Source organism: Paraburkholderia sp. BR10923 (assembly GCF_040948765.1).
Taxonomy (GTDB): domain Bacteria; phylum Pseudomonadota; class Gammaproteobacteria; order Burkholderiales; family Burkholderiaceae; genus Paraburkholderia; species Paraburkholderia youngii.
On record NZ_JBFPKO010000004.1, the window covers coordinates 284,414 to 487,089 of the forward strand.

Consider the following 202,676-nt stretch of genomic DNA (forward strand, 5'->3'; position numbering starts at 1 on the left):
ACGAAGCGCTGCGCGACACCGGCCTGTTCTTCCCGATCGACCCGGGCGCGGACGCGAGCATCGGCGGCATGTCGGCGACCCGCGCGTCCGGTACCAACGCCGTGCGCTACGGCACGATGCGCGAGAACGTGCTCGGCCTGACGGTCGTGCTCGCCGATGGCCGCGTGATCAAGACCGGCTCGCGCGCGCGCAAATCGTCGGCGGGGTACGACCTCACGCGCCTGTTCGTCGGCTCGGAAGGCACGCTCGGCGTGATTACCGAAATCACGCTGCGCCTCTATCCGCAGCCGGAGGCGGTGTCAGCCGCGGTGTGCACGTTCCCGTCGATGGGCGATGCGGTGCGCGCGGTCATCGAGACGATCCAGATCGGCGTGCCGATCGCGCGTGTCGAGTTCGTCGATTCGCTGGCGATCCGCTCGATCAATCGCCACTCGAATCTGACGCTGCGCGAAGCGCCCACCTTGTTCTTCGAATTTCACGGCACCGAGGCCGGCGTCAAGGAACAGGCCGAACTCGTGCAGGAAATCGCCGCGCAAAATGCCGGCGAAGGCTTCGAATGGGCGACGCGCCCCGAAGACCGCAGCCGCCTGTGGAACGCGCGTCACAACGCCTATTTCGCGATGCTGCAACTGAAGCCCGGCTCGCGCGCGGTGACTACCGACGTCTGCGTACCGATCTCGCGTCTGGCGGAGTGTGTGGTCGAAACGGAGCAGGATCTGTTGGCGTCACCGCTGCCCTGCCCGATCGTCGGCCATGTCGGCGACGGCAATTTCCACGTCGCGATCCTGATCGATCCGGACAAGCCCGAAGAGCTCGAAGAAGCCGAACGCCTGAACCATCGCATCGTGCAGCGCGCGCTGCGCATGGACGGCACCTGCACCGGCGAGCATGGCGTCGGTCTGCACAAAATGGGTTTTCTGCTCGAGGAGCACGGCGACGTCGCGGTCGACACGATGCGCTCCATCAAGCACGCGCTGGACCCGCGCAATCTGATGAACCCGGGCAAGATTTTCGCCTGGGCGGCGGCCTGATCTACATTGCGAAGGCCGGCCGCGACAAGCCGCCGGCCCGAACACGCAAGTGACGCGAAGCAGGCCGCCCGAAACAGCCGGCTCGAACCTGGAAGCCGGACCGGCGCAAGCCACGAGGAGACAACTCACATGAACGCACCCGCTGAACTGTCGGCCGAAGTCCTCGCGCAGCGTCAGCGCGAAGTCGTGCAGGCGCTGATGGCTGTGTTGCCGACCCACTGTCTGCTGTATCGCGAGGAAGATACCGTCGCGTACGAATGCGACGGCCTCGCCGCGTACCGGCGTCTGCCGCTCGCGGTCGCGTTGCCGGAAACCGAATCGCAGGTGCAGCGCATCGTGCAGATCTGCCATCGTCTCGATGTGCCCATCGTGCCGCGCGGCGCGGGCACCGGGTTGTCCGGCGGCGCAATGCCGATTCGGCACGGCGTCGTGGTGTCGCTCGCGCGCTTTCGCAAGATCGTCGAGGTCGACCCGTATGCGCGCATCGCGACCGTGCAGCCGGGCGTGCGCAACCTCGCGATCTCCGAAGCCGCGGCACCGTATGGCCTCTACTACGCGCCGGATCCGTCGTCGCAAATTGCCTGCACGATTGGCGGCAACGTGTCCGAAAATTCGGGCGGCGTGCATTGCCTGAAGTACGGCCTCACCGTGCACAACGTGCTGCGCGTGCGCGCGGTGACGATGGACGGCGAGATCGTCGAATTCGGCTCGCTCGCGCCTGACGCGCCGGGGCTCGATCTGCTCGCGGTGCTGATCGGCAGCGAGGGCATGTTCGCGATCGTCACCGAGGTCACCGTCAAGCTGATCCCGAAGCCGCAAACGGCGCAGGTCATCATGGCCAGCTTCGACGATGTCGTCAAAGGCGGCGACGCCGTTGCCGGCATCATTGCGGCGGGCATCATCCCGGCCGGCCTCGAGATGATGGACAAGCCCGCCACGCGCGCGGTCGAGGAGTTCGTCAACGCGGGCTACGACCTCGACGCGGCGGCGATCCTGCTGTGCGAATCGGACGGCACGCCCGAGGAAGTCGCGGCCGAGATCGTGCGCATGACCGCGGTGCTGCGCGAGCACGGCGCTACCCGTATCCAGATTTCGCGCACGGAGGCCGAGCGCCTGCGCTTCTGGTCCGGGCGCAAGAACGCGTTTCCGGCCGCCGGCCGCATCTCGCCGGACTACTACTGCATGGACGGCACCGTGCCGCGCCGAAGTATCGGGCCGCTGCTCGCGCGCATCGAGGAGATGGAGAAAACGTACCAGCTGCGCTGCATCAACGTGTTCCATGCCGGCGACGGCAATATGCATCCGCTGATCCTGTTCAACGGCAACGACCAGGACGAGTGGCATCGCGCCGAGTTGTTCGGTTCCGACATCCTCGAAGCTTGCGTCGAGCTGGGCGGCACGGTGACGGGCGAGCATGGCGTCGGCATCGAGAAGATCAATTCGATGTGCGTGCAGTTCTCGCCCGAGGAGCGCGACACGTTCCACGCGGTCAAGCGAGCATTCGACGCGCCCGGTCTGTTGAATCCCGACAAGGGCATTCCGACGCGGGCGCGCTGTGCCGAATACGGCAAGATGCACGTGCGCGGCGGACTGCTGCCACATCCCGAGCTGCCGCGCTTCTAGCGGTTGGCGTCTGCATCGCGCAGCCACCGTGTGCAGCGCCCGCGCCGATGCGGGCGCGGCCTGCACGGCGATTTGCGCCGCCCCTTCAGACCGATGCCGCGCCCCGTCATGCGGGTGCGCTCCGGCTTGCCAGCGAGCCGCCGCCCGGTACAATCAAACGAAACACAACGAGCAGGACACCATGGAAGAGGACGACATCGTCGCCGTATGGTCCGAACGCGTGCGCTCGGCCAGCGCCGAGGGACGCGCGGTGCGCATCCGTGGCGGCGGCACCAAGGACTGGTATGGCCAGACGCTGGAAGGTGAGATCCTCGACACGCGCGCTTATCGCGGCATCATCGCGTACGATCCGGCCGAGCTCGTGATCACCGCGCGCGCGGGAACACCGCTGCTGGAAATCGAAGCCGCGCTCGCCGAACACGACCAGATGCTGGCGTTCGAGCCGCCGCACTTCGGTCCGCAGGCCACCTTCGGCGGCTGCATCGCCGCGGGCATTTCCGGGCCGCGCCGGCCGGCCGTCGGCGCCGCGCGCGACTTCGTGCTCGGCGCCGTCGTGATGAACGGCCAGGGCCAGGTGCTGCACTTCGGCGGCCAGGTCGTCAAGAACGTCGCGGGTTACGACGTGTCGCGGCTGCTCGCGGGCTCGCTCGGCACGCTCGGGCTGATCCTCGAGCTGTCGGTCAAAGTGCTGCCGCGCCCGCAGGCCGAAGCCACGCTGAAATTCGACATGAATGGCACCGACGCGGTACGCAAGCTCAACGAATGGGGCGGCCGGCCGCTGCCCATCACCGCCAGCGCATGGCGCAACGGCACGCTCGCGGTGCGCCTGGGCGGCGCGGAGGCCGCGGTCAAGGCCGCGCGCACCGGGCTCGGTGGCGAAGTCGTCGATGCGGTCGAAGCCGAGCGCTTCTGGGGCGGCCTGCGCGAACAGACCGACTCGTTCTTTGCAAGCATTCCGCCGAAGGCCGCGCTCTGGCGTCTCGCGCTGCCGTCGATCACCGAGCCGCTGCAACTGCCCGGCGCGCAACTGATGGAATGGGGCGGCGGCCAGCGTTGGTGGATCACCGACACCGACGCGCAAACCGTGCGCATCAGCGCGAAGCAGGCCGGCGGCCACGCAACCATTTTCCGCAGCGGCCACGGCTACGACCGCAGCGCCGGCGTATTCACACCGCTGCCCGCGCCGTTGATGAAAATCCATCGCGGCCTCAAACATGCATTCGACCCGGCCCGCATCTTCAACCGCGGCCGTCTCTACCCCGACTTCTGAGCGACGCGATGCAAACCAACCTCGCGGACTTCATTCGCAATACCCCTGATGGCAACGAAGCGGACGCCATCCTGCGCAAATGCGTGCATTGCGGTTTCTGCACGGCCACCTGCCCGACCTATCAACTGCTCGGCGACGAGCTCGACGGCCCGCGCGGGCGCATCTATCTGATCAAGCAGATGGTCGAAGGCGCGCCGGTCACGCGCAGCACCCAGGTACACCTGGACCGCTGCCTGACCTGCCGCAACTGCGAAACGACGTGCCCGTCCGGCGTGCAATACGGGCGGCTCGTCGAAATCGGCCGCAAGCTCACCGAAGAGAAGGTCACGCGTCCGCTCAATCAGCGGCTGATGCGGCGGCTGCTCGCGAGCGTGCTGCCGAACAGCGCGATCTTCACGCCCGCGATGCGGCTGGGCCAGCATGTGCGCGGCCTGCTGCCGAAGAAGCTGCGCGACAAGGTCCCTGCGCGTCAACGCCCGCTCGAATGGCCGAGCGCGACACACGAACGCAAGGTGCTGATGCTCGCGGGCTGCGTGCAACCGTCGATGATGCCGAACGTCAACATCGCGACCGCGCGCGTGTTCGACGCGCTCGGTATCGAAACGCTGATCGCGCCCGAAGCCGGCTGCTGCGGCGCGATCCGCCTGCACCTCGGCTACAACGAAGAAGCACTCGACGACGTGCGCGCGAACATCGACGCATGGTGGCCCTACGTCGAACAGGGCGTTGAAGCGATCGTAATGAACGCGTCGGGCTGCGGTGCGACGGTCAAGGAATACGCGCACCTGCTGCGCCTCGATCCCGAGTATGCGGAGAAGGCGCGCCGCATCGTCGAGTTGACGCGCGACGTCTCCGAAATCCTGCCCGAGTTCGAAGAACGGCTCGTCGCGATCACGCGCCGCCGCTCGGTGCACACGGTCGCGTTTCATCCGCCCTGCACGCTGCAGCATGGCCAGCAGATTCGCGGCAAAGTCGAGCAACTGCTCAGCGCGCTCGGTCTCGAAGTGCGCCTCCCCACCGACAGCCATCTGTGCTGCGGCTCGGCCGGCACCTACTCGCTGCTGCAGCCGCGCCTGTCGTACGCGCTGCGCGACCAGAAGCTCGAGCGTTTGCAGGCGCAGGAGCCGCAGGTGATCGTGTCGGCGAACGTCGGTTGCATCGCGCATCTGCAAAGCGGCACGTCGACGCCGGTCGCGCACTGGATCGAATTGGTCGAGCACATGCTGTCCGTATAATCGGGGCATCGTCTTCGCTGAACACCGGTTCGTTCCATGTCCGATCTGCCTCACCGTTTCTCCGACCACTTCGCTCAGAGTCTCGTCGACGTGCACGAGCGCATCGCCCGCGCCGCGCAAGCGGCCGGCCGCGATGCGCAGTCCGTGATGCTGCTCGCGGTCTCCAAGACGTTTCCCGCCGATGCCGTGCGCGCCGCTCATGCGGCCGGTCAGCGCGCATTCGGCGAGAACTACGTGCAGGAAGCACTCGACAAGATCCAGACGCTCGCCGATCTGCGCGCATCGCTCGAATGGCATTTCATCGGGCCGCTGCAATCGAACAAGACGCGCCCCGTTGCCGAGCATTTCGACTGGGTGCATTCGGTCGATCGGCTGAAGATCGCACAGCGGCTGTCGGAGCAGCGCCCCGACAACCTGCCGCCGCTCAACGTCTGCCTGCAGGTCAACGTCAGCGGCGAGGCGTCGAAGAGCGGCGTTGCGCCCGACGAGGCGGCCGCCATCGCGCACCAGATCGCCGCACTGCCAAAGCTGAAGCTGCGCGGACTGATGTCGATTCCGGAACCGGGCGGCGATCTCGAAGAACAGCGCGCGCCGCATCGCAAATTGCGCGAGCTGTTCGAGCGCTTGTGTAACGACGGGCTCGAGCTCGATACGTTGTCGATGGGCATGTCGGCCGATCTCGAAGCCGCCGTGCTCGAAGGCGCGACGATCGTGCGCGTCGGCACCGCGATCTTCGGCGCACGCGATTACTCGCACTGAGCTTTTCCACGGGCCTTGCGCGAACCTGGCTGCGCGAAGCCCTCACCGCATCTCATCTGAAGCTATCCGGACCATCATGAAAATTGCGTTTATCGGCGGCGGCAACATGGCCGCGGCGTTGATCGGCGGCCTCATCAAGCGGGGCGCCGCGCCCGCTGACCTATATGCGATCGATCCGAACGAAGACGCGCGCAAGCGCAACGAGCAGCAATTCGGCATCCGCACCGGCGCGGCCGCCGACGGCACGCTCGCCGACTACGACGCGGTCGTGCTCGCGGTGAAGCCGCAGATCCTGAAGAGCGTCGCCGAGACGCTGGCGGCGCATCTGCGCGCGTCGCAACTGATCGTCAGCATCGTCGCGGGCATTCGCATCGGCGACATGTCGCGCTGGCTGAATGGCCATAGCCGCATCGTGCGCGTGATGCCGAATACGCCGGCGCTGATCGGCATGGGCGTGACGGGTCTCGTCGCGAGCGGCAGCGTCGACGAAGCGGGCCGCGCGCTCGCGTCGCAGGTGCTCGGCGCGGTCGGCGAAACCGTCTGGTTCGACGACGAAGCGAAGATCGACGCGGTCACTGCGATCTCGGGCAGCGGGCCGGCCTACGTGTTCTATTTCATCGAAGCGCTGCAGGAAGCCGCGCGCCAACTCGGCATGGATGAAGCACAGGGCCGCGCGCTCGCGGTCGCGACGTTCACGGGCGCCGCGCAACTCGCGGCCAATTCCGACGAACCGCCGAGCGTGCTGCGCGAGCGCGTGACCTCGAAAGGCGGCACGACCGCGGCAGCGCTCGCCTCGTTCGACGCGAGCGGCATCAAGGACGCGATCGTGCGGGGCGCACTGGCCGCCGATGCACGGGCGCGCGAGATGGGCGACGAGTTCGGCAAGCAGTAACGCGAACCGGCGTCGAAAAGAATCAGCGGAAACTAACACGCCGTAGCGCGCCTGCCTTTTCTAATTAAGGGCACGCGCGCTACGGCGTGTAGAAACACCAGCGTTTTGAAGCCAGAAAAGCGCGGACGCGAATTAAAACGAGGTCACCGCGTAATGCGCGGCAATCCCCGCGAACAACGCGCCGCCGAGCCAGTTGTTGTGACGGAACGCGGCAAAGCACGGCATGCGCTCGCGATTGCGGATCAGCGTGTAGTGATAGATCGCGCAACCCACCGCGACCGCCCAGCCGAGCCAGTACAGCAGACCAAACCCGAGCGTCAGGCCGATGCCGACGTAAATCCCCAGCGTCACCGCGTAACAGAGCATGACCGCAGCCACGTCGAAGCGACCGAAAGTCAGCGCCGACGTGCGGATGCCGATCTTGATGTCGTCGTCGCGATCCACCATCGCGTATTCGGTGTCGTACGCAACGGCCCAGAAGATGTTCGCGACCAGCATCACCCATGCGAGCAGCGGCACGTGATCCAGCACCGCGGCGAACGCCATCGGAATGCCGAAGCCGAACGCGATGCCCAGATACGCCTGCGGAATCGCGAAGAAGCGCTTCATGAACGGATACGTGCCGGCGACGAACAGCGCGACCACCGACAACTCCTTGGTCAACGCATTGAGTGGCTGGATCAGCAGAAAAGCGATCAGCGACAGCACGGTGGCCAGCACGACCGCCTCCCACGCATTGATCTTGCCGGACGTGATCGGCCGGTTCTCGGTGCGCTTCACGTGGCGGTCGAAATCGCGGTCCGCGTAGTCGTTGATCGCGCAGCCGGCTGAGCGCATCAGCACCGTGCCGAGCGTGAAGATCACCAGCAATTGCCACGACGGATGACCGCCGGAAGCGATCCACAGTGCGTTGAGCGTCGGCCACAGCAGCAGCAGGCTGCCGATCGGCTTGTCCATGCGCACGAGGCGCAGATACAGGGGAAGTCGGGCGAACATGGGACGAATTCGGTGAAGTGCGAACACGGTGCGCCTATTTTACGGGAAGCGCACGGTGGCTCTGAATTCATCTGGTAGCGTATCGAAGTGCCTCGCGCTCGCGCCCCTGCATCACGCGGCGGCGGCGCAAAAAACAAAGCCTCCCGTGCAGGGAGGCTTGTGCGTTTCTGGCACGGCGCGGGTGTTGCCCGCACCTGCATTCGTACGTGACTTGGCCGGCTTAGCCGCGCCAAATCACGCGAGCAGCGAGCGCAGCATCCACGCGGTCTTTTCGTGCGTCTGCATGCGTTGCGTGAGCAGGTCGGCCGTCGGCTCGTCGTTGGCGGCTTCCGTCGCCGGGAAGATCGCGCGCGCGGTGCGCACCACCGCTTCCTGGCCTTCGACCAGTTGGCGGATCATGTCTTCCGCGGCCGGCACACCGTCCGCTTCGGGGATCGACGACAGCTTCGCGAAATCCTTGTAGGTGCCCGGCGCATGCACGCCCAATGCGCGGATGCGTTCGGCGATCGAGTCGACCGCGAGCGCCAGTTCGTTGTACTGCGTTTCGAACATCAGGTGCAGCGTGTTGAACATCGGACCCGTGACGTTCCAGTGGAAGTTGTGGGTCTTCAGGTACAGCGTGTAGGTGTCGGCGAGCAAACGCGACAACCCTTCGGCGATCTTCTTGCGATCCTTGTCGCTGATCCCGATGTTGACGTGCTGTACGGCTGCTGCGGCTTCTTTCTTGGCCATGATGACTCCTTCGAAGAGTGATACGAACCGGTCGGCAGATGACGGTCTGCGGAAACACGAATAAAACTGTTCGACAGTGTAGCGTGAAATGCCGCAAGCTTCGCTCAAGACGTGCTCCGGAGGCCTTACTGCGCCGCCATCCCGACGGTACAGCGCTTAGCCGCCCAGCGCGTGCTGCAACGCCTGCGCGGCGATTACCGCAAAGCCGCTCGCGACCATCGCAACGCCCATCGCCTTGCGCAGCATCAACACCTGCCGTTGCACCTGCATGCTCGGCATGGCGGTCGAACCGCCGATGCTTGCCATCATCATCTGAATCATGATCGTACTCCCGGTTCGTCTCGTGACGGCCGCAGCAACGCGCTGCGCCGTCGATTACTGTGCTACTGCCTTGCCATGCGCCGCGTACTGGACGCCTAGCGGTTTCTGCCTTCCTGCAACGCGGCGAGCGCCGCGATCACACCTTCCGCGTAAGCCGGATCGGCGCGGCGGAAATGCTCGATCTGACGCGCGATGATGTCCGGCGGCACACCGTCGATATGTCGCGCGATATTGCCGAACAGACGCTGACGCTGCGCGTCGTCGAACAGCGCGAACAGCATGCGCGGCTGCGTGTAGTAGTCGTCGTCCTCGCGATGCTCGTAACGCGCGACCGCGCCAGCCGCGAGCGGTGGCTCCGATGCGTTCGCGTCCTGCGCGAAGTCGCTGAAGCGATTCGGCTCGTAATTCACGTTGCCGCCGAGATTGCCGTCGGTGCGCATCGCGCCGTCGCGATGGAACGAATGCGGGTTTGGCACGCGCGGCGCATTCACCGGAATCTGATGATGATTGATGCCGAGCCGGTAACGCTGCGTATCGCCGTACGAGAACAGACGCCCCTGCAACAGACGGTCCGGCGAAAAGCCGATGCCCGGTACCACGTTGGCCGGCGTGAACGCCGCCTGCTCGACGTCCGCGAAATAGTTCGCCGCGTTGCAGTTCAGCTCGATCGTGCCGACGTCGATCAACGGATAGTCCTTCTGCGACCACACCTTCGTGATGTCGAACGGGTTGAAGCGGTAGTTCGCCGCATCCGCTTCGGGCATCACCTGAATCGCGAAGCGCCACTTCGGGAAGTTGCCCGCGTCGATGCTGTTCACCAGATCGCGCTGCGCGCTTTCGCGGTCATTGGCGACCACCTGCGCGGCTTCGGCGTCGGTGAAGTTCTCGATGCCCTGCTGCGACTTGAAGTGGAACTTGACCCAGAAACGCTCGTCGTTCGCGTTGATGAACGAGTACGTGTGCGAGCCGAAGCCGTGCATCTGCCGGTAGTTCTTTGGAATCCCTCGATCGCTCATCAGAATCGTCACCTGATGCAGCGACTCCGGATGACGCGACCAGAAATCCCACGCCGCGACGTTGTTACGCAGGTTAGTGTACGGATCACGCTTCTGCGTATGAATGAAGTCCGGAAACTTCAGCGGATCGCGGATGAAGAACACCGGTGTGTTGTTGCCGACCACGTCCCAGTTGCCTTCTTCGGTGTAGAACTTGATCGAGAAGCCGCGCACGTCGCGCTCGGCATCGGCCGCGCCACGCTCGCCGGCCACCGTCGAAAAGCGCATGAAAAGCGATGTTTCCTTGCCGACCTGCGCGAACACCTTCGCCTTCGTGTAGCGCGAGATGTCGTGCGTGACCGTCAGCGTGCCGAACGCACCCGAACCCTTCGCGTGAACGCGACGCTCGGGAATCACTTCGCGATCGAAGTGCGCGAGCTTTTCGAGCAGCCAGACATCCTGCAGTACCACCGGGCCGCGCGGGCCGGCGGTCATCGAGTTCTGGTTATCGGCGACGGGCGCGCCGGCGGCATTGGTGAGCTTACGTTCGGACATGAGCACTCCTGCGTGGTTTTGTTGGATCAGAGGAAATCGCGCGGCATCCGTGCGGGACGGACGCCGTCATGGCTAGGCGCGTCAGGCGGCCAGCACCCGGTCGACCAGCAACGACATCGCGACCGCGCGGATACTCGGCGCGGCGGCCGTCATGGTCGGTTGGGCGGGAAAAGCGTGGATGGGCTGTGAAACTGCTTGCATGATGTTTTCCTCCTGGCTTGTCTGACGCCCCGACTGGGGAGTCGGAGGCTGAGCCTTATCGAATCAGGGGATCGGGCGATCCATGGAGGAAACTATAGCAATAGCTATCGAGTATTCGTATTTGATTAATTTAATCTATTCGATAGGGCTCGCGCCCTTTTTGGCGGCAGGCCGCGCCGTGATCCGGCGCGGCTGCGGGATGACCGCGCGTTAGTTGACGGCAGCGGGCAGATCGAGTTTTTTGACGCCCGGCAGCTCGCACGCGGCGATTGCCTCGCAGATCGCATCGATCGCTGGCATGCGCGTGAAGCTCTTGCGCCACGCCAGCACGACGCGGCGATCGGGCACCGGCTCGTCGAACGCGACGTAGCTGAGCAGGCCCGCGTCGATACCGCCCGCATGCGGCTTGACCTCGTGCACCGACATGCGCGGCAGCACGGTAATGCCGACGCCGCTCGCGACCATATGACGAATCGTTTCGAGCGACGAACCTTCGAAGGTCTTCTGGATGCCGTCCGCATTCTGCGAAAAGCGCATCAGCTCGGGGCATACGCCGAGGACATGATCGCGGAAGCAGTGGCCGCTGCCGAGCAGCAGCATGGTTTCCTGCTTCAGATCGTCAGGGTCGATCTTCGAGCGGCTTTCCCACGCGTGACCGGACGGCAGCGCAACGACGAACGGCTCGTCGTACAGCGGGCGCAGCATCAGCCCGGTTTCGGGAAATGGCAGCGCCATGATCGCGACGTCGATTTCGCCCTGCTTGAGCAGTTCGATCAGCTTCAGCGTGTAATTTTCCTGCAGCATCAGCGGCATCTGCGGCACGCGCTGGATCATCTGCTTGACGAGGGTGGGCAGCAGGTACGGCCCGATCGTGTAGATCACGCCGAGGCGCAGCGGACCGACCAGCGGGTCCTTGCCCTGCTTGGCGATTTCCTTGATCGCGAGCGTCTGCTCAAGCACGCGTTGCGCCTGCGTGACGATCTGTTCGCCGATCGGCGTGACGCTGACCTCGCTCGTGCCGCGCTCGAAAATCTGCACGTTCAGCTCGTCTTCGAGCTTCTTGATGGCGACGGACAGCGTGGGCTGGCTGACGAAACACGCTTCGGCGGCCCGGCCGAAGTGCCGCTCGCGGGCCACCGCCACGATGTATTTCAATTCGGTGAGCGTCATTCGGGGATCAATCAGTGCGATAGATTCGATAGGTTCTAGTTATACACCTATAGGGTCGGTTCGCCAACCTTTTAGCCGTTCCGTTCGTGGCGGTGGCCTCGCGCTCAGGCTTTCAGATATTGCTCGCGCGCGCCGAGCCAGCGCGCCAGATGCTGGATGACTACGTCCGGATACTGGTCCAGCAGTGTGGCGGCGGCTTCGCGCGCGGGCTCGATCAGGTGCTGATCGTTTTGCAGGTCGGCGAAACGCAGCATCGCCGCGCCCGACTGCCGCGCGCCGAGGAACTCGCCGGGTCCGCGGATTTCGAGGTCGCGGCGGGCGATCTCGAAGCCGTCGGTGGTTTCGCGCATCGTTTGCAGGCGCGCGCGGGCGGTCATCGACAGCGGTCCGGTGTACAGCAGCACGCAGACCGACGCGGCGCTGCCGCGCCCCACCCGTCCGCGCAGCTGATGCAGTTGCGCGAGACCGAAGCGCTCCGCGTGCTCGATCACCATCAACGACGCGTTCGGCACGTCGACGCCCACCTCGATCACCGTGGTCGCGACCAGCAGCTGGATCTCGTTGCGCGAGAACGCGTCCATCACCGTGGCCTTTTCGGCGGGCGCGAGGCGCCCGTGCACGAGGCCGACCCTCAGCTCGGGCAGCGCGGCCACGAGCGTCTCGTAGGTCTCGACCGCGGTTTGCAGCTGCAGCGTCTCGCTTTCCTCGATCAGCGGACACACCCAGTACACCTGACGCCCCGTCAGCGCCGCCTCGCGCACGCGGCCGATCACCTCTTCGCGGCGCGCGTCGGACACGAGCTTCGTGAGGATCGGGGTGCGGCCCGGCGGCAGTTCGTCGATCGTGGAGACGTCGAGGTCCGCGTAGTAGGTCATCGCGAGCGTGCGCGGAATCGGCGTCGCGGACATCATCAATTGATGCGGCTGGAAGTCGGACGCGCCGTCGGCGGCGCCCCGCGCCTTCGCGCGCAGCGCGAGCCGTTGCGCGACTCCGAAGCGATGCTGTTCGTCGACGATCACGAGCCCGAGGCGCGCGAAGTCGACCGCGTCCTGGATGATCGCGTGCGTGCCGATCACCAGCTGCGCGGTGCCGAGCGCGGCCGCTTCGATCGCGGCGCGCTTCTCCTTCGTCTTCAGACTGCCCGCGAGCCACGCGACATTCACGCCGAGCGGCTCGAGCCAGCCGCGCAACTTGCGCGCGTGCTGCTCGGCGAGGATTTCGGTCGGCGCCATCAGCGCGGCCTGGTAGCCGGCGTCGATCGCCTGCGCGGCGGCGAGCGCCGCGACGATCGTCTTGCCACTGCCGACGTCGCCCTGCAACAGGCGCTGCATCGGATGCGGCTGCGTCAGATCGAGCGCGATCTCGCCGCCGACGCGCTGCTGCGCGGCCGTCAGCGAAAACGGCAGCGCCTTCAACAGACGCGCGACCAGCGCGGATTCGTCGCCGAGCTTGCGGCGCGGCATCGCCGGCGCGGCGCGGTTGCGCCGCTCGTCGTGCGCGCGCTTGAGCGACATCTGCTGCGCGAGCAGCTCCTCGAACTTGATGCGCACCCACGCTGGATGCGTGCCGTCGATCAGCGCCGTTTCGTCCGACTGCGCGTCCGGGTGATGCAGCGTGCGCACCGCGTCCATCAGCGCCGGCACGCCGAGCGGGTCGAGAAACGCGCGTGCGACCGGCGCGGGCAGCAGCTCCGGCAGCGACGTGCGCGCGAGCGCGTTGTCGATCGCCTTGCGCAGATACGCCTGGGACACGCCCGCGGTGCTCGGATAGACCGGCGTCAGCGCCTGCGGCAGCGGCGTGTCTTCATCGACGACGCGCACGGTCGGATGCACCATCTCCATGCCGAAGAAGCCGCCGCGCACGTCGCCACGCACGCGCAGGCGCGCGCCGAGCGCCATCTGCTTGACCTGCGAGCCGTAGAAATTCAGAAAGCGGAGCACCAGTTCGTCGCCGTCGGCGTCGCGCAGCTTCACGAGCAGCTGCCGGCGCGGGCGATAGGCGATCTCGTTGTCGAATACGACGCCTTCGGTTTGCGCGATGCCGCCGGGCAGCAGGTGACCGATCGGCGTCAGCGAGGTTTCGTCTTCGTAGCGCATCGGCAAATGCAGCACGAGGTCGATGTCGCGTGTGAGGCCGAGTTTGGCGAGCTTGTCGGCGGTTTTGACGGGGGCTTTGGCTGCAGGTTTGGCGGCCGCTTTCCCCGTGGCTCTGGTTTTGGCGGCGGGCTTGTCGCCGCTGGCCGGGTCGCTGTCGCGCCCGGCATCATGGCCTGCGGCGATCATGCCGCCTTGCGCGCGACCTTCTGCCGCCTCCCGTTCCCCCGCCTCCGCTCGCGCACCGCGGCGCCGCGGCTCGGCGCCCGCTTCGAGGGTGGCAACGGACGATCGGCGGTCGGACAAAGGCATGGGCTGCTTCGCAAGTACAATATCGGCTGCTGTCGAAAAAAACGTGCCGCTCTGCGCGCATCCAGCGTGGGCAAGATGCGGCTCAACGCGCACGCGGGCCGCTTCGGCGTCCCGCCATCATAGCCGCCCGGCTCCGGCTTCGGCTCAATTCAGTCCCAAATCAGTACCAATCCGCTTCCAGTCGTTCGCATGTTTACGCTTTCCGATTTCGATTTCGATCTGCCGCCCGAGCTGATCGCGCAAGTCGCGCTGCCCGAGCGCAGCGCAAGCCGTCTGCTCGACGTGGACGCCGCGGGCGCCGCCGACGGCGCCGCGCGCCTGATCGACCGCCGCTTCACCGAATTGCCCGAGTGCCTCGCGCCGGGCGATCTGCTGGTCTTCAACGATACCAAAGTGCTGAAGGCGCGCTTCTTCGGCCAGAAGGCGAGCGGCGGCAAGATTGAAGTGCTGGTCGAGCGCCTGACCGGCGAGCGCAGCGCGCTTGCGCAGATCCGCGCGAGCAAGAGCCCGCAGGCGGGCACGACGATCCGTCTCGCCGATGCGTTCGACGTCACAGTCGGCGAGCGCGTCGATCAGTTCTACACGCTGCATTTCCCCGACGACTGCCTGACGCTGATCGAGCAATACGGCCGTCTGCCGCTGCCGCCGTACATCGAGCACGATCCCGACGCGACCGACGAAACCCGCTATCAGACCGTATTCGCGCAGAACCCGGGCGCGGTCGCCGCGCCGACCGCCGGCCTGCACTTCGACGACGCGCTGCTCGCGAGGCTCGACGCCTTCGGCATCGAACGCGCGACGCTGACGCTGCACGTCGGCGCGGGCACATTCCAGCCGGTGCGGGTCGAAAACATCGCCGAGCACAAGATGCACAGCGAGTGGTATCACCTGCCGCAAGAGCTGGCGGACAGGATCGCTGCGACCAAAGCGCGCGGCAACCGCGTGATCGCGGTCGGCACCACGTCGATGCGCGCGCTCGAAGCCGCCGCGCGCGACGCCGAAGCGGCCGGCCATCCGCTCACCGCGGCGAGCGCGGAGACCGACATCTTCATCACGCCGGGCTACCGCTTCCGCGTGGTCGACCGGCTGGTCACGAACTTCCATTTGCCGAAGTCGACGCTGCTGATGCTGGTGTCGGCGTTCGCGGGCGTCGAGACGATTCGCGCCGCGTATCGTCATGCGATCGACGAGCGTTATCGCTTTTTCAGCTACGGTGACGCGATGCTGCTGACGCGGCGCGATGCCTGAGCCGGTTCGAGCACTGCTTCAGCGTATTGGCAGTTTTCCTAGCCGCCGCGATCCTTCGTGGCGGTTTTCATTGTTTGCGCCGGACTGTCTTCCGGTAGCACAGGAGTGATCCCCATGACCCTTGGTCATCCCTCGCAGCATCCTGCCCACGAGCGTCCGGAGAATGGCCTCAAATTCGAACTGCTCGGCACCGACGGCCTCGCGCGCCGCGGCCGCGTCACGCTCAACCACGGCGTGGTCGAGACGCCGATCTTCATGCCGGTCGGCACCTACGGCACGGTGAAGGCAGTCCAGCCGCGCGAGCTCGACGAAATGCACGCGCAGATCATCCTCGGCAATACGTTTCATCTGTGGCTGCGCCCCGGCCTCGAAACGATCGAGGCGCACGGCGGCCTGCACGGCTTCATGGGCTGGAAGAAGCCGATCCTGACCGACTCGGGCGGCTTCCAGGTGTTCTCGCTCGGCGATCTGCGCAAGATCACCGAGGACGGCGTCACGTTCGCGTCGCCGATCAACGGCGACCGGCTGTTCCTGTCGCCGGAAGTGTCGATGCAAATCCAGAAGGTGCTGAACTCGGACATCGTGATGCAGTTCGACGAATGCACGCCGTACGCGACCAACAACATCCCGACCTCGCACAAGGAAGCCGCTGAATCGATGCGTATGTCGATGCGCTGGGCCCAGCGCTCGATCGACGAATTCCAGCGCCTCGGCAATCCGAATGCGCTGTTCGGCATCGTGCAGGGCGGCATGTTCGAGGACTTGCGCGACGAGTCGCTCGCCGGTCTCGCCGAGAAGAACTTCCACGGCCTCGCGATCGGCGGTCTGTCGGTCGGCGAGCCGAAGGAAGACATGATGAGGGTCCTGAACCATATCGGCCCGAAGCTGCCGGCCAACAAGCCGCACTACCTGATGGGCGTCGGCACGCCGGAAGACCTGGTGGCCGGCGTCGCGGCCGGCGTCGATATGTTCGACTGCGTGATGCCGACGCGCAACGCGCGCAACGGCTGGCTGTTCACGCGCTTCGGCGACATCAAGATCCGCAATGCGACGCACAGGAACTCGCTGCGCCCGCTCGACGAGCAATGCGGCTGCTACACCTGCCGCAACTTCACGCGGGGCTATCTGCACCACCTGCATCGCGTCGGCGAAATCCTCGGCGCGCAGCTGAACACGATCCACAACCTGCACTACTACCTCGAACTGATGCAGGAAATGCGCGATGCGATCGAGGCGAGGCTGTTCGACGCGTTCCGCAAGCGCTTCCACGAAGACCGGGCGCGCGGCGTCGAACCGTCGTCCTGACGGCCCGGTAGGCGAATGCCACTGAAGACTGCCTATGCCGCACGCGGACAACCTACAATTTGCTTTCGCTGACCGCTGAATTTGCCCCGCGTCGGACCTTTAAACGGTTGATCGCAAAGCCGATTCGCCGTGCCGGCGTGCGTATGGCCGGTGGTAGAATAATCGGCTGATTTTTTGTTCGTTTGTTTGACCAATAACGGAGAGACCAACGTGTCGTTCATTTCCAATGCCTTCGCCCAAGGCGCTGCAGCAGGTGGTGTCGAATCGAACCTGATGAGCTTCCTGCCGCTGATCCTGATGTTCGGCGTGCTGTACTTCATCATGATTCGCCCGCAAATGAAGCGTCAGAAGGAACATCGCAACATGCTCGCAGCGATGGCCAAGGGCGATGAAGTCGTGACGAACGGCGGCATCGTCGGCAAGGTGACGAAGGTGGGCGAAGCCTACGTCGGCATCGAAATCTCGGAAGGCACGGAAATCACCGTGCAGAAGGCGTCGGTCACGACAATTCTCCCGAAGGGCACGATCAAGTCGCTGTAAGGCCTGCACTCCTCGCGTCCGGCGCGGCCTCGCCGGCGGTTCAGGCACTTCGCTGAACGGCCCGCGCTCATCGCCGGACGCATCGCATCCAAGCCAACCTTCCCGTTGGACCACTCATGAATCGCTACCCCCTCTGGAAATACGCCGTGATGCTGGTGGCTCTGGTCATCGGCCTCGTGTACACGCTGCCCAATCTGTACGGCGAAGCGCCGGCGGTGCAGGTGTCGAGCGGCAAGGCCACGGTCAGGCTCGACGCCACCACGCTGGCGTCGGTCGAAGCCGCGCTCGCGGGCAATCAGATCAAGCCGACCGCGGTCACGTTCGACAACTCGCAGACCAACGCGAACATCCGCGTGCGCCTGACGGACACGGACACGCAGTTGCGCGTCAAAGACCTGCTGCAGAAGTCGCTCAATAGCGATCCGAACGATCCGCAATACATCGTCGCACTGAACCTGCAAAGCGCATCGCCGACCTGGATGACCGCCCTGCGCGCACTGCCGATGTATCTCGGTCTGGACCTGCGCGGCGGCGTGCACTTCCTGCTGCAGGTCGACATGGCCGGCGCACTGAACAAGAAGCTCGATTCGGACGCCTCGGACGTGCGCACGCTGCTGCGCGACAACAACGTCCGCGACGGCGGCGTGAATCGCGTGAACCAGTCGGTGGTTGTGAATCTGGCCGATCAGGCCACGGCGGACGCGGCACTCAAGCTGCTCGGCCGCGGCGTCAGCGAACTCCAGTGGACCTCGCAGCCGAACGCCGGCGCGGACGGCGGCGTGCAGCTGGTCGGTACCTTCACGCCGGCCGTGCAGCGCGCGGTGCAGGACGCTGCGCTCAAGCAGAACATCACGACGCTGCATAACCGCGTGAACGAACTCGGCGTGGCCGAGCCGGTGATCCAGCAGCAGGGCGCGGACCGTATCGTCGTCGAGCTGCCGGGCGTGCAGGACACCGCGAAGGCGAAGGACATCATCGGCCGCACGGCGACGCTCGAAGCGCGCCTCGCCGACCCGGTCAACACGCATCCGAACCCGAACGACCCGGTGCCGCCGGGCGATGAGCTGTTCACGCAAGGCAACCAGGCACCGGTGCTGCTGCGCAAGCAGGTGATCTTCACCGGCGACCGCATCATCGACGCATCGGCGGGCTTCGACGAGCATCAGCGCCCGTCGGTCAACATCCGTCTCGACTCGGCCGGCGGCCGCGCGGTGCGCGCGGTGTCGCGCGACAACATCGGCAAGCCGATGGCGATGGTGCTGTTCGAGCGCGGCAAGGGCGAAGTGCTGACGGTCGCGACCATCCAGTCGGAACTGGGCGACCGCTTCCAGATCACCGGCCAGCCGACCCCGCAAGCGGCCGCCGACCTCGCGCTGTTGCTGCGCGCCGGTTCGCTCGCCGCGCCGATGGAAATCATCGAGGAACGCACGATCGGCCCGAGCCTCGGCGCCGACAACATCAAGAAGGGCTTCCACTCGGTCGTGTGGGGCTTCGCGGCGATCGCCGTGTTCATGATCGCGTACTACATGCTGTTCGGCGTGATCTCGATGATCGGCCTGTCCGTGAACCTGCTGTTGCTGGTGGCGGTGCTGTCGATGCTGCAGGCCACCCTCACCCTGCCGGGTATCGCCGCTATCGCGCTCGCGCTCGGTATGGCGATCGACGCGAACGTGCTGATCAACGAGCGCGTGCGTGAAGAACTGCGCCACGGCGCGCCGCCGCAACTGGCCATCCAGAACGGCTACGCGCACGCATGGGCGACGATTCTCGACTCGAACGTCACCACGCTGATCGCCGGCCTCGCGCTGCTCGCGTTCGGCTCGGGTCCGGTGCGCGGTTTCGCGATCGTCCACTGTATCGGCATTCTGACGTCGATGTTCTCGGCGGTGTTCTTCTCGCGCGGTCTCGTCAACTTCTGGTACGGCGGCAAGAAGAAGCTGAAGTCGCTGTCGATCGGCCAGGTGTGGCGTCCGCAAGCGGCAGTCGCCGGCTCGGCTGCTTACGCCGGTTCCCTCGGCAGCAGCGACGCCGCGACCGACACCGCGCAGGCCATCGCCACGGCGAAGGCGAGCGCGAAGGCAAGCTCGAAGGCACCGGCCGCAGCCGGCGCGCAGGGTCGCACGAAGCCGACCGTGCGCCGCCGCAATGCGCCGGGCACGCCGACGTCGAATGGCTCGACGCCGCAGAAACCGGGTTCATCCCGCTGAGTCCCGGAGAACAAGACCATGGAATTTTTCCGTTTCCGCAAAGACATCCCGTTCATGCAGCGCGCGTTGATCTTCAACGCGATCTCGCTGATCACTTTCCTCGCCGCGGTGTTCTTCCTCGTGCATCGCGGGCTGCATCTGTCGGTGGAATTCACCGGCGGTACGGTGATCGAGGTTCAGTATCCGGGCGCGGTGCCGCTCGACCCGGTGCGTGCCACGCTCGGCAAGCTCGGCTATGCCGACGCGCAGGTGCAGAACTTCGGCACCGCGCGCGACGTGCTGATCCGTCTGCCGCTGAAGCCGGGCCTCACGTCCGCACAGCAGAGCGAGCAGGTGATGAGCGCGCTGAAGGCCGATACGCCCGAGGTGCAGTTGCAGCGCGTCGAGTTCGTCGGTCCGCAGGTCGGCAAGGAACTCGCTACCGACGGTCTGCTCGCGCTCGCGTGCGTGGTGGTCGGTATCGTCATCTATCTATCGTTCCGCTTCGAATGGAAGTACGCGGTCGCCGGCGTGATCGCGAACTTGCACGACGTCGTGATCATTCTCGGCTTCTTCGCGTTCTTCCAGTGGGAGTTCTCGCTGTCGGTGCTGGCCGCGGTGCTCGCGGTGCTCGGCTATTCGGTCAACGAGTCGGTGGTTATCTTCGACCGGATTCGCGAAACCTTCCGCCGCGAACGCAAGATGAGCGTGATCGAAGTGATCAACCACGCAATCACCAGCACGATGTCGCGTACCATCATCACGCACGGCTGCACGCAGATGATGGTGCTGTCGATGTTCCTGTTCGGCGGGCCGACGCTGCACTTCTTCGCGCTCGCGCTGACGGTCGGTATTCTGTTCGGTATCTACTCGTCGGTATTCGTCGCCGCGGCGCTCGCGATGTGGTTCGGCGTCAAGCGCGAGGACCTGATCAAGGAAAAGAAAGAAAGCCACAATCCGGACGATCCGAACGCTGGCGCGCAGGTTTGATGCACACGTAGTCGCTGAGGATTGCGCGAATAAAAAAGGCCGGTTCTGTCGAATCGGCCTTTTGCGCTTACGCCGTGCGCGGTCGCTACCGCCTCGAACTTAGCGAAACCCCAGCTTGCGCCGCGCGCCAATCAGCGCCGCGATGCTCAGCAGCGCGGCAAACATCATGTAGTAGCTCGGCGCCGCCTTCGAGCCGGTCACGCTGATCAGCCACGCGATGATGAACGGCCCGAAGCCGCCGAAAATCGTCACCGCGATGTTATACGCGAGCGACATGCCGGTCGTGCGCGTCTGCACCGGGAAGATCTCCGACAATAGGCCCGGCGTCGCGCCGAAGTAGCCGCTGACGAGAAAGCCGAACACGATCTGCCACACGATCAGCGTGCCGAAACTCGGATGCGCGATCAGGAACGCGAACGCCGGATAGACGAGCACGAACAGCAGCACGGCCGCGCCGAGCATGATGCGCGTGCGTCCATGCAGATCCGACCAATGCCCGGCCACCGGCGAGAACACCATCTGGATCAGACCCGTCACTGCGATCGCCGCGAACGCGACCGACGGCGCGAGCCCCAGTTGCCGCACGCCATAAGTCGGCATGAACAGCATCAGATAGGAGGACACCGTCCCGAGGATCACCACGCCCATCGCGATCACGAGCCGCAGCTTCTGCGTCGCGAACGTGTCGCGCAGCGGCGTCTGTGTCGTTTCGGCGGCGAGGAATTCGGGCGTCTCGTCGAGCCTGGTGCGGATGTAGAACGCGACCGGCCCGATCAGCAGACCGAAGAAGAACGGCACGCGCCAGCCCCACGACGTCATCTGCTCCGGCGACAACCCGCCCGTCAGCAACGCGCCGAAGCCGGCCGCAAGCAGCGTCGTCAGGCCCTGGCTCGCCATCTGCCAGCTCGCGTAGAAGCCGCGCCGCCCCGGCACGTGCTCGGCGAGAAACGCGGTTGCGCTGCCGAACTCGCCGCCGGCCGAGAAACCTTGCATCAGCCGCGCGAGCACGAGGATCAGCGGCGCGGCGAGACCGATGCTCTGATAGGTCGGCAGAATCGCGATGATCAGCGTGCCGCTCATCATCAGCAGGATGGAAAGCGTGAGCGCCGCCTTGCGCCCGGCGCGGTCCGAGTACGCGCCGATCACGATCGCGCCAAGCGGTCGCATGAAGAACGACACGCCGAAGGTGCCGAGCGTCAGTAGCAGCGACACGGTGTCGTTGCCGGCCGGAAAAAACAGCTTGGAGATGGTCACGGCGAAAAAGCCGTAGACCACGAGGTCGAACCATTCGAGCGCGTTGCCGATCGAGGCGGCCGCCACCGCGCGCCACGAATTCTGCCGGCTTCCCGCGACGCTTGCTGCTGTCGTTGCATTCATCCAGATCTCCTGTGCTTCGCGAAATATTTATTCGAAGCAACGCGTGACGTCCGCGTTGGCCATCCCGGCAACGCGCACCACCGGCATGACTGCGTGCGCTCTATTTAACTGAAAAAATAAAGGTGAAGCGAGCGACAAATGCACGATGCGGGTGGATGCAGTCCGATACGCGCCACGCAGGGCCGCGCCGTTCGCTACGGGCGATAAAAAACCGCTTCGTCGGAGAACGACCGAAGCGGTTTTCGTGTTGCGGTGCAGCGCGAAGATGCCGTCGCGCTTACTGCTGCTTGATGCCTTCCGACTGGATATGCAGGCGCGTCTGCATGCTGAAGCCGTACTTCGCGCCGAAGTCCATGCCGTAATCGGCGCGATTGAATTCGGTGCTCGCCTCGACGCCGCACACTTCGCGCTTGAGCACCGGATGCTGCATGCACTTGAACGAATCGACCTTCAGATTCACCGGCTTCGTGATGCCGCGAATCGTCAGATTGCCGATCACCTCGACCGGCTTATCGCCGTCGAACTTGATCTCGGTGCCCTTGTAGGTCACGGTCGGATACTTGGCGACGTCGAAGAACTCGTCGGATTTCAGGTGCTCGTCGAGTTTCGGGTTGCCGGTCTGCACCGAAGCGGGATCGACGCTCACGTCGAGAGTGCCGGTCCTGGCCGCGCGATCGAGCGTCACCGAGCCCGTGGTCTTCGTGAATTTGCCGCGCCAGATCGACAGACCGCCGAAGTGGTCGGCCTCGAAGCTCGGAAACGTATGCATCGGATCAAGCATATAGGTATCGGCGGCGAAGGCGCCGAGCGACAGCGACGAAGCCAGCGCGCCAACAGCGATCAACATGGACGTTTTCAATTCGTGCTCCTGTTTTGCGTTGAAAATCGCGGTGCAACCTGCGGTGGGAAAACGGCCGCGCCCCACTGGCGCGGCGCACATCGCGAACGCCGCGCGCGTTACTTGTGCGCGGCGACGATATGAAACTTGATTACGACCTCGTCGGCGACGACCGACGTGTCCTTCCATTCGCCGGTGCCGACGTCGAACTGCGAGCGCTTGATCGGCAGCGCGCCGTCGAAGGTCTGCGTCGCGCCCTGCTGGCTCACCGTGACCGGCATCATGACCGTCTGCGACTTGCCCTTGATGGTCAGCTTGCCGGTCACCTTGAACTGATTGCCGCCAGCCGGCGCGATCTCGCTCGAGACGAACGTCGCGCGCGGAAAAGTCTTCGCGTCGAACCATTCCTTGCCCCGCACCTGCTCGTTGTAGCTCTCGTCGCCGAGATCGAAGCTGGCGACGTCGATGTCGATCTGCGCGCTGCCGGCCGTCGGCTTCGCCGGATCGAAGCTGACCTGCGCGGTGAACTTGTTGAACTTGCCTTCGACCGGCACGTTCATCTGCTTCGAGGTGGCCGTCACCGAGCTCTTCGCGACGTCGACCTGCGCGAGCGCCGCGCCCGCGGCGCTCAGCGACGCCGCCGCGAATGCGGCGAGCATGTAGCGATAAAACGAAACCTTCATGGTTGTCCTTATTTGAGGAAGGGGATCATGCGCGACAGCAGGCCGTCGCGATCGAGCCATTGATGCTTGAGCGCCGCCGCGACGTGCAGCGCGACCAGCACGAGCAACGTGTAGTTCAATGCGATATGGAGGTTCTTCAGCAGTTCCTTCAGGTGCGGATCGGGCGCGATGATTCGCGGCAGCGTGATCAGCCCGAGGTAGACGACCGGCACGTTCGCCGCCGAGCTGTACAGATAGCCGGACACCGGAATCACGATCATCAGCGCGTACAGCAGCAGATGCGTCAGATGCGCGGCAGCGCGCTGCCAGGCCGGCATGCGGCGCGGCATCGGCGGTCCGGCATGGGTCGCGCGCCACAGGATGCGCACGATCGCGAGCGCGAACACGGTCACGCCGATCCATTTGTGCCACGAGAAATAGCGCAGCTTGGTGGGCGTGAAGCCCGGGATGTCGGTCATCACCCAGCCGAGCGCAAAGCCGCAGACGATCAGCAATGCGATCAGCCAGTGAAACGCGATGGCGGTCCGCGTGTACGACTCCCGGGTACCGAACGATGGATTGAGTGTCATGACAGATCAACGCAGGCTGTTAGAAGTTAACGGCGCGCCGCGGCCGGCTATTCCGCGATCCCTGCCGTGCACCGGCACGGCGCGCGCCGCCGATGCGGCCGGCATCATCGCCAGAAAAGGCCGCTGGGGATGCCACGGGCGCCATGCTACCCCAAGCGCGCAAAGCTGGCTGCAGCGCATCGGCGGAACGGGCCCGAATTTTGCAGCGCAGCACGCCGGAGCGCGCCGCGCGCGCTTCGCGTCGGTCGCGAGGCCGCGTTTGGTACTATTGCTGCTCACTGCCGCCCCTTCCCTCGTAAAGAGCAGGCCTTGCACGCCGCCACTACGTCGTTAGCCCATCTGCCGCATGGAACATGAGAACCTGATCGCGTGCCACGAATGCGATACGCTGTTCCGCAAGCCACGGCTTGTCGGGCGCGTCGCCGCGCGTTGTCCGCGCTGCCGCGCGACGCTCTTTCGCGGCGTATCGCGCAAGCTCGACGCGATCTGCGCACTGACGCTCGCCGCGCTGATCACGTTCGTGATCGCGCAGGGCTTTCCGATCGTCGAACTCGAAACCAACGGCATCACGTCTCAGACTACGCTGTTCGGCGCGCTCGTCGCGCTGTGGGGCGAGGACATGGAGATCGTCGCCGTGATGGTGTTCTGCTCGACGATCCTCTTTCCGCTCACCGAACTCGTCGCGCTGCTGTACGTGCTGGTGCCGCTGCGCTCCGGCTACGTGCCCCCGCATTTCAATCGCGTGCTGCGCGCGATCCAGTTCGTGCGGCCGTGGGGAATGATCGAAGTGTTCATGCTCGGCGTGCTGATCACGATCGTGAAGATGGTCAGTCTCGCGCGCGTGATCCCCGAGGCGGCGCTGTTCGCGTTCGGCGCGCTGACGCTGATGTTCGCGGTCGTCGTCACGTTCGATCCGCGTGTGCTGTGGGATGTCGCCGACGAGATCGACGCGGGCGGCGATCGGCCGTTGCCGCGCACGCCGGCCGACAGCGCGGCACTCGCGCTCGGCTCGCTCGCCGGTCCGCCGGCGCCGTCCACGCGCGTCGCCGGCTCGACGGGTGGCAGCGCTGACGGTGCCGCCGGCAGCGCTCCGCCCGGCTTGCCGCCCGCGCCCCGCGAAGGATGAGCCCCCGATGAAATACGTCACCGCGAAACGCGCGGGCCTCGTGTCCTGTCACGCGTGCGGGCGCGTCGAACCGCGCATCCGCTCGATCACGCCGCAGCACTGCAGCCGCTGTGGCGCGCATCTGCACTCGCGCAACCCCGACAGTCTGATGCGCACGTGGGCGCTGCTGATCGCCGCAGCGCTGCTGTATATTCCGGCGAATCTGCTGCCGGTGATGCACACGTCATCGCTGCTCGGCTCCGAGGACGACACCATCATGAGCGGCGTCGTCTATTTCTGGACCTCGGGCGACTGGCCGCTCGCGGTGATCGTGTTCATCGCCAGCATCATGGTGCCGATGCTGAAGCTCTCGGTGCTCGTGCTGCTGACCATCACCGCGCAGCGCCGCTCGCGCTGGCGTCCGCAACAGCGCACGACGCTGTACCGGATGGTCGAGCGCATCGGCCGCTGGTCGATGCTCGACGTGTTCGTCGTCACGCTGACCGTGGCGCTCGTGCGTTTCAAATCGCTGGCCGTGATCACGGCCGAGCCCGGCGCGATTGCGTTCGGCTCGGTCGTGATCCTGACGATGCTCGCCTCCATGCAATTCGATCCACGCCTTATCTGGGACCCCGTGGAAAGCAGTACCCCAACACCTCAGGATCTCGACCATGACTAGCCCGCAAGGACCGACGCCCGCTCCAGGTGACGCGCCGCGCAACGATTCGAACGGACCAACACTGCCGCCCCAACTGCCCGACCCCGACATCGAACCACGCAGCCGCTGGCTGCCATCGCTCGTCTGGGTGATTCCGCTGATCGCCGCGCTGATCGGCATTGCGCTCGTGATCAGGTCGGTGACCGAGCGCGGGCCCGTGATCACGATTAGCTTCATCAGCGCGGAAGGGCTCGAGCCGGGCAAGACCCAGGTCAAGTACAAGGACGTCGCGATCGGTTCAGTGAAGACCATCACGCTGGCACCGGATCTGTCGCACGTGCTCGTGCAGGTGCAGCTCACCAAGGAAGGCGGCAAGTTCGCGGTCAAGGACTCGCGTTTCTGGGTGGTGCGTCCGCGCGTCGGCGCGAGCGGCGTATCGGGCCTGACCACGCTGCTGTCGGGCGCATATATCGGCGCCGACGCGGGCCGCTCGAGCGACAGCGAGAGCGACTTCGTCGGCCTCGAAACGCCGCCGCCCATCACCGGCGACCAGAAAGGCCGTCAGTACACGCTGCACGGCGAGTCGCTCGGGTCTATCGACATCGGCTCGCCGATCTTCTACCGGCGCGTTCAGGTCGGCCAGGTGGTCGGCTTCTCGCTCGACAAGAGCGGCACCGGCGTGACGATGCAGGTGTTCGTGTCGGCGCCGTTCGACCAGTACGTCGGCACCAACACGCGCTGGTGGCATGCCAGCGGCGTCGATCTGCGGCTCGATTCGAGCGGCTTCAAGCTGAACACGCAGTCGCTCGCGACGGTGATCGTCGGCGGTCTGTCGTTCCAGTCACCGACCGGCCAGAACATGGGCCCGCAGGCGCCGAACAACCAGACGTTCCGCCTCGCTTCGGACGAAGCGGACGCGATGCGGGAACCGGACGGCGTCCCGTTGCGTGTCGTGATGAACTTCAACCAGTCGCTGCGCGGGCTGTCGATCGGCGCGCCGGTCGACTTCCGCGGCATCGTGCTCGGCCAGGTGACCAATATCGGCATCGACTACGATCCGAAGACGCAGAGCTTCACGATGCCGGTCACGATGAACCTGTACCCGGACCGACTCGGCAAGCGCTTCCGCGAGAGCGCGCCGCAGCCGGGCACGCTCGCCGGCGAGAACATGCTGCAGGAGCTCGTCAAGCACGGCCTGCGCGGCCAGTTGCGCACCGGCAACCTGATCACGAGCCAGCTATATGTGGCGCTCGATATCTTCCCGAAAGCGGCGCCGGCCAAGGTCGACGTGACGAAGGACCCGCTCGAGCTGCCGACCATTCCGAACACGCTCGACGAATTGCAGCTGCAGGTCGCCGACATCGCGAAGAAACTCGACAAGGTGCCGTTCGACCAGATCGGCGCGAACCTGAACACCGCGCTGAAGAACGCCGATCAGCTGTTCTCGCGTCTCGACAAGGAAGTCGTGCCGCAGGCGCGCGACACGCTGAGCGCCGCGAAGCAGACCTTCAATTCGGCCCAGGCAACTTTGCAGCAGGATTCGCCGATGCAGTCCGACGTTCATCAGGCGTTGCAGGAACTGACGCGCACCTTGCAGTCGCTGAATGCGCTGTCGGATTACCTCGAGCGTCATCCCGAATCGTTGTTGCGCGGTAAATCAGGAGACAAACCATGACGTTTGCCCGGCTCCCCCGTCCGCGGCGCGCGCTCGTGCGCGGTGCCGTACGCGGCGTCGTGTATGGCGCCGCACTGGCCGCGGCGCTCGCGATCGCGGCGTGCTCGTCGCCGTCGAGCCGTTTCTATACGCTGGGCGGCGCGGATAGCGCGGGCGCCGCCGCGCGCACGGGCGCCGCGCCCGCGTGGCTGGTCGAAGTCGCGCCGGTCAACGTGCCACCGCAGGTGGCGAGAAACCAGCTGGTCGTGCAGACCGGGCCGACTCAGGTGCAGCTGCTCGAACAGGAACGCTGGGCCTCGCTGCCCGGCGATGAGATCCGCCGCGCGCTGTCGACGAATCTGACGCAGCAGCTCGGCACCATCGACACGTTCGGCACCGCTCACCCCGACGACGCGGCCGTCTACCGGATCGCGATGAACGTGCAGCGCTTCGAGTCGTGGCCCGGCTCGCATGCGTTGATCGATGCGGTGTGGAGCGTGCGGGCCGTGCGCAGCAATGCGGTGATGACGTGTCGCAGCGTGGTCAGCGAGACGGTCGGAGGCGGGTACGACGCGCTCGTCGACGGACATCGGCGCGCGCTCGCGCAAGTGTCGACGCAGATCGCGACGGGCGTACGCGCGATGGCGGCAGCGGCCGCCACTACCACGAGCACGACGGGCCGGACTTCGTCTTCGTCCAGGCCGGCCGCGACGCCGGTCGTGCCGCCCTGCCCGTCGGCGGGAACGGCCGCGGAAGCCGGCGCCTGACAGGCCCGGCGGCGCAACCAGCTCAACGGCGTGCGCATGCCTGCGGGCGTCGCCGGCCCAGGCGGTACGCGAGGCGAGATCACGCAACGACAAGCGACGCAAACGACGGCCCGGCGCGCCAATCGCGCCGGCCCGCCGAGCCCGACCGCGTACAATAGCGCCTTATCCAACGCCTTGCGGCAACCTCAATGTCCTTCGATTTCTTCCTTCCTTGCCCGCGCGGGCTCGAAGCTCCGCTCGCGGCCGAACTCGCCGAAATTGCCGCCAAACATCTGAACGGCGCCCCGTTCACGGCCGGCGCCCAGGTGCCGGGCGGCGTGCATTTCCGCGGCGGCTGGGCCGCCGGCATGGCGGCCAATCTGCACTCGCGTCTGGCGAGCCGCGTGCTGCTGAAAATCGCGCAGCGGCCCTATCGCGGCGAGCAGGACATCTACGCGCTCGCGCTCGAGCAGCGCTGGGAGCAGTGGTTCTCCGCGCACGAGACGCTGCGCGTCGACGTCACCGCGATCAAGTCGCCGCTGCGCAGTCTCGAGTTCACCACGCTGCGCGTGAAGGACGCGATCTGCGATCGTCTGCGCGAAAAAAGCGGCGCGCGACCGAGCATCGATACCGCGATGCCCGACGTGCGCGTGTTCGCGTTCCTGACCGCGACCGACTGCACGCTGTACCTCGATACGTCCGGCGATCCGCTGTTCAAGCGCGGCTGGCGTCTCGACAAGGGCGCGGCGCCGCTGCGCGAGAACCTTGCGGCGGGCATTCTGCGTCTGACCGGCTGGCAGGCCGGCACGCCGCTCTACGATCCGATGTGCGGCAGCGGCACGTTCCTCGCGGAAGCGGCGCAGGTCGCGCTGGACATCGCGCCGGGCGTGCAGCGGCGCTTCGGCTTCGAAAAGCTCATACAGTTCGATACGCGGACCTGGCAAACGCTGCGGGGCGCCGCGCTCGAAGCGAAAAACGCGGCGCGCGGCTCGCGCGGCGCGGATCTGCAGATCTTCGGCAGCGACATCTCCGGAGACATGCTCGAAAAAGCGCGCGCGAACTTCGAGCGCGCCGGCTTGCCGGCCATTGCGCTCAAGCAGCTCGACGCGCGCGACATGACGCCGCCTACCTCGGCGCCGGGCATCCTCGTCGCGAATCCACCGTATGGCGAGCGGATCGAAGTGCGCGGCCGCAATGCGCGCGGCGAGCTTCGCGAAGGCCGCGGCAATCGCGGCGACGACGGCTTCCGCCGCATTCAGGAAGAAGCGCCGGACAGCGAGTTTTTCCAGTTGCTCGGCAATGCGTTGAAGCAGCGCTTTGCGGGATGGCACGCGTTCATCCTGACGTCGGATCGCAAGCTGCCGGGGCAACTGCGGCTGCGCGAATCGACGAAGACGCCGCTCTTCAACGGCGCGCTCGAATGCCGGCTGTTCCGCTTCGACCTGATCGCCGGCAGCGTGCGGCAGCGTCCGCAGGGCGATACGCAGGCGGGTTGAAGCTGCGTCGGTCGGGCAAGTCGACATCGAAACCGCGGACCTCGTGCCGCGGTTTTTTTGCGCCATGTCACGCCGTTTCCCTTCCTTCGACGGCGCCCGCTCGAAGAGCAGGCTACCCGTTCCCCACCCTACTGCCACCACGCTGTCAGCAGCACCCCCGCACACTCCTTCTCACGCCATCCGGCGCTTGAACGGCCTACTGCCAATCGAAGGAGAGTGTCATGTCCGCATTGCCCAAAGTGGTTGCCTGGTTTGAAATCCCGTCCGTCGATTTCGATCGCGCGGTGCGCTTCTACGAAGCCGCGCTCGACGCCCCGCTGAATCGTCAGGAGATCGGCGGCCAGCCGATTGCCGTGTTCAGCTACGAGGAGCCCGCGACCGGCGGCGCGATCGTCCATAGTCCGTCGATGACGCCGGCCGCCGACGGCGTCACCGTCTACCTGAACGCGCAGCCCACCGTCGACGCCGCGCTCGAGCGCATCGAACGGGCGGGCGGCAAGACCGACGGCCCGGTGATCAAGCTGCCGCAGGACATCGGCTATATCGCGTTCTTCACCGATACCGAAGGCAACCGCCTCGGGCTGCATTCGCGCACCAACGGCTAAGCGCATCCGCAGCCACCGCGCCCCAACCGAAGGCCGCCATGCGGCGCTATCATCGCGGGACCGTCCCCCTCCTCCTCTACCCGACGCCCACGATGACGCGCCGCGCCGACCGCCTGTTCCAGATCGCCGAGCTGCTGCGCGGCCGGCGACTGACCACCGCGCAGCAACTGGCCGACTGGCTGAACATCTCGCTGCGCACCGTCTATCGCGACGTGCGCGATCTGCAATTGTCGGGCGTGCCGATCGAAGGCGAAGCAGGCATCGGTTATCGGCTGTCGCGCTCGGCGAGTCTGCCGCCGCTCACCTTCACCGCCGACGAACTCGCCGCGCTAGCCGCCGGCGCGCGCATGCTCGAATCGTGGGGCGGCGCGGGCTTCGCGAGCGGCGCGCGCGGCGCGCTTGCCAAGATCGCATCGGCGATGCCCGCCGACAAGCGCGCAGCGCTCGAACGGCTCGCGATCTTCGCGCCGTCGTTTCACATCAAGGGAGATTTTTCGACGCAGCTCGACACGCTGCATCGCGCGATCGACACGCGCCAGGTGGTGCGCTTCGCGTACACCGACGCGAACGGCGCCGACACCGAGCGCCGCGTCTGGCCGCTCGCGCTCGCGTACTGGGGCGCGCGCTGGACGCTCGGCGCATGGTGCGAGCTGCGCAGTGATTTCCGCAACTTCGGGCTGGAGAAGATGCGCGATCTGACAGTGCTCGAGACGTATCCGGATCAGGAAGGCAGGCGGCTCGCGGATTTGCTGCGGCATGTGAACGCGAGGCCGAACAGATGAAAAGGATCGCGGCGATGCACCGCGATCCTGACGGCTGCTCACCACAGACGATCTAGTCGACCGCCTTCACCATATCCTCGATCACCTTCTTCGCGTCGCCGAACACCATCATCGTCTTGTCCATGTAGAACAGATCGTTGTCGAGCCCAGCGTAGCCCGCCGCCATCGAGCGCTTGTTCACGATCACGGTGCGCGCCTTGTACGCCTCGATGATCGGCATGCCCGCGATCGGCGACTTCGGATCGTTCTTCGCGGCCGGATTCACCACGTCGTTCGCCCCGAGCACCAGCACCACGTCGACCTGGCCGAACTCGCCGTTGATATCGTCCATCTCGTAGACCATGTCGTACGGCACTTCGGCTTCGGCGAGCAGCACGTTCATGTGACCCGGCATGCGGCCGGCCACCGGGTGAATCGCATACTTCACCTCGATGCCCTTCTCGACCAGCTTGTCGGTCAATTCCTTCAGCGCATGCTGCGCGCGCGCCACGGCCAGCCCGTAGCCCGGCACGATCACGACGGTTTCCGCATTGCCCATCATGAACGACGCGTCATCGGCCGAACCCGATTTCACCGGCCGCTGCTCGGCCGAGCCGCCCGCGGCCGCGCCCGGCTCGTTGCCGAAGCCGCCGAGGATCACGTTGAAGAACGAGCGGTTCATCGCGCGGCACATGATGTACGACAGGATCGCACCCGACGAGCCGACCAGCGAGCCGGCGATGATCAGCATCGGGTTGTTCAGCGAAAAACCGATGCCCGCCGCCGCCCAGCCCGAGTACGAGTTCAGCATCGACACGACCACCGGCATGTCCGCGCCGCCGATCGGAATGATGATCAGCACGCCGAGCACGAACGCGATGATCGTCATGATGATGAACGGCAGCCACGACTGCGTGAGGAAAAACAGCACACCGAAGCCGAGCATCGCGAGCGCCAGCATCAGGTTGATCAGATGCTGGCCGCCGTAGCCGACCGGCGCACCCTGAAACAGCCGGAACTTGTACTTGCCCGACAGCTTGCCGAACGCGATTACCGAGCCGCTAAACGTAATCGCGCCGACGAAGGTGCCGATGAACAGCTCGATGCGGTTGCCGTACGGCAGGAAGCCCTCGATCGGCACCTCGGGATCGACGAGCCCGAACGCGGCCGGCTCCGACACGACCCCGTACGCGATGCACACGGCCGCGAGACCGATCAGCGAGTGCATCGCCGCGACCAGTTCGGGCATCTTGGTCATCTCGACGCGCGCGGCGACGAACGCGCCGATCGCGCCGCCGATCACGAGCCCGAACAGCAGCAGGCCGAGCCCGAGACCGAGATTGGAGCCGAGTACCTCGGCCTGCCGCGAGATCAGCGCGATGGTGGTCAGAATCGCGATCGCCATACCGACCATGCCGAAGGTATTGCCAGCGCGCGCGCTCTTCGGATTCGACAGCCCCTTGAGCGCCTGGATGAAGCAGACCGACGCGACCAGATACAGCAATGTGACGACGTTCAGGCTCATTTACGCACCCTCCCTGCCACCAGCCTGGTGTTTGGATTCCAGCTTCTTCGGCTCTTTTTTCTTGAACATCTCCAGCATTCGCCGCGTGACGAGAAAGCCGCCGAACACGTTGACGGCCGCGAGCGCCACCGCGATCGTGCCGAAGAACTTGCCCGCACTGCCCACCGTGAGACCCGCCGCGAGCATCGCGCCGACGATCACGATCGCCGAGATTGCATTGGTCACCGCCATCAGCGGCGTATGCAGCGCAGGCGTGACGTTCCAGACCACGTGATAGCCGACGTAGATCGCCAGCACGAAGATGATCAGGTTGATCACCGTGTGATTGAGGACTTCCATCTTCGGTCTCCCTATGCTTTGCGTGTGACCTGGCCATCGCGGGCCAGCAGCGTGGCCGCGACGATATCGTCCGCGAGATCGATGTTAAGCAGCCCTTCCTTCGTGACGATCAGCTTCAGGAAGTCGAGCAGGTTGCGCGCGTATAGCGACGATGCGTCGGCGGGAACCATCGCGGCGAGATTCGTATAGCCGACGATCTGCACGCCATAGCGCACCACCACCTGGTCCGTTTCGGTCAGCGGACAATTGCCGCCGCGCCGGCCGTCGATTTCGGGGCCGCGTCCTGCCGCGAGGTCGACGAGCACCGAGCCCGGTTTCATCGCCTGCACGGTTTCGACCGACAGCAGCGTCGGCGCGGGGCGGCCCGGAATCAGCGCGGTGGAGATCACCACGTCGGCCTGCTTCGCGCGCTCGTGGACCAAAGCCGACTGGCGCGCGAGCCACGACGGCGGCATCGGCCTCGCATAGCCGCCGACACCCTGTGCGGCCTCGCGCTCCTCGTCGGTTTCGTAGGGCACGTCGAGAAATTTCGCGCCGAGCGATTCGATCTGCTCCTTGACGGCCGGGCGCACGTCGGAAGCTTCGATCACCGCGCCGAGGCGCTTCGCGGTGGCAATCGCCTGCAGGCCGGCCACGCCCGCGCCGAGAATCAGCACGCGCGCGGCCTTCACGGTGCCGGCCGCGGTCATCAGCATCGGCATGAAGCGCGGATACAGCGTCGCCGCGAGCAGCACCGCCTTGTAGCCGGCGATATTCGCCTGCGACGACAGCACGTCGAGGCTCTGCGCGCGCGTGGTGCGCGGCGCGGCTTCGAGCGCGAACGCGGTGACGCCGGCCGCGGCGAGTTTGCCCGCGTTCTCGGCGTTGAAAGGGTCGAGCATGCCGACGAGCGTCGCGCCGCGCTTGAGCAGCGGCAGTTCGGAATCGGTGGGGGATTGGACTTTGAGGACGAGATCGGCGCCGAACGCGGTGGCGGCATCGACGATTTCCGCGCCCACTGCCGTATAGGCGTCATCGGGAAAGCTCGCGCCGGCGCCGGCGCCGCTTTGAAGCGTGACCCGGTGGCCTTGAGCCACGTATTTCTTGACCGTTTCGGGCGTCGCGGCAACGCGGGTTTCATGCGCGCGCGTTTCGGCTGGCACTCCGATGTGCATCGTTGTTCCTCCTCGACTTCCTGTTTGACGACAGATCTGCCGACGAGGCTCGCCGGCTTGCACATGCAACGGCTAACGCAGGCCCCACTTTAACCGAAACCGTCACCCCGCCAAAATCGGGGTCGATGCGAATGCGCGGCAGACCGCCAAACTGTTGCGAATCGGTCGCGAACGTGCTGCGAATCCGCCGCGAACCGGCCGTCAGCTTACGCCGGCCATTGCCCGGCAGGGGTCGGTGCGGCGCCCGGCAGCCGGCGCGCATAACCGGTAAAATGCGCAGCCATGAAACCGGAAACCTGGCTGCCGCACGTGACCGTCGCGGCGATCGTCGAGCGTGACGGGCGCTTCCTGCTGGTCGAGGAACACACCGCCGCCGGCCTGCGCCTGAACCAGCCCGCCGGCCATCTCGAGGCGGGCGAAACGCTGCTGGAAGCGGTGGTCCGCGAAACGTTCGAGGAAACCGCCCATCCGTTCGCGCCCGAGGCGCTCGTCGGCATGTACATGACCCACTTCGAGCGGCCGGACCGGGCGGGCACCACGTACCTGCGTTTCACCTATTGCGGCGGGAGCGGCGAGCCGGACCCGGCGAGTTCGCTCGATCCCGACATCGTCCGCACGCTGTGGATGAGCGCCGATGAGTTGCGCGAATGCCCCGAGCGGCATCGCACCCCGCTCGTGATGCGGTGCATCGACGATTACCTGGCCGGCCGACGTTTCCCGCTCGACTTCGTCCATACCCATTCGGTCGGGCCGAAGCGATAAGGCCGTCACGAGCGGCCTCCCACAAGATCCATGCAGTCATGCAGCACCCAGTGAGTACCTTATGAGCAAGCGTAAAGTCGTAGTAGGCATGTCGGGCGGCGTTGATTCGTCGGTTACCGCGTGGCTGCTGAAGGAACAGGGCTACGACGTGGTCGGCCTGTTCATGAAGAACTGGGAAGACGACGACGACAGCGAATACTGCTCGACGCGCCAGGACTGGATCGACGTGGTGTCGGTGGCGGACCTGATCGGCATCGACGTCGAGGCGGTCAACTTCGCGGCCGAATACAAAGACCGCGTGTTCGCCGAATTCCTGCGCGAATATTCGGCCGGCCGCACGCCGAACCCGGACGTGCTGTGCAACGCCGAAATCAAGTTCAAGGCCTTTCTCGATCACGCGATGTCGCTCGGCGCGGAAACCATCGCGACCGGCCACTATGCGCGCGTGCGCCAGAACCATGAGCGCGACGGCCGCTTCGAGCTGCTGAAGGCGCTCGATCATACGAAGGACCAGTCGTACTTCCTGCATCGGCTGAACCAGGCGCAGTTGTCGAAGACGCTGTTCCCGCTCGGCGAAATTCCCAAGACCAAAGTGCGCGAGATCGCCGCGCAGATCGGCTTGCCGAATGCGAAAAAGAAAGATTCGACCGGCATCTGCTTCATCGGCGAGCGGCCGTTCCGCGACTTCCTGAACCGCTATCTGCCGACCAGGCCGGGGCCAATGAAGACTACCGACGGCAAGACCGTCGGCGAGCACATCGGGCTCGCGTTCTACACGTTCGGCCAGCGCAAGGGCATCGGTCTCGGTGGCAGCAAGGACGGCAGCGGCGAGCCGTGGTTCGCCGCGGGCAAGGATATTCCGAGCAATACGCTGTACGTCGCGCAGGGGCACGATCATCCGTGGCTGCTGTGCCATACGCTATCGGCGGGCAACACGAGCTGGGTCGCGGGCGAGCCGCCGGCCGACGGCTTCGCGTGCGGCGCGAAGACGCGCTACCGGCAGGCCGACGCGGCGTGCACGTTCAACGCCGCGGCGGCAGGCGGTTCGGGCGAAGGCCTGTTCGAGCTGACCTTCGACGCCGCGCAATGGGCCGTCACGCCGGGACAATCGGCGGTGCTGTACGACGGCGACGTGTGCCTCGGCGGCGGCATCATCGAACGCGCGATGACCGGGCAACCGGCCGAGCTGCCGCCGGACCAGGCGCCGAAGCAAACTCGCGCGCAGCGTCGCAAGCAGGCGCATAAGCCGAAGCAGCCGCAACGCGCCTCGCAGGACGAGCCGCAGACCCCGCGGCAAAAAGCGGCGTTGCTCGGCGCGCGTTGAGCGATGCATAACGGCGCGCGCGGCGGGTCACACCACTCCGACACGCGCGCGCCGTTCATCGTCGCCGTTCATCTTGTTTCCCCCGCCTCGCGCGGTCACACTCGCTTCACCTTCGCGTGCGACGCCTGGCTTCCATTCGCAGGCCTCATCTTCGGGCTTCGACCGGCCACGCCGCGCCGTGACCCGCAGCCGCCAGTTTTCCTTCGCGACGGGTACCGCCCGCGCCCCTCGCGCGGACGATCCCGCCGCAATGATCTTCACTGCACTGGAGTCCCCATGTTTTCTCGACGCTATCTGGCCATGTGGTGCGCAATCGCGCTCGCCGCGGTATGTGCCGCGCTCGCCACGACGCCTCGCCTGTCGTGGTTCTGGATCATCGTGCCGGCCGCACTCGTCGCGCTCGGCGTGTTCGACCTGACGCAACAGCGCCACGCGATCCTCCGCAACTACCCGCTGTGGGGCCACCTGCGCTTCATTTTCGAATTCATCCGGCCGGAGATCCGCCAGTATTTCGTCGAAGACGATACCGACGAAAAGCCGTTCTCGCGCGCGCAACGCAGCATCGTCTACCAGCGCGCGAAGAACGATGTGGATAGCCGCCCGTACGGCACCGAACTCGACGTGAAGGCGATCGCGCACGAATGGATCAGCCACTCGCTAGCGCCGACCAGGCTCGATGGTCACGACTTTCGCATCGTCGTCGGCCCCGATCGCGCGCAGCCGTATTCGATGTCGATCTTCAACGTATCGGCGATGAGCTTCGGCTCACTGTCGGCCAACGCGATCATGGCGCTGAACCTCGGCGCGAAGAAAGGCAACTTCGCGCACGACACCGGCGAAGGCTCGATGTCGAAATATCACCGCGAACATGGCGGCGACATCATCTGGGAAATCGCATCCGGTTATTTTGGCTGTCGTAACGACGACGGCACCTTCAACGCCGAAAAATTCGCGAAGCAGGCCGCCGAGCCGCAGGTGAAGATGATCGAGGTGAAGCTGTCGCAAGGCGCGAAGCCGGGTCACGGCGGCGTGTTGCCGGCCGCGAAGATCACGCCCGAAATCGCCGAGACGCGCGGCGTGCCGATGGGCCGCGACTGCATCTCGCCGGCGACGCACTCCGAGTTCGCGACGCCGCGCGAGCTGCTCGAATTCGTCGAGCGGCTGCGCACGCTGTCGGGCGGCAAGCCGACCGGCTTCAAGCTGTGCATCGGGCATCCGTGGGAATTCTTCGGAATCGCGAAGGCGATGCTGGAAACGGGCATCCTGCCGGACTTCATCGTCGTCGATGGCGCGGAAGGCGGCACCGGCGCAGCGCCGCTCGAATTCACCGATCACGTCGGCGTGCCGTTGCAGGAAGGGCTGCTGCTCGTGCACAACACGCTGGTCGGCATCGGTCTGCGGCAGCGCATCCGCATCGGCGCGAGCGGCAAGATGATCACCGCGTTCGATATCGCGAAGACGCTCGCGATCGGCGCCGACTGGGTCAACGCGGCGCGCGGCTTCATGTTCGCGGTCGGCTGCATCCAGGCGCAGACCTGCCATACCGGCCGCTGCCCGACCGGCGTCGCGACCCAGGATCCGGTGCGCCAGCGCGCGTTGGTGGTGCCGGACAAGGCCGATCGCGTGTTCAACTTCCACCACAACACGCTACATGCGTTGCAGGAAATCATCCAGGCCGCCGGGCTGCGGCATCCGGCGGAGCTGCGCGCGCATCACATCGTGCGGCGCGTGTCGTCGCATGAGGTGCGGTTGATGTCGGAGCTGCTCAAGTATCTCGAACCGAACGATCTGCTGAACGGCAACTTTCGCTATACGCTGTTCGAGAAGTACTGGCCGATCGCGCAAAGCGATTCGTTCTCGCCGAAGGCGGAGCTGGCGGCTTGCTGAGTGCGCGCGGAACCTCGCCGCGCCGCCTGTCGCCCAAAAGCCGCATCGCGGCCCGTCCGCCCTCGTAAAACGGGCCGCCCCCCTTCCTTTCCGTTAAAATCTCGGGTTTAGCACTTCGCTCCACGGCCCGCTCGCGCGCTTAGGCGCACGCGGCACGGCCCCCCATGCCCGAAAGGCACTTCATGCTCACGTTTCAGCAAATCATCCTGACCTTGCAGTCCTACTGGGACAAGCAGGGCTGCGCGTTGCTCCAGCCGATCGACATGGAAGTCGGCGCGGGCACGTCCCACGTCCATACTTTTCTGCGCGCGATCGGCCCCGAGCCGTGGCGCGCCGCCTACGTGCAACCGTCGCGCCGCCCGAAAGACGGCCGCTACGGCGAGAACCCGAACCGTCTGCAGCACTACTACCAGTACCAGGTGGTGCTCAAGCCCGCGCCGGAAAACATTCTCGACCTGTACCTCGGCTCGCTCGAAGCGCTCGGCTTCGACCTGAAGCAGAACGACGTGCGTTTCGTCGAGGACGACTGGGAAAACCCGACGCTCGGCGCGTGGGGTCTCGGCTGGGAAGTGTGGCTGAACGGCATGGAAGTGACGCAGTTCACGTACTTCCAGCAGGTCGGCGGTCTCGACTGCAAGCCGGTGCTCGGCGAAATCACCTACGGTCTCGAACGCCTCGCGATGTATCTGCAGAAGGTCGAGAACGTCTACGACCTCGTCTGGACCGAGTGGGAAGAGCAAGGCCCGAACGGCCCCGAACTGCGCCGCCTGACCTACGGGGACGTGTATCACCAGAACGAGGTCGAGCAGTCCACCTACAACTTCGAGCACGCGAACGTCGATCTGCTGTTCACGTTCTTCAACAGCTACGAAGCGGAAGCGAAGCGCATGATCGATGCGCAGATCGCGCTGCCCGCCTATGAACTCGTGCTGAAGGCCGGCCACACGTTCAACCTGCTCGACGCGCGCGGCGCGATTTCGGTCACGGAACGCGCGGCGTACATCGGCAGGATTCGCGCGCTGTCGCGTCTGGTCGCGCAGGCCTACTACGACTCGCGCGAAAAGCTGGGCTTCCCGATGCTCGGCAATCCGGTGCATGGCGTGCCCGGCCTCACCACCGACGAGCAGGACGCCGCGATGCCCGCGTGGGCGCCGCCGCTGAAAGTCGAACGCAAGATCGACCAGGACTGACGAGAACTTCAACCAATGACTCAATCTCAACACGCTACCCTGCTCGTCGAGCTGCTGACCGAAGAACTGCCGCCGAAGGCGCTCGCGCGTCTCGGCGACGCCTTCGCCGAAGGCATTGCGCAGCGCCTCGCGGCGCGCGACCTGATCGAAGGCGAACCGTCGTTCGAACGCTTTGCCACGCCGCGCCGTCTCGCGGTGACGATTCACAACGTGCGCGCGGTCGCGCCGGAAAAACACGTGCGCGAAAAAGTGCTGCCGGTTTCCGTCGCGCTCGATAAAGACGGCCAGCCCACCGCGCCGCTCGCGAAGAAGCTCGCCGCGCTCGGCTTCCCCGACTTCACGGTGAACGACCTCGAACGCGCGCAGGACGGTAAAGCCGAAGCGTTCTTCCTGCGCTACGCCGCGCCGGGCGCGACGCTCGCCGACGGCCTGCAAGCCGCGCTCGACGAAACGCTCGGAAAGCTGCCGATTCCGAAGGTGATGACGTATCAGCGCCCGGACGGGTCGAGCGTGCAGTTCGTGCGCCCGGTGCATCGTCTAACCGCGCTGCATGGCGAAGAAATCGTGCCGATCAGCGCGCTCGGCATCGACGCCGACGACACCACCCTCGGCCACCGCTTCCTGTCCGAAGGCTTCGTGCAGATCCGGCACGCGCAGGCCTATGCCGAAACGCTCGAACACCGGGGCCGCGTAATCGCGAGCTTCGCCAGGCGCAAGGAAGCGATCCGCTCGCAATTGCTCGCGCATGCCGGCGAAGACAAGGTCGTGATGCCCGAGGCGCTGCTCGACGAAGTGACGTCGCTGGTCGAATGGCCGGTCGTCTATGAGTGCCGCTTCGAGGACGAATTCCTGCAGGTGCCGCAGGAATGCCTGATCCTGACGATGCAGACCAACCAGAAATACTTCGCGCTGACCGATGCGAACGGCAAGCTGCGCTCGCGCTTCCTGATCGTGTCGAACATCGAGACGGCGACGCCGGTCGAGATCGTCGAAGGCAATGAGCGCGTGGTGCGTCCGCGTCTCGCCGACGCGAAGTTCTTCTTCACGCAGGACATGAAGAAGCCGCTCGTGGATCGCGTGCCGCTGCTCGCGAACGTCGTTTATCACAACAAGCTCGGCTCGGCGCTGCAACGCGTGGAGCGGCTCGAAGGGCTGGCCGGCGCGATCGCCGCAATGACCGGCGCCGACGTCGCGCGCGCGACCCGCGCCGCGCGCCTCGCGAAGGCCGACCTGATCACCGACATGGTCGGTGAATTCCCCGAGCTGCAAGGCACGATGGGCACATACTACGCGCGCCACGATGGCGAGGCGGAAGAAGTCGCGCTCGCATGCTCGGAACACTACCAGCCGCGCTTCTCGGGCGACGCGTTGCCAACCACCGCGACCGGCACCGTCGTCGCGCTCGCCGACAAGCTCGAAACGCTGGTCGGCATCTGGGGCATCGGCCTGCAGCCCACCGGCGAAAAAGACCCGTTCGCGCTGCGCCGTCATGCGCTCGGCGTGCTGCGCATCCTGATCGAGAAGCAGTTGAACGTCGACTTCGTCGATCTGCTGCGTATCGCTTATGCACAATTCGCCGGCATGCCGAACGTCGCCGATTCCACCGAAGCGATCTACGAGTTCAGCATGGACCGCCTGCGCGGGCTGCTGCGCGAACGCGGCTACGCGGCCGGCGAAATCGACGCGGTGCTCGCGCTGAACCCGACGCGGCTCGACGACATCGTCGCGCGCCTCGACGCGGTGCGCGAATTTGCGTCGCTGGCCGAAGCGGCGTCGCTGGCGGCGGCCAACAAGCGGATCTCGAACATCCTGAAGAAGTCGGAAGGCGTGACGAACGGCGGCGTGCAGCCCGGCTTGCTCACCGAAGCAGCGGAGAAGGCGCTCAACGAGCAGCTCGAACAGGTGACGCCGCGCGTGCAATCGCAACTGGCCGTGCGCGACTACACCGGTGCGCTGACGGCACTGGCCGCGCTGCGCGAGCCGGTCGACACGTTCTTCAACGACGTGATGGTCAACGCGGAAGACCCGGCGTTGCGCGCGAACCGTCTGGCTCTGCTCGGCGCGCTGCATCAGCAGATGAACTGCGTCGCCGATATTTCCCGACTCGCCGCCTGAGCACCGCGCCATGCCGATCAAGAAAGTGGTGATCCTCGACCGCGACGGCGTGATCAACGTCGACTCCGACGCGTTCATCAAGTCGCCGGACGAATGGGTTGCGCTGCCCGGCGCGCTGGAAGCGATCGCACGTCTGAACCAGGCGGGCTATCGCGTCGCGATCGCGACGAACCAGTCGGGCATCGGCCGCGGTCTGTTCGACATGGACGCGTTGAACGCGATGCATCTGAAGATGCATCGGATGGCGGCCGCGGTCGGCGCCCGCATCGAAGCGGTGTTCTTTTGCCCGCATACGGCGGAAGATCACTGCGAATGCCGCAAGCCGAAGCCCGGCATGCTGAAGATGATCGCCGAGCGTTTCGAGGTCGATCCGGCGCATACGCCGACCGTCGGCGATTCGCTGCGCGATCTGCAAGCGGGCGCGGCGCTCGGTCATCCGGTGCATCTGGTGCTGACCGGCAAGGGCCGCAAGACCCTCGCCGCGGGCGGCCTGCCCGAAGGCACGATCGTGCACGACGACCTGCGCGCGTTCGCGCTCGACTTTCTCGCCGACGCGCAGGAATAAACGCGCACCGCGCGCTCCCAACCCTCACCGACCACGCCGATGCGCTTTATCCGTTCCCTGCTGCTGCTGATTTATTTTGTTGTGGTCACGGTGCCGTACGCGACCGCGTGCATCATCGCGTTTCCGTTCCTGCACGCGGAAAACCGCTACTGGATGGCGGCCGGCTGGTGTCGCCTGACGCTGTGGGCGGTGCGCTACCTGAACGGCATTCGCTACCGCATCGAAGGCTTCGAGAACCTGCCCAACGGCCCGGCCGTGCTGCTGTCCAAGCATCAGTCGGCGTGGGAAACAATCGCGTTTCCGGCGATCATGCCGCGACCGCTGTGCTACGTGTTCAAGCGCGAGCTGTTGTATGTGCCGTTCTTCGGCTGGGCGCTCGGCATGCTGAAGATGGTTCACATCAACCGCAAGGAAGGCAAGTACGCGTTCGAATCGGTCACGAACCAGGGCAAGGCGCGCATGGCCGAAGGCGCATGGGTCATCATGTTTCCGGAAGGCACGCGCACGCCGACCGGCAAGCAGGGCAAGTATAAGACCGGCGGCGCGCGCTTCGCGATCGCGACCGGCGCGCCGGTCGTACCGATCGCGCACAATGCGGGTCGCGTGTGGCCGCGCAACTCGTTTACGAAATATCCGGGTATAGTCACGGTGTCGATTGGCAAGCCGATCGAAACGACGGGGCTCACGCCCGACGAAGTGAACACGCGCGTCGAACAGTGGATCGAAGCCGAAATGCGCCGCATCGATCCGACTGCCTACAGCGCGGCGGCTAACGACTCCGCCGCCGCTCCCATCTGACGCGCCACGCCCTCGAAGCCCGCGGGCGTATTGCGCGAAGCGAAGCCGATGCAGAAGTCTCCCACGCCGCAACCCGCCGCGGCGCTCGAAAACCGGCAGCTCGATCTCCCGCTCTTCGCCGAGCCGGGGTCGACGTCGTCGACTCCTTCACCTTCCACGCCGGGTTCATCCGGCACAGCGCCGGCCAGGCCGCCCGTCGCGCCGCTCGCGCCGGATGGCAGCAAGCTGCGCAGCCTCACCATCGGTTCCCGCACGCTGCATTACGCGCTCAAGCGTTCCGCGCGCCGCTCGATCGGCTTTGCGATCGACAGCACCGGCCTCACGATCACCGCGCCGCGTTGGGTCACGCTCGCCGATATTGAAACCGCGATCACCGAAAAGCAACGCTGGATCTTCACGAAGCTGATCGAATGGCAAACGCGCGTCGAACAGCGTGCGCTGCCGAAGATCGATTGGAAGGATGGCGCCGAAGTGCCCTACCTCGGTCAGCCGGTGCGCGTGACGCTCGGCGCGCCGCAAGGCATGCTCGCGTTCAGCGCCGAGCACGGCGCGCTGCAATTGCCGCTGCCGTTGCAAGCCGACCCGCAGCAGATCAAGGATCGCGTGCAGGGCTGGCTGCAAGGCGAAGCGAAGCGGCTGTTCGGCGAACGTCTCGAGATCTACGCGCAGATGCTCGGCGTCAACTATCGCTCGTATGCGCTGTCTTCGGCGGCGACGCGCTGGGGCAGTTGTTCGAGCGACGGCAAGATCCGCCTGAACTGGCGGCTCATCCACTTTCCGCTGTCCATCATCGATTACGTCGTCGCCCATGAGTTGGCGCATCTGCGCGAGATGAATCACAGTCCGCGCTTCTGGCAGACGGTCGAATCGATTTTTCCGGAATTCCGCGAGGCGCGGCAGACACTGAAGTCGCATCCGCCGGAGTTGTTGCCGACGCTTTGAGGCCGGGCGCTATCTCTGCGACAGCGCTTTCGCGGACTGCAACAGATCGTCGAGCATCACGCCGCGCCTGTCCGGGCTCGTGTCGCGGCCAGTCATGAAACACAGCGCTGCAATCGGCAGTCCCGCACGATCGCGAATCGGCGCTGCCATACACAGCCTGAACGCGTTCGAAAGTCCTTCGGTGCAGCAGTAGCCTCGTTCTTTTGCGGCCTGCACGTCCTTCAGGAATGCGTCGAATTCGATGCTCGCCCCATTGTCGAGGATGAAATCTTCCGCCGGAATCAGCGCGCGAATCTCGTCGGCGCTCAGGTGACCCAGCAGCAGACGTCCGGTAGCGGTCCAAGGTATCGGCACTCTCACGCCGATGTCCGAACTGATGTTGAAGGGCCGCGCACTGTGCTCGGACAACACGACCGTGTACTTGTTGCCTTCCAGCATGCACAGCTGCGTGGTCTCGTCGTACTTCCTCACCAGTCCCAGGATGGATTGATGCGCACGGCTGATCAGATCGTTGTGCGTGGCATAGTCGGACCCGTAGTAGTGCATCTCGCGCCCAAAGAACACGCTGCCATCCGCGGCCGTCTCGAGCCAGCCCACTTCCGTGAGAATCGCGACCAGCTCGTAAATGCTCGAACGCGGCGCACCGGTTGCCTCGATCAGTTCGCGCATCGTCAGCGGGCGTTGGGCGATATGCAATTGCCGGAAGATCGCGATCACGCGGTCCACGCCTCTCGCCCGAGGCGACTCTGTAACAGCCATGCATTCACTCCGTAATGCGTTGATCCGACCGTCAATGGTCGAGAACTCGATGCAGAAACTGCCGGGTGCGTTCGTTCGAGGGATTGACGAAGATCTGCTCCGGATCGCCCTGCTCGGCGATGACGCCCTTGTCCATGAAGACGACGCGGTCAGCGGTCTTGCGGGCGAAGCCCATTTCATGCGTGACGACGACCATCGTCATGCCGTCGCGCGCGAGCCCGCGCATCACCTCGGTGACCTCGCCGACCAGCTCCGGGTCGAGCGCGGACGTCGCCTCGTCGAAGAACATGATGCCGGGCTCGACCGCGAGCGCGCGCGCAATCGCCACGCGTTGCTGCTGACCGCCCGAAAGCTGGCTGGGATAGTGTTCCGCGCGGTCCGCGAGCCCGACTCGATCGAGTGTCTCCATCGCGCGCTTGCGCGCGTCGGCCGGACTCATGCGGCGCGCCTTGATCAGCGCGAGCGTGACATTGCCGAGCGCGGTCTTGTGAGGAAACAGATTGAACTGCTGGAAGACCATGCCGACGTGGCCACGAATCTCCCGTGCTCGACGCGGATCATGCAAGGGCACCTCGTTGACCCAGACCTCGCCGGAATCGGTGGTCTCCAATCCCGCCATGATTCGCAGGACCGTGCTCTTGCCCGAGCCGGACGCGCCGATCAGCACCAGCACTTCACCCGAGCGGACCTCGAGATTGATTTCGTTCAACACTCTCGTCGAACCGAATGCTTTGCTGACGCCCGTCAGTGAAATGATCGGCCTGGTTTGGCTTTGGTTACTCACGACAATCTCCTGCGGTCATGGTGGCGCACCCATTGCGAAAGCGGGAAGCACACGGCGAAGTAAATGAGTGCGACGAGTCCATAGATTTCCACCGGCTTGCCGATCCGGTCGACGATCGCCTGGCCACCGTGCATCAACTCGGACATTCCGATCATGCTGACGATCGAGGTGTCCTTGATGAGCGACAGATACTGTCCGACGAGAGGCGGCAACACGATCTTTCCGGTCTGAGGCAGCACGACGAACGAGAACGCCTGAGTCCGCGTGAGGCCGAGGATCTGCGATACCTCCCATTGACCTTTGGGTACTGCTTCGATCCCTGAGCGGAAAATTTCGGCGATATAGGCGCCCTGATAGACGCTCAAGCCAATCACGCCGGCGGCGAACACGTCGATCGCATAACCGAAATACGACACGCCGAAATAGATCATCATCAGCGTGATGAGCACCGGCGTGCCGCGAAACAGCTCCGTATAGAGTCTCGCGATGCGGTCGGTGCCCCACGGGCCGAACGATCGCAAGACCGCGGCGAACAAGCCGATCAACGTGCTGCCCACGATGGACGCGATGGAGAGCAACAGCGTCGTCACCAGACCCTGCAGCAGGATCGATAGACTGGTTTTCAGCAATTCGACTGACATGATCCAACTCCAATCCGGGAATCAGGCCCGCTTCGTCCGGCGCATAAAGCCTGTCCCGAAACCGCTGCGCGCCGGCATGGCGAGGGGAGGATGGAAGATCCGCGCGCCGAGCTGGCCCGCAAGCCAGGACAGTACGTTACTGAGCACGAGATACGCGACGAGCGTCACGCTGAACGTCTGAAGGTAGAGAAGCGTTCGCGAGTTGATCACGGTCGCCGTGCCGGTCAACTCCGGCAATGCAATGGCGGACAGCAGCGACGTGCCGAGCAGCAACTGGATCAGGTAGTTGACGATGGCCGGATAGACCGCGCGCGTCGCCTGCGGCAAGACGACCTCGACGAAGATCTGCGCGTGTTCGAGGCCGAGAATGCCGGCAGCCTCGAGTTGGCCGCGCGGCACCGACTGTATGCCGGCGCGGAACACTTCCGACAGGTAAGCACCGACGTTGAGGCCGAGCGCAATGACGCCCGCCCAGTATGCGTCGAGCGAAATACCCGCCGACGGCAGACCGAAGAACACGATGAAAATCTGCAGGAGGACAGGCGTATTGCGGATGATTTCAACGTAGCCACGGGCGATCCACCGAAGCAGCGCGAGCGGAGAAGCGCCGGCAAGCGCGGTCAACAAACCCAGGACTAGCGCAAGTACGAAGGCGAGCACGGTCACCTGCAACGTCAGCCAGCTCGCGCTCAAAAACTCGGGCACGTAGCCCCACAAAGTCAGCCACTCGTAACTCATCTCATGCTCCCCATCGTGCGGGCTTCACTGCTGCGCTTCAAAACTGCGGATTGAGCGGATAGCGCGGATCGGTGCCGAACCACTTGTTGTAGAGCTGCGCGTTGAGCTTCGACGCATTGACGTTGAAGAGGAACAGATTCAGATAGTTGAGCCATTCCTGATCACCGGCCTTGACGCCGAACGCGTTGTATTCGAGCGGCACCAGCGCCTCGTTCGTGACGGCAAGTTCAGGATCGAGCTTGGCCTGATACGCGAGGAAGTTGTTGTCCTCGATCATCGCGTCGGCCTGCCCCTGCTTGACGGCAAGTATCGCGGCCTGCGAGCTGTCGTATTCCTGGATCTTGACGGGGATATTCAGCGAGCGCACTTCATCGCCATTGGTCGAGCCCTTGACCGTCGCGATCGTGCGACCGCCCATGTCCTTGATCGACTGAATACCGCTGTTTTTTCTGACCAGCAGCGCTTCACTGGCAACCACGTAAGGGGCCGTGAATTCGATCACTTTTGCGCGCTCCAGATTGCGCGTGAAGTTGCAGAACACGACGTCCACCTTGCTGGTCTGCAGATTCGGAATCCGGTTCGCGCTCGTCGTATTCACGACCTCGAGCTTCACGCCCATCTGCTTCGCGAGTTCCTTCGCGAGGTCCACGTCATAACCGTCCGGTTGGCCGTCTTTGTTATAGAACCCGAACGGCGCGAATGTCAGGCAGTCCCCGACGCGCAGCGTGCCTCGCTGCAACACGCCCTGAAGCGTCGACGGAGCTGCCGCCGCGCTCTGCTCCGGCGTGGCCACCTTGGTGCAGCCAGTGATTGCGAGCAATCCAGCAACAGCGAACAGAAGGGCGGTTTTGGCGCCTCGATTGGCAAGCTTCATGGGCGGGGGTCCTAAGCGGAGAAGAGAGTTCCGGGGCAGACGTATCGGCTTGAGTGCCTTTCGGCACGCCTGAAAAAATTCGCCGGGTCACGCATCGATTGTCCGATATATCAGACTGCTATCTGACGAACCGGATTGATACTGAGTGTTGGACACTAATATCGAACCCGCAACCGGACACAAACCCTGATTGCCCACACCTTTTTGTTGGAATAGGTCCGAGCGGATTCCATGAGGCGCATCCAGTCCGGGCTGGCCCCACGCCGCTTCGCCCTACCAGGCAATCATTTACAATTCCCGCAGGTCAATGCATTTATCGACAAACTGTCAAAGGAGGACTCATGCGAATCCTGCATACCATGCTTCGAGTCGGTGATCTGGACGCCTCGATCCGTTTCTACACCGAAATTCTCGGCATGCGCCTGCTTCGAAAGAACGACTACCCGGACGGGAAGTTCACCCTCGCATTCGTCGGTTACGAGGACGAATCGGAAGGCGCAGCAATTGAACTGACCTACAACTGGGACACGAGCAAGTACGACCTCGGAACCGGCTACGGTCACATCGCCCTTGAAGTCGACGACGCCTATGCGGCGTGCGAACAGGTGAAGAAACGCGGCGGCGTCGTTACGCGCGAAGCGGGACCCATGAAACACGGCACGACGGTCATCGCCTTCGTCGCCGATCCGGACGGCTACAAGATCGAGCTGATACAGAAGAAGGGACGAGTCGACTGACTCGAGTTCAACCGTTCACGCTGGACACTTCCCGAAACGCATGTGCCCGCTGCCCAGATTCGGGCGAGGCGCCAGAACGATCATAAAGCCCGGCTTCACGTTGTACCCGGGGATGTGCTGCCGGGTGTATTCGCCCGGCAATCCTCTCTCGCGCCGGCACTATCAAAAAAATAAAGCCGACTATTCACGATGAGCACGACCATCGCCCTGCCCGCGCGCCGCGCCCCGGATAGCTTCGCGATCCTGTTGATGATCGGCCTATGCGCAATCTGGGGGCTACAGCAAGTCGCGATCAAGACCACCAATGCGGCTGTGCCGCCGGTCTTTCAAGCGGGGCTGCGCTCGACGATCGCGGCACTGCTCGTGTGGGCATGGGCGCGCTCGCGCGGCACGCCGCTCTTTCGTGACGACGGCACGCTCGGTGCGGGCCTGCTCGCAGGGGTGCTGTTCGCGGCCGAGTTCGTTTGCATCTTTTTCGGCCTGACGCTGACGAGTGCGTCGCGCATGGCGGTCTTTCTGTACACGGCGCCGTGTTTCACTGCACTCGGCCTGCACTGGTTCGTCGATGGCGAACGCATGCGGCGCATCCAGTGGCTAGGCATCGGCGTCGCGTTCGCGGGGATAGCGCTCGCGTTCGCCGATGGCTTCCTGCACCCGAACGCCGGCGCGGCTGCAAGCGCAGCCCACGGCCCGACGCTCGTGGGCGCGGCCGGCGATGCGCTCGGCGTGCTCGCCGGCATCGCATGGGCCGCGACCACGGTGGTCGTGCGCGGCTCGCGGCTCGCGCAGACGAGCGCAAGCAAGACGCTGTTCTATCAGTTGACGGTGTCGGCGGCGGTGCTGCTCGCGCTGGCGCTCACGCTCGGTGAAGTGCGCGTGGAAAGCGTGACGCCGCTCGCGTTCGCGATCTCGCGTATCAGGCCGTGATCGTCGCGTTCGTCAGCTACCTGTTGTGGTTCTGGCTGTTGACGCGTTATATCGCATCGCGGCTGTCGGTGTTTTCGTTTCTGACGCCGATGTTCGGCGTGACCTTCGGCGTGCTGCTGCTCGGCGAGTCGTTCAGCGCGCGCTTTCTGATCGCTGCGCTGCTGGTGCTGACCGGCATCGCGCTCGTCAACGCGCCGGCGAAACGATAAGCGGCTCGACGGCGGCGCGCCGTCGTCGTCGTCAAACGTTGAGACTACTCCGGCGCAGCGGCCGAGCGCGCCGCCACCGCCTGCGCCACGCTCACGTATTCGGCGACGGGCACGTCCTCCGCGCGGCGTTGCAGATCGAAGCCGAGCGCGTCGAAATCGACGGCATCGCGCAGCGCGGCAAGCGTGTTGCGCAGCATCTTGCGACGCTGCGAGAACGCCGCCGTCACCACCTCGCCCAGCACGTTTTCATCGACTACCGGCATTTCGTGCCGCTCGTACGGGATCATCCGCACGATCGCCGAATCGACCTTCGGCGGCGGCTGGAACGACTCGGGCGGCACATCGAGCTGCTTGTCGATCACGTAGCGGTATTGCAGCATCACCGACAGGCGACTGAACGCCTTCGTACCCGGCTCCGCGACCATCCGCTCGACCACCTCGTTCTGCAGCATGAAGTGCTGATCGATCACGCGGTCCGCGAAGGTCGCCAGATGAAACAGCAGCGGGCTCGAAATGTTGTACGGCAGATTACCGACGATGCGCAGCGACGCCTTGTCGCCCGGTGCCGCGAGCGAGCCGAAGTCGAACTCGAGCGCGTCGCCCGAATGGAGTTCGAGCAGATCGCCGAACTTCGTCTTCAGACGGCCGATCAGGTCGCGGTCGAGTTCGACCGCGTGCAGCGGCGACTCGGGCGTCGCGAGCCGCTCGATCAGCGGTTCGGTCAGCGCGCCGAGGCCCGGACCGATCTCCACCATGCGCTCGCCGCGCTGCGGCCGGATCACGTCGACGATCGAATCGATCACGCCCATGTCGACCAGAAAGTTCTGACCGAAACGCTTGCGCGCGAGATGGCCCTGGTGCCGGCCTTGCTGTCTGCTGGTGGACATCGGAGAAACGCTTGAAAGAAAACTGCTTGAGAATGAAAGACGTCACGGTGGAAATACGACGCCACGCGGCGCGTCACGGGCACCGCAACCGCTCAGGTCGCCTGTGCGTCAGCCCGCGCGACGATGCTGCGCCATCGAAACAGCCGTCTCGATCGCGGCCATCAGGCTGCCCGCGTCGGCGCGGCCGGTGCCGGCCAGATCGAGCGCGGTGCCGTGATCGACCGAGGTGCGGATGATCGGCAGGCCGAGCGTCACGTTGATCCCTTCGCCGAACGTCGCGAATTTCAGCACCGGCAGGCCCTGGTCGTGGAACATCGCGAGCACGCAGTCGGCTTCGTCGAGATAACGCGGCTGGAACAGCGTGTCGGCCGGATACGGACCGCGCGCGTCGATGCCCTCGCCGTTCACCTGCTGCAACGCCGGCGTGATCACGTCGATTTCCTCGCGGCCCAGGTAGCCGTTCTCGCCCGCGTGCGGATTGAGCCCCGTCACGAGAATGCGCGGCGCGGGCAAACCGAAGTGATGACGCAGGTCGTGATCGATGATGCGCAGCGTCGCGACGAGGCTTTCGATCGTCAAGGCCGCCGACACGTCCTTCAACGGCAGATGCGTGGTCGCGAGCGCGACGCGCAGCGGCCGCTTGCCGGTGCCCGCGAGCATCATCACGACGCGCGGCGTATGGGTGCGCTCGGCCAGATATTCGGTGTGGCCGGTGAACGGCACACCGGCGTCGTTGATCGTGCTTTTTTGCAGCGGCGCGGTGACGATCGCGTCGAACCTGCCGGCCACCGCACCGTCGATCGCCGCATCGAGCAGGTCGAGCACGTAGCGGCCGTTCGCGGCGTCGAGCTTGCCTGCCTGCGCGGGCGCGCCGAGCGGGTGAGGTTCGAGCCGCACGCGCGGGCCCTGCGCGAGCAGCGCGGCCCAATCGACACCGACCGCGCGCGCCCGCTCAGCGAGCAATTGCGCATCGCCGAGCACGGTGAACTGCGCGTGAGGCCAGTGCGCCGCCGCACCCGCCAGCGCCTGCACGGTCAGTTCGGGACCGACGCCGGCGGGCTCGCCGGTCGTGATCGCGATCTGCAGCGGGCGGTGGGTGTGCTGAGCAGCGCTCGTCATGGCATGGGCTCCGTTACTGCACGTTCGCCGTGGTCGGCTTCACTTCGACGTACGCGGTATCGCGCAACTCGCGCAGCCAGTCGGCGTACGCCTGTTCCGCCTTGCGCTGGCCGATGGCCTGACGCGCGAGATCCATCTGCTGGGCAATCGAGCCTTCCGCATCGCGGCGGCCGAGCACCTGAATCAGGTGGTAGCCGTATTCGCTGCGCACCGGCTCGCTGATCTGGCCGTCCTGCAGCGCGTTCATCGCGCGCTCGAACTCGGGCACCGTCTCGCCCGGGCTGATCCAGCCGAGGTCGCCGCCTTGCGACGACGAGCCGTCCTGCGAGTAGGTGTGCGCGAACTTCGCGAAGTCGCCGCCCGCGGCGATCTGGTTGCGGATGTCGATCAGCTTCTGGCGTGCCTGCGGTTCGGACTGGCCGTCGCCGACGCGCAGCAGAATGTGGCGCACGTGCGTCTGCACGAGCTTCGGCGCATCCGCGCTGCTGCCTTGGCCGGCACGGCGCTCGACCAGACGCACGATTTCGAAGCCGTCGTTGGTGCGGATCAGATCCGGACTGATCTCACCCGGACGCAGTGCCGACGCGGCCTTTACGAACTCGGGCGGCAGCTTCGACGGTGCGAGGAAGCCGAGATCGCCGCTGTTCTGCGACGCGTCCGGCGCTTGCGAATTGGCCTTCGCGAGCTTTCCGAAATCCGCCCCGCCCTTCGCTTCGGCGAGCAGCCCCTGGGCCTTCTTCTGCGCCGCCTCGATGTCGGTCTCCGGCGCGTTCAGCGGCGCACTCACGAAAATGTGCTGCATGTGCAGGTCGCTCGTCTGGCCGGCGCCCGGGCCGCGCTGACTGGCGATGTAGTTCGCGACCTCGGCGTCCGTCACCGTGATCTTGCTGTCCACTTCCTTCTCGCGCAGACGCGACAGCGTCAGCTCGGTGCGCGCGTCGTTCGAGAAAGTGGCCCAGGGCACGCCTTGCGCCTCGATGCGCGCGCGGTACATTGCGAGCGGCATGTTGTTCGCCTGCGCGAGACGCTCGAGCGTGCGCTGCACGGCTGCGTCGTCGATGTTGATGCCGTCTTCCTTGGCCTTTTGCAGCTGGATGCGCTCGAGCACCATCTGCGTGAGCACCTGCTGGCGCAACTGGTCCGTCGGCGGCACTGGAGCGTTCTGCTGGTTCAGCCGGTGCGCGATAAGACCGACCCGCTCGTCGAGCTCGCGCTGCGTGATGACACCGTTGTTGACCACCGCGGCGATGGTGTCGACCGTCTGGCCGCTATTGCCGCCCAATGCCTGCGCCTGTACCGACGCGACTGGAACGAAGGACGCCGCGGCGACGAGACCCGCCGCGAGTATTGCCAAGCGAAGCTGTTTCATGATTGCCACAGATACTCCAATGATGTCGGGCGCTTCGCCCGTCTTTTCGCAAGCCGTGAATGACCGGGCGACCGTCATTCGTAGTTGGTGAACCGCGACTCCGGCGGCGGCGGCGGCGGCAACGGCGTGTAGCCGGCCACACTGGTGCGGAACGCGGTCATCAGCCCATTGTCGACGCTCGACAAGCCCTTGAACGTCAACTGCGCCAGAAACCGCGTGCTCGACTGATTCTGTCCCGACGAGTTCAGGCCGTTCGCGTAGCGCTGGATGCCGGCGCCGAGCGTCCAGCAATCCGCGTCGTATTGCAGGCCGACGAGGCCGTCGACGATACGGTGGCCACCGAGGTCGTAGTTGAACCGGCCGACACCGTACATCCGATGCGACAGCGGCCATTGGCCCGAAATCAGCACCTGATTGATCGGCTGGTTGTCGAGCGTGGTGTTGGCGCGGGTGTAGCGGTACGCCACGTTGAGGACCTTGCCGGTCTCCGGACTGAACCCGAAACCGACGCTCGTCTTCGTGAGCTGGTTATTGTCCGCATTATATTGGAACGCCGTTTCCGAAGCGAAACCGGCGCCCAGCTTGATCGACGCACCCGCGATCAGGTCCGAGTGCGTGGCCTGCGCGCTCGTCTGCGAAGGCTGCAACGTGACACGCTGGTCCCGGAAATAGTACTGCTGCGCGATCACGAAGCGCGCGCGTTCGTCGCCGGTGGCCGGGTTGATGAAGCGCGTGGTGAGACCCGCGGTCAGGCGATTCGCGTCGGCGATCCGGTCGTTGCCGACGAACGTGTTCGGCGTGAAGATTTCCGCGAGGCCGAAGTCGGACTCGGCGGTATCGAACAGCGGCGCGTTGTTCTGGTTGCGGTACGGCGTGTAGACGTAGTACAGCCTCGGCTCCAGCGTCTGGATGAAATCCTGGCCGAACAGGCGCACCGAGCGCTCGAACGTCAGCCCCGTGTCGAACGTGAAGGTCGGGATCGACTCGGTGAAATTCTTCTGCGCGTTCGGCACCCCGTTCAGATCGGTGCCGATGTTGTTCAGGTTGTACGACGCGAAGTGCCACTGCACCTTCGGCGTGACGAAGTAGCCCGGCCCCACCACCGAATAGGACACATACGGGTTGAACAGCACCCGCTGGCCTTCGGTCAGGTCCGCGGTGGTGATGCGGAAGTTCGTGTAGTCGGCTTCGGCGCCGAAGTCGAAGCCGCCGACGTTGTACTTCGCGTACTTCACGTTCAACTGCGGCTCGCGGCCGTACGGCGCGACCGACTCCTGCAGCGTCTGCCAGTGCTGCTCGCGCGCGAGCACGGACCACGGCCCGTTGTTGTAGGTCACCCCGGCTTCCTGCTGATACAGGAGCTGGAGGCCGTTCATGAACTGATTGACCGACGACGACAGGTCTTGCGGATAGGTGTTGTCCGAGACCTTGTTGTAGTAGATGTAGCCGCCGAAGCCGTTACCGAAATTCTGGTTGTGCTGGATGTACAGCGCGTAGCGGTTGGTCTTCGTCAGGCGATCGTCAGGCAGAAATTCACCGGTGATCGAACCGGAATACGTCGGCGACAGATAGCGGAACGTGCTCTGCAACTGCACACCGCGCTTCGAGATCACACGCGGCGTGACCGTCAGATCGCGATTCGGCGCGATGTTGAAATAATACGGCACCGACAGCTCGAAGCCGTTCGACGAGCTGAGCGAGAACGTGGGCGGCAACAGGCCGCTGCGCCGCTCGCCCGACAGCGGGAACGACAGCCACGGCGACGCGAACACCGGCACGCCTTGGAAGAACAGCACGCTGTTGTAGGCGACGCCTTCGTCGGCGCCGGTGTCGAAATCGAACTCGCTGCCCTTGATGTACCAGGCCGGATCGTCCGTGCACGCGCACGCGGTGTACGTGGCCTTCGTGAACACCGAGCGCTCGGCGTCGAGCAGGTCGACGCGCTGCGCGCTGCCCGAGCCGCCCGTCAACGTGAAGTGATACTTCGGCGCGGTCATGAAGCCTTCGGTCGAATCGACGCGCAGATGCGCTTCGGGCCCGATGAAGGTATTGCCGGTATTGATCACGTGGACATTGCCGTACGCATCGGCCATGTCCGTGTCCTGGTCGTAGTGCAGGCCGTCGGCCTTGATCACGGACGTGTTGTGGCGCACTTCGGCCGAGCCCTTGGCGGCGAGGTCCTGGTCGATCGTGCCGCTCGCGTGGTCGCCGAGCACGAAGGTGGCCGGCCGCTGGCCCGTTTGCAACGGATGCTCTTCGAGCTGCGGAGCGAGCTGCATACCCCACGGTGGGTAGACCGCTTGCGGCTGCGCAGCTTCCCCCGTCAACTGGGCGTGCGCAAGCGCGGGCATCAGGCCCGGAGCGGCGATTAATGCCGCGACGAGCCGCCTTTTGCGCGGCACTACTGCACAGGAAGGAGTGGTATCGGAAAGCTGTCTGGGCGGCATGTATCGTTTGGCGAGTCGACCCGTGTGCAAGCTTCCGTCATCACGATCCACCGCCTGCACACCGCGACCGTGAGAGTCGGCTGCACGTCTGGATTCCCAATTTGCCGAGTGATAAGGCGGGCGGTAAAACGGAGCACGCGAAAGCTGGCGTGTGAGTCGCGTCAAAAAAGTCGTGGGGTATTATATGGCAAGACGTTGTCCCCAAGAATTTGCCGCCGCTTTTCATGACGCTGCCTTCCACCCAAGACTTCACCGACACCCGCCTCTCCCTGCTCAAGGCCTGGCTGCAAGGCCACGCGGCGCATCATGCGCTGGAGCTCGACACGATCGTTCCGGCCTCGTCCGACGCCAGTTTCCGCCGTTATTTCCGGCTCGCCAGTAAGGCGCCGCAAGGCAACGGCGCGGCCACGCTGATCGCCGTCGACGCGCCGCCGCCCGAAAAATGCCGCGAATTCGCGCAGATCGCGCAATTGCTCGACGCCGCCGGCGTGCACGTGCCGCGCGTGCTCGAGGTGGACTTCGACGCGGGCTTCATGCTCGTCACCGATCTCGGCACCGCGTCCTACCTCGGCGCGCTGACCGACGCGCAGGCCGCGGGGGACACCCGCGCGGCCCGCACGCTGATGCGCGACGCGCTCGACGCGCTGATCCGCTGGCAGCTCGGCTCGCGCGAAGACGTGCTGCCGCCGTTCGACGAAGCGTTCCTGCATCGCGAAATGGAGCTGATGCCCGAGTGGTTCATCGGCCGGCACCTTCGCCGTGAAGTCGATGCCGCAACGCGCGCGCAGCTCGATCGCACGTTCGCGCTGCTGATCGCGAGCGCGCGCGCGCAGCCGCAAGGCTTCATGCTGCGCGATTTCATGCCGCGCAATCTGATGATCGCCGAGCCGAACCCCGGCGTACTCGACTTCCAGGACGCGGTGTACGGGCCGATCACGTACGACGTCGTGTCGCTGCTGCGCGATGCGTTCCTCAGCTGGGACGAGGAGTTCGAGCTCGACTGCTTCGTGTACTACTGGGAGCGCGCGAAAAAAACCGGCCTGCCGGTCGACGCCGATTTCGGCGAGTTCTACCGCCAGCTCGAATGGATGGGGCTGCAGCGGCACATCAAGGTGCTGGGCCTCTTCTGCCGCATCAACTACCGCGACGGCAAGGCGCATTACATGAAAGACCTGCCGCGCTTCATCGGCTATGCGCGCAAGGTGGCCGAGCGTTACGCGCCGCTGCGCGGGTTCGCGAAGCTGCTCGACGACCTCGAAGGCCGCGCGCAGGAAATCGGCTATACCTTCTGACCGATGACGATGTCCGTGAAGAAAGCGATGATTTTCGCCGCGGGTCGCGGCGAGCGCATGCGTCCGCTGACCGACGCGTGCCCGAAGCCCTTGCTCGAAGCGGGCGGCAAGCCGCTGATCGTGTGGCAGATCGAACGGCTCGCGCGGGCCGGCATCCGTAGCATCGTGATCAATCATGCGTGGCTCGGCGCGCAGCTCGAAGCCGCGCTCGGCGACGGTTCGCGCTGGCAGGTCGAACTGCGCTATTCGCCCGAGCACGAGGCGCTGGAGACCGCGGGCGGCATCGCGCAGGCACTGCCGCTACTGACCGACGACGGCGCGGATCACGTGTTCGTCGCGGTGGCCGGCGACGTGTACACCGATTACGACTACGCCGCGCTGCATGCGCACGCCGGCGCGCTGCAGGCGTTGCCCGAGCCCGGCATGCATCTGGTGATGGTGCCGAATCCGCCGTTTCACCCGAACGGCGACTTTGGTCTCGTCGACGGCGTGCTGTCGCTCGACACGCAGCCGCGCCTCACGTTCGGCAGTTTCGGGCTGTACGACACGCGCATGTTCCGCGATCTGCCGCGCGGCACACGACGCGCGCTGAGCCCGTATTACCGCGCGACGATCGCGCGTGGGCTCGCGAGCGGCGAGCTGTACGAAGGCGTGTGGGAAAACGTCGGCACGCAGGCGCAGTTGGAAGCGCTCGATCGGCTGCTGCGCGCGCGCTGAGCTCTACTTGGCCGCGCTCTCGCCGGCCCCGACCGCTTCCGCCCTTTCCACCGCGTCCGTGGTCTGCGCGGCGCGCTGCTGCAGCGCCCACATCTGCGCGAACAGGCCGTTCGCGCGCAATAGCTCCGCGTGCGTGCCTCGCTCGACGATGCGCCCCTTGTCCATCACGATGATCTGCTGCGCGTGCACGACCGTCGAAAGCCGGTGCGCGATGATCAGCGTCGTGCGTTCGCGCGCGATCAGGTCGAGCTCATGCTGGATCACGCGCTCGGAGCGTGAATCGAGCGCGGACGTCGCTTCGTCGAATAGCAGGATCGGCGGATTCTTCAGGATGGTCCGCGCGATCGCGACGCGCTGCTTTTCGCCGCCGGACAGCTTGAGCCCGCGCTCGCCGACCGGCGTGTCATAGCCCTTCGGCAGACTCTCGATGAACTCGTGGATATGCGCGGCGCGCGCCGCCGCGATCACTTCGTCGCGCGTCGCCGACGGCCGCCCGTACGCGATGTTGTAGTAGATCGAGTCGTTGAACAGCACCGTGTCCTGCGGCACGATGCCGATCGACGCGCGCAGCGAATCCTGCGTGACATCGCGAATATCCTGCCCGTCGATCCGGATCGCGCCGCCCGTCGCGCGGTCGAGATCGTAGAAGCGGAACAGGAGCCGCGCGAGCGTCGACTTGCCCGAGCCGCTGTGGCCGACCACCGCGGTCGTCGTGCCGGCAGCGATCGTGAAGCTCACGTCGTGCAGAATCGGTCGCGAAGACTCGTACGCGAAGCTCACGTTGTCGAAACGCACCTGCGCGCCGCGGACCTGCAAAGCCACCGCATTCGGCGCATCGGGCACTTCCTGCGGCGCGCCGAGCAGCGAGAACATGCGGTCCATGTCGGTCAGGCTCTGCTTCAGCTCACGATAGACCACGCCGAGAAAATTCAGCGGGATATACAGCTGCAGCATGAACGTGTTGATCAGCACCAGGTCGCCGAGCGTCAGGCGCCCGGCCATTACGCCCTGGGTCGCGCGCCACAGGATGAACACGAGCCCCGTGCCGATGATCGCCTGCTGCCCGAAGTTGAGCGCCGACAGCGAACGCTGCGACTTGATGGCCGCCGCGCGATAGCGCTTCAGGTTTTCGTCGTAACGGCTCGCTTCCCACTCCTCGTTGCCGAAGTACTTGACGGTCTCGTAGTTGAGCAGCGAGTCGATCGCGCGCGAATTCGCCTTCGAATCGAGCTCGTTCATCGTACGGCGAAAGTGCGTGCGCCACTCGGTGACCTTCACCGTGAACGCGATGTACGCCGCGAGCGCGATGAACGTGACGATCGCGTAATAGGCCTCGTATTTGACCACGAAAAAGCCGAGCACGAGCCCGACTTCGACGAGCGTCGGCAGGATGCTGTACAGCGAATAGGAAATCAGCTGCGTGATGCCGCGCGTGCCGCGTTCGATATCGCGCGACATGCCGCCCGTCTGCCGCTCCAGATGAAAGCGCAGCGACAGCCCGTGCAGATGACGAAACACTTTCAGCGCAAGCTGGCGCACCGCGCTTTCCGTCACTTTCGAAAACAGTATTTCGCGCAGCTCGGTGAAGAACGACGTGGACAGCCGCACCACTGCATACGCGACCACCAGCAAGCCGACGCCGCCGAGCAGCACGATGCCGGGCGCGTCCTGCGCGCGGCCGAGCGCGGTCAGATGGCGGATCGACGCGAGACTGTCGACGATGTGCTTCATCACGATCGGCACGCCGAGGTTCGCGACCTTCGCGCCGATCAGGCAGCCGAGCGCGATGCCGACTCGCCATTTGTAGGTTGCAAGGTATGGCAGCAGCGACAGGATCGTTTGCCAGTCGTTGCGGGGTCCGGTGGAAATCGGCGAGGGTTCTGACGAAGGAGCGCGGCGCATAAATCGTGGGGAGAGTGTGGAACTGCCGGAGTTCGCAGCGGCGCGGCTCGCGCGCCTGGCTGGGCGCTTTCCCGTACAATTCCTGATCCCCGTATTGTCGCAGAAGCCAGCTGGCGGCGCTTTCCGCGGCCTGTGGCCGGGCTGGCCCAGCCGTTCGGGCCGTGCGCGTCAATACACTCGAACACGTTTCCCAAGGATGTCCCGATGACCGATCTTCTTCAACTTCCTTCCAAGCCTTGCGCGCTGCGCGTGATGCCGCAGCCATCGGACGCGAACATTCACGGCGACGTGTTCGGCGGCTGGATCATGGCGCAGGTCGACATCGCCGGCTCGATTCCGGCAAGCCGTCGCGCGAATGGACGGGTCGCGACGATCGCGGTCAATTCGTTCCTGTTCAAGCAGCCGGTGTTCGTCGGCGACCTGCTGAGCTTTTACGCGGATATCGTGAAGACCGGCAATACGTCGGTGACGGTGTCGGTCGAGGTCTACGCGCAGCGGATGCGCCTGTCGCAGGAAGTCGTCAAGGTCACGGAAGCGATCCTCACCTACGTCGCCACCGACAGCGACCGCCGTCCGCGCGCGCTGCCCGTGCTGGACTGAGCCAGCAAGGATGCTTAAGCTAGCGGTTCCATGCGTCACGCGCCGCGCCACCCGCTAGCCGTTTCGGCCGATCAGCGCACGAGGCCGGGCGCCCGATAGTCGCTCTTCTAATGGATACGTGATGAAACTGATCGGAATGCTCGACTCGCCGTACGTGCGGCGCGTCGCCATCTGCATGAAGCTGCTCGCGCTCGACTTCGAACACGAGTCGATTTCCGTATTCCGCACCTACGAGCAGTTCGCGAAGATCAACCCGGTCGTCAAGGCGCCGACGCTCGTCGCCGACAACGGCGCGGTCGTGATGGATTCGACGGTGATCCTGCAGTATCTGGCGACGCTCGCCGGCCCCACCCCGCTGTTCCCGACGCAAGCCGACGCGGCGTTGCGCGCCGCGCGTCTGACGGGTCTCGCGCTCGCCGCGTGCGAAAAGAGCGTGCAGATCGTCTACGAGCGCAATCTGCGACCGCAGGAGAAGCAGCATGAAGCGTGGGTGGAGCGCGTGCGAGCGCAACTGCTCGCCGCCTATGCCGAACTCGAACGCGAGTTGGGCGAAGGGCCGCTGCCGGACACGCAGCAGCAGTTGAGCGCGGCGGACGTGGCCGTCGCCGTCGCGTGGCAGTTCACGCACATGATGCTGCCGGAGGCGGTCAGCAAGGCCGATCATCCGCGGCTCGAGAAATTTTCCGCGTTCGCGGAAAGCCTGCCGGTATTCAAAGACACGCCAGCGGAGTGACCGGCGTTTGACGCGACCCGCGGTGACACGCGGCGACCTTGGGCGCCGCGCGTCACGCTCCCTTCACGCCGGCTCCAGCTCCGGCACCAAGCCGCCGTGCAGCAGTTCGGAGATCCCTTCCGTCGATAGCGGCTTCGCGAAATAGAAGCCCTGCATCTCGTCGCACGCGCGTTCCCTCAGGAAGTCGAGTTGCGCGGACGTTTCCACGCCCTCGGCGATCACCTGCAGCTTCAGCGAATGCGCGAGCGCGATGATCGCCGACGTGATCGTCTCGTCGTCGCCCGACACGCCGATATCCGATACGAACGAGCGGTCGATCTTCAGGCGGTCCACCGGAAAGCGTTTCAGATAGCTGAGGCTCGAATAGCCGGTGCCGAAGTCGTCGATCGCGAGACCGATGCCGAGCGCGTGCAGCTCGTTGAGCATCAACACCGCTTCTTCCGCATTGCGCATGATCGTGCTTTCGGTCAGCTCGAGTTCGAGATACTTCGGTTCGAGCCCGGTCTCGGCGAGCACCTGCATCACGAGCTTCGCGATGTCGCGCTGCTGGAACACCCGCGCCGACAGATTCACCGACACGCGCGCCGGCGGCAAGCCCTGATCCTGCCACGCCTTGTTCTGGCGGCACGCCTCGCGCAGCACCCACTCCGACAGCGGCCCGATCAGCCCGCTTTCCTCGGCAAGCGGAATGAACGACGACGGCGGCACGAGGCCGGCCTCCGGATCGCGCCAGCGCACCAGCGCCTCGATGCCGACGATCTGGCCGCTGACGATATCGACCTGCGGCTGATAGTGCAGCAGGAACTCGTTGTCGCGCAGCGCGCGGCGCAGGCGTCGTTCGAGATTCAGGCGTGCGCCCGCGCTCGCGTTCATCTCCGGCTGATAGAACTGGAACGTGTTGCGGCCCAGGTCCTTCGCGCGGTACATCGCGACGTCGGCCTTCTTCATCAGCGTTTCGGCGTCCTCGCCGTCCTGCGGGAACAGGCTCGCGCCCATGCTGCAGCCGACGTACAGCTCGGTGCCGTCGAGCCACACCGGCTCGGCGATCGACGCGCGCACGCGCTCCATCCACGTGATCAGCGATTGCTCGTCGACGGTGTCGGTCATCACGATCACGAACTCGTCGCCGCCGTGGCGCGCAACCGTGTCGCTGGTGCGCGAGCAGCGCGCGAGCCGTTCGGCGACCACGCTGAGCAGCCGGTCACCGACGCTGTGGCCGAGGCTGTCGTTGACGTTCTTGAAGCCGTCGAGATCGAGGAACACGACTGCCACGCCCGTGTGATGCCGCTGCGCGACGACGAGCGCATGTTCGAGCCTGTCGCGCAGCAGGTTGCGGTTCGGCAGCCGCGTGAGGCCGTCGTAGTTGGCCTGGTATTCGAGCTGCTCCTGGTAGCGGATCAGCTCGGTCACGTCGTTGATGACGCCGATATGATGGGTGATCACGCCTTCCGCGTTCGGCACCGGCGCGATGAACAGCTGATTCCAGAACAGCGCGCCGTCCTTGCGATAGTTGCGCACCACGGCGCTGACCTCACGATTCGCCGCGAGCGCCTCGCGAATCAATGCGACGCCCTCCTGGTCACGGTCGTCGCGCTGCAGCACGCGGCAGTCGTGACCGATCACCTCATCGAGATCGTAGCCGGTGATACGCATGAACGCCGGATTCACGTATTCGATCAGATTGCCCGACGGCGACGGCGCGGTGATTAGGATCGCGTTGACACTCGCGTCGAGCGCACGGCTTTGCAGACGCAGCGCGAGATCGGCGCGCTTTTGCTCGGTGATGTCGGTGTACGAGCCGAGCACGCCGATCACCCGGCCGTCGCCGTCGGTGAACGGCAGCTTGCTCGTGACCCTCGTGCGATGCACGCCGTCGATCACGAAGTCGACCTCGAAGTTCATCTTCGGCACGCCGGTGCTCGCGACTTCGCGATCGTGCTCGTTCAGCAGGTCGGCGAACGCGCGCCACGGCAAATCGGTGTCGCTCTTGCCGATCACCTGCTCGGGATACGCGAGCCCCGCGTCGCGCGCGAACGCCATGTTGCAGCCCAGATAGCGCGAGTTCAGATCCTTCCAGAAAATCCGCTGCGGAATGTTGTCGATCACCGCTTCGAGCATCTGATTCGAGCGCAGCGCTTCGGCTTCGGCGTTGATCTGATCGGTCACGTCGTCCGCCAGCACGAACGACGCGTCGCGGCCCATGAAGCTGAGCGCGTGATACGACACGTTGACGCTGATGATCGAGCCGTCGTTGCGCCGATGCCGCCAGATGCCCGCCATCGTGTGGCTCTGGCGCAAGTCCGCGCTGCGCGCCAGATGCTTCTCGAGGCGCGCAACTTCGGAATCAGGGTGAATCGCGCGGATCGTCATGCCCAGAAACTTGCTTTCCGTGTAGCCGTATTGCTCGATCGCGGCAGCGTTGACGGCGAGAAAGCGCAGCGTATCGCGATCGAAGATGTACATCGGCACTCTGTGATCGTCGAACAGGCTGCGAAAACGCTCGTCGTTGCGCGCCAGCGCGCGGGCGCTGCGCAGCTTTTCACGCGCGCTGTTCTCGCGCACGCCGAACGTGAGCATCAGCAGCACGCTGCCGCAGAGCATCGTCACCAGCAGTACGAACATCGCGCGCTGGCTGTCGCTCGCCGATGCCGCGAGCGCGATCTGCAACGAACGGTTTTCGTCGCTGCGCAAAGAGGCGAGCGCGGCTTCGACACGCTCTAGCGAGGGGGCAAGCTGCGGGTCGGACGGCGCGGAGTCGACGGATGGGTCGAATCGCGCGTCGTCGTGGGCCGAGATCGGTGCTTCGGTCGATGCCGCGCCCGACGTCGCGCTGGCCGGGCCGGGTAAGTCGCTCGCGTGGTTGCGCAGCGTGTCCTCGAGATCGTGCTGCAGCGCGTGCCGCGCCGCGCTCAGGCTGGCGAGCGCCGCCGACATGGACGGTTCGCTCGCGAGTTCGACGCGCAGTGCACCCTCGCGGCTCGCGAGTGTGTTCGTCATCGAAGCGGCCGCGTCCGGCGGGACCGGATCGCCCGATTCCTTCAGGCGGTGCACCGCGGCGAGCGCTTTACCAAGCGCGGCGTGATAGGCATCGAGGTTCTGGCGCACGCTGGTCGAGCGCGCGAGGCGCGCATCGGCGTCTCGCTGCCCGCGAATCTGCGTGTACGCGACGAACGCGTTTGCACCGACCGCGACGACCACGACCGCAATATTGATCAGCAGTCGCTTCGACAAAAAAGGATTCATGGGTTCCGAACGTCAATCGTTCCGAGGGCAGGAGAGCGCGCTCGCTACCGGTGCGTCGCGCCGCATCGATGCAAATCTTTTACGCGCCAACCTTTGGATATCGGCAGCGATCGGAAGCGGGTTGAGGGTCGGCGTGAAAAAAATCTGAGGATTGGGGGGAGTTGCGGAGCCGGCCGCGCCTAGCCGGCCGCGCCTAGCCGGCCGCGCCAAATTCCTTCATCGCCGGGACGAAATCGTGGTTCGCCTCGGGCTTGCGCGACAGCTTCGCGAGCACGTAACGTTTGAATGGATCGAGCTCCGCCCAGCGCGCGACGCTCGGCGCGGCGAGTCCGGCGAGCCCCGCCTGATGCGCGACGCCGTCGGGCACGCTGTCGGTTTGTCGCCAGGCCGGCGACTCCTCCGGCGTGAACCACTCCGGTTCGATGTTCGCGTGCGTGCGCAGCATCTCGAACAGCGCGTGGTCGAAATTCGGTTCGATTTGCGTGTCTTCTTCGACCGGGAAACGCGCGAGCAGCTTGCGGTCTTCGAGCGGCAGTTGCTGCCACTGCGCGAGCGTGATGCGCAGCCCGAACCGGTCGAGATTGAAGCGCACCGACATCGGGATATAAGTGAAATTCTCCGAAGACGCGACTTCGAAGTCGAACAGAAGCGGTGCTTCGTTGAGTCCCATGTCAGTGCTCCTTGTCGGTGGCGGACAGCGTACGGGCGTCGCTTGGGGTATTTTAGAACCTTATTCGCGCGACGGCGGCCCGCGCGGCGGCCGCGAAGCATACGGCGAGCCGGGCGGGCACTTGAATGCGCGGCATGCTACAGGAGTGAAGCAGCTTGAACGGACAGGAAAACGGACGTGCAACCGAGGCGGCAAACGGCCAGCCCCACGACCTCGACAGCGACGAACAACCCGGCGCGGTGCAACTCGAGGTGCGCCGCCATCGGGGCACGGCGATCGAAACCGCGACCGATCACGTCGGCCAGGAGTGGCCGGTCGCGCTGGTGTTCAACGGCATCTCGCACGCGGTGATGATGTGCACACCGCGCGATCTCGAAGCGTTCGCGGTCGGCTTCGCGATTTCCGAGGGGATCGTCGAGCGCGGCAGCGATATTCAGGACATCGAGGTCGAACTGCACGGGCACGGCGAACTTCCGCATGCCGAGGTGCAATTGCAGGTCGTGCAGCAGGCGTTCGCCGGTTTGAAGGAAAAGCGCCGCGCGCTCGCCGGGCGCACCGGCTGCGGCGTATGCGGCATCGAAAGCATCGATCTGCTCGATCTGAAACCGCAGCGTGTAGCAGATACCGGCTTTCTGCAGCGGCTCGCGCCCGATGCGATCGCGCGCGCCGCGCGCGCGCTGCCCGAGCACCAGGCGCTCACGCGTTTGACGGGCGGCCTGCACGCGGCCGCGTGGTGTGATGCGCAAGGCGCGATCCGCTATGCGTTCGAGGATGTCGGCCGCCACAACGCACTCGACAAGCTGATCGGCCAGCTCGTGCTCGAGCGCGCCGATACGCGCGACGGTTTCGTGTTTCTGTCGAGCCGCGCGAGCTATGAACTGGTGCGCAAGGCTGCGCGCGTCGACGTGCCGATGGTCGCGACGATCTCGGCGCCGTCGTCGCTCGCGATTGCGATTGCGCGCGAGGCGGGTGTGCGGCTCGTGAGCTTCTGCCGCGAAGGCAGCTACGTCGATTACGACACGTGGCAGCCGCGGGTTTGAGCGATTGAAGCGCCGCAGCGGCGACTCACGGCTAACCCGCCCCGAAGCACGGCTGCGCCGTACGTCCCTCAGTCGAACTGCCGGAAATCCGGCTTGCGCTTCTCGAAGAACGCCTTGAAAGCCTCGCGCGCCTCGGGCGCGAGCAGCATCTTGCCGAAGTGCACGAATTCCTCGGTCATCTGCGTCTGCACTTCCTGTTGGCTCGCGCGTTTCATCAGGCTCTTCGTCACGCGCAGCGACGACGCCGGCAGCGCCGCCAGCTTCGCAGCCTGCGCCGCCGCGAACGCGTCGACTTCGCCCGCCGGCAGGACGCGATTCACCAGGCCCAACCGGAGCGCTTCCGCCGCGTCGAACGCCTCGCCGAGCAGCAGTTTTTCCGCCGCCGCCTGATAGCCGGCTACGCGCGGCAGCAGCAAGCTCGACGCAGCCTCCGGGCACAGCCCGAGTTGCGTGAACGGCAGCGAAAAGCTCGCGGTGTCGGCCGCGTAGACCAGATCGCAATGCAGCAGCAGCGTCGTGCCGACGCCAACCGCCGGCCCCGCAACCGCCGCCACGAGCGGCTTCTCCGCCGCGCTGATCGCGCGCAGGAATTGGATCACCGGGGGGTTGCCGCCGACCTGTGGCGTCTTCATGAAGTCTTCGAGATCGTTGCCCGCGCTGAAAATGCCCGCGCTGCCGCGAATCAGGATCGCGCGCACCGACGCGTCGCCCTGCGCTTCTACGAGCGTGTCGGCCATCGTCTGATACATCGCGGCCGTGATCGCGTTTTTCCTGCCGGGCCGATTGAAGCTGATGGTCAGCACCGCATCGGCGCGCTCGACCAGAATATCCGTCGTCATCCCGCTCATCTCCTTGTGCTCCTGCTGAATGTAAAAACGGTTCGCAAGCCGGGCGGCCTGCGAACCGTTGCGCGGTCCTCACTGGATCACCGAAGGATCCCCGGTGAGATCAGCGGCTCACAGACGCTCGATGATGCCCGCCGCGCCCATGCCGGTACCGACGCACATCGTCACCATGCCGTACTTGTAGTTGCGGCGGCGCAGGCCGTGCACCACGGTCGCCGCACGAATCGCGCCCGTCGCGCCAAGCGGATGGCCCAGTGCGATCGCGCCGCCGAGCGGGTTGATCTTCGATGCATCGAGGCCGAGGTCCTGGATCACCGCGAGCGACTGCGCGGCAAACGCCTCGTTCAGCTCGATCCAGTCGAGCTCGTCCTGCTTCAGCCCCGCAGCCTTCAGCGCGGCCGGAATCGCTTCCTTCGGGCCGATGCCCATGATTTCCGGCGGCACGCCGCGCACCGCGAAGCTGACGAAACGCGCGAGCGGCGTCAGGTTGAACTGCTTGAGGATCTTTTCCGACACGACGATCAACGCGCCCGCGCCGTCCGAGGTCTGCGAACTGTTGCCCGCCGTGACCGAGCCCTTGTTCGCGAACACCGCGCGCAGCTTCGCCAGGCCTTCCATCGACGTGTCCGCGCGCGGGCCTTCGTCGAGCTTCACCTCGCGCGTTTTCACGTTGATCTCGCCGGTCGCGAGATCGGGCACGCGTTCGGTGATCGTGTACGCGGCGATTTCGTCGTTGAATTCGCCGGCTTGCTGCGCGGCGATCGCGCGGCGGTGCGATTCGACCGAGAACGCGTCCTGCGCTTCGCGGCTGATCTTCCAGCGCTCGGCGACTTTCTCGGCGGTCAAGCCCATGCCGTATGCGATGCCAACGTCTTCGTTGCGATCGAAGATATGCGGCGACAGCGACGGCTTGTTGCCCATCATCGGCACCATGCTCATCGATTCGCAGCCGCCCGCGATCATTGCGTCCGCCTCGCCGACCCGGATGCGGTCCGCGGCCATTGCGAGCGCGGTCAGTCCCGAAGCGCAGAAGCGGTTCACCGTGACACCGCCGACCGTGTTCGGCAGACCGGCGAGCAGCGCGCCGATCCGCGCGACGTTCAGGCCCTGCTCCGCTTCCGGAATCGCGCAGCCGACGATCGCGTCTTCGATCACGCCGGTGTCGAGGCCGGGCACCTGGGCGACGGCCGACTTGATCGCGTGAACGAGCAGTTCATCCGGGCGCGTGTTCCTGAACATGCCGCGCGGCGCCTTGCCGATCGGCGTGCGGCTCGCGGCGACGATATATGCGTCTTGCAATTGCTTTGCCATTTGTGAATCTCCTTTGTCGGCAAACCGCTTAGTTGCGCACCGGCTTGCCGGTCTGCAGCATGCCCATGATCCGTTCCTGCGTCTTCTGCGTGCCGAGCAGTTCAACGAACGCACGACGCTCGAGTTGCAGCAGCCATTCTTCGTCGACGAGGCTGCCCGCTTCGACGTCGCCGCCGCACACCGCTTCCGCGATGCGGCTCGCGATCAGGAAATCGTGATCGCTGATGAAGCGGCCGTCGCGCATGTTGACGAGCGACGCCTTGATCGTCGAGATCGCCGAGCGGCCCGCGACCGGCACCTGGGTCGCGCGCAGCGGCGCACGGTAGCCCGCAGCAGCAAGCGCGCGCGCTTCCTTCTTCGCGACGTCGAGCAGTTCGAACACGTTGAAGACGATCGTGTCGGACGGCTTCAGGTAGCCCATCGCGCGAGCATCGAGCGCCGAGGACGAGACCTTCGCCATCGCCGCGTTCTCGAACGACTTCTGCAGGAACTTCAGCAGATCGTTGGTCGCGCCAACCTGGCTTGCCGCTTCGGCCGCGCGCAGCGCCGCTTCCTTCAGGCCGCCGCCCGCCGGCACCAGGCCCACGCCGACTTCGACGAGACCCAGATAGCTCTCGATATGCGCGACGCGCTTCGCGCTATGCAGCGCGAGCTCGCAGCCGCCGCCGAGCGCGATGCCCGAGATCGCCGCAACCACCGGCACGTTCGCGTACTTCACGCGCAGCATGCCCAGCTGGAAACTCTTCACGAACGGCTCGATGCCCTTCGCGCCGCCCATCATGAACGCGGGCATCGCTTCTTCGAGGTTCGCGCCCGCCGAGAACGGACCGCCCGGCGTGCCGAGCTTCAGCGACGTGGACTGCCACACGACGAGGCCCTTGTAGTCCTTCTCGGCCAGTTCGATCGCCTGCGTCAGACCCTCGATCACCGCCGGTCCGATCGTGTTCATCTTGCTCTTGAACGACACGATCAGCACGTCGTCCTCGCCCGCGCGATCGTCGACCCATGCGCGCACCGCATCGGTCTCGAACAGCGTCTTGCCGTAGGTCTTCGGATCGGCGCCGGTTTCGCCGACGAGCGGCGCGCGGAACACCTGCTTCCTGTACACGTCGAGCGACGAGCGCGGCACGAAGCTCTGCGTAGCCGGCGACCAGGAACCTTCGGCCGTGTGCACGCCGCCCTTGTCGGCGACCGCGCCTTCGAGCACCCACGACGGCAGCGGCACGTTGGCGAGCGCCTTGCCCGCCGCGATGTCTTGCTGCACCCACTCGGCGACCTGCTTCCAGCCGGCCGTCTGCCAGCCTTCGAACGGGCCTTCGTTCCAGCCGAAGCCCCAGCGGATCGCGAGATCGACGTCGCGCGCGTTGTCGGCGATCGACTCCAGATGCACGGCGATGTAGTGATAGACGTCGCGGAAGATCGACCACAGGAATTGCGCCTGCGGATGCTGCGTTTCGCGCAACAGCTTCAGGCGTTCGGCAGCCGGGCGCTTCAGGATGCGGCCGACGATTTCGTCTGCCTTGCCGCCGCCGTCGACGTAGTTGCCGGTCTTCGGATCGAGCACCTTGATCGCCTTGCCTTCCTTGCGGTAGAAGCCAGCGCCGCTCTTCTGGCCGAGCGCACCTTTCTTCACCAGTTCAGCAAGCACGGCCGGCGTTTCGTAGACCGGCAAGAACGGATCGTCCGGCAGCGTGTCCTGCATCGTCTTGATCACATGCGCCATCGTGTCGAGACCGACCACGTCGGCGGTGCGGAACGTCGCCGACTTCGCGCGGCCGAGGCGCGCGCCAGTCAGGTCGTCCACCTCGTCGAAACGCAGGCCGAACTTCTCGGCTTCGGCGACAACCGCGAGGATCGAGAAAACGCCGACGCGATTGGCGATGAAGTTCGGCGTGTCCTTCGCGCGCACGACGCCCTTGCCGACCACGCTGGTCAGGAAGGTTTCGAGCTGATCGAGAATTTCCGGACGCGTCGTCGCGGTCGGGATCAGTTCGACCAGATGCATGTAGCGCGGCGGATTAAAGAAGTGCACCCCGCAGAAGCGCGCCTTCAGTTCGTCCGAGAAACCTTCGGACAATGCGGTGATCGACAGCCCCGACGTATTGGTCGCGAAGATCGCGTTCGGACCGATGTGCGGCGCGACCTTCTTGTACAGGTCGTGCTTCCAGTCCATGCGTTCGGCGATCGCTTCGATCACGATGTCGCACTCGGCGAGCTTTTCGATGTCGTCGTCGTAGTTCGCGGGCTGGATGTATTGCGCGTCGTCCTTCACGCCGAACGGCGCGGGCGACAGCTTCTTCAGATTCTCGATCGCCTTCAGCGCGATGCCGTTTTTCGGGCCTTCCTTGGCGGGCAGATCGAACAGCAGCACGGGCACCTTGGCGTTGATCAGGTGCGCGGCGATCTGCGCGCCCATCACGCCGGCGCCGAGCACGGCTACCTTGCGAATGATCAGATTGCTCACGTCGTTTCTCCGGAGAGTTGTGCGGTGGCGCGAAGCGTCAGCCATGCTTCGCGCGAGGTGTGTGGTCTGGAGCGAGGCAGCGCGGGTTCGCTGCGCGCGGGCGCCTCGCTCTATCTGTGAGCGTTAGAACAACGCTTCTTCGACGTCCATCATCGGCTTCGAACCGGCCCGCGCCTGGCGGATCGTCATCGCCGTTTCGGGCAGGAGCTTCGCGAAGTAGAACCGCGCTGTCGCGAGCTTCGCCTTGTAGAACGGATCGCCCGATGCCTCTTTGTCCAGCGCGATACGTGCCATGCGCGCCCAGAAGTACGAGAACACCAGATGGCCGACCGTGCGCAGATACGGCACGGCCGCGGCGCCGACTTCGTCCGGGTTCTGCATCGCCTTCATGCCGATTTCCATCGTCAGCTTCTGCACCTTTTCACCGATGTCGGCGAGCGGGTTCACGAACTCCTGCATTTCCGGCTTGATGCCTTCGGCTTCGACGAACTCGGCGACGAGCTTGCCGAACTTCTTCAGCTTCGCGCCCATGTCGCCGAGTACCTTGCGGCCGAGCAGATCGAGCGACTGGATGCCGTTGGTGCCTTCGTAGATCATGTTGATGCGCGCGTCGCGCACGTACTGCTCCATACCCCATTCGGCGATGAAGCCGTGGCCGCCGTAGATCTGCATCGCGTGATTGGTGCCTTCGAACGCGTTGTCCGACAAGAACGCCTTCAGGATCGGCGTGAGCAATGCGACGAGGTCGGCGGCTTCCTTGCGCTCGGCTTCGTCGGCGTGCGACAGCTCCTTGTCGATCTGCAGCGCCGACCAGTACGAGAACGCGCGGCCGGCTTCGGCGTAGGCCTTTTGCGTGAGCAGCATGCGGCGCACGTCCGGATGCACGATGATCGGATCGGCGGCCTTCTCCGGCGCCTTCGGACCGGTCAGCGAACGCATCTGCAGACGCTCTTTCGCGTAGGTGAGCGAGTTCTGATACGCAACTTCGGTGAGGCCGAGGCTCTGCATGCCGACGCCGAGACGCGCGGCATTCATCATCACGAACATCGCATTCAGGCCTTTGTTCGGCTCGCCGACCATCCAGCCCTTCGCGTTGTCGAGATTGATCACGCAGGTCGCGTTGCCGTGAATGCCCATCTTGTGCTCGATCGAGCCGCACTTGACGCCATTGCGCTCGCCGGGCTCGCCTGCTTCGTTCGGCACGAACTTCGGCACGATGAAGAGCGATATGCCCTTGGTGCCCTTCGGCGCGTCCGGCAGACGCGCGAGCACGAGGTGAACGATGTTCTCCGCCAGATCGTGTTCACCGCTCGAGATGAAGATCTTCGTGCCGCTGATCGAGTACGAGCCCTCGCCGTTCGGCTCGGCCTTGGTGCGCAGAATGCCGAGGTCGGTGCCGCAATGCGGCTCGGTCAGACACATCGTGCCGGTCCATACGCCTGCGACGAGCTTCGGCAGATAGCGCTGCTGCAGTTCCGGCGTGCCATGCGCGTGCAGGCATTCGTACGCGCCGTGCGACAGGCCCGGATACATCGTCCACGCCTGATTCGCCGAGTTCAGCATTTCATAGAGCGCGTTGTTGACGAACGCGGGCAACCCCTGACCGCCGTATTCCGGGTCGCAGCCAAGCGCCGGCCAGCCGGCTTCGACGTATTGCTGATAGGCTTCCTTGAAGCCCTTCGGCGTGGTCACGACGCCGTCGCCGGCATACGTGCAGCCTTCCTGATCGCCGCTGTGGTTGAGCGGGAACAGCACTTCGGAGCAGAACTTGCCGGCTTCCTCGAGCACCGCGTTGATCGTGCCGGCATCGAGATCGGCGTGCTTCGGCATGTGCCGAAGTTCGGCTTCGACGTTGAGCAGTTCGTGCAACACGAATTGCATGTCGCGCAGCGGCGCGGCGTACTGTCCCATGACTTCCTCTCCCTGGATTGACAAAAAGCCAGGCCGTTGGCCGGGTCCGTGTAGGGACCTTGTGCGCCGCGCGTTTCCGGTAAGTTCCGGCGACGCCGCTAACGGCTTTCGCTCTGATACGAATTAATCAGTTTTTCCAGCGCGGCCCACGTGAGGCGCACCGCATCCGGCAAATGCAGGAAGCGCGCGTCGTGATGCAGGCCGAGCGTGACGCTATACAGTTCGAACAGCATCAGCTGCGGGTCGGTATCGGCGCGCAGATGCCCTTCTTCCATCGCTTGCGAAATCGCGCGCGTGAGCGCCGCACGCCACGTCGTCACGCTCGACACCAGTTGCTCGCGCACCTGGCTGTCCGCGCGATCGTCGTATTCGACGGCGCCGCTGATGTAGATGCATCCGGTCGTGACTTCCTGAATGCGCTTCTCGAACCAGCGGGAAATCATCGCGCGCAAGCGCGGCAGACCACGCGGCTCGCGCAGGCTCGGGAAAAACACCTCGTCTTCGAAACGGCGGTGATATTCGCGCACGACCTCGACCTGCAGATCCTCGCGCGACCCGAAATGCGCGAACACGCCGCTCTTGCTCATCTGCATGCGCTCGGCGAGCAGGCCAATCGTCAGACCTTCCAGTCCGTCTCGGCTTGCCAGATCGAGTGCTGCGTCGAGAATCGCGGCTCGGGTTTGTTCGCCTTTTCGCATAGCTGTTCTACCGTTCTAATGTGACCGAATTAAAAATCGAACGGCCGTACTATTATTGAGTGCTTGCCGTCCCCGAAACAAGGACTTTATTAGAAACCGGTTTCTAACCGGCCTCTAATTTTGCGGCTTTCGACCATCAGATCAATCAGATTTTTTAGAGGCGTTTGCCTTGTATTGACGGTTGCCGACGAGTGCGCGCGTGTTCTATTGGTGTCAATCGTAGCCGCCCACCGTCAGCAGTTTCATCGCGACCCGGTAGCTCGTGTACGCGAGCCAGCTCAGCGCGCGCAAGCGCGCCGGTCGCGATTCGTAGTGCGCTTCATCGATCCGGCGCGCGTCCGTGAACGCATCGAGAATCGCATCGCGAAGTTTCGCGATCGACAGATCGTTGACGAGCACGACGTTCGCTTCGTTGTTGAGCATCAGGCTGAGCGCATCGAGATTCGACGAACCGACCGTGCCCCAGTTCGAATCGACCACCGCGACCTTGCCGTGCAGCAGCGTCTTCTCGTATTCGGCGATCTGCACGCCCGCGCGCAGCAGTGCGTGGTACAGGAACGGCACCGCGTAATCGAGCGCCTTGAACTCCTTGCGCCCGATGATCAGCTTCACGACCACGCCGCGCCGCGCCGCGAACACCAGCGCGCGGCGCAGCTTGCGCCCCGGCATGAAGTACGGATTCGCCAGCAGAATTTCATGGCGTGCCTGGCCGATCGCGGCCAGATAGGCCTTTTCGATCGCACGGCGGTTGATCAGGTTATCGCGCGCGACGAACGCGACGCACGGCTCGCCGCCGGCCCACAGCTCCTCGTTGCGGCGCCGCCGGCGCCGGCGCAGACTGCCGAGCGAGTTGGCGTCCTGCGACGACACGTCTGACCTGAACGAATCGAGCGGCCGATGGCCGAGGCGAATCCGCCGCCACTGCACCTCGATCGCGTCGCGCACGTCAGCGACCACCGGCCCGCGCAGTTCGACCGCGAAGTCCCAGCGGTGGTAGGGCAGCTTCTCGCCGTTGTTCTCGAAGTCATCGACGATATTGATGCCGCCGCAATACGCGATCCGATCGTCGATCACCGCCAGTTTGCGGTGCGTGCGCGAAAAGCCGAAGCGGCCGAACAGATGCGGGTTGTAGATGCGATGCTCGATGCCGCCCGCCGGCCATTGCTCGAACATTTTCAGGCGTGCGGTGCCGATGCCGTCGGTGATGACGCGCACCCTGACGCCGCGCGCGGCCGCGCGCAGCAACGCCTCGCTGACCGCGTGGCCGGCTTCGTCGTCGCAGAAGATGTAGGTTTCGAGCGCGACGCTGTGCTCTGCAGCATCGATGCGCTCGATCAGCGCGTCGAAGAAGTCGTCGCCGGAGCGCAGGAGCTCGACCTGGTTGTTGCCGGTGAAGCGGTAGCGCTGAAAGTAACGACGGCCGAGCAACGTATGCCGCAGACGCGCGAGACGGCCCGAACCGCCTGCGCTCATTGGCCACGCTCCCCGGCCAGCTGGCCGGATTGGGGGTCGATCGGGCGCGCGGCGAGGCGGCGCGGCAACTGCAGGATCGCATCGGCATTCGACGACGAAAAGCAGCGCGATGCGGCCTCTTCATACGGCAGCCACATATAGGCGGTGTGTTCACGCGGCGCGAGCGACACGTCGATACGCTCGGGTACCTGCAGGCTGAACCAGTGCTCGGTGTTGTAGAGCACGCCCGCTTCGTAGCGGTAACGAAATTCCGGGTAGATCTCGTAGTCGATCGAGTACTGCCAGTCGAACAACGCGCTGCGCGGCACCAGCGCGCCGCCGATCATAATGCCGGTTTCCTCGCCGACTTCACGCACCGCCGTGTCGGCGAGCGGTTCGTCGAGCCGGTCTTTCGAACCCGTTACCGACTGCCAGAACGCGGCATGGTCGGCGCGTTCGAGCAGCAGCACGTCGAGCGCGGGCGTATGAATGATGACGAGGACGGACTGCGGAATTTTCGGCGGTTTCGGCATGGCTCAAAACTGGGCGCGACGAGACGCGCGGTACATGTCGGATGACGGTCGAAAGAGTCGGGAAAGCGGTGGCTTCACTGTAACGCAAAAAATGAAAAAGGCGCTGAGGTGGAGAACACCTCAGCGCCTTTTCGTTTCGCTCGTGTGGCTTTTTGCGGCCGCGAGAAGCGGCCACGGTTTTACGCCTTCGGTTCCGGCGAACGCAGACGGATGTGCAGCTCGCGCAGCTGGCGCTCGTCGACTTCGCTCGGCGCCTGCGTGAGCAGATCCTGCGCGCGTTGCGTCTTCGGGAACGCGATCACGTCGCGGATCGAGTCGGCGCCGGCCATCATCGTGACGATGCGGTCCAGGCCGAACGCGATACCGCCGTGCGGCGGCGCGCCGTATTGCAGCGCGTCGAGCAGGAAACCGAACTTGGCCTGCGCTTCTTCCGCGTTGATCTTCAGCGCGCGGAACACCTTGCTCTGCACTTCCTCACGATAGATACGCACCGAGCCGCCGCCGATTTCCCAGCCGTTCAGCACCATGTCGTAGGCCTTCGCGAGGCAGCGCGCCGGGTCTGTTTCGAGGTACTCGAGGTGCTCGTCCTTCGGGCTCGTGAACGGATGATGCGCGGCGACGTAGCGGTTGTCTTCCTCGTCGTATTCGAACATCGGGAAGTCGACGACCCACAGCGGCTTCCAGCCGGACTCGACGAGACCGTTGGCCTTGCCGAACTCCGAATGACCGATCTTCAGGCGCAGTGCGCCGAGGCTGTCGTTGACGACCTTCGCGCGATCCGCCGCGAAGAAAATGATGTCGCCGTCTTGCGCGCCGGTGCGCTCGATGATCGCCTTCAGCGCTTCGTCGTGCAGGTTCTTGACGATCGGGCTTTGCAGACCGTCACGGCCCTTCGCCGCTTCGTTGACCTTGATCCACGCGAGGCCCTTCGCGCCGTAGATGCGCACGAATTCCGTGTAGCTGTCGATGTCGCCACGCGACAGCTCGCCGCCCTTCGGCACGCGCAGCGCCGCGACGCGGCCGTCCTTCGTGTTGGCCGGCGTGCTGAACACCTTGAAGTCGACGTCGCGCATCGCGTCGGTCAGCTCGGTGAACTCGAGCTTCACGCGCAGGTCCGGCTTGTCCGAACCGAAGCGGCGCATCGCTTCCGCGTATTCCATGACCGGGAATTTCTCGTCGAGCGCAACGCCGATCGTCGTCTTGAACACGTGGCGGATCATCGCCTCGAACAGATCGCGAATTTCCTGCTCCGACAGGAACGAGGTCTCGCAGTCGATCTGCGTGAATTCCGGCTGACGGTCGGCGCGCAGGTCTTCGTCGCGGAAGCACTTGGTGATCTGGTAGTAACGGTCGAAGTTCGCGACCATCAGCAACTGCTTGAACAGCTGCGGCGACTGCGGCAGCGCGAAGAACTGGCCCGGGTTCGTACGCGACGGCACGAGGTAGTCGCGCGCGCCTTCCGGCGTGCTTTTCGTCAGCATCGGCGTTTCGATGTCGATGAAGCCCTGCTCGTCGAGGTACTTGCGCACTTCGATCGCGACGCGATAGCGCAGACGCAGGTTGTGCTGCATCTGCGGACGGCGCAGGTCGAGCACGCGATGCGTGAGACGCGTGGTTTCCGACAGGTTGTCGTCGTCGAGCTGGAACGGCGGCGTAACCGACGCGTTCAGCACGATCAGCTCGTGGCACAGCACTTCGATCTTGCCGCTCTTCAGCGACGCGTTGGTCGTGCCTTCCGGACGACCGCGCACGACGCCCTTGACCTGCACGCAGAACTCGTTGCGCACGCCTTCGGCAATCTTGAACATGTCCGCGCGATCCGGATCGCAGACGACCTGAACGAGCCCTTCGCGATCGCGCAGGTCGATGAAGATGACGCCGCCATGGTCGCGGCGGCGGCTTACCCAGCCGCACAGCGAGACGGATTGGCCCAGCAGTTCTTCGGTCACCAGACCGCAGTATTCAGATCTCATCGACATGATGTTTGTCTTTCGTTTTGCATTGGTTGAACGGCGCGCCGCAGACGATCCTGCATGAAGCGTTGCGCGCCGGCATTACAGCGGAGGCTCGACGGTGGTGCGGCGCACCGGCGCCGGCGGTGGCGCGGACGGCGCCACGACGCCCATCGAGACGATGTACTTGAGCGCAGCGTCGACCGTCATGTCGAGCTCGATCACTTCGCTTTTCGGCACCATCAGGAAGAAGCCGGACGTCGGGTTCGGCGTGGTCGGCACGTACACGCTGACGTAATCTTCCTTCAGATGGTTGGCCACGTCGCCGCCCGGGATGCCGGTCAGAAACGCGATCGTATAGGAACCGCGGCGCGGGTACTCGATCAGCAGCGCCTTGCGGAATGCATTGCCGCTGCTCGACAGCAGCGTGTCGGACACCTGCTTGACGCTGGTGTAGAGCGGGCCGACCACCGGAATGTGCGCAACCAGCAGTTCCCACCACTTCACGAGCTTCTGCCCAATGAAGTTCTGCGTCAACAGCCCGACGACGAAGATGAACGCGAGCGTGAGCACCGCGCCGAGGCCCGGCAAGCGATAGCCGATCGCGCGTTCCGGCTGCCACGAGGTAGGCAGCAGCAACAGCGTCTGGTCCATCGTGCCGATGATCAGACCGAGCACCCACAGTGTGATAGCCAGAGGCACCAGCACCAGCAGGCCGGTCAGAAACACCGATTTGAGCGTGAATTTCTTCGTCGTCATGTGTACCGCCAGAAAGCTGCGCGGGCCGAAGCCCATGCGCGGTAGATACGCCGCCCGCGCGGGGCGGCGGTCCCACTAGGCGCTGCCGGAACCGCTCGCGGCGGCGGGCGCTGCGGCGGGGGCCGCGGGCGCGGCCGGGGCAGCCTGTTCAGCCGGGGCAGCGGCCGCGGACGGCTCGGACTTCCCTTCCGACGTGGCCGGCGTGCTCGCGCCGCCGCTGCCGCCGCGGAAATCGGTCACGTACCAGCCGGAGCCTTTCAACTGGAAGCCGGCGGCGGTGAGTTGCTTGCTAAAGGTGTCTTTTCCGCACTCGGGGCACTGCGTCAACTGGGGGTCGCTCATCTTCTGGAGCACGTCCTTCCCAAAGCCGCATGACCCGCAACGATAAGCGTAGATCGGCATGATCCTTTCCTACTCCAAATCCCTACTGAAATCTTGTAAACGCTTGCAAAGCCTTGAATTATAGCCGCAAACGATGTCCGTTCCCCGGATTTCGGGAAGCGGACGCGTGACGCGCCCGCCACCGCGCCAGATGGGGGCGTCCCGCGGATCTGTCAAGAGCGGCGCGTGGCGCTAGCCGCGACGCCGCCAGGTGAGCCAGCGCTCGTGTCCGGCAAAAACGGCGATCGAGTCGTCGACCGCTTCGTCTTCGATAAGCTCGAAGTGTGGCGTGAACAGCGCGTCGAGCTCATCGCGTTCGATGCCGAACGGCGGCCCCTTCGGCGTCGCGCCGATAAAAAAGTACCCCGCGAGCAACCCGCCGGACGGCAGCAGTTGGACCATGCGTTGCGCATAGTCAGTGCGGCGCGTCGGCGGCAGCGCGCAGAAGAACGCGCGCTCGTAGATCCACGCGGGCGTGAACGGCGGCGCATAGGTGAAAAAGTCCGCCTGCTCGACCAGCGATGCGTGCTGCGCGCCGAGTTGCTCGCGCGCCCCCGCGACGGCGGCGGCGGAGAAGTCGATCGCGCGCACCAGGTTGCCCCGACGCGCGAGCCATGCCGCTTCGTGGGCACTGCCGCAGCCTGGAATCAGCACGGCGGCGTCGCGGTGCCGGTCAGCGAACGCGCGAAACGCGGACGGCACGCCCGCCTGGTCCCACGGCGTGAAACGGCGCTCGAAACGTTCGTCCCAGAACTCGGGTGAGTTGGGATCGCGGTTCGCGAAATCGGGCATGGGGGGTTGGGTCGGATCGCTCATCGGATGCCTCGTTGAGGTTTGCCCCTGTCGTCACCGCAAGCCGCGGCTGACACCGCCGCTGAAACACAGCGCGGCCAATGGGCCGTCAGCCGCACTCAACCGCCGTATGCGAGCGCCAGGAACGCCCGCGCCAGCATCGCGCCGACGCCGACCGCCACGCCGAACAGCAGCAGGCCTTGCAGCAGACGGTTGGTGCGCTTCTGCTCGAGCAGGATCTGGCGGATCACGTCGTCGTTCGCGCCGCCCACTGGATGATGGCGCTCGGCCAGCATGTTGTGGACGAGACGCGGCAACTGCGGCAGCGTCTTGCTCCACTGCGGCGCCTCGATCTTCAAACGCTCGTACCAGCCGCGCAAGCCGATCTGCTCGTTCATCCAGCGCTCGAGGTAAGGCTTCGCGGTCTTCCAGAGATCCAGTTCGGGGTCGAGCGAACGGCCGAGTCCTTCCACGTTCAGCATCGTCTTTTGCAGCAATACGAGCTGCGGCTGGATCTCGACGTTAAAGCGCCGCGACGTCGAGAACAGGCGCATCAGCACCTGGCCGAGCGAAATGTCCTTCAGCGCGCGATCGAAGTACGGTTCACAGACCGCGCGGATCGCGCTTTCGAGCTCCTCGACACGCGTGGTCGGCGGCACCCAGCCCGACTCCAGATGCAGCGTCGCGACGCGATGGTAGTCGCGCTTGAAGAACGCGAGGAAGTTTTGCGCGAGGTAGTTTTTATCGAAGTCCGACAGCGCGCCGATGATGCCGAAGTCGAGCGCGATATAGCGGCCGAAGTGCGCGGGATCGAGGCTCACCTGGATGTTGCCGGGGTGCATGTCGGCGTGGAAAAAGCCGTCGCGGAACACCTGCGTGAAGAAAATCTCGACGCCCTCGCGCGCGAGCTTCGGGATATCGACGCCCGCCGCGCGCAATGTGTCGACCTGGCTGATCGGCACACCGACCATCCGCTCCATCACGAGCACCGTGGGCGTGCAGAATTCCCAGTACATCTCGGGCACGAGCAGCAGGTCGAGCCCCTGGAAGTTGCGCCGCAACTGGCTACCGTTGGCAGCCTCGCGCATCAGGTCGAGTTCGTCGTGCAGATACTTGTCGAATTCGGCGACCACTTCGCGCGGCTTCAGTCGTTTGCCGTCGGCCCACAGACGCTCGGCCCACACGGCGATGTCGCGCAACAGCGCGAGGTCGGAATCGATCACCGGCAGCATGTTGGGACGCAGCACCTTCACCGCGACCGCCTTGCCTGCGTGCTGGCCGGCCTTCACCGTCGCGAAGTGGACCTGCGCGATCGACGCGCTCGCGACCGGGACCCGCTCGAAATCGTCGAACAACACGTCGACCGGCGCGCCGAGCGACTTCTCGACGAGTGCGATCGCGACCGCCGAATCGAACGGCGGCACCTGGTCCTGCAGCTTCGCGAGTTCGTTGGCGATATCGACCGGCAGCAGATCGCGACGGGTCGACAACACCTGGCCGAACTTGACGAAGATCGGCCCGAGACTTTCGAGTGCGAGCCGCAGACGAACGCCCGGAGGCGCATCGAACTTGCGGCCGAGGGTCGTGATTCGCAGCAGCAAACGCACGCGCCGATCGTTGATGCGGCTCAACATCATTTCGTCGAGGCCGAAGCGGATGACCGTGAAAAATATCTTGAGAAAACGCAGAAAACGCATGGCTGGGCCCGTTGACTAGCGCGTGCCGCGCGACGTGGCGGCGCCGCCCGACGCTTGCGCGCCGCGGGCTTCGACCTTCTGTTCGAGACGCTCGATGCGCTTTTCGACGCGCGCGAGCGAATCACGCGCGCGCGCCAGCTCGACGTTGAAGTCCGCGAGCGCGGTACGGCGCACCAGCTGCGGATTCTCGTCGAGCAGATACTCGGCTGCCGTGTCGAGCAGGTTGCGGCCGGTGCGTTGCACATGCTCGCCGACCGAACGCACGAGCGACGTGATGCGCCACGCGGGCCCATCACCGATCAGCTTCGAGAGATCTTCCTCCGGCTCCCAGCGCAGATGCTCGGCGAGCTTCGCGATCACGGTCGCGAACTCGGCGTCGCCCTCGATCTTCACGTGCTTCATCACTGCGGCCTGGCCACCTTGCAGGAAGGCCGGGAGTGCGTCGGACGGCACCGAGACGGTCACGTCGAACTGATGCGCATCGGCTTCGTCGAGCGTGCCGAGATAGCCGTCGGGCTGCACGAGCAGTGCAAGCACAACCGGTGGAGATGACAGGCGTGCGGTCTTGCCCGCGTACGGGGCGAGGCGCTCGCGGGCCCACGATTCGCGGGCGAGCAGATGATTGACAGCAGCAGCGAAGGGCTTGGCGGCGAGGGTCATCGAAGGTGGCAAGAAAAAACCCGCGCGAGCGAGGTGCTTGCGCGGGCTCCCATTGTAACGTCCGTTCGCTTCGCGGCCTGCTATGCCGAACGGCCTAAGCGATGCGCGAGGCGAGGAATCGCCGTGCCGTGGCCGGCTTTTTTCGATCGATGCTTCGGCATGTCAGTGTTGCTCGACCTGCTGGATGCCGGCAAGCAGCCATCCTTCGCCAGGGCGATTCGCCTTCGTCAGATTCCAGACTTCGACGAACGGCTCGGCCGCCGCGCCCGGCGCCTCGCGGATCAAACCGGAGAAGCGCACGCTCGCGAAGTATTCGGTCGCGCGCTCCTCGACGCCGAGCAGCTCGGCGTTCAACTGCACGACGTCGGTCTGGTTCGGCTGCGTGCCGCGCGCGGTGAGATCGACGCGCACTTCGGCGAACATTTCCGGCGTCGTGAATTCGCGGATGTCATCGACATTGCCGACGTCCCACGCGGCCTGCAGGCGCACGAAGTACACCTTCGCGTTACGCAGAAACGCTTCCGAATCGAAGCCGGCCGGCACCGACGGCGTCGCGCCGAGCGATGGCGTCGTCAACGGGTTGCCCTGCGGTTCGAGATACGAGCCGGTCGGCGGCGCGGTGTAACGCGGCTCCTGAATATAGTCGGTGCCTTTGGTGTTCAGCGACGGCGCCGTGCCCGCGTAAGCCGGTTGCTCCGCATCGCGCTTGCGGCCGGTGAAGCGGCGGATGAGCCAGATCACGACCATCGCGATCAACGCAATCACGATCACGTTGGCGAACATGCCGGCGAACGCCTCGCCGAGCCCGAAATGCGACAGCAACGCGGCGATGCCGAGACCGGCCGCGAGACCGGCGATCGGGCCCAGCCAGCGATTGCGGTTCGGCGCGGCGGGCGGCGTGGGCTTGGTTGCAGGAGCCGCCGGTTGCGCGCTCTGCTGCGTGGCCTGATTGTTCTGCGCGGGCTGGGACGGCGGCGTCGTCTGGCGCTGCTGCAGACTGTTCGATTGACGGCCGAAGCTACGGCCTCCGCCCATGCGGCGTGCTTCGGCGTCGAGAGAGGCAAGGGTGCCGGCCGTCAGCAGACCGACCATCGCGATCAGTCCGATTCTTCTCGCCAGCGACCCCTTAACCTTACGAGCAGATAACAGATTCGAATCGGACATTTCGCACTTTCCTTTAAAAATCGATGGGTTAGGGACCCTAGTATTTGGTCCCCACATGCAACGCTACCACGCCAGCTGACAAATTGTAATATTTGACGTTGTCGAGACCGGCTTGTTCCATCATAGTTTTCAAAGTTTCCTGGTCAGGATGCATGCGGATCGATTCCGCCAGGTACTGGTAGCTTTCCGCGTCCTTGGCGAAGCGCTCGCCGAGCCACGGCAACACCTTGAACGAATACAGATCGTAGACCTTCTTCAGCGGGTCCCATACCTTCGAGAACTCGAGCACGAGCAGCCGCCCGGCCGGCTTCAGCACACGGCGCATTTCGGCGAGCGCGATGTCTTTATGCGTCATGTTGCGCAAGCCGAACGCGACCGTCACGACGTCGAAATAGTTATCCGGGAACGGGATTTTCTCGGCATCGCAAAGCAGCGTCGGCGTAATGATGCCCTTGTCGAGCAGCCGGTCGCGGCCGACGCGCAGCATCGATTCATTGATGTCGGTATGCCAGACCTCGCCCGTCTCGCCCGCCTGTTTGGCGAACGCCTTCGACAGATCGCCCGTGCCGCCCGCGATGTCGAGCACCTTGTAGCCCGGCCGCACGTTCGCCTGGGCGATCGTGAACACCTTCCACGCCCGGTGCAATCCGCCCGACATCAGGTCGTTCATCAGGTCGTAGTTGGCGGCCACCGAGTGGAACACCCCCGCCACTTTCTGCGCCTTGTCCTGTTCGTCGACCGATTGAAAGCCGAAGTGGGTTTTGCTCATCGCGCTCGTCCTTTCGCGTGTTCTTGAATGTTGCGCCGCTCGAGCGGCGTTCGGGGGCGAATCGTATCAGTGACAGTGCCCGTGCGCAGCTGCGGCGGGCACCATCGGCGTGTCGCGGTCGATGCCGGCCGCTGCCAGTTTGGCGAGATACGCGCGCCAGAGTTCATCCTGACGTACGGCCATGTCGTACAGCAGGTCCCACGAATAGATACCGGTGGAGTGGCCATCGGAGAAAGTCGGCTGCAGCGCGTAATTGCCGACGCCTTCGATCATCGTGATCGTCACGTCGCGCTTGCCCGTCTGCAGCGTTTCCTGGCCGGGCCCGTGGCCCTGCACTTCCGCCGACGGCGAATAGACGCGCAGCAGTTCGAACGGCAGCCGGTACGCTTCGCCGTTCGCGTACTGCAGTTCGAGCACGCGCGACTTGGAATGCACGACCACGCCGGTCGGCACCGGCGTCTCGGGAGTCAATCCGCTCATGTTGGCCTCATCAGATAACGGCGGGGTGATAACGACGGCTCGGCCGCCCCGCGCACCGACCGGAGCCCGGCGGTGCGCGGCGGCGGATTCAGCGATGCTCAGCCCAGCGCCTGTTCGATTTCCTGCCGCACGGCTTCGCGCAGCAACGTGGCGTGCGCGCGACGCGACGACAGCATCGCTTCGGACACCGTGCGCTGGCGCGGCGCCCAGATCGGCAGGGGGAAATGCGCGTCGTTCGAGAAACGCGGAATCACGTGCCAGTGCACGTGCGGCACCTGGTTGCCGAGGCTCGCGAGATTGACCTTCGCGGGCTGCATCACGCGCCGCTGCGCACGCTCGACCGCGTAGACGGCCTTCATCACGTGATCGCGGTCGTCGGCGGAAAGATCCGAAAACTCGGCTACGTGAGCGTTCCAGATGACCCGGCAAAAGCCCGGGTAGTCGTGTTCGTCGGCGAGGACGACTCGCAACGCGTCGTCCTGCCATAGCACATCGCCGCCGTCTTCACGGCAAAAAACGCAGTCCATCGTCGTCCTCGGCAAATATCGTCGGTCGTGCCATTAAACCAGCACGCGCTCGATTCCGCCATTGTTCGCCCGCTGTACGTAGTCCGCCATCCAGTTTTCGCCGAGCACGTGACGTGCCATCTCGACCACGATGTAATCCGCCTCGGTACCCGCGTCTTCGTTGTAGCGCGACAGCCCTTGCAGGCACGACGGGCAGCTCGTGAGGATCTTGACGTCGGTCGAACCCGCGTTGCCGTTACCCGGCTGCGGACCGTCGCCGGCTTTCAGCACGGAACCGTTGGTCGCACCGGCGGATCCGGCCGATGCATTGGCCGGATTGATCGCGTTCGCGCCTGCTTCGGCAACGAGCGGAATACCGCGCAGCTTCGCCGCGCCCTTGCGGATTTCTTCTTCCTTGCGGAAGCGCACCTGAGTCGAGATGTCGGGACGCGTGACCGCGAGCGTGCCCGATTCGCCGCAGCAGCGGTCGTTCTTCTCGATCTTGTAGCCGTCCTGTTCCGAACCCATCAGCTGGTTGACGAGCTTGACCGGGTCCATCGTCTTGATCGGCGAATGGCACGGGTCGTGGTACATGTAGCGCACGCCGTTCACGCCATCGAGCTTGATGCCTTTTTCCAGCAGGTACTCATGGATGTCGATGATCCGGCAACCCGGGAAGATCTTTTCGAATTCGTAACCGGCGAGCTGGTCGTAACACGTACCGCACGACACCACGACCGTCTTGATGTCGAGGTAGTTCAGCGTATTGGCGACGCGGTGGAACAGCACGCGGTTGTCGGTGACGATCTGCTCGGCCTTGTCGTACTGGCCCGAGCCGCGCTGCGGATAGCCGCAGCACAGGTAGCCCGGCGGCAGCACGGTCTGCACGCCCGCCTCCCACAGCATTGCCTGGGTCGCGAGACCCACCTGCGAGAACAGCCGCTCGGAGCCGCAGCCCGGGAAGTAGAACACCGCTTCGGTGTCGGCGGTGGTCGTCTTCGGATTGCGGATGATCGGGACGATCTTGTTGTCCTCGATATCGAGCAACGCACGCGCGGTCTTCTTCGGCAGGTTGCCCGGCATCTTCTTGTTCATGAAGTGGATCACCTGCTGCGTGATCACCGGCTTGCCGACCGTGGCGGGCGGATGCGCGGTCTGCTTCTTCGTGAACTTTTTCAGCACCTCGTTGCCGAGACGTTGCGCCTTGTAGCCGACGCCCATCATCGCGGTGCGCGCGAGATTGATGGTCTGCGGGTTGGTCGCGTTCAGGAAGAACATGCCCGCCGCGTTGCCCGGGTTGAACTTCTTCTTGCCCATCTTGCGCAACAGGTTGCGCATGTTCATCGACACGTCGCCGAAGTCGATCTTCACCGGGCACGGCGTCACGCACTTGTGGCAGACGGTGCAGTGATCGGCGACGTCGTTGAACTCGTCCCAGTGCTTGATCGACACGCCGCGGCGCGTCTGCTCTTCGTACAGGAATGCCTCGACCAGCAGGGAGGTGGCGAGAATCTTGTTGCGCGGGCTGTATAGCAGGTTCGCGCGCGGCACGTGCGTCGCGCAGACCGGCTTGCACTTGCCGCAGCGCAGGCAGTCCTTGATCGACTCGGAAATCGCGCCGATATCGGACTGCTGCATGATCAGCGATTCGTAGCCCATCAGCCCGAAGCTCGGCGTGTACGCGTTGCGCAGGTCCGCGCCTTCGAGCAGCTTGCCGGCGTTGAAGCGGCCATGCGGATCGACGCGCTGCTTGTACTTGCGGAATTCGCCGATCTCGTCGTCGGTCAGGAATTCGAGCTTCGTGATGCCGATGCCGTGCTCGCCGGAGATCACGCCGTCGAGCGAACGCGCGAGCTTCATGATGCGCGCGACCGCCGTGTGCGCGTCCTGCAGCATCTCGTAGTTGTCGGAGTTGACCGGGATGTTGGTGTGCACGTTGCCGTCGCCCGCGTGCATGTGCAGCGCGACGAACACGCGGCCGCGCAGCACCTGCTTGTGGATCGCCTGGGCTTCGTCGAGGATCGGCTTGAACTCGCCGCCATTGAAAATCTGCCGCAATTCGGCACGGATTTCCTGCTTCCACGACACGCGGATCGTGCGGTCTTGGGCGAGGTGGAATACGGTTGCTTCCGGTTGCGCGTCGACGCGATCGGCAAACTTCTCCGCGAGCGATTCATAGCCGAGGCCGACCAGATAGTGCTGCGCCTCGCGCAGCGACAGGTCGAGCTTGTCGCGCACGAATTCCCAGCGCGTGCGCACGCGCGCGAGCAGATCGAGCGCCTGCTGCACGCGGTCTTCGAGCAGCTCGGCGCTCGGGATTTCGTTCGCGTCGTCGCTCTTGCCGAGCGGCAGCTTGCCGCCCTTGAAGAACGCTTCGAGCGCGTCGACCAGTTGCAGCTTGTTCTTCAGCGACAGCTCGATGTTGATGCGCTCGATGCCGTCCGTGTACTCGCCCATGCGGTCGAGCGGAATCACGACGTCTTCGTTGATCTTGAACGCGTTGGTGTGCTTCGCGATCGCGGCGGTGCGGCTGCGGTCGAGCCAGAAGCGCTTGCGGGCCTCGGCGCTGACCGCGACGAAACCTTCGCCGCTCTTGCCGTTGGCCATGCGCACGACTTCCGAGGTGGCCTGCGCGACCGCGTCCGCATCGTTGCCGACGATGTCGCCGATCAGCACCATCTTCGGAAACGCGTTGCGCTTGCTCTTGGTCGCATAGCCGACCGCGCGCAGATAGCGCTCGTCGAGATGCTCAAGGCCCGCGAGAATCGCGCCGCCCTGGCGCGACGTCTCGAACAGGTAGTCCTTGATTTCGACGATGCTCGGAATCGCCTCGCGCGCCTGGCCGAAGAACTCGAGACAGACGGTGCGCGTATGCGCGGGCATCTTGTGAAGCACCCAGCGCGCGGACGTGATGAGGCCGTCGCAGCCTTCCTTCTGCACGCCCGGCAGTCCGGCGAGGAATTTATCGGTGACGTCCTTGCCGAGGCCTTCCTTGCGAAACACGCGGCCCTTGATATCGAGCGCCTCAGTGCGCAGCAGTTTCTCGCCCGGCGCGTAGTTGCCGTCGAACCACTTGAGTTCGAAACGCGCGACTTCGGTGTCGTGGATCTTGCCCATGTTGTGCTCGAGACGCGTGACTTCGAGCCAGTTCCCTTCCGGGTCGACCATGCGCCACCACGCGAGGTTGTCGAGCGCCGTGCCCCATAGCACCGCCTTCTTGCCGCCCGCGTTCATCGCGACGTTGCCGCCGACGCAGGACGCGTCGAGCGAGGTCGGGTCGACCGCGAACACGAAGCCGGCCTGCTCGGCCGCTTCGGTCACGCGGCGCGTGACGACACCCGCACCCGAGAAGATCGTCGCGACCTTGCGACCGACGCCCGGCAGCTGGGTCATTTCGACCGGGCCGAGCTGTTCGAGCTTTTCGGTGTTGATGACGGCCGAGAACGGCGTGAGCGGCACCGCGCCGCCCGTGTAGCCGGTGCCGCCGCCGCGCGGAATCACGGTCAGGCCGAGTTCGAAGCAGGCCTTGATCATGCCGGCGATTTCGGCTTCCGAGTCCGGCGTCAGCACGACGAATGGGTATTCGACGCGCCAGTCGGTCGCGTCGGTCACGTGCGAGACGCGCGACAGGCCGTCGAACTTGATGTTGTCCTTCTGCGTGACCTTGCCGAGCACGCGCGTCGTGCGGCGGCGCAGGTCGTAGGTCTGCTGGAATTCGCCGGCGAATTGGTCGATAGCGCGGCGCGCGGCCTGTACCAGCTTTTCGACGCGCGCGGCGCGATCGACGCCGGCTTCGTCGCCGTGTTCGCGCAAATCGGCGCGGCGGCGCTTCTCGATTTCGGCGAGGCGGTGATTGAGCGCTTCGATCAGCAGCGCGCGGCGCTTCGGGTTGTCGAGCAGGTCATCCTGCAGATACGGATTGCGGCGCACGACCCAGATATCGCCGAGCACTTCGTACAGCATGCGCGCCGAGCGTCCGGTGCGGCGTTCGGCGCGCAGTTCGGCGAGCGCATCCCAAGCCTCGTTGCCGAGCAGGCGGATGACGATTTCGCGGTCGGAGAACGACGTGTAGTTGTAGGGAATTTCGCGCAGACGCGCTTCGGGATCGGCGGCCACCGCAGCGGCGGCGCCGTGCGGATCGAAAACTTGAGGTGCGTTCATGTTTGGACGACTCGGTAGGTCGGCCTGGCGCGCTCGTCACGAGGCGTCGGCCGACAATGCGCGTGGGGCGCAATGCTTGAAATCTTCTAGGGCTTCTAGGGGAGCGAACACGACCGGCGGCCAACTCACGGCGGTCGCTTCGCGGGACTCAGGGACAGCTACACGATCGCGCGTGGCGGAGATGCCGCTCCGCCGCGGGGCAGGATTCGCGCGGAACGGGCATTAAATGGGCGATCCGAGGCTGCCAGTGCATCTTCCGATCCTTATTCCAAAATGGAATTCTACCGCATCATCCCGCCACGCGTTGACGGCAGGAACCTGGGCGGTGACGGCGCTTCGGGGGATTTGGCGGCGAATCCCGCGGCGTTTCGCATGCGACCCCATTGACCGGCCGGACGGTTTGGCAAAATTCGCTCAACGGTGCCGAAACGGCCCGGCCAGTGGCGTGCCACCCTTCTCCGCCGCGCGCGGAACGGCCAGAGCAGGCACCGTTGGCGCTATCATTGACGTTTTCCCGTCTCACACAGCGCACCGCGCGACCCGCATGGCTTCCCACGACTACCTGAAAAAGACCCTGACCGCGCGCGTCTACGACGTGGCGCGCGAGACCGAGCTCGAACGCGCGCCGAACCTGTCGGCACGGCTGCGCAATCCGGTTTATCTGAAGCGCGAGGACAACCAGCCGGTGTTCTCGTTCAAGCTGCGCGGCGCGTACAACAAGATGGCGCATATTCCGGCCGAAGCGCTCAGTCGCGGCGTGATCACCGCGTCGGCGGGCAATCATGCGCAGGGCGTGGCGTTGTCGGCCGCACGCATGGGCGTGAAGGCGATCATCGTCGTGCCGGTGACGACCCCGCAGCTCAAGGTCGACGCGATCCGCACGCATGGCGGGCCGACCGTCGAGGTCGTGCAGTTCGGCGAATCGTATAGCGATGCCTACGGTCACGCGGTCAAGCTGCAGGAGGAGCGCGGCCTGACCTTCGTGCATCCGTTCGATGATCCGTACGTGATCGCCGGCCAGGGCACGGTGGCGATGGAAATCCTCAGCCAGCACCAGGGGCCGATTCACGCGATCTTCGTGCCGATCGGCGGCGGCGGTCTCGCGGCCGGTGTCGCCGCGTACGTGAAATCCGTGCGCCCGGAGATCAAGGTGATCGGCGTGCAGACCGATGATTCGTGCGCGATGGCCGCGTCGCTGAAGGCAGGCGAGCGCGTGACGCTGAACGAAGTGGGCCTGTTCTCCGACGGCACCGCGGTGAAGCTCGTCGGCGAGGAAACCTTCCGCCTGTGCAGCGAATATCTCGACGAAGTGCTGCTCGTGAACACGGACGCACTGTGCGCGGCGATCAAGGACGTGTTCCAGGACACGCGCAGCGTGCTCGAACCGGCGGGCTCGCTCGCGGTGGCGGGCGCGAAGCAGTACGCCGAACGGGAAGGCATCGAGAACCAGACGCTGATCGCGATCACGTCGGGCGCGAACATGAACTTCGACCGCATGCGCTTCGTCGCCGAACGCGCCGAAGTGGGCGAAGCCCGCGAAGCGGTCTTCGCGGTGACGATCCCCGAAGAGCGCGGCAGCTTCAGGCGCTTCTGCGAACTGGTCGGCACGCGCAGCGTCACCGAATTCAACTACCGGATCGCCGACGCGAACTCGGCGCATATCTTCGTCGGCGTGCAGATCCGCAACCGCAGCGAACCGGCGCAGATCGCCGGCGCCTTCGAAGCGCACGGCTTCGCGACCGTCGATCTGACCTTCGACGAACTGTCGAAGCAGCACATCCGCTACATGGTCGGCGGCCGCTCGCCGCTCGCGCGCGATGAACGTCTGTTCCGCTTCGAGTTTCCCGAGCGTCCGGGCGCGCTGATGAAATTCCTGTCGTCGATGGCGCCGAACTGGAACATCAGCCTGTTCCACTATCGCAACCAGGGTGCGGACTACAGTTCGATTCTGGTCGGCATTCAGGTGCCCGAAAGCGACCACGCGGCGTTCGAGCGCTTCATCGAAACGCTCGGCTATCCGTGCTGGGAAGAAACGAAAAACCCGGTCTACCGCCTCTTCCTCGCCTGATCTCTTCGGACCGGAACTCACCGATGGCGCTTTCGCTTGTCGACAAACTGGTGGTCGCAATCTCGTCGCGCGCGCTGTTCGACTTCGAGGAAGAAAACCGCGTCTACGAGGCCGGCGACCTGAAGGCTTACGAAGCGTTGCAGCGCGAGCGCCTGAACGTGCCCGCGAAACCGGGCGTCGCGTTTCCGCTGATCCGCAAATTGCTTGCGCTGAACGCCGTCGGTCATCGCGTCGAAGTGGTGATCCTGTCGCGCAGCGATCCGATCAGCGGCCTGCGCGCGTTTCATTCGTGCCGCGAACACGGACTCGCGATCGAGCGCGGGGTGTTCACGCGCGGCCGCGCGCCGTTCGGTTATCTGAAGCCGCTGAACGCGGCGCTGTTTCTGTCGGCGAATCAGCAGGACGTGCGCGATGCGCTCGCCGCTGGCTTCCCTGCCGCACGCGTGTTGCCGGAATCGGCGAAAATGGCGAGCAAGTATCCGGACGAAATCCGCATTGCGTTCGATGGCGACGCGGTCTTGTTTTCCGACGAAGCGGAACGCATCTTCCAGAAAGACGGCCTGCGCGCGTTCGTCGGTCACGAGATCGACAACAAGCATCTGCCGCTCGCGGACGGTCCGCTCAAGCCGCTGCTCGAAGCGCTGCACCGGCTGCAAAAACTGGCGGACGCGGCCGCGCCGATGCGCATTCGCACGGCACTGGTAACAGCACGCTCGGCCCCCGCGCATGAGCGCGCGATCCGCACCCTGATGGCGTGGAACATCGAAATCGACGAAGCGATGTTCCTCGGCGGCCTCGACAAGAGCGCATTTTTGCGCGAGTTCGAGCCCGACTTTTTCTTCGACGACCAGATCGGCCACTGCGAATCGGCCCGCGTCGTAACGGCGACCGGGCACGTTTTGAGTGGCATCGTGAACGCATCATGACACCCGAACAATCCCCGCTCGGTAAGTCCTCGACTTACACCGAACAATACGATCCGACGCTGCTGTTTCCGATTGCGCGCAGCCATGCCCGCGAGGCGATCGGCATTACCGCGCGACTGCCGTTTTTCGGCACCGACATCTGGAACGCCTACGAGCTGTCGTGGCTGAATACACGCGGCAAACCGCAAATCGCGGTCGCGACGTTCTTCGTACCGGCCGATTCGCCGAACATCGTCGAATCCAAGTCGTTCAAGCTGTATCTCGGCTCGTTCGCGCAGACCGCCTTCGAATCGGCCGAGAGCGTGCGCGACACGATCAGGCGCGACGTGTCCGCGTCGTGCGGCGCGACGGTGTCGGTGCATCTGCACACGCCGCACGAATTCGGCAAGCTGAAAATGGAAGAATTCGACGGCCTGTCGCTCGATCGGCTCGAACTCGAGGCGAGCATCTATCAGCCGGACGCGTCGCTTTTGAGCGCGGCGCACAACGAAGCGCCGGTCGAGGAAACGCTGTTCTCGAACCTGCTGAAGTCGAACTGCCCGGTGACCGGACAGCCGGACTGGGGCAGCGTGCAGATCCACTATGCCGGGCCACAAATCGATCACGCGGGCCTGCTGCGCTACATCATCTCGTACCGCAATCACACCGGCTTTCACGAGCAATGCGTCGAGCGGATCTTCGTCGACATCATGAAGATGTGCAAACCGCTGAAGCTCGCGGTCTATGCGCGCTACACGCGCCGCGGCGGGCTCGACATCAACCCGTTCCGCACCAACTACAACCTGCCGATGCCGGACAACATGCGGCTCGCGCGGCAGTAACGGTAAAGCACGGCGGCACACGCACCGAGGGCGCCCAGGCCATCACAGCCTGCGGCGCCCTCGTCACATGAAAGCCGTCAAAGCGCTCAGGCCGCCGGCTTCTTGTAAGCGACGCAATCCACCTCGACCTTGCAGTCGATCACCATCGACGACACCACGCACGCGCGCGCCGGCGGATTCTCGCCAAAATACTCGCGAAACACCTTATTGAACGACGCAAAGTCGCGCGGATCGTCGAGCCACACGCCGCAACGCACGACGTGCTCGGCGCCATAGCCCGCTTCCTTCAGGATCGCGAACACGTTCTGGATCGCCTTGTGCGATTGCTCGACGATGCCGCCGTTGATCACTTCGCCGTTTTCCATCGGCGTCTGGCCCGACACGAACAGCCAGCCGTCCGCTTCGACCGCACGCGCGAACGGCATCACCTGACCGCCCGTTCCCTTTCCGCCTTCCACGCCATATCGCTTCATCGTCACACTCCTTAAAAAGTCGGGCACGTGCGCGGCGCCCTCGCCGCGCGTGCCGCCATCAATCGATAAAAATCAGAACGCGCCCTGCGCATCGCCCTTCGACGGTGCGCCGCGCGTGACGAACCGGCCAGCCCTCTCGCCCGTCACCGCGCCGTCGCGATACGACAGCACGCCGTTGACCCACACCGCGTCGATGCCGGCAGCGGGCTGCTGCGGCTTGTCGAAAGTCGCCAGGTCGAGCACTTTCGACGGATCGAACAGCACGAGGTCGGCGTGATAGCCGATGTGCACTTCGCCGCGCTGCGCGAGACCGAAGCGGCGCGCGGACAGGCTCGTCATTTTGCGCACCGCCTCTTCGAGCGGCAGCAGCGCGGCATCACGCGCATAGTGGCCGAGCACGCGCGGAAACGCGCCCCACAGCCGCGGATGCGGCAGCGGATCGTTCGGCAGGCCGTCCGAGCCGACCATCGTCGCCGGATGCGACAGGATGCGCCGCACGTCGTCTTCGGACATGTTGTGATAGACCGCGCCCGCCGGCTGCAGGCGCTTGCCCGCTTCCTGCTGCGAGACGCCCCACTCCGCCGCGACTTCGCTGATCAGCTTGCCGGCCATCTCCGGATGCGGCTCGGACCACGTGATCGTGATGTCGATGTCGCCCGTCACCTGCTTAAGATCGAGCGTCGACGAGCTGCGGTTGTACGGATAGCAGTCGCAACCGACCGGCTGCCCGCCGCGCGCGCCTTCGAGCGACTTCAGCACTTCGACGCTGCGTCCCCAGTTCGACGGCCCCGCGCACTTCAGATGCGAGATCACGACCGGCACGCGCGCATGCCGGCCGACGCGGTAAGCCTCGTCCATCGCGTCGAGAATCGCGTCGAACTCGGTGCGCATGTGGGTCGTATAGAGCGCGCCCGCGGCGGCGAGCGGCTCGGCGAGCGCCATCACTTCCTCGGTCGGCGCGGCGAACGCCGAACCGTACGCGAGCCCCGAGCTCAAGCCCAGTGCGCCGTGCGCGAGCGCTTCCTCGAGCTGCGCGCACATGCGCTCGATTTCCTCGGCAGTCGCCGCGCGATCGAGCCGGTCCATCTGGTTATTGCGCAACGCCGTGTGGCCGATCAGCGCGCCGACGTTCACCGCCGGCCGCGCGGCGTTCACCGCGCTCACGTAGTCGGCGAAGGTCGGGTACTGGAACGCATCGCGCTCGCCGAGCAGGTTCATCGGATCGGGCGGATCGCCCTTCAGCGACACCGGCGACGCGCTGATGCCGCAATTGCCGACGATCACCGTCGTCACGCCCTGGGTGATCTTCGGCAGCATCTGCGGCGAGCGGATCACGTGCGTGTCGTCGTGCGTGTGCACGTCGATGAAGCCCGGCGCGAGCGCGCGCCCCTCGGCCTCGATCACCTCTTCGGCGAGCCAGTTCGACAGATTGCCGATCGCGGCGATGCGCCCGTCGCGGATCGCCACATCGCGCTCTACGGGCGGGGCGCCCGTGCCGTCATACAGTTGCGCGCCGACGATCAGCGTGTCGGCGGCTTCGGGATGCGAATGCATGGATCAATCTCCTAACGGTTGTCGATCGCCGCCGCCGCGGTGCGCGTCGAGCGCGTGCTTCATGCGGCGCAGCAATTCGCGGCTCTCGTCGCCCTGGCTGACGGCAAGTTCGGTGACGAGCACATCGAGCGCCATCATCATCGCGTAACGGGAAGACGACGGCTTGTAAATGAAATCGGTTTCGAACGCGACGATCGGGATCAGCCAGTCGGCGAGCTTCGCCAGTGGCGACGTGGGCGCGGTCACCGCGACCACGGTCGCGCCGTAGCTGCGCGCGATCTTGCAGTTCTCGACCATCTCGGGCACGCGACCCGTGGTGGACAGCGCGATCACCACGCAGTCGCGCGACACCGTGCTCGCCACCATGCGCTGCAACAGTCCGTCCTGATAGGTCGCGACCGGGCGGCCGAGGCGCACGAGCCTGAAACGCATTTCGTCGGCGAGCGCGGTCGAGCCGCCGCCCATGCCGAACACGTAAATCATGCGCGCATTGCGCAGCGCGGCCGCCGCTTCGGCGAGCGGCGCCTGGCGCAGCAGTTGATGATTGTGCGCGAGCGCGGTTTGCAGTTCGTCGAAGACGCGCGTGGCGATCGGCTCGGGTGCGTCACTTGTTGCGTCGCGCTCGAGAAAACGCTGACCGACCGCGGCCGCCTGCGCGAGCCGCAGCTTCAGCTCGCGCACGTCGCGGCAGCCAACCGCCTTCGCGAAGCGCGTGACGGTCGCGATGCTGACCTCGGCCTGCTGCGCGAGCGCGCCGATGCTCGCGCGCGACGCGCCGGTCAGATCGTCGAGGATCAGCGCGGCGACCTTGCGTTCGGCCGAGCGCAGTTCCGGCGCACATTCGGCGATGCGCGCGACGATGTCGAAAGCGAGCGGTTCGGCGCTACTGTTCATGGCGGGCGGCTTCGCGGCACGGCTTTCGCGGCCCTTTGCGGCGGCCTTCGAAACCCGTGGTACTAAATAACATTTCTCCGGACATCGTACTTTCGGTAACATGGTAAAGTCAAATCTGATTGAATTTAACCGGACGATGGAGCACGGAGACATGAAAGTTACAAACTATCAGGGCGCGACGATTGATCCTTATAGCAAGGGCTTGGGCATGGTTCCGGGCACGAGCGTCCAGCTGAAGGACGCCGCGCGCCTCGAGTGGAACCTGCTCGCCGAGGACGTGAGCCTGCCGGCCGCCGTGCTGTACGAGGATCGCGTCGAGCACAACCTGAAGTGGATGCAGGCGTTCGTCGCCGAATACGGCGTCAAGCTCGCGCCGCACGGTAAGACCACGATGGCGCCGCAGCTGTTTCGCCGTCAGCTCGAAACCGGCGCGTGGGGTATCACGCTAGCCACCGCCCATCAGGTGCGCGCGGCGTATCACGGCGGCGTGTCGCGCGTCCTGATGGCGAATCAGCTGGTCGGCCGCCACAACATGATGATGATCGCCGAGCTACTCAGCGATCCGGATTTCGAATTCTTCTGCCTCGTCGATTCGGCCGAAGGTGTCGAGCAACTCGGCGAATTCTTCACGTCGGTGAAGAAGCCGCTCCAGGTACTGCTCGAACTCGGCGTGCCGGGCGGGCGCACCGGCGTGCGCGATGAAGCGCAGCGCAACGCGGTGCTGGACGCGATCGCGCGCTATCCGGACGTGCTGAAACTCGCGGGCGTCGAACTGTACGAAGGCGTGCTGAAGGAAGAAGCCGAAGTGCGCGCGTTCCTGCAAGGTGCGGTTGCAGTTACGCGCGAGCTCGTCGAGCAAGGACGTTTCGCGCGTTCGCCGGCGGTGTTGTCCGGCGCAGGATCGGCGTGGTACGACGTGGTCGCCGAAGAATTCGCGCAGGCGACACAAACCGGCAAGGTCGAGGTCGTGCTGCGGCCCGGCTGCTACCTGACGCATGACGTCGGCATCTATCGCAAGGCGCAGACCGACATCTTCAAGCGCAATCCGGTCGCGAAGAAAATGGGCGAAGGCTTGCTGCCGGCGCTGCAATTGTGGGCGTACGTGCAGTCGATTCCCGAGCCGGATCGCGCGATCATCGGCCTCGGCAAACGCGACTCCGCGTTCGACGCGGGCATGCCGGAGCCGGCGCGCCACTATCGTCCGGGCAACGAGGCGCCGCGCGACATCGCCGCGAGCGAAGGCTGGGAAATCTTCGGTCTGATGGATCAGCACGCGTATCTGCGCATTCCCGCCGGCGCCGATCTGAAAGTGGGCGACATGATCGCGTTCGACATCTCGCATCCGTGCCTGACGTTCGACAAGTGGAAGCAGGTGCTGGTCCTCGATCCGCAGTATCGCGTGAAGGAAGTGATCGAGACGTTTTTCTGATTGGATTGGAGTGGATTGCGCCGCGCTGAAGCGCGGGCTTTCCGACGATAGAAAAAAGGCTGTGAGCCCAAGGGCGCACAGCCTTTTTGTCGTCGCAAGCGGAGAAAAGATCACACGCGTTGGGCCGCCTCGTCGCCGGCGGCCTCCTGGGCTGCCGCGGCGGCGCCGGCCGCTGCGCTCGCATTGGCCGCCACTTCGCCGATGCGCGTCTCCAGCATTTTCAGCGCGCTCGACAACGCCGCGAGCGCCTCATCCGGCAACCCTGCCATCGTGTCGTGCAAGAACGCCTGGCGACGCGGCAGGCTCGCTTCGGTCGCGTCGCGACCTGCTTCAGTCAGGCGCACGTTGGTCACGCGGTTATCGCGCGCATCCATGCTGCGGGCGATCCAGCCCAGACTTTCGAGCGCCTTCAACTGCCGCGTCAGCGCGCCCGGATCGACGCGTAGCCGCTCGACGAGCCGCTTCTGCGACGACTCGCCGGCCTGCTCGTGCAGCGCGAGCAGAATGCGCCAGCGTGGCAGCGGATGACCCACCTGGGTCTCGAATGCCGACATGAATGCCCGATACGTGCGGCCAAATTGCTGCATGACGGCGACGCGGTCCTGTTCTTCCATAATCTGCCTGTCCAACACCAAGTCAAAAAATCAGTCTGCGTGAATCACCGGCTCGAGCTTGCGCTGCAGCTTGACCGGCGGCACGCGGCGGCTTTGCCACACCGACACGACGGCTATCAGCGCGGCCATCGCGAGACCCAGATGAATCGCGCCGACCAGCGACTCGCGCGCGCTTTCGAGCAGCATCGCGCCGTCGTGGCCCGCGTGCGTCAGCTGGTTGACGAGCGTAGTCTGCGCATCGCGGTTGATCAGGATCTGGGGATCGCCCAGATCGCCGAACCAGTGCGACGCGCCCGCGCCGTCGAGCGCACTGCGCACGCCGCTCGTGTACATATGAGTCACGAGCGTGCCGGTCAGCGCGGTGCCGATCATGCCGCCGATCATCCGCAGCGACTGCAGCAGCGCGGTCGCGATGCCGAGGTGTTCGCGGCCCGCGGTCTGCTGCGCGAAGATCGTCAGGTTCGGCATCACGAAACCGAGCCCGAGGCCGCCGACGACCATGAACGACATCAGCACCCATTGCTGCATCGAACGGGTCGCGACGACGATGCCAAGGCATGACAGCGCGACCATCGCAAAGCCGATGTACAGCATCAGGTTCGGATTCCGGATCCGCAACACGACGCGCCCGTTCGTGATGCTGCCGATCGTGATGAACACGACGAGCGGCGTGATCACGAGGCCCGCCTCTTTCGGCGACATGCCGAAGCCGCCCTGGAACAGCAGCGGTGCGTAGAACAGCAGCGAGAACATCGTGAAGCCGCCGAGCACGGCCAGTGTGAACAGCGCGGCAAGACTACGGTTGCGGAACATGTCGACGGGCAGAATCGCGGTAGGGCAACGCTTTTCCCACTTCCACAACGCGATGGCCGACACGACGCTCAGCCCGAGCAGCGCGAACGCGCTCAGGGTGATGCCATGCTTCGGCAACAACTCGACGAACAGTTGCAGCGAGCCGAGCGCGATCGCGATCAACAGCGCGCCGGGCCAGTCGAGCCGCATCTTGCCTTCATGCTCGACGTGCCGCAGATGCGGCAGGAAACGCCAGACGAAAAACAGCGACAGCAGCCCGACCGGCAGATTCACGTAGAACACCGAACGCCAGCCGTAGTACTGCGTCAGAAAACCGCCGAGCGACGGCCCGACTGCATTGGCAATGCCGAACGCCGAGCTCATCAGCACCTGCCAGCGCAACCGCACGACGGAATCGGGGAACAGATCGGGAATGCACGCGAACGCGGTGCCGACCAGCATGCCGCCGCCAATGCCCTGCAAGCCGCGCGCGAGCACGAGATACAGCATGTCTTTGGCCGCGCCGCACAGCACCGAGGCGCCGGTAAACACGACGATCGATGCGATCACGAACGGCTTGCGCCCGTAGTAATCGCCGAGCCGACCGAAGATCGGCACGGTGATCACCGAGCTCAGCAGATACGAGGTGGCGACCCACGCGTACAGCTCGAAGCCCCGGAGCTCGGACACGATGGTGGGCAGCGCGGTGCCGACCACGGTCTGGTCGAGCGCGACCAGCATCGTGACGAAGGAGATGCCGAGCATGGCCAGCAGGGATTCGCGGAATGGTAAAACTTGCCCACTCGAATGGTGGGCGGCGGTATGGACAGCCATTTTTGATGCAGCAAAAGTTGACGTGTCAAAGGATTGCAAATCATACCACGCTGCAACGCTCCACGCGGGACGGAACACGTCTTGCAACGCGGTAGACTCACTTGGAGTACCCACGCCATGACATGCCAGGGAGGCTCATGCAGCCGAGTTCGCTCGCAGCACCATCCTTATCGGAGCAGGACCTCGCCGCGCTGCGGCGCGCCAAACATCAGCTCGAAAGCCCCGCGCTCGCAATGAAACTCGCAAGCGTCGTCGGCGCGCCGATCGAAAAGCTGCTGTCGCGCATTCCGGCGTTCGCCAACGAAAAAGTGTCCGATGCGACGCAGGCCGCGTTGCGCAAATGTCTGTCGATCGCGCTGCGCACGCTCGGCCGGCGCGACGACGCCAGGCTGCTCGCACCCGACAAGCCGAACAACCTGCTGCACAAGTTCGCGGTCGCGACGACCGGTGCGGCCGGCGGCGCGTTTGGCTTGCTCGCGCTGCCGGTCGAGCTGCCCGTCACGACCACGCTGATGTTTCGCTCGATCTGCGACATCGCGCGCGGCGAGGGCGAGGACCTGACCTCGGTCGACACGCAGCTGCAATGCCTGACCGTGCTCGGCATGGGCGGCACCTCGAGCGAGGACGACGACGCCGACCTCGGCTACTTCTTCATGCGCGGCGCACTCGCGCAGGCGGTGTCGAAGGCGTCGTCCGAGGTGGCCAGCAAGGGCTTCACGGCCCACGGCTCGGCGGCTCTGTTGCGCCTCATCAACGCGATCGCCGCGCGCTTTTCGGTGCAGGTCAGCGAGCAGATCGCGGCCAAATCGATTCCGGCGATCGGCGCGGTGCTCGGCGCGATGGTCAATACCGTGTTTATCGATCATTTCCAGCAGGTCGCGCACGGGCACTTCACCGTGCGGCGGCTCGAGCGGCGATATGGCCAGCAAACGATCGAAGCCGTCTATCGGACGCTCGACATCACGCTCGACGCCTGAGCCCTGTTAGCGGCGCGGCTCGTCGTGCGTCGCACGAAGGCGGCCGCGCCATCGAGCGCTCGGTTCGCCTCCGGCATGAACGGCGCGAACATCGGCCACACGTGCGGCAGGTTTTTCCACACCTCGCATTCGCAATCGACTCCTGCCGCGTGCGCGTTGTCGGCGACGCGGCGCGTGTCGTCGAGCAGCACCTCGGTGCTGCCCGCCTGCAGGAACAGCGGCGGCAGACCGTGCAGCTCCGCATAGACCGGCGACGCGTACGGATGGGTGGGCGACGCGTCGCCCAGATAGACCTTGGCCGCGCGCTCGATCGAGGCGCCGCAGAACATCGGATCGACGCTGTCGTTGGTGCGCAGGCTCGCGCCGGTGGTCGCCAGATCGGTCCACGGCGAGAACAGCAGGCCGCCCGCAGGCATCGGCGCGCCCCCGTCGCGCAGCGCGACCAGCGTGGCGAGCGCGAGACCGCCGCCGGCCGAGTCGCCGGCGATCACGATCGAGCTGGGTGCGATGCCCATCGCGAGCAACTGGCGATAGGCGGCGATGGCGTCGTCGAGCGCGGCCGGAAAGCGATGCTCGGGCGCGAGACGGTAGTCGAGGGAGAAGAGTCGCGCATTCGCGCGGGTCGCGAGAGCGAACGTTAGCGACCGGTGCGTGCGCGGCGAGCAGAAGTAGTAGCCGCCGCCGTGGCAATACAGCACCGTGGGCTCCGCGCCGCCGGCCGTGCCGCCGTCCACGCGCTCCAGCCATTCGCCGACGAGCGGCGCGTCGCCTGCGCGATACGTTTCGCGCAGATGCCAGCCGCGCGGCACGCGTGGCGACCACACGCGCTTCGAGGTCAGCGCGCGCGCCCGTTCGACGTTGATAAACGGTTTGAGGGTTTCGGGCCGGAACTGCCTGCGCAAATACCAGCACGCGAGCGCGCTTTGCCAGCTCATCGGGACATGCTCCTTCGTTGAAGTCCCGTCAGGGTACGTGGGTTGGCAGGGGACCGTGGTTTGGCGGGTTCCAGGCGCGTGACTGTGATCCTGGCCGCGGCACGCGCGCCCAGCCGCCGCGAGTCCGCCTAGTTCGCCGGCAACACCTGCCCGCGAATTTCGCCCGTCGGATTCTGCGCGGTATGTACATTGAAGTACCACTGCCCCGCCATCAGATCCGTGACCTGCTGCTCGGTCAGCTTCGCCGTGCCTTTGATCGGACTCGCGAGCCCATTCTTCTCGATCGGCACCTGGACCTTCGCATTCTGGCCGACCGGCGCGGGACCGTGGAAATGCGCGGCGGTGACCGGACCGCTCAAGCCCTCGTAAGTAACAGTCCACTGCAGCGATTGGGTGGACGTGTCGAAGGTCGCATTCAGCATGCCATGCCCGTGACTTACGCGCGGCGGCACTTCGCTCGACGGCTGGAGATTCGCCTTCAGCGCAACCGTATCCGCAAATGCAGCGCTCGATGCAAGCGCCCACAACACTACGGCCAGATTAAATTTTCGCTGCGAAATCATGGTCTTCTCCGGACATTGACGCGCCGCCGCGGCGCCGTGTCGGCCGTGCGGAGTTTCCACATACTAGTGCAAATCATATGGAGTCGACTGGAATGATGGCCTGCAAAGACGTAGTGCGAAATGGCTTTAGTCGATTTAATCGAAAATATAATTGCGCGTTTCGTAATAAATAAATGATGTCAATCCTGGTATGCTTCGACTCGCGAGAAGTGACTCCTTCATCGAAGGACGTCTCCAAACCTTTAACGCGGCTTCGGCCGCGTTTTTTTTCGTCCTGATTTGGGTTGCCGCCGTTTGAATCGCCTGGGTGTTTGCGCGAAGTTACGGCGCGCCGCTCGCTACGCGAGCAATCCGGCCTGCTGTTCGATCCCATCGAGCATCGCCTCGCATTGCCGAATTAGCGCATACCCCTCGTCACGCACCTGCTGCGGCGACTTCGCGGCAATGACGCGGCGATAGGCTTCGAGCGCCTGTACGAGCGGCGGATACTGCAACACGCTCGCCGCCCCCATCACCCGGTGCAGCCACTCGTGCACCCTCTCCATGTCCGCGCGTTCGAGTAACGTCGCCAGCGCGTTGATGTCGTCGCGCATCGACGAGACGAATGAATCTAGCAACGCCTTGACCGTCGACTCGCTTCCCCATAACTGCGTCATGCGTGCGAGGTCGACGGGCACGAACGGTTCAGCACCGACAGGTTGTGTGGCCTGCCGCTCGCCGGCCGACGCAGTCGAGACGCGATCGGAAGTTTCCGCCGGCGCGGGGGGCCACTCGGCGTCAGTGCCAAACCAGCGGCTCAGGTGGTCGCGCAGCGTGGCGAGCCGGGTCGGCTTGATCAGACTGTCGTCCATGCCGGCTTCGCGGCACAGACTCAGGTCATCGGGCGCGGTATTGGCCGTGATGCCGAGTATCGGCAGACGCTGCGCGCCGTCGTGCAGTGCCTCCGCTTCGCGGATGCGACGGGTCAGTTCATAGCCGGACAGGTTCGGCATGTGGCAGTCCGTGATCAGGCAGCCATAGCTCGTGCATTCCAGCGCGGCGAGCGCTTCGGCGCCGTCGTTGGTGACGTCGCACGCGAACCCCAGCAAGGCGAGCTGATGACGGATCAACTCCTGATTGACTGGATGATCTTCCGCGACAAGAATCAGCCGCCCGTTCGCGAGCGCGCGTTCGCGATCAGGCGGCGGCGCGATGCCGTCGGTCGTGAACGGCGCGCCCACCACGCGCGACGCCATCGGGGCCATCGACGGCAGCCCCGTCGTCGCGGCCGCACACGCGGCGCCGAGGCCGCGCCACGATATCGGATTGGTGCTGACGCGCACCTTATCGTCGAGGATGCGGTAACCGGTCGGCTTCGGTTTTTCGGTCAGCGTGACGATGCGCGCATTCCTGCCGATATGTGCCGGCAACGTGACGTCCTCGGCGACGAACAGCAGATCCGCGCGGCTCAGCACGTCGCTTTTGCCCAGCGTCGCCGCATCGGCCGAGAGGCTGCGCAGTTCGAGCCCGAGCGCCTTGCCGAAGTGCGCGAGGGCCCGGCCGATGCGTCGATCTCGCGTGACCACTACGCCGAGTTTGCCGCGCAGACCGTTGATCGGATAGCACTGTTCGACGATCGGCATCGTCAGCCGCACGATCATGCTCGTGCCGTGGCCGGGTTCGCTATGCAGCGTGAGCGTGCCGTTCATCAGGTCGATCAGCTTGCGGCAGATCGTCAGCCCCAGGCCCGTGCCGCCGAAGCGCCGCGTGGTGGACGACTCAGCCTGCACGAACGGCTCGAATAGCCCCGCCTGCACATCGGGTGCGATGCCGATGCCGGTGTCCCGAACGGTCAGCTCCAACGTCTGCGAATCCGCGCAATCTTCGACGACCGCTACGCTGACACCAACCTCGCCCTTCGGCGTGAACTTGATCGCATTGCCGAGCAGGTTGAACAGGATCTGGCGCAGACGCACGCTGTCGCCACGGAGCGTCGCAGCGGCGTCGCTCGCGATGTCGACGCGCACTTTCAGCCCTTTTTCGTGAGCGCGCCCGGCGAGCAGGCCCAGCGCGTTATCGACGAGCTCGCGGAGATCGATCGGCTCGGCTTCGAGCGTAAGCCGACCCGCCTCGATCTTCGAATAGTCGAGCAAATCATCGAGAATCTGCAGCAGCGCGCCCGCCGACTCGTGGATCATGCCGAGCATTTCGCTCTGGTCGGTACTGAGGGGCGTGCGTTCGAGCACTTCGACGAGACCGAGCACGCCGTTCATCGGGGTGCGGATTTCGTGGCTCATCATCGCGAAGAAGTTGTCCTTCGCGCGCGAGGCCGCCTCGGCCAGATCGCGAGCTCGCGCGAGTTCCTCCGAACGCGCGCGCTCGACGCTCGCGTCGACCCAATAGCCGCTCCACAGGACACCGCCATCGGCATCGCGCCGCGGCACCAGCTCGGCCCGCACCCACTTGAGTTGACCGGCGCTTTCGACGCGGAACTCCATATGCACCGGAGAGGTACAGATCGCAGAACGCTCGAGCTCGGCGAGAACGAGCGGCCGATCCAGCTCCGATATGCGCTGGAAGTCGACTCGCGCCCCGCCCTGCGAATCGCTGTCGCCGAGCAGATGTCGCGCGTCACCGCCGATGTACGGGAAGGAATAGGCACCGGCCGGCGAGCGCCGCATCTGGAACACGACGGCCGGCAACGAGTGCGTGACGTCGAACAGGCGCCGTTCGGTTTCGCGCGCGCGCATTTCGGCGCGCCGGATGTCCGTGATATCGACCATCGTGCCGAGCACGTACGCCGGCTGCCCATCGTCGCCTTCACAGACGCTCGTCCAGAAAATCCCATGCCGCGCCTCGCCAGCACCGTCCTCGAACTGCAGTTCGACTTTAGCGATGCCGCCGCCGCGCAGGAGCTCGAGCGTCATGTCGTCGAGCACGCGGCTGTTTGCGTCGCCCCATGTGCCGACCTCGGCCGTCGTACGCCCGAGCACGTCCTTCCGCTCCAGCCCACACGCTTTCTCATAAGCCTCGTTGATCGCGATGTACCGTCCGTCCAGGCCTTTCGCGATGAGCGGATACGGCACTGTCTTCATCATCGTTTCCTGGAAGTTCAATTGCAGCGCGAGTTCGCGCTCGGTCTGCTTGCGCAGGCGGACTTCGCGTTGCAGCAGCACATACGCGCGCAACGTGACCAGCAGCACGACGCCGATGCCGATCAGCACCGGCAGCAACCGCACCGCGGTCACGCTCCACATCGCGTTGTCCGGCGCGGCGGGGCTCACCCACTTGCGCCGGATGCGTTGCTTTTCGGCTGCCGGCATCGCCTGCAACGCGCGATCGATCAGCTTGACGAGCGGGCTCAGATCCTCGCGTACAGCAAAATATAACGAGTCGGATTCACCGAGCGAGTCGAGCACCCTGAGTGCGCCTGTGTAATGCTGCCGGATTTGCACGTTGATCGCGGCAGCGTTGCCGACCAGTACGTCGGCCTCGCCGCTCGCGACCATGCGCATCGCCTCGCCCAGGCTCGCCGCGACGACGATGTGATCGACCGGCACCGCCCCCAACGCGAGCGGCACCGAACCGGCTACGTGCGGCGACATTACGACGCGGCACGACGTGATGTCGTCGAACCAGCATGGAGTGGGCACGCCGCTGCGTCCGACGATCACCAGCGGATCGCTCTCGTATACGCGGCTATGGTCGGCGCCCACGAGAAGCGCCCCGCGACTCGATGTAGAGGACAGCATCGCGAGCTCGCCGCGCTGGAACGCGTCGATGGTGGCGGCCCAGTCGGCCGCGCGCGCGCGGTTGAACACGACACCGAGCGTGCTGCTCAGGTACGCGAGGTAATCGGCGGTCAGACCGACGGGGCGACCGGCGGCGTCAACATAGGTGAACGGGGCCCAGTCGTCGTCGAAGCCGATCTGCAGCGGCGGCAGCGAACGCAGCCAGTTCTCTTCTTCCGGCGTTAGCGCGAAGCGTGCTGCACCCGTCGCGGGCGCCGCGTTGAAGTTGCCGGACAGCCAAAGCGCGCGTATCGCGGCAGCCTCGGCGGGATTCATCGACACGAGCGCGCGGTTCAGTTGATCGCGCAAGGCAAGCTGGCGGGGCGATACCGCAAAGCGCAGGTCGAGCGCTTTGCCGCCTTGCTCGAACGCTACGCGCAGATTGCGATACGCGTCGGTCGCCAGTTCGTATTGCACGACCGGCGTGAAGCCGAAATAGGCGTCGGCATCGCCATGCAGTACCGCGTTCAGTGCTTCGTGCGTGCTCGAGAACGAGACGATCTTCGCGCGAGGAAAACCGGCGCGCAACAAACGCTCACGCGCAAAACCGCGCTCGATCGCAATACGCGCGCCGGCGAGGTCGGTGGGTTTCATATGCCGGGCATCGTCGCGACGCACGACGGCCGACGCGAACGAGTGGAAGTAGGGGGCCGTAAAGCCGAGGCAGCGCTCGCGCTGCGGCGTGCGCGCTATGCTCGTCAGCAGGTCGACCTCGCCGGCGCAAGCCGCGGCGACCAGTTTGGCCATGTCGGGAAAGCTCTTCGTCTCGATGACGACGTTCGGCCCCACGAGCGCGCGCAACAGGTCGCCGCTGACGCCGGCGAGCTGGCCACCCCGCGGGATGTCGAACGGCGGCCAGCCACCTTCGAGTATGCCCACGGTCAGTCTGGAAGGAAATGCAATGGGTGACGAAGCCGAAGCATCGGCTCCCACTGTGGAGATGACGGGTGACTCTGACGCAGCGCCGGCAGGCGCGGCCATGCAGACCGCATGCGAAGCCGCCAGCAGACATAACGCCAGCCAACGCATCATTGAGTGGCGCGGCGAGCGCTGCCACAGACACCGCAACAAACGCCGCAGCCCCAACCTCAGCGTCACCTCGCCTTGAGAACTCGCATCGATCGGAAGTGGTGAGTAGCGTCCCCCGCTCACGAAACGTCACCCTGTCCGTCCAATGACACCGCGGACGAATCAACTCGACCGTCCAGAAACGAAAACAGCACGCCTGCCGCGATTGCGCCGGCCAACGGCGCGGCCCAGAACAGCCACAACTGGTCCAGCGCCCAGTTGCCGACGAACACTGCCTGCGCTGTCGAACGGGCGGGATTGACCGCTCCGTTGGTAACCGGAATGGACACCAGGTAGACGAGCATCAGACATGCGCCGGTGATGAACGGCGCAACCGTTGCCAACTCTTTTCGAACGACGGCCAGCAGGCAGGTCCCGACAAACACGAACGACAGCACGACTTCCACGACGAGCGCCGAATGCAATGGATAGTCAGCGGGCGAATGAGCGCCGAAACCGTTCGCCGCGAATTCACTCGCGGCGAGTTCGAAACCTGGCCGCCCACTAGCGAGGTAGGCGAGAAGCGCCGCGGCGACTATCGCGCCGCCGATTTGCGCAGCGATATAGGGCAACAGATCACGCACCGGAAAGCGCTGCGCGACGGTCAGACCGATGGTGACGGCAGGATTGAAATGCGCGCCGGAGATCTTGCCGAACGCATAGCTGCCAGTAGCGAGTGCAAGCCCGAACGCCAACGACATCTGCAGCGCGCCACTAGCCTGCGATATGCCCGTGGTGTCCAACACCGTACTGCCGCAGCCGACGAACACGAGCCAGGCCGTACCCACTCCCTCGCTCCACAATCGCTTGCCTAGCGCAACCATCTCTACCCCATCCGTCAAGTACGAGGCACAGACTCCGAGCGATCGCGCGAAGATGTCTGCACCGGATTCCCTTGATCCATTGCTAATCGGATCACGAACTAGCCATAGCGGCAGTTGCGGCGCAAGGCGCGCAATGACCGGCGGCGGCCAGGATTATTGGGGGCCCCCGCAAGCCATGCCAATCAGATAAGTCTGATAAGGACTACATCAAAGCCGTCGCAAGCAAGAAAATGTGACCATCCCGCCGCCTCATATCAGCCCAATCTGAGTGGCGTAGTTGATCAGGTCAGCTTCTGTTTCCAGTCCGAGCTTGCGCATCGCGCTGCGTTTTTGCGTGCTGATGGTTTTGTCGCTACGTCGCAGACGCGTGGCGATTTCGTGCACCGCGAGGCCTCGCACATAAAGTTGAAACACCTCCCACTCGCGTGCGCTCATCGCACCGCCGCGCCGGGGCGAAGTAGGCTCCGCGGCCGCCAGTGCGGCACGAACCTGTTCCGATAGATGGGTGCCTCCGGCGGCAACGGCTTCGATCGCGTCGATCAATGCGTCCACGGCGTCGCGCTTGTCGACGATTCCAGTCACGCCGATATTGCGCAAGCCGGCCAATACATGCGCGCGCCCAATCATGGTCAGCACGACCACGTGGGGATGCGGCGTGCGCCGAAGCAGCCGACGCAATAGCGGCACCGCGCTGGTATCTCCGTCGAGCCCCGGCATGCCGATGTCCGACACGACGACGTCGCACGCGCAGGCTTCGAGCAGCTTCGCGAGACCACGGGTGTCGGCAGCTTCGCCAACAATCTCGATATTCGGCTTGTCGCGCAGCAGCGATCGGACGCCCGCGCGAATGGAGTCGTGATCGTCCGCCACGACGACGTGAATCTTGTTTGTCATTCTGTTCCGTGACTTTCTTATGGTGTCGATCGGCATACCGCACCAAATGTGTCTCCCCGGTTATGCCGATCTATTCGCCGCGCCCATGCGCGGCAGGTTGCCGCCCGGTTAGCGGACCTGACCAAGCCGGTCTGGCACTACTCCGTACTCGACTGCGAAGCGAAACAGTTCGGCGTCGCTATTCAGCGATAGCTTGCGCATGGCCATGCACTTCTGCGCGCTGATCGTCTTCACACTACGTCCCAACCGCAGGGCGATTTCCGTGACGCAGAGCCCTGACGCGTACTGCGTAAATACCTCGAACTCGCGGCGAGACAGGGTGGCGCGCACGAAGTCGAGACGTTGCGTCAGCGTTACGTCGGCCAGCATGGCGCGCACCGCCGGACCGACATAACACTCGCGCGCCAGCGCCATGACCAGCGCCACATGGATCAGATCGATACGATCACGTTTGCTCAGCAGCCCATCCACGCCCAGCGACATCACCTTGCGCAGCGTCGCCGCTTCCGTTTCCATTGTCAGGATGACGAGCGCCACGTTGGGATAGCGCGCCTTCAACTGCCTGACGATGTCGAACCGGTTTTCGTTGTTCCCTCCTGGCATGCAAAGATCCATCAGCACGAGATCGCAAGGACAGCGATCGACTTCGATCAACAGTTCGGCGACATCCGCCGCACGGCCAACCACCTTCAGGTTGGGATAGTTGCCAATCAGATTTTCTATAGCCAGCAGAACCAGCGGATGATCGTCCGCAATGATCGTTCGAACAGGCGTGCCTGATGCAGCCATGAGGTTCATCTTCTGGCGCTCCTCGATACTTTCATTTCTCGACACCCTGTTATGTGTGACCGGCGCTCACGCAATGGTCGAGCATTTCTTTTGCGACAAACATCAGAGCGCTCTGAAATGGACCGAACGACGGCGTGCCCGATGCTTAGTTTTCTGGTTCGAGGAGGAGCGAGCCGCAGGCGCGCACACAGGAAAAGAGCTCGGGGTCGTCGGTCACGCCCAATCGCGCCATCGCTTCACGCTTTTGCCGACTCACCGTGCGGCGATGGCAGCCGAGCGCCGCCGCGATCTGCACGATGGACTCGCCGCTCACGAGTCTGCGCACGATGTCGGTCTGCCGCTTCGACAACAGCAGTGCCGACACGAACCGACCGTTGTCCGGCTGCGAACGCTCGAGCGTTTCGACCACCGAGCGGCCCAGGTAGCGCGCGCCGCGCACACTGTCGCAGACGGCTCGCGGCAGTTCCTCGAGCGAATCGGCTTTGCCGACCACGCTGACTGCGGCATCGGCGGCGACGACGCGCAACATCGCCGCATTCGTCTGCCCGGTCACGACGACGACGCGCAATGACGGCCACTCGCCACGAATGCGCTGGATCAGGCCGAGTCCGTCGCCAATCTCGCCGGCGGGCTCCGGCATGGAAAGATCGACGACGAGCACGTCGCACGGTGTGTGTTGCAGCAACGCGATCAACGCGGTGGGCGTCTGCGCCTGACCGACGACAGTCAGACCTTCGTGCGCCTCCAGCGTCCATTTCAGGCCAAGCAGGACGAACGGATGATCGTCCGCCAGAATGATTCGAAGATTTGTCACGATTAGTCTCGCTCGTTATCGGAATGGTCAGAATGCGTGTGGGGGTGGCTGTGCAGGCGGCAGGCGTCGACCTTCGCCGCGTCAATCAAGCGACGTGCCGGAAAAGCCATCTCATCACCCTCGCAAATTCACGACAATCGGAGCGTTCCTAATCCGGTTGACTGATTGGGATAATTTATAGTTCTACCGAGCAATATGCGCAGCGTTATTCGAATCGAATCAAAACCAATTCCGAAACGCAAAGCGGGCGCTGTTCACATCATCTCTCACGCCGCATCACAAGCGCTCGTCGCGCGCATCGCACGCGTCGACGCGGCGCGCGGAAACACTGGCAACGCGAGCAACGCACACGCGCTCGCCACGGTCCACACCAGCGGCCATGCTCCGATGGACAGCAGCGCCGGAATCGCGAGCGGCGTCACGAACAGCGTGAGGAACACGCAGGTGTTGCCCATCGCGAGCGCGGTGCCCGCGCGGCGCGTACCGGCGAGCGACGCGAGTTCGGTGAACGCGACGCCGTGCCACGCCGACGCGCTAACTCCGCCGAACACGATCATCAACGCGAACAGCGCGACCGTCCCGGCGCGATGCATGCCGACGAGCCCGGTCGCGAGCGCGAGCAGCACGAACAGCACGGCGGTCAACAGACTGCATGCCCGCATATACGCACGACGGTTGCCGCGCCGGTCGGTCCACGCGCCGCTCCAGACCCGCGCGACCGCGGCGCCGGTCTGCACCGCGGCCATCATCACGCTGATCGCGAACACGCCGGCACGCCCGAAGTCGTGCAGGAACACCGTGCCGAACGTGATCACGGCAATCTGCGGCACGCACAGCGCGCCCGCGCCGAGCGCGACGCGCCAGATTGCGATGTCGCGCAGTGGCGAACGCATCGCCAGCGGCGCGCCGACGTTCGAAGCGTCTGCGCCCCGCCCGCTGGCCGCCGCTGCGCCGGCCGTCGCAATCACCTGCGCGGGCTCGTGAAGCCAGCGCCACGCGAACCACGCGGTGAGCGCGCATGCCAACGCCAGCACCGCATAAGCGCTCGCAAAACCGAAGTGCGAGGCGAGCACCGGCAGCACCAATGCGCCGAGTCCACCGCCCGCCGGCACGGCGGTTTGCCGGATGCTCATCGCGAGACCGCGCTCGCCTTCGCGAAACCACGCCATCACGGCTCGGCCGCTCGATCCGTTGACGCTGCCGCCCAGCAATCCGACCAGCAGCAGCCCGAGCGCGAGCGGAACGATGCCGGGCACCCGCGCGTCGCCCGGCGACACGAACAGCGCGAGACCGGCGAGCGCGGCCGCGGTCGACAGCAAGCCGAGCAGCAGCACGCGACGATCGCCCCAACGGTCGGTCAGCAGTCCCCACGGCAACTCGCTGATCGCAATGCCGAGCCCGAGCATGCCGAGCACGAGGCCGAGCCCGTGGTTGCCGAGGTGGTAGTCCGAGCGCAGGAACACTGCCGTCGTCGGAATTCCCGAAAATGCCGCTGAAAAGCTCGCATTCGCGGCAAAGCCCACGCCCAGCACCTTCCAGCGATGCCGCGCGCCGCGCTCGCCGGTGCCGCGCGACGCTGTCATAGATCCGTTTTCCATCACACCCTCCGCATGTATTCGGGGGTATGCTACGGCTGGGCATTCCATCGGAAAAGCCGGAAATTCAGATCATCACCATCGGAAAAACCGAATCATGAGTCAGCGTGGTTTCGACCTTGCGCAGTTGCGGACCTTCGTGGCCGTCGCCGAATCGGGCGGAGTGTCGGCGGGCGCCGAGCGCGTGTTCCTGTCACAGTCGTCGGTAAGCGAGCAGCTGAAAAAGCTCGAGGAGCGCGCCGGCCAGCCGCTCCTCGTGCGCGGCCGCCAGGGTGTGAACCCGACGCCCGCTGGCGGGCGTCTGCTCGAGCATGCGCGCCGCATCATCGCGATGAGCGAAGCGGCCTTCGACGACCTGCAAGGCCGCTCGCTCGACGGCGAGCTGCGCATCGCAATCACCGATTACTACCGCCCGCACGACATCGCACGCATCCTCAAGACGTTTTCGGAACAGCATCCGCGGCTGAAGCTGCACGTGACGGTGCTGCCGAGCGCGGTGATCGACAGCGGCGCGGACGATCACGCGACGTTCGACATCGGTTTGTCGGCGCGGCTCGTCATCGGCCAGCCGCGCGCACGCGGTGCCGGTGCCGCGAGCATCGTCGTGCGGCGCGAAAAGCTGCTATGGGCCAGCTGCGCCGATGCCCCCACCCGCCCCGCCACACCGTATCAACTAGTGCTGCTGCCGACGACCTGTCAGCTGCAGCGCTTCGTCGTCAAGCTGCTCGACGAACACAAGGTAGCGTACGTGGTGTCGCATTCGGCGTCGGGCGTCGCGGGGCTGCAGCTCGCCTTGAAGGCGGGGCTGGGGATTTCCTGTCTGAACGAGTCGTCGCTCGGCGGCGGCGTGGTCGCGTGCGCCGCGAACATCGGCTTGCCGCCGCTGCCCGCCATCGAGTTTCATCTGTTGCCGCGGCGTCCGGGCGAAAGCGAACTGGTCGGCAATGCACGTGATGCGCTCGTGCGACTCTTCGCATGAAGCCACCGCCGTTTGCGCAAAATGTGAAACCACACGAATGAGACGCAGACCCCGGCACAAATAAAATTCACAGCAAAATTTATGGATCGACATCAGCTAATCGCATCAACCTGATGCATTGACATCGATAAGCCGAGGCGCAACAAATCCACCGCGCCAAGCCGTACATCCAAGCCGGTCCGCATTATCGGAACGCCCGTTTACCTTCGTATTCTCTATTGACGCATCCAGCAAATTGTTGCACGCTGCTACTGGATATCACGCGCTTTTCAGCGCCTCACGCGTCGCTCATTGGAGCCCGAAAGCCGCCGTCCCAGGCGCATTCCAGCGCGGATCATTGTCGCAGATCAAAGTTTTGGCCGGACAATTGCATCATCATGGCGCTTCTGTAGTTCGCGTTCCCGAACAAGCCCGTTCCGAATAGCGGTTAATAGCAAGTCAATTAAAAGCAGCTAGTCCCGAGATGCGCCGTTTCCGGATTCATGAGTCAATCCGCACACCCGCGCCGGGTATATAAATCGAGCGATAAGAACGTTCCAAAACGAGGCCCGGTGTGTATCGCAAAACTATCGGCTCTGCGGTCCTGTTCGTGCTGTGCGCGCTTCAAGCGCTATGGAGCGGCGCGGCGTTAGCGGCCACCGACGCGTCCGGCGCGATGCCGCCATCGATGGACCAGCGCATACGCGCTTGCACGTCGTGTCACGGCGAGCAGGGCCAGGGACGCAAAAACGACTACTTCCCGCGCATCGCCGGCAAGCCGGCCGAGTACCTGTTCAACCAGCTGATCGCGTTTCGCGACGGCGGCCGCACCTATCCGCCGATGGGCTATCTGCTCGCGTTCCTGCCCGACGACTACCTGCGCCAGATCAGCGAGTACTTCGCGGCCCTGCAGCCGCCCTATCCCGAATCCGAGCGCGCCGCCCTGTCGCCGAAGCTGCTTGCCGCCGGTGAAAAGCTCGTGACGCATGGCGACCCGGCGCGCGGCATACCGGCGTGCATCGCCTGTCACGGCGCCCGCATGACCGGCACGCAGCCGGGCATTCCGGGCCTGCTCGGCTTGCACGCGAGCTATATCGCCGGACAGATGGGTACGTGGCGCTCAGGCACCCGCCACGCGCTCGCGCCGGACTGCATGCGCACGATCGCGCTCAAGCTGAACGACAACGACATCGCCGCGGTATCGAACTGGCTCGCGCGCCAGCCGCGTCCCGCCGATCCCCGGCCCGCACCGGCATCCGCCGAGCGGCTGCCCCTCGCTTGCGGGAGCCAACCGCAATGAAGCCGACACTCCGCCCGCCCGGTTGGCTGCGCCCGGCAAGCATGGCTAGCGTCCTTGCAACCGGCAGCTTCGCGCTCGCGTTGCTGGTCCATGGACCGCTCACGACGCCGGCGCATGCCGCGACCGCCGCGCCCCAAGGCGCGGAAGCAACTGCCAAGGCTGGAACCAGTCCCGACACTCGCCCTGAGATCGTAAGACGCGGCGAATACCTCGCGCGCGCGGGCGACTGCATCGCGTGCCACACCGCGCCGCGGGGCCGGCTGTTCGCCGGCGGGCTCGCGATGGAAACGCCGTTCGGCACGCTGTACTCGCCGAACATCACGCCGGACCCGCAGTACGGCATCGGCACGTGGAGCGAGGAAGCGTTCTTCAAGATGATGCGCACCGGCCGCAAGCCGGACGGCGCGCCGATCTATCCGGCAATGCCGGTCGCCCAGTACACGAAGGTCACGCGCGAGGACTCGGACGCGATCTTCGCGTTCCTGAAGACCGTCGAGCCGGTGCGTCAGCCGAATCACCCGCACACGCTGCGCTTCCCGTTCAATCAGCGCGATCTGCTGTACGGCTGGCGCACGCTGTATTTCCACGAGGGTGAGTTCAAGCCCGACCCGACCAAATCGGTCGAATGGAATCGTGGCGCGTATCTGGTCGAGGGGCTCGGGCACTGCACGATGTGCCACACGCGCATCAACATGCTGGGCGGTTCGTCGCCGCGCGAGCAGTTCGCGGGCGGGCTGATTCCGGTGCAGAACTGGTACGCGCCGTCGCTCACTTCGGACAAGGACGGCGGCCTCGGCGACTGGAGCATCCAGGACATCGTCGATCTGCTGCAGGCGGGCATCTCCAATCGCGGCGCAGTCTACGGCCCGATGGCCGAGGTCACCTATCACAGCCTGCAGCATCTGAGCGAGGAAGACATCCGCGCGATGGCCGTCTATCTGAAGTCGCTGCCCGACCAGGGCGGCCGCAAGACCGGTCCGAGCGCGACGCCGAACCCGAAGGTGTTCGCGCTCGGCAAGCAGATCTATGCGGACAAGTGCGCGATCTGCCACGGCGACAACGGCGAAGGACAGCTGCCGCACTACCCCCCGCTCGCGGGCAACCAGTCGATCGAAATGGACTCGGCCGTCAATCCGATCCGCATCGTGCTGAACGGCGGTTTCCCGCCGGGCACCAAACGCAATCCGCAGCCGTTCGGCATGCCGCCGTTCGGCCAGGAGCTGAACGACGCCGAAGCGGCCGCCGTCGTCACGTTCATCCGCACCGCGTGGGGCAATCACGGGCTGCCGGTGACGGCCCGCGAGGTCAACGAGCTGCGCAAGGCACCGCTGCATTGAGTTGCCGTCCCGAAAGGGTCACACCGAAGCGCCGCATAGGAGAACCATCGACATGAAAGCGAACGACCCGCCCAGCGCCGCTCCGCCGACCGACGACGAAGTCGAGCACGTCGTCGCGTCCGGTCCGCGCGGCGCGATCGCGCTGGCCGGCGTCGCCGCCGTCATCGTGATGCTGATCTGGTTCGCCTTCTACTTTTTCGCGTTTCTGCCGCGCGGCATCATCCACTGACCATGTCGACCGACTCCTCTCATCAACCCGGTAGCGGCCACGCGGTCGCATTGCGCGCCGAGCGGCGCTGGGCGATCTTCGCGGTCGCGCTGATCGTGCTGATGCTCGCCGTGATCGTGTTCGTGGGCGTGCATTGGTCGATGATGCCGCCGTCGCGCGTCGAGACGATCGATCCGTCGCGCCTGCAGCTATCCGGCGAATTCGCCGAAGACAACCTCGGCAGCGCGGTGCAGCCGGACGGCTCGGTGATCGTGCGCTTCGTCGCGCAGCAGTACTCGTTCACGCCGCAATGTCTGCTGGTGCCCGCCGATACGCCGATCACGATCCGCACCACCAGCGCGGACGTCGTGCACGGCCTGCTCGTCACCGACACCAACATCAACACGATGGTCGTGCCCGGCTACGTCGCGACGCTGAACACGCAGTTCGACCATCCCGCCGATCACGCGATGCCGTGCCACGAATTCTGCGGCTTCGGCCATCAGACCATGTGGGCGCACGTGAAGGTGATCGACAAAGCCGCCTTCTTCGAGCAGGCACGACAATCACGGAGACTGAGCTGTGTTCCACGCTAAGCGACTCGTACTCGCGCATTTCTGGCTCGCCTTCATCACGTTCGCGATCGCGCTATGCCTCGGCGCATGGCAGATGCTGGTGCGCAGTCCCCTGTTGCCGTGGATCGGCGATCCTGAGCTGTACTACCGTTCGGTCACCGCGCACGGCACCGTGATGGCCTACGTGATGCCGACGCTGGTCGCGATGGCCTTCGGCTACGCGATCGTCGAACTCTCGCTCGGGCAGCGCCTCGTCGGCCTCAAATGGGCGTGGGCCGCGCTCATCATGCTGCTGGTCGGCGCGGTGATGGCGATGGTGCCGGTCGCGCTCGGCCGCGCCTCGGTGCTCTACACGTTCTATCCGCCGATGGTCGGCAGTCCGTTCTACTACCTCGGCGTCGTGCTCGTAGTGGTCGGCTCGTGGATCTGGGTCGCGCTGATGCATGTGAACCTGCGCATCTGGAAGCGTGCGAACCCGGGCAAGCCCGTGCCGCTCGCGATGTTCGCGAACGTCGCGGGCGCGTACCTGTGGGCCTGGACCGCGGTCGGCGCGGCGCTCGAGATCCTGTTCCAGATCCTGCCGGTCGCACTAGGCTTCGCCCATACGATCGACGCCGGCCTCGCGCGCGTGCTGTTCTCGTGGACGCTGCACGCGATCGTCTACTTCTGGCTGTTTCCGGCTTACATCGCGTTCTACACGCTGGTGCCACGCTCGATCGGCGGACGGCTCTACAGCGACTCGATGGCGCGGGTGTCGTTCATCCTGTTCCTCGTGTTCGCGATGCCGATCGGCATCCATCACCTGTTCGTCGATCCGCAGGTCGGCGCTGGCTTCAAGTTCGTGCACGCGGTGTTCACCGGCATGGTGTCGGTGCCGACGCTGCTGACCGTGTTCACGATCTGCGCGTCGGTGGAAATCGCCGGCCGGCTGCGCGGCGGCAGGGGCGCGCTCGGCTGGCTGACCGCGTTGCCGTGGAGCAACCCGATCATGCTGGCGGTCGCGTTCTCGTTCGTGATGCTCGGCTTCGGCGGCGCGGGCGGCCTCATCAACATGAGCTATCAGCTGAACTCGACCGTGCACAACACGCAGTGGGTGACCGGCCACTTCCACCTGATTTTCGGCGGCGCGATCGTCATCATGTACTTCGTGATTGCGTACGAACTGTGGCCGCAACTGACCGGCCGCGCGATCGTGTCGGTGAAACTGATGCGTACGCAATTGTGGCTGTGGTTCATCGGCATGATGGTGGTCACGATACCGTGGCATTGGGTCGGCCTGCTCGGCGCGCCGCGCCGCATGGCCTATTACGACTACGCGATGCCCGGCGTGCAGGGGCAGGGCGTGTGGGTCGTCATGTCGGCGGTGGGCGGCCTGATCCTGCTGGTGTCCGGCCTGCAGTTCGTCTATATCCTCGCGAAATCGCAGTTCGGCCCCGTGGAAGAACCGCCGGCGTTCCGCTTCGCGGTCGCGGCGCACCCGGTCGAGCGCGTGCCGGTCGCGCTCAACAGCTTCGGCCTGTGGGTCGCGCTGATGATCGGGCTCACGGTCGTCAACTACAGCTTCCCGATCGTCCAGTTGCTCAGACTGCCGCAGACTTCGGTGCCGGCAGTCGTCGTCGGAGCGCCGCGATGAATGAAGAACGCCTGTTCACCTTGCGCAATCCGTGGTTCGTGTGGAGCGTCGGCGGCACGGTTGCGATCGCGATGGTCGCGATCCTGATCGGCTTCGTATGGCTGCCGTCGGCTAGCAGCGCATTCGGCGACCTCAGCCTGTGGGCGAGGATTTGCGGCGCCGCCGGCGTGCCGTCGAGCTGGTACAGCGGCAACGAGAAGAGCCAGGTGCCGAGCGACGTCGTCGTATTGCCGCCTTCGGGCGCGAACCACCCGTTGGCGGATTCGATCGGCCGCGGCGCGACGCTTGCTAATCAGCACTGCTCGATGTGCCACGGCGTGCTCGCTACCGTGCAGGTCACCGCGCCGCCGCTAGCCGGACAGTACGCCGACGCGATCTACAAGGAACTGCGCGACTTTCAGAGCGGCCAGCGGCCAAGCGCGGTGATGCAGGAGATCATCGCGGGACGCAGCGACCAGGATCTGCACGATCTGGCCGCCTACTACGCGTCGCTCCCACTCGCTCCAGCGGCCGAGAAAACCCGGGCCGGCGAAGGACCCGATCCGATTGCTGTCAGGCTCGTGATGCAGGGCGATCCGCAACGCAATATCGCGCCGTGCGCGGCGTGTCATGGACAGCTAGACCGCAAAGGCGCGGCACCGTGGCTCGGCGGACTGGCGGCGGCCTATCTGACCGCGCAGTTGCAAGCGTTCGCTTCGGGCGCTCGGCACAACGACATCAACGAGCAGATGCGCCATGTCGCGCGGCAGATGACGCCCGAGGAAATGGACGCCGTGTCGAGGTATTACGCGGCCATGCAGTAGTGGGAAGGTGCGCGGTGACGCAGCGCAACGGCTCGCGTCACGCCGCCACAAACTCGCTATCCAGGCTCCGCGCGCCGACACCGCCCGCGCGCTTCGTGCCCGGCGCCGCAACACCGCCGCGCGACTCGCTGCCGGTCCGGAACACCGCCACCGCCGCCGACAGGCGCCGTGCCTGATCTTCCAGCGAACTCGCCGCCGCGGCCGCCTGCTCGACGAGCGCCGCGTTCTGCTGGGTGACCTCGTCCATCTGACCGACCGCGCGATTGACCTGATCGATGCCGGTGCTCTGTTCGAGCGCTGCCGCCGCGATTTCGTTCATGATCGAACTGACGCGCGCGATCGCGCCGACGATGTCGTTCATCGTCGTGCCCGAGCGTTCGACGAGCTGCGAGCCCTGCTCCACGCGCGCGGTCGACGCATCGATCAAGCCCTTGATCTCCTTGGCCGCCGCCGCGCTGCGCTGGGCGAGCGAGCGCACTTCGCTCGCGACGACCGCGAAGCCGCGTCCCTGCTCGCCGGCGCGCGCCGCCTCGACCGCGGCGTTCAGCGCGAGGATGTTGGTCTGGAACGCGATCCCCTCGATCACACCGACGATATCGGCAATCCGCCGCGAATCGTCGACGATGCCGTGCATCGTGCCGACCACCTGCTCGGTCAGCTCGCCGCCCTGCGCGGCCAGCGTCGAGGCGCCCTGCGCGAGCGTGCTCGCCTGCTTCGCGTTGTCGGCCGTCTGCTTGACCGTCGAGGTCAGCTCTTCGATGCTGGCGGCCGTTTCCTCGAGCGCCGCGGCCTGCTCCTCGGTACGTTGCGACAGATCGGCATTGCCCGCTGCGATCTCGGTGACGCCGGTATCGATCGATTCGGTGCCTTGACGAACCGCGTTGACGGTCGCGATCAGCGACTCCTGCATCTTGCGCAGCGCGGCCGCGAGACGACCCATTTCGTTGCCGCCGAGCACTTCGACCCGGCCGCTCAGGTCGCCGTTGGCGATGCGCTGGAACTGCGCGATCGTCGCATCGACCGGCGCGACGATCGCGCGCACGAGCACGAAGCGGGCGAGCAAGCCGCCGACCAGCGACAGCGCAATGCCGATCGCCACCGCGGTGCTGATCGCGTAGAACAGCTCCTGCGCATCCTGATAGCGCTGTGCGCCATGATCGAGCTGCAACTGCTCGAGCGCGAGCATGGCCTTCTCGTACGCGCTGTACAGCGACGGCAGCTTATGCGCCTGCAATTGCTGGAAGGCGTTGGTGTCGGTCGACTTCAGCGCGGCGAGCGTCGGATCGACGCCATCGCGCAGAAACGCGTCGCGCTTTTGCTGCATGTCGGCGATCAGATGCTGCTCATCGGCATCCGTGCCCGCATGGCTCAAATAGTGGGCAAGCCGCTCGTCGGAGGCTTTGCGGTACTGATCGAAGCGCTTGAGCACCGCGCTCGCGCCGTCCTGATCGTTAAGCGCGACGAGCGACGCGTAGGTCGCAAGCGCCAGACGCAGGCGCAGCAACTGGCCGGAGCTGCCTTCGAGGTCCGCGACGGCGGGCGTGTCGACCGTGTACATCTGCTGCAGCGACGCGTTCGACGAGCGCAGCGACAACAATCCCGCAGCCGCGCCGAGCAGCAGCACGATGCCGAAGAACACGATCATCAGAGTGAGGCTGGTGCGAATCGACAGCTTTTTCAACATCGGACTGGTCTCCTTGGGCTGCCCGGCCGATGGTTCCGTATCGTTGACGATAGCTGCATGGCCACGCAGGCTGCGCCCACGCCGTTCGGCCCGGTCCGCAACTTGTCTGAAAATTAAGCAAACAGCACATTGAGGACAACGGCGTATCGGTCGAAAACTTTATGGTTGATCGCTCGCCCCGCTTGCGTTACATCAATGGAGTCTCGAAGCCGGTTGCTGCAGCCCTTTTGTCGAAGCCCCTTCCCGTCCGGAGCGCGCCCATGTCGGAAATCGGTTCGGCCGTACTCGTGTTCGCGCTGCTGCTGATCGCCACCGGCCTCGGCGTCGGGGTGCGGCCGCTGCTGCCGGAGGAGCACAAGGCGCACGAGACCGTACAGCTCGTGCAGCTCGTGATCGGCATGCTGGTGACGTTCGCCGCGCTGGTGCTGGGTTTGATGACGGCATCGGCGAAATCGAGCTTCGATACGGCGTCGAACGATATGCGCACCTATGCGGCCGAGCTGATCGAATTCGACACGACGCTGCGTGAGCTCGGCAGCGCGGCCGACGAGTCGCGGCGCCTGTTGCGCCAGTACACAGCGGCGGCGATCGCGTCGACGTGGCCGCGCGAGCCCGCGCCGAGCGGCGACTACCCGCGCGATCTCGGTTCACCCGACAATTCGCAGCAACTCGAAAACGTCCGTCTGGGCGACATGCTGACCACGGTGGGGAGGCAATTGCGACAACTGCGCACGCAGGATGCGTTGCAGCAACGCGCGCTCGATGACGCGTTGATTCAGTACCGGCGCGTCATCGACGCGCGCTGGAAGATCATCGAGGAAGCGCACAGCTCGATTTCGCAGCCGTTCTTCTGGACGCTGACGTTCTGGCTAGGCGTGATCTTTCTGAGCTTCGGGTTGATCGCGCCGCGCAATGCGTTGGCGCTGGTGACGATCACGCTGGGAGCGGTGTCGATTGCTTCGGCGGTTTATGTGATCGTCGATCTGGATACGCCGTTCACCGGGCCGATCGTGATTTCGAGTCTGCCGTTGCGGGACACGTTGGAGCATTTGAGCAGGTGACTTTCGGCGGGCAGGCAGGCTCCGTGCGCGCGTGTAACGTAAAAAATGCCGGCAAACAGAAGGCCCGCTTTCTTCACAGAAAACGGGCCTTTCTCGTTGTGTCGATCAGCGGGACGCTGGCCGGGTCGGCATTGAGCCGGAACGATCAGAACGGGATATCGTCGTCCATCTCGTCGAAGCCGCCGCCAGCCGGCGCGCTCGGACGGCTCGCGCCGCCACCGCCACCGCCACTGCCGCCACGCGAGCCGCCGCCCGACGACATGCCGCGACCACCACCGCCGCCGCTACGCTCCGACGGCTCGCCACGGCTATAACCGCCTTCGTCGCCGCCACCCATCGAAGCGCCGCCTCGGCCGCCGAGCATTTGCATTTGTTCCGCGACGATCTCGGTCGAGTAACGATCGGTGCCGTCCTGGGCTTGCCACTTGCGCGTGCGGATGCGCCCTTCAAGGTACACCGACGAGCCCTTCTTCAGATATTCCGCCACGATTTCCGCCAGGCGGCCGAAGAACGCGACGCGGTGCCACTCGGTGGCTTCCTTCATCTCGCCCGACGCTTTGTCCTTGTAGCGGTCCGTCGTCGCAAGGCGGATGTTCGCCACTGCGTCGCCGCTCGGAAGATAGCGGACTTCCGGATCGGCGCCGAGGTTGCCGACCAGAATGACCTTGTTCACGGATGCCATGAATTTCTCCTGTTGATTCCTGTTGCAGGCGGCGCGGCACTACGCGGTTCACGTCTCATGGCCGGCGGGCCCGAGACCAGAAGAGCGCCTCTGCCCGCCGCCGGGTGAGTTCTGGATGATTCGGGAAGTGCCCCGAGTACGCTGCGTTATGCCTTGCGCGGCGGCTGTTTCATCTTTGCGGCGATTATAAGCCAGCAAAATACCAGCCCGGAGCAGGCGAAGAAAACCGCGCTCTGGCCGTTCATCTTCAGCAGCCAGCCGCCGACCATCCCGCCCAGCGCAAGACCGATCGACTGCGTGGTGTTGTACACGCCGGCCGCGGCTCCCTTGCGGGTGCCGGGCGCGAGCTTCGACACCAGCGAAGGCTGCGACGCTTCGAGAATATTGAAGCCGAGAAAGTACACGAACAGGATCGCCGCCACACTCAGAATCGTATGCGGAGCAACGCCCAATAACAACTGGCCGATCAGGATAAGGGCGATCGCCGACAACAGCACGATCTTCATCTTGCCGCGCTTCTCGGCGGCGATGATCGCCGGCACCATCATCACGAACGACAGCCCCATTACCGGCAGATACACCTTCCAGTGCGACGCGACCGGCAGCCCGCCTGCTTCGAGAATGCGCGGCACGACGAGGAACAGCGCGGTTTGCGTCGCGTGCAGCACGAGCACGCCGAAATTCAAGCGCAGCAGCTCGACGTTGTGCAGCACTTCGGCGAACGGCGCGCGCACGTGCACCGGCTTCGGCGCATCGGGCACGACCCACAGCACCACACCAATCGCGAGGATCGCGAATATGCCGACCAGCGTGAAGAGCCCGCTCATGCCGAGCCAGTGGAACACGATCGGCGCGCCAACGATCGCGACCGCGAACGACACGCCGATGCTGCCGCCGACCATCGCCATCGCCTTCGTGCGATGTTCCTCCGCGGTCAGATCGGCGATGAACGCGATCACCGCCGACGACACCGCCCCCATCCCCTGAATCACCCGGCCGACGATGATCCACGTCATGTCGTGCGCGGCCGCCGCGACGAAGCTGCCGATCGCGAAGATCAGCAGGCCCGTCGCGATCACCGGCTTGCGCCCGACCTTGTCGGAGATCCAGCCGTAGAAGATGTAGAGCATCGACTGCGTGACGCCGTACGCGCCGAGCGCGATGCCGACGAGCAGCACGTTCTCGCCACCGGGGATGGTCTTCGCGTAGATCGAGAACACCGGCATGATCATGAAGAGACCCAGCATGCGCAGCGCGAAGATGGCGGCAAGCGACACGGTCGCGCGCAATTCGGGCGCGCTCATGCGTGTGGAGATGGCGGACGGATTGGACATCGAAGCGTTGTTTGAATGAACCGGGCGGCGAGCCCGTGGGGACAGCCTTGAGCGCCGGCACAGCGGAGCAGGACGAACAGGCGGGCGGCTAGCCCCGGCATATCGGCAGGTCCGCGCCGAAGAGACATCGCAATGCGCAAAGCCCGTGCCCTACCGTCCCCGCCGACGCTCGCGGCATCTTGTACTCACGGAAAACGGCCCCAGCTACGCCTCTTTCCCGCTGTCAGCACGCCGTAACGGCGGTCTGGAAAAGTCGTTATAGTAGCAGGTTTGGCCTCTTTCCCTTTCCGCAGTTCATGGAATAAATCCGTGGAACAAATCCGTATTCGTGGGGCTCGCACCCACAACCTGAAGAACGTCAATCTCGACCTACCGCGTCACAAGCTCGTCGTTATCACGGGGCTTTCGGGCTCCGGCAAATCGTCGCTGGCGTTCGATACGCTGTATGCGGAAGGACAGCGGCGCTACGTCGAAAGTCTGTCCGCCTATGCACGGCAGTTCCTGCAACTGATGGAAAAGCCCGACGTCGACCTGATCGAAGGGTTGTCGCCGGCTATCTCGATCGAACAGAAGGCGACCTCGCACAATCCGCGTTCGACGGTCGGCACCGTCACCGAAATCCACGATTATCTGCGTCTGCTGTTCGCGCGCGTCGGCACACCCTACTGCCCCGATCACGAGATTCCGCTCGAAGCGCAAAGCGTGTCTCAGATGGTCGACGCGGCGCTCGCACTGCCTGAAGAAACGCGCGTGATGATCCTCGCGCCAGTCGTCAGCGATCGCAAGGGCGAGCACACGGATCTGTTCGAGGACATGCAGGCGCAAGGCTTCGTGCGCTTTCGCGTGCGCTCGGGAGGCGGCACCGCCAACGAAGGCACCGCGAAAATCTACGAAGTCGACTCGCTGCCGAAGCTGAAGAAAAACGACAAGCACACAATCGACGTCGTGATCGACCGTCTGCGCGTGCGTCCCGACATGAAGCAGCGTCTCGCCGAATCGTTCGAAACGGCGCTGCGTCTCGCCGACGGCCGCGCGATCGCGCTCGAAATGGATACGGACAAGGAGCACCTGTTCAGCTCGAAGTTCGCCTGCCCGATCTGCTCGTATTCGCTGCAGGAACTCGAGCCGCGGCTGTTCTCGTTCAACAACCCGATGGGTGCGTGCCCCGAATGCGACGGCCTCGGCCAGATCACGTTCTTCGATCCGAAACGGGTGGTCGCGCATCCGTCGCTGTCGCTAGCGGCGGGCGCGGTGAAGGGCTGGGACCGGCGCAACCAGTTCTATTTCCAGATGCTGCAGAGCCTCGCGGCGTTCTACGACTTCGACATCGACACCGCGTTCGAGGACCTGCCGGAGAAAGTCCGCAAGATCCTGCTGTACGGTTCGGGCAAGCAGGAGATTCCGTTCTCGTACATCAACGAGCGCGGCCGCACGTCGGTGCGCGAGCACGTGTTCGAAGGGATCATCCCGAATCTGGAGCGGCGCTACCGCGAAACCGATTCGTCCGCGGTACGCGAAGAACTCGCCAAGTATCAGAACAACCAGCCGTGCCCGGCGTGCGCTGGCACGCGGTTGCGTCGCGAGGCGCGCTTCGTGCGCATCGGCGCCGACAGCGACGCGCGCGGCATCTTCGAGATCAGCGGCTGGCCGTTGCGCGATGCGCTCGGCTACTTCCAGACGCTGCGCCTCGAGGGCTCGAAGCGCGAGATCGCCGACAAGGTCGTGAAGGAAATCGTCGCGCGTCTGATGTTCCTGAACAACGTCGGGCTCGATTACCTGTCGCTCGAACGCAGCGCGGAAACGCTGTCGGGCGGCGAAGCGCAGCGCATTCGCCTCGCCTCGCAAATCGGCTCGGGGCTGACCGGCGTAATGTACGTGCTCGACGAACCGTCGATCGGCCTGCATCAGCGCGACAACGACCGCCTGATCTCGACGCTCAAGCATCTGCGCGATCTCGGCAACTCGGTGATCGTCGTCGAGCACGACGAGGACATGATCCGCATGGCCGACTACGTGGTCGACATGGGCCCGGGCGCCGGCGAACACGGCGGCATGGTGATCGCAGAGGGCACGCCCAAAGAGATACAGAAGAACGCGGCGTCGCTGACGGGCCAGTACATGTCGGGCGCGCGCACGATCGAATACCCGGACGAGCGCAAGGAACCCGACGAGCGGCATCTGCGCATCGTCGAGGCGCACGGCAACAATCTGCACAACGTGACGCTCGATCTGCCGGTAGGTTTGCTGACCTGCGTGACCGGCGTGTCCGGTTCGGGCAAGTCGACGCTGATCAACGACACACTGTACCAGGCGGTCGCGCATCATCTGTACGGCTCGGCCACGGAGCCGGCGCCGTACGAGTCGATCGAGGGCCTCGAACATTTCGACAAGGTGATCAACGTCGACCAGTCGCCGATCGGGCGCACGCCGCGCTCGAATCCGGCGACCTACACTGGCCTGTTCACGCCGATCCGCGAGCTGTTCGCGGGCGTGCCGGCCGCCAAGGAGCGCGGCTACGATCCGGGCCGCTTCTCGTTCAACGTGAAGGGCGGGCGCTGCGAATCGTGCCAGGGCGACGGTGTGCTGAAGGTCGAAATGCACTTCCTGCCCGATGTGTACGTGCCGTGCGACGTGTGCCACGGCAAGCGCTACAACCGCGAAACACTCGACATCCAGTACAAAGGCAGCAACATCAGCGAAGTGCTCGACATGACGGTCGAGCACGCGTATGAGTTCTTCAAGGCCGTGCCGGTCGTCGCGCGCAAGCTGAAAACCTTGCTGGACGTGGGTCTAGGCTATATCCGCCTGGGTCAGTCGGCGACCACGCTATCGGGCGGCGAGGCGCAGCGTGTGAAACTATCGCTGGAACTGAGCAAGCGCGATACCGGTCGCACGCTATACATCCTTGACGAACCGACCACCGGCCTGCACTTTCACGATATCGCGCTGTTGCTGGAAGTCATACACCGGTTACGTGACCAGGGTAATACCGTCGTGATCATCGAACATAATCTCGATGTAATCAAAACTGCGGACTGGGTCATCGATCTTGGCCCCGAAGGCGGCGCCGGCGGCGGGCAGATCATCGCCCAGGGCACGCCTGAGCAGATCGCGAAGTCGAAGGCCAGTTTTACCGGACAATATCTGGCGCCGCTGCTCAAGCGCGCCGCCAGCACAAAATAACGCTGCACTATCGAGGTTTGGAGACGGGATAAGCCATGACCAAGCGTAATCAGGCGCGCGAAGAAGATCGGGTGCAGGACCTGCGCCCGCGCCCGGTCAGGCTGACCAGCGACATGAGTCTGCCGAAGCTGTCGGCGGTCGAGATCGGCAGCTACGTCGTGATGCTGTTCGGCATGTGGGCGGTCATCGAACTGAAGCTGCTCGGCGCGCTGCTCGCCGGGCTGCTGGTGTTTCAGCTCGTGCAAATGATCGCGCCGCGCATCGAGCGCCACATGTCGAGCAGGCGGGCACGCTGGCTCGCGGTGGTGCTCCTGTCGACGGTGATCGTCGGCGCGCTGACGGGGCTCACGCTCGGCATCATCTCGCATTTCGAGAACGACGTGCCCAGCGTGCAGGCGCTGCTCGATCAGGCCATGCAACTGATCGACCAGGCGCGCGGCAGGATTCCGCAGTTCGTCGCGAACTATCTGCCGGTCGACACCGAACAGATGAAGACGAAGGCCGCGGAACTGATGCACACGCACGCGAACATGCTGCAGCAAAGCGGCACGACCGCCGCGCGCGCGTTCACTCACGTGCTGATCGGCATGATCATCGGCGCGATCATCGCGGTCGGCGCGCAGAAGCATATGCAGCGGCTGCCGCTGTCCACGGCGTTTGTCACGCGCGTCACGCGTTTTGCCGAAGCGTTTCGCCGCATCGTGTTCGCGCAGGTGAAGATTTCCGCGCTCAACGCGGTATTCACAGCGATCTTCCTGCTCGTGATCCTGCCGACCTTCCACGACCGGCTGCCGCTGTCAAAAACGCTCGTGCTCGTCACGTTCATCGTGGGTCTGCTGCCGGTGATCGGCAATCTGATCTCGAACACGATCATCGTCGCGGTCGCGCTGTCGGTCAGTTTTCCGGCGGCGATCATGTCGCTCGTGTTCCTGATCCTGATTCACAAGCTCGAGTACTTCCTGAACGCGCGGATCGTCGGCGGGCAAATCGAGGCGCGCGCGTGGGAACTGCTGATCGCGATGCTGGTGATGGAAGCAGCGTTCGGTATCGCCGGGGTCATTGCGGCACCGATTTTTTATGCGTACATCAAGCGTGAGCTGATTTATTTGCGGTTGGTGTGAGCCGGGCTGGGTTGGCCTTCAAAGTCAGCGCTCACTAGCGCTCATCGGCCTGCACGCCCGGCAGTCCACGCAGGCGACGGAAGCGAAAGCGGCACTTCGGCGCCGCTTTTTTTATGCTTCCCGCGACGCGGCACCGTCGCCCTGCTGCTGACAGAAAACTTGCAGCCGAACGCGCCGCCCCCTAAGATGCGAACAATTCCTATTTACGCTCAGTCCGCATCGTGACGTTTCAGCTGATTTCCCGCCCGCGATTCCGCCCGGCTCGCGCATGAGACGCCAGCTTGTCCGCCTGCACCGCTGGTTCGGCGTCGCGACTGCACTGTTTCTGTTCGTCGCGGGACTTACCGGTGCGATCATCGCGTGGGACCACCCGCTGGATGCCGCGCTGAATCCGTCGTTCTACCTGGCTCACACGGCTGGGCCGACGCTGCCCGGCCTCGAACTGGCGAATCGCGTCGAAGCCGCCGATCCGCGTCTTCGGGTGACCTATCTGCCGCTCGAGGTCGAACCGGGTCACGCGCTGCAAATGATGGTGCTGCCGCGCACCGACCCGGCAACGAAGCAGCCCTATCCGCTCGACTTCAACCAGATCGCCGTCGATCCCGTCACCGGCGAGATCCAGGGACGCCGCGAATGGGGCGCCGTGTCGCTCGCGCGGCTGAACCTGATTCCGTTCATCTACAAGCTGCACTACACGCTGCAGCTGCCGTTCACCGGCGGCGTTGACATCGGCACGTGGTTGATGGGGATCGTCGGCATCGTGTGGCTGTTCGATAGCGTGATTGCACTGTGTCTGTCGTTTCCGAGCCTGAAGGCCTGGCACAAGTCGTTCGCGTTCCGCCTGAAACGCGGCGGCTATGCGCTGACGTTCGATCTGCACCGCTCCGGAGGCGTATGGATCTGGGGCCTGCTGGCGATCGTCGCGCTGACGTCGATTTCGATGAATCTGTCGTCGCAGGTGGTGCGGCCGATCGTGTCGCGACTGTCGACATTGACGCCCGATCCGTTCAGCAACCCCGAAATCCTGCGCGCACCGCAACCGGGCGATCAGGTGCTGAGCCGCGAGCGCATCGTCGAACTCGCCGGGCAAGCCGGCAAGGAAATGCATGTCGCCGCGCCACCGGGCGGGCTCTACTACGCCGAATTCATGCATGCGTATGGCGTCGGCTTCTACACGGCCGGCAACGACCACGGCGACGCCGGACTCGGCAACCCGTGGATGTATTGGGACGCCGCCACCGGCCAGCGGCTCGCCACGCGGATTCCCGGTCAGGGCACGGCCGGCGATATCTTCCTGCAGATGCAGTATCCGCTGCACTCGGGGCGCATTCTCGGACTCGGCGGGCGGATTCTGATCAGCGCGGTGGGAGTAGCGGTGGCCGTGCTGAGCGTCACGGGCCTGCTGATCTGGCTGAAGAAGCTGAGCGCGCGCCGCCGTTCTGCGCAAAACGCGAATCTCGGGAAAAGCACGGGCGGCGCGGCAGCGCGTTCGTAACGCAAGCGGGGAAAGGACCGCGCCGACCTCGAGCGGCGCGGTGTTAGCGGTGCAATTTTTAGCGGAACACCACCGTCTTGCTGCCGTTCAGCACGACACGATGCTCGACGTGCCACTTCACCGCACGCGCGAGCGTCACGCACTCGACGTCGCGACCGATCGCCGTCAGTTGTTCCGGTGTCATGCTGTGGTCCACGCGCTCGACTTCCTGCTCGATGATCGGACCTTCGTCGAGATCGGTCGTCACATAGTGAGCCGTCGCGCCGATCAGCTTCACGCCGCGGTCGAACGCCTGGTAGTACGGCTTCGCGCCCTTGAAGCTCGGCAGGAACGAGTGATGGATGTTGATCGCGCGCCCGGCGAGCGCCTCGCACAGGTTCGGCGACAGAATCTGCATGTAGCGCGCGAGCACCACGAGGTCAGCCTGATGCTCGCTGATCACTTCGAGCACGCGCGCTTCCTGCGCGGTTTTCGCTTCCGGCGTGCCGCCGAGCAGCGGGAAGTGATGGAACGGGATGTCGTAACTCGCGGCGAGCTGGTAGAACTCCTTGTGGTTCGAGATGATCGCCGGGATGTCGATGTTCAGCTGACCGGTGCGGTAGCGAAACAGCAGATCGTTCAGGCAGTGGCCGATCTTCGACACCATGATCACGACGCGCGGCTTCACGTTCGCGTCGTGCAACTCCCAGCTCATGCCGAACTGCTCGGCGAGTGCCACGAACGACGCGCGCAGCGCGTCGAGGCCCGGATCGCCGCCCACCTGTTGAAAATGCACGCGCATGAAGAACTCGCCGGTGCGGCTGTCCCCGAACTGCGCGGAGTCGAGAATATTGCTGCCGCGCTCGAACAGAAAGCCCGACACGGCGTGAACGATGCCGGGCCGGTCGGCGCACGACAGTTTGAGGATAAAGCTGTGATCGGTCGACATGACCTCGGTGACTCCCTTCTTCATTGCGTGGTTTGTTTCAGTGGTACTGGCTGCGGGGCGGGCCTGACCGATGAGCCTCGGTTAGCCCAGCGGCGGCGGCGCGAACAGCGCGTCGATACCCTCGCACGCGTCCTCGTCGATCCAGCGGCGGCGCAGCAGGCAATCGAGCGTCGCGAGGCTGGCGTCGACGGTTAGCGCGCCTTCCTCGATCCAGCGCGCGACTTCATCGATGCGTGCGAGCCGGTGTTCGCCCACTTCGCCGTCCTGGTTGCGCGGCGCGAAGTCCGCGGGCAGCGCGAGGTCGTAGATGAAGATCTGCTCGGCCTGTGTGCCTTCCGGCAGCGATTGCAGCACGTGCGCGGTGCGGCCCGCGACCGCTCCCGCCGCGATCTCCGCTGGAATGCCCGCTTCTTCCCAGCACTCCTTGACGATCGTTTCGGCGATACCGAAGCCCCAGCCGATCCCGCCCGCGACGACATTGTCGAGCATGCCGGGGTCGGTGGCCTTCGTGTCGCTGCGGCGCGCGATCCACAATTGCGGCGCTCCGCCAAAGGGCGCTCCGCCTTCCGCATATTCTACGACGCCGTTCAGATGCACCGCGTAGGTCATCGTGCCGAAGAAGCGCGACGCCGCGCGCTCGATATACGCGAGCGGCGGCGCGTCGAACGCATTGCGGATCGCGTAGGTCTCGTTGCGCCAGCCGGGGATGCGGCCATCGGCGGCGAGCGCGCCGATCACGGAAGCGAGCGCCGCGCTGCGCAGATGGACGGTATCGAAGGTGGCGGAGAGCGTCACGCCGTAGTTCGCGATCTCGAACACGTCGGGCCAGCGCGCGAGCAGCGGCACGTCGCGCTCGCGAATCCAGCCGACCTGTTCGGCGCAGATCAGAAACGGCCGATGCGCGGTCGCGTCGAAGCGGCGCGCGGCGGTGATGCAAGGCAAAGTCATCGAAAACTCCAAACTGTCCGCCGTCGTGGCGAACCTGGCAAAGCGGAAGCGGACGGGTTGCGTGACGCGCGTCAGTCGCGCAGTGCGACGCGAATCCCGATCGCGATGAACGTCGCGCCGGCCACGCGATCGAGCCACAGGCCGACACGCGGCCGCCGTCTGAGCCAACTGCCGATGATCCCCGCGCACACGCCGAACAGCGAAAACACTACGACGGTCTGCAGCATGAACAGCGCGCCGAGCTCGAGCATCTGCACGGTCACGCTCTGCGCGCCGCCGGGCTGCACGAACTGCGGCAGAAACACGACGAAGAACAGCGTGACCTTCGGATTCATCAGATTGCCGAGCACGCTCTGGCGAAAGACAGCCGAAAGCGGCTGCGGCGCACGCTCGTGCGCGGTCGCGAGCCCCTGACTGCGCAGCGCCTTGATACCGATCCACACCAGATACGCGGCGCCGGCGAGCTTGATCGCTTCGAACGCGAGCGGCGACGAGCGCAGCAGCGCGGCGACGCCGAGCGCCGCGAGCGTCGTATGAAACGTGATGCCGGCGGCAAAGCCGAGCGCGGCGACGAGGCCGGCCGCGCGGCCCTGCGAGATGCCGCGCGCGAGCACCTGCAGATTGTCCGGGCCGGGCGCCACGGTGATCGCAATCGAAGTGGCGAGAAACAGCAGGAAATTGGGCATCGTGGTGGCCTTCTGGGTTGGGCGGCTGGTGAGCCCTGGCGGTGAGCCATGTCGTTGAACCCGGTTGGCCTTGTGCGGCCAACGGAGCCTGTGCGACTTTAACTGCTGGTACGGCTAGAAAGCCGACCGTCACGGCGCACGCCGTAACGGCCTCCGGGTTCAGTGACCGCCGAAACTCGTCACTGTATAGAGCGCAAGACCGCCCTCGCACAGCAGCTTCGAACCGCCCAGGTCCGGCAGATCGACGATCGCCGCGCCTTCCACGACGACCGCGCCGAGCCGCTCGAGCAGCAGCTTGCCGGCCATCATCGTGCCGCCGGTCGCGATCAGGTCGTCGATGATCACGACGCGATCGCCCGGCTCGCACGCATCCTCGTGAATCTCGACTGTCGCGGTGCCGTATTCCAGTTCATACGATTGCGAGATCCGCTTGTACGGCAGCTTGCCCGCCTTGCGAATCGGGATGAAGCCGACACTCAGCTCGTGCGCGACGATCGGCCCGATGATGAAGCCGCGCGCATCGAGCCCGGCGATGTAATCGAGCTTCGCATCGATATAGCGCTGCACGAACAGGTCGATCAGCACGCGCAGCGACTTCGGCTCGCGCAGGAGCGGCGTGATGTCGCGGAACTGCACGCCCGGCTGCGGCCAGTCGGGCACCGTGCGAATGTGACTTCTGATGTACTCGGCCGCATCGAGCGGCGCGCTCGCGAGCGCGTTGGACATGATGTCTCCGGAGGGACCTCGACAGGTCCGGTGAAATGCTTGAATTAGCGTCGCCCGCCAGAACGGGCCAGGTTCACGGGTTCAGGCCGCGGCGGCGCGGCGGTGCTTCGACAGCCGCTCCTCGGCCTGCGCCAGTTGCTCGGGCAGACCGCGCAGCACCACGATGTCGCTCGCGCGCAGTTTCGTCGACGGGTCCGGTTCGACGCCGCGGATGCCGTGCCGGCGGATCGCTGTCACTTCGACACCGAGTTCGTACAGGCCCACCTCGGCGAGCGTACGGCCCACCGCGTCGGCGCTCTCGTCGACCGGCACCGATTGTAGCCGCACCTGCTCGTGGCCGTCGTCGTCGTCGATGTCGTCGGCGCCGTGGAAATAGCCGCGCAACAGCGAGTAGCGTTCGTCGCGCATCTCCTCGACGCGCCGCACCACGCGGCGCATCGGCACGCCCATCACGACGAGCGTGTGCGACGCGAGCATCAGGCTGCCCTCTACGATCTCCGGAATCACCTCGGTCGCCCCGGCGGCGAGCAGTTTCTCCAGATCGGCGTCGTCGACGGTACGCACGATGACCGGCAGCGTCGGCTCCATCTCGTGAATGTTGTGCAGCACGCGCATTGCCGACGGCGTGTTCGCGTAGGTGATCGCGATCGCGCCCGCGCGATGCAGGCCCGCGGCGAGCAGCGACTCGCGCCGCCCCGCGTCGCCGAACACGACCGATTCACCGGCCGCCGCGGCCGCCGCGACGCGGTCGGGATCGAGGTCAAGCGCGACATACGAGAGCCCTTCATGCTCGAGCATGCGCGCGAGGTTCTGCCCGGCGCGCCCATAGCCGCAGATGATCACGTGGCCGCTCTGCTTCAGGCTCTGGGTCGCGATGCGTGTCATCTGCAACGACTGCATCATCCATTCGGTCGACGACAGCCGCAGCACGACGCGGTCCGCGTTCTGGATCATGAACGGCGCGGCGAGCATCGACAGCAGCATCGCGGCGAGAATCGTCTGCAACAGCGTCGCGTCGACCAGATGCCGGTCGAGGATCAGGTTCAGCAGCACGAAGCCGAACTCGCCCGCCTGCGCGAGACCGATACCGGTGCGCATCGCGACGCCCGGCGTCGCGCCGAAAAGCCGCGCGAGGCCGGTAATCATGACCATCTTCAGCAGCACCGGGCCGACGAAAAACGCCAGCACGACGAGGGGATGCTCCCAGATCACGCGCGGATTGAGCAGCATGCCGGTAGTCACGAAGAAGAGCCCGAGCAGCACGTCGCGAAACGGCTTGATGTCCTCTTCCACCTGATGCCGGTACGGCGTCTCGGCGATCAGCATGCCGGCAATGAACGCGCCGAGCGCGAGTGACAGCCCGAATTTGTCGGTGATGAACGCGGCGCCGAGCGTCACCAGCAGCAGATTGAGGATGAACAGCTCCTGCGAGCGGCGCCGCGCGACCACGTTGAACCAGCGCGTCATGAAGCGCTGGCCGACGATCAGCAGCAGCGCGAGGGCCACGACGATCTTGATCGCCGCGATGCCGAGCGCGCTGGCCAGATTCTCCGAGCGGCCGCCGAGCGCCGAAATGATGATCAAAAGCGGCACCACCGCGAGATCCTGGAACAGCAGCACGCCGAAGATATTGCGGCCGTGCTCGGTTTCGATCTCGAGCCGCTCCGCCAGCATCTTGCTGACGATCGCGGTCGACGACATCGCCAGCGCGCCGCCCAGCGCGACGCACGCCTGCCACGTGATATGCACCCAGCGCTCCAGCACGAAGCCGAGCGACACCGCTACCCCGACTGTGCCGATCACCTGCAGCAAGCCGAGTCCGAACACGAGCCGGCGCATCGTGCGCAACTTGGCCAGCGAAAACTCCAGCCCGATCGAGAACATCAGGAACACGACGCCGAATTCCGCGAGATTCTGCGCGCCCGCCGAATCGGGAATCAGCCCGAACGCATGCGGCCCGACGACGATGCCGACCGTCAGATAGCCGAGCATCGGCGGGAGATTCAGGAAACGAAAGATCACCACGCCCGCCACCGATGCCAGCAGCAGAAACAGCGTCATTTCGAGCGGGGAAATCATCGGCAAAAACGCATGGGTGAAGCGTCCTCGTTCGTCAGCGGAACCGCGCACGAGAACGCCGTGCGACATAATGGATTGGGCCGGAAAAAAGCTGCTAAAGAGCTGCAAAGCAGCTGCAAATGAGACTATCGACAGGCCGACGAAGACAGCGGCCCGGCACAGCAGGCCCGGCGCGGCGAACAGGCGCCTTTGCTATACTCCGCGCATGATAGCGAAAATCAATGGCGACAGGGCACTCACGCTTGCTCGCGACGTACTCGACATCGAAGCGGACGCCGTGCGGGCGCTTCGCGACCAGCTCGACGGCAGTTTTGTCGGCGCGGTCGATTTCATCCTGGGTTGCCGTGGGCGCGTGGTCGTCTCCGGCATCGGCAAATCCGGTCACATAGCCCGCAAGCTGGCGGCCACGCTGGCAAGCACCGGCACACCCGCGTTCTTCGTGCATCCGGCGGAAGCCAGTCACGGCGACCTCGGCATGGTCACCGCCGACGACGTCTTCCTCGCGCTGTCCAATTCTGGCGAAACCGAAGAGTTGATGGCAATCCTGCCGCTCATCAAGCGGATCGGCGCGAAGCTGATCGCGATGACGGGCCGCCCCGGCTCCAGCCTCGCGCAACTCGCGGACGTGCATCTGAATTCCGGCGTCGCGAAGGAAGCCTGTCCGATGAATCTCGCGCCCACCGCCAGCACCACCGCCGCGCTCGCGCTCGGCGACGCGCTGGCGGTCGCGGTGCTCGACGCGCGCGGCTTCGGCCGCGACGACTTCGCGCGCTCGCATCCGGGCGGCGCGCTCGGCCGACGCCTGCTTACCTATGTGCGCGACGTCATGCGCACCGGCGACCAGTTGCCGCAGGTCACACCCGACGCGACCGTCAGCGATGCCCTCTTCCAACTGACCGCAAAACGCATGGGCATGACCTCGGTCGTCGACCACGAAGGCCGTGTGACGGGCATCTTCACGGATGGCGACCTGCGCCGAGTGCTCGAACGCGACGGCGATTTTCGCCAGTTGCCGATCGGTTCGGTGATGACCGCGGGCCCGCGCACGATCGGGCCGGATCAACTCGCGGTCGAAGCCGTGGAACTGATGGAGCGCTATCGCATCAATCAGATGCTGGTCGTCGACGAATCGGGCAAGCTAATCGGCGCGCTCAACATGCACGACCTGTTTTCGAAGAAGGTGATCTGATGGCCGTTGCTCCTCCTACCGCTACCGAACGCGCAAGCCGCGTGAAGCTGATGATTTTCGACGTCGACGGCGTACTGACCGACGGCGGCCTGCTGTTCACGGCGGAAGGCGACACGATGAAAGGCTTCAACTCGATGGACGGCCACGGCATGAAGCTGCTGCGCCAGGCCGGCATCGAAACGGCCATCATCACCGGGCGCCAGTCCGGCATCGTGGCGGCGCGGGTGAAAGAATTGAACATCACGCACGTCTACCAGGGCGTGCAGGACAAGCCGCAGGCGTTCGCCGACCTGCTGCGGCAAACCGGCCTCACCGCCGAGGAATGCGGCTACATGGGCGACGACTGGGTCGATCTCGCGGTAATGCTGCGCGTCGGCTTCGCGGCTGCGCCGGCCAATTCGCATCCCGAAGTGATCGCGCGTGCGCATTGGGTCAGCGAGGCGCGCGGCGGCCACGGCGCGGCACGCGAAGTGGTCGATACGCTGCTGCGCGCGCAGCACAAATATGAAGCACTGCTTGCGGCGGCGTGCAGCGGCGAGCAACGGGGCCTCGTGGGATGAACCAGTTTCGCCTGACTTCGCTGATCCCGCTCATCGCGATGGCGGCGCTCGCCGGCATCACGTGGTGGCTGCTGCAAGCCACGTTGCCGCGCAAGACCGACAACGAGGTGCGCCCGAAAGAGCACACGCCGGACTACTTCGCGGACAACTTCTCGGTGTCCGAGCTCGACCAGTCGGGCGCGACGCAGTACCGGCTGACCGCGCAGTCGCTGATCCATTACGAGGACGACGAAATGAGCGACCTCGTCAAACCGGCAATGCGCGCGTTCCAGCCCGGCAAGCCGATCGTCACCGCGACCGGCGATACCGGCACGGTCAACGCGGATGCGTCGATCGTCAATCTGTACCAGAACGCCCGCATCCTGCGCGCGCCCGGCGGCGGCGATCCGCAGATGCAGGCTGATTCCGAGCATTTCAGGGTCCTCGTCAACGACGATGTGATCGAGACTGAAAAGCCAGTTAAACTTCAGCGCGGCATGTCGGTGATGACTGCCAGCGGCATGAAATACAACAATGTCACCCGGTTTATGCAATTGTTCGGCAATGTAAGAGGCGCAATCGCCGCGTCCGATTCCGGCCACTAAGCCAACGCATACCGGGTAATCCATTCCAGGCGTGACTGCATGAACGAATCGCTCCCCCGTTTTGATACCGGCCGTTCGCGCGCGCTGTCCGCGTGCCGCGCCGCACTCGCTGCGCTCGTCGTCGCGTTGCCGCTCGTCGGCTTCGCGCCGCTCGCGCACGCGGACCGCGCCGACAAGGACAAGCCGCTGAACATCGAAGCTGACAACATGACTTACGACGACCTGCGGCAGGTCAGCATCTTTACCGGCCACGTGGTGGCCACCAAAGGGACGATCCTGATCAAGGCCGATCGCGTCGAAGTGTCGCAAGACCCGCAGGGCTACCAGTTCGCGACCGGCACCTCGAGCGGCAACAATCTGTCGTATTTCCGCCAGAAGCGCGAAGGGCTCGATGAATACATCGAGGGTACGGCCATCCGTATCGATTACGACGGCAAGCAGGATCTGACCACGCTGACCACCAACGCGACGGTGCGCCGGCTGCAGAGCATGACGACGCTGCTCGATCAGGTGCACGGCAGCGTGATCACCTACGACGGCCAGAACGACTTCTACACCGCCAAGGCGGGCAAGGACGTCGCCGGTCCGGGCAACCCCACCGGCCGCGTGCGCGCGATGCTGTCGCCGCGCAATGCGGGCGCCGCGCCGCTGACCGGCGCGTCGGCCACGCTCACGCCGTCCAACTCCATTCAGGGAGCGCCGAACCAGTGAGCACCGTAAGCAGCACCATCACGCCGCTCCCCCATCGCAAGCCGGCCGGCACCAGCAGTTCGCTGGTCGTGCGTAATCTGAAGAAGCGCTATGGCTCGCGCACGGTCGTCAAGGACGTGTCGCTCGACGTGAAGAGCGGCGAAGTGGTCGGCCTGCTCGGCCCTAACGGTGCCGGCAAGACCACGTCGTTCTACATGATCGTCGGCCTCGTGCCGCTCGACGCCGGCGAAATCGATCTGGATGGCAAGTCGATCAGCCTTCTGCCCATTCACAAGCGCGCTTCGCTCGGCTTGTCGTATCTGCCGCAGGAAGCGTCGGTGTTCCGCAAGTTGACTGTCGAGCAGAATATTCGCGCGGTGCTGGAACTGCAGCATGACGAAAACGGCAAGCGCCTCGGCAAAGACGCGATCACGTCGCGCACCGAAGCGCTGCTCGACGAGCTTCAGATCGCGCATCTGCGTGAAAATCCGGCGCTGTCGCTGTCGGGCGGCGAGCGTCGTCGGGTTGAAATTGCGCGCGCGCTGGCAACCAATCCGAGCTTCATTCTGCTCGACGAACCGTTCGCCGGCGTCGACCCGATCGCGGTGCTGGAAATCCAGAAAATCGTCAAGTTCTTGAAGCAGCGCAATATTGGCGTCCTGATTACCGACCACAACGTGCGCGAAACACTCGGTATCTGCGATCACGCGTACATCATCAGCGACGGCAGCGTGCTAGCCGCCGGCGCGCCCAGCGACATCATCGAAAACGAAAGCGTGCGGCGCGTCTATCTGGGCGAGCACTTCCGCATGTAAGCGCACACGGCGTCCCCGGCCACGCGAGCGCGCGCGGCCGGCCGCGGCGCCAATTTTGCGGCACCGCACATTCGCTGTCAGACGGCGCAGGCTGGCGCCGGGCGGCGCGCCATTTCGGCGTACCCAAAAATTGCGTGTGCCGCAAGGTATCGCGGTCGTGGCAAACTCTCTACAATGAATCTCAACTTGCCATGAAAGCCAGCCTCCAACTCCGCCTATCGCAGCATCTTGCGCTGACGCCGCAACTGCAACAGTCCATCCGGCTGCTGCAGTTGTCGACGCTCGAATTGCAGCAGGAAGTCGCCATGGCGATCTCGCAGAATCCACTCCTCGAAAACGAAGACGAGTGGATTGCGAGCCCGTTGCGGGTTGCGGCCGACGGCTCCGTGATCGCCCAGACACCGGGCTCCTCGGCGCCGGCCGACCCGATGGCCGGAAACGGTTCGGCATCGTCCGAGGGCAGCGGCGAGCGAGCCGAAAGCGGCGAACCGCAGGGTGTCGATGAATACAACGGCCTTTCGGGCGACGGCGGCGGCGACACGTCACAGTGGAACCTCGACGACTACGGCCGCTCGGGCAACGCGTCCGACGACGACGACCTGCCCCCGTTGCAAATCCACGAATCGAGCACATCGCTGCGCGACCACCTGATGGCGCAACTACGTGTCACCCAGGCGAGCCAGCGCGACCGCGCGCTCATCACGTTCCTGATCGAATCGCTCGACGACGACGGCTATCTCGCCGCCACGCTCGAAGAAGTGCTGGCCGACCTGCCCGAAGAACTCGAGGTCGATGTCGACGAACTGAACGCCGCGCTTGCGCTGCTGCATAGCTTCGACCCGCCCGGCGTCGGCGCGCGGTCCGCGTCGGAATGTCTGAAGCTGCAGTTGCTGCGGCTCGAGCCATCGCCCACGCGCACGCTTGCGCTAGACATTGTCGGCCATTACCTGGAGTTGCTCGCCGCGCGCGATTTCACGCGGCTGCGCAAGCACCTGAAGGCCAGCGACGACGATCTGCGCGACGCGCATGTGCTGATCCGCTCGCTCGAACCATTTCCGGGCGCCGCCTACGGCAAGGCCGAAGCGGACTACGTTGTGCCTGACATCATGGTGCGCAAAACGGCACAGGGCTGGCAGGCGGAGCTGAATCCCGAGGTGGTGCCCAAGCTGCGGATTAACCATCTGTACGCGAATATTCTGCGCAATAACCGCGGCGATCCGGGCAGCGGTTCGTTGCGCCAGCAACTGCAGGAAGCACGCTGGCTGATCAAAAATATCCAGCAGCGTTTCGAGACGATCCTGCGAGTTGCGCAGGCAATTGTCGAGCGTCAGAAGAGCTTTTTTGTGCACGGCGAAATCGCCATGCGCCCCTTGGTTTTGCGGGAAATAGCTGATACGCTGGGCCTACACGAGTCGACTGTCTCGCGTGTGACGACCGGTAAATACATGCTTACGCCTTTCGGGACGCTGGAATTCAAGTACTTTTTCGGCTCGCACGTTTCGACGGACACCGGCGGCGCGGCCTCCTCCACGGCCATTCGCGCGCTGATCAAACAACTGATAGGAGCGGAAAACCCGAAATCGCCACTTTCAGACAGTCGCATAGCCGAACTGCTGGCGGAACAGGGCTTCGTGGTCGCACGTCGTACCGTTGCGAAATACCGTGAGGCGCTCAAAATCCCGGCAGTCAACCTGCGCAAGTCTCTGTAGCTCGCCGCGTTTTGCAGCGGGCATTTACCGGCCGCTCCGCACCTGGCGGACAGGCCGGCCGCTGCGACCTGCCAGATGTCCGTCACCGGGGGGCGACACAGGCAAGCCGTCAGATCGACCGGACCTTTGTCATTGTGCGGACCAAGCGGCCATTAGCTTGGAGAAGCACTATGAATCTCAAGATCAGTGGACACCACCTCGAAGTAACGCCTGCGTTGCGCGAATACGTGATCACCAAACTGGACAGGGTGCTAAGACATTTCGATCAGGTCATCGACGGCAGTGTGGTCCTCTCGGTCGACAACCATAAGGAAAAGGAGAAGCGTCAAAAGGTGGAAATCAACCTCCACCTGAAGGGCAAGGATATTTTCGTCGAGAGTTGTGACAGTGATTTGTACGCTGCGATCGATCTGATGATCGACAAGCTCGACAGACAGGTGATACGCCACAAGGATCGTCTGCAAGGCCATCAGCACGAAGCGATCAAGTATCAGCCGGCGCCGCAACTGGACGTGCCGCCGCAATAGGAGAAACTCGCGGGAATTGCTGATTTCTCTGGGACTCGTCAAGCCGCCCGCAACTGGGCGGTTTTTCGTTTCAGCGCCCGGTGCGCGCTCTGCGCCGGTGCGCCCTCGCCGAGGCCAGGCTCAATCATTCGCGCAGACGTTTGCGCAGCGCGACATATTCCGCGCCGCAAGCGGTGAAAAACCTGATATGCATAGATGGCGCGCCGCACCATCGGCTGTCACCCTGTTCTATAATGTTCCGGTTACCATCGGGGTCAAGCCAGTTCTGATGAAGTACGGCCGGTCGAGATCTCACGCTTTCCCGATCGACTCTCACCGTCCGTCTTCGCCAGCATCGAACGAATGGAACGTCACTCAACCGCCCCGGTGGGGAGAACTCAGGCCACGTTTTCGCCTGTCAACATGAATCGTTTAGCCAAATTTCTTCCCCTCGAGAACGTCGTCATCGGACTATCGGTCACCAGCAAGAAACGCGTGTTCGAGCAAGCGGGCCTGATCTTCGAGAACCAGAACGGCATCGCCCGCAGTACCGTCACAGACAATCTTTTTGCGCGAGAACGACTCGGCTCGACCGGGCTCGGCGAAGGCGTCGCGATTCCGCATGGGCGGATCAAGGGCCTCAAGCAACCGCTCGCCGCATTCGTCAGACTCGCGGAACCCATCCCCTTCGAAGCGCCGGACGGCCAGCCGGTCTCGCTGCTGATCTTCCTGCTCGTCCCCGAGCAAGCCACTCAACAGCACCTCGAAATTCTTTCCGAGATCGCGCAATTGCTGTCCGATCGCGACGCCCGCGAGCGGCTGCACACTGAAGAAGACCGCGAATCGTTGCATCGCCTGCTTACTCAGTGGCAACCTTGAGGCAATGGCGGCGGCAGTACCTACGCGCGCGCACACGCAGGTAAGGCCCGGCAAGCGGCTAACACTGGAGTCACTGACTCATGGATACGTCCAGCATCAACGCCCAGAGCATTTTCGACGACAACGCCGCCATGCTGAAGCTCAGCTGGCTCACGGGGCATGAAGGCTGGGAGCGCGGCTTCTCTTCGGAATCGGTCGCCAATGCCACGTCGAGCGCCGACCTCGTCGGCCACCTGAACCTGATCCACCCGAACCGGATCCAGGTGCTCGGCGATGCGGAAATCGACTACTACAAACGTCAGACCGATGAAGACCGCTCGCGCCACATGGCCGAGCTGATCGCGCTGGAGCCACCGTTTCTCGTCGTCGCGGGCGGCGTCGCGGCACCGCCGGAGCTCGTGCTGCGCTGCACGCGCTCGTCGACGCCGTTGTTCACGACGCCGACATCGGCGGCGGCGGTGATCGATAGTCTGCGACTTTACATGTCGCGCATTCTCGCGCCGCGCGCGACGCTGCACGGCGTTTTTCTCGACATCCTCGGCATGGGTGTGCTGCTGACCGGCGACTCGGGTCTCGGCAAGAGCGAGCTCGGCCTCGAACTGATCAGCCGCGGTCACGGTCTCGTCGCCGACGACGCGGTCGACTTCGTGCGCCTCGGCCCCGACTTCGTCGAAGGACGCTGCCCGCCGCTGCTGCAGAACCTGCTGGAAGTGCGCGGCCTCGGTCTGCTCGACATCAAGACGATCTTCGGCGAAACGGCGGTGCGCCGCAAAATGAAACTGAAGCTGATCGTGCAACTGGTGCGCCGCCCCGATGGCGAATTCCAGCGACTGCCGCTGGAAAGCCAGACCGTCGACGTGCTCGGCCTGCCGATCAGCAAGGTGACGATCCAGGTGGCCGCGGGCCGCAACCTCGCGGTGCTGGTCGAAGCGGCCGTGCGCAATACCATCCTGCAGTTGCGCGGTATCGACACGCTGCGCGATTTCATGGATCGGCAACGTCTCGCCATGCAGGATCCCGATAGCCAGTTTCCCGGCAAGCTGATCTGAAGCCGACCACAGCACCATGAAGCGCCCGCGGAAGGCAGGACGCGGGCACGCGCATGGAGGCCAGATGCTATGATGAAATCTACGCTTTCGACGACTCCATGCGCATAATCCTGATCACCGGTATCTCCGGCTCCGGCAAATCGGTTGCCCTGAACGCGCTCGAAGACGCGGGTTATTACTGCGTCGACAATCTGCCGCCGCGTTTTCTGCAGCAACTCGCCACCTACCTCGCCGCTGACGGCCAGGACCGTCTCGCGGTCGCGATCGACGCGCGCTCCGGTTCGTCGCTCGACGAAATGCCCGCGATGATCCGCGACCTCAAGCGCTCGCACGACGTGCGCGTGCTGTTCCTGAGCGCGAGCACGCAGTCGCTGATTCAACGCTTTTCCGAAACGCGCCGCCGCCATCCGTTGTCTGGCTCGCCCGCGCACGACGCGGACGTTGGCCTGCTCACGTCGCTCGCCGAAGCGATCGAACGCGAGCGCGAACTGGTCGCGGGACTTGCCGAATTCGGCCATCAGATCGACACGAGCAATCTGCGCGCGAACGTGCTGCGTGCATGGGTCAAACGCTTCATCGAGCAAGAGGACGCGGGGCTCGTGCTGATGTTCGAGTCGTTCGGTTTCAAGCGCGGCGTACCGCTCGACGCGGATTTCGTATTCGACGTACGCACGCTGCCGAACCCATACTACGATCATGAATTGAGGCCGCTCACCGGGCTCGATAAACCGGTGATGGATTTTCTCGATGCGCAGCCGGTCGTCCACGAGATGATCGACGACATCGAGAAGTACCTGTCCAAGTGGCTGCCGCATTTCCGCGACGACAATCGCAGTTATCTGACCGTCGCAATCGGTTGCACGGGCGGCCAGCACCGCTCGGTATTCATCGCGGAGACGCTTGCCGCGCGTCTCGCAACATCGGCGAATGTGATTGTGCGGCACCGCGATGCGCCGGTCGACGTCGGCGAATCATCGAAGCTGGTGGCTTAACCGGCCGCATCGCGCGGCCTTAACCCGAAGCGTTGCGCCATGTCCTCTACGCCTACTGTGTACGCCGATTTGCCGCTGTTTCCGCTGCATACGGTGCTATTTCCCGATGGCTTGCTGCCGCTAAAAATCTTCGAAGCGCGCTACCTCGACATGGCGCGTGACTGCCTGCGCGAAAAAACACCGTTCGGCGTGTGCATGCTGAAAAGCGGCGCCGAAGTCGCGCGTGAGGAAGAACCTTCGGTGCCCGAAACGATCGGCTGTCTCGCCGAAATCGACGAGTGCGACGTCGAGGCATTCGGCATGTTGCTGATTCGCGCACGCGGCACGAAGCGCTTTCGTCTGTTGTCGCATCGCGTCGAAGCGAGCGGTCTGCTGGTCGGCATGGCCGAGCCGCTCGCCGACGACTTGCCGCTCGAAGGCAACGAGCTCTTGGCCAAATTCGGCGCGTGCGCGGAAGTGCTCGAACGGATCATCGCGACGATCCGCGAACGCGATCCGGACAGCCTGCCGTTCGCGGAGCCTTTCCGGCTCGACGATCCGTCGTGGGTGTCCAACCGTCTCGCCGAGGTGCTGCCAATCGCGTTGCGCGCGCGGCAAAAGCTGATGGAACTGACCGATGCCGGCGCGCGCATCGACGTCGTGCATCACTACATGCAGCAGCATCAGTTGCTGTGAAATCCTGAAGTCGTCCTTCCGCTAGATCAACGAACCATGCAGGCTGGCGAGCAGCTTGCGCACCGGCGCCGGCACGCCGAACGAATCCAGATCGCTGAGCGCAACCCAGGCGGTGTCCGCATCGTTGAGCGCGGCCAGAGCACCGACACCGCGATCGAGTTCGGCAAGCCGCGGTTCGATGTCGAGCTTGAAATGCGTGAACACATGGGAGAACGACGCAAGCGCCGACACTTCACCGTTGCTGCCGAACGCTCGCGCGCGTTCGGCGAGCTTCGCTTCGTCGGCGGCTTCGGGCAGACTCCACAGACCGCCCCAGATGCCCGACGGCGGACGCCGCTCGAGCATCACCGCGTTGCCGTCGCGCAGCACCAGCATCCACGTGCGGCGCGTGGGCACCGCTTTCTTCGGGCGCGCGGTCGGCAATTCGCGCTGACGTCCGGTGACGTTGGCGACGCAGTCCGGCGCGAACGGACAGCGCGTGCAGTCGGGTTTGCCGCGCACGCACAAGGTCGCGCCGAGATCCATCAAGCCCTGCGTGTAGCCGCTGAGCTCCGCGTTCGACGCATTCGACGGCAATAGTGATTCCGCGAGCGTCCACATCGCGTTCTCGACTTTCTTCTCGCCCGGAAAACCTTCGACGCCGAACACGCGCGCGAGCACGCGCTTTACGTTGCCATCGAGAATCGTCGCGCGCGCACCGAACGCGAACGACGCGATCGCCGCGGCCGTCGAGCGGCCAATGCCGGGCAACTCGGCGAGTTCATCAACCGACGCGGGAAACGCGCCGCCATGCTGCTCGACGACGACCTGCGCGCAGCGATGCAGATTGCGCGCGCGCGTGTAGTAGCCGAGGCCGGCCCACAGTGCCATCACGTCATCGGATGTCGCCGCGCCGAGCGCGGCGACATCCGGGAAACGCGCGAGGAATTTCGCGTAGTACGGAATCACCGTCGAGACCTGGGTCTGCTGCAGCATGATTTCGGACAGCCAGATTCGATACGGGTCCCGCGTGTTCTGCCACGGCAGATCGTGGCGGCCATGCTGGCGCTGCCATGCGATCAGGCGCGCGGAAAAATCGGGTATCGGCGTGAATGCGGGCGTGGTGTCGGACGCGCTGGAGCGCGTGGCGATCGTTGGAGTCAGGCGGGAAGGCATCGAGAATCTAGCGCTGGCAAGTGGGACAGAAGTACGTGGAGCGTTGTCCCTGCACGATCTGTTTGATTGGCGTTGCACACACACGGCATGGCAGGCCCGCGCGATCATAGACGAAGTAGTCGAGCTGGAAATAGCCGCTTTCGCCGTTGCTGCCGACGAAATCGCGCAGCGTGCTGCCGCCCTTGTCGATCGCGGCGGCGAGCGTCACGCGCACGGCATCGGCCAGCAGTTCATAACGCACGAGCGACACGCGGCCGGCCGCGGTGGTCGGCCGGATGCCCGCGCGAAAGAGACTTTCCGACGCGTAGATGTTGCCCACGCCGACCACGATGTCGCCTGCCAGCAAAGCCTGCTTCACCGACACCTTGCGCCCGCGCGTCAACCGATGCATCAGCGCGCCCGAAAACGCCGGCGAGAAAGGCTCGACGCCAAGGCTCGCGAGCAGCGGATGCTCGAGGATGTCGCCTTCCTCGCGCGGATGCCACAGCACCGCGCCGAAGCGGCGCGGATCACGATAGCGCAGGATGAAGTCGTCGAAGATCCAGTCGACATGATCGTGCTTCGCCGCGGCAGGCGGATGCGGCACATGACGCAGAACGCGCAACGTGCCCGTCATTCCGAGGTGCACGATGAACCACCCTGCGTCGATTTCGAACAGCAGATACTTGCCGCGTCGCTCGACTTTGCGCACCACATGGCCACGCAAGGTTTTCGCAAGGTCGGCCGGAATCGGCCAGCGCAGCGCGGCCGTCCGCACGTCGACGCGCTCAACCTTGCGCCCGGACACATACGGTTCGATCCCTCGTCGGGTAACCTCGACTTCTGGCAACTCTGGCATGGCTGATTGGTCTGCTACTTGCGTGAGTGGTTGTGCGCGTATTGTAGCGAGCGCGTTACAATCGACTGAAACATTGAACGGATTTCCATGAACGTGTCCTTCGTGAAGCTGCTTTCAAAGCGCCGCGCGCGTGTGTCCAACGTGCCGCTCGCCGTGTCCGCTCGCCGGATGCTTGGTGCGGGTGCGCTCGCATTGTGGGCGCTCGCCGCCGTGCCCGCGCATGCGCAGGACCCGTCGCCAGATTCCGACGACACGTCGGTCACGATGCCGGACCCGCTGGGTCCGTCAACCCCTCAAGACGAAAAGTCTTTGCCCGGGGTGCCTCTGTCGAGCCAGATCGTCTTCCAGGTGCTGGCCGCCGAGATCGCGCTGCAGCGCGATCAGCCAGCACCGGCCTATCAGACCTACCTCGCGCTCGCGCGCGACACGCACGACCCGCGCATGGCGCAACGCGCCACCGAAATCGCGCTGGCCGCGCAGAGCCCATCGGACGCGCTCGCCGCCGCGCAATTGTGGCAACAGTACGCGCCCGGTTCGGAACGCGCCGCGCAACTCGACGCGTCGCTGCTCGTGCTGTCCGGCAAGCCCGACGACGCGTCGCCGATCCTGTCGCAGGAACTCGCGAAGGTACCTGAGGAAAATCGCGGCAGCGCAATCCTCGCGCTGCAATTGCTGTTGTCGCGCGGCCCGAACCGCGTCGGTGGCCTGCACGTGTTGCAGGACCTGCTGAAGAACGACATGAACCGGCCGGAAGCGCAACTGGCCGTCGCACGCCAGCAGCTGCTGGCCGACGACGCGCCGGGTGCACGCAAGTCGCTCGAGCAGGCGCTCACGATCAAGCCCGACTATCTGCCCGCGGCGTTGGTGCTGTCGCAGATGGGCCCAGAGGAGCGCAAGGAAGGCATCGCGTCGCTCGAAAAGTACGTGCAGCAGAATCCGAAATCGCATGACGCGCGGCTCGCGCTCGCGCAGATGTATCTCGCGAGCGACCGTCTCGACGACGCGCAGAAGCAGTTCGAGATCATGCGCAAGGCAAACGCCAACGACCTGACGCCGTTGATGGCGCTCGCGCTGATCAAGATCCAGCAGAAGAAACTCCCCGAAGCACAGACCTATCTGATTCAATACGCGCAGCAGGCCGAGAAGACGCCGGGCGCCGATGCGGGCCAGGCCTACATCTATCTCGCGCAGCTAGCGCTCGAACAGAAGAATGAGGCGGCCGCGAGCGACTGGCTGAACAAGATCTCGCCGGCGAGTCAGCAATACCTGGCCGCGCAGATCACGCGCGCGCAACTGCTCGCGAAGCAGGGCAAGACCGAGGAGGCGCGCCAGTTGCTCGCCAACTTGCAGACCTCGGATCCGCGTGACGTGGCGCTGATCGCGCGCACCGATGCAGCGATCCTGTTCGACGCGAAGCGCTACCCGGAGGCCGAAGCGCGTCTGCAGCAAGCCACGGCGAACTTTCCCGACGACCCCGACCTCACCTACGACTACGCGATGGCCGCCGAGAAAACCGGCCATTACGACGTCATGGAAGCGCAGTTGCGCAAGCTGATCGAGACGCAGCCGGACAATCCGCAGGCGTATAACGCGCTCGGCTATTCGCTCGCCGATCGCAACCAGCGCCTGCCGGAAGCGGACAAGCTGGTCGAGAAGGCCTCGGCCCTTGCACCGAACGATGCGTTCATCATGGACAGCGTCGGCTGGGTCAAGTACCGGATGGGTAACACGGCCGATGCGATCAAGCTGCTGCGCAAGGCATACAGCCTCCAGCCGAACGCCGAGATCGGCGCGCACCTCGGCGAGGTGCTGTGGAAGGCCGGCGAACAGGAACAGGCGCGCGCCGCGTTCCGCGAGGCGCGCAAGCTCGAACCCAACAACGAGACTCTCGTCAAAACGTTGCAACGTCTTCAGGTAAACGATCTTTGATGCGTCTTTCCGGTTTGATTTCTTTTGCCATGGCGCCGCGCGGCATCGCGCTTGGTCTCGCGGCGGCAGCGGTTGTCGCGTTGGCCGGCTGCGCATCGGTGAAGCCGCAGGGGCCGTCCACGTCGAACGCCGCGACCGAAGTCACCGCGCAAACGAGCCGCTCGTATCAGGGCCGCTTCGCGATCCAGTACAACGATCAGTACGGCCAGCAGCGCAACGCTTACGGCAATTTCTCGTGGCAGGAAACCGGCGACACTGTCACGCTGCAATTGCGCAATCCGCTCGGCCAGACGCTGGCCATCGTGACCTCGTCACCGGCTTCGGCGACGCTCGAGCTGCCGAACCGCCAGCCGCTCACCGCCGATAACGTGTCGACGCTGATGCAAAACGCGCTCGGCTTCACGCTGCCGGTCGAAGGGTTACGCTACTGGCTGCAGCCGTCGCCGGCGCCGACCTCGCGCGCGCAGACCGAGAAGGATCCCGAGCAACCGTCGCGCCTGAAGCAGATCACCCAGGATGGCTGGACGATCGACTATGTCGCCTATGCCGATGCGCCAGCCACCGGCGTGAAGCGCGTCAATCTGAGTCGCTCGGAGCCGCCGCTCGACATCAAGCTCGTGCTCGATCAGTGAGTCGTCGTTGCTGCTATTTGTCCCGGCATCCGCTCACGTAACCTTGCCACCCGTTTGGCGCCACCGTGGCGCATGTAGCCTTCACTCATGATCGAAACAACCGATTCGCTGCGCGACTGTCTCGCGCCAGCGAAACTCAATCTCTTCCTGCACATCACCGGCCGTCGGCCGGATGGTTATCACACGCTGCAAACGGTCTTCCAGTTGCTCGACTGGGGCGACACGCTGCACTTCACGCGACGCGATGACGGTCTCATCACGCGCCGCACCGAAATCGCCGACGTGCCGCCTGAGCATGACCTGACCGTACGGGCCGCGACGTTGCTGAAGTCGCATACGGGCTCTCGCGAAGGTGTCGATATCGAAATCGACAAGCGCCTGCCGATGGGCGCGGGCCTCGGCGGCGGCAGCTCCGACGCGGCGACGACGCTGCTCGCGCTCAATCGCCTGTGGAAGCTCGATCTGCCGCGTCAGGAGTTGCAGGATCTTGCGTTGAAGCTCGGCGCGGACGTGCCTTTCTTTGTATTTGGAAAAAATGCGTTTGCAGAGGGTGTCGGAGAATCATTAGACGTTGTACAATTGCCGCCGCGTCACTTTCTGGTAGTGACGCCGAGGGTGCAGGTTCCAACTGCAGCGGTTTTTTCCGAAAAAGCGTTGACAAGAGATACAAAGCCTCTCATAATTACGGACTTTCCTGCAGAACACAGCTGCAACACTGAATGGCCAGAAAGCTTCGGCCGGAATGACATGCAGCAGGTTGTAGTAGGAAAGTACGCGGAAGTAGCGCAAGTGTTGCGATGGTTTGAGAGCATCGCACCAGCGCGGATGTCCGGATCGGGTGCCAGTGTTTTTGCAGCGTTCCGTAGCAAAGCTGAAGCAGAAGCGGCGCAAGCCAAGCTGCCCGGCGAATGGAACAGTGCAGTAGCCGCGGGCTTGGATCAGCATCCACTCTTTGCTTTCGCGTCATAAGTTTTGCATCGTCGAACGAAACTCCACGTTCGGCGGAGCTCAAAGTTAGTGTAGGGGAGTCGCCAAGCTGGTTAAGGCACCGGATTTTGATTCCGGCATGCAAAGGTTCGAATCCTTTCTCCCCTGCCAAAAATTCTCGTAGTTCGCTGTAGTTCGCCGCAGTAATTCACATTCTCCCGCCCCCAGCCTGAAGTAGGTGCATGATGAGCAGCCATGACGGCCTGATGGTTTTTACTGGCAACGCAAATCCCGCGCTTGCACAGGAAGTCGTCAAAAACCTCGGTATTCCCCTCGGCAAAGCAATGGTTAGCCGTTTCTCGGACGGTGAAATCCAGGTCGAGATTCAGGAAAATGTGCGCGGCAAGGATGTCTTCGTCCTGCAATCCACGTGCGCGCCGACTAACGACAATCTGATGGAACTGATGATCATGGTCGATGCGCTCAAGCGCGCATCCGCTGGCCGGATCACCGCAGCCATCCCTTACTTCGGTTATGCCCGTCAGGATCGTCGCCCGCGTTCGGCGCGTGTCGCCATCTCGGCGAAGGTCGTGGCGAACATGCTGGAAATCGCCGGCGTCGAGCGGATCATCACGATGGATCTGCACGCCGACCAGATTCAAGGCTTCTTCGACATCCCGGTCGACAACATCTACGCAACGCCCGTGCTGCTCGGCGATCTGCGCAAGCAGAACTACGACAACCTGATGGTTGTTTCGCCGGACGTCGGCGGTGTGGTCCGCGCCCGTGCATTGGCGAAGCAACTCAATTGCGACCTCGCGATCATCGACAAGCGTCGTCCGAAGGCGAACGTCGCCGAAGTGATGAACATCATCGGTGAAGTCGAAGGCCGCACCTGCGTGATCATGGACGACATGGTCGACACCGCAGGCACGCTGTGCAAGGCCGCGCAGGTTCTGAAGGAACGCGGCGCGAAGCAGGTATTCGCGTACGCCACCCACCCGGTTCTGTCGGGCGGCGCGGGTGAGCGTATCGCCGCCTCCGCACTCGACGAACTCGTAGTCACGGACACGATCCCGCTCGGCGAAGAAGCCCGTTCGTGCGCGAAGATCCGTTCGCTGACGAGCGCCGGTTTGCTCGCCGAAACGTTCTCGCGCATCCGCCGCGGCGATTCGGTGATGTCGCTGTTCGCTGAAAGTTAAGCATTTGCGAAGACGCCGCGTACCGCTTGATGCGACACGCGGCGTTTTTGCACAATCGGCATGAACGAACGAAGGTTCTTGCCGCGATCCCGGGCCTCAGCCATTACGGCTTCGAGGCCCTGTTTTTACTGCCTGGTCGCGGGCAGTGCATTGGAGATTCAACATGAAAGTAGTCGCTTTCGAGCGTTCCCAGCAAGGTACGGGTGCGAGCCGCCGCCTGCGTAACTCGGGCAAGACCCCGGGTATCGTTTATGGCGCTGGTGCTGACACGCAACTGATCGAACTCGATCACAACGCCCTGTGGCACGCGCTGAAGAAAGAAGTATTCCACTCGTCGATCCTCGATCTGGAAGTGGCAGGCAAGTCGCAACAGGTTCTGCTGCGCGACGTGCAATACCACCCGTTCCGTCAGCTCGTGCTGCACGTGGACTTCCAGCGCGTCGACGCGTCGAAGAAGCTGCACACCAAGGTGCCGCTGCACTTCCTGAACCAGGAAACCAACCCGGCAGTGAAGCTGTCGAGCGCGGTGATCTCGCACGTCATCAACGAAATCGAAATCGAGTGCCTGCCGTCGGCACTGCCGGAATTCATCGAAGTTGACCTCGCGAAGATCGAAGCTGGTCAATCGGTTCACGCGAAGGACATCCCGCTGCCGGCAGGTGTGGCGCTCGTCGCCCACGTCGACGCGGAAAACCCGGTGGTCGCTGCTGCAACGATCCCGGCTGGCGCAATCGCTGAAGACGCTGCTGCTGCTGAAGGCGGCGAAACGCCGGCTGCTTAAGAGCCTTTCGGTTCGAAGCAAGCAATCCTCTCGATCCGTTTCCAATGAAACGGTCGATGTGACCCGCCGAGGTTCGCCCTGGCGGGTTTTTTTTTCGGTTTTTTTAGTCCGGTGCATTTCACTTCCGGACCTGGTGGACTCACGCAATCATGATCAAGCTGATCGTCGGGCTCGGCAATCCGGGCGCCGAATACACCGCGACGCGTCACAACGCCGGCTTCTGGCTGGTCGATCAACTCGCACGCGAGGCTGGCACGACGCTGCGCGACGAGCGGCGCTTTCACGGCTTTTACGCGAAGGCGCGGTTGCATGGCGAGGAAGTGCATCTGCTCGAGCCGCAGACCTACATGAACCGTTCTGGTCAGTCGGTCGTCGCGCTTGCGCAATTCTTCAAGATTCTTCCCGACGAGATCCTCGTCGCGCACGACGAGCTCGACATGCCGGCCGGCAGCGTCAAGCTGAAGCTCGGCGGCGGCAGCGGCGGGCATAATGGCCTGAAGGACATCAGCGCGCATTTGTCGTCGCAGCAATACTGGCGGCTGCGGATCGGCATCGGTCATCCGCGTGATCTGATCCCCGAAAGCGCGCGCGCCGGCGCGAAGCCGGACGTCGCGAACTATGTGCTGAAGCCGCCGCGGCGAGAAGAGCAAGAGGTCATCGACGCGTCGATCGAGCGCGCGCTCGCGGTGATGCCGCAGATCATCAAGGGAGAGCTCGAACGTGCAATGATGCAACTGCATCGCAATAACAGCTGACGCGCGCCACATCCTTCGAAACCCGCAATCGACCCTGCGAGGAGAATCGCTTGAGCCGCTACTGGAGCGACATCGTTCACCGTCTGACGCCGTACGTGCCGGGCGAGCAGCCCGCGCTCGCGCATCCGGTGAAGCTGAACACCAATGAGAATCCGTATCCGCCGTCGCCGCGCGTGCTCGACGCGATCCGCCGCGAGCTCGGCGACACCGCCGACGCACTGCGCCGCTATCCCGATCCGAGCGCACGCAAGCTGCGCGAAACGGTCGCCGCGTATCACGGCATCCGCGCCGACCAGGTATTCGCGGGCAACGGCTCGGACGAAGTGCTCGCGCTGACATTCCAGGCCTTGCTGAAGCACGACAAGCCGCTGCTGTTTCCCGATATCACGTACAGCTTCTATCCGACCTACGCGAAGCTGTTCGAGGTCGACTACCGCACCGTCCCGCTCGACGCGGGTTTCGCGATCAACGTCGACGACTACGCGGTGCCCAATGGCGCCATCCTGTTTCCGAATCCGAACGCGCCGACCGGCCGGCCGCTGGCGCTGGCGGAAATCGAACGCCTCGTCGCCAGCCATCCTGATTCGGTCGTGGTGATCGACGAAGCCTATGTCGACTTCGGCGCCGAGTCGGCGATTGCGTTGATCGACCGCTATCCGAATCTGCTCGTCGTGCAGACCGTGTCGAAGTCACGTTCGCTCGCCGGCATGCGCGTCGGCTTCGCGTTCGGCGATGCGGCGCTGATCGATGCGCTCAATCGCGTGAAGGACAGCTTCAATTCGTACCCGCTCGACCGCCTGGCGCAAGCCGCTGCCACCGCCGCGTACGAAGACGACGCGTGGTTTCGCGAATGCTGCGCGAAGGTGATCGCGAGCCGTGAGCGGCTCGCGGCGGAATTGACCGCGCTCGGCTTCGAGGTGGTGCCGTCGGCCGCGAATCTGCTGTTCGCGCGGCATCAAGGGTACGACGCGGCGACGCTCGCGTCGCGGCTGCGGGAAAAGGAAATTTTCGTGCGGCACTTCAACGCACCGCGGATTGACCAGCATCTGCGGATCTCGGTCGGCACCGACGCCGAGTGCGACATCCTGCTCGACACGTTGCGGGGTATTTTCAGCGCTTACGTCGGATAACGGAAACGCCGCCGCAAAAGAAAACGGCGAAGGCCCGCGGGCCTTCGCCGTTTTCTTTTGCGCGTCACCCGCGCACGTCAGGTGCCTTTGGCGGCCTGCAACGCGTGATATTTCGCCATCAAACCCTCAGGCGTTTCGAGGTGGTTCGGGTCACGCGGAATGCACTCGACCGGGCACACCTGAATGCACTGTGGCTCGTCGAAATGACCGACGCACTCGGTGCACTTCTTCGGATCGATCACATAGATTTCCGGGCCCATCGAAATCGCGTCGTTTGGGCACTCAGGCTCGCAGACGTCGCAGTTGATGCACTCGTCGGTAATCATCAGGGCCATGCTGCCACCAACTTTGCTAGATAAAACAACACATTATAGCTTTTTCGCCCCCGCGCGGTCGTGCAATCCCGCGCTTTATGCCGGGCTCGACAAGAATGTAGAGTCGATCCGCTCGAAGAAAAGCTCCTGGAGTTCATTGCTCGCATGAGGCAAAAAAACGAACGCCTGTCGGTTCGAGAGATGATGGCCCAAAGTGCGGTCGGGCCTCCGGCCACCTTGCATGCCCGGATCACGTCAATGCGCGAAAAAGGCTGGCTCCTGCTCAACGACACCGAAGATGCTCGCCGCAAACAGGTCGAGCTAACGCCCGCCGCCCTCCGACACTTCGACAAGCTTGCCGAGGTATTCGCCAAGGCCGCGAAGGGTAGCTGACATTGCACTGCGTCGGATAAATGATCCGTCGAAATCGGCCATTCGCGCGACTCAGGCTCACGTCCCTTGGGCACCGCCCTGCGGGTCCAGCGACGCGACTTTCTCCTTCAGCCATTTTTCGACCGACGGGAATACGAACTTGCTGACGTCGCCGCCCAATTGTGCAATCTCCCGCACGATCGTGCCCGAGATGAACTGATACTGATCGGACGGCGTCATGAACATCGTCTCGACGTCCGGAAGCAGATAGCGGTTCATGCCCGCCATCTGGAACTCGTACTCGAAGTCCGACACCGCGCGCAGACCCCTGACGATCACCCGCGCGTTGTTGCTCCGCACGAAGTCCTTCAGCAGTCCCTTGAAGCTCATCACCTGGACGTTCGGATAGTGGCCGAGCACCTCGTGCGCAATCGCGAGGCGCTCCTGGAGAGTGAAAAACGGCTTCTTGGCACGGCTGTCGGCCACACCCACCACCAGCGTGTCGAAAATGCTCGACGCGCGCCGAACGAGGTCTTCGTGACCGCGCGTCAGCGGGTCGAACGTGCCCGGGTACACGGCGACTACCATGAGACTTCTCCTCTTTTCAGACAAAAGGGCACGTCCAAGCGACGCATTTCGCACCGGCGCGGATGACGATAAACCGCCCGGCCCTTTTTTGGAACGCGCATTATTCCTTATTTTCGCGCTGCAGCAAATGAAAGTGCACTGCGCCCGCCTTGCCCTGCCGCACGACCTCCCAGTCCGCAAGCGACTGATGAGCGGTCGGTTCGAGCGCTTCGCCTGCCTCGACATAAAGATAGCCGTCAGCGCGCACGAGCGGCACGGCTACCGCGAGCGCCTTGCCGAGCAGATCGGCATCGAACGGCGGATCGAGGAACACTACGTCGAACGAGCCTGGGGCGAGGCTCGCGGCAAGACGCAAGCCGTCCGCCTCGGCGATTTCGATCATGCGTGCGTCGAGCCGCTGCTGGTTCGCGCGCAACTGGCCGGCGGCGCGCGCATGACGCTCCACCATCAGCACGCGCGCCGCGCCGCGCGACGCAGCTTCGAAGCCGAGCGCGCCGCTACCGGCGAACAGATCGAGACAGTGCTGGCCGTCCAGGCGCTGGCCGAGCCAGTTGAACAGCGTTTCGCGGACGCGGTCGGGCGTCGGGCGCAAGCCGTCCAGATCGAGCACGGGCAGCGGCGTGCGTTTCCAGTCGCCGCCGATGATGCGAATGGCATGCGGCTTGCCGCCTTTGGACGAAGCGCCAGCGGCGCGTGAAGGTGCTAAACGAGGCATGCAGTATCGTGCAGTTTCAGCTAGGTGGTGAATACGCCCGCGACGCCGGTGCGCGCGGGCCGGAGCGCCCACGTTACCACAGGGGCGGCGCGCGTCCAGCTTGCCCGGGCGGCCAATACGACGCACCGCGGCACGCCTGATAAAATGTGCGGCTGCCAGCGCCCCGCCTTTTCGCATCCCGGCGCTGCCCACCGCTTCGCCGGTCCCGTGCCGGCTGCGCGCATCGGCGCGCTCTCCCATACGTCAGATCATGTTCAGCTTTTTCAAACGATTCAAGGGTTCGAAAGAGTCCGATACCGCCGCAGACGAATCGCTGGCGGCGCAAGACGGCGCGACGCCCGAGGCCGAGGCCGTCGAGCCGGTTTCGCCCGCCAAAACCGTCGAGCCCACGCCGGCCGCCGTTCCGCCTGTGGTCACGACCATCATCGAGCCGCAGCCCGAGCCGCAAGACGCCGCGCTCGACAGCGTGGAAATCGTCCCGCCGCCCATGCAGGACGCCGGCGCAAAACGCTCGTGGCTCACGCGCCTGAAGAGCGGCCTCTCGAAAACCAGTTCGAACCTGACCGGCATCTTCGTCGGCACGAAGATCGACGAGGACCTGTACGAGGAACTCGAAACCGCGCTGCTGATGTCGGACGCCGGCGTCGAGGCGACCGAATTCCTGCTCGAATCGCTGCGCGAGAAAGTGCGCACCGAGCGCCTGACGGACCCGCAGCAGGTCAAAATCGCATTGCGCACGCTGCTCGTCGAGTTGCTGAAGCCGCTCGAAAAATCGCTGATGCTCGGCCGCGCGCAGCCGCTCGTAATGATGATCGCCGGCGTCAACGGCGCGGGCAAAACCACCAGCATCGGCAAGCTCGCGAAGCATCTGCAGAGCTTTCACCAGTCGGTGCTGCTCGCCGCCGGCGACACGTTCCGCGCCGCCGCGCGCGAACAGCTTGCCGTCTGGGGCCAGCGCAACAACGTGACCGTGGTCGCGCAGGAAAGCGGCGATCCGGCTGCGGTGATCTTCGACGCGGTCGGCGCCGCGCGCGCGCGAAAGATCGACGTGATGATGGCCGACACGGCTGGCCGCCTGCCCACGCAGTTGCATTTGATGGAAGAACTGCGCAAGGTGAAGCGCGTGATCGGCAAGGCGCAAAACGGCGCGCCGCACGAAGTGCTGCTCGTGATCGACGCTAACACCGGCCAGAACGCGCTCACGCAGGTCAAGGCGTTCGACGACGCGCTCGGCCTCACCGGCCTGATCGTCACCAAGCTCGACGGCACCGCGAAGGGCGGCATCCTCGCGGCGATCGCGCGGCAGCGGCCGATTCCGGTGTACTTCATCGGCGTCGGCGAAAGGGTCGAGGATCTGCAGCCGTTCAGCGCGGAGGAGTTTTCGGACGCGCTGCTGGGCGGCTGATCCCGCAATCGCTTGACCGCCGCGGCGCTCGCCGCTCGCTGCGCGCAAAAAGGAAAAGGGCACTCCGCGGGGTGCCCTTCTTCGTTTCGAGCCGCCGTCAACGCTTCAAGCGATCCCGCGATCACTCCGCGTCCGGCTGTGCGCCCGGGGCAGCGCGGGCGAACGCATCGAGTTGCATCGCGTGGTCGTAGATGCGCTGGATCGTCGGAAACTTTGCGCTGTCGACCTTGAAGCGCTGTGCGTTGAAAACCTGCGGAATCAGGCACGCGTCGGCAAGTGTCGGTGTGTCGCCGAAACACAGTTTGCCGGTGCGCGCGTCGCCGGCGAGATGCGCTTCCAGCGTCGCGAAGCCCGCGTCGATCCAGTGCCGGTACCACGCGTCCTTCGCGTCGTCGTCGACTCGCAGCGTGTGCTTTAGATAGCGCAGCACGCGCAGATTGTTCAGCGGATGAATCTCGCACGCGACCTGCAGCGCCACCGAGCGCACATAGGCGCGATCGAGCGGCGCCTTCGGCAGCAGCGGCGGCTCCGGATGCGTCTCCTCGAGATACTCGATGATCGCGAGCGACTGCGGCAGCAAATGATTGCCGTCGGCGAGCGTCGGCACGATGCAGTCCGCGTTGATCTTGCGATACTCGGGCTTTAGTTGCTCGCCGCCTTCGCGCACCAGGTGCACGGGCACGTAGTCGTACGTCAGGTTCTTCACGTTCAGCGCGATGCGCACGCGATACGACGCCGAGCTACGAAAATAGCTGTAGAGCTTCATGTTGTCTGCCTCCTCCACCTACCTGCCCGCAAGCCGTCTCAAACGACGCGTACGCTGAATTCGCCGAGTCCGTCCACGCCGCCCTTCATCAGGTCACCCTTCACGACCGCGCCGACGCCTTCCGGCGTGCCGGTGAAAATCAGGTCGCCGGGCTGCAGTTCGAACAACGTCGACAGATACGCGATCGTCTCCGCCACCGACCAGATCAGCTGCGACACGTCCGCGCGCTGCTTGTCCTCGCCGTTCACCGACAGCCAGATCGCGCCCTTGCCGATGTGACCAACTGCCGAAGCCGGATGGATCGGGCCGAGCGGCGCCGAGTGATCGAAGCCCTTGGCGGTGTCCCACGGACGACCCATTTTCTTCGCTTCGCCTTGCAGGTCGCGGCGCGTCATGTCGAGACCGAGCGCGTAGCCGTAGACGTGGTCGAGCGCGCGCTCGACGGGGATGTCTTTGCCGCCCTCGCCGATCGCCGCGACCATTTCCATTTCGAAATGGACGTTCTTTGTCTGCGACGGATATGGGAATTCGCCGGTGGTGCCCGGCGCGACGTAGACGACCGCATCGGCCGGCTTCGAGAAGAAGAACGGCGGTTCGCGGTCCGGGTCGTGGCCCATTTCGCGCGCATGCGCTTTGTAGTTGCGCCCCACGCAGTAGATGCGGCGCACCGCGAACTGCTCGCTCGACCCCACGACCGGCACCGCGACCTGCGGTGCGGGTGCAAACACGTAACTCATCCCGTTCTCCGTTTTTCGATGGGCGCCGCCGAGGCGGCGAGAAACATCGAGTGTAACGCGCGGCACGGCGCGGGTGCATGTCAGGCGGGCCGTCGCGCGTCACCGCGCGCCCGCTTCGCCGCTGTTCGCCCGCTCGCCATAGATGCGATACTCACACCGAATAGCTTCCCGAATGCCGTAGCCGACGCCCAAGCGCGGCACGCCACCCGCCTCTTGCGTACGATGACCGACTCGACCAATACGACTTCTCCCTTCCCCTGCGCCCGCTTCATCAAGGAAATCGGCCGCGGTCCGAACGGCGCCCGCGCGCTGACCGCGGACGACACCCGCGCGCTCTACACCGCAATGCTCGACGGCCGCGTCGACGATCTCGAGCTCGGCGCGGTGCTGCTCGCGTATCGCGTGAAAGGCGAAACCGCTGACGAACTCGCCGCGATGCTGGCCGCCGCGCATACGTCGTTCGAGCCGGTGCGGCTGCCCCACGGCGCGTTTCGGCCCGTTTCGATTCCGTCGTACAACGGCGCGCGCAAGCAGCCGAACCTCGTGCCGCTGCTCGCGCTGCTGCTCGCGCGCGAAGGCGTGCCGGTGCTCGTGCACGGCGTCACCGAAGATCCGGGTCGCGTGACGAGCGCGGAAATTTTCACGCATCTGCGCATCGTCCCTGCGCAGTCGCACGCGCAGATCGAAGCGGGTCTCGCCGAGCGTCGCGTCGCGTTCGCGTCGATCGACGTACTCGCGCCCAAGCTCGCGCGCCTGCTCGCGCTGCGCCGGCGCATGGGCGTGCGCAACTCGACGCATACGCTCGTGAAGCTGCTGCAGCCATTCGCGCCCGCGGGGCTGCGGCTCGTGAATTACACGCATCCGCCGTATCGCGACAGTCTCACGCAGCTGTTCATCACGCATCCCGATGCGGCCGTCGGCGGTGCACTGCTCGCGCGCGGCACCGAAGGCGAGGCGGTCGCCGATACGCGCCGCCAGGTGCAAGTCGACTGGCTGCATGACGGCATCTGCGAGACGCGGCTGCCGCACGAGCGCTCTTCGCCCGATGCGCCCGAAGTCGAGCTGCCCGAAGCGCGCGACGCGGCGACCACGGCCGCCTGGATCGACGCCGTGCTGCGCGGCGAAGCACCGGTGCCGGGCGCGATCGAACGGCAGGTCGAGCTGATCGTCGATATCGCGAAGACGGCGGCCTGACGGTCGCGGCTTGACAGGCCAACGCCCGCCGTCATACATTTGGCCCCATGCGTTCCCTCCCGAACACCCTCCGAATTATCTCCGGCCGCCTAGCGCGGCCCCTATCGCTACGCCTGGCGTAAGTCACGCGTAGCGCCGCGCGCTGGCAGCTCCGGTTGCCGTCGGCGGTCCTCCCGGTAGTTCCCGCAGTCTCGCTTCACCCCCGTCGTAGTTCTCCACAACCTGTCGTCGTTTGCATTCGTCCGTTTACCGCGCGGGCGAAGCGAGAGGATCAAATGCACGTTGCCTCGGGCATCCGCATCGTGCATGCGTGACAGTCGGCCAACCGCTCGACGTCCCACCCTCCGCCGACGACACCACGAATGAGGCACCTCACCATGTTGCGCAATCCCGCTGAAAAGTACCGCCCCTTTCCCGCCGTGCGGCTGACCGGCCGCAAATGGCCGAGTCGCACGATCGACGCCGCGCCCGTCTGGATGAGCACCGACCTGCGCGACGGCAACCAGGCGCTGATCGAACCGATGAACGCCGCGCAAAAGCTCGAGTACTTCGAGATGCTGGTCGCGATCGGTTTCAAGGAAATCGAAGTGGGCTTTCCGTCGGCCTCGCAGACCGATTTCGACTTCGTGCGCAAGCTGATCGACGAGCGGCGCATTCCCGACGACGTCACGATCGAAGTCTTCGTACCCTCGCGCGCGGAGCTGATCGCACGCACGTTCGAAGCGCTCGAAGGCGCGCCGCGCGCGATCGTGCATCTGTATAACGCGATCTGCCCGTCGTTCCGGCGCATCGTGTTCCAGCAATCGAAGCACGAGATCAAGGCGCTCGCAGTCGAAGGCACGCGCGTCATCAAGGAACATGCGCAGGCGCGGCCGGGAACGCACTGGACCTTCCAGTACTCGCCCGAGACCTTCAACACGACCGAGCTGCCGTTCGCGCGCGAGGTATGCGACGCGGTCGCGCAAACGTGGCGGCCGACGCGCAATCACAAGATGATCGTCAACCTGCCGGCGAGCGTCGAAGCGGCCACGCCGAACGTATTCGCCGACCAGATCGAATGGATGCACCGCAACCTCGGCTACCGCGACAGCATCGTGCTGTCGGTGCATCCGCACAACGATCGCGGCACCGCCGTGGCCGCGGCGCAGCTCGCGCTGCTGGCGGGCGCCGATCGCATCGAAGGCTGTCTGTTCGGCAATGGCGAGCGCACCGGCAACGTCGACCTCGTCACGCTCGCGATGAACCTCGACGCGATGGCTATCGACAGCGGTCTGGATTTTTCGGATCTCGCGACGATCCGGCGCGTGGCGGAGCGCTGCACGCGGCTTCCAGTGGCCGCGCGGCATCCGTATGCGGGAGAAGTGGCGATGCGCGGCTCACGCGCGGCGCGCGACGCGGATGCCGAGCGCGATGAATACGGCGCAAACAGCCGCGATAAAGCTGAGGATTGCGCAACCGCGTAAATCCGACTTGAGCTTGCGGCGGCGGAGCGCGCACCCCGCATTCGGCTGCCGGGACGGGCGCGCTCACGAGGCGCGCCCGCGATGAAAATCTCACTCCAGCGCGCAACGTGTCGCCTGCCATGCGATCAGCCGCCACTGGCCGTCTTCGTGTGTGTGAATCGCGGTGTAGGCAATCGGGAACAACAGCGCGCCGTTGTTCGCTTCCATCTCGATCAGCGCGCGGCCCGTGACCACGTAGGTCTCGCGCCCGGCCGGCAGGACGTCTTGCGACTGCACCTCGATTTGCCGATAACGACGGCGCCCCGCGGTGATCCCGTCGATGAACTGTCGCTTCGTCTCGCGCTTGCCGTTCGTATGAACGTAGCTCACGTTGTCAGCGAGCAGCGTGTCGAGCGACTGCCCATCGCCGTCGACCATCGCGCGAAATCGCTCTCGCTCGAGCCCGCGAATCGCTTCGATCATCTTTGCCGCCATTGCAGAGCCCCTCGAACACCGCGAGCCGCAAGGGGCCACGGTCAGAAGTGATATTGCAAATATAGCTGGCTGAAATTTATACCAGGATTCGGCTCTTTGATACCGCCATTGGAAACATGCTGGAAGCGGTAGCCGGCGACATACTGCCGATGAGCGCCGAACTGCAGCCCGACGCCCGCCATCTCGGAGAATTGGAACGCGGTGCCCAACGTGAAGTCGGAAGAAATGCGCGGGCTGGTCAGCACCCCGACGCCGGCACCCACCTCGATGAATGGCCGCACCAAACCCGACGACTTGACGAAGCGGATCACCGGCGTCACACCGATCTCGCCGATGTCGTCGTGAACGTTTCCTTCATTGGTGTGCCACCACGCGACGTGCGCCTCGCCGATCAGCGCGAAATGCCAGTCGCCGATCTGCCACCAGGTGAGGTTCGGGTCCCAGACCACGCCGAGATCGAGCCTCTTGACGTGACGATCACCGACACCAGCGGCCACCAGCACGCCGAACTGGTCAGCCCGGGACGCGCCCGCCGCACCCAGCAGCAGAATGGCCAACGCACTTTTTAGAGTAAGTCCACGGACCACAAGATTCTTGTTGTTCATTCAGCCCCCATTCTGGTGACTATTAAGCGAGCGCCCCCTTTGTTCCACGCACGATTTAGGGGCAAGTATCTTCCAGGTTATGCGCCCAAACAGCAATTATTCACTTTAGAACAGAACGATGTCAGTCGATCATGAGGCGGCAGCCGCCTCGAACGGTAATTTGTACAGGCTCAACGCACAGTGCAAATAGAGCGTATGATGACTATCAGAAATCAAGACTCCATAGGATTTTCCGGAACTTGGATACCCCTGCGACATCTAAGTATTAGCACTCGGCAGATCTGAGTGCTAACATCCATCGCTGGAGTCGTTTACTGAGTACGCAATTGTCTGATTCCAAAGGAGCTTCACACGTGAGCCATGCAATGACCCTTCCGAGTACTTTGAGCCCGTCGTCGGCTAAGGCCGCTTCGGCAGGTGCACTGGCGCTCTCGCATTCCTCGCTGCTGTCCGGTCAACTGGGCAACATCGACGCCTACATCCAGGCGGTCAACCGGATCCCGATGCTGACGCCGGCGGAAGAACGCCGGTTCGCCACCGAATTGCGCGAACACGACAATCTGGAGGCCGCACGCCGCCTCGTGCTGTCGCACCTGCGACTCGTCGTGTCCATCGCGCGTAACTACCTCGGTTACGGGCTGCCGCACGCCGATCTGATCCAGGAAGGCAACATCGGCCTGATGAAAGCGGTCAAGCGCTTCGATCCCGAGCAGAACGTGCGCCTCGTGTCGTACGCAATGCACTGGATCAAGGCCGAGATCCACGAATACATCCTGCGCAACTGGCGCATGGTGAAGGTCGCCACCACGAAGGCGCAGCGCAAGCTGTTCTTCAACCTGCGCAGCCACAAGCAGGGCCTCGGCGCGTTCACGCCGGACGAGATCGAAGGTCTCGCCAAGGAACTGAACGTGAAGCGCGAAGAGGTCGCGGAGATGGAAACGCGTCTGTCGGGCGGCGATATCGCGCTCGAAGGTCAGGTCGAAGACGGTGAAGAGTCGTACGCGCCGATCGCGTATCTGGCCGACTCGCATAGCGAGCCGACCGCCGTGCTGGCTTCGCGTCAGCGCGACCGGCTACAAAGCGACGGCATCGCAAGCGCGCTCGACGCGCTCGATCCGCGCAGCCGCCGCATCATCGAAGCGCGCTGGCTGAAGGTGGCCGACGACGGCTCGGGCGGCTCCACGTTGCACGAGCTGGCCGACGAGTTCGGCGTGTCGGCCGAACGTATCCGCCAGATCGAAGCCAGCGCGATGAAGAAGATGCGCGGCGCACTGACCGAATACGCGTAAAAGCGTCGAAGCCATGCGCGCGTCAATTGTGTCCTGCCCACGACTTGGGTAAAAGCGACACACGGTAACCGGTCGCGTACTATTTAGCGACCATCGCGCTCAAGCCCCGCCCTCGCAAGACGGCGGGGCTTTTTCATTCCTTTCGTCCATTCGTGCGTCTCCCGGCCGCAGCGCATTCGCGTAGGCCTGTCCCCAAGCCGGCCTGTTGAGCCCGGTAAGCCTTTCTTGACGTATCGCGAGTCCGGTAGCAATACTGCACAGACGCGGCAAGTTTCACGACGTGATGCCGCATGGCTAACCTTGAGCGCGCGAGGTTCTCCCTCCTACAGTCGGCATGCATTCGCCAGACTGCCCGACGGCAAGGGCGGTCTGGATCCGGCCGGACTCTCCGGCGTGAAGTCGTCTTTCGACCGATCATGACCCTAGCCCTCAATCGCAGCAGCACTGTCCGGTCGCGCTTGCGCGGCGGGTTCACCAGGTGGGTGCGCGGTCCAACCCTGGCGCGCGATATCGCCATCATCCTCGTCATCAAGTTCGCCCTACTGATGGCGCTCAAATTCGCATTCTTCAATCATCCGCAGGCGGAGCACATGATGCTGCCGCCTCGGCAGGTCGCGCAGGCGCTGCTGTCGGTGCCCGCCCCGCATCCGTCCGGAGGTGATCAACATGCCCGTTAGCGAAGTCGTAGAACTGTCGCGGCTCCAGTTCGCCATCACGGCGCTTTATCACTTTCTGTTCGTGCCGCTCACGCTCGGCCTCGCCTGGTTGCTCGTCATCATGGAGTCGGTCTACGTGATGACCGGCAAGCAGATCTACAAGGACATGACGCAGTTCTGGGGCAAGCTGTTCGGCATCAACTTCGCAATGGGCGTCGCGACCGGCCTCACGCTCGAATTTCAGTTCGGCACCAACTGGGCCTATTACTCCCATTACGTCGGCGACATTTTCGGCGTGCCGCTCGCCGTCGAAGGACTGATGGCGTTCTTCCTCGAATCGACGTTCGTCGGTCTGTTCTTCTTCGGCTGGAACAGATTGTCAAAAGTGCAGCATCTGATCGTCACGTTCTGTGTCGCGCTCGGATCGAACCTGTCGGCGCTGTGGATTCTGATCGCCAACGGCTGGATGAACAATCCGGTCGGCGCGACGTTCAACTACCAGACGATGCGCATGGAGCTCGACAACATCGGCTCGGTGATCTTCAACCCGGTCGCACAGGTGAAGTTCGTGCACACGGTGTCGGCCGGTTACGTGACCGCGGCGTTGTTCGTGCTCGGGGTGTCGTCGTGGTATCTGTTGAAGCGCCGCGACACCGAGTTCGCGCTGCGCTCGTTCGCGATCGCCGCCGGTTTCGGCCTCGCGTCGGCGCTGTGCGTAATCGTGCTCGGCGACGAATCCGGCTATCGCACCGGTGAAGTCCAGCAGGTCAAGCTCGCCGCAATCGAATCCGAATGGGAGACCGCGCCCGCGCCGGCGCCGTTCACGGTCTTCGGTATTCCCAATCAAAAGGAGCAGCGCACCGACTACGCGATCCGCGTGCCGTATGCGCTCGGCATCATCGCGACCCGCTCGCTGAGCGAACCCGTGGTCGGCCTGCGCGACCTGATCGTCGAAAACGAGGGGCGCATCAAGAACGGCATGCTCGCCTACTCGGCGCTGCAGAAGTTGAAAGGCGGCGACTCGAGCGACGAAGCGCACGCCGCGTTCGACAAGTACAAGGACGATCTCGGCTACGGCCTGCTGCTCAAGCGGTTCGCGCCGAACGTCACCGATGCGACGCCAGACCAGATCGCGGCCGCGGCAAAAAGCACGATTCCGCCAGTGCTGCCGCTGTTCTTCTCGTTCCGCATGATGGTCGGCCTCGGCCTGCTGTTCCTCGCGACCTTCGTGCTCGCGTTCTGGTTCTGCGCGCAGCGCACGCTGCTGCTCGAAAAGCGTCGCTGGTTCCTGCGTTGGGCGGTCATCGCGATTCCGCTGCCGTGGCTCGCCGCCGAGCTCGGCTGGATCGTCGCCGAAATGGGCCGCCAGCCGTGGAGCATCGCGGGCATTCTGCCGACCAACCTGGCCGCATCGACACTGACGCCGCGCGATCTGTATCTGAGCATCGGCGGCTTCGTGCTGTTCTACACGGGGCTGTTCGTCATCGAGATCATGCTGATGCTCAAGTACGCACGGCTCGGCCCTTCGTCGCTGCATACCGGCCGCTATCACCACGAGAACGACCAGCAGGTGACTCAGCCGCTGTCGAACACGGCCGCGTGACGCGCCGCCACACCGCTTCAGAGGAATAAGCCATATGGACTACGCAGCTCTCAGACTGATCTGGTGGGTATTGATAGGTGTACTGCTGATCGGCTTCGCGCTCACCGACGGCTTCGACATGGGCGCTGCGATCCTGCTGCCGTTCATCGCCAGGACGGACTCCGAGCGCCGCATCGTCGTGAACACGGTCGGCGCGACGTGGGAAGGCAACCAGGTCTGGTTCGTGACCGCGGGCGGCGCGATGTTCGCGGCGTGGCCGCTCGCCTACGCGGCATCGTTCTCGGGCTTCTACTTCGCGATGCTGCTGGTGCTGTTCGCGCTGTTCTTCCGTCCGGTTGGCTTCGACTATCGCGGCAAGCGCGAGGATCCGCGCTGGCGCAACGCGTGGGACTGGGGTCTCTTCATCGGCGGCTTCGTACCGGCGCTGGTGTTCGGCATCGCGTTCGGCAATCTGCTGCAAGGCGTGCCGTTCTCGTTCGATACCGATCTGCGCGTCACCTATCACGGCAGTTTCTTCGGCCTGCTCAATCCGTTCGCGCTGCTGACGGGTCTCGTCAGCGTGTCGATGCTGGCCGCGCACGGCGCGGCGTTCGTCAAGTGGAAGACCGATGGCGAGGTTCACGAGCGCGCGTCGAAGGCGCTGCGGCTCGCGGCGCTGTGCGCGGTGGTGCTGTTTCTCATCGCGGGCGCGCTCGTCGCGACGATGATCGGCGGCTATCAGATCGTCGACATGCCGCCGCTCGACGCGGTCTCCAATCCTTTGATGAAGACCGTGATCGGCGCGCCGGGTCTGTGGCTGAACAACTACGCGCTCTATCCGTGGATGGCGATCGCGCCGCTCGCGGGTTTGGTCGGCGGGGTGCTCGCGGTGCTGCTCGCACGCTCGCGCTTCGAGGCGACGGCGTTTCTGTCGACATCGCTGATGGTCATCGGCGTGATCCTGACCGCGGGCTTCTCGATGTTCCCGTTCATCATGCCTTCGTCACTCGACGGCCGCAGCAGCCTGACCATGTGGGATTCGACGTCGAGCCAGATGACGCTCGAAATCATGCTGTTCGCGGTGATCCTGTTCCTGCCGGTCATCCTCCTCTATACCGGCTGGGTTTATCGCGTGATGCGCGGCAAGGTGACCGCCGCTGCGATCAAGGAAAACCACCATTCGATGTATTGAGCGGCACCAGCGGGTGACTCGCCAGGCGGCACGCTTGGGTCGTAGACGCGAAAGCGACACCTTGGGACAAGGTGCCGCTTTTTTTCTCTCAACAGTGCCCGACAGCCATCAGCCGATCAAGCCGGCACCGGCGCCGCGCCCGCGCCACCGCCTTGCGACGACAGCCGCTCGGCCAGCTTCTGCGCATAGCGCTGCGCGGCCTCGCCGACGACGATATGGAACGTGTCGGTCGACACCCACGCGGTATCGAGCGACGCGAGGCGCTGACGATCGATCGCCGCCGCATCGCGCACGACCACGCGCAGACGCGTCGCCGCGACCGCATCGAGCGACACCACGTTGCCCGCGCCACCGAACACGGCGAGCCAGCGCAGCGGATCGGGGTCGAGCGGACCGCCTTGCGCGTCGTCGGCGTGCCCAGCGTTTCGCGCGGCCGGCGCGGCAGCGGTAGCCGGCGCCGACACGGCAGCACTCACCACCTTCACTGCGTCGCCCTGACCCTGCGCGATCGCCGTACGCATCTCATCGGCGATGATGTCCGCTTCCGGTCCGATGATCACCTGCACGTTGTTCGCGCCGCGCTTGAGCACGCCACGCGCGCCGATCGACTTCAGTTCGCTTTCGGAGACCTTGTCCGCATCGACGACCGACAGGCGCAGACGCGTCGTGCATGCATCCACGACCGACAGGTTCGCCGCCCCACCGAGCGCCGCGATATAACGCTGCGCACGCGGCACGGCCGCACCGGCCGCCGGCGCGACGAAACCACCCTCCGCGAACGACTCGACCTGCTCTTCCGCAGCGGCGGGCTCACGGCCCGGCGTCGCCATGTTGAACTTGCGGATGAAGAAGCGGAACAGACCGTAGTACACGACCGAGTACACGATACCGAGCGGAATCGCCCACCAGCCCTTCGTCGACAGACCGAAGTTCAGCACGTAGTCGATGAAGCCCGCCGAGAACGTAAAGCCGAGGTGAATGCCGAGCGCCGAGCAGATCGCGAGCGACAGCCCTGTCAGCAGCGCGTGGATCGCATACAGCACCGGCGCAAGGAACATGAAGCTGAACTCGATCGGCTCGGTCACGCCGGTCAGGAACGACGTGAGCGCCATCGAGAACAGCAGGCCGCCGGCCACCGCGCGACGCTCCTTCGGCACCTCGTGGAACATCGCGAGACACGCGGCCGGCAGGCCGAACATCATCACCGGGAAGAAGCCGGTCATGAAGGTGCCCGCGGTCGGGTCGCCGGCGAAGAAGCGGTGCAGGTCGCCCGTGACCGCCGCGCCGCCGGCCGGCGTGAAGCTGCCGAACACGAACCACGTCAGCGAGTTCAGGATGTGATGCAGGCCCGTGACGAGCAGCAAGCGGTTCAGCACACCGAACACGAAGGCGCCGAGCGCGCCGGCCGTCGTGAGCCAGTGGCCGGCCAGATCGATCGCGCTCTGCACCGGCGCCCACACGTGGCCGAATATGATGCCTAGCACCACGCAGACCACGCCTGTCACGATCGGCACGAAGCGTTTGCCGCCGAAGAACGCCAGGTAGTCGGGCAGCTTGATGTCCTTGTAGCGGTTGTACAGCAGTCCCGCGACGATCCCCGCGATGATCCCCGACAGCACGCCCATGTTGAGCTTGTCGTTGATGTCCTTCATCACCGCGGTCTGCACCAGATAGCCGATCGCGCCAGCCAGACCCGCGACGCCGTTATTGTCTTTGGCGAAGCCGACCGCCACACCGATCGCGAACAGTAGCGGCAGGTTGTCGAAGATCGCGCCGCCCGCATCGGCGATCATCTTGATGTTGAACACGTCGGGCTGGCCGAGCCGCAGCAGCAGGCCGGCGACCGGTAGCACCGCGATCGGCAGCATCAGCGCGCGTCCCAGGCGCTGTATCTTCAGAAACGGATTTGCATCCATCGGTATCTCCAATTTTGTCTCGTGGGGTAAGTCTTCGGTGAGTAGTGCAGCATTGCGGAGAATCGCGCCGCGCGTGAAGGCAGCCGTACTGCCGGACGCACGGCGTGCGAGTTCTCCATTTGATTAATCTTTCAATCGAGCGGCCACGTCGCGCGGCTTGCGGCTCGAACCGCCTGCGCCGAGTCGAGCGCGAGCGCATCGCGAGCGCGCTGGCGGCACAACTGATAGTCGAGCGTGCGCACGCGTGCCTTGATGCCGGGCACCGAGACCGGATCGACCGATAGCTCGGTCACACCCAGGCCCACCAGCAGCGGCATCGCGAGCGGGTCGCCGGCGAGCGCGCCGCATACGCCGACCCATTTGCCATGCTTCGCGGCACCTTCGACGGTCGCCGCGATCAGCCGCAGCACCGCCGGATGCAGGCCGTCCGCCTGCGCCGCGAGATCGGGCTGGCAGCGGTCCATCGCGAGCGTGTATTGGGTCAGGTCGTTGGTGCCGATCGACAGGAAATCGGCGTGCTGGGCGAGCTGATCGGCGAGCAATGCGGCCGACGGCACTTCGATCATCACACCCACTTCGACCGGCTCGGTGCTGCCCGCTTCGCGTGCCAGTTCGTCGATACGCTTGCGGATGCGGATCAGTTCGCCCGCATCGGTGACCATCGGCAGCAGGATGCGCACGGCGCCGATCGGACGCACTGCGAGCAGGCCACGCAGCTGGTCATCGAGCAGATCGGGGCGCACCTGCGCGAGACGCACGCCGCGCAGGCCGAGCGCGGGATTCGGCTCGGGCGGCAGCGTCAGATAGTCGACTTCCTTGTCCGCGCCGACGTCGAGCGTGCGGATGATCGCGCTGCGGCCGCGCAACGCATCGACGATCGCCTGATAGCTGTGGCGATGCTCGTCCGCGCTCGGCGCGGCCGGGCGGTGGATGAACAGCAGCTCGGTGCGCAACAGGCCGACCGAGTCGGCGCCGTTGTCGACCGCGGCGTTCGCGTCGTCGAGTGTGGCGATGTTGGCGGCCACTTCGATCGCGCGGCCGTCGGCGGTCGCCGCTGCCTGTTGCGAGGTGCGGCGATTCGCTTCGCGCACGTCGGCGAGGCGGCTGCGTTCGCACCGGGCGCGTTCGACGTCGAGTTCGGTCGGCGCGAATTCGAGCCGGCCGGTGCTCGCGTTCACCACCACCTGAGTGCCATCGGGAATCGCATGCAACGCGTCGCCGACCGCGACCAGCGCCGGGATGCCCGCCTGACGCGCGAGAATCGCCGCGTGCGAGGTCGCGCCGCCACGTGCCATCACGAGCGCGGTCACACGCGCGCGATCGAGCGACGACAGATCCGACGGCGTGAATTCGTCGGCCGCGAGCACCGCCTCGTCCGGCAGCGTGCGGGCGGCGCTGCTCGTGTAGCCGAGCGCGCGCTGCACACGCTTTTCGATGTCGCGCAGATCGGCGGCCCGCTCGGCGAGCAGTGCGTCTTCGACATTACTCAGGATGTCTATTTGCGCGCGGATCGCCTCGCGCCACGCAAAACCCGCGCTCTTGCCGAGGCTGATCAGATCGCGCGCGGCGTCGAGCAGCGTCGGATCTTCGAGCAGCACGCGATGCACCGCGAAAATTCCCGCCTCGCCGACCGCCCCGCGTTGCGACGCATCGCGCACGATCGCGTCGAGATCGGCGTCGACGGTCGCGATCGCCTTGTCGAGCAGACGGCTTTCCGCCGCCGACGTGCCGCTCGCCTGCTCCGGCGGATCGACGTCCGCGTCGTCCCAGCGCACCAGCTTGCCGACCGCAACGCCCGGCGCCGCGCATACACCCGCGAGCGTAGTCGGCGCGAGCGGCTCGCCCGCGGCGGGCGTGGCAACCACGGTCGTCGGTGCTGTCGCCGGCCGCGCGGGCTTGTGTTCCACCTCACCGTGCGCTTCGCGCGTCAGTTCATCGGCGATCGCATCGACCGCCGCCTGCGCGTGCGGACCGACGCCGAGCAACTCGACGCTCGCGCCTTCGCCGGCACCGAGTCCCAGCAGACCCACCACGCTTTCGATCGGCGCCTTGCGCCCGTCGTAGCGCACCTCGACGCGCGCGTCGAAGCCGCGCGCCGCTTCGCGCGCTCGCGCCGCGGGCCGCGCATGCAGACCGCCCGCGTGCGTCAGCGTGATCTGCCGGCGCGCTTCGTCCATCACCTGCGCGGCGCACGCCTCGCGCACCGCGTCATGAGTGACGCCGTCGCGCGCGCGCAGCACCAGCAGTGGCGTTTCGCCGGCCTTGACGTGACCGTTCGGCGCCCGCTCGATGATTTCGAACATTTCCGAATTCGCAATCGCGACCACCGACACGAGGCTCGGCGCATTCAGCGCGACCTGATCCTGATCGAACTCGATCAGCACGTCACCAGCGCGAACCTGCGCGCCCTGCCCGACCATCGGCGCAAAGCCCTTGCCGTTCAGCCCGACCGTGTCGATACCGATATGCAGCAGAATCTGCGCACCTTCGGCGCTCTCGAGCGTCACCGCGTGGCCGGTGCGCGCGAGATGCGTGACGACGCCGTCGCACGGCGCGACGAGCCGCCCCTCGAGCGGATCGACGCCGATGCCGTCGCCGAACATGCCGCCCGAAAATACCGGGTCCGGCACCTTCGCGAGCGGCACCACCGGACCGGTCAGCGGTGCAAGCAAAACAATGTGATCTTCGGAATGGCTCATCAGGTTGGACTTCTCGACACGTCGCATCGTCGTTCTCGTCAGTGAGTTTCGGTGACTTTGTTCAGATGGCGTGGCGCGTCGGGATTGCGCCCGCGCGCGGCGGCAAGATCCGCGGCCATCACGTAAAAGGACAGGATGGCGGCGATCGGATCGAGCGCCGCGTGTGCGGTGGCGACGAGCGGCAGCGAAGCTTGCGCGACGTCATCGGGTGCGGCGAGCAGCACGCGCGCGCCGCGCGCGCGCATGTCGTGCGCGAGTTGCAGCAGACCCGCCTGCTCTGGTCCGCGCGGTGCGAACACGAGCAGTGGATAGTCGCGGTCGATCAGCTCCATCGGACCATGACGCACTTCCGCGCTCGAAAACGCTTCGGCCTGGATGCCGGAAGTTTCCTTCAGCTTGAGCGCGGCTTCCTGCGCGATCGCGAGGCCAAGGCCGCGGCCGATCACGATCATCCGCTCGATGCCGCGCAACTCGTTGACGGCCATCGACCAGTCGAGCCGGCCCGCGCGTTCCAGCGCGTCGGGCAGCGTATTCAGTCCAGCGAGCAACTCGGCGTCGTTCTGCCAATGCGCGACCAGTTGCGCGGAGATCGACAGCATCGCGATGTAGCTCTTGGTCGCGGCAACGCTCAGTTCGGGACCGGCGACGAGCGGCAGATGCCACTCGCACGCGTCGGCGAGCGGTGAGCTAGGTGCGTTGACAGCGGCGACCGTCAGCGCGCCGGCTGCTCGCAACGCGTTCATCGTGCCGACGAGGTCGGGGCTCTTGCCCGATTGCGAAAACGCGAGCGCAAGCTGATCGCGCACCTGCAGCGGCGCCTGCTGCAGCGTCGCGACCGACATCGGCAGCGACGCGACCGGCACGCCCAGGCGGCTCATCGTCAGAGAGGCAAAGTAACTGGCGGCGTGGTCCGAGCTGCCGCGCGCGACGGTCAGCGCGACGTGGCGCGGCTGTTGCGCGAGCGTCGCGGCGAGCGCCGCGACGCGCGAGGAGTCCTTGAGCTGCTCGGCGACCGTTGCGGCGGACGCGAGCGCTTCTTTAAGCATATTCGACAATGGCTTCTCCTTCGACGTAGGTTGCGCCAAGCGCCAGCTCGCGGTCGAAGACGACCACGTCGGCCCACGCACCGCGCGCGATGCGCCCGCGGTCCTCGATGCCGAGATAGTCGGCGGCGTAGCGCGACAAACGGTGGGATACATCGGCGATCGGCAGGCCGATCGAGACAAGATTGCGCAGCGCCTGATCCATCGTCAGCGTGCTGCCCGCGAGCGTTCCGTCGGCCAACCGTACGCCGCCGAGACACTTGGTCACGTGCTGGCTGCCGAGGCGGTACTCGCCGTCGGGCATGCCGGTGGCCGACGTGCTGTCCGTCACCACGTACAGGCGCGGAATCGCGCGCAGCGCGGTGCGGATCGCACCCGGATGCACGTGCAGCAGGTCGGGAATGATTTCGGCGTATTCGGCGTGCGCGAGCGCCGCGCCGACGAGGCCAGGGTTGCGGTGATGCAGCGGCGACATCGCGTTGAACAGATGCGTGAAGCCGCACGCGCCGTGCTTGAGGGCGGCGACCGCGTCGTCGTAGGTGCCGAGCGAATGGCCGAGCTGCACGCGCACGCCGCGCGCCGCCATCTCGGAGATGATCTCCATGTGGCCGGCGATCTCGGGCGCCAGCGTGACGACGCGGATCGGCGCGATCGACAGATACTTGAGCACCTCGTCCATCACCGCCGATACCGCCGCGTCGGGCTGCGCGCCGAGCTTGCCGGGGTTGATGTACGGCCCTTCCAGATGCACGCCGAGCACCCGCGCGCAGCCCGGCGTGCGCACCCGCGTGACGGTGCCGAGCCCGGCGACGACGTTCATCAGTTCGTCGCGCGGCGCGGTCATCGTCGTTGCGAGGAGGCTCGTGGTGCCGTAGCGCGCATGCGTGCGGGTGATCGTTTCGATCGCGTCGCCGGCTTCCATCACGTCGGCGCCGCCGCCGCCATGCACGTGCAGATCGATGAAGCCGGGCAGGATGTACGGTGCGTCGTTCGTCGACGGATCGACGCGCTCGCCTGACAGCGCCGTGATGCGGCCGTTTTCGTATTCGAGCGTGCCGTGGATCCACCCTTCGGTGGTGAGTATGTTTCCGGTCAGCATGGGTCTCTCTGGTGCGTGATACGTATGCGGCAAAAGTGCGTTCGCCGGACTTGCGGCCTATGCGGCCCGCGCAGTTCAGGTGCGCAATTCAGCGACGAAGTCGTAGTAGCCGTCGCGGCAATAGGTGTCGGTCAGCTCGATCGCGCGCTGATCCGCGCTGTAGCCGATACGGGTAATGACCAGCAGTGCGGTGCGCGGTTCGATGTCCATCAGCGCGGCGATTTCGCTCGACGCGTTGACCGCGCGGAAGTGCTGCAACGCGCGTACGACAGCCGCGCCGCGTTGCTCGAGATAGCTGTACAGCGAGTCACCGATCACGAGCGGATCGGGCACGATCGCGACCGGCAGCGCCGAATGCTCGACCGCCATCACGATGCCGTCCGCGCGCCGCAGCCGCCGCAGGCTCGCGACGGCCGCCCCCGGCGACAGGCCGAGGTGCAGCAGCTCGTCGCGATTGGCAGCGCGCACATCGCGTTCGAGCCATACCGAATCCGGGCGGAAACCGCGCTGCTGCATCTTCTTCGTGAAGCCGGTGAGACGCGACAGCGGGTCTTCGACGCGCGGCGTGATGAAGCTGCCGGCGCCGCGCGAGCGCCGGATCAGTCCCTGCTCGACCAGCAGTTCGATCGCCTTGCGCGCGGTGATGCGCGATACGCCGATCGCGTCGGACAGCGTGCGCTCGGAGGGCAGAGCCTCGCCGGCCGACCAGACGCCGCAATGGATCGCCGTCGCCAGGTTGCGCGCGAGCTGCAGGTAGAGCGGCGTGACGTTGCGCACGTCAGGCATCAATGCGGACCAGCGAGTTTCCATGGGACTCCAGGGACGCCGCGAGCAGCACGGTCTCGAAAAATGAGAGCCCATTATATAACCAACATAATACCAGTCAACGGGCTGGTTCCATGTTGATTAGGACGGCCGGAAAGCCTTACCAGGTAAGGTTAAGATGCGATTTTAAGGGCTGCTGGGAAAGGGATTCGCGGACCAGGACTTTCCCGAATCGGACCAATTGACGATACCAGCGAGCTGCGACCGGGCTTTAGTGGTATCAAAACACTCTCGATGATCAATACCTGTTTAATACCAGTTGGCGCCAGGCTGCGATGGACTGGCTTTGTAAATAAGGGTCGTGCCGATATAGTGCGCTGTACCGACCATAAAAAGTTTCGGGGGAGCCGTCCTTGACTGATTCCGAGGCGCTGCGGCGCGCTCAGGCCGTCCGCCATTTCAATCGCTTCTATACCCAGTGCATCGGCGCCCTGCACGAACATCTGGCGCGAAGCGAGTTCTCGCTGACGGAAGTGCGCGTGCTGCACGAGCTATCGCGTGCCCGTGCGCAGACCGCATCGGTGCTCGGGCGCGCGCTCGGCCTCGATAGTGGCTATCTGAGCCGCTTGCTGACCAGTTTCGAGCGACGCAACCTGATCTCGCGCCGCCCGTCCGACACCGACGCGCGCCAGTCGCTGATCGCGCTCACCGAGCACGGCCACGCCACCTACGCACCGCTCGACGCCGCCGCCATCAACGAAGCACTCGGCCTGCTCGACAAACTCAGCGCGCTATCGCAGGAGCAATTGATCGCCGCGATGAAGCTAATCGAGCGGCTCCTCGGCGACAAGCCGAAGCATGAGCTCATGGTGCTGCGTCAGCCGCGCGCCGGCGAATGCGGCTGGCTCGTGCATCGGCAGGCGCAGTGGTTCGCCGCGCAGTACGGTTGGGATCACACGTTCGAGGGCTTGCTCGCGCGCGTCGTCGCCGAGTACGCGCAGCGCAACGACCCAGTGCGCGAGAAGTGTTGGATCGCCGAACAGGAAGGTCTGGTGGTCGGCTCGGTTTGCCTCGTGGGGGTCTCGACGACGGTCGCGGGCATACGCCTGCTGTGGGTCGAACCGGACGTGCGGCGGCTCGGCATCGGCACGCAGCTGATCAGCGAATGTGTGCGCTTCGCGCGGCGCGCGGGCTACACGAAGCTGACGCTGACCACCGCGAGCGCATTGGCGGAGCCGCGGCGGCTTTGCGAGCGCGCTGGATTCAAGCTGGCCGACAGCGCGACGCAACGCCGCTTCGGCCACGATCTGATGATCGAAAGATGGGAGTTGGAGCTATGAAAAAAGCACGCGCCTGTGCGGCGCGTGCCTTTCCCGATGCTGTGCGATTGCTGTTCGCGATCGCGCTGAACGCGTCGCTTAGAACGACGGCACCATCGAACCCTTGAACTGCGTCTTGATGAACTGGCGCACGTCTTCCGACTGATACGCTGCGACCAGCTTCTTCACCCACGGCTGATCCTTGTCCTTCGTGCGCACGGCGATCAGGTTCGCGTACGGGCTGTGGATGTCTTCGAGCGCGATCGCGTCCTTGGTCGGCTGCAGGCCAGCGGCCAGCGCGAAGTTCGTGTTGATGACGGCAGCATCGACGTCGGCGAGCGAACGCGGCAGTTGCGCAGCGTCGAGCTCGACGAACTTGATCTTCTTCGGATTGTCGACGACGTCGAGCGGCGTCGCGTTGTTGCCGCCCGTGGCCGCGCCATCCTTCAGCTTGATCAGGCCTTGCGCCTGCAGCAACAGCAGCGCGCGATTTTCGTTCGACGGATCGTTCGGTACCGCGACCTTCGCGCCTTGCGGCAAATCCTTCAGCGACTTCAGCTTCTTCGAGTACGCGCCGAGCGGCGAGATGTACGTGAGGCCCGCGGTGACGAGCTTGTAGCCGCGCTGCTTGGTCTGGCTATCGAGGTACGGCTGGTGCTGGAAGCTGTTGGCGTCGAGGTCGCCGGCATCGAGCGCGGCGTTCGGCTGGATGTAGTCGTTGAACTCGACGACCTTCACGTTCAAGCCTTCGCGCTTCGCAACCTTGGTGACGACTTCCCAGATCTGCGCGTCCGGGCCGCCGATCGTGCCGACCTTGATGACCTTGTCGTCGGCGTGCGCGCCGAAGCTGGTCAGGATCGCCGCACCGGCGACGACTGCGGTGAGGGCTTTGAGGATATTTCTGCGCTGCATGTGTTTCTCGCTGTTGCGGTTCGACGTTTGAGTCGATGGCCCCGATCGGTGCCGGAGCCGGATGAAAATGGGCGGCGCTCCGGTTCCTGCTGGTGCGCCGTCGGCCAAGCCCTAAATTGTTTCATATGGGCGGCAAGTTTGGAAAATACCCTTAGCGCATATGGATATGCAGAGCGCGAGCGTGCTGGCTAGCGCGACGCAAAACGGCGGCTAACCGATAATCCGGAGCCGTGGCCTCGCACGGCCCACTCAACCGACACTGAGAACGACCATGTATGTGATCAACCTGATCTACACCGCCCCGCTCGATCGTATCGACGACGCGCTCGACGCGCATCGCGCGTTTCTCGCCAAGCAGTTCGACGCTGGCATCTTCGTCGCGGCTGGGCCGAAAGTGCCGCGCGACGGCGGCATCATCCTCGCAGTGCGTATCGAGCGCGACAGGCTGGATCGCATTCTCGCGAGCGATCCGTTCGCCGAGCAACAGCTCGCGCGCTACGAGGTGACGGAGTTCAAGACAACGCGTATCGCGCCGGGGATGAATCTGCCGACCCCGGTTTGAGCGCGAGTTGCGAAGAAGAGATCGACGCGAGGACGCATAAGCGGCGGCGCGACAAAAAGCCGCCTGCGATACGCGTCAATCGAGCAAAAGCTTGAAGTCGTGCACCCACGGCGTCGCGCCCTGACCATCGCGCGCGAACAGACGCAGCTTGCCGTCCGTGTCGAACACATAGCTCGCGGCCGTGTGGTCCATCGTGTAGCTGTCGGGCGTTTTGCCCGGCACCTTCGCGTAGTAGACGCGGAAGTCTTTCGCGAGCTTCGCGAGTTGCTCTTCGCTGGCAGGACGCAAGCCCACGAAGCTCGGATTGAACGCCGGCACGTATTGCGCGAGCAACTGCGGGGTGTCGCGCTCGGGGTCGAGTGTGACGAACAGCACCTGCACACGCTTCGCGTCTTCCGGGCCAAGTTGCTGCAACGCCTGTGACAGCTCGGCCATCGTCGTCGGGCAGACGTCCGGGCAATGCGTATAGCCGAAGAACAGCACGACGACCCTGCCTTTGTAGTCGGCAAGCGTGCGAATCTTGCCGGACGTGTCGGGCAACGAGAAATCGCTGGCGAATTGTGTATTGCCGGTGATGTCGAGATTCGTAAAAGCCGGCGGCTGCTTGCCGCAACCGGTCATCAGCAGTGTGCCGCCCACCGCCGCGCCGAGCGCGCAAGCGATCACAGCGGCGCGCGCGACGCGCGCAAAGCGGTTGTTGAGCATGGTGTTACGCGCCGATTACGACGCGCGCATAGTGGTCGATCAGCAGCGCGGCGAACAGCAGCGACAGATAGACGATCGAATAACGGAAGGTTTTGCGCGCGAGCTCGTCCGAATACTCCCGGTAGATCTTCCACGCATACGCGAGAAACACTGCGCCCAGTAGCACCGCCGCCGCGAGATACACGACGCCGCTCATGCCGGAGATGAACGGCATCAGGGTGACCGCGAACAGAATGACCGTGTAGAGCAGGATATGCAGGCGCGTGTACTTTTCGCCGTGCGTGTTCGGCAGCATCGGCAGGCCGGCGTTTTCGTAGTCCTTGCGGCGATAGAGAGCGAGCGCCCAGAAATGCGGCGGTGTCCATACGAAGATGATCAACACCAGGATCCATGCGTCGCCGGGCACGTGGCCGGTGACCGCTGCCCAGCCGAGCGCCGGCGGCATCGCGCCCGACGCGCCGCCGATCACGATGTTCTGCGGCGTGGCCGGCTTCAGCAGCAGCGTATAGATGACCGCATACCCGACGAACGTGGCGAGCGTCAGCCACATGGTCAGCGGATTGGCGAACGTGTACAGCGTCCACATGCCGAGGCCGCCGAGCACGGCCGAGAACAGCAGGATTTGCCGGGTAGTGATTTCGCCGCGCGCCGACGGACGCCACGACGTGCGGCGCATTTTCGCGTCGATCTGCTGCTCGACGAGGCAATTGATCGCGAACGCAGCACCGGCCAACAGCCAGATGCCGACGGTGCCGCCGATCAGGACGGTCCACGGCACCATGCCCGGCGTCGACAGGAACATGCCGATGACCGCGCAGAACACCGCGAGCTGCGTAACACGCGGCTTGGTCAGTGCGAGATATTGGGAGACCCGGCTGCCGGGCGATTGGGAGAGTGTTGTGCTGTCCATGTGAGTCACGCTGGCGCGGCTTCGCGCGCAGGGATCGCAGCGCGGCCGGGACGGCTATAAGCGATTCGAAAGTTTAACATAACGAGCAATAGCAGCAGGATCGCGGCCCCGCCGTTATGGGCGACCGCGATCGGCAACGGCCATTGCAGCACGATGTTCGACAAGCCGGTGATGAACTGGATCAGCACCACCAGCAGCACGCCGTTGGCGGGTCGCCGCAGCGACTCGAAGCGGCGCATCTTCACCGCGAACCACACCAGATAGGCGATCACGCCGAACGCGAACGTGCGATGCGTCCAGTGAATCGCGACCAGCGCATCCTGCGTGATCACGTCGCCGTCGCCGGTCATGCCGAGCGCGCGCCACAGGTGAAAGCCGTGCGCGAAGTCCATCGGCGGAATCCATTGGCCGTTGCAGGTCGGGAAGTCGGTGCACGCGAGCACCGCGTAGTTCGTGCTGACCCAGCCGCCGAGCGCGATCTGCAGTACCAGCAGTCCAAGACCCGCGAGCGCCGCCGCGCGCCAGCGCGCGGCTTCCGGCTCGTAGGCGGGCAGCGGCGTCAAGCGCGCCGCGAGCCAGCCGAGGGTGCCGAGCAGCGCGAGGCCGAGCAGCAGATGCGTGGTCACGATGATCGGCTGCAGCTTCATCGTCACGGTCCACGCGCCGAACGCGCCTTGCACGACGATCAGGAGCAGCAGCGAAGTCGGCCACCACGGTGACACGTGCAGCGGACGACGCTTGATGCGCGCCGTCCACGCAATGATCGCCTGCGCGATGATCAGCACGCCGATCGCCATCGCGAAGTAGCGGTGGATCATTTCGATCCACGCCTTCGTCATGCTGACGGGGCCGCTCGGCATCGCATGATAGGCGGCGGAGATCGCCGCGTGTGCGATGAACGGTGACGACGTGCCGTAGCAGCCGGGCCAGTCCGGGCAGCCGAGGCCCGAATCGGTGAGGCGCGTGAAGCCGCCGAACATCACGAGATCGAGCGTCAGGAAGGTGGTGAGCCAGACCAGCTTGCGGAATTTGTTGTCGTCGGCCTTGACCCATACGTAGGACAGCGGCAGCAACGCGATACACAAGCCGATCAGGCCCAGTTGCAATACGAACATCTCATTTACCCAGGTTGCGGCATCAGCCGATGGTCGACCACTTGAGCAGCTTGGTCAGGTCGCCTTTTATTTTGCTCGGGTTCGCGTCTTTCGGAAAACGCATCATCAGATTGCCGTTCGGATCAACCAGGTAGATGTGGTCGGTGATCCGCGTGCCGGTGTCGGCGGGCAGCCACGCGGCAACCTGCGCCGGATCGGCGATCAGCATGTCGGTGTTGGGGTAGGCGCTTTGTATCACATCGGCGACCTTGTCCGCATCGGTGCGCAGCCACACCTCCATGACGCGCTCACGTTCCGGGCCTTGCGCTGCGCGGATTTGTCGCATGAAGTACAGCTTTGTCACGCAGGCTTTGTCGCACGCGCTGTTGTCGACCGAGATCATCAGCCAGCGGCCGTGCAGCGACGCGAGCTTCAGCGGCTTACCGTCCTCGCCGGTGACCACGAGCGAGTCGGGGATCGGCCGTTGCGGGTCGATCAGCGCGCCGTAGTTCGTGCTGCCGCCGGTCGGCTTGATGACGTAGTACATGAAGTACGAGATCACGATCGGCGCCGCACAGATCACCGCGAGCAGCAGCAGCACCCAGCGGCCGCGCCGCCACGAGCCCGGGCCGTTCGGTTGGCCGGGCATCGGCCTGGCCGCGGCGGGTTTGCCGGCGGGTTTGCCGGCGGGTTTGCCGGCGGCTTTGCCAGCGGGTTTGCCAACTTCCGGCGAACGGGGAGTATGAGTCGACACTACGGAACCTCTTTCAATGTTTGGACGACGGCGAGCCGTGCCTTGCGTGCCTCACGCGCCCGGCGCGTGTTCTTTTTTGCCCGCGCGGCGCGCCGCATACAGACCGAACGCGAGCGCCGCGGCGGCCATGCCCCACCACTGCAGCATGTAGCCGTAGTTGCGCTCGACGCCGGTGGTCGGCGCGGGCCAGTCGCGCACGAGACCGTCGTGCGCGTCGCCGATCTGCTGGATCACGAACGATTGCAGCGGCAATCCGGTCTCCGCCGCGTACGCGGCGACATCGAGATTCTGCCGGATCAGCTGATGCGCGGCCGATCCGCCCTCGCCGAGTTCGAACGCGCGTGACGCGTCGGCTCGCGCAATCCCTTCGATCTCGAGCTCGCCCGACGGCGTCGTGTACGGCGCGATGGTCTCGCGATTGCTCAGGTTGAGGGGCAGCCAGCCGCGATTGACGAGCACGTAGCCGCCGTCGGCGAGTTTAAACGGCATCACGACGTAAAAGCCCGGCTGATCGTTATACGGACGATTATCGAGGTACACGACCTTGTCCGCGACGAAACTGCCGCGCGCTTTCACCCGATGAAACTCCACGTCTTTCAGGGCGAGCGGCGCCGCGCTGACCGGCAGCGCAGGCGCGTTTTCGAACTGCGTGATGCGCGCCTCGAGCGCTTCCTTCTGATGCGCACGATCGCGCTGCCAGAAACCGAGCCGCACCGTCACGACGACGACCAGCAGGATCAGCAGCACGGGAATCAGGCGAAACTTCATTGCAGGTACTCCGTCATCGCGTGCAGGGCCGCCGGGAACCTGCGGCAGACGCCCGCGCGCGGTGCGATAATGGGCGTCTTGCCACTGCGCTTTCCGGTTTCAGTTGGTTCCATGCACATTATCGTTCCCATCGCCTTTGCTCTGATCATCGCCAGCATGGTGTCGGCGCTGTATTTCATGATGCACGACAGAGGCAAGACCAAGCGGATGGTCTGGTCGCTCGCTACGCGCGTGGGCCTGTCGATCTCGCTGTTCCTGTTCATCCTGTTCGCACACTGGATGGGCTGGATTCAGTCGACCGGGATTCCGTACGGGCGCTGACGCTCGCGGATAGATCGCCGGCGCAAAGCGTCGGCGGCAAAATTTTCACGCCACTAAACAAAACGCCGCCCTGACAGGTCGAGGGCGGCGCTGCATTCATCCTTGCATACTGCTCGTGCGCGCCGCCTGACAGGTGTTGCGCGCACGTCCCGCGCCTGCGCCGACGAGCAGCGCGCGCGGGTCTGACCGCATTACAGCCAGTACACGACGACGTACAGACCGAGCCACACGACGTCGACGAAGTGCCAGTACCAGGCCGCGCCTTCGAACGCGAAGTGATGTTCCGGCGTGAAGTGGCCACGAATCAGGCGCGCCAGCACGACGGCGAGCATCGTGCCGCCGAGGAACACGTGAAAGCCGTGGAAGCCGGTCAGCAGGAAGAACGTCGAACCATAGATGCCCGAAGCCAGCGTGAGGTTCAGCTCGTGGTATGCATGGAAGTATTCGAAACCCTGCAGGAACAGGAAGCACACGCCCAGCACGAGGGTCGCCGCGAGCCACGCGATCGCCTTCTTGCGATGGTTGTCGCGCAGCGCGTGGTGCGACACCGTCAGCGTCGCACCCGACGACAGCAGCAGCGCCGTGTTGATGGTCGGCACCGGCCACGGCTGCATCGACTTGTAGGTGCCCACGAGCTCGGCCGGGCCGTTGTTCGGCCACACTGCCGTGAAGTCCGGCCAGATCAGCTTGTAGTCGAGGCTGCCCAACTGATGCATCGCGATTTCGCGAGCATAGAACAGCGCGCCGAAGAATGCGCCGAAGAACATCACTTCGGAGAAGATGAACCAGCTCATGCTCCAGCGGTACGAGCGGTCGACGTTCTTGCCGTACATGCCGCCTTCCGATTCGGCGATCGCGTCGCCGAACCAGTGCCACAGCGTAAAGAGCAGCCACAGGAGACCGATGAGCACGCCGAGCGGCGCCCACGTGTGGTCATTGATCCAGGCCGCAAGCGATCCGAGCATGACCAGCAACCCGGTAGCGGCGCTGATCGGATGCCGCGACGGATGCGGTACGAAATAGTACGGGCTCTCGTTTTGACCGCTCATTCTTGATTCTCCACTTCAGTCCAGTTGTTCCGGAATCTCCGGCTGTATCTTCGGCGGCGCGTCGATACCGCACCGCTTCTCTCTAATTCGCGGGCTCTTCTGTGCTGCTGTGCCCTGCTACTGCCTCAACCGACCACGAGGCGCACGACCAGAATCAGCACCCCGATCAGGACCGCCGCGCCGATCAGCGCCGCCACGATCACATGCAGCGGGTTCAGCTGCGTCGCGTCCGCCTCGAGATCGCGGCGCTTGCGCACGCCGAAAAACGACCAGAACACCGCGCGCATCGACTGACCGAAACTGCTCTTGCGCGGACTGCCGCCGTTATCGTTCATCTCGCTTCGTCTTCCTTCGTTCGTCCGTGGCTCGCGCCGTCAAAGCTGCTTCAGGCCGGCTTCGCGGGAGTGGCTGCCGCGTTGTTCACTGAATTTGCCTTCGGCGCCGCGTCATCCGCGCTTGCCGCCGCCGGCGTGTTCAACTCGAAAAACGTGTACGACAGCGTGATCGTCTTCACGTCCTTCGGCAACTTCGGATCGACCACGAACACCACCGGCATCCGCTTCGTCTCGTTCGCGCTCAACGTCTGCTGCGTGAAACAGAAACACTCGATCTTCCTGAAGTACTCAGTCGCCTGCTTCGGCGCGTAGCTCGGAATCGCCTGCGCACGGATCGTGCGCGACTGCCCGTTGCTGACGTCGTACATGACGGTCGTCACTTCGCCCGGATGCACGTCGAGACTGCGCTGCTCCGGCTTGAAACCCAACAGGCCGCGCGCGTTCGCATCGAATTCGATCGAAATCGTGCGGCTCATGTCGACCTGCGTATTCCTCGCCTCGCGCGCCGAAACGTCGCGCTGCACGAGGTTGTTCACGCCGGTGATCTGGCAGATCGCGCGATACATCGGCACCAGCGCGAAACCGAAACCGAACATCATCAAAGCGACGACGAACAGCTTGATCAGCATCGAACGGTTGAAAGAGCGGTCGGCCTCGGCCGGCGGTTGCGTCGACATCTGAATCCTCAACAAACCTGCATACGGACTGCGACTGCGGCGTTAGCTGAACCAGCACTGCTTCACAATGACGCTCGCGAAAAACACCGCGGCGATCGCGAACATCACCAACCCTATCCGCCTGTTGCCCGCGCGAATCTGCTCCGGCGTACGTCTTTCCTGTGGATTGCGCGTCATGCTCGACTTTCTGAATACGGTTCTTGACTGGTGAGACCGCCCGACTGCGGCCGCCTCGCGAAGCGCCCGGTTCCGGTAGCGGCATGTGTCGCGCCGCCGGAACCCGGCACTTCGCCGGGAGAGGCTTATTCGACGGTAGGCGGATGCTCGAACGTGTGGAACGGAGCCGGGCTCGGCACGGTCCACTCGAGGCCCGTTGCGCCGTCCCACGGCTTGTCGCCCGCCTCTACGAGCTCACCGCCACCACGGTACGCCGGCAGCGCCACCGCGAACAGGAAGTAGACCTGCGACAGACCGAAGCCGAATGCGCCGATCGAGATCACCTGGTTCCAGTCTGTGAACTGTGCCGGGTAGTCCGCATAGCGACGCGGCATGCCCGCGAGACCGACGAAGTGCATCGGCAGGAACGCGAGGTTGAAGAAGAACATCGACGCCCAGAAGTGAATCTTGCCGCGCGTTTCGTTGTACATCCAGCCGGTCCACTTCGGTGCCCAGTAGTACCACCCGGAGAACAGCGCGAACAGTGACCCCGCCACCAGCACGTAGTGGAAGTGCGCGACCACGAAATAAGTGCCGTGATACTGGATGTCGAGCGGCGCCATCGCGAGCATCAGGCCCGACAGACCGCCGAACGTGAACACGATCAGGAAGCCCACCGCGAACAGCATCGGCGTTTCGAACGACAGCGAGCCACGCCACATCGTCGCGACCCAGTTGAACACCTTCACGCCGGTCGGCACCGCGATCAGCATCGTCGCGTACATGAAGAACAGCTGGCCAGTCACCGGCATGCCGGTCACGAACATGTGGTGCGCCCAGACCATGAACGACAGGATCGCAATCGACGCCGTTGCGTACACCATCGAGCTATAGCCGAACAGCGGCTTGCGCGAGAACGCCGGAATCACCTGCGAGACGATCCCGAAGGCCGGCAAGATCATGATGTACACCTCGGGGTGCCCGAAGAACCAGAAGATGTGCTGGTACATGACCGGGTCGCCGCCGCCTGCCGCATTGAAGAACGACGTGCCGAAGTGACGGTCGAACAGCACCATCGTGATCGCGCCCGCGAGAACCGGCATCACGGCGATCAGCAGGTACGCGGTGATCAGCCACGTCCAGACGAACATCGGCATCTTCATCAGCGTGAGGCCGGGTGCGCGCATGTTCAGGATCGTCACGACGATGTTGATACCGCCCATGATCGACGACGCACCCATCAGGTGGACCGCGAAAATCGCGAAGTCCATGCCCGGGCCCATCTGCGTGGACAGCGGCGCATACAGCGTCCAGCCCGCGGCGGTCGCGCCGCCTGGCGAGAAGAACGAGCCGACCAGCAGAACAGCCGCGACTGGCAGCAGCCAGAAGCTGAAGTTGTTCATCCGCGCGAAGGCCATGTCCGATGCACCGATCTGCAGCGGCACCATCCAGTTCGCGAAGCCGACGAACGCCGGCATGATCGCGCCGAACACCATGATCAGCCCGTGCATGGTGGTCAACTGGTTGAAGAACTCGGGACGCATGATCTGCAGGCCCGGCTCGAACAGTTCGGCACGGATCATCAGCGCCATCACGCCCCCGGACAGGAACATGGTGAACGAGAAGATCAGGTACAGCGTACCGATGTCCTTGTGGTTGGTGGCGAACAGCCAACGGCGCCAGCCGTGCGGCGTTTCGTGGGCATGGTCGCCGTGCACGTGCTCGTGGCCCGCGACTACATCGTGTCCGATGCTAGACATGAATATCTCCTAAAGCGAATTCTGCGGTGCTGACCATGAACACGTCAGGCTGCCGGGCTGATCTGAACGCGCCGGGCTTCCTTCGCGTCGGTGCCGCCGGTGATCGTTTCCGGCTTCTTCAAAATAATATGGTCTTCGGCAATGCCGGCTGCTTTCAGTGCGTCCCGAACGGCCTCGGCACGACTCTTCGCGAGCTTCGCGTTGACGTCGGCGGAGCCGGTTGCGTCGGTGAAGCCCGACAGCGTGAATTTCGCGTCCGGATGCGCTTTCGCGTAGGCCGCGGCCGCGTCGACCGCCGCTTTCGCGTCGGCCGGCAGCGTGCTCTTGCCGGTCTCGAAGTAGATGCTCGCCGGCAGCGTGGCCTCTGCGCTATTCGCAGCAGCCGCGCCAGCGTCATTGCCCGATGCAGCCGCCGGTGCGGAAGCCGCTTCCGCACCCGATGCCGCAGCGGCGCCGCTTGCCGCGGCACCCGCTTCGGCCAGATGGTCGCCGCCTTCGGGCAGCTTGCCGTTGCGCGCTTCGGTGACCTGCTTCGGCTGCAGGATGTCGCCCGTGTGGTTGCCCCACGAGTTCCGTTCGTACGTGACCACCGAGGCGATTTCGACGTCATTCAGCGTCGGCGCCCACGAAGGCATCGCATTCTTGCCCTTCAGCACGAGGCTTACGTGCTGACCGATCGGACCGTTGGCGATCTTGCTGCCGTCGAGCGCCGGGAATGCGCCCGCGCCCTTGCCGGTCGGCTGGTGACAGACCGCGCAGTTCGCCGCGTAGACCTTGCCGCCGCGCTCCATCAGCTCGGCCATCGTATAGGTCTTGTTCGGATCGTCCTGGCCGGCGGCCATTTTCTTCTTCTCCGTGTCGACCCACTTGGCGTAGTCGTCGTCGGACAGGACTTCGACGACGACCGGCATGAACGCGTGTTCCTTGCCGCACAGCTCGGTACAGAAGCCGCGGAACGTGCCGGTGCGGTTAGCCTTGAACCACGTGTCGCGCACGAAGCCGGGGATCGCGTCCTGCTTCACGCCAAAGGCCGGCACGTACCAGGAGTGGACCACGTCGTTGGCAGTGGTGATGATGCGGATTTTCTTGTTGACCGGCACCACGAGCGGGTTGTCGACCTCCTGCAGATACAGCGTGGAGATCGGCTCGCGGCCTTCGGTTTGCGCGCGCGGCGTGGCGAGTGTGGACAGGAAGCCGATGCCCTCGCCCGGACCCTTCACGTAGTCGTAGCCCCACTTCCACTGGTAGCCGGTGACCTTGATCGTGAGGTCGGCGTTCGAGGTGTCCTTCATCGCGACGACGGCCTTGGTAGCGGGCAGCGCCATCAACACGACGATGATGAACGGCACGATCGTCCAGATGATTTCGACGGTGGTGCTCTCGTGGAAATTGGCTGCCTGGTGGCCCTTCGATTTGCGGTGCGCGAAGATCGAATAGAACATCACACCGAATACACCGACGAAGATCACGGTGCAAAGGAGCAGCATGAACATGTGGAGGTCGAACAGCTCCTGAGCGATTCTCGATGCAGGCGGCTGGAGATTGATCGCGTTGACGGCTGGGCCGCCCGGAGCATCGCCCACTGCCAGGGCGGCACCGGCGAAAAGCAGTCCGCTCGTCGCCAGCACGCTCATGAGCGCTCGCTTGATTGTTTTCATAGCTTCCTTACCCAAATTTTCCATTCAAACCCCTCGACCCCGCTGGCAGCGTGTCGCGCCCCCTTGAACGCCGCGTGTCCGGCACCATCTAACAACGTGCCAGCCACATTCGCAGCTCGCCTGCGAACTGCGCGCGCCGATTTTGCGCGAGATGTTGCCCGATCATGATCGTCTGCCCGCGCGAGACCAGCTTGATCTGATCGCGCGGCGTTGCGCCCGGCTCTATCCGCACCCAGCGCGGATTGAATTCGAACTGCGTAATCTGCTCGGCGCTGACCTGCTCGATCACGAGCCGGTTCGGAAACAACCGGATGCGCTCGTAATCGACAGCATGACGCGCATATATTGCAAACGCGATACCTACCGCCAGCAATTCGATTCCGGTGAACGGCAACACCAGCCAGGCGCCGATCAGAACCAGAATGAATGCAATTGCCAACGAGAACAACGCAAGCGACGCGTACAGACAAACGAACTGCCGCGGCGATATCGAACAGTTGCGCTTCATGGTCCAGTCCCTGAGGACCGGTTCTGAATCCGCCAGCAGATGATCTGATGCGCCCATCGCTGCCTCCTGCGAATCGTCGCGTCCGGCCTGCCTTCTTTTACTTCCGGATGCATCTCGCGGCCGCCGCTCGTATCACTGTGTACAGCATCACTCGCGACCGCGCCAACCCCTACAGCATCACTTCATTTTGCAGCCCTGCGCCTCAGGCTTGCCACCCCAAATGTGGGAACGTCGGGCGACAAACTGACGCATTATAGGCGCGATCCATAGCATCGACAAGCAAGCCCCGATCGGCCCACAAGCCCGGCGCGACAAGCCTTCGCGCCATTTTGCCCGGCATTTTGCGGCTCTTTCGGAGGGCAAATCCCAGGCATAACGGAAGTCCTCTTTACCGCTTTTGCAACACGTCAACCGCACCGTCGGCAAGCAGTTGATGACCGCGCCGCAATCTGCTACCCACGCTTGCCCGGACCTCGTCCGATGTCCTCGAGCCGCACGATGCCATGTCCTTCGGCCGTGGTACGCGGCACGGCTTTCCATGCGTGTCCGTAGATCACCTCGAAGGTCAGCGCGATCGTGCCGTCAGCGCGCCGGCGCGCTTCGAGCGCGGCGAGCAGGGCTTTGTGCAACCGACGCGCAAGCGCGCCGTCATGCGCATCGCGCTCGAACGGGTATGCACCCCAGCGGCGCACGTCCGCGAGCAGCGACTCGGGCGACTTGTAGGTGATCGTCAGCGTCTCCTGGTCCATCACCGGGATCTCGAAGCCGGCCTCGACGAGCATGTCGCCGAGATCATGCATGTCGACGAAGTCGATCACATGCTTGCGCGACGCGACGCCGTGCGCAGCCTCGATCTCGGCGTAGGCACCGCGCAATTCCTTCAGCGTATCGGGGCCGAGCGTACTGAACATCAGCAGGCCGTTGACCTTCAACACCCGCTGCCATTCGGGAAAGACCAGATCGGGCCGCGAGTGCCAGTGCAGCGCAAGGTTGGACCAGATGAATTCGAATGCGCCGGCCGCGAATGGCAGCGCGGAGAAATCGGCTTGCGCGAAGCGCGGGCCACGCGCGCCGAGCGCCTTGCCGAGCGAGGCGGGAAGAAAGCGTCGCCAACTGGTGTCGCCGGCATCGTGACGCAGCGCGCGGCGCAGCATGCCATGCGACAGATCGGCGCCGAACACCGGCGCCTCGGGAAAGCGCGCGCGCAATGCGGGGATGTCTTCGCCCGCACCGCATCCGGCGTCGAGCACGCTCGAGGGCGCCACCTTGATGTAATCGAGACGCTCGCGCATGCGCTGCGCAATCTCGCGCGGCAGGAATGCAACCTCGTCGAAGGTAGCGGCGCGACGGTCGAAAATACGCCTGAGGCGCCGTGAATCGTAGGCCGGACGGCCAGATTGAGCGGATGTTGGGGACATGTGTGTCGTGCTGGCGTGAGCTCGAAGTATACTCGTTCGTTCCCCTCCATTCAGCGTGAACGGCATTCAGCGGCAGTCACCCGTGCGATTCCAGTCATTTTCTTCGTCGTGTCGAAATCAGGCCGCGCGTTTTGTGCGTGGTCTGCATTCGGCATGGCCGCGGGCTTTGAACGTCGCGTTGCCGAACCTGTGCGCGCTGTGCGGCAATATGTCGCATAAGACGCTGTGCGACGGTTGCGACGCGGCCTACTGGAACGAGAGCCGCCTGCGCTGCACCGTTTGCGCGGTGCCGTTGCCGGCGTCACGCTGGGTCGCTCAGGCGCAATATCGTTGCGCGGATTGCGTGGCCGAGCCGCCGCCGTTCGACGCGAGCTTCGCGCTCGCCGACTATCGCGCGCCGCTGGATACCCTCGCGGTCGGCCTGAAATTCCGCGCCCGGCTGATGCTTGCGCGCGATTTCGCGCAACGTCTCGCGTGGCTTGCTCAGGACAACTGGCACGACGCGGCCGAGCGGCCCGACGTGATTGCGCCAGTGCCGCTCGCCGGTCGCCGTCTGGTCGAGCGTGGCTACAACCAGGCCTGGCAGATTGCGCGGCCGCTTGCCCGGGCGCTCGACGTGCGCAGCGACGCGACGCTGCTCGAACGAACGCAAAACACCGCGCCGCAATCGCGCCTGGATCTCGATGCGCGCCGGCACAACGTCGGCCGCGCGTTTCGTGTCGCGCGCCCGGTGCGCGGCCTGCACGTCGGCATCGTCGACGACGTGATGACGAGCGGCGCGACGCTCGAAGCGCTCGCGCATACGCTGAAGGCGGCCGGCGCGCGGCGGGTCACGAACTTCGTCGCGTTGCGCACTCCGAAAAACTAGCTTTTACGTGGTCCCCTTATGTTCAACGTCGTTCTCGTAGAACCGGAAATTCCGCCCAACACCGGCAACGTGATTCGCCTGTGCGCGAATACCGGCGCCCGACTGCACCTGATCGAGCCGCTCGGCTTCCCTCTCGACGACACCAAGATGCGGCGCGCCGGCCTCGACTATCACGAGTATGCGGAAATGAACGTGCACACCGATTGGGACGCGTTCATCGCCAAAGAAACGCCCGACCCGTCGCGCATGTTCGCGTTCACCACACGCGGCTCGGGGCGCTTTCACGACCACGCTTTTCGACCGGGCGACTGGTTCGTGTTCGGCGCCGAAACGCGCGGTCTGCCCGATACGGTGCTCGAGCGCTTTGCGAACGAACAGCGCGTGCGTCTGCCGATGCGCCCTGGCAATCGCAGTCTGAATCTGTCGAACACGGTGGCGGTCGTGGTGTTCGAAGCGTGGCGTCAGGCCGGCTTCGAGGGCGGCGCCTGACGGCGTTCGAGTTCGGCCTCGTAGCGCGCGAACATCGTGTCGTCGAAGCACGCGAACATCACGTGCTTCATGTGGGGTGTGCGCGGCAACGTGTCGAGCACGGTTCCGACCGCGATGCTCACCGCATAGTCGGCGGGGAAACGGTAGATGCCGCAACTGATCGCGGGAAACGCAATGCTCGTGCAACGAGTCTCGTGCGCGACTTCGAGCGAGCGCTGATAGCACGATGCGAGCAGGTCGGCTTCGCCGTGCGCGCCGCCGCGCCACACTGGACCGACAGCATGGATCACATGCTTCGCGGGCAGCCGATAACCGGCGGTGATCTTGGCGTCGCCGGTCGCGCAGCCGCCGAGCGTTTCGCATTCGCGCAGCAACTCCTTGCCGGCCGCGCGATGAATCGCGCCATCCACACCGCCGCCGCCGAGCAGCGAAGTATTCGCGGCATTGACGATCGCATCGACGGCGAGCGTCGTGATATCGACCACGCGCGCTTCGAGCGTGCACGTGCCGTGACTGAGATTGAAGGTGGGCATGAAAACCTCGCTGACCTGAGTCTCGCTCAAGAAGTGGACAGCCAGGTGAGGCAGCCGTTCAACGCGAATTTGCGCTAAACGGCTGAAAGAAAAGACTTTATTCGGCCTTCGAATCGCGCCGCAGCAGCGCGCTGACCGCATCGCGCGGCGCCACGCCGTCGAACAGCACCGCGCAGACCGCTTGGGTGATCGGCATTTCGATTGCATGGGCGCGTGCGATCGAAAGGACCGCCTTCGCGCAGCGCACGCCTTCGGCCACGTGACCGAGGCCGCCGAGGATGTCGTCGAGCGTGCGGCCGGTGGCGAGCTGCAAGCCCACGGTGCGGTTGCGCGATAGATCGCCGGTCGCGGTCAGGATCAGATCGCCGAGGCCGGTCAGCCCGGTAAAGGTTTCCGCGCGCCCACCAAGCGTCACGCCAAGACGCGACATTTCGGCGAGTCCGCGGGTGATCAGCGCCGCGCGTGCATTGAGGCCGAGGCCGAGGCCATCGGCGATGCCCGTCGCGATCGCGAGCACGTTCTTCACCGCGCCGCCCACTTCGACGCCGACGACGTCGTCGCCGGTATAGATGCGCATCGCACCGTGATGGAACGCCGCGACCGTGCGTTCGCGGCACACCGCCGACGAACTCGCGATCGTCAACGCAACCGGCAGTCCCTGTCCGACTTCGCGGGCGAAGCTCGGTCCGGACAACACGCCGTTGCTCGCATGCTCGGGCAATTCCGCCGCGACCGCCTGGTGCGGCAACAACTGCGAATCCGCTTCGAACCCCTTGCACAGCCACACGATATGCGCGGGCACCTTGCCCGCATCGCGCATCGCGCGCAACAGACCGCGTAGGCCAGCCACCGGCGTCGCGATCACGCACAGCGCATCGTCGGCGAGCGCGTGATCGAGCGCCGCACCGAGATCCGCTTCGCAGCGGAGCGCGGGCGGCAACGCGACGCCCGCCAGATAGCGGGCGTTTTCGTGCGAAGTGGAAAGCTCGGTGATGAGCGCGGACTCGCGCGCCCACAACACCGTGTCATGCCTGACGGCCAGATGGCCGGCGAGGGCGGTGCCCCACGCGCCAGCGCCGAGAACGGCGACCTTCATAGCCGGCACGGCCCGCGGCGCCTTAATGCGTGACGCCGCTTTGCGCCGCGCCGTCGCCCTGCTGGGCCGCGCTCATTTGCGCGAGACGCTGCTCGTACAGCGCCTGGAAGTTTATCTCGGCGAGGTGGATCGGCGGGAAACCGGCGCGGGTGATCGCGTCGGCGATGTTCGAGCGCAGGTACGGGAACAGGATGGTCGGGCAGGCGATGCCAACCAGCGGATCGATCTGCTCGGCAGGAATGTTGCGAATGTCAAAAATGCCGGCCTGTTTCGCTTCGATCAGGAACGCGACCTTGTCCGACACCTTGGCCGTAACGGTGCCCGTCACGAGGATTTCGAACACGGATTCTGCGAGGCGCTCGGCCTTCACGTCGACTTCGACTTCAACCGACGGCATTTCCTGCTCGAGGAAGATTGCCGGCGAATTCGGCTGCTCGAGCGACATGTCCTTCAGATAGATGCGCTGGATGTTGAAGAACGGCTGGTTATTCTCGTCGGACATGATGGTGATTCCTGATAGGTATGCGTGGCGGCGGCCGATGCACGCATGGGCCGCCAGATTATTGCGCCGGCTCGCCGGCTCCACGAGGAGCGCGCACGCGTCGGCTTATCGAGTGGTCCGCCCGCTCGCGCGGCGCGAAACGCGCGAACTCAGGCTGCTTCGAGCAGCGGCGTCAGACCGCCCGCGCGATCGAGCGCGGAAAGGTCATCATAGCCGCCGACATGCGTCTCGCCGATGAACACCTGCGGCACCGTGCGACGCCCGGTCCGGGTCATCATCTCCTCACGGCGGGCCGGGTCTTTGTCGATCAGTACTTTTTCAACCTGCTCGACGCCGCGCGACTTTAAAAGACGTTCGGCCATCTGGCAATACGGGCACACCTGGGTGCTGTACATGATCACTTTGTTCACTTGGCTGCTCCTTGTTTCACAACCGGCATACCGGCTTTCTGCCAGGCGTCGACGCCGCCTTCGAGAACATGGACTTCCGCGTATCCCGCTTCCTGCACGATACGTGCGGCCTTGTTCGACTGCTGGCCGGTCTGGCATACCAGCAGCACCGGGTTGCTCTTGTTCTTCGCGAGTTGCGTGACTTTCGCCTGCAACTCCGCGAATTCGAAATGCCGTGCCGAGGGCAGGTGCCCCTTGGCGTAGTCGGCGGACGGCCGCAGATCGATGACCGCCGCGTTGCGCCGGTTGATCAGTTGGGTGGCTTCAGCGGCCGACAGGCCGCCACGTCCACGCCGACTGATGGTCGGCCACAGCAGCAACCCACCAGAGATAAGGACGATTGCGATCAGGACAAGGTTTGTGTATTCGGTGAAAAACTTCACGGAAGATCCGCCGGAAAGAGAGAAATCGAAAAGGTCAACCCGACCATTATAAAATAACCGTTTGACGCGATGGCGATGCGCCGCCGAAGGCGCCGCACAGCGCGAGACCGCTTCCTCACTACCGACCGGCAACTCTTATGTACAAACTCGTTCTCATCCGCCACGGCGAATCGACGTGGAACAAGGAAAACCGCTTCACCGGCTGGATCGACGTCGACCTCACCGAGCAGGGCAGCCTCGAGGCGCAGCAGGCGGGCGTGCTGCTCAAGGAATCGGGCTACACGTTCGACATCGCCTACACGTCGGTGCTCAAGCGCGCGATCCGCACGCTGTGGCACGTGCAGGACAAGATGGATCTGATGTACCTGCCCGTTGTGCATTCATGGCGCCTGAACGAACGCCACTACGGCGCGCTGTCGGGTCTGAACAAGGCCGAAACGGCAGCCAAATTCGGCGACGAGCAGGTGCTGGTCTGGCGCCGCAGCTACGACACGCCGCCGCCCGCGCTCGAGCCGACCGACGAGCGCGCGCCGTACACCGATCCGCGCTACGCCAAGGTGCCGCGCGAGCAACTGCCGCTGACCGAGTGCCTGAAAGACACGGTCGCGCGCGTGCTGCCGCTGTGGAACGAGTCGATTGCGCCGGCCATCAAGTCTGGGCGCAGCATCCTGATCGCCGCGCACGGCAACTCGATCCGCGCGCTGGTCAAGTACCTCGACAACATCTCGGACAGCGACATCGTCGGCCTGAACATCCCGAACGGCGTGCCGCTCGTCTATGAACTCGACGAAGATCTGAAGCCGATCAAGCACTACTATCTCGGCGACCAGGACGCGATCGCAAAAGCGCAAGCCGCGGTCGCGAGCCAAGGCAAGGCGGGCTGATCGCGCGTTTCCGGCCGCGGCCCCACGCCACGGGAAGGCCCGGGGCCGCACGGAGACAACCGGCCCGGCAGGAAAAACTGTATTGTGCCGCGCGGCGTATCGCACGGCCCGCCAGCCGCGGGCCGGTTCGCAAGAACCAGGACCTTCCCGTACTGTCGAAGCACGATTGCCTGCACCGCGCCCTGAGCAGGCGGGTGTGCAGTTATACTTGTCCGTCCAATCTTTATCGACGCTGCCACGCGCTTCCGACCGCAATAGACTCTATGCGAAAGAACCTGAAAAATATCGGCCTGATTGCCGTGGGCCTTGCTACCGGTGTCCTTGCCACCCTGCAATTCTCCGCTTCGGCCCAGCAACCCGCTAGCGCCGCGGTCGCCCCGCTGCCGCTAGACCAGCTCAGGCTCTTCGCCGAAGTGTTCGGGCAGATCAAGCACGAATACGTCGAACCGGTCGACGACAAGAAGCTTCTCACTTCCGCGATCAAGGGCATGGTGTCGAGCCTCGACCCGCACTCGTCGTACCTCGACAAGACCGATTACGAAGAGCTGCAGGAGCAGACCAAGGGCCGCTTCGCGGGCCTCGGCATCGAAATTTCGTCGGAAGACGGCCTAATCAAGGTGATTTCGCCTATCGAAGACACGCCCGCGTTCCGCGCCGGCATCCGTCCGGGCGACCTGATCACGCGCATCAACGACAAGCCCGTGCGCGGCATGACGCTCGACCAGGCGGTCAAGCAGATGCGCGGCGAGCCGGGCACCAAGGTCACGCTGACCATCTTCCGCAAGACCGACGACCGCACGTTCCCGCTGACCGTCACGCGCGCGATCATCAAGGTTCAGTCGGTGAAGGGCAAGATCGTTGCGCCGGGCTTCGCGTACGTGCGCATCACGAGCTTCCAGGAACGCACCACGCCTGACCTCGCGGCCAAGCTGCAGGATCTGGCGCGCCAGGAGCCGAACCTGAAGGGCCTCATCCTCGACCTGCGCAACAACGGCGGCGGTTTGCTGCAAAGCGCGGTCGGCGTCGCGGGCGCGTTCCTGCCGCCGAATTCGGTGGTGGTGTCGACCAACGGCCAGATTCCGGATTCGAAGCAGATCTATCGCGACACCTACGATAACTACCGTCTGCAATCGTTCGACAGCGATCCGCTGAAAGACGTCCCGGCCATCTTCAAGACCGTGCCGATGATCGTGCTGACCAACGCCTACTCGGCGTCGGCATCGGAAATCGTCGCGGGCGCGCTGCAGGATCAGCACCGCGCGCTGATTCTCGGCAAGACCACGTTCGGCAAGGGTTCGGTGCAAACCGTACGCCCCATGACGGCGGACACCGCGCTGCGCCTGACCACCGCGTATTACTACACGCCGAGCGGCCGTTCGATCCAGAACAAGGGCATCCGCCCCGACCTTCCGGTCGATCAATACGCGGACGGCGATCCGGACGACGCGCTCGTCACTCGCGAAGTCGACTACTCGAATCACCTTGCGAACACGCAGGACCCGAACGAGAAGAAGGAAGCCGAGCAGCGCGAGTCGGAGCGCATGGAGCAGTTGCGTCAGCTCGAAGAGCAGAACGACAAGAAGACGCCGGAGCAGCGCCAGAAGGAACGCGAACGCAAGCCGGTCGAGTTCGGTTCCAACGACGACTTCATGATGCAACAGGCGGTCGGCAAGCTCGAAGGCAAGCCGGTTCAGGAATCCAAATCGCTGATGGAACGCCGTCTCGCGCAGAACAAGCCGGGCACGTCGGCCTCCGCGCCGGTCGCGGTTAAGCCGACGCAACCGGTGCCGGGCGCATCGGGACCGGCGCCGGCTTCGGCACCGGCTCCCGCTGGAAAGTAAGCCGGCAAATAAGCTGGCCAATAAGCAGCGAACCCGCGCGTGTCTTCGCAGCACGATAGTCTGCGAAGACACGCCGCAGCAGTTTCAGCACAGGCCGCCGCTTAACCGGCGGCGTCTCACGGCAAGCCGCAGCAGCCACCCTCCCCGCGCGATTAAAATAACAGCCACGAATGCGCGCCGCGGCCCTCCGGCCTGCCTCTCCTTGCGCGACACCGCGACATAGCGACACACCACGCGCCCCGCCATGAATGACGATCAACTCCTTCGCTACTCCCGCCATATCCTCGTCGACGAAATCGGCATCGAGGCGCAGCAGCGTTTTATCGACGCCCACGCGATCGTCGTCGGCGCGGGCGGGCTCGGTTCGCCGGCCGCAATGTATCTCGCGGCGGCGGGCGTCGGCCGTCTGACGCTCGTCGATGCCGACACCGTCGACCTGACCAATCTGCAGCGCCAGATCCTGCACGTCAGCGCGTCGGTTGGACGCAGCAAGGTCGAGTCCGGGCGCGACACGCTCGCGCAGATCAATCCCGAGGTCGTCGTCAGCGCGGTCGCCGAGCGCGTCGACGATGCATGGCTCGATCGCGAGGTGCCGCACGCGAGTGTCGTGCTCGATTGCACCGACAACTTCGCGACGCGTCACGCGATCAACCGCGCGTGCGTCAAGCATCGCGTGCCGCTCGTGTCGGGCGCGGCGCTGCGCTTCGACGGCCAGATCAGCACCTTCGATTTCCGCGACGAAGCGTCGCCATGCTACGCGTGCGTGTTTCCCGAAGACCAGCCGTTCGAGGAAGTCGCCTGCTCGACGATGGGTGTGTTCGCGCCGACGGTCGGCATCATCGGTTCGATGCAGGCTGCCGAAGCGCTGAAGGTGATCGGCGCAATCGGCACGCCGCTCGTGGGCCGCCTGACGATGCTCGATTCGCTGCGAATGGAATGGAACACGATGCGCATCGGACGTCAGCCGGATTGCCCGGTGTGCGGCCACGCGCACGGCTCTTGAGGCGGTTCCCCACTGCGCGTCCGAACGACGCCGAAACAGAAAAACGCCGCATGTGCGGTGTTTTTTCGTTCAACGAGGCGAGACGAAGCGCGTCGGATTCACACCAGCGCGACCCGCTTGAGCGCCGCCTGCACCTCTTCCGGCTCGAACGAAGCCAGCACGTCGGCCACGGGCTTTTCGAGCGTCTTCAGATGCGAGCGCAGCACCTCCTGCTTGACCTCGAGCAGTTGGCTCGGATGCATCGAAAACTCGGTCAGGCCCATGCCGAGCAACAGACGCGTCAACGCCGGATCGCCCGCCATCTCGCCGCACACCGACACCGGTACGCCCGCACGCTTCGCCTCGCGCAGCGTGAACGCGATCAGGTGCAGCACGGCCGGATGCAGCGGGTCGTACAGATGCGCGACCGCGTTGTCCGCGCGATCGATCGCGAGCGTGTACTGGATCAGATCGTTGGTGCCGATCGACAGGAAATCGAGCCGCTTCAGAAACAGCGGCAACGCGATCGCGGCGGCCGGAATCTCGATCATCGCGCCGACCTGCACGTTCGGATCATAAGCAATGCCCGCGTCGTCGAGTTGGCGCTTGGCTTCGCGGATCAGATCGAGCGTCTGGTCGATTTCCTGCGCGTGCGCGAGCATCGGGATCAGGATCTTCACCTTGCCGAACGCCGACGCGCGCAGGATCGCGCGCAGCTGCGTGAGGAACATCTGCGGCTCGGACAGGCTCCAGCGAATTGCGCGCAAGCCGAGCGCTGGATTCACGGCGGTCTCGTAGCCGTCGCCGCCGGCCATCGAATCGAGCGGTTTGTCGGCGCCGACGTCGATCGTGCGGATCGTGACCGGCAAGCCGTTCATCAGTTCGACCGCGCGACGATACGCGCTGAACTGCTCCTCCTCTTCGGCCATCCGGTCCTTGTGATTCATGAACAGGAACTCGGTGCGAAACAGACCCACGCCGGTCGCGCCCGATTCGATCGCCGCGCGCGCATCGTCCGGCAACTCGATGTTCGCGCACAGTTCGATGCGCGTGCCGCACAGCGTTTGCGTCGGCGAGAACTTGAGCCGTTGCAGCTTGCGCTGCTCGAGCTCCTTCTCGCTTTGCCGATACGAGTATTCCTCGAGCACGATCGGCGCGGGATCGACGATCACGATGCCGTGGTCGCCATCGACGATGATCAGATCGTCCTGGCGGATCAGCGCGCTCGCATGCTGCACGCCGACCGCGGCCGGAATGCCGAGGCTGCGCGCGACGATCGCGGTATGCGACGTGCGCCCGCCGAGATCGGTGACGAAGCCCTGGAACGTCTGCGTCTTGAACTGCATCATGTCGGCCGGCGCGATGTCGTGCGCGACGACGATCATTTCATCGCACGCGCCATGCACGTTGTCGACGATGCCCGGCGCACCCGCGAGCGCCTTCAGCACACGTTCGACGACCTGTTCGATGTCGGCTTTGCGTTCGCGCAGGTATTCGTCTTCGATATCGTCGAAATGGCGCGAGAGTCTTTCCAGCTGTTCGGTCAGCGCCCACTCGACGTTGTAGCGGCGCGTGCGGATCAAGTCGATGGTTTCCTGAACCAGCATCACGTCGTTCAGGATCATCGTGTGAACGTCGATGAACGCGCCCATTTCACTGGGGGCATCCGCGGCGAGATCGGCGCGCAGCACGTTGAGTTCTTCATGCACGCGTTGCTGAGCCGCGCGAAAGCGCCCGACCTCCCCTTCGATCTGGGCGGGTTCGATCAGATAGTGGTCTACGTCGAGTGCTGCCGGGGCGATCAGATAGGCCCGCCCGATGGCGATACCGCGCGAGACGGGAATTCCATGCAGCGTGAATGACACGCGCACCTCCTCTAGTTGTGTGATGCCGCGGCAAACCGCTGCAATGCTCTCAGACTGTACCTGGCATTATAAATTCCGCGCCTTTTTGAAGTATGTCGGCGGTGTGTGCAGCGCAGCACGAGTTATCGCATACAGGTGTCCTCGTACACCGCGAAGCTGCGCTTTCTACGCGTCGGACAAAATATATGGTTTAAACATTGAAAACGCGTGTCGCCCTACGCGCATGTGGCCTTACGCACTCTTCCCCGCGGCTTTCGCGCCGCTTCTATAAGCCTTAATGTCGATTAGCAGCGGGCCTCTTCTGATATTCAAATGTCGGCGGCGAAAAAAAAGCCGCGGACTGAGCCGCGGCATTTTCGGGTTTGTCGAACACAAAGCGCGCGGCGTTATTGACCTTCGCCAAATTTATCGGCGATCAGTTTCAACAGCGCGTCCATCGCTTCCTGTTCGTCGGTACCTTCCGTTTCGATCAGCACGGTACTGCCGATGCCCGCGGCGAGCATCATCACGCCCATGATGCTCTTTGCGTTGATACGACGGCCATTGCGGCTCATCCAGATTTCCGCCTGGTAGTTGCCCGCGAGTTGCGTCAACTTGGCCGACGCGCGCGCGTGCAGCCCCAGCTTGTTCACAATTGTCGTTTCTTGTTGCAGCATGTGATGGTCCGAAGCGCGGGTGAATGAAATGGTGAAAAGTCAAACTGCAAAGCGGCTGCAATGCGCTTGGCGCCGTTGCGAAACCGCTTGAATCCGTCGAAGCTTGCCTGCGAACCAGCCCGATTTACAGGCCGGGCGCGTCCGGCTTCTGCGTCAGATCGGCATCGGCCGGCAACGCGGGAACACAGTCGGCGGGCGCCGCGTCAGCCGGCAGCGCCGGCAGGCAATCGGCCGGGCAGGCTGACGCCGCGACCGGTTCCGGCGTCGCCGGTCCGATCGCGTGCACGCCCTTGGTCGCGCCGGCGAGCGCCTTGTCGACGAGCGTGTCGAGCGGCGTCGCGCGATAGCAGACCGCACGCACCAGCATCGGCAGATTGACGCCGCACAGCACGCGCACATCCGGCTCGGTGGCGAGCCGGCCCGCGATGTTGGCCGGCGTCGCGCCGAACATATCGGTCAGCACGAGCGCGCCGTTCTCTTCCTTCAACCGCGCGACTTCCGAATTCGCGAACGCGACGACCTGCGCGGGATCGCAATCCGGCGACACATCGATCACGCCGATACGCGCCGGCAAACCGCCATAGATGTGGGAAATGCAATCGCGCAACGCGGTGGCGAATGGAGCGTGCGCAATGATCAGAATGCCTGCCATGTCAGCCTTACTGCAATAGAACGGCCCCAAAACCGTGGACCGGGACTCGAGCCCGGTTCGCCATCGCCCCGGACCGGCCGTGGGTCGCGAGGGTGGAAATGCATCGTCGGGCGAGCGGGCATTGTAGCAGCCTCATTTTCGCGCCAATCCCGACGGCGCGCCTGATGCGGATTTACTACACAGATTGGGGGTGCGGCCGGGCAATCAAGGCCGCTAGAGTCGGCGCGTCAGCCGACCGCGCGCTCCAGCGCGTCGACGAACATCGCGGCGACGTCGAAGCCGGTCTGATCCATGATCTCGCGGAAACACGTCGGGCTCGTGACGTTGACTTCGGTGAGCCAGTCGCCGATCGCATCGAGTCCGACCAGCAGCAAGCCGCGCGCCGCCAGCACCGGCGCGAGCGTATCGGCGATCTTGCGGTCCTGCTCGCTGAGCGGGCGCGCGACACCCAGTCCACCGGCCGCCAGGTTGCCGCGCACCTCATTACCCTGAGGAATGCGCGCGAGCGAGTATGGCACCGCTTCGCCGCCGATCAGCAGGATGCGCTTGTCACCCTCCTTGATCTCGGGGATGAATTTCTGCGCCATCACCGAGCGTGCGCCGTCGTGGCTCAGCATTTCGACGATCGAGCCGAGGTTCATGCCGTCCGCCTTCACGCGAAACACGCCCATGCCGCCCATGCCGTCGAGCGGCTTCAGGATCACGTCGCCGTGCTGTTCGTGGAACGCGCGCAGACGCGCCGGATCGCGCGTGACCAGCGTCGGCGCGACGAACTGCGCGAACTCGCCGATCGCGAGCTTCTCCGAATGATCGCGGATCGCCTGCGGCTTGTTGAAGACGCGCGCGCCGCCACGCTCGGCCAGTTCGAGCAGCCACGTCGATGTCACGTATTCCATGTCGAACGGCGGGTCTTTGCGCATCACAACCGCGCCGAAGCTCGCAAGCGCGCGCGGCGCGGCGGCATCTGCGACAAACCAGACGTCACGATGCAGATCGGCGGTATCGCCGGTGATCGCAATGCGCTGCACGTTCGCTTCGACATCGCCGCCCGTCCACGCCAGATGCTTCGGCTCGCAGGTGTACACCGTGTGACCGCGGCGCGCCGCTTCGGCCATCATCGCGTAGGTCGAGTCTTTGTAAATCTTGAAATGGCTGAGCGGATCGGCGATGAAAAGAATGTCCATGAAAGTCCCGGTGCGCCCTGACGGGCGTGACATTGTTCGTCAATATAGTCTTTGAAGACGGCGCTGGCGGCACGCATGCCGCCATCCTGCCGCGCGAGATGGCTTAGACCTGGATCGCTTCGGGATCGGTCTTTTCGAGTTCGACCGATGCGGCCAGCAACCCGAGCCGCGCCACGACGCCATACATATAGAAGCGATTCGGCGGCGCCGCGCCGGGCTTCGCGTGGGCATCGGGCAGCGCCGTATGCTCGAAGCCGAGCGGCACGAAGTGCATGCCCGGCGCGTTCAGGTTCTGGTCGCGCTCGCGGCTGCCGTGCACGCGATAGAAGCCGCCCACCACGTAGCGGTCGATCATGTAGACGACCGGCTCGGCGACTTCCTCGCCGATGCGCTCGAACGTGTACACGCCTTCCTGCACGATCACGTCGTGCACTTCGAGGCCGTCCTTGGTTGCGGCCATGCGCGTGCGTTCGCGCTTCGTCAGCGCGGCGACTTCCGACGCGTCGTGCACGGTCATCACGCCCATGCCGTAAGTGCCCGCATCCGACTTGATCACGACATACGGTTTTTCGGAGATGCCGTACTCGCGATACTTGCGCGCGATCTTCTTCAGCACGCCGTCGATCGCATCGGCCAGCGCTTCCTCGCCGGTGCGCTGCTGGAAGTCGACGCCCTCGACGTGCGCGAAATACGGATTGATCATCCACGGATCGATCTCGACCATCTTCGCGAACTTCTTCGCGACGTCGTCATAACACGAGAAATGCGTCGACTTGCGGCGTACTGCCCAGCCCGCATGCAGCGGCGGCAGCAGGTACTGCTCGTGCAGATTTTCGAGCACGGGCGGAATGCCGCCGGACAGGTCGTTGTTCAGCAGAATCGAGCACGGGTCGAAGTTCTTCAGCCCCAAGCGCCGCTGCGAGCGCTCGAGCGGTTCGAGCACGAGCTTCTGGCCGTCGGACAGCGCGATCGTGACCGGGCCGTTGATGGTTTCATCGAGCGTGCCGAAGCGTACGTTCAGGCCCGCCTGGCGCATGATCGACGCAAGCCGGGCGACGTTTTCGAGGTAGAACGCGTTGCGCGTGTGGCGCTCCGGAATCACGAGGAGATTCTTCGCGTCTGGGCAGATCTTTTCGATCGACGCCATCGCGGCCTGCACCGCGAGCGGCAGCACTTCCTGCGGCAGATTGTTGAATGCGCCGGGAAACAGGTTGGTGTCGACCGGCGCGAGCTTGAAGCCCGCGTTACGCAGATCGACGGAGCAATAGAACGGCGGCGTGTGCTCCTGCCATTCAAGCCGGAACCAGCGTTCGATAGCGGGCGTGGCGTCGAGGATCTTCCGCTCGAGGTCGAGCAGCGGGCCGTTTAACGCCGTAACTAGGTGCGGAACCATTGATCACTCGCAGACTGGAGAAAAAAGATTGTAGAGCAAATGCTTTGTCCATTTGGGGACGGTTTCTCCATTCGCAAGCAGACCCGAATGCATTCTCCCTATCTCGATGATAGGCGCGGAAAATTGCCGTTCGCAACCCGATCAGCAAGAAAAAAGCCCGCCATGAAGGCGGGCGAATTTTGCTGCGATCAGCTTTTTCCAGACTGGCGGGCCCAGGAGCGCGGGCCCGCAGCGCAACAGATTCTTCGTTATTCGACTTTCTCGCCGTGCAGGCTCACGTCGAGGCCTTCGCGCTCCTGCTCTTCGGTCACGCGGATGCCGATCACCATGTCGATGATCTTCAGCAGCACGAAGCTCACCACGCCGCTGTAGATCAGCGTCGTCAGCACGCCCTTCGCCTGCAGGATCACGTTGCCGTCGGAGCCGCCGATGTCCTTGACCGCGAACACGCCCGTCAGAATCGCGCCGATGATGCCGCCCACGCAGTGCACGCCGAACGCGTCGAGCGAATCGTCGTAGCCGAGCTTGTGCTTGAGCCACGTGGCCGACCAGAAGCAGACCACGCCCGCGACGATGCCGATCACCAGCGCGCCTACCGTGCCGACGAAGCCCGACGCCGGCGTCACCGCCACCAGACCCGCGACCGCGCCCGACACGATACCGAGCACCGACGGCTTACCCTTGGCCGCCCATTCGGCGAACATCCATGCGAGCGCCGCCGCGGCGGTCGCCACCTGTGTCGCGAACATCGCGAAGCCGGCACGGCCGTCCGCCGCTACCGCCGAACCCGCGTTGAAGCCGAACCAGCCGACCCACAGCATCGCGCCACCGATCAGCGTCAGCGTCAGGTTGTGCGGCGCCATCGACTCCTTGCCGTAGCCGACGCGCTTGCCGAGCACCAGACAGCAGACCAGACCCGCGATACCCGCGTTGATGTGCACCACCGTGCCGCCCGCGAAGTCGAGGATGCCCGCGGT

General features: G+C 64.6%; 184 protein-coding genes, 1 tRNA gene and 3 pseudogenes (1 of these 188 cut by a window edge). 85 read left to right on the forward strand and 103 right to left on the reverse strand.

Going from position 1 to position 202,676, the window contains the following annotated elements:
* The 6 genes from AB3X94_RS09805 to proC all read left to right on the forward strand — a co-directional run.
* Window positions 1-1,031: the 3' portion of an FAD-linked oxidase C-terminal domain-containing protein gene (locus tag AB3X94_RS09805; protein WP_368611412.1), read on the forward strand. 388 nt of this gene lie to the left of the window's left edge; the window shows 1,031 of its 1,419 coding nt (coding positions 389-1,419); its start codon lies beyond the left edge, outside the window; its stop codon occupies window positions 1,029-1,031.
* A 129-nt stretch (window positions 1,032-1,160) separates the two neighbouring features.
* The gene (locus AB3X94_RS09810) at window positions 1,161-2,654 is read left to right on the forward strand and encodes an FAD-linked oxidase C-terminal domain-containing protein (protein ID WP_368611413.1); all 1,494 of its coding nucleotides are present in this window, start codon (window positions 1,161-1,163) and stop codon (window positions 2,652-2,654) included.
* 181 nt (window positions 2,655-2,835) lie between these two features.
* Window positions 2,836-3,924: a glycolate oxidase subunit GlcE gene (gene glcE / locus AB3X94_RS09815; protein ID WP_018431890.1), complete on the forward strand. Its 1,089-nt coding sequence runs from the start codon at window positions 2,836-2,838 to the stop codon at window positions 3,922-3,924.
* A gap of 8 nt (window positions 3,925-3,932) precedes the next feature.
* Entirely contained in the window at window positions 3,933-5,159 is a 1,227-nt protein-coding gene (gene glcF / locus AB3X94_RS09820; protein WP_176109512.1) for a glycolate oxidase subunit GlcF, read from the forward strand.
* 36 nt (window positions 5,160-5,195) lie between these two features.
* A complete protein-coding gene (locus AB3X94_RS09825; protein ID WP_176109513.1) occupies window positions 5,196-5,918 on the forward strand; it encodes a YggS family pyridoxal phosphate-dependent enzyme in 723 nt (240 codons plus the stop codon).
* Between the two features lie 76 nt (window positions 5,919-5,994).
* Window positions 5,995-6,810: a pyrroline-5-carboxylate reductase gene (gene proC, locus AB3X94_RS09830; RefSeq protein WP_368588567.1), complete on the forward strand. Its 816-nt coding sequence runs from the start codon at window positions 5,995-5,997 to the stop codon at window positions 6,808-6,810.
* 132 nt (window positions 6,811-6,942) lie between these two features.
* On the opposite strand, the gene ubiA is transcribed toward proC, so the two are convergent.
* The 6 genes from ubiA to recG all read right to left on the reverse strand — a co-directional run bounded on the left by ubiA (window position 6,943) and on the right by recG (window position 14,185).
* Complete coding sequence (ubiA, locus tag AB3X94_RS09835) at window positions 6,943-7,806, reverse strand: 4-hydroxybenzoate octaprenyltransferase (protein ID WP_176109515.1); 864 nt, start codon at window positions 7,804-7,806, stop codon at window positions 6,943-6,945.
* A 234-nt stretch (window positions 7,807-8,040) separates the two neighbouring features.
* Window positions 8,041-8,538, reverse strand: coding sequence for a Dps family protein (locus tag AB3X94_RS09840; protein ID WP_018431894.1), 498 nt, complete (start codon window positions 8,536-8,538; stop codon window positions 8,041-8,043).
* 156 nt (window positions 8,539-8,694) lie between these two features.
* Window positions 8,695-8,859 (reverse strand): hypothetical protein, encoded by a 165-nt coding sequence (locus tag AB3X94_RS09845; RefSeq protein WP_368611414.1) that lies wholly within the window; start codon window positions 8,857-8,859, stop codon window positions 8,695-8,697.
* Window positions 8,860-8,954: 95 nt separating this feature from the next.
* Entirely contained in the window at window positions 8,955-10,409 is a 1,455-nt protein-coding gene (locus AB3X94_RS09850; protein WP_368611415.1) for a catalase, read from the reverse strand.
* Window positions 10,410-10,820: 411 nt separating this feature from the next.
* On the reverse strand, window positions 10,821-11,780 hold the full coding sequence (locus AB3X94_RS09855; protein ID WP_176109518.1) for a LysR substrate-binding domain-containing protein: 960 nt from the start codon (window positions 11,778-11,780) through the stop codon (window positions 10,821-10,823).
* Between the two features lie 104 nt (window positions 11,781-11,884).
* The gene (gene recG, locus AB3X94_RS09860; protein ID WP_368611416.1) at window positions 11,885-14,185 is read right to left on the reverse strand and encodes an ATP-dependent DNA helicase RecG; all 2,301 of its coding nucleotides are present in this window, start codon (window positions 14,183-14,185) and stop codon (window positions 11,885-11,887) included.
* A 189-nt stretch (window positions 14,186-14,374) separates the two neighbouring features.
* Between recG and queA the strand changes: the two genes are divergently transcribed.
* From queA to secF, 5 genes are all read left to right on the forward strand, one after another.
* Window positions 14,375-15,433 (forward strand): tRNA preQ1(34) S-adenosylmethionine ribosyltransferase-isomerase QueA, encoded by a 1,059-nt coding sequence (gene queA / locus AB3X94_RS09865; RefSeq protein ID WP_368611417.1) that lies wholly within the window; start codon window positions 14,375-14,377, stop codon window positions 15,431-15,433.
* Between the two features lie 114 nt (window positions 15,434-15,547).
* The gene (tgt, locus tag AB3X94_RS09870) at window positions 15,548-16,738 is read left to right on the forward strand and encodes a tRNA guanosine(34) transglycosylase Tgt (protein ID WP_368611418.1); all 1,191 of its coding nucleotides are present in this window, start codon (window positions 15,548-15,550) and stop codon (window positions 16,736-16,738) included.
* A gap of 210 nt (window positions 16,739-16,948) precedes the next feature.
* Window positions 16,949-17,278 carry a preprotein translocase subunit YajC gene (gene yajC / locus AB3X94_RS09875; protein WP_176109522.1) on the forward strand — a complete coding sequence of 110 codons (330 nt, stop codon included), beginning with the start codon at window positions 16,949-16,951 and terminating at the stop codon, window positions 17,276-17,278.
* Between the two features lie 116 nt (window positions 17,279-17,394).
* Entirely contained in the window at window positions 17,395-19,485 is a 2,091-nt protein-coding gene (gene secD / locus AB3X94_RS09880; RefSeq protein WP_368611419.1) for a protein translocase subunit SecD, read from the forward strand.
* A gap of 18 nt (window positions 19,486-19,503) precedes the next feature.
* Window positions 19,504-20,454 carry a protein translocase subunit SecF gene (gene secF, locus AB3X94_RS09885; protein ID WP_176109524.1) on the forward strand — a complete coding sequence of 317 codons (951 nt, stop codon included), beginning with the start codon at window positions 19,504-19,506 and terminating at the stop codon, window positions 20,452-20,454.
* 99 nt (window positions 20,455-20,553) lie between these two features.
* Here secF and AB3X94_RS09890 read toward each other — a convergent pair whose 3' ends face one another.
* The 4 genes from AB3X94_RS09890 to AB3X94_RS09905 form a co-directional block, all read right to left on the reverse strand.
* On the reverse strand, window positions 20,554-21,831 hold the full coding sequence (locus AB3X94_RS09890; protein WP_176109525.1) for an MFS transporter: 1,278 nt from the start codon (window positions 21,829-21,831) through the stop codon (window positions 20,554-20,556).
* Window positions 21,832-22,108: 277 nt separating this feature from the next.
* Complete coding sequence (locus tag AB3X94_RS09895) at window positions 22,109-22,678, reverse strand: YceI family protein (protein WP_176109526.1); 570 nt, start codon at window positions 22,676-22,678, stop codon at window positions 22,109-22,111.
* Between the two features lie 110 nt (window positions 22,679-22,788).
* Window positions 22,789-23,352 carry a YceI family protein gene (locus tag AB3X94_RS09900; RefSeq protein WP_176109527.1) on the reverse strand — a complete coding sequence of 188 codons (564 nt, stop codon included), beginning with the start codon at window positions 23,350-23,352 and terminating at the stop codon, window positions 22,789-22,791.
* An 8-nt stretch (window positions 23,353-23,360) separates the two neighbouring features.
* On the reverse strand, window positions 23,361-23,921 hold the full coding sequence (locus AB3X94_RS09905) for a cytochrome b (protein WP_368611420.1): 561 nt from the start codon (window positions 23,919-23,921) through the stop codon (window positions 23,361-23,363).
* Window positions 23,922-24,267: 346 nt separating this feature from the next.
* Between AB3X94_RS09905 and AB3X94_RS09910 the strand changes: the two genes are divergently transcribed.
* The 7 genes from AB3X94_RS09910 to AB3X94_RS09940 all read left to right on the forward strand — a co-directional run bounded on the left by AB3X94_RS09910 (window position 24,268) and on the right by AB3X94_RS09940 (window position 30,967).
* The gene (locus AB3X94_RS09910; protein ID WP_368611421.1) at window positions 24,268-25,047 is read left to right on the forward strand and encodes a paraquat-inducible protein A; all 780 of its coding nucleotides are present in this window, start codon (window positions 24,268-24,270) and stop codon (window positions 25,045-25,047) included.
* A 7-nt stretch (window positions 25,048-25,054) separates the two neighbouring features.
* Window positions 25,055-25,705 (forward strand): paraquat-inducible protein A, encoded by a 651-nt coding sequence (locus tag AB3X94_RS09915; protein WP_176109530.1) that lies wholly within the window; start codon window positions 25,055-25,057, stop codon window positions 25,703-25,705.
* Window positions 25,698-27,359: an intermembrane transport protein PqiB gene (locus AB3X94_RS09920; protein ID WP_368611422.1), complete on the forward strand. Its 1,662-nt coding sequence runs from the start codon at window positions 25,698-25,700 to the stop codon at window positions 27,357-27,359. Before AB3X94_RS09915 ends, AB3X94_RS09920 begins: the two co-directional genes overlap by 8 nt.
* A complete protein-coding gene (locus tag AB3X94_RS09925; RefSeq protein ID WP_368611423.1) occupies window positions 27,356-28,105 on the forward strand; it encodes a membrane integrity-associated transporter subunit PqiC in 750 nt (249 codons plus the stop codon). The genes AB3X94_RS09920 and AB3X94_RS09925 overlap by 4 nt, the downstream gene beginning before the upstream one ends.
* Before the next feature lie 188 nt (window positions 28,106-28,293).
* Window positions 28,294-29,580, forward strand: coding sequence for a class I SAM-dependent RNA methyltransferase (locus AB3X94_RS09930; RefSeq protein ID WP_176109533.1), 1,287 nt, complete (start codon window positions 28,294-28,296; stop codon window positions 29,578-29,580).
* Window positions 29,581-29,801: 221 nt separating this feature from the next.
* Window positions 29,802-30,185 carry a VOC family protein gene (locus AB3X94_RS09935; protein ID WP_018431914.1) on the forward strand — a complete coding sequence of 128 codons (384 nt, stop codon included), beginning with the start codon at window positions 29,802-29,804 and terminating at the stop codon, window positions 30,183-30,185.
* A gap of 38 nt (window positions 30,186-30,223) precedes the next feature.
* Window positions 30,224-30,967 (forward strand): helix-turn-helix transcriptional regulator, encoded by a 744-nt coding sequence (locus tag AB3X94_RS09940; protein ID WP_368588551.1) that lies wholly within the window; start codon window positions 30,224-30,226, stop codon window positions 30,965-30,967.
* A 52-nt stretch (window positions 30,968-31,019) separates the two neighbouring features.
* Here the strand turns inward: AB3X94_RS09940 and AB3X94_RS09945 are convergent, their stop codons facing one another.
* From AB3X94_RS09945 to AB3X94_RS09955, 3 genes are read right to left on the reverse strand one after another with little or no spacing between them, the layout of a single operon-like run.
* Window positions 31,020-32,471 carry an NAD(P)(+) transhydrogenase (Re/Si-specific) subunit beta gene (locus AB3X94_RS09945; RefSeq protein ID WP_368611424.1) on the reverse strand — a complete coding sequence of 484 codons (1,452 nt, stop codon included), beginning with the start codon at window positions 32,469-32,471 and terminating at the stop codon, window positions 31,020-31,022.
* Complete coding sequence (locus AB3X94_RS09950) at window positions 32,472-32,810, reverse strand: NAD(P) transhydrogenase subunit alpha (protein WP_176109536.1); 339 nt, start codon at window positions 32,808-32,810, stop codon at window positions 32,472-32,474. It abuts the gene before it with no gap.
* A gap of 11 nt (window positions 32,811-32,821) precedes the next feature.
* A complete protein-coding gene (locus AB3X94_RS09955; protein WP_176109537.1) occupies window positions 32,822-33,964 on the reverse strand; it encodes a Re/Si-specific NAD(P)(+) transhydrogenase subunit alpha in 1,143 nt (380 codons plus the stop codon).
* A 282-nt stretch (window positions 33,965-34,246) separates the two neighbouring features.
* On the opposite strand from AB3X94_RS09955, the gene AB3X94_RS09960 reads away from it, so the two are divergent.
* From AB3X94_RS09960 to AB3X94_RS09995, 8 genes are all read left to right on the forward strand, one after another.
* Window positions 34,247-34,726 carry an NUDIX hydrolase gene (locus AB3X94_RS09960; protein WP_176109538.1) on the forward strand — a complete coding sequence of 160 codons (480 nt, stop codon included), beginning with the start codon at window positions 34,247-34,249 and terminating at the stop codon, window positions 34,724-34,726.
* 61 nt (window positions 34,727-34,787) lie between these two features.
* Window positions 34,788-36,050, forward strand: coding sequence for a tRNA 2-thiouridine(34) synthase MnmA (mnmA, locus tag AB3X94_RS09965; RefSeq protein ID WP_176109539.1), 1,263 nt, complete (start codon window positions 34,788-34,790; stop codon window positions 36,048-36,050).
* Window positions 36,051-36,326: 276 nt separating this feature from the next.
* On the forward strand, window positions 36,327-37,937 hold the full coding sequence (locus AB3X94_RS09970) for an FMN-binding glutamate synthase family protein (protein ID WP_368611425.1): 1,611 nt from the start codon (window positions 36,327-36,329) through the stop codon (window positions 37,935-37,937).
* A gap of 182 nt (window positions 37,938-38,119) precedes the next feature.
* Window positions 38,120-39,127, forward strand: a complete 1,008-nt coding sequence (glyQ, locus tag AB3X94_RS09975) for a glycine--tRNA ligase subunit alpha (RefSeq protein WP_013088411.1) — start codon at window positions 38,120-38,122, stop codon at window positions 39,125-39,127.
* Between the two features lie 15 nt (window positions 39,128-39,142).
* Window positions 39,143-41,242, forward strand: a complete 2,100-nt coding sequence (gene glyS / locus AB3X94_RS09980) for a glycine--tRNA ligase subunit beta (protein ID WP_368611426.1) — start codon at window positions 39,143-39,145, stop codon at window positions 41,240-41,242.
* Between the two features lie 10 nt (window positions 41,243-41,252).
* The gene (gmhB, locus tag AB3X94_RS09985) at window positions 41,253-41,807 is read left to right on the forward strand and encodes a D-glycero-beta-D-manno-heptose 1,7-bisphosphate 7-phosphatase (RefSeq protein ID WP_176109542.1); all 555 of its coding nucleotides are present in this window, start codon (window positions 41,253-41,255) and stop codon (window positions 41,805-41,807) included.
* A gap of 39 nt (window positions 41,808-41,846) precedes the next feature.
* The gene (locus AB3X94_RS09990; RefSeq protein ID WP_368611427.1) at window positions 41,847-42,605 is read left to right on the forward strand and encodes a lysophospholipid acyltransferase family protein; all 759 of its coding nucleotides are present in this window, start codon (window positions 41,847-41,849) and stop codon (window positions 42,603-42,605) included.
* 48 nt (window positions 42,606-42,653) lie between these two features.
* The gene (locus AB3X94_RS09995) at window positions 42,654-43,547 is read left to right on the forward strand and encodes a M48 family metallopeptidase (RefSeq protein WP_176109544.1); all 894 of its coding nucleotides are present in this window, start codon (window positions 42,654-42,656) and stop codon (window positions 43,545-43,547) included.
* Between the two features lie 9 nt (window positions 43,548-43,556).
* Here the strand turns inward: AB3X94_RS09995 and AB3X94_RS10000 are convergent, their stop codons facing one another.
* From AB3X94_RS10000 to AB3X94_RS10020, 5 genes are read right to left on the reverse strand one after another with little or no spacing between them, the layout of a single operon-like run.
* Window positions 43,557-44,306 carry an IclR family transcriptional regulator gene (locus AB3X94_RS10000; RefSeq protein WP_176109545.1) on the reverse strand — a complete coding sequence of 250 codons (750 nt, stop codon included), beginning with the start codon at window positions 44,304-44,306 and terminating at the stop codon, window positions 43,557-43,559.
* A 31-nt stretch (window positions 44,307-44,337) separates the two neighbouring features.
* Complete coding sequence (locus AB3X94_RS10005) at window positions 44,338-45,090, reverse strand: amino acid ABC transporter ATP-binding protein (RefSeq protein WP_309235086.1); 753 nt, start codon at window positions 45,088-45,090, stop codon at window positions 44,338-44,340.
* Window positions 45,087-45,731: an amino acid ABC transporter permease gene (locus tag AB3X94_RS10010; protein ID WP_368611428.1), complete on the reverse strand. Its 645-nt coding sequence runs from the start codon at window positions 45,729-45,731 to the stop codon at window positions 45,087-45,089. Before AB3X94_RS10010 ends, AB3X94_RS10005 begins: the two co-directional genes overlap by 4 nt.
* A 21-nt stretch (window positions 45,732-45,752) precedes the next feature.
* On the reverse strand, window positions 45,753-46,469 hold the full coding sequence (locus tag AB3X94_RS10015) for an amino acid ABC transporter permease (protein WP_368611429.1): 717 nt from the start codon (window positions 46,467-46,469) through the stop codon (window positions 45,753-45,755).
* A 37-nt stretch (window positions 46,470-46,506) separates the two neighbouring features.
* Window positions 46,507-47,343 carry a transporter substrate-binding domain-containing protein gene (locus tag AB3X94_RS10020; RefSeq protein WP_176109548.1) on the reverse strand — a complete coding sequence of 279 codons (837 nt, stop codon included), beginning with the start codon at window positions 47,341-47,343 and terminating at the stop codon, window positions 46,507-46,509.
* A gap of 341 nt (window positions 47,344-47,684) precedes the next feature.
* Here AB3X94_RS10020 and gloA point away from each other — a divergent pair, with 341 nt between their 5' ends.
* On the forward strand, window positions 47,685-48,080 hold the full coding sequence (gene gloA, locus AB3X94_RS10025) for a lactoylglutathione lyase (RefSeq protein ID WP_176109549.1): 396 nt from the start codon (window positions 47,685-47,687) through the stop codon (window positions 48,078-48,080).
* 189 nt (window positions 48,081-48,269) lie between these two features.
* Window positions 48,270-49,216, forward strand: a pseudogene (locus AB3X94_RS10030) (DMT family transporter).
* 44 nt (window positions 49,217-49,260) lie between these two features.
* Here the strand turns inward: AB3X94_RS10030 and rsmA are convergent.
* From rsmA to AB3X94_RS10050, 4 genes are all read right to left on the reverse strand, one after another.
* Entirely contained in the window at window positions 49,261-50,103 is an 843-nt protein-coding gene (gene rsmA, locus AB3X94_RS10035; RefSeq protein WP_368611430.1) for a 16S rRNA (adenine(1518)-N(6)/adenine(1519)-N(6))-dimethyltransferase RsmA, read from the reverse strand.
* 108 nt (window positions 50,104-50,211) lie between these two features.
* Window positions 50,212-51,222, reverse strand: a complete 1,011-nt coding sequence (gene pdxA, locus AB3X94_RS10040; RefSeq protein WP_368611431.1) for a 4-hydroxythreonine-4-phosphate dehydrogenase PdxA — start codon at window positions 51,220-51,222, stop codon at window positions 50,212-50,214.
* 13 nt (window positions 51,223-51,235) lie between these two features.
* Window positions 51,236-52,600, reverse strand: a complete 1,365-nt coding sequence (locus AB3X94_RS10045) for a peptidylprolyl isomerase (RefSeq protein ID WP_176109553.1) — start codon at window positions 52,598-52,600, stop codon at window positions 51,236-51,238.
* Window positions 52,601-52,665: 65 nt separating this feature from the next.
* Window positions 52,666-55,038: an LPS-assembly protein LptD gene (locus AB3X94_RS10050; RefSeq protein WP_368611432.1), complete on the reverse strand. Its 2,373-nt coding sequence runs from the start codon at window positions 55,036-55,038 to the stop codon at window positions 52,666-52,668.
* A 224-nt stretch (window positions 55,039-55,262) separates the two neighbouring features.
* Between AB3X94_RS10050 and AB3X94_RS10055 the strand changes: the two genes are divergently transcribed.
* Both AB3X94_RS10055 and murU read left to right on the forward strand, forming a co-directional pair.
* Entirely contained in the window at window positions 55,263-56,330 is a 1,068-nt protein-coding gene (locus AB3X94_RS10055; protein ID WP_368611433.1) for an aminoglycoside phosphotransferase family protein, read from the forward strand.
* A gap of 3 nt (window positions 56,331-56,333) precedes the next feature.
* Window positions 56,334-57,047: an N-acetylmuramate alpha-1-phosphate uridylyltransferase MurU gene (gene murU / locus AB3X94_RS10060; RefSeq protein ID WP_176109556.1), complete on the forward strand. Its 714-nt coding sequence runs from the start codon at window positions 56,334-56,336 to the stop codon at window positions 57,045-57,047.
* Window positions 57,048-57,050: 3 nt separating this feature from the next.
* Here the strand turns inward: murU and AB3X94_RS10065 are convergent, their stop codons facing one another.
* Window positions 57,051-58,949 carry an ABC transporter ATP-binding protein/permease gene (locus tag AB3X94_RS10065; protein WP_368611434.1) on the reverse strand — a complete coding sequence of 633 codons (1,899 nt, stop codon included), beginning with the start codon at window positions 58,947-58,949 and terminating at the stop codon, window positions 57,051-57,053.
* A gap of 204 nt (window positions 58,950-59,153) precedes the next feature.
* Here AB3X94_RS10065 and AB3X94_RS10070 point away from each other — a divergent pair, with 204 nt between their 5' ends.
* Complete coding sequence (locus tag AB3X94_RS10070; RefSeq protein WP_176109558.1) at window positions 59,154-59,549, forward strand: acyl-CoA thioesterase; 396 nt, start codon at window positions 59,154-59,156, stop codon at window positions 59,547-59,549.
* A gap of 121 nt (window positions 59,550-59,670) precedes the next feature.
* On the forward strand, window positions 59,671-60,282 hold the full coding sequence (locus AB3X94_RS10075) for a glutathione S-transferase family protein (protein WP_176109559.1): 612 nt from the start codon (window positions 59,671-59,673) through the stop codon (window positions 60,280-60,282).
* Between the two features lie 63 nt (window positions 60,283-60,345).
* Here AB3X94_RS10075 and AB3X94_RS10080 read toward each other — a convergent pair whose 3' ends face one another.
* Window positions 60,346-63,525, reverse strand: a complete 3,180-nt coding sequence (locus AB3X94_RS10080) for an EAL domain-containing protein (RefSeq protein WP_368611435.1) — start codon at window positions 63,523-63,525, stop codon at window positions 60,346-60,348.
* 193 nt (window positions 63,526-63,718) lie between these two features.
* Window positions 63,719-64,195 carry a nitrate reductase associated protein gene (locus AB3X94_RS10085; RefSeq protein ID WP_013088389.1) on the reverse strand — a complete coding sequence of 159 codons (477 nt, stop codon included), beginning with the start codon at window positions 64,193-64,195 and terminating at the stop codon, window positions 63,719-63,721.
* A gap of 155 nt (window positions 64,196-64,350) precedes the next feature.
* On the opposite strand from AB3X94_RS10085, the gene fdhD reads away from it, so the two are divergent.
* On the forward strand, window positions 64,351-65,235 hold the full coding sequence (fdhD, locus tag AB3X94_RS10090; protein WP_368611436.1) for a formate dehydrogenase accessory sulfurtransferase FdhD: 885 nt from the start codon (window positions 64,351-64,353) through the stop codon (window positions 65,233-65,235).
* A gap of 68 nt (window positions 65,236-65,303) precedes the next feature.
* Here fdhD and AB3X94_RS10095 read toward each other — a convergent pair whose 3' ends face one another.
* The 18 genes from AB3X94_RS10095 to AB3X94_RS10180 all read right to left on the reverse strand — a co-directional run bounded on the left by AB3X94_RS10095 (window position 65,304) and on the right by AB3X94_RS10180 (window position 87,770).
* Window positions 65,304-66,074, reverse strand: coding sequence for an enoyl-CoA hydratase (locus tag AB3X94_RS10095; protein WP_368611437.1), 771 nt, complete (start codon window positions 66,072-66,074; stop codon window positions 65,304-65,306).
* Between the two features lie 117 nt (window positions 66,075-66,191).
* Entirely contained in the window at window positions 66,192-67,391 is a 1,200-nt protein-coding gene (locus AB3X94_RS10100) for an acetyl-CoA C-acyltransferase (RefSeq protein ID WP_368611438.1), read from the reverse strand.
* A 28-nt stretch (window positions 67,392-67,419) separates the two neighbouring features.
* Window positions 67,420-69,855 carry a 3-hydroxyacyl-CoA dehydrogenase/enoyl-CoA hydratase family protein gene (locus tag AB3X94_RS10105; protein ID WP_368611439.1) on the reverse strand — a complete coding sequence of 812 codons (2,436 nt, stop codon included), beginning with the start codon at window positions 69,853-69,855 and terminating at the stop codon, window positions 67,420-67,422.
* A gap of 123 nt (window positions 69,856-69,978) precedes the next feature.
* Window positions 69,979-71,766 (reverse strand): acyl-CoA dehydrogenase C-terminal domain-containing protein, encoded by a 1,788-nt coding sequence (locus tag AB3X94_RS10110; protein WP_368611440.1) that lies wholly within the window; start codon window positions 71,764-71,766, stop codon window positions 69,979-69,981.
* A 98-nt stretch (window positions 71,767-71,864) separates the two neighbouring features.
* Window positions 71,865-72,464, reverse strand: a complete 600-nt coding sequence (locus AB3X94_RS10115; RefSeq protein WP_176109567.1) for a TetR/AcrR family transcriptional regulator — start codon at window positions 72,462-72,464, stop codon at window positions 71,865-71,867.
* Window positions 72,465-72,677: 213 nt separating this feature from the next.
* On the reverse strand, window positions 72,678-73,937 hold the full coding sequence (gene clsB, locus AB3X94_RS10120; protein ID WP_368611441.1) for a cardiolipin synthase ClsB: 1,260 nt from the start codon (window positions 73,935-73,937) through the stop codon (window positions 72,678-72,680).
* Entirely contained in the window at window positions 73,934-74,449 is a 516-nt protein-coding gene (nudB, locus tag AB3X94_RS10125; RefSeq protein ID WP_176109569.1) for a dihydroneopterin triphosphate diphosphatase, read from the reverse strand. Before nudB ends, clsB begins: the two co-directional genes overlap by 4 nt.
* A 179-nt stretch (window positions 74,450-74,628) precedes the next feature.
* The gene (aspS, locus tag AB3X94_RS10130; protein WP_176109570.1) at window positions 74,629-76,428 is read right to left on the reverse strand and encodes an aspartate--tRNA ligase; all 1,800 of its coding nucleotides are present in this window, start codon (window positions 76,426-76,428) and stop codon (window positions 74,629-74,631) included.
* A gap of 75 nt (window positions 76,429-76,503) precedes the next feature.
* Window positions 76,504-77,160, reverse strand: coding sequence for a DUF502 domain-containing protein (locus tag AB3X94_RS10135; protein ID WP_026228003.1), 657 nt, complete (start codon window positions 77,158-77,160; stop codon window positions 76,504-76,506).
* 75 nt (window positions 77,161-77,235) lie between these two features.
* Window positions 77,236-77,562 (reverse strand): FmdB family zinc ribbon protein, encoded by a 327-nt coding sequence (locus AB3X94_RS10140; protein WP_368611442.1) that lies wholly within the window; start codon window positions 77,560-77,562, stop codon window positions 77,236-77,238.
* 171 nt (window positions 77,563-77,733) lie between these two features.
* Entirely contained in the window at window positions 77,734-78,357 is a 624-nt protein-coding gene (locus AB3X94_RS10145) for a methyltransferase domain-containing protein (protein ID WP_368611443.1), read from the reverse strand.
* A 95-nt stretch (window positions 78,358-78,452) separates the two neighbouring features.
* Window positions 78,453-80,030, reverse strand: a complete 1,578-nt coding sequence (ubiB, locus tag AB3X94_RS10150) for a ubiquinone biosynthesis regulatory protein kinase UbiB (protein ID WP_176109573.1) — start codon at window positions 80,028-80,030, stop codon at window positions 78,453-78,455.
* A 15-nt stretch (window positions 80,031-80,045) separates the two neighbouring features.
* The gene (locus AB3X94_RS10155) at window positions 80,046-80,690 is read right to left on the reverse strand and encodes an SCP2 domain-containing protein (RefSeq protein WP_176109574.1); all 645 of its coding nucleotides are present in this window, start codon (window positions 80,688-80,690) and stop codon (window positions 80,046-80,048) included.
* 162 nt (window positions 80,691-80,852) lie between these two features.
* Window positions 80,853-81,854 carry a TIM44-like domain-containing protein gene (locus AB3X94_RS10160; RefSeq protein ID WP_368611444.1) on the reverse strand — a complete coding sequence of 334 codons (1,002 nt, stop codon included), beginning with the start codon at window positions 81,852-81,854 and terminating at the stop codon, window positions 80,853-80,855.
* A 37-nt stretch (window positions 81,855-81,891) separates the two neighbouring features.
* Window positions 81,892-82,623, reverse strand: a complete 732-nt coding sequence (gene ubiE / locus AB3X94_RS10165; RefSeq protein ID WP_176109576.1) for a bifunctional demethylmenaquinone methyltransferase/2-methoxy-6-polyprenyl-1,4-benzoquinol methylase UbiE — start codon at window positions 82,621-82,623, stop codon at window positions 81,892-81,894.
* A gap of 66 nt (window positions 82,624-82,689) precedes the next feature.
* Window positions 82,690-83,103 (reverse strand): gamma-butyrobetaine hydroxylase-like domain-containing protein, encoded by a 414-nt coding sequence (locus AB3X94_RS10170; RefSeq protein ID WP_013088372.1) that lies wholly within the window; start codon window positions 83,101-83,103, stop codon window positions 82,690-82,692.
* 98 nt (window positions 83,104-83,201) lie between these two features.
* Window positions 83,202-83,630 (reverse strand): HIT family protein, encoded by a 429-nt coding sequence (locus AB3X94_RS10175; protein WP_176109577.1) that lies wholly within the window; start codon window positions 83,628-83,630, stop codon window positions 83,202-83,204.
* 33 nt (window positions 83,631-83,663) lie between these two features.
* Window positions 83,664-87,770 (reverse strand): DUF3683 domain-containing protein, encoded by a 4,107-nt coding sequence (locus tag AB3X94_RS10180; RefSeq protein ID WP_368611445.1) that lies wholly within the window; start codon window positions 87,768-87,770, stop codon window positions 83,664-83,666.
* Window positions 87,771-88,272: 502 nt separating this feature from the next.
* On the opposite strand from AB3X94_RS10180, the gene ilvA reads away from it, so the two are divergent.
* Genes ilvA through queF form a run of 3 tightly spaced genes read left to right on the forward strand, consistent with a single transcriptional unit; the run spans window position 88,273 to window position 91,585 of the window.
* On the forward strand, window positions 88,273-89,838 hold the full coding sequence (ilvA, locus tag AB3X94_RS10185) for a threonine ammonia-lyase, biosynthetic (protein WP_312883643.1): 1,566 nt from the start codon (window positions 88,273-88,275) through the stop codon (window positions 89,836-89,838).
* Window positions 89,839-89,861: 23 nt separating this feature from the next.
* Window positions 89,862-90,764 (forward strand): 5'-nucleotidase, encoded by a 903-nt coding sequence (locus tag AB3X94_RS10190; protein ID WP_368588517.1) that lies wholly within the window; start codon window positions 89,862-89,864, stop codon window positions 90,762-90,764.
* Window positions 90,761-91,585, forward strand: coding sequence for an NADPH-dependent 7-cyano-7-deazaguanine reductase QueF (queF, locus tag AB3X94_RS10195; RefSeq protein WP_368611446.1), 825 nt, complete (start codon window positions 90,761-90,763; stop codon window positions 91,583-91,585). Before AB3X94_RS10190 ends, queF begins: the two co-directional genes overlap by 4 nt.
* Before the next feature lie 86 nt (window positions 91,586-91,671).
* On the opposite strand, the gene AB3X94_RS10200 is transcribed toward queF, so the two are convergent.
* From AB3X94_RS10200 to AB3X94_RS10210, 3 genes are all read right to left on the reverse strand, one after another.
* Entirely contained in the window at window positions 91,672-92,058 is a 387-nt protein-coding gene (locus AB3X94_RS10200) for a RidA family protein (RefSeq protein ID WP_008923846.1), read from the reverse strand.
* A gap of 72 nt (window positions 92,059-92,130) precedes the next feature.
* Complete coding sequence (locus AB3X94_RS10205) at window positions 92,131-93,612, reverse strand: amidohydrolase family protein (RefSeq protein WP_184226038.1); 1,482 nt, start codon at window positions 93,610-93,612, stop codon at window positions 92,131-92,133.
* A gap of 3 nt (window positions 93,613-93,615) precedes the next feature.
* Window positions 93,616-94,506, reverse strand: a complete 891-nt coding sequence (locus AB3X94_RS10210) for a MurR/RpiR family transcriptional regulator (RefSeq protein ID WP_176110649.1) — start codon at window positions 94,504-94,506, stop codon at window positions 93,616-93,618.
* 151 nt (window positions 94,507-94,657) lie between these two features.
* Here AB3X94_RS10210 and AB3X94_RS10215 point away from each other — a divergent pair, with 151 nt between their 5' ends.
* Window positions 94,658-95,935, forward strand: coding sequence for an amino acid deaminase (locus AB3X94_RS10215; RefSeq protein ID WP_176125032.1), 1,278 nt, complete (start codon window positions 94,658-94,660; stop codon window positions 95,933-95,935).
* Window positions 95,936-96,045: 110 nt separating this feature from the next.
* On the opposite strand, the gene AB3X94_RS10220 is transcribed toward AB3X94_RS10215, so the two are convergent.
* The gene (locus AB3X94_RS10220; RefSeq protein WP_368588514.1) at window positions 96,046-96,549 is read right to left on the reverse strand and encodes a MarR family winged helix-turn-helix transcriptional regulator; all 504 of its coding nucleotides are present in this window, start codon (window positions 96,547-96,549) and stop codon (window positions 96,046-96,048) included.
* A gap of 30 nt (window positions 96,550-96,579) precedes the next feature.
* On the reverse strand, window positions 96,580-98,175 hold the full coding sequence (locus tag AB3X94_RS10225; RefSeq protein ID WP_368611447.1) for an MFS transporter: 1,596 nt from the start codon (window positions 98,173-98,175) through the stop codon (window positions 96,580-96,582).
* Window positions 98,176-98,312: 137 nt separating this feature from the next.
* On the opposite strand from AB3X94_RS10225, the gene AB3X94_RS10230 reads away from it, so the two are divergent.
* A complete protein-coding gene (locus tag AB3X94_RS10230; RefSeq protein ID WP_368611448.1) occupies window positions 98,313-99,152 on the forward strand; it encodes an EcsC family protein in 840 nt (279 codons plus the stop codon).
* Here AB3X94_RS10230 and AB3X94_RS10235 read toward each other — a convergent pair.
* The 3 genes from AB3X94_RS10235 to AB3X94_RS10245 all read right to left on the reverse strand — a co-directional run bounded on the left by AB3X94_RS10235 (window position 99,119) and on the right by AB3X94_RS10245 (window position 105,401).
* Window positions 99,119-100,087, reverse strand: coding sequence for an alpha/beta hydrolase (locus AB3X94_RS10235; RefSeq protein ID WP_368611449.1), 969 nt, complete (start codon window positions 100,085-100,087; stop codon window positions 99,119-99,121). The two genes, AB3X94_RS10230 and AB3X94_RS10235, sit on opposite strands and share 34 nt — an antisense overlap.
* Before the next feature lie 128 nt (window positions 100,088-100,215).
* Window positions 100,216-100,650 carry a CHRD domain-containing protein gene (locus AB3X94_RS10240; RefSeq protein ID WP_176109589.1) on the reverse strand — a complete coding sequence of 145 codons (435 nt, stop codon included), beginning with the start codon at window positions 100,648-100,650 and terminating at the stop codon, window positions 100,216-100,218.
* A gap of 338 nt (window positions 100,651-100,988) precedes the next feature.
* On the reverse strand, window positions 100,989-105,401 hold the full coding sequence (locus tag AB3X94_RS10245) for a transporter substrate-binding domain-containing protein (protein ID WP_368611450.1): 4,413 nt from the start codon (window positions 105,399-105,401) through the stop codon (window positions 100,989-100,991).
* Here AB3X94_RS10245 and AB3X94_RS10250 point away from each other — a divergent pair.
* Window positions 105,322-105,528, forward strand: coding sequence for a hypothetical protein (locus tag AB3X94_RS10250; protein ID WP_368611451.1), 207 nt, complete (start codon window positions 105,322-105,324; stop codon window positions 105,526-105,528). The genes AB3X94_RS10245 and AB3X94_RS10250 overlap by 80 nt on opposite strands.
* A 40-nt stretch (window positions 105,529-105,568) precedes the next feature.
* Here AB3X94_RS10250 and aqpZ read toward each other — a convergent pair whose 3' ends face one another.
* The 5 genes from aqpZ to AB3X94_RS10275 form a co-directional block, all read right to left on the reverse strand.
* Complete coding sequence (gene aqpZ, locus AB3X94_RS10255) at window positions 105,569-106,312, reverse strand: aquaporin Z (RefSeq protein WP_176109590.1); 744 nt, start codon at window positions 106,310-106,312, stop codon at window positions 105,569-105,571.
* Window positions 106,313-106,561: 249 nt separating this feature from the next.
* Window positions 106,562-107,206, reverse strand: coding sequence for a response regulator transcription factor (locus AB3X94_RS10260; protein ID WP_176109591.1), 645 nt, complete (start codon window positions 107,204-107,206; stop codon window positions 106,562-106,564).
* A gap of 108 nt (window positions 107,207-107,314) precedes the next feature.
* Entirely contained in the window at window positions 107,315-108,004 is a 690-nt protein-coding gene (locus AB3X94_RS10265) for a response regulator transcription factor (RefSeq protein ID WP_176109592.1), read from the reverse strand.
* Window positions 108,005-108,140: 136 nt separating this feature from the next.
* Window positions 108,141-108,809 (reverse strand): response regulator transcription factor, encoded by a 669-nt coding sequence (locus AB3X94_RS10270; RefSeq protein ID WP_176109593.1) that lies wholly within the window; start codon window positions 108,807-108,809, stop codon window positions 108,141-108,143.
* A gap of 266 nt (window positions 108,810-109,075) precedes the next feature.
* Window positions 109,076-110,407, reverse strand: a complete 1,332-nt coding sequence (locus AB3X94_RS10275) for an MFS transporter (RefSeq protein ID WP_368611452.1) — start codon at window positions 110,405-110,407, stop codon at window positions 109,076-109,078.
* Window positions 110,408-110,501: 94 nt separating this feature from the next.
* Between AB3X94_RS10275 and AB3X94_RS10280 the strand changes: the two genes are divergently transcribed.
* From AB3X94_RS10280 to AB3X94_RS10310, 7 genes are all read left to right on the forward strand, one after another.
* On the forward strand, window positions 110,502-111,383 hold the full coding sequence (locus AB3X94_RS10280) for a LysR family transcriptional regulator (protein WP_368611453.1): 882 nt from the start codon (window positions 110,502-110,504) through the stop codon (window positions 111,381-111,383).
* A gap of 553 nt (window positions 111,384-111,936) precedes the next feature.
* Complete coding sequence (locus AB3X94_RS10285) at window positions 111,937-112,662, forward strand: c-type cytochrome (RefSeq protein ID WP_176109596.1); 726 nt, start codon at window positions 111,937-111,939, stop codon at window positions 112,660-112,662.
* On the forward strand, window positions 112,659-113,999 hold the full coding sequence (locus AB3X94_RS10290) for a cytochrome c (protein ID WP_176109597.1): 1,341 nt from the start codon (window positions 112,659-112,661) through the stop codon (window positions 113,997-113,999). The genes AB3X94_RS10285 and AB3X94_RS10290 overlap by 4 nt, the downstream gene beginning before the upstream one ends.
* Before the next feature lie 52 nt (window positions 114,000-114,051).
* The gene (locus AB3X94_RS10295) at window positions 114,052-114,228 is read left to right on the forward strand and encodes a hypothetical protein (protein WP_368584449.1); all 177 of its coding nucleotides are present in this window, start codon (window positions 114,052-114,054) and stop codon (window positions 114,226-114,228) included.
* Window positions 114,229-114,230: 2 nt separating this feature from the next.
* On the forward strand, window positions 114,231-114,803 hold the full coding sequence (locus AB3X94_RS10300; protein WP_176109599.1) for a cytochrome C oxidase subunit II: 573 nt from the start codon (window positions 114,231-114,233) through the stop codon (window positions 114,801-114,803).
* Window positions 114,790-116,415 carry a b(o/a)3-type cytochrome-c oxidase subunit 1 gene (locus tag AB3X94_RS10305; RefSeq protein ID WP_176109600.1) on the forward strand — a complete coding sequence of 542 codons (1,626 nt, stop codon included), beginning with the start codon at window positions 114,790-114,792 and terminating at the stop codon, window positions 116,413-116,415. Before AB3X94_RS10300 ends, AB3X94_RS10305 begins: the two co-directional genes overlap by 14 nt.
* Window positions 116,412-117,218 carry a cytochrome c gene (locus AB3X94_RS10310; RefSeq protein ID WP_368611454.1) on the forward strand — a complete coding sequence of 269 codons (807 nt, stop codon included), beginning with the start codon at window positions 116,412-116,414 and terminating at the stop codon, window positions 117,216-117,218. Before AB3X94_RS10305 ends, AB3X94_RS10310 begins: the two co-directional genes overlap by 4 nt.
* Window positions 117,219-117,255: 37 nt before the next feature.
* Here AB3X94_RS10310 and AB3X94_RS10315 read toward each other — a convergent pair whose 3' ends face one another.
* Entirely contained in the window at window positions 117,256-118,902 is a 1,647-nt protein-coding gene (locus AB3X94_RS10315; protein WP_368611455.1) for a methyl-accepting chemotaxis protein, read from the reverse strand.
* A 260-nt stretch (window positions 118,903-119,162) separates the two neighbouring features.
* On the opposite strand from AB3X94_RS10315, the gene AB3X94_RS10320 reads away from it, so the two are divergent.
* Complete coding sequence (locus AB3X94_RS10320; protein WP_176109603.1) at window positions 119,163-119,963, forward strand: hypothetical protein; 801 nt, start codon at window positions 119,163-119,165, stop codon at window positions 119,961-119,963.
* Window positions 119,964-120,108: 145 nt separating this feature from the next.
* Here AB3X94_RS10320 and AB3X94_RS10325 read toward each other — a convergent pair whose 3' ends face one another.
* Both AB3X94_RS10325 and AB3X94_RS10330 read right to left on the reverse strand, forming a co-directional pair.
* A complete protein-coding gene (locus tag AB3X94_RS10325; RefSeq protein WP_176125051.1) occupies window positions 120,109-120,645 on the reverse strand; it encodes a single-stranded DNA-binding protein in 537 nt (178 codons plus the stop codon).
* A 146-nt stretch (window positions 120,646-120,791) separates the two neighbouring features.
* Complete coding sequence (locus tag AB3X94_RS10330) at window positions 120,792-121,979, reverse strand: MFS transporter (RefSeq protein WP_368611456.1); 1,188 nt, start codon at window positions 121,977-121,979, stop codon at window positions 120,792-120,794.
* A gap of 309 nt (window positions 121,980-122,288) precedes the next feature.
* Here AB3X94_RS10330 and uvrA point away from each other — a divergent pair, with 309 nt between their 5' ends.
* The 3 genes from uvrA (at window position 122,289) to AB3X94_RS10345 (ending at window position 127,778) form a co-directional block, all read left to right on the forward strand.
* Entirely contained in the window at window positions 122,289-125,162 is a 2,874-nt protein-coding gene (uvrA, locus tag AB3X94_RS10335) for an excinuclease ABC subunit UvrA (protein ID WP_176109606.1), read from the forward strand.
* Between the two features lie 35 nt (window positions 125,163-125,197).
* A complete protein-coding gene (locus tag AB3X94_RS10340) occupies window positions 125,198-126,283 on the forward strand; it encodes an AI-2E family transporter (RefSeq protein WP_176109607.1) in 1,086 nt (361 codons plus the stop codon).
* A 268-nt stretch (window positions 126,284-126,551) separates the two neighbouring features.
* On the forward strand, window positions 126,552-127,778 hold the full coding sequence (locus tag AB3X94_RS10345) for a PepSY-associated TM helix domain-containing protein (protein WP_368611457.1): 1,227 nt from the start codon (window positions 126,552-126,554) through the stop codon (window positions 127,776-127,778).
* A gap of 58 nt (window positions 127,779-127,836) precedes the next feature.
* On the opposite strand, the gene purU is transcribed toward AB3X94_RS10345, so the two are convergent.
* The 5 genes from purU to AB3X94_RS10370 all read right to left on the reverse strand — a co-directional run bounded on the left by purU (window position 127,837) and on the right by AB3X94_RS10370 (window position 133,145).
* Window positions 127,837-128,706, reverse strand: a complete 870-nt coding sequence (gene purU / locus AB3X94_RS10350; protein WP_176109609.1) for a formyltetrahydrofolate deformylase — start codon at window positions 128,704-128,706, stop codon at window positions 127,837-127,839.
* A gap of 81 nt (window positions 128,707-128,787) precedes the next feature.
* Complete coding sequence (locus AB3X94_RS10355; RefSeq protein WP_368611458.1) at window positions 128,788-129,654, reverse strand: DUF4743 domain-containing protein; 867 nt, start codon at window positions 129,652-129,654, stop codon at window positions 128,788-128,790.
* Window positions 129,655-129,725: 71 nt separating this feature from the next.
* Window positions 129,726-130,340, reverse strand: coding sequence for a LysE family translocator (locus AB3X94_RS10360; RefSeq protein WP_176109611.1), 615 nt, complete (start codon window positions 130,338-130,340; stop codon window positions 129,726-129,728).
* A 159-nt stretch (window positions 130,341-130,499) separates the two neighbouring features.
* Complete coding sequence (locus AB3X94_RS10365; protein WP_176109612.1) at window positions 130,500-131,066, reverse strand: adenine phosphoribosyltransferase; 567 nt, start codon at window positions 131,064-131,066, stop codon at window positions 130,500-130,502.
* Between the two features lie 81 nt (window positions 131,067-131,147).
* Window positions 131,148-133,145, reverse strand: coding sequence for a cation:proton antiporter (locus AB3X94_RS10370; RefSeq protein WP_176110651.1), 1,998 nt, complete (start codon window positions 133,143-133,145; stop codon window positions 131,148-131,150).
* 205 nt (window positions 133,146-133,350) lie between these two features.
* On the opposite strand from AB3X94_RS10370, the gene kdsD reads away from it, so the two are divergent.
* From kdsD to AB3X94_RS10425, 11 genes are all read left to right on the forward strand, one after another.
* A complete protein-coding gene (gene kdsD / locus AB3X94_RS10375) occupies window positions 133,351-134,334 on the forward strand; it encodes an arabinose 5-phosphate isomerase KdsD (RefSeq protein WP_176109613.1) in 984 nt (327 codons plus the stop codon).
* The gene (locus tag AB3X94_RS10380; RefSeq protein ID WP_176109614.1) at window positions 134,334-134,894 is read left to right on the forward strand and encodes an HAD family hydrolase; all 561 of its coding nucleotides are present in this window, start codon (window positions 134,334-134,336) and stop codon (window positions 134,892-134,894) included. The genes kdsD and AB3X94_RS10380 overlap by 1 nt, the downstream gene beginning before the upstream one ends.
* The gene (lptC, locus tag AB3X94_RS10385; protein ID WP_152851817.1) at window positions 134,891-135,478 is read left to right on the forward strand and encodes an LPS export ABC transporter periplasmic protein LptC; all 588 of its coding nucleotides are present in this window, start codon (window positions 134,891-134,893) and stop codon (window positions 135,476-135,478) included. Before AB3X94_RS10380 ends, lptC begins: the two co-directional genes overlap by 4 nt.
* 39 nt (window positions 135,479-135,517) lie before the next feature.
* A complete protein-coding gene (gene lptA / locus AB3X94_RS10390) occupies window positions 135,518-136,189 on the forward strand; it encodes a lipopolysaccharide transport periplasmic protein LptA (protein WP_176109615.1) in 672 nt (223 codons plus the stop codon).
* Window positions 136,190-136,206: 17 nt separating this feature from the next.
* Window positions 136,207-136,983 carry an LPS export ABC transporter ATP-binding protein gene (gene lptB / locus AB3X94_RS10395; protein ID WP_176110652.1) on the forward strand — a complete coding sequence of 259 codons (777 nt, stop codon included), beginning with the start codon at window positions 136,207-136,209 and terminating at the stop codon, window positions 136,981-136,983.
* A 191-nt stretch (window positions 136,984-137,174) separates the two neighbouring features.
* Window positions 137,175-138,692, forward strand: coding sequence for an RNA polymerase factor sigma-54 (locus AB3X94_RS10400; RefSeq protein WP_176110653.1), 1,518 nt, complete (start codon window positions 137,175-137,177; stop codon window positions 138,690-138,692).
* 170 nt (window positions 138,693-138,862) lie between these two features.
* Window positions 138,863-139,219, forward strand: a complete 357-nt coding sequence (gene raiA / locus AB3X94_RS10405; protein WP_008921708.1) for a ribosome-associated translation inhibitor RaiA — start codon at window positions 138,863-138,865, stop codon at window positions 139,217-139,219.
* Window positions 139,220-139,561: 342 nt separating this feature from the next.
* Window positions 139,562-140,077, forward strand: coding sequence for a PTS sugar transporter subunit IIA (locus AB3X94_RS10410; protein WP_083421008.1), 516 nt, complete (start codon window positions 139,562-139,564; stop codon window positions 140,075-140,077).
* An 80-nt stretch (window positions 140,078-140,157) separates the two neighbouring features.
* Window positions 140,158-141,126 (forward strand): HPr(Ser) kinase/phosphatase, encoded by a 969-nt coding sequence (hprK, locus tag AB3X94_RS10415; RefSeq protein ID WP_008921706.1) that lies wholly within the window; start codon window positions 140,158-140,160, stop codon window positions 141,124-141,126.
* A gap of 98 nt (window positions 141,127-141,224) precedes the next feature.
* Window positions 141,225-142,118, forward strand: coding sequence for an RNase adapter RapZ (gene rapZ / locus AB3X94_RS10420; protein ID WP_041734268.1), 894 nt, complete (start codon window positions 141,225-141,227; stop codon window positions 142,116-142,118).
* Between the two features lie 39 nt (window positions 142,119-142,157).
* A complete protein-coding gene (locus AB3X94_RS10425) occupies window positions 142,158-142,793 on the forward strand; it encodes an LON peptidase substrate-binding domain-containing protein (RefSeq protein ID WP_013088324.1) in 636 nt (211 codons plus the stop codon).
* Between the two features lie 21 nt (window positions 142,794-142,814).
* On the opposite strand, the gene mutY is transcribed toward AB3X94_RS10425, so the two are convergent.
* Window positions 142,815-143,948 (reverse strand): A/G-specific adenine glycosylase, encoded by a 1,134-nt coding sequence (gene mutY, locus AB3X94_RS10430; RefSeq protein WP_368611459.1) that lies wholly within the window; start codon window positions 143,946-143,948, stop codon window positions 142,815-142,817.
* Between the two features lie 7 nt (window positions 143,949-143,955).
* On the reverse strand, window positions 143,956-144,786 hold the full coding sequence (gene mutM / locus AB3X94_RS10435) for a bifunctional DNA-formamidopyrimidine glycosylase/DNA-(apurinic or apyrimidinic site) lyase (protein ID WP_176109617.1): 831 nt from the start codon (window positions 144,784-144,786) through the stop codon (window positions 143,956-143,958).
* A gap of 87 nt (window positions 144,787-144,873) precedes the next feature.
* Here mutM and AB3X94_RS10440 point away from each other — a divergent pair, with 87 nt between their 5' ends.
* The 8 genes from AB3X94_RS10440 (at window position 144,874) to hisC (ending at window position 152,142) form a co-directional block, all read left to right on the forward strand.
* Window positions 144,874-146,715 (forward strand): tetratricopeptide repeat protein, encoded by a 1,842-nt coding sequence (locus tag AB3X94_RS10440; protein WP_176109618.1) that lies wholly within the window; start codon window positions 144,874-144,876, stop codon window positions 146,713-146,715.
* Window positions 146,715-147,347: a lipoprotein insertase outer membrane protein LolB gene (gene lolB, locus AB3X94_RS10445; RefSeq protein WP_368611460.1), complete on the forward strand. Its 633-nt coding sequence runs from the start codon at window positions 146,715-146,717 to the stop codon at window positions 147,345-147,347. Before AB3X94_RS10440 ends, lolB begins: the two co-directional genes overlap by 1 nt.
* A gap of 87 nt (window positions 147,348-147,434) precedes the next feature.
* Complete coding sequence (gene ispE / locus AB3X94_RS10450) at window positions 147,435-148,316, forward strand: 4-(cytidine 5'-diphospho)-2-C-methyl-D-erythritol kinase (RefSeq protein WP_368611461.1); 882 nt, start codon at window positions 147,435-147,437, stop codon at window positions 148,314-148,316.
* Window positions 148,317-148,368: 52 nt separating this feature from the next.
* Window positions 148,369-148,445 (forward strand) — tRNA-Gln (locus AB3X94_RS10455).
* 74 nt (window positions 148,446-148,519) lie between these two features.
* Window positions 148,520-149,476 (forward strand): ribose-phosphate pyrophosphokinase, encoded by a 957-nt coding sequence (locus AB3X94_RS10460; protein WP_008921698.1) that lies wholly within the window; start codon window positions 148,520-148,522, stop codon window positions 149,474-149,476.
* 163 nt (window positions 149,477-149,639) lie between these two features.
* Window positions 149,640-150,257 carry a 50S ribosomal protein L25/general stress protein Ctc gene (locus tag AB3X94_RS10465; RefSeq protein WP_013088318.1) on the forward strand — a complete coding sequence of 206 codons (618 nt, stop codon included), beginning with the start codon at window positions 149,640-149,642 and terminating at the stop codon, window positions 150,255-150,257.
* Window positions 150,258-150,406: 149 nt separating this feature from the next.
* Window positions 150,407-151,012: an aminoacyl-tRNA hydrolase gene (pth, locus tag AB3X94_RS10470; RefSeq protein ID WP_176109621.1), complete on the forward strand. Its 606-nt coding sequence runs from the start codon at window positions 150,407-150,409 to the stop codon at window positions 151,010-151,012.
* Between the two features lie 50 nt (window positions 151,013-151,062).
* Window positions 151,063-152,142, forward strand: a complete 1,080-nt coding sequence (hisC, locus tag AB3X94_RS10475) for a histidinol-phosphate transaminase (protein WP_368611462.1) — start codon at window positions 151,063-151,065, stop codon at window positions 152,140-152,142.
* A 77-nt stretch (window positions 152,143-152,219) separates the two neighbouring features.
* On the opposite strand, the gene AB3X94_RS10480 is transcribed toward hisC, so the two are convergent.
* Window positions 152,220-152,477 carry a YfhL family 4Fe-4S dicluster ferredoxin gene (locus tag AB3X94_RS10480; protein WP_090802933.1) on the reverse strand — a complete coding sequence of 86 codons (258 nt, stop codon included), beginning with the start codon at window positions 152,475-152,477 and terminating at the stop codon, window positions 152,220-152,222.
* Between the two features lie 102 nt (window positions 152,478-152,579).
* Between AB3X94_RS10480 and AB3X94_RS10485 the strand changes: the two are divergent.
* A pseudogene (locus AB3X94_RS10485) lies at window positions 152,580-152,849 on the forward strand (winged helix-turn-helix domain-containing protein); the annotation flags it as partial.
* A 57-nt stretch (window positions 152,850-152,906) separates the two neighbouring features.
* Here the strand turns inward: AB3X94_RS10485 and coaD are convergent.
* Window positions 152,907-153,416 (reverse strand): pantetheine-phosphate adenylyltransferase, encoded by a 510-nt coding sequence (gene coaD, locus AB3X94_RS10490; RefSeq protein ID WP_176109624.1) that lies wholly within the window; start codon window positions 153,414-153,416, stop codon window positions 152,907-152,909.
* Between the two features lie 100 nt (window positions 153,417-153,516).
* On the reverse strand, window positions 153,517-154,131 hold the full coding sequence (gene rsmD, locus AB3X94_RS10495; protein ID WP_368611463.1) for a 16S rRNA (guanine(966)-N(2))-methyltransferase RsmD: 615 nt from the start codon (window positions 154,129-154,131) through the stop codon (window positions 153,517-153,519).
* 250 nt (window positions 154,132-154,381) lie between these two features.
* Here rsmD and ftsY point away from each other — a divergent pair, with 250 nt between their 5' ends.
* Complete coding sequence (gene ftsY / locus AB3X94_RS10500; RefSeq protein ID WP_368611464.1) at window positions 154,382-155,536, forward strand: signal recognition particle-docking protein FtsY; 1,155 nt, start codon at window positions 154,382-154,384, stop codon at window positions 155,534-155,536.
* Between the two features lie 121 nt (window positions 155,537-155,657).
* On the opposite strand, the gene maiA is transcribed toward ftsY, so the two are convergent.
* Window positions 155,658-156,302: a maleylacetoacetate isomerase gene (maiA, locus tag AB3X94_RS10505; RefSeq protein WP_368611465.1), complete on the reverse strand. Its 645-nt coding sequence runs from the start codon at window positions 156,300-156,302 to the stop codon at window positions 155,658-155,660.
* Between the two features lie 38 nt (window positions 156,303-156,340).
* Window positions 156,341-157,039 carry a fumarylacetoacetate hydrolase family protein gene (locus tag AB3X94_RS10510; protein ID WP_368611466.1) on the reverse strand — a complete coding sequence of 233 codons (699 nt, stop codon included), beginning with the start codon at window positions 157,037-157,039 and terminating at the stop codon, window positions 156,341-156,343.
* Window positions 157,040-157,261: 222 nt separating this feature from the next.
* On the opposite strand from AB3X94_RS10510, the gene ybiB reads away from it, so the two are divergent.
* Window positions 157,262-158,233: a DNA-binding protein YbiB gene (ybiB, locus tag AB3X94_RS10515; protein ID WP_176109629.1), complete on the forward strand. Its 972-nt coding sequence runs from the start codon at window positions 157,262-157,264 to the stop codon at window positions 158,231-158,233.
* 377 nt (window positions 158,234-158,610) lie between these two features.
* Window positions 158,611-159,597: pseudogene (locus AB3X94_RS10520) on the forward strand (2-isopropylmalate synthase); the annotation flags it as partial.
* Between the two features lie 189 nt (window positions 159,598-159,786).
* Here the strand turns inward: AB3X94_RS10520 and AB3X94_RS10525 are convergent.
* On the reverse strand, window positions 159,787-160,170 hold the full coding sequence (locus AB3X94_RS10525) for a nuclear transport factor 2 family protein (RefSeq protein WP_008921685.1): 384 nt from the start codon (window positions 160,168-160,170) through the stop codon (window positions 159,787-159,789).
* 41 nt (window positions 160,171-160,211) lie between these two features.
* Window positions 160,212-160,775: an acyloxyacyl hydrolase gene (locus tag AB3X94_RS10530; protein WP_176109631.1), complete on the reverse strand. Its 564-nt coding sequence runs from the start codon at window positions 160,773-160,775 to the stop codon at window positions 160,212-160,214.
* A gap of 353 nt (window positions 160,776-161,128) precedes the next feature.
* Between AB3X94_RS10530 and rpoH the strand changes: the two genes are divergently transcribed.
* The 4 genes from rpoH (at window position 161,129) to cydB (ending at window position 165,494) form a co-directional block, all read left to right on the forward strand.
* On the forward strand, window positions 161,129-162,064 hold the full coding sequence (rpoH, locus tag AB3X94_RS10535) for an RNA polymerase sigma factor RpoH (protein WP_368611467.1): 936 nt from the start codon (window positions 161,129-161,131) through the stop codon (window positions 162,062-162,064).
* Window positions 162,065-162,480: 416 nt separating this feature from the next.
* Entirely contained in the window at window positions 162,481-162,741 is a 261-nt protein-coding gene (gene cydP, locus AB3X94_RS10540; protein ID WP_176109633.1) for a cytochrome oxidase putative small subunit CydP, read from the forward strand.
* Window positions 162,731-164,323, forward strand: a complete 1,593-nt coding sequence (locus AB3X94_RS10545; RefSeq protein WP_176109634.1) for a cytochrome ubiquinol oxidase subunit I — start codon at window positions 162,731-162,733, stop codon at window positions 164,321-164,323. Before cydP ends, AB3X94_RS10545 begins: the two co-directional genes overlap by 11 nt.
* Window positions 164,324-164,357: 34 nt before the next feature.
* Window positions 164,358-165,494, forward strand: coding sequence for a cytochrome d ubiquinol oxidase subunit II (gene cydB / locus AB3X94_RS10550; protein ID WP_368611468.1), 1,137 nt, complete (start codon window positions 164,358-164,360; stop codon window positions 165,492-165,494).
* Between the two features lie 116 nt (window positions 165,495-165,610).
* On the opposite strand, the gene nagE is transcribed toward cydB, so the two are convergent.
* From nagE to AB3X94_RS10575, 5 genes are all read right to left on the reverse strand, one after another.
* On the reverse strand, window positions 165,611-167,410 hold the full coding sequence (gene nagE, locus AB3X94_RS10555; protein WP_368611469.1) for an N-acetylglucosamine-specific PTS transporter subunit IIBC: 1,800 nt from the start codon (window positions 167,408-167,410) through the stop codon (window positions 165,611-165,613).
* Between the two features lie 131 nt (window positions 167,411-167,541).
* The gene (gene ptsP / locus AB3X94_RS10560) at window positions 167,542-170,136 is read right to left on the reverse strand and encodes a phosphoenolpyruvate--protein phosphotransferase (RefSeq protein WP_368611470.1); all 2,595 of its coding nucleotides are present in this window, start codon (window positions 170,134-170,136) and stop codon (window positions 167,542-167,544) included.
* A gap of 11 nt (window positions 170,137-170,147) precedes the next feature.
* On the reverse strand, window positions 170,148-171,164 hold the full coding sequence (locus AB3X94_RS10565) for an SIS domain-containing protein (RefSeq protein ID WP_176109638.1): 1,017 nt from the start codon (window positions 171,162-171,164) through the stop codon (window positions 170,148-170,150).
* Complete coding sequence (gene nagA, locus AB3X94_RS10570; RefSeq protein WP_368611471.1) at window positions 171,148-172,251, reverse strand: N-acetylglucosamine-6-phosphate deacetylase; 1,104 nt, start codon at window positions 172,249-172,251, stop codon at window positions 171,148-171,150. The genes AB3X94_RS10565 and nagA overlap by 17 nt, the downstream gene beginning before the upstream one ends.
* A gap of 75 nt (window positions 172,252-172,326) precedes the next feature.
* A complete protein-coding gene (locus AB3X94_RS10575) occupies window positions 172,327-173,061 on the reverse strand; it encodes a GntR family transcriptional regulator (protein ID WP_176109640.1) in 735 nt (244 codons plus the stop codon).
* Between the two features lie 368 nt (window positions 173,062-173,429).
* Between AB3X94_RS10575 and AB3X94_RS10580 the strand changes: the two genes are divergently transcribed.
* Window positions 173,430-174,356, forward strand: coding sequence for a GNAT family N-acetyltransferase (locus tag AB3X94_RS10580; RefSeq protein WP_368611472.1), 927 nt, complete (start codon window positions 173,430-173,432; stop codon window positions 174,354-174,356).
* Window positions 174,357-174,434: 78 nt separating this feature from the next.
* On the opposite strand, the gene AB3X94_RS10585 is transcribed toward AB3X94_RS10580, so the two are convergent.
* A complete protein-coding gene (locus AB3X94_RS10585) occupies window positions 174,435-175,247 on the reverse strand; it encodes a MetQ/NlpA family ABC transporter substrate-binding protein (protein ID WP_176109642.1) in 813 nt (270 codons plus the stop codon).
* A gap of 271 nt (window positions 175,248-175,518) precedes the next feature.
* Between AB3X94_RS10585 and AB3X94_RS10590 the strand changes: the two genes are divergently transcribed.
* Window positions 175,519-175,809, forward strand: coding sequence for a YciI family protein (locus AB3X94_RS10590; protein ID WP_368611473.1), 291 nt, complete (start codon window positions 175,519-175,521; stop codon window positions 175,807-175,809).
* Between the two features lie 75 nt (window positions 175,810-175,884).
* Here the strand turns inward: AB3X94_RS10590 and AB3X94_RS10595 are convergent, their stop codons facing one another.
* The 5 genes from AB3X94_RS10595 to AB3X94_RS10615 form a co-directional block, all read right to left on the reverse strand.
* Entirely contained in the window at window positions 175,885-176,514 is a 630-nt protein-coding gene (locus AB3X94_RS10595) for an SCO family protein (protein ID WP_368611474.1), read from the reverse strand.
* Between the two features lie 4 nt (window positions 176,515-176,518).
* Window positions 176,519-177,424: a heme o synthase gene (gene cyoE / locus AB3X94_RS10600; RefSeq protein WP_176109645.1), complete on the reverse strand. Its 906-nt coding sequence runs from the start codon at window positions 177,422-177,424 to the stop codon at window positions 176,519-176,521.
* 5 nt (window positions 177,425-177,429) lie between these two features.
* Window positions 177,430-178,539 carry a heme A synthase gene (locus AB3X94_RS10605; RefSeq protein ID WP_368611475.1) on the reverse strand — a complete coding sequence of 370 codons (1,110 nt, stop codon included), beginning with the start codon at window positions 178,537-178,539 and terminating at the stop codon, window positions 177,430-177,432.
* Between the two features lie 22 nt (window positions 178,540-178,561).
* A complete protein-coding gene (locus AB3X94_RS10610; protein WP_368611490.1) occupies window positions 178,562-179,167 on the reverse strand; it encodes an SCO family protein in 606 nt (201 codons plus the stop codon).
* Window positions 179,168-179,323: 156 nt separating this feature from the next.
* Complete coding sequence (locus AB3X94_RS10615) at window positions 179,324-180,040, reverse strand: SURF1 family protein (protein ID WP_368611476.1); 717 nt, start codon at window positions 180,038-180,040, stop codon at window positions 179,324-179,326.
* A gap of 111 nt (window positions 180,041-180,151) precedes the next feature.
* On the opposite strand from AB3X94_RS10615, the gene AB3X94_RS10620 reads away from it, so the two are divergent.
* Window positions 180,152-180,361 (forward strand): twin transmembrane helix small protein, encoded by a 210-nt coding sequence (locus AB3X94_RS10620; protein ID WP_233828068.1) that lies wholly within the window; start codon window positions 180,152-180,154, stop codon window positions 180,359-180,361.
* Window positions 180,362-180,552: 191 nt separating this feature from the next.
* On the opposite strand, the gene AB3X94_RS10625 is transcribed toward AB3X94_RS10620, so the two are convergent.
* From AB3X94_RS10625 to AB3X94_RS10660, 8 genes are all read right to left on the reverse strand, one after another.
* Entirely contained in the window at window positions 180,553-181,410 is an 858-nt protein-coding gene (locus AB3X94_RS10625) for a cytochrome c oxidase subunit 3 (RefSeq protein ID WP_176109649.1), read from the reverse strand.
* A gap of 125 nt (window positions 181,411-181,535) precedes the next feature.
* Window positions 181,536-181,745 carry a DUF2970 domain-containing protein gene (locus AB3X94_RS10630; protein WP_018419310.1) on the reverse strand — a complete coding sequence of 70 codons (210 nt, stop codon included), beginning with the start codon at window positions 181,743-181,745 and terminating at the stop codon, window positions 181,536-181,538.
* Between the two features lie 50 nt (window positions 181,746-181,795).
* Complete coding sequence (locus AB3X94_RS10635; RefSeq protein ID WP_176109650.1) at window positions 181,796-182,422, reverse strand: cytochrome c oxidase assembly protein; 627 nt, start codon at window positions 182,420-182,422, stop codon at window positions 181,796-181,798.
* A gap of 42 nt (window positions 182,423-182,464) precedes the next feature.
* Window positions 182,465-182,599, reverse strand: a complete 135-nt coding sequence (locus tag AB3X94_RS10640; protein ID WP_217709958.1) for a cytochrome oxidase small assembly protein — start codon at window positions 182,597-182,599, stop codon at window positions 182,465-182,467.
* A 125-nt stretch (window positions 182,600-182,724) separates the two neighbouring features.
* Window positions 182,725-184,338, reverse strand: a complete 1,614-nt coding sequence (gene ctaD / locus AB3X94_RS10645; RefSeq protein WP_176109651.1) for a cytochrome c oxidase subunit I — start codon at window positions 184,336-184,338, stop codon at window positions 182,725-182,727.
* A 44-nt stretch (window positions 184,339-184,382) separates the two neighbouring features.
* Complete coding sequence (gene coxB / locus AB3X94_RS10650) at window positions 184,383-186,020, reverse strand: cytochrome c oxidase subunit II (protein WP_176109652.1); 1,638 nt, start codon at window positions 186,018-186,020, stop codon at window positions 184,383-184,385.
* A gap of 64 nt (window positions 186,021-186,084) precedes the next feature.
* The gene (locus AB3X94_RS10655) at window positions 186,085-186,561 is read right to left on the reverse strand and encodes a DUF2244 domain-containing protein (protein WP_176109653.1); all 477 of its coding nucleotides are present in this window, start codon (window positions 186,559-186,561) and stop codon (window positions 186,085-186,087) included.
* Window positions 186,562-186,956: 395 nt separating this feature from the next.
* Window positions 186,957-187,922 (reverse strand): methyltransferase domain-containing protein, encoded by a 966-nt coding sequence (locus AB3X94_RS10660; RefSeq protein WP_176109654.1) that lies wholly within the window; start codon window positions 187,920-187,922, stop codon window positions 186,957-186,959.
* Window positions 187,923-188,004: 82 nt separating this feature from the next.
* On the opposite strand from AB3X94_RS10660, the gene AB3X94_RS10665 reads away from it, so the two are divergent.
* Together AB3X94_RS10665 and trmL are read left to right on the forward strand one after the other, a co-directional pair.
* Complete coding sequence (locus AB3X94_RS10665; protein WP_176109655.1) at window positions 188,005-188,790, forward strand: ComF family protein; 786 nt, start codon at window positions 188,005-188,007, stop codon at window positions 188,788-188,790.
* A gap of 18 nt (window positions 188,791-188,808) precedes the next feature.
* Window positions 188,809-189,279, forward strand: coding sequence for a tRNA (uridine(34)/cytosine(34)/5-carboxymethylaminomethyluridine(34)-2'-O)-methyltransferase TrmL (gene trmL / locus AB3X94_RS10670; RefSeq protein ID WP_176109656.1), 471 nt, complete (start codon window positions 188,809-188,811; stop codon window positions 189,277-189,279).
* On the opposite strand, the gene AB3X94_RS10675 is transcribed toward trmL, so the two are convergent.
* The 5 genes from AB3X94_RS10675 to AB3X94_RS10695 form a co-directional block, all read right to left on the reverse strand.
* The gene (locus AB3X94_RS10675; RefSeq protein ID WP_176109657.1) at window positions 189,252-189,812 is read right to left on the reverse strand and encodes an O-acetyl-ADP-ribose deacetylase; all 561 of its coding nucleotides are present in this window, start codon (window positions 189,810-189,812) and stop codon (window positions 189,252-189,254) included. The two genes, trmL and AB3X94_RS10675, sit on opposite strands and share 28 nt — an antisense overlap.
* A 97-nt stretch (window positions 189,813-189,909) precedes the next feature.
* On the reverse strand, window positions 189,910-190,908 hold the full coding sequence (locus AB3X94_RS10680) for an NAD(P)H-dependent glycerol-3-phosphate dehydrogenase (protein WP_176109658.1): 999 nt from the start codon (window positions 190,906-190,908) through the stop codon (window positions 189,910-189,912).
* 22 nt (window positions 190,909-190,930) lie between these two features.
* Entirely contained in the window at window positions 190,931-191,410 is a 480-nt protein-coding gene (gene secB / locus AB3X94_RS10685) for a protein-export chaperone SecB (RefSeq protein ID WP_176109659.1), read from the reverse strand.
* 149 nt (window positions 191,411-191,559) lie between these two features.
* Window positions 191,560-191,820, reverse strand: coding sequence for a glutaredoxin 3 (gene grxC / locus AB3X94_RS10690; RefSeq protein WP_062125843.1), 261 nt, complete (start codon window positions 191,818-191,820; stop codon window positions 191,560-191,562).
* Window positions 191,817-192,242, reverse strand: coding sequence for a rhodanese-like domain-containing protein (locus tag AB3X94_RS10695; RefSeq protein WP_013088271.1), 426 nt, complete (start codon window positions 192,240-192,242; stop codon window positions 191,817-191,819). Before AB3X94_RS10695 ends, grxC begins: the two co-directional genes overlap by 4 nt.
* Window positions 192,243-192,379: 137 nt before the next feature.
* On the opposite strand from AB3X94_RS10695, the gene gpmA reads away from it, so the two are divergent.
* The 3 genes from gpmA to AB3X94_RS10710 all read left to right on the forward strand — a co-directional run bounded on the left by gpmA (window position 192,380) and on the right by AB3X94_RS10710 (window position 195,970).
* Window positions 192,380-193,126, forward strand: a complete 747-nt coding sequence (gene gpmA, locus AB3X94_RS10700) for a 2,3-diphosphoglycerate-dependent phosphoglycerate mutase (protein WP_176109660.1) — start codon at window positions 192,380-192,382, stop codon at window positions 193,124-193,126.
* A gap of 263 nt (window positions 193,127-193,389) precedes the next feature.
* Window positions 193,390-194,967: a S41 family peptidase gene (locus AB3X94_RS10705; protein WP_176109661.1), complete on the forward strand. Its 1,578-nt coding sequence runs from the start codon at window positions 193,390-193,392 to the stop codon at window positions 194,965-194,967.
* Between the two features lie 244 nt (window positions 194,968-195,211).
* Window positions 195,212-195,970 (forward strand): molybdopterin-synthase adenylyltransferase MoeB, encoded by a 759-nt coding sequence (locus AB3X94_RS10710; RefSeq protein WP_176109662.1) that lies wholly within the window; start codon window positions 195,212-195,214, stop codon window positions 195,968-195,970.
* A gap of 98 nt (window positions 195,971-196,068) precedes the next feature.
* Here the strand turns inward: AB3X94_RS10710 and ptsP (AB3X94_RS10715) are convergent, their stop codons facing one another.
* The 6 genes from ptsP (AB3X94_RS10715) to AB3X94_RS10740 form a co-directional block, all read right to left on the reverse strand.
* Window positions 196,069-197,814 (reverse strand): phosphoenolpyruvate--protein phosphotransferase, encoded by a 1,746-nt coding sequence (gene ptsP / locus AB3X94_RS10715; RefSeq protein WP_176109663.1) that lies wholly within the window; start codon window positions 197,812-197,814, stop codon window positions 196,069-196,071.
* A gap of 386 nt (window positions 197,815-198,200) precedes the next feature.
* Window positions 198,201-198,470, reverse strand: coding sequence for an HPr family phosphocarrier protein (locus AB3X94_RS10720; RefSeq protein ID WP_013088266.1), 270 nt, complete (start codon window positions 198,468-198,470; stop codon window positions 198,201-198,203).
* Window positions 198,471-198,594: 124 nt separating this feature from the next.
* Entirely contained in the window at window positions 198,595-199,122 is a 528-nt protein-coding gene (locus tag AB3X94_RS10725) for a PTS sugar transporter subunit IIA (protein ID WP_176109664.1), read from the reverse strand.
* 227 nt (window positions 199,123-199,349) lie between these two features.
* Window positions 199,350-200,306 (reverse strand): glutathione synthase, encoded by a 957-nt coding sequence (gene gshB / locus AB3X94_RS10730; protein ID WP_176109665.1) that lies wholly within the window; start codon window positions 200,304-200,306, stop codon window positions 199,350-199,352.
* Between the two features lie 103 nt (window positions 200,307-200,409).
* The gene (gene gshA / locus AB3X94_RS10735) at window positions 200,410-201,699 is read right to left on the reverse strand and encodes a glutamate--cysteine ligase (protein ID WP_018434736.1); all 1,290 of its coding nucleotides are present in this window, start codon (window positions 201,697-201,699) and stop codon (window positions 200,410-200,412) included.
* Window positions 201,700-201,947: 248 nt separating this feature from the next.
* Window positions 201,948-202,676 (reverse strand): ammonium transporter (locus tag AB3X94_RS10740; RefSeq protein ID WP_368611477.1); only part of this gene is annotated, 729 nt, incomplete at its 5' end.

Excerpts from the sequence above, each read along its gene's own strand:
- AB3X94_RS10610 (WP_368611490.1), bottom strand. The coding sequence starts at position 179,167 with ATGCCCGGCCAACCGAACGGCCCGGGCTCGTGGCGGCGCGGCCGCTGG.
- AB3X94_RS10380 (WP_176109614.1), top strand. The coding sequence starts at position 134,334 with ATGGCCGTTGCTCCTCCTACCGCTACCGAACGCGCAAGCCGCGTGAAG.
- AB3X94_RS10585 (WP_176109642.1), bottom strand. The coding sequence starts at position 175,247 with ATGCAGCGCAGAAATATCCTCAAAGCCCTCACCGCAGTCGTCGCCGGT.
- hprK (WP_008921706.1), top strand. The coding sequence starts at position 140,158 with ATGGATACGTCCAGCATCAACGCCCAGAGCATTTTCGACGACAACGCC.
- AB3X94_RS10340 (WP_176109607.1), top strand. The coding sequence starts at position 125,198 with ATGACCAAGCGTAATCAGGCGCGCGAAGAAGATCGGGTGCAGGACCTG.
- AB3X94_RS10155 (WP_176109574.1), bottom strand. The coding sequence starts at position 80,690 with ATGACCCTCGCCGCCAAGCCCTTCGCTGCTGCTGTCAATCATCTGCTC.
- gshB (WP_176109665.1), bottom strand. The coding sequence starts at position 200,306 with ATGGACATTCTTTTCATCGCCGATCCGCTCAGCCATTTCAAGATTTAC.
- pdxA (WP_368611431.1), bottom strand. The coding sequence starts at position 51,222 with ATGACGAGCGCTGCTCAGCACACCCACCGCCCGCTGCAGATCGCGATC.
- AB3X94_RS10050 (WP_368611432.1), bottom strand. The coding sequence starts at position 55,038 with ATGCCGCCCAGACAGCTTTCCGATACCACTCCTTCCTGTGCAGTAGTG.
- AB3X94_RS09905 (WP_368611420.1), bottom strand. The coding sequence starts at position 23,921 with ATGACACTCAATCCATCGTTCGGTACCCGGGAGTCGTACACGCGGACC.
- AB3X94_RS10110 (WP_368611440.1), bottom strand. The coding sequence starts at position 71,766 with ATGGGACAGTACGCCGCGCCGCTGCGCGACATGCAATTCGTGTTGCAC.
- AB3X94_RS10425 (WP_013088324.1), top strand. The coding sequence starts at position 142,158 with ATGTCCTCTACGCCTACTGTGTACGCCGATTTGCCGCTGTTTCCGCTG.
- ubiB (WP_176109573.1), bottom strand. The coding sequence starts at position 80,030 with ATGCGTTTTCTGCGTTTTCTCAAGATATTTTTCACGGTCATCCGCTTC.
- AB3X94_RS10675 (WP_176109657.1), bottom strand. The coding sequence starts at position 189,812 with ATGCCCACCTTCAATCTCAGTCACGGCACGTGCACGCTCGAAGCGCGC.
- lptC (WP_152851817.1), top strand. The coding sequence starts at position 134,891 with ATGAACCAGTTTCGCCTGACTTCGCTGATCCCGCTCATCGCGATGGCG.
- AB3X94_RS10545 (WP_176109634.1), top strand. The coding sequence starts at position 162,731 with ATGCCCGTTAGCGAAGTCGTAGAACTGTCGCGGCTCCAGTTCGCCATC.
- AB3X94_RS10605 (WP_368611475.1), bottom strand. The coding sequence starts at position 178,539 with ATGTTCGTATTGCAACTGGGCCTGATCGGCTTGTGTATCGCGTTGCTG.
- AB3X94_RS09890 (WP_176109525.1), bottom strand. The coding sequence starts at position 21,831 with ATGAATGCAACGACAGCAGCAAGCGTCGCGGGAAGCCGGCAGAATTCG.
- AB3X94_RS10625 (WP_176109649.1), bottom strand. The coding sequence starts at position 181,410 with ATGAGCGGTCAAAACGAGAGCCCGTACTATTTCGTACCGCATCCGTCG.
- secD (WP_368611419.1), top strand. The coding sequence starts at position 17,395 with ATGAATCGCTACCCCCTCTGGAAATACGCCGTGATGCTGGTGGCTCTG.
- proC (WP_368588567.1), top strand. The coding sequence starts at position 5,995 with ATGAAAATTGCGTTTATCGGCGGCGGCAACATGGCCGCGGCGTTGATC.
- ybiB (WP_176109629.1), top strand. The coding sequence starts at position 157,262 with ATGACCGACTCGACCAATACGACTTCTCCCTTCCCCTGCGCCCGCTTC.
- AB3X94_RS10205 (WP_184226038.1), bottom strand. The coding sequence starts at position 93,612 with ATGCATTCGCATCCCGAAGCCGCCGACACGCTGATCGTCGGCGCGCAA.
- AB3X94_RS09945 (WP_368611424.1), bottom strand. The coding sequence starts at position 32,471 with ATGAGCCTGAACGTCGTCACATTGCTGTATCTGGTCGCGTCGGTCTGC.
- AB3X94_RS10170 (WP_013088372.1), bottom strand. The coding sequence starts at position 83,103 with ATGAGCGGATTGACTCCCGAGACGCCGGTGCCGACCGGCGTGGTCGTG.
- AB3X94_RS09855 (WP_176109518.1), bottom strand. The coding sequence starts at position 11,780 with ATGACGCTCACCGAATTGAAATACATCGTGGCGGTGGCCCGCGAGCGG.
- AB3X94_RS10190 (WP_368588517.1), top strand. The coding sequence starts at position 89,862 with ATGGCGCTTTCGCTTGTCGACAAACTGGTGGTCGCAATCTCGTCGCGC.
- secB (WP_176109659.1), bottom strand. The coding sequence starts at position 191,410 with ATGTCCGACGAGAATAACCAGCCGTTCTTCAACATCCAGCGCATCTAT.
- mutY (WP_368611459.1), bottom strand. The coding sequence starts at position 143,948 with ATGCCTTCCCGCCTGACTCCAACGATCGCCACGCGCTCCAGCGCGTCC.
- AB3X94_RS09850 (WP_368611415.1), bottom strand. The coding sequence starts at position 10,409 with ATGTCCGAACGTAAGCTCACCAATGCCGCCGGCGCGCCCGTCGCCGAT.
- AB3X94_RS10620 (WP_233828068.1), top strand. The coding sequence starts at position 180,152 with ATGCACATTATCGTTCCCATCGCCTTTGCTCTGATCATCGCCAGCATG.
- AB3X94_RS09950 (WP_176109536.1), bottom strand. The coding sequence starts at position 32,810 with ATGGAAGTCCTCAATCACACGGTGATCAACCTGATCATCTTCGTGCTG.
- AB3X94_RS10235 (WP_368611449.1), bottom strand. The coding sequence starts at position 100,087 with ATGAGCTGGCAAAGCGCGCTCGCGTGCTGGTATTTGCGCAGGCAGTTC.
- AB3X94_RS10210 (WP_176110649.1), bottom strand. The coding sequence starts at position 94,506 with ATGAACAGTAGCGCCGAACCGCTCGCTTTCGACATCGTCGCGCGCATC.
- AB3X94_RS10630 (WP_018419310.1), bottom strand. The coding sequence starts at position 181,745 with ATGAACGATAACGGCGGCAGTCCGCGCAAGAGCAGTTTCGGTCAGTCG.
- AB3X94_RS10365 (WP_176109612.1), bottom strand. The coding sequence starts at position 131,066 with ATGTCCAACGCGCTCGCGAGCGCGCCGCTCGATGCGGCCGAGTACATC.
- AB3X94_RS10355 (WP_368611458.1), bottom strand. The coding sequence starts at position 129,654 with ATGACTTTGCCTTGCATCACCGCCGCGCGCCGCTTCGACGCGACCGCG.
- AB3X94_RS10660 (WP_176109654.1), bottom strand. The coding sequence starts at position 187,922 with ATGTCCCCAACATCCGCTCAATCTGGCCGTCCGGCCTACGATTCACGG.
- AB3X94_RS09895 (WP_176109526.1), bottom strand. The coding sequence starts at position 22,678 with ATGTTGATCGCTGTTGGCGCGCTGGCTTCGTCGCTGTCGCTCGGCGCC.
- rsmD (WP_368611463.1), bottom strand. The coding sequence starts at position 154,131 with ATGCCTCGTTTAGCACCTTCACGCGCCGCTGGCGCTTCGTCCAAAGGC.
- AB3X94_RS10465 (WP_013088318.1), top strand. The coding sequence starts at position 149,640 with ATGAAAGTAGTCGCTTTCGAGCGTTCCCAGCAAGGTACGGGTGCGAGC.
- AB3X94_RS09995 (WP_176109544.1), top strand. The coding sequence starts at position 42,654 with ATGCAGAAGTCTCCCACGCCGCAACCCGCCGCGGCGCTCGAAAACCGG.
- ubiE (WP_176109576.1), bottom strand. The coding sequence starts at position 82,623 with ATGAGCAAAACCCACTTCGGCTTTCAATCGGTCGACGAACAGGACAAG.
- AB3X94_RS10010 (WP_368611428.1), bottom strand. The coding sequence starts at position 45,731 with ATGTCAGTCGAATTGCTGAAAACCAGTCTATCGATCCTGCTGCAGGGT.
- AB3X94_RS10575 (WP_176109640.1), bottom strand. The coding sequence starts at position 173,061 with ATGGAAACTCGCTGGTCCGCATTGATGCCTGACGTGCGCAACGTCACG.
- AB3X94_RS10000 (WP_176109545.1), bottom strand. The coding sequence starts at position 44,306 with ATGGCTGTTACAGAGTCGCCTCGGGCGAGAGGCGTGGACCGCGTGATC.
- raiA (WP_008921708.1), top strand. The coding sequence starts at position 138,863 with ATGAATCTCAAGATCAGTGGACACCACCTCGAAGTAACGCCTGCGTTG.
- AB3X94_RS10370 (WP_176110651.1), bottom strand. The coding sequence starts at position 133,145 with ATGATTTCCCCGCTCGAAATGACGCTGTTTCTGCTGCTGGCATCGGTG.
- AB3X94_RS10325 (WP_176125051.1), bottom strand. The coding sequence starts at position 120,645 with ATGGCATCCGTGAACAAGGTCATTCTGGTCGGCAACCTCGGCGCCGAT.
- AB3X94_RS10480 (WP_090802933.1), bottom strand. The coding sequence starts at position 152,477 with ATGGCCCTGATGATTACCGACGAGTGCATCAACTGCGACGTCTGCGAG.
- AB3X94_RS10065 (WP_368611434.1), bottom strand. The coding sequence starts at position 58,949 with ATGCGCCGCGCTCCTTCGTCAGAACCCTCGCCGATTTCCACCGGACCC.
- nagA (WP_368611471.1), bottom strand. The coding sequence starts at position 172,251 with ATGCTGACCGGAAACATACTCACCACCGAAGGGTGGATCCACGGCACG.
- AB3X94_RS10595 (WP_368611474.1), bottom strand. The coding sequence starts at position 176,514 with ATGCTCAACAACCGCTTTGCGCGCGTCGCGCGCGCCGCTGTGATCGCT.
- AB3X94_RS10300 (WP_176109599.1), top strand. The coding sequence starts at position 114,231 with ATGTCGACCGACTCCTCTCATCAACCCGGTAGCGGCCACGCGGTCGCA.
- maiA (WP_368611465.1), bottom strand. The coding sequence starts at position 156,302 with ATGAAGCTCTACAGCTATTTTCGTAGCTCGGCGTCGTATCGCGTGCGC.
- queA (WP_368611417.1), top strand. The coding sequence starts at position 14,375 with ATGTTTACGCTTTCCGATTTCGATTTCGATCTGCCGCCCGAGCTGATC.
- AB3X94_RS09940 (WP_368588551.1), top strand. The coding sequence starts at position 30,224 with ATGCGGCGCTATCATCGCGGGACCGTCCCCCTCCTCCTCTACCCGACG.
- AB3X94_RS09825 (WP_176109513.1), top strand. The coding sequence starts at position 5,196 with ATGTCCGATCTGCCTCACCGTTTCTCCGACCACTTCGCTCAGAGTCTC.
- AB3X94_RS10015 (WP_368611429.1), bottom strand. The coding sequence starts at position 46,469 with ATGAGTTACGAGTGGCTGACTTTGTGGGGCTACGTGCCCGAGTTTTTG.
- ispE (WP_368611461.1), top strand. The coding sequence starts at position 147,435 with ATGATCGAAACAACCGATTCGCTGCGCGACTGTCTCGCGCCAGCGAAA.
- lptA (WP_176109615.1), top strand. The coding sequence starts at position 135,518 with ATGAACGAATCGCTCCCCCGTTTTGATACCGGCCGTTCGCGCGCGCTG.
- rsmA (WP_368611430.1), bottom strand. The coding sequence starts at position 50,103 with ATGTCCACCAGCAGACAGCAAGGCCGGCACCAGGGCCATCTCGCGCGC.
- AB3X94_RS10115 (WP_176109567.1), bottom strand. The coding sequence starts at position 72,464 with ATGCGAAAAGGCGAACAAACCCGAGCCGCGATTCTCGACGCAGCACTC.
- AB3X94_RS09915 (WP_176109530.1), top strand. The coding sequence starts at position 25,055 with ATGAAATACGTCACCGCGAAACGCGCGGGCCTCGTGTCCTGTCACGCG.
- AB3X94_RS10160 (WP_368611444.1), bottom strand. The coding sequence starts at position 81,854 with ATGTCCGATTCGAATCTGTTATCTGCTCGTAAGGTTAAGGGGTCGCTG.
- AB3X94_RS10250 (WP_368611451.1), top strand. The coding sequence starts at position 105,322 with ATGGGTGACGAAGCCGAAGCATCGGCTCCCACTGTGGAGATGACGGGT.
- coxB (WP_176109652.1), bottom strand. The coding sequence starts at position 186,020 with ATGGAAAATTTGGGTAAGGAAGCTATGAAAACAATCAAGCGAGCGCTC.
- cyoE (WP_176109645.1), bottom strand. The coding sequence starts at position 177,424 with ATGGACAGCACAACACTCTCCCAATCGCCCGGCAGCCGGGTCTCCCAA.
- AB3X94_RS10440 (WP_176109618.1), top strand. The coding sequence starts at position 144,874 with ATGAACGTGTCCTTCGTGAAGCTGCTTTCAAAGCGCCGCGCGCGTGTG.
- AB3X94_RS10200 (WP_008923846.1), bottom strand. The coding sequence starts at position 92,058 with ATGAAGCGATATGGCGTGGAAGGCGGAAAGGGAACGGGCGGTCAGGTG.
- AB3X94_RS10100 (WP_368611438.1), bottom strand. The coding sequence starts at position 67,391 with ATGGCAAAGCAATTGCAAGACGCATATATCGTCGCCGCGAGCCGCACG.
- glyQ (WP_013088411.1), top strand. The coding sequence starts at position 38,120 with ATGCTCACGTTTCAGCAAATCATCCTGACCTTGCAGTCCTACTGGGAC.
- AB3X94_RS10055 (WP_368611433.1), top strand. The coding sequence starts at position 55,263 with ATGACGCTGCCTTCCACCCAAGACTTCACCGACACCCGCCTCTCCCTG.
- AB3X94_RS10530 (WP_176109631.1), bottom strand. The coding sequence starts at position 160,775 with ATGAACAACAAGAATCTTGTGGTCCGTGGACTTACTCTAAAAAGTGCG.
- ctaD (WP_176109651.1), bottom strand. The coding sequence starts at position 184,338 with ATGTCTAGCATCGGACACGATGTAGTCGCGGGCCACGAGCACGTGCAC.
- cydP (WP_176109633.1), top strand. The coding sequence starts at position 162,481 with ATGACCCTAGCCCTCAATCGCAGCAGCACTGTCCGGTCGCGCTTGCGC.
- aspS (WP_176109570.1), bottom strand. The coding sequence starts at position 76,428 with ATGTCGATGAGATCTGAATACTGCGGTCTGGTGACCGAAGAACTGCTG.
- AB3X94_RS09990 (WP_368611427.1), top strand. The coding sequence starts at position 41,847 with ATGCGCTTTATCCGTTCCCTGCTGCTGCTGATTTATTTTGTTGTGGTC.
- AB3X94_RS09845 (WP_368611414.1), bottom strand. The coding sequence starts at position 8,859 with ATGATTCAGATGATGATGGCAAGCATCGGCGGTTCGACCGCCATGCCG.
- AB3X94_RS09840 (WP_018431894.1), bottom strand. The coding sequence starts at position 8,538 with ATGGCCAAGAAAGAAGCCGCAGCAGCCGTACAGCACGTCAACATCGGG.
- AB3X94_RS10070 (WP_176109558.1), top strand. The coding sequence starts at position 59,154 with ATGACCGATCTTCTTCAACTTCCTTCCAAGCCTTGCGCGCTGCGCGTG.
- AB3X94_RS10135 (WP_026228003.1), bottom strand. The coding sequence starts at position 77,160 with ATGACGACGAAGAAATTCACGCTCAAATCGGTGTTTCTGACCGGCCTG.
- rapZ (WP_041734268.1), top strand. The coding sequence starts at position 141,225 with ATGCGCATAATCCTGATCACCGGTATCTCCGGCTCCGGCAAATCGGTT.
- AB3X94_RS10460 (WP_008921698.1), top strand. The coding sequence starts at position 148,520 with ATGAGCAGCCATGACGGCCTGATGGTTTTTACTGGCAACGCAAATCCC.
- AB3X94_RS10095 (WP_368611437.1), bottom strand. The coding sequence starts at position 66,074 with ATGACGACGGATATTCTGGTCGAGCGCGCCGATGCGGTGCTGACCATC.
- mutM (WP_176109617.1), bottom strand. The coding sequence starts at position 144,786 with ATGCCAGAGTTGCCAGAAGTCGAGGTTACCCGACGAGGGATCGAACCG.
- AB3X94_RS10615 (WP_368611476.1), bottom strand. The coding sequence starts at position 180,040 with ATGAAGTTTCGCCTGATTCCCGTGCTGCTGATCCTGCTGGTCGTCGTC.
- AB3X94_RS09900 (WP_176109527.1), bottom strand. The coding sequence starts at position 23,352 with ATGAAGGTTTCGTTTTATCGCTACATGCTCGCCGCATTCGCGGCGGCG.
- AB3X94_RS10085 (WP_013088389.1), bottom strand. The coding sequence starts at position 64,195 with ATGGGACTCAACGAAGCACCGCTTCTGTTCGACTTCGAAGTCGCGTCT.
- AB3X94_RS10635 (WP_176109650.1), bottom strand. The coding sequence starts at position 182,422 with ATGTCGACGCAACCGCCGGCCGAGGCCGACCGCTCTTTCAACCGTTCG.
- ftsY (WP_368611464.1), top strand. The coding sequence starts at position 154,382 with ATGTTCAGCTTTTTCAAACGATTCAAGGGTTCGAAAGAGTCCGATACC.
- AB3X94_RS10710 (WP_176109662.1), top strand. The coding sequence starts at position 195,212 with ATGAATGACGATCAACTCCTTCGCTACTCCCGCCATATCCTCGTCGAC.
- AB3X94_RS10175 (WP_176109577.1), bottom strand. The coding sequence starts at position 83,630 with ATGGACTGCGTTTTTTGCCGTGAAGACGGCGGCGATGTGCTATGGCAG.
- AB3X94_RS09960 (WP_176109538.1), top strand. The coding sequence starts at position 34,247 with ATGAAACCGGAAACCTGGCTGCCGCACGTGACCGTCGCGGCGATCGTC.
- AB3X94_RS10240 (WP_176109589.1), bottom strand. The coding sequence starts at position 100,650 with ATGATTTCGCAGCGAAAATTTAATCTGGCCGTAGTGTTGTGGGCGCTT.
- AB3X94_RS10230 (WP_368611448.1), top strand. The coding sequence starts at position 98,313 with ATGCAGCCGAGTTCGCTCGCAGCACCATCCTTATCGGAGCAGGACCTC.
- AB3X94_RS09810 (WP_368611413.1), top strand. The coding sequence starts at position 1,161 with ATGAACGCACCCGCTGAACTGTCGGCCGAAGTCCTCGCGCAGCGTCAG.
- AB3X94_RS10215 (WP_176125032.1), top strand. The coding sequence starts at position 94,658 with ATGAAAGTTACAAACTATCAGGGCGCGACGATTGATCCTTATAGCAAG.
- AB3X94_RS10220 (WP_368588514.1), bottom strand. The coding sequence starts at position 96,549 with ATGGAAGAACAGGACCGCGTCGCCGTCATGCAGCAATTTGGCCGCACG.
- AB3X94_RS09930 (WP_176109533.1), top strand. The coding sequence starts at position 28,294 with ATGTCCTTCGATTTCTTCCTTCCTTGCCCGCGCGGGCTCGAAGCTCCG.
- AB3X94_RS10705 (WP_176109661.1), top strand. The coding sequence starts at position 193,390 with ATGCGAAAGAACCTGAAAAATATCGGCCTGATTGCCGTGGGCCTTGCT.
- ptsP (WP_368611470.1), bottom strand. The coding sequence starts at position 170,136 with ATGCGACGTGTCGAGAAGTCCAACCTGATGAGCCATTCCGAAGATCAC.
- AB3X94_RS10280 (WP_368611453.1), top strand. The coding sequence starts at position 110,502 with ATGAGTCAGCGTGGTTTCGACCTTGCGCAGTTGCGGACCTTCGTGGCC.
- AB3X94_RS10680 (WP_176109658.1), bottom strand. The coding sequence starts at position 190,908 with ATGAAGGTCGCCGTTCTCGGCGCTGGCGCGTGGGGCACCGCCCTCGCC.
- trmL (WP_176109656.1), top strand. The coding sequence starts at position 188,809 with ATGTTCAACGTCGTTCTCGTAGAACCGGAAATTCCGCCCAACACCGGC.
- AB3X94_RS09955 (WP_176109537.1), bottom strand. The coding sequence starts at position 33,964 with ATGCACATCGGAGTGCCAGCCGAAACGCGCGCGCATGAAACCCGCGTT.
- aqpZ (WP_176109590.1), bottom strand. The coding sequence starts at position 106,312 with ATGGTTGCGCTAGGCAAGCGATTGTGGAGCGAGGGAGTGGGTACGGCC.
- coaD (WP_176109624.1), bottom strand. The coding sequence starts at position 153,416 with ATGGTAGTCGCCGTGTACCCGGGCACGTTCGACCCGCTGACGCGCGGT.
- AB3X94_RS10075 (WP_176109559.1), top strand. The coding sequence starts at position 59,671 with ATGAAACTGATCGGAATGCTCGACTCGCCGTACGTGCGGCGCGTCGCC.
- AB3X94_RS10320 (WP_176109603.1), top strand. The coding sequence starts at position 119,163 with ATGTCGGAAATCGGTTCGGCCGTACTCGTGTTCGCGCTGCTGCTGATC.
- nudB (WP_176109569.1), bottom strand. The coding sequence starts at position 74,449 with ATGCCGAAACCGCCGAAAATTCCGCAGTCCGTCCTCGTCATCATTCAT.
- AB3X94_RS10145 (WP_368611443.1), bottom strand. The coding sequence starts at position 78,357 with ATGAGCGATCCGACCCAACCCCCCATGCCCGATTTCGCGAACCGCGAT.
- AB3X94_RS10720 (WP_013088266.1), bottom strand. The coding sequence starts at position 198,470 with ATGCTGCAACAAGAAACGACAATTGTGAACAAGCTGGGGCTGCACGCG.
- murU (WP_176109556.1), top strand. The coding sequence starts at position 56,334 with ATGACGATGTCCGTGAAGAAAGCGATGATTTTCGCCGCGGGTCGCGGC.
- AB3X94_RS09970 (WP_368611425.1), top strand. The coding sequence starts at position 36,327 with ATGTTTTCTCGACGCTATCTGGCCATGTGGTGCGCAATCGCGCTCGCC.
- clsB (WP_368611441.1), bottom strand. The coding sequence starts at position 73,937 with ATGAGCGCAGGCGGTTCGGGCCGTCTCGCGCGTCTGCGGCATACGTTG.
- AB3X94_RS10245 (WP_368611450.1), bottom strand. The coding sequence starts at position 105,401 with ATGGCCGCGCCTGCCGGCGCTGCGTCAGAGTCACCCGTCATCTCCACA.
- AB3X94_RS10310 (WP_368611454.1), top strand. The coding sequence starts at position 116,412 with ATGAATGAAGAACGCCTGTTCACCTTGCGCAATCCGTGGTTCGTGTGG.
- glcF (WP_176109512.1), top strand. The coding sequence starts at position 3,933 with ATGCAAACCAACCTCGCGGACTTCATTCGCAATACCCCTGATGGCAAC.
- AB3X94_RS10140 (WP_368611442.1), bottom strand. The coding sequence starts at position 77,562 with ATGCCGATCTACGCTTATCGTTGCGGGTCATGCGGCTTTGGGAAGGAC.
- mnmA (WP_176109539.1), top strand. The coding sequence starts at position 34,788 with ATGAGCAAGCGTAAAGTCGTAGTAGGCATGTCGGGCGGCGTTGATTCG.
- AB3X94_RS10410 (WP_083421008.1), top strand. The coding sequence starts at position 139,562 with ATGGAACGTCACTCAACCGCCCCGGTGGGGAGAACTCAGGCCACGTTT.
- AB3X94_RS09925 (WP_368611423.1), top strand. The coding sequence starts at position 27,356 with ATGACGTTTGCCCGGCTCCCCCGTCCGCGGCGCGCGCTCGTGCGCGGT.
- gmhB (WP_176109542.1), top strand. The coding sequence starts at position 41,253 with ATGCCGATCAAGAAAGTGGTGATCCTCGACCGCGACGGCGTGATCAAC.
- queF (WP_368611446.1), top strand. The coding sequence starts at position 90,761 with ATGACACCCGAACAATCCCCGCTCGGTAAGTCCTCGACTTACACCGAA.
- cydB (WP_368611468.1), top strand. The coding sequence starts at position 164,358 with ATGGACTACGCAGCTCTCAGACTGATCTGGTGGGTATTGATAGGTGTA.
- AB3X94_RS10725 (WP_176109664.1), bottom strand. The coding sequence starts at position 199,122 with ATGGCAGGCATTCTGATCATTGCGCACGCTCCATTCGCCACCGCGTTG.
- AB3X94_RS10590 (WP_368611473.1), top strand. The coding sequence starts at position 175,519 with ATGTATGTGATCAACCTGATCTACACCGCCCCGCTCGATCGTATCGAC.
- recG (WP_368611416.1), bottom strand. The coding sequence starts at position 14,185 with ATGCCTTTGTCCGACCGCCGATCGTCCGTTGCCACCCTCGAAGCGGGC.
- glyS (WP_368611426.1), top strand. The coding sequence starts at position 39,143 with ATGACTCAATCTCAACACGCTACCCTGCTCGTCGAGCTGCTGACCGAA.
- AB3X94_RS10020 (WP_176109548.1), bottom strand. The coding sequence starts at position 47,343 with ATGAAGCTTGCCAATCGAGGCGCCAAAACCGCCCTTCTGTTCGCTGTT.
- AB3X94_RS10315 (WP_368611455.1), bottom strand. The coding sequence starts at position 118,902 with ATGTTGAAAAAGCTGTCGATTCGCACCAGCCTCACTCTGATGATCGTG.
- AB3X94_RS10275 (WP_368611452.1), bottom strand. The coding sequence starts at position 110,407 with ATGGAAAACGGATCTATGACAGCGTCGCGCGGCACCGGCGAGCGCGGC.
- AB3X94_RS10400 (WP_176110653.1), top strand. The coding sequence starts at position 137,175 with ATGAAAGCCAGCCTCCAACTCCGCCTATCGCAGCATCTTGCGCTGACG.
- AB3X94_RS10655 (WP_176109653.1), bottom strand. The coding sequence starts at position 186,561 with ATGGGCGCATCAGATCATCTGCTGGCGGATTCAGAACCGGTCCTCAGG.
- AB3X94_RS10080 (WP_368611435.1), bottom strand. The coding sequence starts at position 63,525 with ATGAATCCTTTTTTGTCGAAGCGACTGCTGATCAATATTGCGGTCGTG.
- nagE (WP_368611469.1), bottom strand. The coding sequence starts at position 167,410 with ATGGATGCAAATCCGTTTCTGAAGATACAGCGCCTGGGACGCGCGCTG.
- AB3X94_RS10345 (WP_368611457.1), top strand. The coding sequence starts at position 126,552 with ATGAGACGCCAGCTTGTCCGCCTGCACCGCTGGTTCGGCGTCGCGACT.
- ubiA (WP_176109515.1), bottom strand. The coding sequence starts at position 7,806 with ATGTTCGCCCGACTTCCCCTGTATCTGCGCCTCGTGCGCATGGACAAG.
- purU (WP_176109609.1), bottom strand. The coding sequence starts at position 128,706 with ATGTCGACCGATCACAGCTTTATCCTCAAACTGTCGTGCGCCGACCGG.
- AB3X94_RS10180 (WP_368611445.1), bottom strand. The coding sequence starts at position 87,770 with ATGAACGCACCTCAAGTTTTCGATCCGCACGGCGCCGCCGCTGCGGTG.
- gloA (WP_176109549.1), top strand. The coding sequence starts at position 47,685 with ATGCGAATCCTGCATACCATGCTTCGAGTCGGTGATCTGGACGCCTCG.
- AB3X94_RS09935 (WP_018431914.1), top strand. The coding sequence starts at position 29,802 with ATGTCCGCATTGCCCAAAGTGGTTGCCTGGTTTGAAATCCCGTCCGTC.
- gshA (WP_018434736.1), bottom strand. The coding sequence starts at position 201,699 with ATGGTTCCGCACCTAGTTACGGCGTTAAACGGCCCGCTGCTCGACCTC.
- AB3X94_RS10260 (WP_176109591.1), bottom strand. The coding sequence starts at position 107,206 with ATGACAAACAAGATTCACGTCGTCGTGGCGGACGATCACGACTCCATT.
- AB3X94_RS10640 (WP_217709958.1), bottom strand. The coding sequence starts at position 182,599 with ATGACGCGCAATCCACAGGAAAGACGTACGCCGGAGCAGATTCGCGCG.
- kdsD (WP_176109613.1), top strand. The coding sequence starts at position 133,351 with ATGATAGCGAAAATCAATGGCGACAGGGCACTCACGCTTGCTCGCGAC.
- AB3X94_RS10330 (WP_368611456.1), bottom strand. The coding sequence starts at position 121,979 with ATGTCCAATCCGTCCGCCATCTCCACACGCATGAGCGCGCCCGAATTG.
- AB3X94_RS10360 (WP_176109611.1), bottom strand. The coding sequence starts at position 130,340 with ATGCCCAATTTCCTGCTGTTTCTCGCCACTTCGATTGCGATCACCGTG.
- AB3X94_RS09910 (WP_368611421.1), top strand. The coding sequence starts at position 24,268 with ATGGAACATGAGAACCTGATCGCGTGCCACGAATGCGATACGCTGTTC.
- AB3X94_RS10510 (WP_368611466.1), bottom strand. The coding sequence starts at position 157,039 with ATGAGTTACGTGTTTGCACCCGCACCGCAGGTCGCGGTGCCGGTCGTG.
- lolB (WP_368611460.1), top strand. The coding sequence starts at position 146,715 with ATGCGTCTTTCCGGTTTGATTTCTTTTGCCATGGCGCCGCGCGGCATC.
- AB3X94_RS10265 (WP_176109592.1), bottom strand. The coding sequence starts at position 108,004 with ATGAACCTCATGGCTGCATCAGGCACGCCTGTTCGAACGATCATTGCG.
- secF (WP_176109524.1), top strand. The coding sequence starts at position 19,504 with ATGGAATTTTTCCGTTTCCGCAAAGACATCCCGTTCATGCAGCGCGCG.
- AB3X94_RS10525 (WP_008921685.1), bottom strand. The coding sequence starts at position 160,170 with ATGGCGGCAAAGATGATCGAAGCGATTCGCGGGCTCGAGCGAGAGCGA.
- AB3X94_RS10290 (WP_176109597.1), top strand. The coding sequence starts at position 112,659 with ATGAAGCCGACACTCCGCCCGCCCGGTTGGCTGCGCCCGGCAAGCATG.
- pth (WP_176109621.1), top strand. The coding sequence starts at position 150,407 with ATGATCAAGCTGATCGTCGGGCTCGGCAATCCGGGCGCCGAATACACC.
- gpmA (WP_176109660.1), top strand. The coding sequence starts at position 192,380 with ATGTACAAACTCGTTCTCATCCGCCACGGCGAATCGACGTGGAACAAG.
- glcE (WP_018431890.1), top strand. The coding sequence starts at position 2,836 with ATGGAAGAGGACGACATCGTCGCCGTATGGTCCGAACGCGTGCGCTCG.
- AB3X94_RS10295 (WP_368584449.1), top strand. The coding sequence starts at position 114,052 with ATGAAAGCGAACGACCCGCCCAGCGCCGCTCCGCCGACCGACGACGAA.
- tgt (WP_368611418.1), top strand. The coding sequence starts at position 15,548 with ATGACCCTTGGTCATCCCTCGCAGCATCCTGCCCACGAGCGTCCGGAG.
- AB3X94_RS10225 (WP_368611447.1), bottom strand. The coding sequence starts at position 98,175 with ATGGCTGTCCATACCGCCGCCCACCATTCGAGTGGGCAAGTTTTACCA.
- AB3X94_RS09920 (WP_368611422.1), top strand. The coding sequence starts at position 25,698 with ATGACTAGCCCGCAAGGACCGACGCCCGCTCCAGGTGACGCGCCGCGC.